Below are 230686 nucleotides of genomic sequence, written 5' to 3' on the forward strand. Positions count from 1 at the left end.
TGAATGGCAAAATATTCAGCTTCTACAAAATCAGACAAACTTGGCGCTGTTTTTGAAAGACTCCACAAAATTAATGGCGGATCTAAAGACAGTGAAGAAAAAGAGTTGGCGGTCATACCTATTTTCCGGCCATCTTTACCACGTGTGGTAATCACAGTAACGCCCGTTGCAAATTGTCCAAGCAAATTACGAATTTCTCTTGGATTTTCAGCATTAATTGCTTGTAAAGCTAAAGTTTCAATTGTGTCCATTTTTAAATCTCCCTTTGCTGTTTTGCCCTTAAGCCACTTTTGCTGCGGTTTTTGAGGCCAAGAATGCTTGAGCCTGATTTGCGTCAAACCACCAAGGAGCAAAAGCGCGCGGATCATCAAAGTTATTGGCCATAATTGAAGAAATGCTTTGGTTTCGGCTTGCAGCAGCTAATAGTTCAACAACATGAGGCTGTGGTGGTACTAATAGGCTATTGGTCCAAGCCACGACTTTTTCTGCATAGGCCCAATAACGCTCAAAGGTTTGAACCATCCATTGTTCATTAAAACCTTGATTATCATTGGCTAAAATGGCATCGAAATAGATTTTGCTACATTTGGCAGCATTGTTTGAGCCCTGACCTGTAATCGGATCATTCACCACCAAGGCATCTGCCATCCCAAAAATTTTCTTGCCAGAAGGTAATGTCAAAACGGGTTTACGTACGGTCGGTGGGAAACGTCCAGCCAAATATCCGCCTGCATCGGTTAACTCAACATTTGCGCAGCGTTCATATTCCCAAGGCACAAATTTCTTGAGTAAGCCCAAACTGCATTGCATATGCTGTTCTGGTGTTTTCACATCTTGCCAGCAGTCCATTGGCCCATTTGGAATACCTTCAAACACCATAATGTCGCAAGGCCCATTCACGGTAAGTGCTGGAAATGAAAAGTATTCGCCAACTTCGGGAATAATATTAAAAGTCACACGTGAATAAGGTGAAATTGGTTTCATGTTTTTGACATAGGTCAATGCTAAAGCGCGCTGCGGTTTATCGAAAACACTACGTGCATCATCACGCTCAAACTGTTTAACGACTTCACCTTTACCAGCCGCGAGTAATACAAGCTCGTAGTCGTTTGCGAGTTGTTCTAACTCTGCTATTCCCACATCCTGAATTACTAATTGACCACCACGGCGTTCAAATTCTTCCATCCAATATGGCATTTTGACGCGTTGATCGACCGATTGAGCGTAGCGCTCAAGACGAGCACTCCATTCAAATGCTTTATCACCATTTTCAGGGTTAACTAAAGCCAGCCCAATGCCTTCTACTGCTGGACATTGCTCTTCCCAAAAATTTAAACCTAAGTCACGTTCAGTTTGTAAAGCGGTATGAAACATACACTGGCTTGACATGACTTTACCTTGACGGATTTCATCGGCAGTTCGGTTGGTGATCATGGTTACGTCATAGCCTGTATCTAATAACCCCAAACCAAGCTGTAAACCAGACTGTCCTGCTCCAACAATTGCAATACGGCGCATAATATTCTCCATAATTTTCTAAATGTGCTTTTAAAACGCTGTGCTATTCGGCTAAACGTGGAATAGCGGGCTGTGATCCTTCAGGGCCCATTACTGAATAGCCACCGTCGACTGCATAATCTGCTCCGGTGACAAAACTCGCAGCGGGTGACAATAAAAACAAAACGACATTGGCGACTTCTTCGGGATGACCCAATCGGCCTAGCAAGTGATAATCGGCTGCCACACTATCGGCCTTTTCGCGGTTATTACCGCTGACTTCTGCAATGACACGAGACCATGTCCAACCCGGTGAAACGGAGTTGACGCGAATACCATCGGCAGCAAAATCCATTGCCATGCTTTGTGTGAGTTGACGTATCGCGGCTTTAGACACTGGATATAACCAGCGCCCTGTTTGTGCCACTTTGGCCGAGATTGAAGTAAAATTAACGATTGAACCTTGCTGTTTTTTTAGGTCATTGTATAAAGCACGGCTCAGCTCAACTGTAGAGACCAAATTAATATCGAGTGCTTGTAACCAGTCCTGACGTGAAGATTTAAAACCGTCATCTAAGTAGGTACATGCTAGATTGACCAAGTAACTCACCTGACCTAAATGTTGGTGAATATCTGCCACAGCTTGTTGAATAGCCGCATCACTGGTTAAATCGGTTTGAATAAACATCACGTCATGGTTAAAGCTTTCTGCAATTGCCTTGCCTTTGGCATCAATATCTAAAATAGCGACATGAGCACCTGCACTCACCAAAGCTTGTACAACGGCTTTACCAATCAGAGTTGCACCACCACTTACGACAGCAACTTTTCCTTTTAAATCTATATTCATTGTCGATCCTCCTTAATTGACTGGCTTGTCTTCACTACTTGACCAAGATGGCATCAACGTATTTGAAGGAAGGTCTTCATCAAGAAGTTTTCGTGCTGTCTCGACACCTGCAACTGGTAAGCCTGTTGGGTCTAATAAACCAATTTGAACGAGCACCGACGCTTGGTCCCAGTAAATATGCTCATGGCACAGCTTTGAGCCTCTAAACTGAATTACACCTAACATTGGAATTTCGACGTATTTACCAGTCGGTTTTACACCCGGTAATAACCAATCAATTTCAGCATCGTGTGTAAAGCTCATAATGAACTCGTCTACCACTTGCGTTGAGCCAACCGTACGAGAGATCGAAGTGATCTTCATATCTTTCGGGTTTTGATGAACAAAGTGATATTGATAAAAACGAGCAAGCTGGCTTTGGCCTACACCGCCAGTCAAAGTTGGAATATGGTTGACATAAGGTTCAGCAACCATTGTTGCCATGGTTGCGGGTACGTCACGCGTATCGAACTCATGACGGATATGCTCTTCCCATAATGCAACTAAGTCATATTTCGGCCCAATCGTGTCGTGTAGTGCTGTTACTGTACGTTCGTGAGCAAAGCGTGCTGAAGGTTTGTGGTAATGGTTGCTTTTTGGTCGTGCAAAGGCATGATCAACACCTTCATAAACATAAGCTTGTACATTTGAATATTGGTTGGTTGCATCGACAATCGCTTGTCTCGCATCTGGCGGTGTAAATTGGTCCAGTTCTGCAATATGTAAAACCAAACGCCCCTTTACGCTGGCTAACTCATCTAAGGCTTTTTCAATGCCTACACCGTAATAAACTACGGCACATGCCACTTCAGAAAGTCGACAGCCTGCCAAGTAAGCTAGCTTTCCACCTAAACAATAGCCCACTACGCCGAGACCTGTAGAGGTATCACATTCTGGTCGTGTCTTTAAAAAAGCTAAGCTGTCTTGAATATCTTCAACACCGAGGTTTTCGTCATATTGTTGATAAAGCTCGAAAGCTTTTTGAAAATCTTCTGGTGTGTAACCCAGTTCAATATTAGGTGCTACACGCCAAAATAAATCAGGTACTAAAACGATATAGCCTTCTTCCGCAAGAAAATCTGCTTTTTCCCGCATTGCTACATTCACCCCAAAGATTTCCTGGCAAAGCACCACACCCGGTCCTTTTCCTGTTTCTGGTGTTGCTAGATATGCACTGAACTGCTTTCCAGATGCAGTTTTAATTTGAATGGTTTGACCAGCCATAGTGTCAACTCCTGACATTGTTATGGCTTTATCTTCTATCCGAATATTTTTTAGACTGTCCAAAAGCTGCAAGCATTATCCAATCTCTGCGCAATTATCAAAATCAATAAAAATGGATAAAAACTAAAAAAACAAGAAATACCTATATTTCAAAAGCTTAAATTAAAAAAATAAATGGATGCTTTTTATCTAATTTGGAAAAAATGGATGAAGATTAGGACTTATTGGATAGTGGCTATTGGCTAAAAATAGTTCAATCAAGGACACATGTTGTGTAACGAATGCATTGAATTACTCAGGGAACAAAAAATTTTAAAAAAGGAATACGTATGAAAACGATAGATGCAAACACGATTATCAACCGCGAAAAACTGTCTCCATTACAGTGGATAGTTTTTATCCTAGGCTTTTTTGTCTTCTTCTGTGATGGTCTAGACACAGGAATTATTGGTTTTGTTGCTCCTGCATTACTGGATGATTGGGGAATTACCAAACCTCAACTTGCTCCCGTTTTAAGTGCAGCTTTAGTCGGTATGTCAATTGGTGCAATCATTTCGGGACCCTTAGCCGATAAATTTGGCCGTAAAGGCGTTATTGTTTTTACCAGCCTTTTGTTTTCCATATTTACGATTTTGTGTGGCTTTGCCAATTCAACTCAAGACTTAATGATTTATCGCTTTATTACAGGTGTTGGTTTAGGAGCAGCCATGCCCAACATCAGTACCATTGTCTCTGAATATATGCCTGTAAAACGTAAAGCATTCCTTACAGGCCTTGCTGGCTGTGGTTTCATGCTGGGTATTTCGTGTGGTGGTGTGCTGTCAGCTTATTTGTTAGAAAGCTATGGCTGGGCTAAAGTGATTATTATTGGCGGAAGTATTCCCCTCATTTTAGTGGTTGCTTTATTGCTTAAATTACCTGAATCAACGCAATACTTAATTACACGTCATCAACAAGATAAAGCACAGCGTATCTTAGAAAATATTCAAGGTCATTCTTTTCAAGAGCCAGTAAAACTTGTCTTAACTCAATCAGAAACTGCATCAGATGAAAATCCAGTTAAAGTAGTTCTAGGAAAATATCTGTGGGGTTCAAGCATGCTTTGGCTCTGCTGTTTTACTAGTCTTTTGGTGTTCTATCTTTTAACAAGCTGGATGCCAACAATTTTAAAAACAGCAGGTTTCAGTACTCAACAGTTTAGTTTAATCGCCGCGATTTTTCCTTTTGGCGGTGTGATTGGCGCCAGCATTATGGGCTGGTACATGGATAAATTAAATCCAACTACAGTGATTAAATATTCATATCTTATTGCTTTCGGACTATTCATTGTTGCTGGTCTGGTGAGCTCAAATATCTTCTTATTGGGTCTTACTATTTTCTTAATTGGTGCCTTACTCGCTGGTGCACAATCTTCATTGCTGCCACTTGCTGCTATGTTCTATCCGGCAGTGTGCCGCGCGGTTGGTGTTTCATGGATGCATGGTATTGGTCGTATCGGTGCAATTTTAGGTGCTTTCTTTGGCTCGCTCATTTTTACTTTTAACCTAAGCTTAAGCGGTATTTTCTTTATTCTCGCACTACCAACCTTCATTTCATTTATTGCACTTAGCCTCAAAGTGATTTATGAGAAATCTAAAAACAAACAAGTGTTAAAGCTCGAAGAAAGTATCTAAAATTAAGCAATAAAATAAAAAACTGATTTAAGTAATTAAATCAGTTTTTTATTTGGAAAATATTAAATATTAGAAAATTTTGCCTTTGGTCTCACTTGGATTTTCGCCAAATTCTTCACGATACTCTTGAGAAAAACGACTTAAATGGTTAAAACCCCAGTCATAGGCGAGCTTTGAAATAGAAATCTTTCTATCTGCTCCTGTGGTGCTCAAGATTTTATAAATTTGTTGGAGACGATATTTTTTCAAATATGACATTGGGCTGGTGCCGTAGTACTGTTGAAATTCATCATACAATTTTGATTTTGAAACCCCAGCCAGACGCTGCAAGTCTTCTGCACAGATTTCTTCATGGGCATGTTCAATAATAAAATTACGGACCTTACGGATATATGCTGGCTCATCTTGACGTGAGAGAGACTTTAAGGCTTCAGAGTAATTATTTTCTTGAGACAACAACAGTGCTTTAATGACAAAATTTTCGTAGTCTTCAGACAACATCTGCAAACCATAAAAATTGCTATATTGAGATTTTAACTGTACAAAATTTTGAATATTCTTCCACCATGCACCAATGAGTTGCTCAGAGTCCAGATGCATTTCAGGATTAAAAATAATAGGAGTTTCTATAGGTTTATTTAATAGATCTGCAAGGACAATCTGCATACTCCGCTCAGGAATAACCACCTGAAATTTTCTGCAATCTTTATCGATAATCAAATCTTGTTGATCGTTATTTGAAACAATAAGGCCTCTATTTTCATCAGATTGATAGTGAGCGCCACGAATGTTGAGAGCTTGTCGACCTTGTATCGGTAAACTAATACTATAAGCCTTTAAATTTGAGATGTTAATGGCAACGTTTGCACCATAACTGATTGTACCGATTGCCATTTTTTTATTAGGCAAACGCATTCCGTCATAGTGAAAATCGAGAGTGTCTTTGTAAATTGTATCTAGACGGTGTTCACCACAAATCGTGGACATCAAATTCTGCGCAAATTCAGCTTTGCGTGAATAATGATTGAGTTCCATCTGTTGGCTGAGTGATATCATATCATTTTCACCTAGCTAAATAACTTATTGCTAAAAAAGCAACTTGTATGCCAATTAATATCCGTAAATTGGCGAGTTTTCCTGAAAAATATCTAATCAAGAAAGAGAGTAAAGATTACTTTCTCACACTCTATTAGATTTTAAAAATGGAAATAAGTTAAATACCTTTAAAGTATAATTTTATACCTTAACAAACTTATTTTATTAGTTTTTTATCAAAAATATCTTAGGGATAAATCATAATTTTGAACAGTAGACTATGGTAAATTTTAACACATAAAAAACCGCTTATTTTAAATAAGCGGCTTTTATAAAATACTTAAATTATTGGGCGGTATAACCACCATCCATAACCACAGCTTGACCTGTTACTCCACCCGCTTTACTACTCGCAAGGAAAATTGCATAGTCAGCTATCTCTTCAACAGATAACAAACGTTTTTGAGGAACCATTGCCAAAATTACATCTTCAAGTGCGCTGTCTAAACTCACATTACGCGTTTTAGCCAAATCTGCAATTTGACCGCGAACCAATGGTGTATCTACATAACCTGGGCATAAGGCATTCACCGTAATGCCATCACGTGCACATTCTAATGCCGCAACTTTTGTTAGGCCAATTACGCCATGTTTAGCACTGTTATAACCTGCCTTTCCGGCGAAACCAATTAGGCCATTAATTGAAGCCATATTAATAATACGGCCATATTTCTGAGCTTTCATGATTGGAAAAACATGTTTAATACCAATAAACGCTCCAGTTAACATGACTTGAACTAACTTTTGAAAAACAGCCGTTGGAAACTCTTCAATAGATGAAACGTGTTGGAAACCAGCATTATTAATTAAGATATCAACCGTACCAAAGGTCTTTTGAGTGAGCTCAATTGCTTGTTTATAAGCATCTTCATCGGTCACATCACATGGTGCAGATAATGCATCAAAACCTTGCTCTTTAAGTGAATTCGCCGTTTCTTGACACTTTTCAGCATTCATATCAGAAATAACAACTTTGGCACCTTCTTGAGCAAATTTCTTAGCAATCTCTAGACCAATACCACTTGCAGAACCTGTAATAAAAGCGACCTTACCGTCTAAAAGTTTTGTCATTTATTTACTCCTTAATACTTATAACGCGCTGATTTAAACAATACCTGTTACGGTAAAGACCGTAATCACCACAAATACCGCTAATGTTTTAATTACCGTGACTGCAAAAATATCTTTATATGATTGTTTATGGGTTAAACCTGTAACAGCGAGTAAAGTAATAACAGCACCATTATGCGGAAGCGTATCCATACCACCCGATGCCATCGCAACCACACGATGCATAACTTCTGGTGGAATACCTGCGGCTAAAATCGCGGCGTTATAATGTTCAGCCATTGCACTTAAAGCGATACTCATACCACCAGAAGCTGAACCGGTAATACCTGCTAAAACGGTTGTGGTCACAGCTCCATTCACTAAAGGGTTTGTGAAGGTACTGCTCATTGCATGGCTAATGAGAGCAAAGCCTGGTAATGACGCGATAATTGCCCCGAAACCATACTCAGAAGCTGTATTCATCACCGCTAAAAGTGAGCCACCAATACTGGCATTAATGCCCTCTTTAAAGTTTGTCACTACACGCTGATAATCAAATAAAATTGCAGAAATAATCCCGACAATAAGTGCAAGGCCTACTGCCCAGATCGCACCAGTTTTCGCAACATCTACGGTGTAATCCGCTAGACCGACAGTGGCAAAATCAAATCCATTTGGATACCACTCTTTGATTGCTTTAGACAAATATTTGTTCATTACAGCAACAAGAATAAGAGGTACAAAAGCTAAGAACTGACGCGCCGTACTTCCATTATTTTGCAAGTTCATATCGGCTTCAATTTCTTGAGACGAGGTACTGTCTACTCCAAAGCCAGAGTAGCCTTCACCTGCTTTTGCAGCGGCGCGGCGACGCCATTCTAAGTAAGCCAAACCCATGCATAAAACAAAAATTGCACCAATAATTCCTAGAAATGGTGCGGCATAAATATTGGTGCCAAAGAATGTGGTTGGAATGACGTTTTGGATTTGTGGTGTACCCGGCAATGCATCCATGGTAAATGTAAATGCACCAAGCGCGATGGTTCCCGGAATTAATCGTTTTGGAATATTGGCTTGTCTAAATAGCTGGTTTGCAAATGGATAAATGGCGAATACAGCAACAAAAAGACTCACACCGCTATAAGTTAAAATTGCACCTAAGAGTACAACGGTTAAAATTGCCTTTTTCGCCCCAATCCATCTTACAATGGTTCGAGCAATAGACTCAGCAATTCCTGACATTTCAACGACTTTACCGAAAATTGCCCCCAGCAAAAACACAAGAAAGTAATCTTTAATAAAGTTCACCATTTTGGGCATAAATACACCCGAATAAAACGGTAAAACATTGGCTGGATTAATGAGTAGAACAGCAAGTAAGGCACAAATTGGTGCCATGAGAATGACTGAAAAGCCCTTGTAAGCTGTATACATTAACAGCCCAAGCGAAAGTAGAATTACAAATAATTCCCACATATATTCTTTCTCCCTAAAGAATAGATATTAGGTTCAATAAAATTACCAAAAAATATTTAGGTTATCCCAAACCTAAAATGATAAAAATCACAATATCTATGTGTGGTAATAGGTAAATGAGCTTAAAAATAAAATATCACTAAAATATTTAAAAACAATGCAATTTATTTAAATTTTAAAATATCAATAAAACACATATATTTATATAAATTTGTTGGTAAAAACATATTATTTAAAAACTATTATTATTTTATAAAACTTATTAATTATTGAGTAAATTAAATCAATAATTTCATATTATTTAGTAAAGACAATTAAATAATATATTTTTAAAAATATTCTTCATCAAATAAAAAATTAAAGCCCTCTGATAAGGGCTTTTATCAAAACTTATATCTGATTTATAATGGTAACAATCTAGGTCTACGATATGGACCAGAACTTATGCGAAAAATATTTTTAACATTTGGTTTGATATTTTGTTTCTCAAAGGCAGGGTTAAAGCTTGATCCAGTACATAATCCCTTTCCTTCAGGATCAGGTGCCACTGCCATACTCCATTGCCCTACTGGTAAATAAAATGTTGCTTTCTCACCTGTATCAAAACGTCCAATAGTTTCGAACACTTAAGTAACAAGCACTACCTAGAAAGCCAGTATCTCTAGCGATTTCAACTTCAGTATAACCATCTTTATTTTCTTGATAAGCTAATAAACGTTCTTTGGGTGATTGCTTTGCCATAGTTGTCGAAATAGGCGTTGTGGCACACCCAACCAAAGAAACGACAAAACCCAATAAAAGTATTTTTCTCATGACATTATCCACTTTAATAACGAGTTAAATTTAAAAGTTAAGGATAATACAAATCCCCCGTGAGTAGTTTAAGTTTTTGAAAAAAGTATTTATTTTATCTTCGTTATTCAATAGAATGCCGATATAAATTTTTATAAGAAAATGAAAACCTATGTGGCTTAAATTTATATTATACCCTCTGGGCCTGTTTGTGCTGTGGCAAATCATTTTCATCATTGAACAGCTTTCTTTAGAATTTTTAAATGCGCCACAAATACTTGTAGCTATAATTGCACTGATCATAAATTGCGGTATGCAAATTTTGATTGGGTATAAAGTTCCTCAATTAGCACCAAAATATAAGTTTGTAGCGAGTATTACATACATCATCTTATTCACTTTTTTAGTAGCAATTTACTCAACAACTATTTTATTAGAAGGCTTAAAAGTTGCTCCTCAAGCAATTTGGCTAGGTTATTTATTTTTTCATGTCGTTGGAATGGCTCTATATTTTGCAAACAATACTGATGAATTCTGCTTGGATAACTTACTAAAGTAGCTCATCCTAGTGTTCCCTGGTTTATTTTTCATAATTTTTTGTCAAAAAACATAATATTAGACAAATTTTCGTATAAATTATCCTTTTAGGTGAGCTGAGCAACTTAAAGGAATGAAATGACGCTTAAACAATTAAAAGCTTTTTTAGCTCTTGCGCGTACACTTAACTATGCCAATGCATCTTTAGAGCTACATCTAAGCCAGTCTGCTTTAAGCCTCACCATCAAAAGCCTAGAAGAAGAATTAGGCGGAAAATTGTTTAATCGTAATACACGTCGTGTCGAGCTTACCCAAGAAGGTAAATCCCTTATTCCATATGCTAAAAAATTACTCGCCAATTGGGACGAAATGGAAAACGATGTCAAACAACGTTTTAAGCTTAATCGTGGAACTTTAAGTATCGCCTCAATGCCCTTCGTGACTCATGCAATTTTGCCTGAGGTGATTCATCAATTCTTAGAACTTCATCCCAACCTGAACTTTTCAATTCACGATATTCCAAATGAAACCATTATAGAAAAAGTACAAGATGGTATCTTCGAGCTTGGCATCTGCTTTGAACCAGACCTTACCGAAGGCTTAGAGTTTAAACCTCTGTTTGAAGAAGACTTCTTGGCTCTATTACCTAAGACTCATCCTCTTGCTCAATCACCTTCTATTACATGGCACGAGCTTTGTTCAAATCCATTCGTGACCTTACAAAAACCTTCAATTGTTCGATATTTAGTTGAGCAAAATTGTTTGCGAAATAATATAACGCTCGATTTAAAAGTCGAATGTCATCAAATTTCATCACTTTCAAGTTTTGTGGCTTATGGAATTGGAGTAAGTGCTATTCCTAGACACTTTGCTAAACACATTGATAAAGAACATAACGTGTTAATTGATTTAAAAGATGAAGCTATTCATAAGACTGTTGGAATTGTTTATAAAAAGAACTTTGAAATTTCAAATATTTCTGCCCAATTTATTGAGGCTTTAGTTCAATATAAATTTTAAAAAATTAAACACTGCATTTTTATGGTGAGCTAAGCCTACGCTTAAGCTAAATTTATTAATTATTATAATTTTCAATGCCATGAGATGAATTTTTAAATTATTTCGCTTTATATTAGTCTGATCTTTTGTCGGTAATTTGATACCATTCATTGATTATACTTATTAATCCTTTAAAAAAATTAACTTCTATAACACGAATTGTGATGCTAAAACTAAGATTACTAAGGGATATAGGATAACAATAGAATGAATAAAGTTTATGCCAATGCAGAGGCAGCACTGAAAGACGTTATTGCTGACAATCAAACACTTGCGGTAGGCGGTTTTGGTTTATGCGGAATTCCTGAAAAACTAATTGTTGCAGTTAAGCAAAGTGGTGTGACTGGTCTCACTTGTATTTCAAATAACGCAGGTGTAGATGATTTCGGTTTAGGTATTCTGCTTCAAACCAAACAAATCAAAAAAATGATTTCTTCTTATGTTGGTGAAAACAAAGAGTTCGAGCGCCAATATTTAAATGGTGAACTTGATGTAGAACTTACCCCACAAGGCACTTTAGCTGAAAAGTTACGTGCTGGTGGTGCTGGAATTCCTGCGTTTTACACACAAACTGGTGTAGGTACACTCATTGCTGAAGGTAAAGAAGAACGTACCTTTAATGGCAAAAACTACATTTTAGAAGAATCTTTAACTGCAGATGTTGCTCTAGTTAAAGCATATAAGGCAGATAAAGCGGGTAATTTAGTATTCCGTAAAACTGCTCAAAATTTTAATCCTGAATGTGCGATGGCTGGAAAAATTACTATCGCAGAGGTTGAACAGGTTGTTGAAATTGGTGAATTGGATCCGGATGAGATTCATCTACCAGGTATTTATATCAACCGAATCATTCTCAATACCACGCCAGAAAAGCGCATTGAACAAAAAACCATACGCACGGAGGCAGTATAAAATGGCTTGGTCACGTAATGAAATGGCACAACGTGCTGCACAAGAACTAGAAGACGGTTTTTATGTCAATTTGGGTATTGGCTTACCTACCCTAGTGGCTAACTATATTCCTGAAAATATTAATGTTTGGCTTCAATCTGAAAATGGCCTTTTAGGTATCGGTGAATTTCCAACTGAAGAAACTGTTGATGCTGATTTAATTAATGCCGGTAAACAAACAGTTACTGCACGTCCTGGCGCTGCCTTTTTCTCAAGCTCAGAATCTTTTGCCATGATCCGTGGTGGCCATGTCAACATTGCGATTTTAGGTGGAATGGAAGTTTCTGAAAATGGTGACTTAGCTAACTGGATGATTCCGGGTAAAAAAGTCAAAGGTATGGGTGGTGCAATGGACTTGGTTGTTGGTGTTCAAAAAGTTGTTGTGCTTATGGAACATTGTGCAAAAGATGGTACGCCCAAAATCGTAAGAGACTGTAGTTTGCCTTTAACAGGTAAAGGTGTGGTTCATCGCGTAATTACTGACTTAGGCGTAATGGATATTACCCCACAAGGCGTAGAACTCATTGAACTAGCTAAAGATGTCACGCTTGAACAGATTCAAGCTGCTACAGGTGTTGAGTTTCACAAAACATTAGCCGCGTAAATTTTAATTTTTAGTTAGCGAGATAAGACTTAAGTTAGAAGGTGAGCTTAAGTCTTAACCCTTTTAAGCACCGGATGTGCTGTCTATAAATAAGAACGAGAAGGATTTTTTCAGCTATGGAAAAACAGCAAGGAATTTTTGAAAGATTTGCTCTTCGGATTAGTGACTGGTCTGAAAAATGGTTTCCTGATTCATATATTTTTGCTCTACTTGGCGTCATTATTGTCTCTATTGCCGCATTGGGCATTGGTGCACCGATACATGATGTAGCGACTTCATTTGGTAATGGCTTCTGGAGTCTTATTCCCTTTACTCTGCAAATGACCATGCTCATTATTGTGGGTTATGTCGTCTCTGTATCTAAGCCCGTAAAGTTCCTAATTCGAAAAATGGCACGTATTCCAAATTCTGGACGTGGTGCTATTGTTTTAGTTGCAACTGTCAGCTTATTAATTTCACTGGTCAATTGGGCAGTAAGCACGATTCTTACAGCACTTTTAGTGATTGCATTAGCAAAACGTAAAGAGCTGAATATGGATTACCGTGCAGCGGCAGCGGCGGCAATTATTGGTATGGGAGCAACATGGGCACTGGGAATTAGCTCTTCGGCAGCACAGCTTCAAGCGAATAAAACTAGTTTACCTGAGTCAATTTACAACCTAACTGGTGTTATTCCATTTACTGAAACGATTTTCCTTTGGCAATCTATTGCGATGACTATTATTTTGGTGATTGTTTCAATTGCAATTGCTTACTGGTCAGCTCCAAAAGGTAATAATGTTAAAACGATTGACAGTTTTGATGTGCAGTTTGAAGAAGATAAACCACACGAGGAACAATCAACACGCCCAGGCGACTGGTTAGAAAACTCGCCTATTTTAACGATTATTGTGGTGGCATTAGGCTTAATCTGGATGTTTTTTGAATTTTCAAAAAGTAATCCAATTATCGCTATTTCAAGTTTAAACACATACAACTTTGTGTTTTTAATGCTTGGGTTAGCGTTGCATGGAACGCCAAGAAACTTTTTAAATGCTGTTTCAAAGGCAGTTCCTGCTGTATCAGGAATCTTAATTCAGTTTCCACTTTATGGAAGCATCGCTTTTATTATGACACAAGCTTTAAATAGTCAGGATTTATCGCTGTCGCATTATATAGCCGAGTTTTTCGTTTCAATCGCCTCAAAAGAAACCTTTGCAATTGTGATGGGAATTTACTCTGCCATCCTTGGGTTCTTCGTGCCATCTGGCGGTGGAAAATGGATTATTGAAGCCCCATATGTCATGCAAGCAGCAAATGATTTAAAAGTTCATTTAGGCTGGTCTGTACAAATTTATAATGCAGCCGAAGCTTTACCGAACTTAATCAATCCATTCTTTATGCTTCCAATGTTAGGCATTTTAAAACTAAAAGCAAAAGATGTGATTGGTTTTACAGTCACTCAGCTTGTTGTGCATTTTCCGTTAGTTTTATTTTTATTGTGGTTCTTTGGAAGAACGCTTAGCTACACCTCACCCACTTTTTAATTTATTGGCGCCTTTAGTTCGACTAAAGGCAAATTTAGCAAATACATCAATAAGAGATATTAAGATGAGTTCAATTGTTATAGTTTCAGGTAGCCGTACTGCAATGGGCGGTTTTCAAGGTAGCCTATCTGCTTTAACTGCACCAGATCTTGGCGCTGCTGTCATTCGTGAATCGATTCAACGTGCAGGTATTGCTCCTGAACAAGTAGATGAAGTTATTTTTGGTTGTGTATTAAGTGCAGGTATTGGCCAAGGTCCAGCTCGTCAGGCGATGCGTAAAGCTGGTGTACCTGACCATGTCGGTGCAGTCACCATTAATAAACTGTGTGGCTCTGCCATGAAAGCGGTGTTAATGGCATCAGACACTTTAAAAGCAGGCAGTGCCAATATTATTGTTGCAGGTGGCATGGAATCTATGACCAATGCTCCTTATATTCTGCCGAAAGCTCGCGGTGGTTACCGTATGGGACACGGTGAAATTAAGGACCATATGTTCTTAGATGGTCTTGAAGATGCTGAAACAGGCCGTTTAATGGGTTCGTTTGCGCAAGACATGGCAAACACTAAAGGCTTTACACGTGAGCAAATGGATAACTTTGCAATTTCTTCACTTAAAAAAGCGCAAACTGCGATTACCGAAGGTTATTTCAAAGAAGAAATTGTTCCTGTTGAAGTAAAAACACGTAAAGGTGTTGAAGTTATCGATCAAGATGAACAACCATTAAAAGCCAATCTTGAGAAGATCCCAACATTACGTCCAGCTTTTAGTAAAGACGGAACAATTACAGCTGCTAACTCAAGCTCCATTTCTGATGGTGCTGCTGCGTTAGTACTTACGACTGAAGAATATGCTCAAAGCCATGGCTTAAATACTTTGGCGAAAATTGTTGCAACTTCGACTCACTCACAGCATCCAAGTGAATTTACCATTGCTCCGATTAGTGCAATTCAAAAAGTGCTAGAGCGCGCTGGTTGGTCAGTTGACGAGGTAGATGCTTGGGAAATTAATGAAGCTTTTGCAATGGTGGCAATGGCACCAATTCATGAACTCGGTATTGATGAAGCAAAAGTTAACGTACATGGTGGTGCTTGTGCTTTAGGCCATCCAATTGGCGCAACAGGCTCAAGAATTATTCTTTCTCTTATCTATGCTTTAAAACGACTAGGTAAAAAGAAAGGTGTTGCCGCATTATGTATTGGTGGTGGTGAAGCTACAGCTGTCGCAATTGAAATCTAAAAATCAAACCACGCAGAAGGTGTAAGCATTTTTCTTACACCTTCTTTTTTTAGACTTTAAAAAGTTCATAACAGGTTTGGCGGAACCATTTATGACTACTTTTATGATGGCACGACATATGCCAATGTTGTTTAACATCATAAGTTGGGAAGTCTAAAGGCGCCGGTAAAATCTGTAAATTTTCTCTAACCAATAAAACTTGGCTTAAATAATACGGTACCGTTGCAATCGCATCTGTTTCTTGTACTACTAATCCCACGCCTAAATAACTTGGTAATCGAATTAAAATATTTCGATCCAATCCTTTGTTCTGTAATTCATTTTTAATATGGTAGTGCCCGATTCCTGCATCAATATCAATATGATATTCGCGCATATAATCATCTAAAGTGAAATTATTTGGGTCTAAACGAGGATGGCTTTTAGAGCTAATCACCACATAATGCTGTTTAAAAAACTTTTGTTGGTAAAAGCCTTCTTCTAATTGGGGTAAAAAGCCAATTGCGAGGTCAATTTCACCATTTGCCATTTGGTAGCTGGTTTCTGGCGTAATCGGCCTAATATTTAAGCGAATTAAAGGCGCTTTTTCTTTCAAATAGTTGGTTAATTGCGGTAATAAAACCAGATGAGAGACATCTGTCATGGCAATTGTAAAAAGCTGATCTGAAGTTAGCGGATCAAAGTTCACACTAAAGTTATTAATGCTTTCAACTTTATCAATCACCTCACTAATGAGCGGAAAGATTTCTTTAGCCAATTCGGTTGGAATCATTTCATTTCCAACACGAATAAAAAGTGGATCATTAAAATGCTGACGGATTTTGTTCAGTCCATTACTAACACTCGGTTGTGTAAGGCCAATAGCATCGGCAGCCATTGAAACGCTTTTAAACCGATAAATATGATAAAAAATATTTAGTAATCTACTATCTAGATCAAACAAAATTGTCTCCGTCTGGATCAAATAATCCATTCAAAAGGAATGAAATGAAGTACAGCATATATAAAAATGCCCACTCAATTTCTGAATTATTGATATATGGTCTAAATTAACAAAGAATCTAGACCATGAGCAATGCTTTATAAAGCCTTTCATCACAAAGACAAAGGTATGAGCTCTTTAATTGATTACTTTGTATGTAAATATGTTGAATACATCACATATCATTATAAATTTTAATCATGCTGAGTTTGGAAGCCCTTCCAGATTTGCTGAACTGATTTATTATCACTCAAGTTATTTTTAAAAATATAAATATCTTGTGGCAGACAATACTCATTATGGTCCAACATGACCAATTTTCCGGTAGCAAGATCTTCCTCTACATTAATTTTTGGAATCCATGCGACACCTAGACCTTGTAGTACAAGTTCTTTCAAATTGGTGGCATTGTCAGTTTCATATAAAGTTTTATAGATCAGTTTGCCTTCGATCAGTTGATCTACCAATTTTCGTAAATATGCATGCTTACTATAAGCAAGTAATGAAAAATTACTCTGAATTGTATGCTTAGGCGTATGGTCGGCCTCGGTAGCTGATACTGGAACGATCTCTGTTTCGGCAATCTTGATGCCACTTAAAATATCATCACCAACCCGATTAATATTAGATCGATCTGCATAACAAATCATAAAATCACAGGCGCCTTCCTTTAAAAGAGATAAGCCTTCACCACTATTCGTCGCGACAATTTCAATTTTTAAATCACGCATAAATGTTGGGAATTTTTTTAAAAAAGTAGTCAAAAAACCTGATGCTAATGAGTGGACAACACAGAAACGAATCGTTGATTCGGTTTCATTTTTGATATTTTTAATCAGCTTGGCTGTTTCTTCTACCTGCTTCTCAATATTTTTAGACATTACCAACATAATTCGCCCAATGTCGGTAAATTCAATATTATTTTTATTATTTCGAATAATAACTTCAGCTCCAATCATCTCTTCTATTTGCTGAATCCTACGTGTAAACGCGGATTGACTAATAAATCGTTTTTCGGCTGCTTTTGAAATAGAACGCTCACGCTCTAATGTTAAAAGGTCTTCTACCCAACGTACTTCTAAGTTCATTTTATGCATTCCCTTTTTATATTTATGTCCTTAATTTGTTTGGTTGGGAAGCTGAAGAAATAGCTGAATAGATGAATAAAAACTATAAAACATGGGAGTACCTGCAAAAATGCGATGGAGGATTGGCAAAGCCAAACAATAAAAATAGGTATTGAATAATTCTGACATAGAAACGAGCGTAAGAGAATAAAAGACTTTGATTTAACTCAACAACTCATAAAAAGATAAAATTATTACTCTAAAAATTATTTTAAATCAAAAACTAAGGTTAATATAATTCAAGTAAATAACAAATTTCGCCTTAATAAAAAACAGAAATAATCCCAAGATTTACTCAAGTTTTATTTTTAATAAAAAAAGTCCGCACCTTGGGGAAGAATACGGACTGTAAAACAGAAAAATTAATATCTTGGCTATTTCAGGATTTAAGCTCTCTGACCTAATAAATTCATTTAAATCAGAAGATATGTTTGCAGTATAGCTCAACCAAAAAAACCTGACTATTCTACTAAAGTATTTAATCTAAGACTGAATTTCTAATATTCACCAATGAGATAATATAACTTTCTTGAAATTTCAACCATCATATTAGAAGTATATTGAGTAATTTCAAAAACTTGCTTTTTCTGGGGATTGAACACCATATTGTCTTTTTCATCGCTAAAAAAGATATAGGTGGTGTATTTATCCATATGGTGAATATGCTCTTTTAAGTTTAATTTTTCCCCAGAATTGGGATCATAGGCGATAAACTTCATTCTCATGAATTTTGTCTCTATACATACAGTCTTTTACCTAAAATTTTAAAAAAGTTTAAGTAAAACAATATTTTGATGGATGATATAAAAGGTTAATCTAACAACTGCGGCTACTTATAAGATATGGGTACAATACTATTGGCCTTATTTACAGAGGTTTCAGCAGAAGCGATAGATTGCTCTGCTTCTTTAAGCAGACGAGAAGTTTTAGACTCACTTTTCTCTTCACCATGGAAAAGTACATAGTATGTAAAACTTCCCAAGATAATTAATGTGGCTGTGATTTTTAACATAAACTTAAAACTAAAATTTTTTCGTATTATAGTGCTTTTTATGTGAAATGCATCACATTTTTATATAAATTTGTTAGATAGACTTCACTTTGAAAGTCGATAATATAGATAATTAAGTTGATATTTCACTTAAATTAATCAGTGTTATATTTTTTAAAGGGATTATTTCAAAAAATTAGATCATTCTTCACTTTATAAAAAAATTATAAAATTAAATTTATCTTAATATTAAGTATTTAATTTAAATAGAAAAATTCCATATGAATTGATGGCTAAAAACGGAATCTCCTAATGCATTCATTGTAAAATTAAAAATTTGATATGCAAAAAATGCATAATTAACTTGATAAATGCATTAGAAGTGAAGCATTTCGAAATCTAATATGAATTATCTTCTTTACTAATTCGAAGTTTAATGATGAACGCTGAAATTACCACCCGTATTGAGAAGGATCTTATTGGTTATAGAGAGATCAATAATAACGACTACTACGGAGTTCAAACATTACGTGCTCTAGAAAACTTTAATTTAACTCAAAGCAAGGTCGGAAATTTCCCTCACCTTATTAAAGCTTTAGCCATGGTAAAGCTTGCTTGTGCTGAGGCGAACTATAATCTTAAAAGCTTAGATCAAACTAAATTTGAAGCGATTGAATACAGCTGTAATCAACTTATTCGTGGGAATTTTCACGACCAGTTCCCGATTGATATGATGCAAGGCGGTGCCGGTACTTCAACCAATATGAATGCAAATGAAGTATTAGCAAATGTGGCTTTAGAATATATGGGACATTCTAAGGGTCAATATCAATATCTACATCCAAATAACGACATTAATATGTCGCAGTCAACAAATGACGTGTACCCTACTGCGATTCGCTTAGGTTTGTTATTAAGTTTAGATGAACTAAATCTTCCTTTTAATAACTTGATTTTAAGTTTCCGTAATAAATCTCAAGAATTTGCTCATATTTTAAAAATGGGTCGTACACAGTTACAAGACGCTGTGCCAATGACATTAGGTCAAGAGTTTGGGGCTTTTGCGGTAACTTTACAAAAAGACCTTGAGCAAATTAATACGCTTATTCCAAATGTTTTAGCCTATATGAACCTTGGCGGTACTGCGATTGGTACGGGAATTACTACAGAATATAGTTACCGTGAACTTGCGATTCAGGCACTTGCAAAAATTTCTGGTAAGAAAATTAAGTCTGCTCCTGATCTAATCGAAGCAACTTCAGATATGGGCGACTTTGTTCTTTTATCTGGTTTATTAAAACGTACCGCAACTAAACTTTCAAAAATTGCCAATGACTTGCGTTTACTCTCAAGTGGTCCGCGTACTGGTATTAATGAAATTAACTTAGAAGCCCGTCAACCGGGTAGTTCGATCATGCCAGGTAAAGTAAACCCTGTTATTCCTGAAGCGATGAACCTTGCTTGCTTCCAGATCATTGCAAATGATTTGGCTGTAACTTTAGCTGCTGAAGCTGGTCAATTACAGTTAAACGCAATGGAACCACTTATTGCATTCAAACTGTTTGAATCTATGGACTTGCTTGGTAAGGCAATGGCCATGTTCCAAAGTAAATGTATTGATACGATTACGGCGAACCCTGAACACTGTAAAGCTTTAGTTGAAAACTCAATTGGTATTGTGACTGCACTTAACCCATACCTAGGTTATGAAACGACAACTCGTATTGCTAAAACCGCAAACGAAACTGGACAAAGCGTATTGGCTCTAGTTCAGAATGAAGGCTTATTATCAGCACAAGTGCTTGATGATATCTTGTCGATTAATAATATGGTTAAACCCAAAATGTCGGCTTAATTCCTGAAATAAAAAAGGAGCTTTTATAAGCTCCTTTTTTATTTGTTCTATATTTTAAAAACTGAAAGTTGTAGAGAACTGAGCTGCACGTGGATTACCTAAGAATAAATAGTCATCACCCATAAATGCACCTACATCACGCCAATATTTCTTATTAAATAAGTTATCAATGTTGAATCTGAAAGTTGTGTCATGCCCAGCAAAATTTGTTTTATAGGCAGCACCAATATTAAAGACGCTATAGCCACCTACTTTTGCAGTTCCCTCTTTATTTGCATATTTACTGCTACTGTATTGCATACCACTCAGTAATCTTAACCCTTCAACAGAAGGTACTTTATAAGATAACTGCGCAGTTGCACGGACTTTTGGAACATTTTGAGTTTGATGACCTTTGTAGCTGTCACTATCAATATCAACAAGACGTGATTTGGTATAGGTAATGCCAGAGCTTACGTCGAGTGTATCTGTTAAAGCGCCCGTTAAACCTAACTCAATACCTTGATTGTGTTGTTCGCCTTGTTCAACAAAATCAAAAGATCCATCTGCATTTACTTTACTGTATTGATTGTCTTGCTTTAAATCAAAAATAGCTGCTGTTAACAAGAAGTTTCGAATTTGTTGTTTAACACCAATTTCATATTGTTCAGAATTTTTAGGAGCAAGAACTTCTAAGGCATTATTAGCAAACCACGGAGCCTCTCCACCATCAGATAATCCTTTGGCATATGAAGCATAAAGATTAGTCGTAGCAGTTGGGCTATACATGAGCGCTAATTGCGGTAAAAACTTATTTAAATCCGTATCTCGGCTTTGCTGCCCCTCTGGATCATAAGCTTGTTCATCAAGATGAATAAGTTTTCCACCTAGTAGAGTTGACCATTGATCGTTAAATTGAACTCGGTCAGAGATTGTAAATGCAGTCTGATCACTTTCTAAAGCTTTGTAACGATCGCCCAAGCTGTCTGATGACGGGCTGTAGTCGATTGTACCTTGATAGATATTTCCTGTTCCTACCAATACATTAAGTGGCGTATGGTGCTTTAAGGTTTTATAAGTACGTTGTAATTCGAAAGCAACCTGATGCTGAACACTAGCAGTATTGAACTGACCATTTAATCCAGCAGCAAACTGGTTAGTAATACGTGTGTCATCTGGGCTGCGGAAGTCATAAATGTCATAGTTACCGTGTTTATCAAAAGTATTACCTAAGCCAGTAACTTCACAAATATCGCTATAACATCCCCACGGGAAAGCACTATTATCATCAATTACAACACGGCTTTGCGATGCACTTAAGCTACCATTCCATTGATCATTAAATGCGTATTGATATTTTAAACTCGCATTTACACTGTTATTTACAACCGGTTTACTCCAAGACTGATAACCCAACAAACGGTCTTGATCTACATTTGTTGGTACTTGTCCATCAAGCAGTTGATAACCCGGTACGGAGCGTTGACTTTGGTGCTGAGACTCAATATCAAACAATAATTTAGAACGCTCATTAATTTTCCAGTCTAAAGCTACTGAACCAAACTCACGCTTACCATTTGCATGATCAACATTTGGATGGATGCTTTCATGCGATAAATTGATTCGATAACCGAAACTATCATTAATAAAGCCGCCGACATCTGTTGCCAGTGTATAACCACCTTCCGAATTTGCATCTACAGTAATGTTTTTAACATTGGCAGGTCTTTTGGTTACATAGTTAACCACACCACCTGGTGTCGACATGCCACTTTGAATCGCAGAAATGCCTTTTAAAATTTCAACTTGCTCTTTATTTTCTAAAGCTACATTTTGCTCGCCACGTATGGTGTGACCGTTAATGAGATAACTTGAACCTAAATCGAGTGCAAAACCTCGTGCTACAAAGTTTGGATAATAGCCAATAGCAGCGTAACCATCTCCCAATGACGAATCATTTTTAACCACATCGGTTAGGGTTTTTGCATGTTGATCTGCTATGCGTTCAGAAGTAATTGTTGTAATAGATGCCGGAACCTTCTTTACATCACCAGTTTGAAAACCAGATAAATTAACTTTCTTTGATGTGTATAGCGCATCATTATTTTGGGTGGCGTTCACAGTAATGGTTGGGAGCTGGGAAACCTCCGCTTCATTTGCATAAACGACAGATGTTATGAGTGCAATAGATGAAGCCAATGCTGTTTTAGAGCATGTCATGAAGTGAAGATTTAACGAACGTCTTTCCATTGAATAACTACCTGCCATACCGTGCATAATTTGAAGCGCTAGAAGTAACTACTGAGCCTATTTTTAGCCACGCAAGAATACCGCTACATATATTGAGAAACAACATATTCTGTATTTTTTCGATTAAGTGAATGTGATACAACTTTTATAGGCTTATCATTATATAAATTTCATGTATTTTCTTAGAAATTGGCGCTATAACTTTTTAAGCATTACCAAATATTCAAAATAAACTTAAGCTAAAAATGGTACTCAACAGGAGAAATAGAACAGAAAAATAATGTTGTTAAATTAGCTTACTGATTTTAAATACTATTAATTATTAAGTTAAGACAAAGGAAGTGTTCGATCATCGGTAAAAATATCATTAAATCGAACAAAAGGACGTAATCTCACTAGAATCGAATTTTAAAATTAGAAAAAATGAAGGGTTAGGAATTTAAGGACATGCTCAGGATTGAGTGATATTTAAAGTTTCATTCTTTTTTTCTATCCAGCATATCTAAAAATTCCTCGTTTTTGTCTGCAAAATGATGGAAGAAATATGACATACACTCAGGAAGAAAAACGTAGCAGAATACGTGGGATTGTAGGCGCAGCCTCTGGTAATTTAGTTGAATGGTTCGACTTTTATATCTATGCAGTATTTGCTGCCTACTTTACTCAAGCTCTAACTGCACCAGATATGGATAGTACGACTAAATCTATCTATGTGTGGGGGGTATTCGCTGCAAGCTTTTTTATGCGTCCTATTGGTAGTTGGGTATTTGGGCGTATTGCAGACCGGCATGGTCGAAAAAAATCGATGGTCATCTCAATTTGTCTTATGGCTTTGAGTTCTTTTTTATTTGCAGCCCTACCTACTTATGACCAAGTTGGCTTATTTGCCCCGTTTCTTTTGCTGGTAGTGCGTTTACTTCAAGGTTTATCGGTTGGGGGGGAATATGGCGCCGTAGCAACATATATGAGTGAATTGGGTTTAAAAGGCCAACGTGGTTTTTACTCGTCTTTCCAATATGTCACCCTATCTGGTGGTCAATTACTTGCCAGCTTACTCGGCGTAATTTTATTAACATTTTTAAGTGAGCAACAATTACATGATGGCGGTTGGCGTATTCCATTTGTTATTGGTGGTTTTGCCGCAATTTTATCTTTACTGGCACGTAGCCGCTTAGAAGAAACACTTTCACATCAAGACAGCGAACGAAAAGAATCTGGGAGCTTAAGAGAGCTCTTTAAAAAGCATTGGAAAACTTTTTTATTGGTGGTGGGTTATACCTCGGCTGGTTCATTAACGTTTTATGTAGAAACTGTTTATTCAAAAACCTATTTAACCAATTTAGGAATGGACGGAAAAACCGTTGGTTATATCATGACCTTCGCACTATTTGTCTATATGTGTGCTCAACCTGTATTTGGCTCAATTTCGGATCGTATTGGGCGACGTTCTTCAATGCTGGCATTTAGCTTATTATCTGCGATTTTTATCTATCCAGTCATGGCCATTGGGATGCCTAATTATATAGATTCGCCGATTATTATTGCCTTGCTACTCATTTTTATGATGATGATTCTGAGTTTCTATACCTCTATTAGTGGTTTGGTAAAAGCAGAAATGTTCCCACCTCATGTACGAGCTTTAGGTGTAGGGTTTTCTTATGCTGTAGGGAATGCGCTGTTTGGTGGTTCTGCACCTTCGGTTGCCTTGCAGTTCAAAGCCGCTGGAATTGAAAACACCTTCTTTATTTATGTGATTGTCATGCTCATTATCTGTTTCTTGTGTAGCCTTGCGCTTCCTAAAAAACCCGATTATTTAGAACATGATCATTAGAAAATAAAAGATAGATATTCTTCTAGAGATTTTTTTAGAAGAATATCTTTTTAAAATAATAAGAAATTCATTTTTATTCTGTATCTTATAGCTGCATAGTGCATCCAACTTATTTAATTCACTAAAAGTAACTAGTTTTTAATGTTCTTGATCCATATGAATCAATTTTTTTGATGGGATAAAAATGGAAAACGAAAAATCCCCTTTACCTGAAAGTATTATTCAAGTCACCTTCTGGCAAGCTTTTTTATTTTGGCTCAAGCTTGGTTTTATTAGCTTTGGCGGGCCAGCTGGACAAATCGCTGTGATGCATGAGGAACTCGTTGAACAAAAGCGCTGGATATCAGAAAAAAGATTTTTGCATGCCCTGAACTACTGCATGTTGTTACCCGGTCCTGAAGCGCAGCAGTTAGCAACCTACATTGGTTGGCTTATGCACAGAACTGCTGGAGGATTAGTTGCAGGGATTTTATTTGTATTGCCCTCTTTATTTATTTTAATTGGGCTATCTTGGGTCTATATAAAATTCGGAGATGTTCCGGTTATTGCAGGTATTTTTTACGGGATCAAGCCTGCCGTTACCGCAATTGTCTTTCATGCAACATACCGTATAGGTAGCCGTTCACTTAAAAATAAATTTTTATGGTTTGTCGCAATTGCTACGTTTTTTGCCATTTTTGTCTTAAAGCTTCCTTTCCCGCTTATCGTATTATCAGCTGGTATTGCCGGCTATTTAGCGAGTAAAAAGTATCCAGAACTTTTTTCTTCAGTCGCTGGACATAAAGCCAGCCAAAAAGATTATGGCCGAGCATTTATTGATGATGATACCCCAACGCCAGAGCATGCTAAATTCCATTGGTTGCGGTTAGCTAAACTTATTTTTGTGGCAATCGTTTTATGGTTATTGCCAATTTTAGCTTTAGGTACATATTTTGGGTGGTATCACTCTTATACCCAAATGGCTTGGTTTTTTACTAAAGCTGCACTGCTCACATTTGGAGGTGCATACGCTGTTTTACCTTACGTTTATCAAGGTGCTGTAAATCATTTTAGATGGCTTTCACCAACTCAAATGATTGATGGACTCGCTTTAGGTGAAACTACACCTGGCCCACTCATTATGGTGGTTGCCTTTGTTGGTTTTTTAGGGGGTGTTAATCATTCATTACTTGGGCCCGAGCATCTATTTTTTGCTGGAGCACTTGGTGCTGTCATTGTAACTTGGTTTACTTTCCTTTTCTCATTTGTCTTTATTTTTGCTGGTGCACCAGTTATTGAATCTACCCATAATGAAATTAAGTTTACGGCGCCACTTACTGCCATTACCGCTGCTGTGGTTGGTGTTATTTTAAATCTGGCATTATTTTTTAGTTATCATGTGTTATGGCCAGAGGGTTTTTCAGGACACTTTGATGCTGTCGCAGCCATCATTACTGTGGCTGCATTCATTGCTTTATTCCGCTTTAATATTAACGTGCTGTATGTGATTTTTGCATCAGCGCTGATTGGACTAGCCGTCACTTTCTTTTAGTTATTTATTGATTTAGTTTTTTAATTATCCATAGATACAGCCGAACAATGATATTACTGCTCGGCTGTTTATATTTTTAACCCGCTAATTGTGCGATTTGTACTGCTGCATTATCTAAGGCAGCTTGACGTGCTTCTGGGCCGAAAGCGATACCTTCTGCGCGCACAAAAGTAATATCAGTCACACCAATAAAATTGAAAAACGCTTTAATATAAGTTTCTTGATAATCTAAAACTTCGGCTGGTGAACCTGCCGAGTACACTCCACCACGCGAAGAAGCAATAATAATACGTTTCCCCTTTACTAAACCTTCTGGACCGTTTTCCGTATAACGGAATGTTTTCCCAGCAATAGATAGTCGGTCAAGCCATGCTTTTAACTGTGATGGGAAGCTAAAGTTATACATAGGTGCACCAATCACAACGATATCTGATGATAAAAACTCATCCAAATATTGGCTGTTTTGTGCAACACGTTGTTGCGCTGTTTCATTATTAGGTTCTACCCCTTGCCATGCCAAAAACTCGGCATCAGACAAATGAGGAATTGGCTCTAAAGCAAAATCATGATGAATAGTTTCTGCATCTGGATAAGCTGTGTTGAGCTGACGAATAACAGATGAGGTGAGTTGGCGGCTAACAGATTGTTCACCCAAAATACTTGTGTCAATTTGAAGTAGTTTCATCGTTTATACCTACAGTATAAAATTGTTACTTGAACTAATTATGTTACTACTATTATTCTTGTGCACAAGAAGGCACATTTAGGGAACCAAGTAATATGACTGTAACCATACCTCATGATTTACAGAGTTCAGATTGCCAAAGAGTCAGCCAAGTTCTGGCTAGAGTTGGTGAAAAATGGAGCATTCTTATTGTAATGACACTTGCATCACGCCCTCATAGATTTTCTGAAATAAAGAGGAATATCAATGGAATATCACAGCGTATGCTCACCTTATGTTTACGCGGTTTAGAAAGAGATGGATTGGTTAAACGTACAGTCTATCCTGTAGTTCCACCGCATGTTGAATATGAATTAACACCTCTGGGCCATTCACTTAGGGAGCCGGTAATTGCTTTAGGCCAATGGGCACAGCAGCATATCGCGGATATTGATGCGGCAAGAGCTGCATTTGATGCAGCTCAAGATAAACCAATTACATGAGATGCTTAACGTAATTGTGAAGGACTTATGCCATAAAACTGTTTAAAGCGATGGCTTAAATGGCTCGCTGAACTAAAACCACATACAAGAGCAACATCTTGTAAAGAAAGTTGAGATGACTGAATTAAACCTTTTGCCTTAGTTAAGCGCCTTTGCATGACATACTGGTGAGGCGCCATATTCATAGACTGTTTAAACATATGGGCAAAATGATATTCGCTTAAATTCACGACATTTGCTAAATCAGACAAAGTTAATGCTTGGTCTAAATGCCCTTCAATCCAGTCTTGAATATATTTAAGTTTATGAGGCGCCAGCCCCCCTTTAATGACGGGTTGCTGCCACTTCACGTTGCTATATCTTCGAATTAAATGATTCAGCAATAAGCTGGCAGTGGTACTCATCTGTAAATGGTTTGCTGAATCTTTCCAATCACAATCTAGTAAGAAGAACTGATAAAGCGCTCGGATCCTTTCATCATCATTAAAAACGACTTCATTCAATTCAATTTGATTGGGTTCTTTGTCCCATATTTTTTCAGCAACATCACGCAAATGTTGATCGGTATAATACAAGTGGACAAATTTAAGCCCACCTCGTATATCCCAAGTCGACTCCTGATGTTCAGGCAATAAGCAAAAACGACCCGGCCCACCGCCATTTTTCCAGCCCGCAGGTGTTTTTTGATAGCTTTCATAGCCATCTTGAATATACAGACTTAAAGTGTGGTGATCGCTACAGACACTTACACGATCTTGCTGATTAGACCAAAATGCAAGTTGCATATTTTCATCAAGCACCACCGTTTCGTGAAGCTTGGCTTTAGATTGCTGTAGCTGTTCTAAAGTTTGATAGGCCATGCAAAATTAAAACGAATCTCATTGAGCTTAAGTTAACCATATTCAGCAAAATTGAGCTAGTTTAGTTCTATAAAAAACGCAAGATCTTGCATGTAGAACACAAGAATATATACGTGAAAAATTATGCATTCCTAGATACTTAAGCTTGGTAATCGAGGATGAACTTATGAATATTTTACTCTATGTTGCGGTGGTGTTGATTTGGGGAACAACATGGATTGGAATTGCCGTTCAGAGCCATTATGCAACACCCGTCGTCGCGATTTTATGGCGTTTTGCTATTTCAGCCTTATTACTTTGGGTTGTTTTACTATTTTCAGGAAAATTACAGCGAATTGCTTTAAAAGATCATTTGTTTTGTATGCTGCAAGGCCTTTGTGTTTTCGGCCTAAACTTTATTTGTTTTTATACCGCCGTGAAATATGTAAATAGCGGTTTAGAGTCTGTCATTTTTTCGATGGCTGTTTTCTTTAATGCCATTAATGCGCTTATCTTTTTTAAGCAAAAACCTTCACCAAATTTTGGTCCAGCTGCACTTTTAGGTTTAGGTGGTATCGTTTTACTCTTTTGGCATGATCTCATAAATAGCCAGTTTAATGCTCAGTTATTAATAGGTATTGGGCTATGTGCTATAGGCACTTACGGTTTTTCTTTAGGGAATATGATCAGTGTTAGACATCAAAAACGTGGTCTAAATATCTTTTCAACAAACTGTTATGCCATGACTTATGGATCGTTAGTGATGTTAAGTTTAGCTTTATTTACTGGCCAAGATTTAATGCCTCCAATGAATTTCCCATTTTTAAGTTCGGTACTTTACTTGGCTGTATTTGGCACAGTTATTGGGTTCTCTGCTTATTTTTCTTTGGTTGGTAGAATTGGTGCTTCAAAAGCAGCATATAGCACGTTGCTCTTCCCTTTAGTTGCTCTAACTGTTTCTACCTTCTTTGAAGGATATGAGTGGACCTTAAACGCTGTATTTGGAATTTTATTAATCTTACTTGGCAACTACCTAATGTTTAGTAAGTTTGAAATTGGAAAAAAGTTATTTAATAGTCAAAAAAATTGTGAGAAGCAGGCTTAACAGCCTGCTTTTTTATAAATAATAATTAATTTTAGCAGCTCATTTTTAGCATCAACTCGAAATCTTTTAAAGCCGCGGCGGCTGTAGCTAAGGGCGCAGATGCTCCTCCACTTACAACAAGCTCACCCATTTCTTGAGTTAACACTCGAATGCATTTATTAGAACCTTGCAGATGAGCAAAAGGATGATTTGCTGGAACTAATCTTAATTCAACACCTGTTTGAATTTGCTGATTTTTACTATGAATAAAACCCACCAAACGAGGAATTAGATTTTCTTTTTTCCAATCACGAATATGATCAGCAGTCACATGACTGATTCCTTGTCTTGGAATATCTTGAATTTTTACATCAGCTCCCAAAACAGTATTTGCCAATATCGTAATTTTGGCAGCGGTATCCCATCCATCTACATCGAAAGAGCTGTCAGGTTCTGCAATCCCTTTTGCTTGAGCTTTTCCAAGAGATTCTGCAAACGCACATTCATGTTGCAACATATCATTTAAAATAAAATTTGTGGTTCCGGTAAAGACACCTTCTATTTCTAAAATTTGACAGCCAGCCAAGTTATATTCAAATAAATCAACAGTTGGTAAAGCCGCAGCAGTGGCACCACTAAAAAATAGTTTTTTATTGTGCTGATGTGCCAAGTTAATTAATTTTTTACCATCTACGACTAGAGCACCTTTAGATACTGCAATCGCATTCATGTTATGTGTTAAAGCATAATTTAAATAAAATAGTCCTTTTCCACCGGTAACATAGTCACTTGGCCCTGTCTCAATAATGACATCTGCTTGAACCTGTTGTAAAAACTTTTGCTCAGTTAGGCCTGCTTGATACTGTGTTTTATCTAGCCACTTAGCAGCTTGTAAACCTTCTTGATCAATTAAGCCTGATGATGAGTTGCAGACACCCATTAAACGGGCATCAATTTGATATTTTTGTTGATAGTATGCCGATCGATTTAAAAGAAGCTCTGCAATTTGTTGCCCAATCCGTCCAAAACCACAAATTGCCACGTTAATTCGCTTCATATCGCTTTCTCAAAAATTTATATGGTTTAAAGCAAATTTCCAAAGATAATTTTAACATCTCATCTTTGGAAAATTGCTATTTATAGAGATGGTTAAAATACTATATCGTTTAGATATTTGTTAGATTAACAATTTTAATGGCCATATAAATTGCGACAGCAAAAACCATCAAAGCAAAGACTTTTTGCACGATTGCAGACGGAATAAAACGAATAGCTCTGCGTCCTAATAACATACCAAATGCACATGCGAGTGCAAACGCACTGGTAATGCCTACTGGATAGTGAAAACCCTCTGCAATATGCATCACAATACTCATTCCACTAATGAGAAAAATAATCATAAGTGAAGTTGCAACAATGCTATGCATATCCAAATTTGTGACTTTTCTAAGCGCTGGCACAATTACAAAGCCACCACCAACTCCTAACATTCCAGTTAAAAGCCCAGCAATAATCCCAATACTAGCAAGAACGCTTCCCGTTTTAAAATTCCAGATAAAGCGTCCCGTACTTGGGTTGACCTGACACGGCGGGTTATGAAAGTCTGATACTCGGTTACTAATAAGTCGATAGCCCACTGTAAACATGACTAAGCTAAACATTAACATGAGCCACACAGGTGGAATCGCATTGGCTATTAAAATGCCGATATGTGCCATAGGGGCACCAATTAAGGCAATCCAGATTGCAGCACGATAACGAACTATCTTTTTAAATAAACCTTCAATGGTGCCAATGAGTGTAGATAGAGCAACTGCCAACAATCCAATCGGCGCAGCTTGAGCCACACTCCAACCTTGACTGGTCATGAGCGCAGGTACGGCAAGAATACCGCCACCTGCACCAGTGAGACCCAGTAAAAAACCAATCACAATGCCTTCAACGACAAGTAATAACATATCAAAAGCCTAAAATTGCATATACATCGTTTGCAGTAGACTGCTGGTTAATGAGGGAGTAAGTTCTCGTCTTCTTGCGAAGCTTCAACCGCTTCTCAGGACAAAGCGTTGCTTTGTTTATCCTCTTAACTCGAACGTAGTTCTCGTCTTGCGCTCGGGTAAAGATTATTAATCTTTACTTATCCTCTTCCGCTCAAGCACAGCTTTCGCCTTGCGCTCGGACAAAGCGTTGCTTTGTTTACCCTCGCTCAGGTTTGACCATCCATTCGTGGCCTTTGAGCATGCCTTGCCAATAAATCGGCGGTAAAATCTGTTCTTTTAGCAACCATGCTAAACGTGATGGTTTTTGCCCATCGATTACCCATTTCGGAAAACTTGGAAGTAGTTTTCCGCCGTAACCAAACTCAGCTAGAACGATTTTTCCACGCTCTACGGTAAGTGGACATGAGCCATAGCCGTTGTACTCGCAGAAATTCTGCTCACCCTTGAGCTGGGCTATAACATTCACAGCAACGATCGGAGCTTGTGCCCGTGCCGCAGCAGCAGTTTTGGCATTAGGCGCATTCATCACGTCGCCTAAAGCAAAAATATTGGCATGCTGTGTGTGTTGTAAAGTTTGAGGATTCACACTCACCCAGCCTGCTTCATCAGTAAGAGTACTGGCACGAATAAAGTCTGGGGCTTGTTGCGGTGGAACAACATGCAGCATGTCAAAATCTGTTTCGACCAATGCTGCATTTTCATCGTTTACTACCTTAAACCATGCTTTTTTTGCAGGCCCATCTACTTTGACAAGTTGATGGTTAAAGTGCAGTTCAGATCCATATTTTTCGACATATTGCATTAGTGCAGGTACATATTCCTTCACACCAAATAAAACACCGCCGCTGTTATAAAAATGAAGAGAGATGTCTTTAAGTTTGCCTTGCTTTAACCAGTGATCGGCTGAAAGGTACATTGCTTTTTGAGGAGCACCGGCGCATTTAATTGGCATAGGCGGCTGGGTAAAGATTGCCTTTCCACCGTTTAGCTCTTGCACCAGTTCCCATGTGTACGGCGCTAAATCATAACGATAGTTAGACGTCACCCCATTTTTACCTAAGGTTTCAACTAAACCTTCAATTCTATGCCAATTCAGTTTTAAGCCTGGACAGACGACCAGTGCCTTATATTGAATGGGTTGGCATCCTTCCAAAATAACCTGACTATGCTCAGGGTCAAATCCAGCAACGGCAGCTTTCATCCAGTTAACTTTTGAAGGAATCACACTTGCCATAGAGCGTGCGGTTACTTGTGGTTTAAAAATACCAGCCCCTACCATGGTCCAGCCGGGTTGATAATAATGAGTATCGGCTGGATCAATAATGACAATATCTAAATGAGGTTCACGAGACAGTAAGCTCGATGCAACAGAAATTCCTGCAGCCCCAGCACCAACAATCACAACGCTATAACAACGAATAGTGGCTGGTTCATGATCACGTTTTAAAATACGTGGGACTAGGCCTTTTAAGTTAAACCCAAGCGTATTACCCATTTCTACTAATAGCGCTGTATCTTTTGGGTCAACTTCGGCCAAAGCCCATAAACTAATTGCACGCATACCAGAACGGCAATACGCTAAAACAGGTTTTTTGGCATTCTGATAAAGTTGCTTAAACTCGGCAACTTGCTGATCAGTAATTTTTCCACTGGTAACAGGCTGATAAATTACTTTTAGGCCATATTGCTGAGCTGCTTCTTCAATTTCAATTATATTGGGTTGGTCTGCACCTTCTCCATCTGGTCGGTTACATATCAGAGTTTTTACTCCCTGATCTGCAATTTTTGCGACCTCATCGACAGTGATTTGACCAGCAACATAAAAATCTTGATTAAATTGTTTAAGTTCCATATTGCCACCTTATTATGATTGTGAAGTTGAACCACAGGCCTGATTAGCAGGTAGTGCTTTATCGATTTGTTTTGGATATGGCAGATTTAAGTTATTCATTAATTTAATAAAATCTTCGCGCGAGCGATTCTGTCCTAGGCGTGAGTTATTTAAGCGTTCATAACCAATCGTTGAAGATAGACGACCTTTATAATCGTGTCCCGGATACACAATAGTGTCGTCAGGTAGGCTGAAAAGTTGTTTATGTATACTGTCATAAAGTGTGCCTGCATTACCTTGCTGGAAATCGGTTCGACCGCAACCATCAATTAATAATGCATCGCCCGTGAAAACCATGTTTTCAACTAAATAACTCGTACACGCATTGGTATGACCTGGTGTATAACGCGCTTCAATACTGAGGTTGCCGAATTTAAGCATGCATCCATTTGTAATTAAAATATCTCCACAACTTACATCTGAGTTTCGGTGTAAAACCGATTTGCAATGGAAACGTTCACGAAGTAAATTTGCAGCAGTAATATGGTCTGCATGAACATGTGTATCTAATGTATAGATGAGTGTAAATTGATGCTGCTCTAATTCTTTTACATAAATCTCTATATCTGAAGCGACTGGATCAATTAAAACAGCCTCTCGTGTTTCTTCACACCCAAGCATATATGTATAAGTCGAACTTTCCTGCTCAAAAAACTGCTTAAAGAACATGATTTATACCTTAATAATTTATTTCTTTCCTATATTTTGCAAATAAGGTGCCAATTATTTAAAATTTAATAATAAATATAAAAATCAAATTGTTAAGTTAATTAATAAAATTAAGATAAGAAAATGAACTGAGCTTGATGTTCCCTTGAAACTCAAGTATGTTTCAATGAAACGATTGTGAAACACATGAAATGGCAAAGTTAAATTTTGAGTCAGAACAAGATTTTTATATATTATTTGAGCAACTTAAGGCTTTATTTCCAAATGCGAGTCTGTTTTTAGCAGACACAACGACTCACGCAATTCACTATAAATTTAATACAGACGATATTTCTGTTGAGAGTATGGCAGCGCTTACTCAAGATCATCACAATCAATATCTTGAGATCAATACTCCTAAAATAAGAAAGCGATTTATCTATCAAGAACATGATATTTATATTGCCGAGCATCATATTATTGGCAAGTTACATATTTTACAGCCAGTTGGCACAGAAAATGATATTGCTGGTCAATCAACGCTAACAAAACAATTGCAAGACTTGGCTAAAGTTTTCAATAGTTGCTCACCAGAAATGGCTCGTATGTTTTCAATCATTCAAAGAGTAGCAATTACAGAGTTTCCAGTGCTGGTCCGCGGTGAATCTGGTAGTGGTAAAGAACTGGTGGCAAAAGCAATTCATGATTATAGCCAGCGTAAAAATAAGATTTTTGTAGCGATTAACTGTGCTGCGCTCAATGCCAATATTTTAGAAAGTGAACTTTTTGGACACGTGAAAGGCGCTTTTACAGGAGCAATTCGTGACCATAAAGGCGTGTTTGAACGTGCCGCTGGTGGGACTCTTTTTCTGGATGAAATTGCAGAGATTCCTTTAGAGCTTCAAGCTAAATTATTACGGGTGTTAGAAACAGGTGAATTCACCCCTGTAGGTGGTGAAAAACCGATTCAAGCCAATGTCCGAATTATCACTGCAACACATAAAGCTTTACGCGAAGAAGCTAAGGCTGGGCGTTTCCGTCACGATTTGCTTTACCGCTTGCGTGTGATACCAATTTTTATACCACCACTCAGAGAGCGAAAAGTCGATATTCCTCTTATTGTCGATCAGATTTTAAAAGAGAGCTCAACTCAACTCGACACAATGCCTCGTCATGTCAATCAAAAAGCCATGCAGATTTTATTGAACTATGACTGGCCCGGGAATGTTCGTGAACTTAAAAACACCCTGCTTTATGCTTTAACCATGGCAAATGGTAAGGATGAAATTGAAGTCGAAGACTTACCAAATGAACTCTTAAATGCTGAAGATTACGTTAAATTGCCTGAGACAAATACAGAACTTACCCCTGAAAATGTACAAGCAGCTTTAGAAAAATATAACCACAATCTGAATATGGTGGCGAATATTTTTGGAATTAGCCGTACCACGCTTTGGCGATACAGACAAAAGCATAAGCTTTAGCTAGGTATTTATCTCGTCTAAGGCGTATCATACTGCACTTGGTTAGGTTCGTTAGTTCAAAGGCTTTATATGATTGTTCGTGATAAAAGCAATGTATTTAAATTATTATTTGCTTGGAAAGGAACAATTTTGCCGAAGGTTTTGCCTGCACTGAGTTTTGTTGTACTTATTTCAGCCTGTGTGGTCTGGCTCTCTTATTATCATTGGATTCAAATTCCTACCGTACCCGCGATTGGATTTACAATATTTGGTGTGATTCTTTCGATTTGTACAGGTTTTAGAAATAACGCATGTTATGACCGATGGTGGGAAGGCCGCAAACTTTGGGGTGCTTTAATTGCCAATGCCAGACATATTGTTAGAGATAGTCATGTTCTATCTAATGAACAACGTGAACATTTAATCCATCAGGTCTTAATTTTTAGTAATTTATTGCGTGATCGACTGCGTCAACAAACAGTCGAACCCACAAAATTTCTTGAACATGCTTATTTAAATAATTCTTCACTTAATTATTTAAATGAACATATTAATGCCCCTCAGTTTGTACTTGAAAATATTCAAAAAGATTTAGTTAAAATACTCAAAGATGGTGAAATTAGTGACATTATCTATAGCACTTTAAATCGACATATTGTTGAGTTAGGCAATATCCAAGCAGGTTGTGACCGTATTGCTGGGACACCTTTACCCTATTCATATTCAGTACTTTTGCACCGTGCCGTTTACTGCTTCTGTTTCATATTACCATTTAGCCTTGAAGCAGCTTTGGGCATCTGGACACCACTTATTGTCGGCTTAATCGCTTATATGTTTTTAGGTTTAGATGCCTTAAGTGCTCAAATTGAAGAACCTTTCGGTTTGCAAGAAAATGATTTACCGCTCGATTCAATTGTACGCTTGATTGAACGAGAGTCTCTAAGCTCTTTAGGGCAGCCATTACCGCCTATTATTGAAGCCCAAGACAACAATTTACTTTAATAAAAAAAGAGCGAATCATCGCTCTTTTTTTATAGGTTTAAGTATCTATTTAGGGCTGTACGATAATCTTAACGGCTGACTCATTGTTATGAATTAAGGTTTCAAAACCTTGTGAAATCAAATCATCAAGTTGAATACGCTGGGTAATAAAAGGTTCAAGATTTATTTTACCTTCTTCGACCAGTTTAATCGTTTCTTGATGGTCATTCACATAGGCAATCGTACCGCGTACATCAAGCTCTTTCATCACCACACTATGTACATTAATTGATGCCGGATGGCTCCAAATCGAAACAATAACGATAACGCCTGTTGGTTTGACTGCTGCAACCAAAGTATCTAAAACTTTGTTAACGCTACTACATTCAAATGCGATATCGACGCCATCGCCATTAGTAATTTTCATGACCTCAGAAACAACATCAACTTCTGAAGGGTCTAAAATATAATCTGCAACTCCCGACTCTTTGGCCTTTTCTTTACGTTTTGCACTTAGCTCGGTAATGATGACCTTAATACCTTTCGCTTTTAAAATTGCTGAAAGCAACAAACCTATTGGGCCCGCACCACCTACCAGTGCAATATCACCAGCCTTTGCACCACTACGCACATAGGCATGATGACCCACTGATAACGGTTCAATTAAGGCCGCCTGATCTAATGGAATTTTATTGGAAATTGGATGCACCCAACGGCGTTTAACCGCAATTTTTTCGGATAAACCACCACCACGCCCACCTAAACCAATAAAGTTCATATTTTTGGAAAGATGATAATTATCGCCCGGTCCAGTCGGCACATCATCGGCCACAATATAAGGCTCTACTACGACATGTTGACCAATTTCAATGTCATCAACACCTTCACCAACGGCATAGACCACACCTGAAAACTCATGTCCCATGGTAATCGGTGCTGATTCGCCTGAAATAGGATGCGGATGTCCACACGGTGGAATAAAAATCGGCCCTTCCATAAACTCATGTAAATCTGTACCACAAATTCCACACCAAGCCACCTGAATACCTACAGTGCCGGGTGTGACTTCTGGTTCAGGGATATCTTCAATGCGAATATCGCCTCTGTCATAAAAACGCGCTGCTTTCATTATTATCTCCCTCACATCAGGATGTTGTTTTAGCGATAGACAATGCCGCCGTCCGTTAAAATGGATTGACCCGTAATATAGTCCGAATCTTCGCTCGCCAGAAAAGCAACTAAAGCGGCTACATCATCTGGTGTTTGGGCTCTACCTAAGGCAATACCTTCCACATATTTTTTATAAGTTTCACCAATTGCAGCACCCGTAATTTCAGCAAAACGTTTATCGATTTCAACCCACATGTCCGTTCCGACAATTCCGGGGCAATATCCATTTACCGTAATACCGTGACTGGCATATTCTTTTGCCGCGGCTTGGGTAAGTGCTCGTACCGCAAATTTGGTTGCTGAGTAAATACCGAGTAAAGCAAACCCATCATGGCCCGCAATTGAGCAGGCATTAATGACTTTACCTTTATGTTGGCGTTGCTTAAATTTTGCAGCAGCAGCCTGTATTCCCCACAGCACTCCACCAATATTAATATCAACAATTTTTTGAAATTCATCAGGTGTGATATCCGCAATCGCTTGAACTTGTGCAATTCCAGCATTATTAATCATGACATCAAATCCACCAAGGGCCTGCTCAGCATGATTTATAGCAGCGTACACTTGCTCACGGTCACTGACATCAGCAATAAATGTGCTCGCATTTATACCTAAAGCCTGAATTTCCTGCTGCACATCATTCAATCGATCTTGTTTCATATCAACTAATGCAATATGTGCCCCTTCTTGCGCCAAGCGCAGGGCAATCCCACGGCCAATGCCTTGAGCTGCCCCTGTGACTAAAGCGACCTTATTTTTTAATCCCTTAACCATGTTCAACTCCTGTAAATGCAGAATTTCTACATATGAATCGCTCGTTGCATTGAAGCCAGAATGGACTCATGCATGGCTTCTGATAATGTTGGATGCGGGAAAATCACTTGAGCTAAGCTTTCATCAGTTGCTTCTAGATATTTCGCAATGGCAAAGCCTTGAATGTGTTCAGTCACTTCATGGCCTACCATATGTGCACCAAGTAGTTCGCCCGTTTCTGCATGAATGATTGTTTTAACGAAACCTGACGCATCTCCAATTGCCAAAGCTTTGCCATTCGCAGTTAAAGAAAACTTGCCGGTTCGTATAGGCAAATTCTTAGCTTTTGCTGCATTTTCAGTTAAACCAATACTCGACACTTGTGGATGCGTAAAAATACAACCCGGTATCTGGCTACGATCGAGTGAATGGACGTTTGCTACACCAGCAATTTTCTCGACACATATCATGGCTTCATGGCTTGCTTTGTGGGCAAGACACGGTGCTCCAGCCACATCACCAATCGCATAAAGCCCTGCTACATTGGTTTTACAATAGTCATCAATTGCCACAAAACCTTGTGGATTGAGTTCCACACCTAAACGTTCTAGCCCTAGCTCCGTAGTATTAGGCTGTACACCAATTGCCGAAAGTACACGGTCAAAAACAAGCGTTTGAACATCATTTGCCGTTTCAACCACACAGTGAACTTGACCATTTTCAATTTGAATGCTTTGAACAACAGCATCGGTTAAGACTTTCATACCTTTTTGTTCAAATTGTTTTCTGACAAATTGAGCAATTTCTGCATCTTCAGTTGGTAAAATCTGCTTGGCTAAATCAATAAGCGTGACCTGACAACCTAAGTCTTGATAAAGACTAGCAAACTCGCTACCAATTGCACCCGAACCCACAACCAGTAAGCTTTTTGGTAACTGCTCTGGTACAAGCGCTTCTTTATAGCTCCACACGTACGTTCCATCGACAGGAAGCTGAGGAACATGTCGAGCTTTAGCTCCAGTTGCCAAAATGATATGGGGTGCACTCAAAGCCTGACTTTTACCTTGAGCATCGGTCACTTCAATTTTTTCTTTCGCCATCAGCTGAGCACGACCATTAAACACAGTCACCTGATTCTTTTTAAGTAAGTAATCAATGCCTTGTACTAACTGAGCTGACACTTGACGGCTATGTTGCACAAGCTTTTGAATATCAAAATCGAGTTGAGAAACTTGAAAACCAAACTGTCCGGCATGTTTAAACTGAGTTGCAAGCTCTGCCCCTGCAAGCAAAGCTTTAGTTGGAATACAGCCCCAGTTTAGGCAAATTCCGCCTAAATGTTGTTCTTCTACAATTGCGGTTTTTAACCCGAGCTGGGCTGCACGAATTGCAGCCACATACCCACCCGGTCCCGCGCCAATCACAATTAAATCAAATTGAGCTTCTGACATGCGGGTTCTCCTACACCAAAATTAAAGCAGGGTTTTCAACAAACTGCTTAAAGCTGGCCAAGAATTTCGCCCCAACTGCACCATCAATGACTCGGTGATCGCATGACAAAGTCGCTGTGACAATCTCACGAACCACTACATTGCCATTTTCAACAACAGCGCGAGATTCAGAAGCACCTAATGCCATAATTGCACCTTGCGGTGGGTTAATAATGGCATCGAACTGTTTAATTCCTAACATTCCTAAATTTGAAATGCTAAAGCTGCCGCCTTGAAACTCATCAGGTTGTAACTTGCCAGTCTTGGCACGCGTTGCCAAATCACGCATGTCATCGGAAATTTGTGCCAACGATTTTTGATTCGCCGCTTTCACAATGGGTGTAATTAAACCGTTTGGAATTGCCACAGCTACTGAAATATCTGCTTGAGAGAACTGTAAAATTGATTGAGTCGCCTCATCAAATTGAACATTCACCTCAGGTACTTTAATGAGTGCTGCTGCAGCTGCCTTAATTAACATGTCATTAATAGAAAGCTTCACCTGTGGCACAGTTTCATTAATTTGCTTACGTAGTTTTTGCATAGCTTCTACGTTTAGATCGACTACTAGGCGGAAATGCGGTGCGTTACGTTTTGCAGCCTGTAACCGTGAAGCAATCGCTTTACGCATACCATTCATCGCCACAGTTGTAACAGTCGACTGTGGCTGAGCAACAGCACATTGAGCAGATTGTTCATTTACCGACGTTGGGTTATTACGATAGTAAACTGCTTCAACATCTTCTTTACAAACGCGGCCACGAGTACCTGAAACACGGCAGTCATTTAAGTTAATGCCCCACTGTTTTGCTAAACGACGTGCTACAGGCGTCGCAGAAACTCGGCTATCGTCGGCAGTAGATTTAACTACTTTAGCTTGAGTTTGCTGTTTAATATCAGGCCACTGACCTCCAGCAGCCTGCACAGCTTTCTGGATGTCTTGAACACTAATACGTCCTCCACGGCCAGAACCTGTGACTTTCGCTAAGTTCACATTATGCTTTTCAGCAAGTTTTAACGCATGCGGTGTTGTAAACAACTCATCAGATGTTTGATAACCTTGTAATGACTCGGGTACAGCGTAGTCACCTTTAGCAGCCTTTACTGGAACTGGAGCACTTGCAGCTATAGACTGTGGTTGTTCTGCTTTTTCAGCAACAGGTGCAGATGTTTCCGCTTTACTCTGTTCCGAAGATGCTTCAGGAGCTTTAGCTGCTGAACCACCGAGTGATGCAATAAATGTTTCAATTTCTGCATCAGAAACTTCACTTTCAGCACATACCGCAATAAACCCACCGACCGGTAAAGTCTCACCATCTTTTGCTAAAATTTTACGGAGCGTTCCTGCAAAAGGCGCTTCTAATACATTGACGATTTTTGTGGTTTCAATTTCACAAATTTCATCACCTTTATTAAAGCTATCACCTTCTTTAATCAACCATTGGGCAATCGTGCCTTCTTCCATGGATAATCCCCATTTCGGGATCTCCAGCGTTTTAATTTCGCTCATCCTAAGCCTCCAATGTTTTTCGCACAGCTTGCTCAATACGCTCTACACTTGGAATCCATTCTTTTTCTAAAACTGGAGAGAATGGAACAGGCGTATGTGGTGGCGTTACGAGTTCAACAGGTGCTTTCAAATAGTGGAAACCTTTTTGTGCAACTAGTGCAGCAACATCATGCCCAAAGCCACAGCGTGCCGCTGATTCGTCCACAATAACCACACGTCCAGTCGATGCAACAGACTCTAAAATTCCTTCTTCATCCAGAGGTGAAATTGTACGAGGGTCTACCACTTCAACTGAAATGCCATCTTTTGCCAATTTATCCGCTACTTCATTGGCACGGTGTACCATCAACCCTAAAGCAATAATGGTCACATCTGTCCCTTCACGGGTGTAATTTGCTACACCAAAAGGAATGGTATAGGCATCATCTGGAACTTCACCTTTAATGTCATAAAGCATTTTATGCTCACAGAACACCACAGGGTCGTCATCTCGAATAGCCTGAATTAATAGCCCTTTCACATCATATGGGCTAGATGGAACTACAACTTTTAAGCCTGGAACCGCAGCAAATACGTTATATGGTGACTGAGAATGCTGAGCTGCCGCAGAAAAACCTGCACCAATCATGCCACGTACAACCATTGGCGCTTTTGCTTTTCCGCCGAACATATAACGGAACTTAGCGGCTTGGTTATAAAGCATGTCATGACACACGCCATAGAAATCCATAAACATTAAGTCAGCAACAGGACGTAAACCTGTAGCCGCAGCACCAGCGGCCATACCAATAATCGCTGATTCGGTAATTGGGGTATCAATAACACGTTCTGAACCAAATTCCGTCCACAAACCTTTGGTTACACCAAGTACCCCACCGAAGCCTTCAAGCTCGTTCTCTTCGGTATTTTTGCCACCATGGCCGCCGCGCACATCTTCGCCAACCACAAAAACAGTTGGGTCACGGCGCATTTCTGATTCAATGGCTTCTTTAATCGCATTACGAAAACTTTTATTTGGCATCTTTACTATTCCTTTAGTAAGAGACATAGACGTCAGTAAGGAGTTGTTCTGGTTGTGGGTATGCCGCAGCACGAGCTTTAGCAACGGCATCATCAACATTTGCTTTAGATGCTGCATCAATCTCGTCTAGTTTGGCTTCATCAATTTTGCCTTTGACTTTTTCTCGGAAAATTTTCAAAGGATCTTTATTTTCTTTGATAAATTCGACTTCTTCTTTAGAGCGAATCAAACCAGGGTCACCTTCAAAGTGGCCATAAAAGCGGTTTGTAATGGTTTCAATCACACTTGGGCCTTCACCACGGCGTGCACGATCAATAGCAGTTTGGGCCGCTTCATAAACTGCAAAGAAATCGGTACCATCAACTTTAACTGCTGGTAAACCAAAACCAGCTGCACGGCCAGCAATATCCTTACTTCCTACCGCGTAATCATGGCCCGTTCCTTCACCAAAACCGTTATTTTCGAAAACAAAAATTACTGGAAGTTTAAGAACAACAGCCATGTTCATTGCTTCAAAGGTCAGGCCTTGGTTTGAACCACCATCACCTGTAAAAGACAGACCCACGCCACCAGTTTTTAAGGTTTTTGCTGTCAACGCTGCACCAATTGCTAAAGGAGGCCCGCCGCCCACAATTCCGTTGGCACCGAGCATACCTTTATCCAAATCGGCAATATGCATAGAACCGCCTTTTCCACGGCACAGTCCCTCATCTTTACCGAAAATTTCCAGCATCATGGCGTGAATGTCACAACCTTTTGCAATACAGTGCCCATGTCCACGATGGGTTGAAGTGATATAGTCTTTGTCGGTTAGGTTTTCACAAATACCAACCGCAACAGCCTCTTCTCCACTGTATAGGTGAATAAAACCTGGAATATCACCATTGGTATTTTCTTCGTGAAGTCGATCCTCAAATTCACGAATATCACGCATGCGTTTATATGCTGCGAGTAATTGCTCTTCCGTTAATTGCATATCCTTTTCCTTTATTATCTTGATTTTAAAAGTTCAACCAAGTTTCAAGCGAAAATCTAATTCGCTATAAATACTTAAATCTAAAATCAAGAATTAATCTATTAGACTAAAAAGTTTTTATTTAAAATAAACTTAATTAATTTTTTAATTTCAAAAACTTAACCTATAAAAATAATTTAAAAAATTTTTTATAATTTTCATTGATTTAAAAAACAAACCTTTAACCAACCTTTCTTATTTTATAATACTCGCCACACCCTGTGTATTTAATTAATTACGACTTATTAATATGATTTAAATAAGTTGTTAAATTAAAAAAACAGGAGTTTAAATAATTTTTAAACAAAATGGAATTATTAATATGGATTTTAAAAGACAAGCAGAAACTGGTATTAAATTAAGAGGAGCAGATAAAGTCGCTCGCATTCCTATTAAAATTTTACCTACAGAAGAGTTACCCACTAAACCGGATTGGATTAGAGCAAAAATAACCGATTTTGAAGAAATCAAACGGATAAAAAATTTGCTACGCCAACAAAAGTTGCATAGCGTTTGCGAAGAAGCAGCCTGTCCAAACTTACCCGAATGTTTTGGTGGAGGTACAGCTACATTTATGATTATGGGAGACATCTGTACTAGACGCTGCCCTTTTTGTGATGTGGCTCATGGTCGTCCAAAAGCTTTAGACGAAGATGAACCTAAACACTTAGCTGAAACCGTCGCAAACCTAAACTTAAAGTATGTCGTGATTACCTCTGTTGACCGCGACGATCTACACGACGGTGGAGCTGCACATTTTGTAAAATGTATTGAAGAGATCAGAAAGCGCTGTCCAGAGACATTAATTGAGATTTTAGTACCAGATTTTCGTGGACGTTTAGAAACAGCGCTTTCAACTTTGAGTTTATCTCCACCAGATGTGTTTAATCATAATATTGAGACAGTTCCTCGTTTATATAAAGCGATGCGTCCTGGGTCAGACTATCAACATTCACTAGAGCTGCTAAAACGCTTTAAAGCATATTGTCCCGATATCAAAACCAAGTCTGGTCTAATGGTTGGGTTAGGAGAAATTGAGGCAGAAGTACTTGCTCTACTTAATGACTTAAAAGATTATCAAGTAGATCTTGTCACGATTGGTCAATATCTTCAGCCTTCAAAATCACATGCACCTATTCATCGGTTTGTAAATTTACAAGAATTTGAACGATATACTCGACATGGTAAACGATTAGGTTTTAAAAATATCTGGAGTGCACCGATGGTCCGTTCTAGCTATTTTGCTGATCGACAATATTTTGGAGAAGCAGCACCAAAACCTTTCAGCCGACAAGATGTCTTGTCGTAAGGAATAGGCAATTAACAAAACTTATCCAATAGGATAATGGTCAAGACCTATAAAATTATTTAAGGTAAGGAGATAACTAGGAAATAGTCACAATAAAAAAGTTATAACAGTTGAGCGGCTACGGATACGCCATTTCAATGATAAAGGAATTTCGATATGGATATGTCAGAACAATTATCATCGCCTTTTATAGACACTACTTCGTCCTTATTTCGGCCGGAATCTTCATCCCATTCTCAAAAATTAGGAAAAAAACCATCTCTTGATCTTGATGCAGCCCCTATTTTTGATCTTAATGAAGAATGGGAACATTCATTATTTGGTCGTTCGATTCATGAGTGTCATCGCAATTTAATGCATATTGCCGAAGATGCCGATATGGCAATTGGTGTGACTGATCCTCATGGCACTCTACTTTGGACATGGAGTAGCCATCCAATGCGCTCATCAGCCGAGCAAGTACACTTTGTTGAAGGTGGTCAGTGGTCTACTCAGGCTGTAGGACAAAATGCAATTGGATTAGCATTGAATACTCACTCACCGAACTGCGTTTATTCACATGAAAACCAGATGAATAGTGTCAGGGATTGGGTGTGTTATGCCGCACCGATTACCGACACACATACTGGTCAATTTTATGGGATTATGAATTTATCGACTAAATCTCATAAGCATAATTCTCTTGGTCTTTTAGCCGTTGAAAGATGTGCAGATATTGTTAAACAAGCAATTCAGCTACATCAAAAAAATATTTTGTATATTAAGGCCTTTGGAACGCCCAAAGTTCAATATAACCAACACAGCCTTACATTGACTCAACGCCAGATTGAAATTCTATGTATTCTAACCCTCTGTCCCGAAGGGATTAATCTTGAAGAACTTCACTATGCATTATATGGTGACCGGCCTGTAAGTACCACCACGTTAAAAGCAGAACTTTCTCAACTTAGAAATTTAATTCCAGGTGTCATTGAGTCACGGCCTTATCGTCTTAACTGTGAAATTCAATGTGATTTTTTAATGGCAGAACAAGCATTAAACCTTGGTTTCACATCGACCACCCTTACACTCTATAGAGGAAGTTTTTTATCTAAATCAGAAAGTCCATTTTTATGTGCATGGAGAGATTGTTTTGATGCTCGCTTGAGTCATGTGATTTATCAAATTGAGGATATTGATCAACTATTACGAGTAGTCAGCCGTGTTCCGGACCGTGTAGATGCCGTTGAACGTTTGCTTGAATTATTACCCGAAGAAACACCTTATCGAACTAAACTTTTAAAATTGCTTGAATAAAATAAAAGGGAGAATATCCATACGATATTCTCCCTTTTTTAAGTGAGATCAAGCAGAAGCCTGAAGCTGTACTTTATAGCAGTCGTCTAGGGCTAATTCATAATACCGTAGCCCTTCTTCGGCAGCATGAAATGCTTTTTGCTGCCAGTCAGGACGGTCATTACATAAGCGCTTAATCAACTCCATAGCTTCATATGGATGAAGATCATCATAATGGGCATGAGCGCGCAGCCAAGCTAAAGAACGTTTATCAATCGTGACTTCAGGATGATTAGTATAGGTATGAATACCTTTATACACCTGAATTGACCAATCTCCAGTTGCCCATTCAATCGCCAAATTTGTTGCAGCAAGACATTCTGCCAAATTTCCACGATAACTCATATTCCATAGAAAATGGTTTACCGCATTCATTGCAGCCGGTGGGCGTACATGATCAAGCTCATCGACAGTTAAGCCAAAACCTCCAGCCCAATCGCGATACCATTTTAAGTGTCGCTCTTCTACCTTGATATTTTGGATTAACCAATCTCTTGCTTCTGTAACTCCAGGCTCAGAAAAACCTGTTGCTTTGCCTAATGCTCCAGCCATATACGACGGGAAATGGGCGACTAATGGATAGAAATTAAGTAAAGCATAACGGAAACTATCTAGGCTCAATCCCCCATTGGCCATTTCCGTAAAAAACGGATGTTTACTCACCCGTTCTTTCGCTGGTAACAGGTCGTCCCAGAACCGTTGTGACCATTCATTATGCGGTGTAATTTCTAAATTCATTCCATATTGATTTAGAGCAGTCATTGCTAATTTTCCTATTTATATGACAGCAATCATCTGTATTTCACGCTATAAGTCTATCCGAAAATGATAAAGATACAATCGTTAATCGACCATTTGTAACTTTTTTCGATGGATTGTGGATCTTTAGATAATTGTTCCACTAATCATTGAAATGTCGTGATTTTTATCACATTTAACATAGATAAAAATCATTACTTTTTTAAAAAAACTGTATTATTATTTTCTATAAACCACACATTATATAATCAATATTTTTAGATGGAACTTTACTTAAAATAAGTCTCATTTTATGACAACTTCCAATATAGAGAGCATTAATTATGAAGTTGCAGGGTTCCAATATATTGGGGCAGGAACAAATAGATTTATTAACCACGCGAGGTTTAAATTTCGTATGGTTTCCAAAGCAGCTTGAAACGATTTATCGTTTTCAATACCAAAACGGTGCTGCCTATGAGTTCCGCTATAGAGCACCTATTATTTTAATATTATATATATTTTTAAGTTTTGGTATATATCAAGTATTGCCAACTGAGCAAGTTTTACCCTGGTTTAACTATTATTCTTGGGTCGGTGTAATTATTTTTATTGCTTGGATTTTATCATTTATTAAAAAATTAAATCAGTATTTTGATTATTATGTAGGAATTGGCTCAGCTTTAGCGGTAGCAATTACTTTTATTTTAATTAACGTTATAGAAAATGGACAAGAAAATGTTCTTTTTCATGCAGCGATGATGTATGCAATCGTCATTATTTATGGTGCTGTTGGTATGCGTTTCTATACCGCCATATTTGCTGGATGGATAGGAGGACTAGCTGGAATTTTAGTAAGTAACTACTTAAATGGTGTAATCGACTGGACTTTTCTGAACCGCACTTATACCTTTAGTAGTTTTCTAGGAATGACTCTCGCCTATGCAACTGACCGTCAGCACCGTGAAAACTATTTACAAAACTGCATGATCGAGCTAAACCGTATTGAGCTCATGCAACAAGCACAGCAACTTTCTTTACTTTCGCAGCAAGATGCACTTACAGGTTTAGCCAATCGCCGCTATTTAGATGAGACTCTTGATAATGAATGGCGACGTGCATTACGCCATGAAACACCACTCACCATTATGATGGTCGATATTGATTATTTTAAATCTTACAATGACACACTAGGACATATAAAAGGTGATGAATGTTTAAAAGAAATCGCAGTTGCAATTTCCTCTATTGCTGCTCGTAGTGGTGACTTAGTTGCTCGTTATGGTGGCGAAGAGTTCTTACTCTTATTCCCAATGACAAATGCCCAGCAAGCTTTAATACAGGTCGAGCGTTTAATGAATGCAATTAGTAAGATTGCGATTAAGCACCCTTGTAGTGATGTTTCACCCTATGTCACCATTAGCGTTGGAGTCGCAACCACAATTCCACGACTAAACGACTCAATTTCTGCTTTTGTTGCACGAGCTGACCATGCATTATATAAAGCAAAAACGAATGGACGTAATCAATATAAGATCGCTGTAAATGAAGAACAAATTGTAGATTTAACTTAAAGAGTCAGAATAATATTGAGAATATTTTTTGATTAATAAATATATAATTTACTGTTTTGCACTCCTTGATTCGATTCAAAATGATAAGTAATCAATAGTAGCTTTTCCATCCGTGGCAAAAGCTAAAGATAATTTATAAAAAATTATCGAATTTAATTACTCTACTTTAGAAATACTTTAATTTATTAGAAATCCACTCCTCAACTTTCTCCATATTTTATTAAAAAAGTAAAATAGAAGATTTTGTTGTATTCTTTGGGGTGTATTGGGAATAGTCTTATTTGAAAATGGTAATATTGAAACAATATTCTCATGTATTGTTTCATCGTTTGGATAGGCTTCTTTTCTAATAATTTCTATAATTTTTTGTATTTCATCTACAGATAAGTTCAAAAACTTCTTAATTTCTTGTGCTGTTTTTGATTCAATAGACAATAAAGCACAAACTCTAGTTACGTTAACAATCTGCTCCGCATGAATGTTTTTAAAGTTTGGATAACAAACAAGTTTATATAAAATTTTTGTTTCCTCAAATTCTTTAGAAGCTATATTTTTATTACTTGCTATACGCTCTTGATGAGTCTTTTGGAAATACTCGTTATTTTCCACTTCTTTCAATATATTCAAAAGTTCCTGATACCGTATTGGTCTCTTCAGCCCATATTGGTAACCTTTTAAAAGCTCAGGATTATTACTTAATACGATTTTAATTTTTTTAGGAATAAGGATATTGGTGTAGCCACTATCTAAATCAATAATATATATATCTGGGTTATCATCGCTATATATCCAGTTTTCACATAGCTGAGAAGATAAAGATAAGTCATGAATAACTTTTATCATTGCCTGTAAGTTTTTTGGCAATAGTTTATCCTTTGACATACAGCCAATTCTATATGTGCATTGATTCATTGATATTTCCCCAATTTCAATGATGACTTCAAAATAATTTGTTTAAAGTAATAAAATTTAAATATGTAATAAGCTTATATAGAAGCAGTTTAGTGAAATTAGCTTCTAGAAATAAATATAGATATTGAGTCCTCTCAGTAAATTAATGAAACTTTAATTCCCAATATTAAAAGATAAATATATTCAAAAATAAATCGCACGGCATTATATTTGTATAGGAATTATAAGACAAGAAATAATTTAAAATTTAACAAGTTCTAATCTAATAAAAATTAAAAGCCCCACATTTAGGTTAAATATAGGGCTTTATTTAATATAGTCAAAAATTATAACTATGGTTCAATTGGTGCAAATGGTGGAATTACATCTGCATTTTGGGCACGATGGCGCAAGAAATGGTCCATGAGGACAATAGCCAACATTGCTTCTGCAATTGGAGTCGCTCGTACACCTACGCATGGGTCATGACGACCTTTAGTCAATACGTCAGTATCTTCACGATTTAAATTAATCGTTTTCCCTGGCGTTGTAATACTTGCAGTAGGCTTTAATGCAATAGCGACTCGAATGGTTTGACCACTTGAGATACCACCCAAAATACCGCCTGCATGGTTCGCCAAGAAGCCATTACTCGACAACTCATCACGTGTTTCATGACCAAATTGCCCGGCAACTGCGAAACCGTCACCAATTTCTACCCCTTTAACCGCATTAATACTCATCATGGCATGAGCAATATCAGCATCAAGACGATCAAAAACAGGTTCACCCCAACCTACAGGAACTTTTTCAGCTAAAATTTCTAGCTTGGCACCACAGCTGGTACCTTGTTCACGCAAAGATGTCACTAGTGCTTCAAAACGGGGAACAGCATCGACATCACCACAGAAAAATGGATTATTCGGAACTTCATTCCAATCCAATTTTTCAGCTACTTCATTACCAATTTGGGTGACATGGCCGCGAATCAAAACGCCGAACTTTTCTGCTAAATATTTTTTAGCGATAGCACCCGCTGCAACACGCATAGCAGTTTCACGAGCACTAGAACGTCCACCACCGCGGTAATCACGGAAACCATACTTTTGTGTATAGGTGTAGTCCGCATGGCCCGGTCTAAAGGTTTGCGCGATATTGCCGTAATCTTTGGATTTCTGGTCAGTATTACGAATGAGTAAACCGATTGGTGTACCCGTGGTTTTACCCTCAAACACACCAGAAATAATTTCAACTTGATCAGGCTCTTTGCGCTGAGTTGCAAATTTCGATGTACCTGGCTTACGGCGGTCTAGATCTTGTTGTAGATCTTCTTCGTTTAGCTCAAGACCAGGTGGCACACCATCAACAATTGCCATGAGGCCAACGCCATGAGACTCACCACATGTCGTTACACGAAAGAGTTGTCCAATACTGTTCCCTGCCATATGTACAACTCCTTATGCTTGTTGCTGTTCAAATAGTTTTCTATAACGACGACATTGTTCTGCGGTTAAAGCAAAAATGCCAGAACCACCTTTTTGGAAAGTAAGCCAGTTGAAATCGATGGTATTGAAGTTCTGACGCATAGCCCATTCAGAGTTACCAACTTCAATAACAATAAGACCATCTTCAGTTAAATAATCTGCTGCTTGAGCAAGCATTTTACGCACGAGGTCTAAACCATCTTGGCCTGCTGCCAAAGCAAGTTCAGGTTCATGTAAAAACTCTTCTGGTAAGTCAGCCATATCTTCGGCATCAACATACGGAGGGTTACTTACAATCAAATCATACTGATTTTCAGCTGGAATCTTGGCAAATAAATCAGATTCAAGTAACGCAACTTGATATTGTTTATTGTGGTGTTCAACATTAATCGAAGCTACTTCTAAGGCTTCTTTAGAAATGTCTGTTGCATCCACTTCAGCATCTGGGTAAGCATAAGCCAAAGCTACAGCTATACAGCCCGAACCTGTACACATATCTAAAATACGTTGTGGTGTTTTAGGCTTTGCATTTTCTGGTAGGTTATTGAGAGCTTCGCGCATTTGACCATTTTCATCTAAGCAATAAGGTGCAAAACGTTGCTCAATTAACTCTGCAATTGGTGAACGCGGAATAAGTACACGCTCATCTACATAAAATGGCTTATTAAAGAAGTAAGCTAAATTTAATAAATAAGAAGTTGGAATACGATCATTAATACGACGTTCTAACAAACTTAAAAATTCTGCTTTTTCACTTGGTAATAATTTGGCATCTAGTATTTCTGCGTCTGCTGACCATTCAAGAGATAAGGTTTGTAAAACTAGTGCAGAACTTTCTGCAAAATAATCTTCAGTACCTTGTCCTAAATGTGCATCATGTTGACGTAATGCTGATACCCCAAAACGAATAAAATCTCGAATTGTTGATAAATTTTCAGCAGCTTCCTGTAAATGTTCAGGGCTAATCGTCGGTCGCTCCACTTAGGCGTCTCCAAAGGCAAATTTTGCAAAGTGACTATTCTACTGAGTGAGACCAAGCAACGCAACGCTTTGCCTTGTGAACCAGTGTTTTACACACCTATCTCTAACAATCACAGCTTAAAATTAGAATACTTTGTTTTAATTAAGAAATAATGAAGTTTTAAGTAGCCATAAATTTAATTTATAAAATAAAAAAGCGGTTTTTAAACATTGACCGCTTTTCGTCTTGAATTGGCTTAAAGCTTAAGCTTCTCTGCTACATAATCAGAGTCTTTATCTCCACGTCCAGAGAGATTAACCACAATCATGGTTTCTTTCGGTAGTTGAGGCGCTTCACGAATTGCCCAAGCGACCGCATGTGAACTTTCAAGTGCAGGAACAATGCCCTCAACACGAGATAAGGTCATAAAAGCCTCTAAACATTCTTGGTCAGTTGCAGTGCTATATTCAACACGTCCTAAATCTTTTAAGAAGCTATGTTGTGGCCCAACACCCGGATAGTCCAATCCTGAGGCAATAGAATGCACCGGTAACGGTTCACCAGCTTCATTTTCAAGCACGTAACACGCCATACCATGAATTTGGCTTGGCTTACCTAAGGTTAAAGTTGCCGAATGCATGTGAGTTTCTAAACCATGTCCTGCTGGTTCAACGCCAACTAATTTCACATCTGAATCATTTAAAAAGGCTGTAAACGCACCAATTGCATTTGAACCCCCACCGACACATGCCACCACATAATCCGGATTTTTTCCAAAACGATGATGCGTCTGCTCTTTAATTTCATGACCAATAATCGATTGAAAATCTCGTACCATTTTTGGAAATGGATGTGGTCCAACTACAGAACCAATGGCATATATAAAGTTTTTAGGATCTTTTAAATATTCTTCAAATGCACTATCTACAGCATCTTTTAAAGTTGCTGTACCACGTGTAACTGCTACCAAATGAGCACCCAAAATTTTCATTTTGACCACATTAGGATGCTCTTTTTCGATATCTACTTGCCCCATGTAGATTTCACATGGAATACCCACTAAAGCACAAGCCGTTGCTAAAGCGACCCCATGCTGACCCGCACCTGTTTCAGCAATAACCTTCTTTTTGCCCATATATTTAGCAAGTAAGGCCTCACCTAAGCAGTGATTAATTTTGTGGGCACCTGTGTGATTTAAATCTTCACGCTTTAAATAAATTTGCGCACCGCCTAACTGTTCTGACAGACGCTTAGCATGAAATAAAGGACTTGGACGGCCTACATAATTTGAAAAAAGATCTGATAGTTCATTTTGAAATTCCGCTGTATGGCGAATTTCTTCATAAGCAACATTAATTTCATCCATTGCTTCTTTTAAATGTGGTGGTATGAATTGACCGCCATATTCACCAAAAAATCCCTGTTCATTCGGTAAAGCAATACCATTAATTTGATGTTGCATATCATCCTCTTTTTTAAATTATTAAAGTTATCAAGTTTATCGAGAAAGGTAGCGCGTTAAATCCTCAATGCCTTTTAGCGTCATTGAATACATATGATTTTCAAAAATCTCTTTAATCCAACCAATGGTTTGAGTGTAATGCCAATACCCTTCAGTTTCAGGGTTTAACCACGCTGTTTTATCAAAATGTTGACGTAGGCGACGTAACCAAACCTCACCTGTTTCATCATTCATATATTCAACCGAACCACCCACTGATTTCAGCTCATACGGTGCCATACTGGCATCACCTACCACAATTACACGGTAGTCGCGTCCGTAGGTATGAAACAAATCCCACGTATTCATGCGGGTCGCTGTTCTTCGGTAATTATCTTTCCAGACATAGTCATAAAGACAGTTATGGAAATAAAAGTATTCGAGTGTTTTAAATTCAGTTTTAGCTGCACTAAAAAGTTTCTCACATTGAGCAATGTGCGCATCCATCGAACCGCCCACGTCAAACAACATGAGTACTTTGATTCGATTACGACGCTCTGGCACCATCTGAACATCCAAGATACCTTGTTTGGCTGTTTCTCGAATAGTTCCGTCAACGTCTAACTCTTCGGCTGCCCCTTGGCGAGCAAATTTGCGTAAACGGCGTAAAGCAATTTGCATCTGACGAGTACCAAGAACTTGGTCATCATCTAGATTTTGGTATTTACGCTGTTCCCAGACTTTAACCGCCGAACGTTTACGGCTCGGCCCACCAATTCTTACGCCTTCTGGATGGTCACCAAAAGCTCCAAAAGGTGAAGTTCCACCTGTGCCAACCATACGGTTACCACCTTGGTGTTTCTTGTGCTGTTCGCGTAATCGCTCTTCCAGCATTTTCATCAGTTCTTCTAAAGAACCTGCTTTTTGGAGTTCTGCCCGTTGTTCAGGAGTTAAATGCTTTTCGAGAAGTTCTAAATCGAACCAGTCTTTTGGCAATTTATGAACTTGCTTAAGCAACTCATCGATATCAAAAGTTTCAATGCCATCAAAGTAATCTTTCATGGCACGATCAAACTTATCAAAAAAGCGCTCATCTTTAACTAAAATAGTTTTAGCAAGCTGATAAAACTCTTCTTGATCGGCAAAAACTAAGCCTTCACTCACTGCACGGTTTAAATCAATGAGTTCACGAGTAGTAACTGGAACACCATATTTACGTAAGGTGTAAAATAACCGCACAAACATGGGTTACTCCCTCCCTTAACGTCGAGACATGAAAGCCAAGCGTTCGAGAAGTTGTACATCCTGCTCGTTTTTGATGAGAGCACCATATAAAGGTGGAATCGCTTTAGATGTATCTCGATTACGTAATACATCTTCTGGCATATCATCTGCCATGAGTAAACTTAACCAATCAATTAACTCAGAAGTCGATGGCGGTTTCTTCAAATTAGGAATTTCACGTAGTTTAAAGAACACCTGTAAAGCTTCGTTCACCAATGTTGCAGAGATATTGGGGAAATGAACCGCAATGATTTCTCGCATGGTCGCTTCATCTGGAAATTCAATGTAGTGGAAGAAACAACGACGCAAGAAAGCATCGGGTAATTCTTTTTCATTATTCGAAGTAATAATGACTATTGGACGTTGTGTTGCGGTAATTGTTTCATTCGTTTCGTAAACATAAAAAGACATTTTATCGAGTTCATGCAGCAAGTCATTTGGAAACTCGATATCAGCTTTATCAATTTCATCAATTAATAATACGCAGCGCTCTTCACTCGTGAAAGCTTCCCACAATTTACCGGGCTTAATATAGTTCTTAATATCGTAAACTCGGTCATCACCTAACTGGCTGTCTCGTAAACGAGAAACTGCATCATATTCATACAACCCTTGCTGCGCTTTGGTTGTAGATTTGATATGCCAAGTAATCAGTTTTAAACCTAAGCTTTCTGCTACTTGTTCAGCAAGTAAAGTTTTCCCCGTGCCAGGTTCACCCTTAATCAGTAAAGGCTTTTGCAAAGCACGAGCTGCTTTTACAGCAAGCTTAAGACTATCAGTCGCGATATATTGATCTGTACCAGTAAAATGTTGGGTATCAGCAGACATGTAAAGACCTTATTTTTCTATTTCAATGGTTAGATGGAACGCATGTTTTTGTTAGTTGAATATTTTGACCAACAATATCCAATCACCAAACCTAGACCAACTACAAACAGAATTAAAGATAAATTTGACCAAATTAACGGACTATCTTTAGTTAAAACACCAAAAAGGAGTCCAAAAATAGCAGGTGCCACAGATGCATTCGGCCCCTCAGACACTGTTGGTGTGACTAAAATAGCAAATACCACAAGCCAGCTAATTGCACCAAGAGTTGTAGGAAGACGGCGCATTAATCGCCACCAACACCACAAAGCAATAATAGCGCCTATTCCGTAAGCTGTTAAAGCAATAACACCTTCAGGAACAACGTCCAAAAAAGAAAATAATTGATTCATTATTCCAGTTTGATCTTCACGCACCACGTAAGCCCTCTGGTTCAACTGCATTTGGGTTAATTAACCCTTCTGGCGGCATCTGAATAAAGAAACCTTTTGTTTGTAATGAGTCTAAAACATGTAAAACGTTAACACGCGCCAATTTACGTGTTGGAGCTAACTCTAAATGCATGACAAACGTTGCACGACCAAACGCTTGTAAAACAGCTTCAGGAACATTTTCAAACGGATCAGCTTGCTCCGCATCGTCAGGATAGTTTGGACGAGCAATATACATGTACATTTCATCTTTTTTGCTCGATCTATAAATATCACAGTGCATTTCAAATCAACTCTTGAACTAAGGACAGCATACATGAAAAAAAACGACACACACACGTAGGTTTGTTTACGCATCAGTCGTTTTTTTAATTCTTGAGAAATATTAACCTACAACATTGATTAAGGTCGATAATTACTTTGTTGTAAACAAGAATGGAATTTTACCAAATTCATATAACCACATGATTTAAAATGATAAATTAAAAATCTATTTTACTAAAATAAAATCAGTTTTAGGACTGGCAAAAAAGCATTCATTATTGAATACTTGTTGATAGCTTTCTTATAAGATTTATACTTAAACTATTAAAAATAATAAATTTCTTTTTTACTTGTTTAAGAATATACACTTGAGTAAAACTTTTAACTACTTCACTACACATCACCAGATATTATTTAACTCGTTTAATAGCGAGATATGTTTTAATAAAGTATCTTGTTCATAGATATGGAGGACAAAATTATGCCTCGTGGTGATAAAACTGCTTATACAGCCAAGCAAAAACGTCAGGCCAAACATATTGTTGAGAGTGAAGTAGATAGAGGTCATTCTGAAGAAGAAGCCGAACGAATTGCATGGTCTACCGTCAATAAACAAGATGGTGGCGGTAAGAAAAAGTCTCATTAATATATAAAAATAAAATACTTCTTTAGCTCAAACTAAAGAAGTATTTTTATCTAAGCACTTATTCATTTGCTCTAGAAAACTCGAGAGCTTTTTATATAGTCATCGCTTACTTGATTTAAAGCATTCAAAATAGCGCTATCCTCATGGCTTAATAAAGCCTGATTAAGTCTTTCCATATAGGAAATAAGCTTAGTTTTAGAGGCATGGGAAAATTCAGTCGTTACTGCTTCATCTTCATATAAGAGTACATAACTACGGGCAAAACCATAGATTAGGTAAACGGCTGCTTTTTCTTTTGTATTCTGAGATTCTTTAAGAGACTGTTCACAAGCATTTTTTAAATCTTTAAATGCATCTGTACCAGTAGATTGATTTTTGAAGTTTAAAAGTATTGTTTGGAAGTTCATATCCATATTCCACTCAAAAAATAAAGCTACAGAAGAAGATGGAAGCTGTCAAATAAAAACCTGATTAATATAAGTTTAATTGTAAATAATTTTATATATGCTTCTTTTAGGTCACGAAAAATCATGCAATAAAAAACCACTCTTATTTTAAGAATGGTTTAGTTAAAACCTATCAATGATTAGAAGCTTATTTCAATTGTGATTGTAGTACCTGAATGTTCAATATCAGTTGAGACATTAAAACCTCTACTTTTAAGCTCCTCTTCAACCAATGTAAGATGATCAGGACTTATGGCATCAACAGGAAACCAAAAATTTGCTTTTCGCTTCCCCTCCTTAGATTCTGACTCAGTACCAGTTAAAATTTTTTCCAATATGACATCTTGATTTATTTTAAAATTTTTAGCATTTTGCCGAGCTTGTTCAGCATTAAAGTTATTAAGCATATTTATCTCTCTAATTATTAATTTATCTAATTTTATAACATAAAAAAGCGATATAAGTTTTAGTGTTATGTAGTTAAATTCATTTAAAGATATAAGTTTATTGATTCAATAAATTTTCTACCCACTCGATAAATTTTCTAGCATTTCTATTCTTAAAATCTTCCTTATTTGGTATGTAGTAACATAGCTTTGATTGAACTGTTTTAGTTTCAAACTCTTGTAAAAGATTCGCTTTAACAAACCTATGGGCCAGTGTATGAGAGCAAAATACTAATCCATTGGCAGATAAGGCTTCATGTATCCCAAAAATCTCCTGATCAAATTTCTTAATTGTTACCCTCTTTTGATCCCATTCATTTTCCTCAAACCAAGCCTCTAGAGGTGTACTTGGTAATGCCTTATTTTTCCATTCTGTTGTAAATAAAGTTATTGGCTCACTCGGGCATCTAAGTGGATCAAGTTTAGATGAACCAAACATATTAAAAGAATCATATTTAATAATATCTTGAGACTGGACGAAAGATATGTCGCCATATCGGATAGGTAAGGTATATAAATGATTTTCTAAAACTTCACCTGTAGAAAATTCCACTGAGATATCGGGATGCAATTGATAAAATTCATTTATTGAAGGAATTAATACCATTGCAGCTAGTGAAGACGTACTCGCCACTCTCACTACGTTTCCATTTACCGTTATTTCATCTAAGGCTTCTTCAATTTTACGAAATCCTTCAGAAATTGCCCCAGCGAGTCTTTCTCCTGTTGTTGTAAGCGTGATTTTTCTTACTTGTCGGTGAAATAAATCAACATTTAATCTACTTTCTAGATTCGTAATATGATGCGAAATTGCAGTTGGTGTGAGTGAAAGTTCTTCAGCAGCCAACTTAAAACTACCTAATCGAGCTGCTGACTCAAATGCTTTAAGGGCTTGCAAAGAAACTTGCATGCTTTCTCCCAATAATACTTATAGGTGAACCAAAATCATCTATAAATATAATTTTCTCGTTTGTCAACTTATCTTTTAAAACTCAAAATAAATTAAATCTTAATTATTATGGAACTAATGATGAGTAAAATATTACATATAGATGCTAGTGTAAGAGCTGCAATTAACCCTAATCCAAACCACAATTCGATTTCTAAAAATATTGCTACTCGATTGATCAATTCATGGAAAAAACAGCTACCTATAGATGAGTATATTTATCGTGATGTGGGAATGAATCCTCCACCATTTATTACTCAAGAATGGATCGCTGCCGTATTCACCCCTAAAACTAAAAGAACACAAGCTCAACACGATGTTTTATCTATATCAGATCAATTAATAGCAGAAGTTTCAAATTCAGATATCCTTGTAATTTCTTCACCTATGTACAATTACGGTATGCCTGCTCCGCTTAAAGCATGGTTTGATCAAATTATTCGGATTAATAAAACTTTTGATTTTGACCTTGCTCGAGGAGACTTTCCTTTACAACCTCTTTTGTCTGGTAAAATATTAATTATTATCACTTCGAGCGGAGAGTTTGGTTTTGAGGAGGATGGTATCAGACACAACATGAGTCATCTTTTACCTCACATTCGTACACTCAGTAAATATTTAGGTGTAGAGAAAATTTATGAAATTACCTCTGAATATCAAGAGTTTGGTGATCATCGGCATATATCGTCATTAGAAAATGCTTATCACAAAGCTGAAAACGTTGTGTCTGAAATTGCTCATTCATTTATGTAGAATTTAGAGGATATTAATACTTAAAATTTTAAAATTAAGTTAGATTAATATTAGTCCAATAAAAATAAATAAGCCTACCCTATTGGGTAGGCTTTTCATTTCTGCACCGAAACAAACTTATAGTTATATATTATATATGTTGAAATTGTTTTTCTTAAAACCAAGAATATACAGACCTGTATGTTTAAGCAATTGAATTTTTCTCACTATATAAGTTAATTTAATTCATTATTGGAATTTTAAATTGTTTTATGAATTTTATAAGGCAATATAATTATTTAGATAATCTACAGAAAACTCATTTTTATAATTTTAATATTTAATTAAGTTATTTTTAAATAAGATCTCATTAATTAAAATCTTAATGTATTAGCCATTTATTGAATAAAAAGGCCCATCCATGATGAGCCTTTTAAGTTTAAATAGGATTGGATATTAAATCGATAGACTTTGTTTTTCTTCTTGAAACAATTGGATTAATGGTTGGGTTAACAACTCATAGCGCCAACCTAATAAATAATCAGGTAAATCTTGTTCATTACCTTGCGAAAGAACATGTTGATGAATAGCATTTAACCATTTTTTTCTCAGCAATACTTCTTTAGGAATAGAAGTTTCATTTATTGCATGAGCAAGCACCATATCCATTTTATGTAAAGTCTCTTTAGACGTTACTTTAAAGGGTTTTGCAATTTTCGATGGCCACTGATTTTCGATAGGTAGATCTTTAAGTAATTCTAAAATAGTTTTGCCATATTCACGAACCACATTTGGACGAATATCCTTCACTTGCGAAAGTTGAAAGCTATTACGCGGGTTCTTTTCAACCATATCAATCATAGTTGAGTTTCTAAGAATAAAACTACGTGGCTGGTTTGTTGCTTTTACAATATATTCGCGCCATTCGCTTAAATTTTGTAACTGCATTAGCTGACGACGTGAGTGACGATAATTGCCGACATCGGTATAGAGTAATTCTGTCGGAGTTTCACTAATAATTTCTTTAGTTAAGCTACTACAATCCTCAAGAACATAGTCATAAAGCCCTTTTTGCTTAAGCTGTTCTTGAATATGACTAGCTAGCTTCATTAGATATAAAACATCATTAGCTGCATAACAAAGTTGCTGAGGCGATAGAGGCCGAGCTAACCAATCAGATCTTGTTTGATCTTTTTCAATGTCAATATCAAGGCAAAGTTTTAAAGCACCTTGGTAACTCACTTGCAAGCCATGGCCTAAGAAAGAAAGCCCTACCTGAGTGTCAAACACTTTAAGCAAATCTTCTTGATCTGCATAATGGTAAATTAAGTCGATGTCCTCTCCACATGCATGAAAAATATTTTGCTGTGCGAGAAAGATCTTTTTCCAAAACTGACTTAGATCTAATGAAACACCATCCAACAGATAGACATTGCCATTTACATTGACTTGGCATACTCCAAGTTTCGGCCAGAGTGTGTCAACCTTAATAAATTCTGTATCAAGTCCATATATTGAACATTGATCCATTTTTTGAAGAACATCAACCAATTCGGTTTGCTGTTGGATAAACTGAAACATGCTTTCTCAAGTAAATGCAAAGAGTGCTTTAAACTCTGGTATATATAACATAGAAGCAGAAAAATGCCACTTAAACCTTTATGAATACTCTATTTTTGAACAATTTTTCGAAAATAGATAATTTTTTGAGCTTTTATTTATATTTTTAAATTTATCTCCAAATACCCCTTCTATAAAATTTATAAGATTTTTTTCATGCTTATATTCATATTCTATTTAAACTTTCTACTATTATAAAAACAAAATAATATTTATGTTTAATAGTTGAATTCAATTCAGAAGTTTTTCAATTAAATTGATATTGTATTAATGAAATAAGCATCGCAATGCTTATTTCATTCTCATGCGGTTATGCACTGCCTGACTTAAGGTATGGCTATCGACATACTCGAGTTCACCACCCTGAGGTACACCCTGAGCAATACGTGTCATTTGTATTGGTAAGTGCTTAGTCGCCTCTACCAAATAATGAGCTGTTGCCTGTCCTTCTACAGTTGCATTCGTTGCCAAAATCACTTCTTCAATCGTGCCTTGGCTTAAACGCTGAATCAGATAAGGAATACCAATTTCTTCAGGCCCAATACCATCTAATGGAGAAAGATGTCCACCTAAAACATGGTATTTGCCACGAAAGCTACCACTTTGCTCAATCGCCATCACATCTGCTGGTGATTCAACTACACATAATAATTGATCATCTCTGTCTGTTGAGGCACAAATATCACAAATTTCATGTTCAGTCAGAGAATGACAAACACTACATTCATGTATATAACTTGAAGCTTCATGTAGAGCATGAGCTAATGCAAATGCACCTTCTCGATTTTTCATCAAAAGATGTAAAGCCATACGTTGAGCCGATTTCGGACCAACGCTAGGCAATATACGTAAAGCTTGAACGAGTTGTTCAAATCTATCACTAAACACTGAATTTCCTTAGAACATGCCCGCTAAGCCAGGTGGCAAGCCCATACCAGAATTTGCTTTTTGCATTTTTTCTTCAGAAATCACTTCTGCTTGACGTACAGCATCATTAACCGCAGCAGCGATTAAATCTTCAATCATGTCTGGCTCATCTTGAAGTAATTCTGGATTAATTTCGATACGTTTTACGATATAACGGCCAGTCATTGTTACTTTAACCAAACCACCGCCAGCTTCTGCTTGAACTTCAGTTTGAGCAAGCTCTTCTTTAGCCTTTTTTATATTTGTTTCCATATCTTTTTGCATGCGCTGCGCTTGCTGCATGAGCATATTGATATTCATAACCTTACTCCGTATCTCTATCAAATCTTTAAAGTATTATTCAGTTCTGCCAATACTTTATAAAAACTTAATCTCGTTGAGCTAGCCTTATTGATCAAAATCTATATAGGCTAGTACATTGAACTCAAATTAATCCGTAATTCTGACACAATAAAGTAATGTTTTCTATCGGTATCTCTAGCTCTGTTTGACGCAGCCATATACATGGCAAAAGCAAAATTAGCTGCCATTTCTTTAGGATTTAAATGCTTTAGAAGATTATTGAGACGCCTGCAAACCATCTTTGATTGTTTGATATTCGCTTAAAGGAACTTTTTTGAAAGAGTTATTCGCTTTTTCAATAGACTCATCTGCTTCTTGTACTGATTTCTCAGCATTGCTGATTAATAATGTCGTTTCATTTGATGCGGGGCTTTGCGCAGGTTTAGTTAATAATTTGTATCCAATGACACCAACTACCCCCACCACAACAACAATAGCAATAGGCTTAAGCATTTTAAAACTCACATTTATTTTAGTTTGATTTAAAGTCTTTATAACCTTTGCTTGGCATTACGATTTAAATAAAATGTAGTTTTTTTATTGCAATTGTAAAAATTAAGTAACTTTAGATAAAAAACCACCTCAACTCATGAGATGGCTTTTAAGCAACTAAAATAGTTTCGATAAAAATTTTAAAATAATTAGATGAGATCTAACCCACGTGAAATATCGCCAATGATGTCATTAATATCTTCTAGACCTACAGATACGCGAATTAAACCTTCTTGAATACCTGCAGCTTCTTTTGCTTCAACAGAAAGTTTGCCATGTGTCGTAGTTGCCGGATGTGTAATTGTTGACTTCACATCACCTAAGTTACCGGTAATCGAAATAAACTTGGTATTATCAATAACCTTCCAAGCACCTTCACGCTCGCCTTTAACAACGAAGGATACAATCCCACCGAAACCCTTTTGCTGTTGTGCAGCAAGTTCATGACCAACATGATTTGGTAAACCGGCATAGTAAACCTTCTCTACTTTTTCATGGTTAGATAACCATTCTGCAAGAATTTGAGCACTTTCACAGTGTGCTTTCATACGCAAGCGTAAAGTTTCCAAACCTTTTAAGAAAACCCATGCATTAAACGGACTCATTGATGGTCCAAGCGTACGAACAACACCAAAAACTTCTTCTAATAACTGATGATTACCCACAACCGCGCCACCTAAAGCGCGCCCTTGCCCATCTAAATATTTAGTTGCCGAGTAAATTACAAGGTCTGCCCCGAACTTTAATGGTTGCTGCAAAACAGGTGTACAGAAACTGTTATCAACTGCAAGTAAGGCACCATTTGCATGAGCAATATCTGCAAGCGCCTGAATATCTGCGATCTCAGCTAGAGGGTTAGACGGCGACTCAACAAAAAAAAGTTTAGTTTCGGGACGTACAGCGTTTTTCCATGCGTCCAAATCACATAAATCAACAAATGTAATATCTACACCAAACTTGGCAATATATTTTTCAAATAAGGCAACAACTGATCCAAAAACTGCTCTTGAGCAAATAACATGATCACCAGCTTTTAAATATGCCATAGCAACTGACAAAATCGCGCCCATTCCCGAGCTTGTTGCAACAGCTCGCTCAGCACCGTCTAAAGCTGCTAAGCGTTTTTCGAACATCGATACAGTCGGATTAGTAAAACGAGAATAGATATTTCCTTGAACCTGACCAGAAAATTTTGCTGCAGCTTCAGCTGCGTTTTCATATACAAATGATGAAGTCAAAAAAATCGGTTCGCCATGCTCACCCTCAAAACTACGAGTATGTCCGGTACGAATGGCTAAAGTATCAAGTTGGTATTCTAAATCATCAGACTGGTTCATTAAATGTGCGCCTTTACTGGTCATGTACTAAAAAACTATCATCATTTTGAGTGTCTAAGGTATTTAAGGTCAAGGTAAACCTTAAAATTATCGCTTAGACTTTATTCAACTTTAGTAAATAGTTGGTAAAGCAAGATGAAACGCTTAAAGTCCCTTGTTTCTGAACAAAGTCAAATCAAGCACCTTTCTACCCGACTATTTCATCCAAAATCATTGGTACTATCACAAAGCACTCCCTTTGAAGTGATTGGGGAGTTCAATCAAACCCGGATTCGCTATTACGCTGCGACCAATAAACAATTTAAAGAGCCTTTAGTATTTGTAGCTCCTTTAGCCATCAATATGGCAATTTATGATTTATACCCTTATCGTTCTCTTATCAAATACTTCCAAAATGCAGGCTTTGATGTCTATTTAGTTGATTGGGGGCGTTTAAAGTTTAAAGATAGACACCTTAACTTTTTATCATTTATTAAAGATTTTATTCCTAAAGCAATAGAACTTGTTCGAGCACATTCAGGGAGTGAACAAATCTCGCTACATGGATGGAGTATGGCGGGTATATTCGTTACTTTATATACCGCTCTCAATCAACCTAATCATGTTAAAAATCTTATTGTACTTGGTAGTCCAATAGACAGTTATGCCTCTGGTTATATTGGGAAGCTCTATCGAACCATGAATCATTTTATTGGTCGCAATAAAATGATTCAGGACCGTGTTTATGCTGGATTACCAAAACGTTTGATTCATAGCCCAGGAATTTTAAACTCCTTGGGTTTTAAAATTCTTGATCCTAAAGGTTGGTTTGATGGCCATGTTCAACTACTAAAAAATCTTGACGACCTGCAATTTGTACAAGAGCATGCTACCCTCAGTAACTTTTTAAATAATATGATTGATTATCCTGGTGGAATTAATCAGGACATGTTGTTTAATGTGTGGTTACAAAATCCATTGAAACACGGCTTTATTCAGCTAAAAGATCAGAAAATTGAATTAAAAAATATAGATTGCTCTCTCTTGGTTGGTGCTGGCCGTAGTGATCAGTTGGTAACTGCTGACGCTGCATCTCCATTAAGTGAGTTGACAAGCAGTCAAGATGTTACGTTTACGCTTATCCCTGGCGGTCATTTAGGCTTAATGTCGAGTCAGGCAAGTGCTCTAGAATTCTGGCCACAACTAGCGAAATGGCTGACCGAACGCTCAACAAAAATTTAAGGATAAGATCAAAATTCAATCTATAGAATTTATTAGCAGATCTATTTAAGAATTCTTTTTGCTCATCACTAGCGATTATAAGACGTTCAACAACCATTAGATTATGGAAAAACATATAATTTTTTAGTTAAGTTTATGTTTTTATTTGATATTTTTAAGTTATTGATATCTAATAATTTTATTTATTATTTGAACAAATTATAAACCAAAATGACACTTGAGTAATTAATAGTCATTGAAATCTTGGCAATAAACCTTATATTGAGTACAGGTTCATACCTTTAACTGAGGAAAAGCTCATGAATAAATTTATGGTTGCAGTCTTTACGGGCATGGTGAGCATTGCTAGTTTAGGCTTACAAGCTGCAACACCTGAGCAAGAATGTCAAAAATTGCAAGACGATTACAATTTGATTTATGCATCAAAAGGCTTTTGTTTTAAAGATCCTGATGCAAAAGAGAAATATGGTAATGAAAACTGTCATACGACAAAACCAAAGTTTTCTGACAAAGAGCAGCAACGTCTTGACGCTATTAAAGAACGTCAGAAAGAATTGAAATGTAAATAGTTTTAAAGGAATAATACATGGCATATGATGATCAAAATATCTTCGCAAAAATTTTACGCGGAGAACTTCCTGCGATAAAAGTCTATGAAGATGATCAAGTTCTAGCTTTTATGGATATTATGCCTCAAGCCGATGGTCATACATTAGTTATTCCAAAAACACCTGCTGTAACACTCTTAGATTTACCTCCTGAAGCAGCGGCATATACCATACAAATTGTCCAGAAGATTGCTAAGGCAATGGAAAAAGCGCTCAATTTAGAAGGTATTGTCTTAATGCAACTTTCTGGAGCAGCAGCGGGACAAACTGTCCCCCATGTTCATTTTCACCTTATTCCAACAAATGTGCATCAACTTGGACGCCATGCTGTAGAGTTAGGTGATCAAGAAAAAATTAAAGAATTAGCGGAAAAAATTAAAGCAGCTCTTTGATTTTTCAATTATTAAAGCGGAGTTTAGACTCCGCTTTTTTTCGTTTTAAGAATTATAAAAAATGAAAAAACTAATTTATTTCTAAATTTTAAGCGTCATAAAACTGTCATTTATTCTTCACTTCCCTGTCACAAAATTTGCCGATACTGCTTAGCAAGTTGGTGAGCTTTTGTAACTTTTTGTACACAAGTCAACTACAAAATAAATAGTTAGCTAGGCATACGCCCTTTTTAAATACCTTTTGGAGAAATCTCAATGAAGAAATTGCTACTCGCTGCCGCAGTTGCAACTTTGAGCATAAACGCGGTGCAAGCAGCGCCAACTTTGTATGGCAAACTAAATGTTTCTATTAACCAAGTTGATAATAAAAATTTCGATGGAAAAAGTGACGTTACCGAAATTAACTCAAACTCTTCTCGTATTGGGGTTAAAGGCGAAGAGAAATTAACTGACAAATTATCTGCTGTTTATTTAGCCGAGTGGGCAATTTCTACTGATGGTTCGGGTTCTGATACTGACCTTAGCGCACGTAACCGTTTTATTGGTTTAAAAACTGAAGGTGTTGGTACATTAAAAGTTGGTAAGTATGACTCTTACTTCAAAACTGCTGCTGGCGGTAACCAAGACATCTTTAATGACGATACACGTTTAGATATTACTAATATCATGTACGGTGAAAACCGTTTAGACAATGTGATCGGTTTTGAATTAGACCCTAAATTATTAGCTGGTTTAACATTCAACATCATGGCTCAAACTGGTGAAAGTACTTCTGATAGCAAACCGGGTGAAACTGGTAAAGATAGCAAAAATGATAGTTTCGACTCTGTATCAACTGCGCTTGGCTACGAAAACAAAGATATTGGCTTAGCAGTAGCTGCTGCTGGTGACTTCGGTATTAAAGGTAAATATGCTGCTTATGGCCTAAAAGATGTCTATACAGATGCTTACCGTGTAACTGGTTCTTATGACATCGCAAAATCTGGTTTTGTGGTAGGTGCTTTATGGCAACATGCTGAACCTACTGATGACTTAACTGCATATGGTCAATCATATAAATCAGATGGTTCAATCGATAAAGCTGGTAAAGCTTACCGTGGTTTAGAGGAAGAAGCATATGCAGTAACAGCTGCTTATAAAATTCCTAACACTAAACTTAAAGTGAAAGCAGAATATGCTTCAGCTGAAACACAAGTAAGTGGTCAAGCGGATCGTAAAATCGACTTGTACGGTTTAGGTCTTGATTACCAAATCAATAAACAAGCTCGCTTCTATGGCATTGTTGCTCAACAAAAACGCGACTGGTTGAATGATGACGACAAGCAAACTGTGGTAGGTACTGGTATCGAATATAACTTCTAATCAGTTATGTTTGATTCATATCTAAAATAAAAGGGCTCATGCCCTTTTATTTTATGGTACTAAATATAAAAAAGCCGATATAAAAGTTATCGGCTTTTTTGAAGTTTATACCTTATTTTAAGAAACCACTTACAAGGTTCATAACGTTTTGGATATCTTGATTTGCTTCTTGATGATCTGTACTGTCACCCTGAGGTGTTAATGAATCAATAACCTGAGGTAAGACTGAAGCAATTGCTCCGTAAACTTGCTCTTTTGGTGCTTGGGTTTGCTCGGCAACTTGTTCAATATCGGCTGGATTAAATAAACTCTGTAATTGCTGAGTCGGAACTTCGCTATTACTTTGATTTGGATCAACCCAGCTTTGAACCTGACTTCCTAAACCCGCACCTTTCAACTTTTCTAATGCAGCCTGTAAACCACCTTGTTGCTGCACCCAACCCAAGATTAAAGGCACAACTGCAATTAATAAACTTTGTACACCGCCACCTGCTTGAGGTGTGTTGTTATTGCCAGTGACTTGTCCTAATACAGAACCTAGTACGCCTCCCAAGCCACCTTGAGTACCAGATGAAGTATTACCGCCCATTTGTCCGAGTACTGAACCTAAAATTCCACCTAAACCACCTTGACCTGCTGCTTGCTGATTCCCACCTAAAGCTTGCTTAGCCAAAACTTCTACAATGTTGCTTAAATTTGTCATGTGTAACTCTTATGTATGGTTTATACATGAGCATACGCGGATTCTTGTTAAGACAGCAAAAGCCAAATTGTTAAATTTTGAAAGAGATTTAGTGCTCTTTTACCAACGGAATTTATTCCAGTTTTCTGGATTTGCCCAAAATTTTGAATTAAACCAATCTGGCACATGTTTATAGGTCAAGATGTTAAATTGCCATAAAGCAAAATCACTATCATGCGAAGTTTTATCAATGAGTTGCGTAAAACCTAAAGAACGTAATAACTGTTCATCACTGCGCTTGCTCACGACAACAATGCGTTTTGCTAATAAATCTCTTAGCTTCACTAATAATTGTGATTTTTGCATATCGCTGATGTTCTGCATTTCCTCAGTATCGAACAATACAAAACCCAAATCATAACGCTGAGTAAAAGGCAGACTTAAAAGCTCAGTTACGGTAAAATAGTGCCATTGAATTGCGTTATTCTGGTCAATTTTCTGGCCAATACAAAGTGCAGTATGAATGGGCTGTTCGTTTGATAAATCGTCTAGCATAGAAGTGATGACATTTTGTTCAGCCATAACTGCAACCCTTAATTGAAAGATGTGAGTTTAAACTTTATGGAACTACAAGGCATTTGCCATAAAATGCATGCAGGCCTAAAAGATGCTAGTGTAACTGATCAACAGACAACCAAGGCAAATGTTGAATACAAATTTGTATTAGACCGTTCAGAAATTGATCTTCCTTTTAATTTAGGACAAGAACTAGAAATCGAATGGACAGGTAATATTTATTGCACGTCATGTGGCACTAAAACACCGAAATCTTATTCTCAAGGTCACTGCTTTAAATGTTTTAAAACCAAAGCGGAATGTGACCTTTGCATTATGAAACCTGAAACATGTCACTATCATTTAGGCACATGCCGTGAAGATGATTTTGCCCATAATGTTTGTTTCCAGCCCCATATTGTATATTTGGCAAACTCTAGTGCTTTAAAAGTGGGAATTACCCGCGTTAGCCATATGCCAGGTCGTTGGTTAGATCAAGGCGCAACTCAAGCCTTACCTATTTTAAAAGTTGGATCACGCCGTTTATCTGGTCAGCTTGAAACCATGTTTGGCTCTTTAATTGCTGATAAGACAGATTGGCGTAAACTTCTTAAAGGTGAAGCTGAGCCTTTAAATATGATTGAACAGCGTGATCAATTAATTGAAGAGTTTGCACCTAAAATTCAATCTATTCGTGAGGAATTCAGTCAAAACCTTGAATTTAACGAAACTGTTGAATTATTAGAAAACGAATTACCACGTGAGTTTGTTTACCCAGTTGAGCAATATCCTGAAAAAATTAAGTCTCTAAATCTGGATAAAACACCAAAAATTCGCGGTGTATTACAAGGTATTAAAGGCCAATATTTAATTTTTGACATTGGTGTTATCAACATTCGTAAATATACGGGTTACGAGCTCATCGTACGTGCATAAATAGAAAAGGCATTCATAAGAATGCCTTTTTTTATTTTTCGAGCACATTTAAGATGACTTGAACCGGATCTTCCGTATTTCCAGAAATAAGCTGTTTATGCATAGTTAAATGCTGCATCACTTGAATTTGAGCAGTTTCCACATTCATCAGTTTTTCTATTTCAGCTGCTAAGTTTTCTGGTGTTGCATCGGTTTGAATAAGTTCTTCAATTACTTTTTTACCCGCAATAATATTAGGTAAAGAATAATAAGGAATTTTCACTAAAAACTTGGCAATTAAGTAAGTTAACCAATGCAACTCATAAAAAGTGACCATCGGTCGATGCATTAACATTGCTTCTAATGTCGCCGTTCCAGATGCTAAAGCGATAATATCACTCGCATTCATGACCATACGGCCAATTTTAGATTCACTATCCGTATTTTCTAAAATATGAATTTTTGCTTTTAACTGAGGTGCTAATTGTTCGACACCCTGCGCAATCTGTTGTTTACGAGCATCGTTAATCGCGGGAATCAAAAATTGAATGTCTGGATGTTTCGTATTCAAAATATTAGCAGCACCCAGCAGCATAGGAAGAAGTCGTTCCACTTCTCCTTTTCGGCTACCTGGTAACAAAGCAATATGTTTCTGATTTTCATCAATACCTAATTGTTGTTTGGCAATTTGAATCGGATTCTCAACCGGTAATTGTTTAGCTAATGGATGTCCTACGAATGCTGCTGGAACTTCATATCGTTCATAGAAGACTTTTTCAAAAGGAAATAAGCACAGTACTAAATCGACACTCTGTTTGATGCCGTGAACACGTCCTTGACGCCATGCCCAAACCGAAGGACTCACATATTGAACAGTTTTTATTGGAAGATTCTTTTCCTTAATACTTTTTGAAAGTCTGAGGTTAAAGTCAGGTGCATCAATTCCAATAAAAATATCAACTGGGTTTTGAGTCCATTGACTGATTAGACCATCCCTCACGGCGAATAGCTTTTTTAAGTCTTTTAAGACCTCAACAATCCCCATCACAGACAGAGTTTCCATTGGGTAATAACTGTTAAAACCTTCAGCAATCATTTGAGGACCACCGATTCCCTCAAATTCGGCATCGATTCCTTGTTCTCGGAAACTACGCATAAGCTTAACGCCAAGCGTATCTCCAGAAACTTCCCCAACTACAATGCCTATTTTAAGTTTTCGATTTGCCAAGGCGAATTACCCAAGAATTTGAAATAACGCATTCTAGCATATAGGTTTCCCAATCTTGAACTCGAAAGAAATCTCGGTATTAAAAGTAATACATGGATTATTACTATCTAAAATTACATTCATCACCTACTTTTTAATCTAAATTAACAATGTTATTTGAATTGTAGCTTACATTCACAAACAATAAAATAAATGAGAATTATTTACATTATCTTTAATCCCATGAATATCCCACCTCGACCATTTAAGCTTACCGTAATCGCCTGCGCGATTTGTTATGCGAACCTCTCTTATGCTCAAGACTCAGAGGTACAAGCTTTACAGACAATTCAAATTAAAGCATCAGATGCTGAGCAGTCTTCGGAACAAACTAAAGCATATAATGTTAAAAACTCGAGTAGCGCAACCAAGCTTAATATTGAGGCTAAAGAAACTCCACAAACTATTAATGTCGTTACTCGTCAGCAAATTGAAGATTTCGGGCTTAGCAGTACCCGAGATATTTTAAGTAATACACCCGGTGTAACTGTAACCGGATTGGAAACAAACCGCACAACTTATACTGCTCGTGGTTTCGACATTTCAAATATTTTGGTAGATGGGATCGGTATCCCTCAAGTTGATAGCTATAATTACAATAATAGTGATGCGGATAGTTATTTCTACGATCGCGTTGAAATTGTCAAAGGTGCTGATGCTCTAACGAATGCGCTAGGTGATCCGGGGGCTACAATTAACTATATTCGTAAACGTCCGACTCAAGAATTTCAAGCAAATGCTGGTGTGAGCTATGGTTCATGGGATACGCAGCGTTATGAAGCTGATATTTCAGGGTCTCTCACTCAAGATGGACGAGTAAGAGGACGTCTCGTAGGTTATGAGAAAGTCGGAGATTCTTATCTAGACCGCTATTCAGAAGAAAAAAACGGATTTCAAGGAATTTTAGAGGCTGACGTTACAGACACCACGAATGTTTCAGCAGGATATTCCAAAACTCGTCAATACGCTAATGGTTCTCAATGGGGTGCTCTACCCTTGGTTAATTCCAAAGGCGAACCATTAAGTTATTCTCGTAACTATAATTATGCACCTTCATGGACATACTACGATTGGGAAATAGATAATTATTTTGCCAATATTGAACAAAAATTATGGGGAGACTGGAAGTTAAGATTAGGATATAACCTAAAAAAATCAGATGTTAAAGATAAAATGCTTTATCTCAGCGGCTCTCCGTCTGATACTGACAATACATCTGGTATTTCGCTCTATCCAGAGATTTATAATCAAAAATTTAAAGAAACTACTGCTAATGCAGACATTCAAGGTACTTTTAATTTATTAGGGCAGCAACACGAAGCAAATATTGGTTATAACTGGTCAAAGTATAGCGCTCAAAGTGTTTATTCGTATGGTAGTAGTTTAGGTGTTATTACCACAGATTTACCAAGCTGGACTCCTGATGAACCGACTTGGGGAGACTTTACCTATGCTGACCCAGAAGAAAGAACCATGAAGTCCGTTTACGGTGCAACTCGCCTTCATTTAGGAGAGGATCTGAAATTTATCTTAGGTGCCAACTACACTGAAATCGACACTTTAGAATATAAAAAGAATAAAGTTTCTCCATATGCAGGTATTACATATAACTTTACTCCTGAATATACAGGTTATATGAGTTATACCTCTATTTTTAGACCACAAACTGTTATCGATCTTTCTACTAAACAAACAGCTGTACCAGTAGAGGGTGAAAGCTATGAATTAGGTGTAAAAAGCGCTTGGTTAGATGGGGCTTTAACAGGAAATATCGCCATCTTTAGAACAGATGAAGATAATTTTGCACTAAACCCATTATGGGATCCGCTTTATAACAAATACTCATCTCCAATCGGAACAATTAGATCGCAAGGTGTTGAGGTCGGATTAACTGGAAAATTAACTGATAACTTAGATTTGGTTTTTGGTTTTTCAACATTTAGTCTAAAAAATATGGAAACGGGTGAAAGAGGTAGACCTAATATCCCGACTCAAACACTTAATGTTTTAGCTTCTTATACTGTTCCACAGATTCCAAAATTAAAAGTTGGTGCAAGCATTAAGTGGCAAGATGATATACATGACACCTCTTACTCAACTGTAAAACAAGATGCGTATGCATTGCTTAACGTTATGGCCAGTTATGATTTAAACGAACATGTACTGTTCCAAGTAAATGGAAACAATCTAACAAATGAAAAATATTTGACAGGTTTATCTGGTGGCCAAGGTTACTATGGCGCTCCAGCCAACTATACAGTTGCTGTAAAGTTTAAATATTAATATCGTAGCCAATCCCAATTTAGGGATTGGCTTTACTTATTATTCTTTGTGTATGTGTCAGTCAAGATGTCCAAAACTGTAAATCTCCCAGTGTCATATCGTATAAAAGTTTTCTATCGATTCTTGCTAGTTTTCGGTATGGGCTTTGCCTGTATGGCGTATTTAAGTCTTGGACTCACTGGAATTTTCCTTTTGTCCCTCGACAAAGCTGAAGCTATATATCTCGCGGCATTTATAGCGATTTTATTTTACGTCGTCTTTGTAATTGCTGGTTTCTGCATTCAATCACTTTTGAAACTCACTGGGCTGTCGATCATTTTGTGCGCCCTTTTCTTTTCTGTGACACGTATGGTGGGTTATGCATAAGGGTATACGTCAATCTATGGCATGGCTACACTCATGGACTGGCTTAATTTTTGGATGGCTGGTGTTTGCCATTTTCTTAATGGGTAGCCTATCTTATTACCGACACGAAATTAATTTATGGATGCAACCTGCACTTGCGCAATATGAAGTAAAGCAAGATATTGCTATTAAAACAGCATATCAATATTTACAAAAAAACGCTCCAGACGCCAAATCTTGGTATTTAACTGTTGCAACACCAGAAAGTCCCGTCAACACTATGTACTGGGAAAAAGCTGACGGCGGTTATGGCAATGCCACGCTTGATGCTAACACAGGTAAAGAACTTCAACTTTCGGCGACCTTAGGCGGCGATTTTTTTTACCGTTTCCATTACCAACTTTTTGGTATTCCAATCATCGTTGGACGATTAGTGGTGTGTCTTGCCGCATTTATTATGCTGATTGCTTTGATTTCAGGCATTATTACCCACAAAAAAATATTCACCGACTTTTTTACTTTACGTACATTTAAGTCTCAGCGTTCATGGTTAGACTTTCATAATATTTCTTCAGTCGTTGCACTACCCTTCTTTTTAACCATTACGTTTACAGGCTTAGCTATTTTCTTTTATTTATATCTGCCTTGGGGAATGCAAAAAATTTACCCCCAAAACCCTTATCAGTATTTTACTGAGATTCGCACAAAGACTGTACTTGAGAATCAATCGATTCAGCCTGCTCAAAACTTAGCTATCGATAAGCTACTAAAACAAGTTCAACAAAGTTGGGGGAATCAACTTTTATCAACGATTAGTGTAAAAAACCCGAATACTAATCAAGCTCAAATTACTTTTCTTCAAAAAGAAGATCACTCCATCACTCGTAATCAGGCTCAAATTACATTAAATGCTTCAACTGGCAAAGTCTTAGCAGATACACGTAATAATAGTCCTATTGCAACGCTAAATGCGGGTGTTTATGGCTTACACATGGCGACATTTGCTCAACCTTTACTACGCTTAGGATTCTTTTTCTCAGGCATTTTAGGCTGTGTAATGATTGCCTCTGGTCTGTTACTTTGGAGTCTTAAACGCCAAATTCAAAATAAAAATAGTAAGTTTCATTTCGGACATTATTTAGTTGACCGTTTAAATGTTGCGGCATTTATTGGATTGCCTTGTGCAACTGTTGCCTATTTAAGCGCTAATCGGTTATTTACAGTCACTTCAACCACGATCAATTATGAAGTTTATAGCTTTTTCTTGGTTTGGTTAATCAGTTTAATCACTGCACTAATCACTAAAAAGCAGCATTTATGGCGAACTCAACTTTGCTTTTTTATTATGCTCAGTATTGCACTTCCAATCTTAAATCTAAGTTATTTAGTCAAACATGATTATGTACAAAATTTGAGTGATTATTTGACCTTTACACGTGTAGATGTGTTTTTGTGGATATTTGCAGCGTTAGCCATTTTTATATTCTGCAAAATTCAACCTATTCAGCATAAGGCTGTAGAAAAAATTCAAAAAAAGCTAAATAAATTAAATACTGAGGTGAGCTCATGATTGTTATAGCTTTCATCTTAATTTTATTAGGAATGTATTTGCTATTTATGGCGAGCGAGAAATATAGATCGCCAAAATCAACAGGACATTTCAAATCGTTGGCTCAAAAGTATTACCGACACTTTAAAGTCGCTGCATTCATATTATTTGGTTTATGTGCATTTATTCTTATTCACCAATATAAATTTTCAATTGGTTTTGTGAGTTGGTGGATCTTCGCAACGCCATTAACTTTTATTTTTATACTTTTAATTAATCCACTAAAGTCATCAAAATAATCATTTTCTTTAAAAATGATGAAAAATAGTACAAGCTGAGCAAAATTTTCATTGCTTAGCTTTTTTTTGCATAAGTAAATCATTATTCATGACAACTGTTTATCTCTAAAAGGAATAAGATATCTGCGTTTCGTGATAAGTGGCGATAAAGATGTCTGGTGCTTTTGAATTTATCTTAGCGGGTATGTTAGTTGGTTTCTGTGTAGGGATTACAGGAGTTGGTGGTGGATCATTAATGACGCCAATTTTAATTAGTCTTTTTAGAATTGAACCACATATCGCAATTGGTACCGATTTACTTTATGCCGCAATTTCAAAATTTTGCGGATCAATGGTTCACGCTAGAAAGCTTAATATTGTCTGGCCAATTGTTTTATGGTTAGCAGTAGGTAGTATTCCTGCATCTTTCGGTACTGCGTGGGTACTTGAACACTATTTAAGTCAGTCTACACACTATAAGTCTGTGTTAACCATGGTATTAGGCTTTATGCTGACTTTAACAGGTGTGTCTATTATTTTCCGTTCTCGTATTGAGAAGTTCTTTAATAAATTCCGTAATAAAGAAACCATCCAAACTGAAAATGAGCAGTTAGCAATCCATAAAAAACGTAGCTTTATCGTGATTATGGGCATCATTTTAGGCGTATTCGTAACGCTTTCCTCGGTTGGTGCCGGTGCATTTGGTATCATGGCACTCGTGATCATGTTCCCGAACTTACCAATGATTCGCATTATCGGATCAGATGTTGTACATGCTGTATTGCTCACCTTAGTCGCTGGCCTAGGACACATGAGTGCGGGTAACGTCGACTTTAACCTTCTAATGTGGTTATTAGTGGGTTCGATTCCGGCAATTATCATTGGCACATTAATTAGCTCTCGTATGCCGGAACGTTTAATCCGAAAAATTTTAGGGATTACCCTATTTGCCCTCGGTGTTAACTTTATGGTTCACCCAGTCAAAGCAAAACCGAAAGCACCTGTGGTACAACAACAAGCCGTGGTTGCCGAAAAAACAAGCAACTCGACTGAAAGATAGTAAAATCAATAGGATTTTTCCAAACTGAAATACCATGAGATGTAAGATTTTCATAATTATTTCATGGTATATTCAGTACACAAAACAACCTTTAGTATGATTGAACCAGTGACAGCAATGACTACACATTTAAATTCCGTTTCAAAGCCAGATATCGACGACGTTAATATTAAAAGCATTCAAACTCTTGTAACACCAAATGAGCTTAAGTCAGAACTTCCTCTATCTGATGTTGCTTCACAAACTGTTCTAAAAGGCCGCGAAACTATTCGTAATATTTTAGATGGTTCAGATAAGCGTCTGTTTGTCGTTATTGGTCCTTGCTCTATTCATGATCCCAAAGCTGCTCACGAATATGCTGATCGCTTAAAAGCGCTAAGCGAAAAGGTTAAAGATACTCTATATCTAGTTATGCGTGTTTATTTTGAAAAACCACGTACAACAATTGGTTGGAAAGGTCTAATCAATGACCCAGATATGAATGATTCATTTAACATCGAAAAAGGTTTACGTATTGGTCGTAAGCTGTTGCTTGAATTAAATGAAAAAGGTTTACCATGTGCAACTGAAGCACTTGATCCTAACTCACCACAGTATTACCAAGACTTAATTTCATGGTCTGCGATTGGTGCACGTACAACCGAAAGTCAAACTCACCGTGAAATGTCTTCTGGTCTATCTTCACCAGTAGGTTTTAAAAATGGTACAGATGGTGGTTTAACTGTTGCAACCAATGCGATGCAATCTGTTAAATATGGCCATAGTTTCTTAGGCTTGAACGAAGATGGACAAGTTTCAATTATCAATACCAGTGGTAACCCTTATGCACACGTTGTATTACGTGGTGGTAATGGTAAACCAAACTATGACGCAGGCTCGGTTGCAGAAGCAGAAAATGCTTTAGCAAAAGCTAAAGTTAGCAATAAAATCATGATCGATGCGAGTCACGCCAACTCAAATAAAGACCCGTACTTACAACCGCTTGTTCTTAAAAATATTACTGAACAAATTTTAGATGGTAATAAATCAATTGTCGGTATTATGGTTGAAAGTCACTTAAAAGGTGGCCGCCAAGATATTCCTGAAAATCTTTGTGATCTTGAATATGGTAAATCAGTAACTGATGGCTGTATTGACTGGGAAACTACCGAGAAGACATTGCTTGAAATGCATGAAGCTTTAAAAGAAGTTTTACCAAATCGCTAATTCATCTTTTTAAGTTTGAAAGTTAAGCCCTCATTCTTGAGGGCTTTTTTATTTTTGGGTGAAATTCAAAATCAAACTAAATAAAAATAACTCACAACAAAAGCAAAAAGCAGTACGGTTTCACTTAGCTCAATCGTTGCACCGACTGTATCCCCCGTAATACCACCTATTCTTTTTATAAACAGATGTCTTAAGTAAACCAGGCTGATCAAAAAACCAATAATGGCAATAAGCCCCTGCCATTCCCAATATAAAGCCAATAGCAGAACCAACCCAGCTATTATCCAAGAAGTCGTTTTAGGTAAATGATCAGTCAACGAACGACCTAAACCTTTTTCACGGACATAGGGTGTAGTTAAAAACAAAATAGATGGCACAACACGACCTAGTACGGGAACAAAGACTAAAAATAACGTTTGATGCTGTTCAATCAACACATAAATCAGTGCAAATTTGAGTAAACAAATAATGACTAAACTGAGTACTCCAATTGGGCCACAACTTGGATCCTTCATGATTTGTAAAGTACGCAGTTTGTCACCAAAACCACCTACCCACGCATCAGCAGTATCCGCTAGCCCATCTAAATGCAATCCACCTGTCAGCCAAATCCATAAAGTGAAAATGATTGAAGCAACTAAAAGAATAGGTAATTTAGCAAAAAGACAGGCCGTAATAAAAAGTATGCCACCAATAATTAGCCCAACTAGCGGATAGAATAAAATAGCCCGACCATTTTGTTGCGCCGTCGGTATTGTCTTTAGCTCAATAGGCAGAACAGTTAAAAATTGCAATGCAATCCAAAAAGGTGTCATATCCAAGTCTCTAACTGATCTATATTTAAAAACAAATAGAATTATGAAGAAATAAAAATGGGAATAGCAATCCCTATTCCCATTAAAGACTTCAAAACTGAAAATCTATTGCATTTGATAGCACTGTTTCAATTTGATGTAGTCGTAGTAAAAACTGGTTGGTGTGTAACGTGCATAGTTACAAGCAGATTTAAATAAAGTCTCTTTTTCGTTATAAAGCATTTTGACCAAAGTATTACCTTGGCTATTTTGATAAATATCCCACTGTACATTTGCCGCCATAGGAGAAACCACTTCACCACGCCATGTACTTGTTGAATAATTATAAGTCTGGCGAATTGGCAAAGGTTGCATCATATTATGCAAATCTAAGCTGGTCGCCAAAGGAATAATAATTTCAGCATGGGCAAAACGTAAAACGGCTTTATAAGGCTGGGCCTTATTCACCACGGCATCAACTTGTTGGAATAAATCTTGTTTTAAACCTTGCGCGATTTCACTGGTGACTTGATTTGACTCTGTAAAGCTTGGGCCTTTTTCATAAAAATCATTGGCATCATTAAATTCAGCATAAAACTTTGCGGCTTCTAACGGCATATATTTATCAAAATCGACACCTTTTAACTCTTCTTTCATACCGCCAGAAATTGAATAGAGTTCATAAACATAAGCTGCTGCATCAACTGCACTAGTAATTGTATTTTTACCCTTACCTTTTTCTGTAATTTGCTCACCTTTTGGGGAAGTTACCGTGATGGCCCCGGTATTACTAAAGCTATAACCTGTTGTACCGAGTTTTTTAATAAATTCTGCTTTAAAAATCGGGTTCAGTACTGTTTGAGCAATTTTTTCAGCTTGAGTATTCTTTGATAACTCATCCAACTTTTGGGCTAAATCTTTATTATTTTCTTCAAAATCTTGATAGGCCTGACTAGCATCATAAATTTTCTGCTGGCTAGCACTCAGTGGTTGATTTAAATCCTCATCTGCATTCAAACTATGAAAGTAAAGTTTAAAACGATCAACGCCACCATCTTCAACGCTTGGTACACTTTCACTCGATAAACTAGTATAAGTCGCTGGAACAATTTTATCTTTAAGCTGAGGCTGTTGTTTGATGAGTTCAGCAGTAAAAAATTTAGCACTATCAACCGCACGATCTACCCCAGAACTCTGTACCAATATAGAGGCTTGGGAATTTAAAAGAGTTGGTAAGCGCTGTAATAATCGGTCTGCAATGCCACGGTGTTCTAAGATACCCGTCATGGTTTCGTTTCCATAACCATACTGGCGGATTCCTTCCACCCCATAGCCTAATAAGATATTGGCTTTCATCATTGCTTCTAAATCAACACCTAATTGTTCACCTAACGGTGTTAAGGCATTTTCTGCTTTTGCCTGTTTCCATAAATTATAAAGTGCTAAATCATATTTCAGACTTGAGAGTCCTCTCGAACCATGGCGTGCTACTAACTCTGTAAAAACAGGCTGGAATCCATTTGGCACTTGTTCGTAGCTTTTTAAGTCTTGTTGCGGTTGATAAGGTGTTTTTGTTTGATAATATTTTGATTGGTTTGTATTCGGTGGGTTTTGAACACCTTGATCATTATTATCGTTACAAGCCGCAAGTAATAATGAGGCTGAAAGAATCGTTGTTTTAAATAAAATATTCATAAGTCAGATAGTTTATTAATTAGAAATGTTCGTATCTTAGATTTTAATAATGACAGTTCTATTACTTTAAAGTAAATATCTGTATAAAAATAATAACTTACAAGTGTATAGAAATATAAAAAGGCTATATCAATATAAAGTTTAATTGATCATCTTTTTCATAAAATTCGAGTGAATATAATTTTCCAAGCTCTGCAGGCATTTTGAGTAAATCATCTAAAGATTGTTGTCTAGCCAAACAAGCCAATAGCTTAATCACACCGCCATGTGTAACAACCAATGCATGCTGTAAGTTTTGTTGTTGCATATGTGCAAATAAATCCTGAAAACCTTTAAGAACCCTTGTTTGAAACTCCATTAATGTTTCTGCGCGAGGTGGACAATATTGACTTGGCTTTTGCCAAAAATTTGCCAGTAATTCTGGTGAGGTGTCATAAATTTGCTGAGTTGAGATGCCTTCCCAATCTCCAAAATACATTTCTTTTAAGTCATGATTTAAAAATAAAGGGAGTCCAGTTGTCTTCGCAAATTGCTCAGCAAAACAAGCGCAACGCTTTAATGAGGAACTTACAATAATATCCCATGGCTGATTTGCAACTTGCTCAATAGTTGACTGCATTTGCTGCCAACCTTTTGCTGTTAACTCATCATCTAAATGGCCACGTAAAGTGTGGCTATATTGACTTTCACCATGTCTAAGCAAATCAATTTTAAATTTGCTCAATTTTATCTCCGCTTACAGCAGCTTGGACAAAGGTAGCCATTTGGTTGTGTAATACGCATGCCATTTTGACTAATGCCAAAGCAGCACCTGCACCACTCCCTTCACCTAAACGCAAATTCATCTTTAAAATTGGGTCAGCATTGAGTTCTTGTAAAATACGCTGATGGCCATATTCTGCCGATTGATGACCAAATAGCATCCAGTCACGTACTTTAGGATTCATTCGTACTGCACATAAAGCTGCTACAGAACTAATAAAACCATCGACAATGATAGGTAACCCCACTTGCGCACTGCGAATGTAAGCACCGACGATTGCTGCAATTTCTAAGCCACCAACTGCGCACAATGTTTTGAAAACATCACCAATAACATGTTTATGATGAAGTTCTATTGCTTGCTCAATTACTTCAATTTTATGTCTTAACTGATCGGCGCCAATTCCTGTACCAACTCCAGTCAATTGTTCGGCAGTATCATTTAATAAAAGGCATGCTAAAGCGGAGGCAGAACAGGTATTTCCAATTCCCATTTCACCCGCAATATAAATATCTGCACCGTCGGCCTTAGCCATATCTACGCTTTTTTTACCTAACTCTAAAGCAGCACGACCTTCGTCAGCATTCATTGCAGCTTGTTTAGCAAAATTTGCAGTACCAGCACGGATACAATGACATTCAACGCCTGCATATTCATATACCTCACCGACTGTACCGCAATCAATGACCTGCAAATGAGCTTGATGATATTTGGCAATGACACTAATTGCTGCGCCACCAGTCGTGAAGTTTTGCAGCATTTGACGAGTTACTGCTTGAGGATATGCAGAGATATTTTCTTCAACCACTCCATGATCGCCTGCAAAAATTGTAATCCATGGGTGGCTAACTTGTGGATGTACATTTGACTGTAAACTGGCAAGTTTAACTGCTATCAGTTCTAAATCACCTAAGGCACCAGTAGGTTTAGTGAGTTGGAGTTGGTGGTGCTCAGCTTGTTGTTTTGCATCTAAATTAGGTTGCTTTATAGATTCTAACCACCAGTTCATTTTATTTCTCACCTTTTAAAATCATTGGAAAACCAGCCACACAAAACACAACTTTATCTGCAATTTGTCCTAATGCTTGATGTAGCCTTCCTGCTTCATCTACAAAACGACGACTAATCTCACCGAGTGGCACAACGCCTAAACCCGTTTCATTACTTACTAAAATAATTTCTGACTGAAGCGTAGGTAAGACTTTTAACAGCTGCTCACACTCACGTTGTTGAACACTTTGATCATCTAACAGTAACAAATTGGTTAGCCAAAGCGTTAAACAATCCACCAAAATAATTTGATTAGGACTATCAATTTTTTGCAGAGCTTTTGCTAACAATAAGGGTTCTTCAACCAAAGACCAGTGAAGAGGACGCTGATTTTGATGATGCACAATTCGGTTTTGCATTTCTGGATCAAGCGCTTGCGCCGTCGCCACATAAGTGACAGCTAATTGCATAGATATTGCCGTTTGTTCAGCCAGTCGGCTTTTACCAGAACGGGCACCACCTAAAATCAATTGCAACATGAATCACCTAAAAACAAATGCTGATATGGATATAATTTACCTTGTAAAGATTGAGCCTGATAATAACCAAACGTTAAATGCTCAACTTTAAGGTCAAATTCAGCTCTTTTGTATTGTACAGGTAATTGAAAAATTTTTTGCAAAATCAAATCACTACTATAATCTTTTTTATATAACCCTAATGTGATGTGCGGACAATAATCTAAAGCCGCAATTTCATTAGAAACTAGGCCAAGTTTTTGGCGAATATGAGATAAGATATTCTCGGGGTCTTGGATTTGAACAAATAAAGCACTAGTAAAACTATCAACTGAACCAATTTTTAATCGAAATGGTGCAATATTTTCTTTTTTTAAAATTTCGCTTTGCTGCTCAAATTCACTGAAACTAAAGTCATCACTATAAGTTTTAGTCTCGTTAGTTAAAAATCCACATATAAACAATGTGACATGAAATTGACGAAGATTGGGTTCTAATAACAACTCTGAAAAATGCGCACGTAAAGTATTTAGATCGTTAACTAATTTTTGATCATTAATTTCTAAATACCATAAAGCATAATTTTGACGCCCAAGGTGCCATTCAGGATAATCCCGTATAGATGTTGGCACCATGAAAGTCGAAGGTTTTAGCAGCACAGCTTTAATTCAAAATCATTTATGTTTCGTATTAAAGCATGTTTGCCTTTTAGTTGTGGGATTAATTACTTAAAAGAACTTAAGCATATTGAGTGTGTGTATTTTGGGAGTTGGTCATATTCATTTCCAAAGGTTGTTTGCCTTGTTCAGAAAATAAATATTGGATTAATTCCGTTAACTCAGCTTTAAGTTGGCTTTTTTGAGTCGTACTCATATCCAATTTCTGAATTTGCTGGTGTAAATGTTTAATTGCATCAGTCTCTTCAATTTCTAAAAATTGAATCGCATAGGCATAACCTAAAGCAGCTCCTTTTAATAGATTTTTATAAGGCAAATCATGGCTAATATTTACCTCAATTGATGCAATTACTCTTTCATTATGAGTTAATTTTCGTAGTGGATCTCTCGCTACTCGTTGACAAGGGTCTTTAAATGCATATTCGCATGAGTCTAAAAAGCTTTGTGCTATTCGATCTAGATCTTTTGCATAATTAGGTAAGACTATGGCAAGGCCCTGTTTTACTTCTCTAATTAAGTTCTCTGCAAATGCTTTAACCGAATGATCTCCCATTGCAACACCAATAGATTCATACCCCATTAATGAGGCATACCAGGCAAGCATGGCATGTACGCCATTCCATAGACGGTTTTTGATTAATTGGATGTCCGTAATCTGACTAACCAAGACAACTTGACGTAGCTTTTCGAGTAAAGGACTGCCTTTCTCTACATAAATTGGCATATCCGTTTCGCTATGAAACAGAATTAAGTCCATACTTTGTAAAATATGCCCTGGCTGGAAATTACGGCGCATGTTATCAATATATACGGAAGCCTGATTTTGCTGATCTTGGGTCAGTTTATTGCACTCTTCAATTTCGACCTGTTCTTCATGCTCCACGTCTTCTAAATGCTGTTCAAGAAAATGGTGCTTAATACGAAGTTGGCGATATAAATTCTGATTAGTTAGCTTTGAAACCATGCGGTTTACAACGGTGTCGCAAAAGTAATGTTCTTTTAAAATATGCTCAGTAACATCTTCATCGTTGGTTAACTCTAGTAGAGCTTCTCTAAGATGCTTCATAACCAAATATTTCGCACTGACTTTATTTAAAATAATTAGAAAAGTGAGCGGTTCAATACATGTTTCAAGTGGTGAGTTAAAACGTGCATACAGCCCTTTTGCAATTATTTTTGATTCAGCTTCAATAGCTTGCTCAGGTAAACAAAGTGCAATCAAACTGGAATGAGTATACATCTCTAACATTTGTTGTTCATTTTCAGAATCAACAATGGTCATATTCTCAATACGTTCATCATAAGAAAATTGCCCATAGCGAATACTATAGGTCCCAAATGCATTTACAGCTTCGCGGAAAAGACTATTTCGTGTAGAAGCAATAATTCTCTTTGGTTTTGTGTATCCATCCCAATGTGACAAGATTTGCGCTATGTAACCACCACCAATAGCACCGAAACCATGTATCCCAACTGTCAATTGATTCAAACTTTGAGGAAAAGGTTCCTGTAGTTCAGGCATATCCATAACCGGAATAAACTGGTCGAGATCTGTTAAGAAGTCATACATCTGGTCATAGTAAAAATGTGCTTTTTCCAGCATTTCATCATTAGGCTCTTTAATATCTTTTAATAAAATCGTTAGACCTTTTGAAGTGTGAGCTGAGGTTAAACCGTTTTCAGAATCTTCAAACATAAGACACTGATTAGCATCTAAGTGGAGTTGGCTAGCAGCTTTCAAAAAGATTTCTGGATGTGGCTTTCCTTGTTCTACTTCATCACCACAGGTAATTACATCAAAAAATTTATATACATTGGCATTAATTAAATATTCTTCGGCAATTGCTCTACGGCTTGACGTGGCAACAGCCATTCTTAACCCGGATTTTCGTAAACGTTCTAGAACCTGAACTAAACCCTTTTTGATAGGCACGCCGTGTTTTCGAATATGTTCGAGTTCCATCTCATCAGCTTTTTTTCGAATTTCTTTATAGGGAACATTTACACCATATAACCGTTGAGCTAATTGCTCAGCAGTAGTTGCACTTAAACCCAAACATTGCATTAAATATTCGTGAGAAAACTCCTGCCCAATGAGTTCTTGAGATGCCTGTTGCAATGTTTGAAACCGTAATCGCTCAGTGTCAAACATTGTCCCATCCATATCGAAGATAGCTCCATGAACAGGTTTTCCATGAAAAATAAGCACGTTTTTACCTCTTTTTTTGATCATGTTTTATTCAGGGTATACAAAAAAATGCCTAAAAAGGCAGGATGTTAATAAATGAAACATTAGTGGTTATTTTTTAATCAAAAATATAATCCATCTGTTACTCAGTAGAGTTAAAAGTCTAAAACAGTTGAAATATATGAATAACTATGAAATTAACCTTAAATACAAAAGCAGCAAGCCTTCCTCGCCTGCTGCTTTTGTTTAGTTCTTTTTGTTGCGCTGATAATGTTTATTTTTATTAGTTCCATTTACCGCTAGTTGAACCTGCCTGTTGTTATAATATCTTGCAGGCGCTCACATACCAGAAATCAACTCATCTTTCAGCCTTATTGTTATTGGAGTCGCTGGTATAACTTTAAATCGACTAAAAACTTAACGTTAGAGTGGTACGCACTATAATTAATTTTTAGAACCCTCCTTAACTCTCAATAAGGATAATGATAATCATTTTCATTTAATGATGCAAGTTTATTTTGCTATTTTTTTTATATTTATTAAGGAATACCTATAATTTATAGATATTCCCTATATTGCTTCACATTAATAATTAAATGTATAACTAAGACCATAAGTACGTCCTTCAGCTGGAATACTTTCTACAAGCCCATATACTTTTTCTGCTTGTTGACTATAGACAGTTCGATAGTCTCTATTCCAAACATTATATACACCAAAATCTATACGTCCTTTCCATGCTGGAAAATGTGCCAACACATCCATCGTGCTATAGCCTTTAATCTTTACAGCTGAAAGTGAGCCATCTTTTACGGCTTCATTTGTACCTTTTATAGCAAGCATTTGCACACGAGCGCCATATCCCTCATCACTGTTCCATTCAGCAAAAACAGTACCTTTTATTGGTGAAACCTGAAAAGCATTTAACTCTTTCCATTTACCATCCGTATCTTTATATTGACCTCGCGTATAACCAAGCGTCCCCCCAACTTTAAACTCTTCCATAAATGGATAGGTCGCCGTTAATTCAGCACCATATACACGCTGGTCTTTGTCCATAACTTCAGCAACATTTTCTTTATTACTATTCTTGTAGAACTGAACTACTTTGTCTGAGGTATTATAGAAACCTGTTATACCTAGATTTAGGCTCTGCTCCCCTTGTAAACGCCAGCCCAGTTCATAGCTGTTTACACTAATAGGTTGGATATTAGCTGTTGAAATATTAAATGCATCACGCATCATCCGTTGTACATCTGGAAAACTAAAGCCTTGAGAGAAATTAGCAAATATTTGCTGCTCATCTGTTAATTTATATATCGCTCCCAAATTGAATAAAATAGCATCGTCATTTACAGATCCGCTTGGCTGTATTCCATTTTTAGTCGAATATTGTTCGGTTTCAGCTTTAATATATTGATAACGAGTACCAGCTTGTACGTTCATGCGCTCTGTTAAAGCGTAATCACCTTGTAGAAAAACGCCAGCACTTTGAATTGTTGTATTTGGGCCAGCATCAGAAGTTTTACCAGTAGGTTGATATATCAAACCTGTATTAAATGCTGTGAAGTGCTCATAATGTTGATGATCTTTTTCATGTTCATAATCTAAACCATAAGTTAAATTAAGATCACGATTCATAATATTCAGATCAGTTTGTAACGTTGAGCGCAGACCAGTAACTTCGATTTCAGATTGAGACTGTTTTGCTTCTGTGCCTTCTCCTCCTAAAAAGACTGGAAAGAAACGAGCATCCTCTTTACGGTAATATCCTTCGAGATTTAGGATCTGACCTAAAATATCTTTATTTTGATATTGAGTATTAAATGCATAGCGCTCTGTAAAAGGTTGATTAGTTATTTCTAATCCCTTTTTTCCAATATAGGAATTAGGTGCTCCTCCATAAATATAATTTTTTCCATAATCTGGACCATAATTCGTATCCTGTTCATCTTTATAGTACTGTGCACCCAAACTTAGTGATTGGTTATCGGTTAAATCTATATTTAGACGACTGTTAATATCAATTGTATCAGTATCAGGACGGCTACCTTGCATAGGTGCTATAGCAATACGATCACCATGACTATCAACTTGAGATCCACGGCTAGTAAAATTAGCTCCCAAGAAACCATTTATATTATCTTTATTAAATGAAATAGATTGACCAATTTCATAAGCTAGGCTATCTCCACGAAATGTATCAGAAGATGTAATACCAAGTTTGGTCTCAAAACTTACAGGTTTAGTCGAATCAGCACGTTTCGTAATAATATTAATGATCCCACCGGTAGAACCAGATCCATAAATACTTGTAGCTCCACCAAGGACTTCAATACGTTCAATCATGCCTGGGCTAATACTATTTAGCTGCCGAGCGACATCGCGTGATCCATTTTGCGATACTCCGTCAATCATGATCATGACATCGCGACCGCGCATTGTTTGCCCATAGTTAGTAGTTGTTCCACTACTCACGCCTAGTGATGGAACTAACTGAGCTAGAATATCGGCAATTTTTCGTCCAGCTGTAGCCTGGTGTTCAATTTGCTGCTTTTCAATCGTTTGAACTGTACCTGCAATTTCAGCAATATTTTTTGGTGTTCTTGTCGCCGTCACTATAATTTTTTGCAATTGGGCTACAGGCTTTTGTGTCGTTTGATTATTAATGGATTCTTCTTGAATATTTGTATTCGCATAAACCTGTTGTGTAAATATTGCTGTCAGAGCAAGACAGCAAGGTTTTAATTTAAAATATTGTGATTCAGCACGCATTAGATGATTTGAGTTTGTCCCAACCTTTTTATATTGATGCATTTTTTTTCCCTTTCTCCTAGCCCAAAAGTCATTAGTTAAATTTTATAAAGCTCGGAATAATACTAAATATAAATAATAATGAGAATTGTTTTTATTAAATAAATCCTACTTATATTATCGGGAAATTAATTAGATGAGATAAGAAAGAGATTGATTTTACTCATCAATTACATCAACAAATTGAGCGTTTAAGAGTTGTGCTAAATCTTTAGGGTTTAAGCCAATATCTAATCCCCGTTTCCCGCCACTTACATAAATTTTGCTGAACTCTTGTGCAGATGCATCAATAACAGTTTTTAAACGTTTCTTTTGACCTAAAGGACTGATTCCTCCGACTAAATACCCTGTTAGACGCTCAGCATCTTTAGGATTAGCCATCTGCAATTTTTTACAGCCAAACGCCGTAGCTACTTTTTTCAAATTTAATTGATGATTAACTGGCAATACAGCGACAAAATAATTCTTATCGTCGCTCACCATTAAGGTTTTGAATACTTCCCTTACGTCTAAATTTAGTTTTTCTGCGGCTTCTAGTCCAAAACTTTTAGCATTTGAATCATGTTCATATTCATGGATTGAAAATTCAATTTTATTACTTTTTAACAGTCTACATGCAGGAGTCATAATAAGTAGTGTTAGAGATGAAATTGTTTCGATTATAGTTTTTTTTAAAAAATTTTTAAATTTGCTTAGGCTATTTACAAGAATTACATAAAAAATCAAAGAGCAACTGAATAAAAAATAATCTCAACTTGATATTCAGGACTCGACTCCATATATTTTATTTAGAGTTGAAGTCTGAGCTGACAATTTTATGAGTTATAAACACAACAATCTGATGGCTATGCGTCACCGTTTTTGGGATGAATCTTCAGATCATGTATTAAATGAAAAGCAGTTTTTGCAGCAGACGTTAGTTGAACAAGGTGTTTTTAATAATGCCACACTCGACGATGTTAAGTATTTTTTCTATACCTTGCCTAGCATTATTATTGTAAAAGCTCATGCACTTGGTTTTATGCATGATTCCGTTAAACAAATGTTATTACAGCATATTCAGGCTAATCGTCTTCACTTGATGCAAAAGTCTGAATTTAAGATCCAATTTAAAATGTAATCTAAGTGATTATAAAAGATCCGTTTACCCTATTTTTACTCATCTGAATGCTGTAAGTTTCTTCAATTTTAAAATTGCTTAGGCTATTTTAAAATTATTGAAATAAAGATAGCCATTTCGACTGATCATTCAGTCTAAGAGAACTATTTTAATACGCTCAAAACATGTAATATTCGTTACAATTTTAGATCACCAGCGTTTGGCTGCATGATGCGCATAGGATTCTATTTTCATGTCAAATCAGAAAGATAAGCTTAAGAGTTTAAAAACTTCTTCCATGGATCGACGCTTATCAATCGCGAAAGCTTCTTTACTTGCAGGAACACGTTGGGCAACTGCAAGTGCCTCTTCTATATTTTCTAATGAGGAAGAAAAAGAAAAGAAACGTAAAAAAGCGATGAGCGAACAAGCTAATTATCTGGTTTCTGAAATAGGTAAACTTAAGGGTTCTATTGTTAAAATTGGCCAAATGATGGCCCTTTATGGTGAACATTTTTTACCTGAAGAAATTACACAAGCGTTAAATACTTTAAATAACCAGACAGTTGCATTAGATTGGCCTGCAATTAAGCCACATCTTCAAGAGCAATTAGGCGCTAAATTAAATGATTTAACTATTGATCATGAGCCAATCGGTACTGCCTCTCTCGCGCAAGTACACCGTGCAACGCGCAAATCAGATGGCTTAGAGTTAGTTTTAAAGATTCAATATCCTGGCGTTGCAAATGCAATTGACTCCGATATGAGCTTGTTTAAAAACATGCTTAAACTGACACGTATGGTTCCACAAACCCGTGAATTTGATCAGTGGTTTGATGAAGTACGTGAAATGATGCATCGTGAAGTTGACTATGGTGTTGAAGCTGCCACTACTCGTCGTTTTGGTGAACGTTTAAAAGATGATGAGCGCTATATTGTTCCAACAATTGTAGATGAATATTGTACCAATCAAGTACTCTGCATGACTTTTGAACGTGGCGTGCCAATTAACAGCCCGGTTATGCTGTCATTACCTCAAGAACGTCGCAATCAACTTGGTGAAGCTTCGCTAGAAATTGCGGTTCGTGAAATTTTTGAATGGGGTGAAATGCAAACTGACCCTAACTTTGGTAATTACCTAGTACGTTTAGGTAATGGACAAAATGTTCAGGACAAAATTGTATTATTAGATTTTGGTGCTATTCGTCAGTTTGATGAACACTTGCTAACAGTTGCACGTCAACTCATTCAAGCAGGTTATCAGCATAATAAAGATGCAATGGTGAAAGCCATGACTGGTTACGAGTTTTTTGATGCAATGCCTGAAAGTATTAAACCGGGTATGGCTGATGTATTCTTACTCGCGACAGAGGCATTTAGTACTCCTGCAAATAATCCAGATATGCCTGCTGGCCTTATGGATGAACACGAACGTTACGACTGGAAGAAAAGCCAGCTCCATAGCCGTGTTATGCAGCAAGCAAGTAAATCAATGGCATCACGTTATTTCTCAGTTCCTCCAAAAGAATTTATGTTTATTAGCCGTAAATTTATTGGAGCCTATACGTTTATGACAGTGATTGATGCAAAAACCAATGTACGACGTATGATTCGTAACTTTGCTTGATTTAGTGAAAGACTAGAATGATTCTATGTCATTCTAGTCAATTCCACTCAACTCACCCAATATTAAAACCAATTTAAACAAATAAAATCAGTATTTTAAGACTTAATTAATTTTTATTTACCTTTTATCTACTCATTTTTCGAATGTCAGTAACGACATAGTTTTTTACTATGAGGCGTGTCAGCATAAAACAATAACAATGTGTTAGGACACCATAATCATGACAAGTATGATCAATAAAGCTCAGGGTTTGGGTTTATCGCTGATCACTAGATTGGCTGGAAGCGATGTACTTGATCAACTCAAGTTGCGTAAATTTGTTGAAAAATCTCTTTATCAAGGTTCAAAAGCTGGTTTTAGAGCATTAACACAGACTCAAAAAGCATTTAAACCCAAACAAATTTCTCAACAACGTTTGCCTCGTCAACAAAAAAATCTATTTGATTTAAGTCTAACTGAAGAACAACAAATGACTTCTGAGGCAATGTCTCAATTTGCTCAAGAAGTCTTATTGGAGTTGGCTCATGATGCTGATCAGGCAGCTCAGTTTCCTGAAAGTCTTTGGCAATATGTTGAAGATTTAGGACTCAATTACTATGCACTTCCAGAAGCATTAGGTGGTGTAGCGACCGAACAAAATATTGTTAGTAACTTATTAATTGCTGAAAAATTAGCTGAAGGTGATTTTAGCCTTACAGCAGGATTACTCAGTACCTTTAGCGTTATTAATGCAATCACACGTTGGGGTTCTGTTGAAGTTCAATCAATGTATTTGCCATGTTTTGCAGAAGATGCAGACATTACCGCAACCTTTGCAGTACAAGAAGCTATCCCAGCATTTAATCCTTATACTTTAAAAACTAAAGCTTCTTTTGAAAATGATCAATATTTTATAGATGGTGAAAAAACCTTAGTCATTTTAGGTGATTTGGCTGATGTGTTTTTGGTAAGCGCAGACTTTAACGGTAAACCCGATATGTTTGTCGTACAGAGTAACGAAACTATTTCTATTAAAAACACTCCGGCCATGGGCCTTAAAGCGACAGAAACAGCAACTCTTCGCTTTAATCACACGCCTGCTCTACGACTAGGCACAACAGATTTTGATTACACCGCCTTTTTAGATTTAGGCAACTTAATGTGGTGTGCAATGGCTGTCGGTACATGTGAAGCTGTAAAAGCCTATTGTATTAAATATGCCAATGAACGAACTGCATTCGGTGAACCTATTTCTCATCGTCAAAGTGTCGCTTTCATGATTGCTGATATGGCTATTGAAATTGATGCAATGCGTATGTTGATTCTAAATGCTGCAAGCCTTGCAGAGTCCGGCAAACCATTTCACCGCGAAGCTTACTTAGCTCATCTACTTTGTGCTGAGAAATCCATGAAAATCGGTACAGATGGTGTGCAAATTCTTGGTGGACATGGTTTTACAAAAGAACATCCTGTTGAACGTTGGTACCGCGATTTACGGGCTACCGCAATTTTACAATCTGGCTTACATGCTTAAGCGATCAATCAGAGGATACTTTAATGAATTTACAAAATCCTAAAAAATTCAAAATGATGATTGATCAGGCACGTGATGTTGCGATCAATGTTTTACGCCCTATTTCTCGTAAATATGACAAAGCTGAGCATGCATATCCAAAAGAACTTGATATGCTCGCTTCTCTTATTGATGGTATGAATGAAGGCGGCGAAGGGATTAATGCTGGAGCTGCGGGTGCAGGAAAGCGTGGTGATACAGACAATGAAGGTATTCGTAATGGAACCAACATGTCGACCGCTCTTGGCATTATTGAGATGTGTTATGGCGATACGGGTTTATTACTGAGTATGCCTCGTCAGGGTCTTGGAAACTCAGCAATTGCCGCTGTCGCAAATGATGAGCAATTAGAACGGTTCAAAGGAACATGGGCAGCAATGGCCATTACCGAACCTGGTTGCGGGTCTGACTCTGCGGCTATCCGTACCACGGCAACAAAAGATGGCGATGACTACATTCTAAATGGTGAAAAGATTTTTGTAACTTCAGGCGAACGTGCAGATTCTGTCGTTGTTTGGGCTACGCTCGATCGTAAACTTGGACGTGCAGCAATTAAATCATTTGTCGTACCTAAAGGTACGCCCGGAATGAAGGTTGAACGTCTCGAACATAAATTGGGAATTAAAGCTTCAGATACAGCCGTGATTAGTTTTATTGACTGCCGCGTACCAGCCGAAAATCTTTTAGGTAATGCCGAAGTCGACGTTGCCAAAGGCTTTGCTGGAGTAATGGAAACTTTTGACAATACTCGTCCCTTAGTTGCAGCAATGGCAATTGGATGCGCAAAAGCTTCTTTAGAGCGTATTAAAGAGATTTTTAAAGATCAGCTAGATCCTGACTATTCCACCCCTTACCTGCATGCTTCTAACCTGACAGCACAGATCTACCGTATGGAAGCTGAATGGGAAGCTGCTCGCCTACTCATGTTAAAAGCCACATGGATGGCAGATAATAAAAAGCCAAACTCTAAAGAGGCTTCTATTGCAAAAGCAAAAGCAGGTCGTGTTGGGAATGAAATCACTTTAAAATGTGTAGAATTAGCAGCAAGTGTTGGCTATAACGAAGATGAGTTGCTTGAGAAATGGGCGCGTGATTCAAAAATTCTTGATATTTTTGAAGGTACACAGCAAATACAACAATTAATTATTGCACGTCGTGAACTTGGTAAATCATCGAGTGAACTAAAATAATAGAGTAAAGGGAATTTCAGTATTCCCTTACCCATTTCCAAATTTTAGAAGCTAAAAACCCTCTCATTAAGAATAATAAGAGGGTTTTCATATTTCAGGACTTAAGTTTTTATTTATTTAACAGTTGTTGGTTCTAATGATTGGTCTACTACTCCAAATTTTTTGAAGATTTTTGCACGACGTTTTGAAGAAATATTTGCTTTGTTTAAATCACCTTTATAGTGATCAAAAACTCGCTTATCCATTATTTTAAACCACAATGAAGGGATTAATGCTGGTAATAACATACTTGCATAACCACTTGGTAATTCTGGAGCTTCATCAAAATGACGTAGCGCTTGGAATGGACGAGTTGGATAAGCATGGTGATCTGAATGACGCTGCAACTGATACAAGAATAAGTTTGTTACGACGTTATTATTGTTCCAGCTATGCTCGGGCATTGTACGCTCATATTGACCATTTTCTTTTTTCTGACGCAGCAAGCCATAATGTTCAATGTAGTTAATAATTTCAAAAAGACTAATGCCATAAAATGCTTGTGTCGCTAAATATGGAATTGTGCTTTTACCAAAAATTCCTATCATAGAAGCATGGAAAGCCGCACTCATTCCCCAACCCTGTAATAATTCATTATCACCTGACCAGAATTCTTTACCTTTACGTTTTAAGCGATTTTTCTCGATTTCAATGGCAGATTTAAAAGAACCTACAACTGTACGTGGCCAGAATTCATAAAATGTTTCACCCATACGTGAAGAAGCAGGATCTTCAGGCGTTGCTGCACGTTTATGATGGCCATATGGATGCTCAATACGGAAATGGTTATAGACTGTCGGAACCAACGCCAAGTGCGATAAAATATGATCAATACGATCATGTTTATGACTTAACTCATGTGCGGTATTAATAGCAATACCATTAATAGCACCCATCGAAACACCGAGTAAAATCTTATCAATAAATGACGTGGTTTTACGGCTTGTTAAATAACATGCATAAGCGTTTGCGGCATACTGTAAAGGAATAAAACTTTTCACAAGGCGTGAATAATATGGATCTTTTTCTAAAAGCTTAATTTCTTCATCAGTCGGATTACGTGCATCTTTCCCAATAACAGTATCAATTGCGGGAATCACAACATGTAATAAAAGTGGGCCACCTAAAGCGAAAACTTTTTTTAATGGGCGTGGACCAACATGGTAACCAGCTAAAATACCTAAACCAATTACAGGTAAAGCGGGACTAATCATCCATAAAAAGCGTTTACGATCTATCTCACGCATAGACGCAGGCACTGGCATAAGTTCTTGCTGAACATTCACTGGTGCATTCATAGTCATATTTCCTTTTTCTATATATCTATATAGTTAAAGAAATAGTGTTTACTTAACAGTAGTAACCGTCCAAAAAACCTATGTTAAAGTCTTTGGCATTTTCTTCCACTTTTTTGTCCTAAAAACACATGTTGATCTATTCTTATAGCTCACTATAATTTTATTAAAATAATGATTGATCATTTAAAGATGGATGCACTAAGTAAGTTTTTTGATGATATTCACCTTAATAAGTCTGAATACATCTATTTAAAAGCACAAGGAGAATGGGCTTTTAAAACACAAGATCAATCTGCTTTACTTGCCTATATTGTTTTAACTGGTTCAGTATATATTCAACTTAATGCGTCAGAAAAAATAATTGCGACAGCTGGTGATATTATTTTAATTCCTTCAGGAAAAGCACATAGTGCCACTGATTCAAAATCAACAGCCAGTAAATTAGTAGATTCTCTAGATATTACTTCACTTTTTAACGGACATAGACAAGACGCGATCGAGTTTGGTACTTCTTCTCCGGATAAAACATTATTGCTATGTTTACGCTGTCAGATCGATACTCATATGGCCGGTCCTTTGATTAATGCATTGCCATGTATTATGCATATTCAACATGAAAATCAAACCAACCCACCTGAATGGCTACAAATTGGACTTTATTTTTTAGCAATTGAAACTCAAAAAATCAGGCCAGGTCATGACAAAATTATTGATCATTTAGTCAGTATTCTTCTTATTGAATGTATACGTGATCACGTTCAACAAATGACTGATCAACAAAACTGGCTAAGTGCCTTAACTCACCCTGAATTGAGTAATGCCCTATCTGCTATTCATAGCCAACCAGAAATGGCTTGGACCGTTGAATCTTTAGCAGAACAATGCTGTATGTCACGTTCCAAATTCGCAAATCTATTTAGCAGTATTATTGGTGAACCGCCTTTAACTTATTTACAACATTATCGCTTTCGTTTAGCTAGCCAGTATTTACGTACAAGTAACCTATCAATTCAGCAAATATCAAACAAAGTTGGCTACTCGTCTGAAACTGCTTTTAGTCAAGCATTTAAAAGGAGTTTTGATTTATCACCTAAACAATATCGACAGCAATATATCGAACAACCTCTCGATTAATAGAAAATAAAAAAAGCGCCGAAGCGCTTTTTTTATTTGATTAAATTATTATTTAATCTTTGCATGTGATTTTAGATATTGGCTGTAATCTTCCAATATTTGTTGGCCACGTGATTGGCGATAAAGTTGTTTTAACTGTTGTAACTGATCAGCAGGAATAGCATTTACAACTGATGAATTTACATTTGAAACTGCAACGACTACAAGCTCATTTGGTAAGTTTGCTGTTGTAACAGACCACATGCCTGGCTTAGGTGTAGCTAAGCTAAATGCAGCACGTTCAATTTCGCGTTTTAAACCTTGTGATCGAGTAAATACACCAGCTGACTCAAATGCGACTTTATTTTTAGCAACCACTTGGCCTGCAGGTTGAGTTTTAAACTCAGTCAACATAGTAGCAATTTTTGCTTGAGCAGCCTTACGCGCTTTTTCATCGATAACTTTTGCTTTCGCTTCATTCATCGCTTGTGCTAATGGTTTTACACCAGCTGCGTGGTAATCACGTACTTTAACCCATACCGTATCGCCATTCGCTAACTGAATATTAGAGGAAGTATTACGGTCACCATTCTTCACATCATCATTAAATAATTTAATTTTGACGCTTGGATCGCTTAAATATGGATTTTGAGTAGCTAAAGTTACACCATTTAATGATTCAACTTTTGTACCTTTTACTTCTTGTACAACTGCTTCTAAAGAATCATTGCCAACAATCGTTTCATTCAAACTATTTACGGTATCTGAATAAACAGTCGCAACTTTATTCTTTTCAACCTCAGCAGTTAAACGTGCCTTCTCAGCTTCAAATGAAGGGATTTGGTTCGCTTGCGTTTCTGCTTCAATAATATGGTAACCATATTGTGTTTTTACTGGCTGTGAAACTTGCCCATTTTTCAAACTTAAGACAGTTTTATCAAATGCATCTGAGAAAACACCTGGTGCATATGCTTCTACTAAACCACCTTTTGCTTTAGAACTAGGATCTTCAGAAAACTGAGATGCAGCCTGAGCAAATGAAAGTCCGCCCTGAATTTTTGCATACACTTCTTTTGCAAGCTTTTGAGCTGCTGCATCATCGCGAGCATCAGTAGTAATTAAAATATGCTTCACAGTTCGCTTAGCATCTTTTTTCTGAGTTTCAACAAACTTTGCATAAGCCTGCTGAAGCTCAGCTTCAGTTGCAGGAGCTGGTTTAGCTACCATTGAAGGAGATAACACAACATAATCCACATCAACCGAAGCTTGTTGCTTAAATTCATTTTGATGCTTGTTGTAATAATCTGTAGCTTCTTGATTAGAGGCAGTTAAACCTGTTTTGTAACTATCTAATTTAATACTAGCTAAATGCAAAGTACGTTGTTCAGTTTGCAAATTCGCAATTTGCATAAGATCAACTTTACTTACTAGAGAGTAATCAGCAAATGTAGAAGTTAACATTTTTAAAGCATGATCTTGACGTAGGCTTGAAATTAATCCTTGGCTTGTCATGCCGATCGAACGTAAATAATTTTCATAGAGTTTTTGTGAGAATTGACCATTCTCTTGCAAACTAGGCTGTTGAGCTAACATTTGCTCAATTTGAGTATCACTCAAAGAAATACCTAATTTTTCCGCTTGCTGAATCAATAAATTACGCGACACTAAAATATCGAGTGCCTTAGCCTGAATAACAGGCAAATTAAGTAAACTCTCATCACCTTTAACAGCAGCTAAATATTGTTGTTTGTAAGACTGAGTTAAAGTTTCAAGGTCTTTTTTAGATATTTCTTGGCCGTTTACTGTCTTTGCAACATCAGCCTTGTTTCCCCTATTAAAATATCCTTCAATACCTACAAGTGCTAAAGGGGTCAAAAACAAAATTAGAAGGACTTTGCCGAGCCAACCCTTAATGACTGTACGAAACGATTCCATAAGTATTCCAATATTTTATTTCGAGGAGAATTTTAACTGAAAAACCACAATCAATGAATGAGCAATATTGGTCAATTCAGATTTTTAATAAAAAACGCGCCTATATTGGCGCGTTTATTCATCTTAAAAGATTAAGCTACTGAATCTTTAAGACCTTTACCAGCTTTGAAGCTTGGTACTTTTGTTGCTTTAATTTGAAGCTCTTCACCAGTTTTAGGGTTACGACCAGTACGTGCAGCACGTTCTTTAACACTGAAAGTACCAAAACCAACTAAAGTTACTGTGTCACCTTTTTTAAGTGCTTCAGTAATTGACGCAATTGTCGCATCGAGTGCCTTGCCTGCATCAGTCTTAGATACTCCCCCTTTTTCAGCAATTGCATCGATTAATTCTGATTTATTCATGAATAAAACATCCTCTTAATATCGTTTGTTTAAGGTCCAAGGCTATAGTTTAAAAGGCCATGACGCCTTTATAGCAATGCTTTAGGGGAAAACGCAATACTAGAGCAGGGCTTTTAGCAAAAATAAATGCTAAAAAACTGTTATATATTTGCTAAATCCCAACATTTTTTTACTTTTTATTCAATTTTGCTTTCAACTGCTGGTTTTCTTCTATTAAAGCATCCACCTTAATATGCAGTTGTACAAGCAGCTGTTCAATGTGTTGCAAATCCTTCGGAGTGACTAGTCCTATTCGGTTTAAAGAATGATTAACACTCGTATCAAGAATCTTCTCTACCTTATCTTTTGTTTCAGATACAGATTCTTTAGCTTTTTCTGTAACTTTACCTACAGTATTATCGGCTAAGTCCCCAGTTTTTGACTCTAACTCTTCACCAACTTTGACCAAGGAATCAAAGAGTTTGTTGCCCTCTTCTTCCGCACGTGAAAATGCCCCTAGTCCCGCCAACCAAATTTGCTTAGTATATTTTCTAAAATCCAAAGCCGATTTTCTTGAACCTCTTGATTTTAATTTATTTTTTTCTTCTGACTCTTCTGTATGGTTATCTATATTTGCATTATCCATTAATCTAAACTCCTAATCAGATGAGAGAAATGATGACTGATTTGACCACAAAATATTTCTATAATATCAAAGTAAAGACTTGATCCATTTACAAAACTGTTCTACAAAGCAATTAAGTCATGTAAATATATTTAACACGACATTGTGTTAAGTTTGGGATAGGATGTCCCATTCTTCAATTAATTGCTATTTGTAAGGATAAACTTTTATGAGTGAAACGCAACAAAGACAAAAACATCCGCGTCTGTTGCTGAATATTGTTCTAATTATTTTAGAAACTTTCTTTTCATTTATTCTCACCCACGATGGTGCTCTTCGCTTGCAAGCGAAAAAGTTTATCTTAAACAAAACAACAATTCGCATTAACAGCTATCTGCCTTTTTTTGACTTCTATGTTCAATTTACAGAGAAAGGCTTGTTATTCGATATCCACTCATTTGACAGACGTATTGATCTTGAAATCAATAGTACTCTGGTTGACCTCATTAAAATTTTCGGTTTTTCAAATCAGCGCAGTCTTAACAATATGCGTATTGATGGAGATGAAGAAACTAAAAAGGAACTTCTAGATTTAATTTCTCACTTCACGCTACCTAAGTTACTTGCAGACTGGAAACAATGGTTCAATGCAGTTGATGATGAAGCTGAAACACTTGCTTCGCATAAAAAGATTGCACCTTTACTTGAAAAAATTGATCAACAACGATCAGAAATCAATTCACTTCATGTAGAAATTAAACAATATCAAAATCGAATTACCCGTTTACAGCGACGCCAACGAAACATTAACCTCTCCTTTGGTATAATTAGCCTAATATTTGTTGCTTATTTCATATATAATTTGTTGGTTGTTTAATTTATTTTTCCATTTTGTTCCTATACTTGAATTAAAAATAAAAAAACTTGACTATTTTAGTCGGGATTCATAAAATCCTATTATCTAGTCTTAACATGTGTATCGAATCATGCGCCTTACAACTCGCGGTCGCTACGCAGTGACTGCTCTACTTGATTTAGCTTTGCAGCCAACTGAACAAACGATCACGCTCGCCGAAATTGCCGCACGCCAATCCATTTCAGTTGCTTATTTAGAACAGTTATTCGCAAAACTTAAGCGTCATGGGTTAGTTTCTAGTGTTCGTGGTGCAAATGGTGGTTATCATTTGGCTCGAAATGCTGATGAAATTACTGTGTTAGAAATTATTGAAGCCGTAAATGAAACCGTTGATGCAACACGTTGTGACCATAAAGGTAACTGCCAGAATGGTGCAATGTGTCTCACTCACGATTTATGGCAAGAACTCTCTCATCATATTGCCGACTATTTAGCAAAAATCTCTCTTGCCGATCTCATTAGCCGAGACAACGTTCAAACTGTTGCATTACGCCAAAATGTGACTGGCACAGATTCAGCTCTTTTATCGGGTACAGGTATTTGATATGAAACGTCCAATTTATCTTGATTACGCAGCAACCACTCCAGTAGATCCGCAAGTTGCAGAACGTATGATGGAGTGTTTAACTTTCGACGGTACCTTTGGTAATGCTGCGTCTCGTTCCCACGCTTATGGCTGGCAGGCAGAAGAAAAAGTTGAATATGCACGTGAGCAAGTAGCAAATTTAATTAAAGCTGATCCACGTGAAATCGTTTGGACTTCTGGTGCAACTGAGTCAGACAACCTTGCCCTTAAAGGTGTAGCTCAGTTCTATGCATCTAAAGGCAAACATATCATTACAAGTAAAATTGAACATAAAGCTGTTCTAGATCCTTGTCGTGAATTAGAAGAACAAGGTTTTGAAATTACTTATTTAGAGCCAGAGCCACAAACAGGTTTAATTACTCCTGAAATGGTTAAGGCTGCCCTTCGCCCAGATACTATTCTTGTTTCACTGATGATGGTGAACAATGAAATTGGTACAGTTACAGATGTAGCAGCGATTGGTGAATTAACACGTGCCAATAAAACATTCTTCCATGTAGATGCAGCACAAGCGGCTGGTAAAGTCGAAATTGATTTATCTACGATGAAAATTGATCTTATGAGTTTCTCTGCTCATAAAATTTATGGTCCAAAAGGTATCGGTGCATTATATGTACGTCGTAGTCCACGTGTGCGCTTAAAAGCACAAATTCATGGCGGTGGTCATGAGCGTGGTATGCGTTCTGGTACTTTAGCGACCCACCAAATTGTAGGTATGGGTGAAGCTTTTGAAATTGCTGGCAAAACAATGCAAGCAGAACAAGAGCGTATCCGTAAGCTTCGCGACAAGCTTTGGAATGGTTTACAAGATCTTGAACAAGTTTTCTTGAATGGCCACCCAACTCAAAACGTTGCTAACTATTTAAATGTCAGCTTTAACTTTGTTGAAGGTGAATCTTTAATGATGTCTCTTAAAGATGCTGCTGTATCAAGTGGTTCTGCTTGTACTTCTGCAACCTTAGAGCCTTCATATGTTCTTCGCGCATTAGGTTTATCTGATGAGCTAGCACACAGTTCAATCCGCTTTAGTTTTGGTAAATACACAACTGAAGAAGATATTGATCACGTGCTTACAATTACCAAAGCCGCTGTTGAGAAATTACGTGAACTTTCTCCGCTTTGGGATATGTATAAAGAAGGTATTGATCTTTCTACAGTTGAATGGGCTGAACACTAATTCATTGAAATTAGTGTTTTTACCCTCATATTAATATTAGGCTGACCCCGAGGTTTGGAGAAGCGAAATGGCTTATAGCGAAAAGGTAATTGATCATTACGAAAACCCTCGTAATGTTGGTGTTTTAGACAAAAACTCTGAAAATGTAGGTACAGGCATGGTGGGTGCACCTGCATGTGGCGACGTAATGCGTTTACAAATTCAAGTAAACGATAGCGGCGTGATTGAAGAGGCACGTTTTAAAACTTATGGCTGTGGTTCTGCAATTGCATCAAGTTCCCTTGTAACTGAGTGGTTAAAAGGTAAAACTCTTGATGAAGCTCAGGCAATCAAAAATATTGATATCGCAACTGAGCTTGCACTTCCACCAGTAAAAGTTCACTGCTCTGTACTAGCTGAAGATGCAATTAAAGCTGCGATTGATGATTACCGCAGTAAAAAATCTAAAGCTTAATTTGTTACCATTGTAAACGTTGGAGTTTTCATGATTCATTTAACTGAAAATGCTGCGACTCATATTAGCAATTACCTTAAAAACCGAGGTAAGGGTGAAGGCATTCGCGTGGGTGTGAAAACTTCTGGTTGTTCTGGGTTAGCTTATGTTCTCGAATTTGTTGATTCTATCGATGAGCATGACCAAGTTTTCGAACAATTTGGCGTTAAGGTTGTTGTAGATCCCAAAAGCTTAGTCTATTTAGAAGGCTTAGAAATGGACTACGTTAAGAACGGCCTTAATGAAGGGTTCGAATTTAACAATCCTAATAAGAAAGGTGAATGTGGTTGCGGTGAGTCTTTCACTGTATAACCCACTTCTCCTTCCATCCTTTTCATTAAAACAGTGTCTTTTTATAGCACTGTTTTAATATATTTAATTAACGTGGACCTCCTTTCTAATGAATCATTTTGAGTTGTTCAATTTACCCGTAGAACTCGATATCGATTTGGCGAGCTTAAAATCTAGCTTCTTAAGCTTGCAGCAGCAATATCATCCAGATAAAGCAGAAGATAAAGATCAGGCGTTGATCAAATCAAGTGAAATCAATCAAGCTTTTAAAGTTCTATCGCAGGTAGATAGCCGCGCTGCTTATCTTCTTGCATTAAAAAAGCAAGACCATCACCTAGATCAATCTATTAGTGATTTTGAGTTTCTGCAATCAGCTCTAGAACTTCGTGAACAACTTGATGAAGCAACTTCACAAGAGCATTTAAGCACTCTTAAACAAGAAGTGTTTCAGTGGATTGAGGGTTTAGTTCGCGAGTTTAAAATTGATTACTCAGATGAAGACTGGGGTGAAGCTCGAGATACTGTACGTAAATTACGTTTCTTTCAGCGCGTTCTTAACGATATTGAAAAAGCAGAAGATCAATTGTTGGATGATGAAGACAACTTTGATTTAGATGACGATTTTTAATTCGCTTTTTTCAATTTATATTCAAAGGATTTAACTCATGGCACTTTTGCAAATTGCTGAACCGGGTCAATCCAGTGCCCCACATCAACACCGCATTGCGATTGGTATCGACCTAGGAACAACACATTCTCTAGTTGCGACAGTGTTATCAGGCAAACCAAAAGTCCTCAATGACGAAAAAGAAAGAAGACTTCTACCCTCTATTGTGCACTATGGAAGTGATATCACTCACTATGGTGAAGAAGCAAAGCCTTTCATTATTGCTGATCCAAAAAATACAATCGTTTCTGTAAAACGTTTTATGGGACGCTCAAAAGCAGATATCAAATTTCAACACCCTTATGAGTTAGTGGGTTCTGAAAATGAGATGCCAGCTTTCGAGACACGTTCTGGTCGCAAAACGCCTGTTGAAATTTCAGCTGAAATTTTAAAACAACTAAAAGAACGCGCTGAATCTAGCTTACAAAACCCAGTAAATGGTGCTGTAATTACTGTTCCAGCTTACTTTGATGAAGCTCAGCGCCAAGCGACACGTGATGCTGCACAGCTCGCTGGTTTAAATGTATTACGTCTTCTAAATGAACCAACAGCTGCTGCTGTGGCTTATGGTTTAGATCAGGAAACGAATTTAGCCACAGATCACAATTATGTGATTTATGACTTAGGGGGTGGTACTTTCGACGTATCAATCCTACGTTTTTCACAAGGTGTCTTTGAAGTATTAGCTACTGGTGGCCATACTGCTTTAGGTGGTGATGACTTAGACCGTCTTATTGTTAAATGGGCTAAAAAACAGCTAAACATTGATACGCTAAGCGATGAAAACTATGCCGTATTTATTGTTGCTGCCCGCCAAGCAAAAGAACAATTATCTACACAAGAATCTGTTCAGTTAAAACTACTTGAAAACGAACTAACACTTGATCGTTCAACCTTTGAAAGCATCATTCAAGTTGCTTTAGATAAAACAATCAGTGTTTGCAAACGTGTTTTACGTGATGCAAAACTTGAATTATCAGATATTCAAAACGTTGTTTTAGTAGGTGGCTCTACCCGTTCTTATGCTGTTCAACAAGCAGTTCGCAATGTGTTTAATCAAGAACCACTTTGTACAATTAACCCTGATGAAGTAGTTGCAATTGGTGCTTCCATTACAGCTAATCAGTTAATTGGAAACAGCCAAGACGGTTCATTACTTTTGGATGTCACTCCTCTTTCTCTTGGCTTAGAAACCATGGGTGGATTAGTGGAGCGTCTTATTTCACGTAATACAGCTATTCCAGTTGCTCGTCGTCAGGAATTTACTACTTATCAAGATGGCCAAACAGCCATGCTTATACACGTAGTTCAAGGTGAGCGAGATTTAGTCGAGCATTGTCGTTCATTAGGAAGATTTGTTCTTCATGGCATTCCTCCAATGACTGCTGGCCAAGCACGTATTGAAGTTACCTTTCAAGTAGATGCAGACGGCTTACTCACGGTTTCAGCTCGTGAAACAACTTCAGGTGTTCAAGCTCAAATTGATATTAAACCATCTTATGGTTTATCAGAATCTGACACTGAACGCTTATTAATTGAAGGTTTCCAGCACGCGGAAGAAGATAAAAATCTGCGTCATTTAAAAGAAACCAAAGTTGAGGCCCAACGTGAGCTTGAAGCATTAGAACAAGCTTTGAAAGTGGATGCTGATTTACTCAATAATGAGCAACTCGAAGCACTTAAAGCCGCTGAAAATTCGCTTAAAGTACAACTTGAAGGCAATGATATTCAAGCAATTGAAAAAGCTGTAGAACAACTTAAAGTACATAGTGATGCTTTTGCTGCACTACGTATGAATCGACATATTGACCACGCCTTAAAAGGTACAAAACTTGAAGATTGGTCAAATTCAAACTAAAGGTATAGGTGATCAATATGCCCCGTATTAAAGTACTTCCTCACGCTCAATTTTGTCCCGAAGGCGCAGAATTTGAAGTTGAACAAAATGCAAATCTTTGCCAAAGTTTGCTTGATCGAGGAATTAAAATCGAACACGCTTGTGACATGTCATGTGCTTGCACTACCTGTCACGTAGTAGTTCGTAAAGGTTTTGATAGCCTAGAAGAAATGGATGATGTGGAAGCAGATCTTTTAGATCGCGCTTGGGGTCTTGAACCAGATTCTCGTCTCTCATGCCAAGTAAAAATTGTTGATGAAGATTTAGAAATTGAGATCCCTAAATATACAATCAACCACGCTTCAGAAAATCATTAATCGAGTCATTAAAAAAGCTGCTTTTAAAGCAGCTTTTTTATGTTTTATAAACTCTAAACTTGGTCTTGCGGATCTATCTCTAAAGGTTTAACTTCATCTTCAAGTCTTAACTGTGCAATACCTTGAGTATTTACTAGAGTTTGTTGAACTTTAATTCGTTGAATCATCTTCTCAAGTACTTCTACCAATTCAGGATATTCATAGTTTTGTACTTCTTCTAAATTAAGCACCAAATGGAAGCCTTTATACTCATAGTCAAACCATTGCTGATGATCCGACTTACTCCCTGTATATTTCTCCATTACTTGCCATGTTTTTACCGCACCTTGAATACCTTTTAGGTAAATCGGTGTTTTAGGAGCACAGAGGAAATCACTCTTAATTAATTGATAAGTATCATCTGAAATTAAAATCTCATCTATTTCAGCAGCATACTGCAAACGAGCCGCTAAATTCACATCACGACCAACGATCGTATAAGCCATGCGATGTGTTGCCCCATAATTCCCTACGTGACAATAACCTGTACTAATCCCCATTCGGATATGTAAGGCTGAGTAACCCATTTTTTTCCAGCGCTCACGTAGCAATTTCATTTGCTGACGCATAGCAATTGCCATTTCTACACAAGCTTTAGCATCTTGTTCTACACCTTGTGAATTTGGATCACCAAAAAATATGAGGATGGCATCCCCCATAAATTTATCGACAGTAGCCTCATACTGTTTAGCAATTTCAGTCATATGACTTAAATAATCATTAAGCAAAAATGCTAAATCATCTGGAATTAAAGTTTCTGATAACTCTGTAAAACCCTGAATATCAGAAAAAAACACCGTCATTTTTTTACGCTTATATTCAATCTTTGCTTCAGCCTCGCCGCGCATAATAGACTGCCACAACTGTAGTGGCGCATAACGGCTTAGCTGATTAGCAAAAGCAATATAACGGGTCATTTGGTCATAGTAATGTTGACGCTGCTGACTGATTTTTTTAACCCAGCGATGCTGGTAATAATTTCCAATGGTAATAAACATAACCAAACCAAGGAGTGTTATTACTGTCAACTCTTGGCTAGTAGGCTCAAAATATGTATAAAAACCAAATAGGAAAAAAGTACTTAAATAAAAAATAATCGCGCCTAGCAAACTCGTTAAACAAATGACTGCGAAAGAAATACGACTATTAATTGCTGAATAAAACAATGCAAAAAGTGCAATAAATGTAGGCACTAAATTAAGATGCAGTCCTGCCAAAGTAACTGCTACAACAATTGCATCGATTGCAAAGAAAACACTTTTTTGAGTTTTTTTATCGAATTGGTACTGAAGCCAGTGTTCTAATTTCGAGCTAATAAAAAGCAGAAATAGAAAAAAAGGTGGAATATAGATCTGATAATTTGTATTTGGTGAGGTAAAAGCGTAGATCACTAAAATTAATGACAGAATTGAATATCCCATCAAACGATGAAAATATGCAAACTGCTTAGGCTCTCTATCGATAAACCTCTCTAATTGCACCCTATCCTCCACACCTCAATGTAGCCACATTCATATAAATGTGGCATTGCATTGATTTAGTCCATGCGCCAATCAAAAGGCATGTCGCCTTGACCACGTAGCGCAAGCATAAGGGTTTGACGCATATGAGCCAGCACATCATTTGTATATGGAACAGCTGGTGTACCCCAAACTGGTTTAGGCCATGCAACATCATTCTGATAACGTACAACATGATGAAAATGCAATTGAGGCACCATATTCCCTAAGGCTGCAACATTCATTTTATCAGCACGGAATACACGAGATAGCTGGCTAGATAACCAACTTGATTCGCGCAAAAACTGTTCTTGGTCGGCTTGGCTCAACTCATATAATTCTGTGATTCCCGGCACACGAGGGATTAAAATCAGCCAAGGGAATTGCATATCATTCATTAAACGACATGTTGAAAGCGGAAAATCGCCTACAAAAAAAGTATCTTGAGCAAGTTGTGGATGCAAACTAAACATATCTTTTATAAATGACAATAAACAATAATGGCTAATACTATCACATCAGTTTTAATGTGAGTATTGCTAGTGTCTGGTTTGATTACAAATAACAATGATTTTATGCACTTATTCCCCAGATAGACCAAGAAATCGTGCATAAAATTCTGTTATCAACATACAAAAGATTCTTGTTGAGTTGAAATCAATTTAAAACACGATTTAAGCATGTAATTCATTCAATAATTTCGCTAACAAATCATTAATAAATTGAATTCGTTTTTCCTGTTCTTCAAGCTGAACCATCACTTTTAAGCGCTGACCACCTTCCATACGATAATAGGTTGGATGCTTTTGCATGAGTTGAATAATACTAATGGCCTGAACAGGCGTATCAGGCGAGAATTCAATATTGCCACCTTGGGTATTAATATCGATTTTAGTAATACCTAACTGTTCAGCTTTCAGTCTAATTTGATGGACACTAAATAAGTGTTTAACTGATTGCGGTGGAACTCCAAAACGGTCAATCAGTTCCATACGGATATTGTCGAGTTTTTCTTGGGTATCTGTATTACTAATACGCTTATAGAATAATAAACGCTGATGCACATCACCTAAATAATCATCTGGAATTAGTGCAGGAATGTGTAAATTAATTTCTGCTGTTAATGATAAAGGTGCATCAAAATTCGGCGTTTTCCCTTGTTGAATCGCCTTAGTAGCTTTTTCAAGCATTTCCATATACAAGCTATAACCAATTGCCTGCATTGAACCACTTTGCTGCTCGCCTAAAAGCTCGCCTGCACCTCGAATTTCTAAATCTTCTGTAGCCAGCATGAAACCAGCTCCAAGAGTTGAAGCACGTTGGATTGCATCAAGGCGTTTTTCAGCATCACCTTTTAGATGCTTTATCGAAGGAACTAATAAATAAGCATAAGCTTGGTGATGTGACCGCCCCACACGGCCACGCAGTTGATGTAATTGAGCCAGACCAAGTTTGTCGGCCCTTTCGATCAAAATGGTGTTGGCATTTGGAACATCAATTCCAGTTTCAATAATGGTTGAGCATACCAATACATTGTATTCTTTGTGATAGAACTGTTGCATGACTTGCTCAAGTTCTCTTTCCCTCATTTGTCCGTGAGCCACTGCTACACGAGCTTCCGGAACAAGCACACGAATATTTTCAGCAGCTCTTTCAATCGTATCAACTTCATTGTGCAAGAAATATACTTGGCCACCACGTAGTAATTCACGCAAAATCGCCTCTTTAATAGATGCTTCGGTATGTTCTTGTACAAAGGTTTTAACAGCTAAACGACGGGCTGGCGGTGTAGCAATGATAGATAAATCACGCATTCCCGAAAAAGCCATATTTAAAGTTCGTGGGATTGGTGTAGCTGTAAGCGTCAACATATCTACATCTGCGCGTAATGCTTTAATACGCTCTTTATCACGCACTCCAAAACGGTGTTCTTCGTCAACCACCATTAAGCCTAGATCTTTAAACTGTACATTTTCTTGTAAAAGTTTATGGGTGCCTACCACAATATCGACTTTGCCCTCAGCAAGGTCTTCAATATTTTTCGTATGCGTTTTATTTGAACCAAAGCGTGAGAGCACTTCAATACGAACAGGCCAATCAGCAAAACGGTCTTTAAAAGACTCATAATGCTGTTGAGCAAGCAATGTCGTCGGTACTAAAACAGCAACCTGTTTACCATTTTGCACCGCAACAAATGCTGCACGCATCGCAACTTCAGTTTTACCAAAACCAACATCCCCACAAACAAGTCGGTCCATCGGTTTAGCTTGTTGCATATCATAAAGCGTCGCTTCAATAGCATTGGCCTGATCAAGTGTTTCTTCATACGCAAATCCACTCGCGAATTGCATATAAAGCGACTGATCTATTTCAAAGCCAAAACCAGGTTTTGACTGCCGACGTGCTTGTATATGTAACAACTCTGCTGCAACATCATGAATTTGTTCTAAAGCTTTACGTTTTGCTTTACTCCACGCATCAGTTCCAATTTTATGTAATGGTGCTAAATCCGGATCTCCACCACTGTAACGGCTAATAAGATGCAAATTCGTCACAGGCACATAAACTTTTGCCTCTTCAGCATAGTCTAATTGCAAGAATTCATAATCTTGCCCTTCAATTGCTAAAGTAATTAGCCCAGCATAACGCCCTACACCATGGTCAATATGAACAACAGGAGCGCCAATACTTAATTCGGTCAAACTACGAATTAAGAACTCTTCTGAAACTTCTTGCTGACGTTTACGACGACGTTGAACTACCCGGTGCTCATATAACTGATTTTCAGAAATAACAGATAATTGATCGGTTAAAAGCAAACCACGGTCTAATGGCGCATTAGTAATCGCAATCGCGAACTGACTTTTCTGGAACTGCTCAAAACTATCTACGCTAGGAATATCTCCTAGACTGGCACGCAAACCATCTCTTAAACTTTCACGACGACCAGCACTTTCTGCAACCAATAAAACTGGATGGTTCGCTTCATCAATATATTTTTTAACTACCGCAAATGGTTTTTCTTTTTTCGGGTCAACTGCCAACTTTGGAGGTTGCTCAACTTTGAGATTTAAAGCTCCAGCTTTTTCTTCAACTGACTCAGCACTCACAAGCATACGTGGGAACTGATTTAAGGCACTAAGCAAGTGGTTTGGCGCAATAAATAACTCATCAGGAGGTAGAATTGGCTGATCGGCGTTATGACGTCTATCTTCATATCTACGGAAAACTTCTTTCCAAAAACTGGTTAAATCAGTATCCACATCATTAGTTGTAATTACAATGCAATTCTTTGGTAAATACGTTGTCAGTGTACTTTGAGCTTGCATTTGAGCTTTATCAAAAAATAAAGGTAAATAAAACTCAATTCCCGGAGATGCAATTCCATCAAGAACATCTTGATAAATGGGGTTTTTCTTAGGATTTGCGGTCGGAAAAAGTTCAGAGTAACGGTCTCTGAAAATTGAACGAGCTTCTTTTAAAGGAAACTCTTTCGCTGGAAGAACTGTAAAACTTTTTAAAGTTGTGGTGGTTCTTTGTGTTTCTGGATCAAAGAATTTTAATGTATCAATTTCATCATCAAACAGGTCAATACGGATAGGCGCATCCTGACCAGATGCAAAAATATCCATAATGCTGCCACGTACAGCAAACTCACCGTGATCATAAACCGTGTCTACTAAATGATAGCCTGCTTGTACTAACCGTAACTTCTGTTGTTCTAAATCAAATTTTTGCCCTACACGAATATCAAAATGCTCACCTAAAACCCAAGAATATGGTGCAACTCTCTGGGCTAAAGTACTCGCTGAAATGAGCAAGACCCCCTTTTGCGGCATATTAGATAAAATTGCAAGACGTTCCGAAACAATATCTTGATGAGGTGACAAACGGTCATACGGCAAAATCTCCCAATCAGGGAAAATTGTCGGTTTTATACCATAAAATTCAAGTTCACTTTCTAACTGAGCAACATGTTGGTTATTTCGAGCCACCACCACGAGCAAAGATGAGTGCTGAATAGCAATTTCTTTGAATAATAATGCAGCAGATGAACCTAATAACGACCCTACCCAACGCTTTTCACCGGCTTTGAGCTGTTGTAAATTCAATTGAGAGATTTCTTGTTGAAACATGTATATGGCTTTTATCAGCTAAGAAGATATGAGCTCAATAGTAGCATGATGTTTTTAGTGAAATGAGTTATTTTTTTGAAAATCAAACTACTACTTCGCTCTAATTTTTATATTTTTTAATCAATCAACTATGATTATTTATCACGCAAAAACAAAACGTAATATTGATTTAATATTTGTATAACGGATTTAAGTTCAAGTAACTTTTGTTCTGTATTTCCTAACCTTTCTACATAGCGTTGCATTGCAATCTCTAAATCAATTTTTTCATTAATTTGTGGCGTAATTTGAAATAGTTTAGGTAGATTATCAAAATTCTGTAGTTTACGATTTGAAAAATACTCAAGATGCTCTGACCACTTTTCATTAATCACGACATTTTTAATCATCGGGCCATGTTCGGAATCAAACCTGAGTTGATTCTCTTGTAAATAAATTTGCTCAGGTGACTCTTTCGAGCCTTGGAAGAGTTGTGTTAACTTTTTAAACATTTCATCACATCATATTAATTTCAATGTACATAGTGGAGGTAATCTATTCACCTCCACCATTTAAGCTTATTTTTAATGATTACTCATCGCCTAAATCATCCAGAAAATCCACAGTTGGTACGAAAAATAGAGTTCCAGTTTGGGCAGTACTAAAATCAAGTAATCGGTCAAGATTACCTTGCTCATTTCCTAAGAACATATTTTCAAGCATTTGTCGGGTTGTACTAAATTTACGCGAGTAGCCGATAAAGAATGTGCCATATTCATTTCTAGAAGGATTCGAAAAAGGCATATTAGCTCGCATAATTTTAAGTTCATTGCCTTCTGCATCGTGAGCTTTACTTACAACATTATGAGCAGTTAAAGGTTTTTCATCATCGCTGAGCTCAATATCATTGAACTTTTTACGGCCAATCACTTTTTCTTGCTCTTCGTCAGTTAATGAACGCCATTTATCCATATCATGCGTATATTTTTGGATAAAAGCATAGCTTCCGCCCATAAAATCAGGATCTTCATCACCGACCAATGCCCACTGCGCTGCAATAACGGGTTCAGGGTTCTCAGTCCCATCCACAAAGCCAATAATTGCCCGTCCGTCAAAATAACGGAAGCCATGAACTTCATCAATTGGATATGTTACTTTACCAAGCTGTTGATTAATTATATTACCCAGCTCATAACATAAAGTCTGGCGATCAGCACGAATATGAAAAAATAAATCCCCTGGAGTGGAAACAGCTGTATATTTCGGACCTCTAATTTCTTGAAATGGTTGTAATTCTTGGGGCTTTGTTTGCTCTGGAAATAAAATATCCCATGCATTTGAGCTAAAACCTAAGGTAGCATTAAATTTACTATCTGGATAACGATTAAAGAGACTTCGAGTTAAAGCTGAAAAATTAGCAGCAAAATCTTTTACTTTTTCTATTACAGAATCACCTTGAGCCAGCCCCAACACAATAAATAATGCATTTTCACCAGGAGCACTCGTTACAGGTTGAATTCTCATACATTCCATAAAATATGCCTTTTTAGGTATTTAACCTCGTTAATTTAGCATATTCACTTTCTTTTCATACATAACTTCATAAAATCTAATATTCATAAGAGTTTAAGTAAAATGCCTTAAACTCTTGCTCACATTAACCTTAATTAATGTCCGTACTGCTTTTTTAAATATTTTACGATTTGAGCAGATTCAAACATCTTCACTCCCGTATTTGGATCTACCAAATATGGCACTTGCATTTTACCTTGCATAATAGGCAATAGCTTTTCCCTTTTCCCATCTTTTAAAGGTATATATTTCCCTGGTTTTAAGCGAAAAATAGCAGGTCCCATATCTTGCCATCTCTCTTTTGCCACATTATGCAAAATATATGGAAGCTCAAGTTCAGAGAGTAGACTTCTTACAATTCGTGAATACGGACTCGCCTCAAAGCTCCACAACTCAAGTTTTTGCTCAGGCGCAGCTCTATCAACAATTTTTTTATTTATCCAAACTCCACGAGCACCATTTAATATAGTCCCTGCAACTGCAACATAAGGCATGTTTGGGTAACTCGAAAATTTCTGAGGTGTTTTTCCTGTCTTACCATAGTGTTTAAATAAATGATGAATAATATCTTGTGATTCATATAGCTGATCACCAGTATTTTCATCAATTAAAAAAGGAAATTGTAATTTGCCGCCTTTTTCTTTTACAACTGATCGATACTTTTTTCCTCCCTTAGGGCATGGATAAATTTCCACATCCAAATTCAAAAGTGTAATCACTTCACGAACGCGACGGCAAAATGGTGAACCTTCAAATTCATATAGTTTTAAAGCTTTTACAGGTTGCTGTGGAAATGCTGTTCCTGTAACACCTCTACCACCTTCGGCAATTGCAGATACAACTGCTTGAAGTACTTTAATTTGATGAATCACCATCATGCGTTCCTTTGTATGAGAGAATTAGACTAATTTTTCTTTTGCAATCACAATTCCATTATTATCCGCATAGATAAAATCACCAGATTGAATTGTGACTCCACCAAAATACAAAGGAATATCTACTTCACCAATGCCTTTACGATTACTTTTTTGGGGAATTGCAGCCAATGCATGTATGCCTAAATCCAAAGTTGCAAGTGCATCAACATCGCGTACACAACCGTAAATCACCACACCATTCCAATTATTTTTAACCGCTGATTCAGCAATCATGTCACCCATAAGCGCACAACGCATAGAGGCGCCACCATCTACCACTAATACTTTATCTGTACCATCTGTTGCTAATAACTCTTTTACTCGTGAGTTATCTTCAAAGCACTTTACGGTTACAACCTGCCCCCCAAACGTTTTACGCGCCCCATAACTTTGAAAGAACTTTCCATCCATTGATGGAATTACGACTTGCAAGTTTTTTTCAGGGTTATCATCTAATAAATCACAAGTTACAAATGGTATTGTCGACACTTTAATACTCCATTATCGAGTTTGTTGTATGCTCAGATTATCATATCGTTTAAAAGCTTCAATTTGCGTTAGCGCCGCTACGACCATCGTATGAGCCAATTGCTCTGCAGTTACAGGCTTATATTTGAATGGTTTTTGTAATTTATTCTCAATAAACTTAAAAAGACTTTGCCCTATGTCTTCAATAAACCGGACATCACTACGTTTACCAATCAGTAAAGACGGTCTAAAAATAGATAATTTTTCGATTTCTAAACTTTCAATATAATCTTCTAACTGTCCTTTCACTTTATTATAGAAAATTAGAGAATTTGCATTTGCGCCAAGAGCACTCACAAGCAGTAAATGAATGTGCTTGTCTTGCACTAGGTCTGCTAAATGAGCATTGATTTCATAATCCACGGCGTAAAAGGCCTGTTTTGAACCAGCGACTTTTAATGTTGTTCCTAAACAGCTAAATGCATGAGTATGTCCACTCACATCTTCGTCATTGAGCAATAAAAAATCTTCTATAACGAGTTGAGTAACTTTTTTATATGTATTAAGTAGTTGTGATTCTTTTCTCACGACTACTGTAATCTCTTCAAATTCGGGTGTTTGCTCAAGCTGTTCAACAAGAGCTAAACCCACAAGTCCAGTAGCACCTATCACAATTGCTTTTTTAGCACTTATAGTCATTTTTTATCCAACCCTCTTTAAGTTTGTATCAAATTTAACCTTTTCTTACCGTTTTAGCAGCCCCTAAAACCGCTTAAAATGCTCGCAAGGCTTGACTTCACGGTGTTGATTCATCACAATATGGCACTTGTTTACGGGCTGGTGATGGTTACATCAGTTTACTGAATTGACCACAGCCCGCCCAGACCAACTTATTTTCAAGGAGTGCAAGAGTGGCAAACTCTGCTCAAGCTAAAAAACGTGCGCGCCAAAACGTTACAGCGCGTAAACACAACGCAAGCTTGCGTTCTATGGTTCGTACCTACATCAAACGTACTTTAAGTGCAATCGCTGGTGGTGATTATGCTGTTGCTACAGAAGCTTACAAAAAAGCTGTTCCTGTAATCGACCGCATGGCTGATAAAGGCATCATCCACAAAAATAAAGCTGCTCGTCATAAGAGCCGTTTAAATGCTCAAGTTAAAGCGTTAGCTAACTAATTTGAACATGTAAAAAAAGCCCAATAGGGCTTTTTTTATTATCTATCGTTTTTGAGCTTATAGTACTTTATGAAATTTAGCCACATTCAGTTCGTAGGCCTTTCCTCTCCAAATCCACTTTAATTTACAATTTGGAAACTCTTCACCTTCAAACCATACAAATAACCCTTCCATCATTTCAGGCCAATCTTCTTTCTTAATTTTATTCTCACCTGAGATTACAGCAACAATTGCAGCAATAATCGTGTCATGGCTGACGGCTAAACTAAGGCCACCTTGAGTTTTAGGATGAGTTCGGTAAATAAGCTCTAGTACATCTAAAACCCCAGTAATCGGATGTTTCATGCCAGGCAATGCATTATTTACAAAACTATTAATAAAACCTAACGCACCTTGTTTTTTGAAATAAGGAGCTGCTTGTTTTATATCCAAAACAAAACTACCTGGTTCAACAAGTAGACCTTGCTCAATAATTTCAATCGTATGTGTATTAGATTGAGGGCTTACATCGTCAGCCCCTTCAATCATGAGCGCAGCCGTATCGACACAGCGCTGTATTGGACTTGAAATACAATGCTGAATAACACGATCTGTATTTTTTATTAAATAATTACCCCACGCCTGTGCAAGCTCACGCCCCTGAGGAGTAAGTTGGAGATCATATCCAGCCAAGCCCTGCCCATCTACAAGTTCTCTTAAAGAATGGCGCGTAAATAAGGTTACAGGAGTTGAAGCATCGGGCAATAAATCAATTGCTTCAAACATACTTTTAGGCAATAAATCGAGTGCCATTTTTATCTTGTCATCTTTTTTCAATACTTTGCCACTATAACATGTCTAGCATAACTCTCAATCTATAACACCTGATTGGGCTAAAGCTTCAAATGCTATTTTTTTACTTTCCTCATCACGAAAAGCGATAAAGCCCTTATTTAAAACCGTGTTTCTTTGGTTATATTCAAAAGGCTTACCATCCAGAGTAAGTAAGCCGCCGCCTATACTTTCTAATAGTCCTTGACCTGAACTTGTGTCCCATTCAGAAGTGGGATGGAAGCGTGGATAAATATCTATTTCACCTTCTAGCATCATACAAAATTTGTAGGCACTCCCAGCTTCTCGTCGAATGATGCGATGTTCTTTTTCAATAGGTTGAATAAATTTTTGGTATTTTGGATTTTTACTACCGTGACTAAGCCCTATTTGTATAGGCGCATCTAACGAAGTTGAATTGACCTGATATTGATACCATTGTTTTTGGCTAAAACTATATTTAAAAGGTAAATCTTGCAGATATCCTAAGTACACCACTTGTTCGCATGGCACAGCAATAACGGAAAAAACGGTTTCTTTACCCTTAATCAGGCTTAAATTAATCGTAAATTCATCACGTTCATGTATAAATTCTTTGGTTCCATCGAGTGGGTCTAACATCCAACAAGTAGACCAGTCATGACGGGCACTATAATCACTTTCTTCAGACAATACAGGCAACTCTGGAGTAATCTCTGCAAGATGCTTTAATAAAAATCTATTTACCTTTAGATCTGCTTGGGTTACAGGTGAATCATCTTGTTTTTCATGAATAGTAAACTCACAACCCGCAGAATAGTTTTGATATTCTTCTAATAAAATTTGGCTCGCCTGTTCCAAAATAGGCAGAAGTTGATTAATTAAATTATCTTGTGGACGTGTAGTTGTTATAAACATAAATATGCTCGATATAGTTTCAATTCTATTATAGGTGAATTATGAACAATTCAATATTCGCCAACAGTTTGATTTACTAAAATAGTAATCTATCTTAATCATTAGGCGAGCACTGCTTTGTGCGTACGCTATATAGTTCATATGAATAATTATAATGTTTATAAAAGCTTTTATTCCGTACAAAAAACAATCTATAAGTTATGAAAAATAAACAACTTAAATCAGATTTATCCATTTCCTTTTCATATATTTCTTGGTATGTTCAAAGACACAATAACAAGATGGAAGAAAGTGCACATGATGCTATATGGATATCATTTCTCTACAATAGAACATAACTGGGAAGACCTTAAGCCCTTAACTGAGTTTCTACAAACCTTTGCAGATGATGATGGTGACGTCTCTCAACGAGATAAAGAATCACTTAAAGAAATCATAGCGAAATCTGATACGGCCTTGGCTTTAGCTAGAGAAATGGGTTGGGATGGGAGTTATACAGGTTGCCCTTATCTATTCTGGTTACCAAGTAAAAATAGCCAATCTTTTGAATATGGCTTCGTATTTAAACAGACCTCAGATAATACGACTTTTGTGATTTCGCCTATTGAATTGACCTATCTAGCTGAAGATTCTGAAGTACAAACATTAAGTAAAAATATTGAATAAGACATAGAGGTTATTGATTCAAATTGAGATCAATAACCTCCTCTTAGTTTTAAGCAAGTTAGTCAAACATACTTAACTGTGGTGTAGGTTTTATAATTTTTTCTTTTGGTACATGAGAGCATTCAAATTCTTCGACGGGGAAGCCCTCAATAAAACTTGAAATGTCAGGCGATTCTAAACTTAACCACTCTTCCAAACGATCATGTGGAATTACAATCACTGATCGTTTAACGTCACCTGGTTCGTGAAAGTCTTTCATCATTGGATGGTCTATAGCATCCATGGTCAACATGCTTGCAGAACGAATAATCGTTTCATTTATTTTGCAAATTTCATAAATTGCTGCAATAAAAAAAGCTTGCCCATCTTTACGGCGCACACCCCACCGCTCTGGCTTATCATTTATATATTTACTTTCATAAAACTCAGTCACTGGAATCACACCGAACTTACATTTAAGCGCAGCTTCTTGAAAACTCGGTTTTTGGAAAATTGTTTCATGACGGGCGTTATAAGTATGTTTTGCTATATTGGTATCTTCAGCCCATTTTGGAACCAATCCAAACATCACTTCACGCCATTCAAGGCCTTGCGATGATTTAAATAATAATGGCATTGTTCCAGCAGGATAAACCTCTTCGGCATAGCTAAAGCCAACTACAGGTAACTGAAGTTGCTGCAATTGAGCAAGCGTTAAAGGTTTAAAGTTAGCGCACATAGCAAGAATAAAATACTCTACATTTACTTTTTATATTTTATAAGCATTTGCCCTATAAACCAAATAAAAAGGCACTAGAAAGTGCCTTTAACGACATAACTTTACGCTTATGAGATGTGCTGAATTCCTTGAGGAATAGCCTGCAATAATCGTTTAGTATAGTCATGTTGAGGATGTGCATAGAGCTCATCTGAATTAGCGATTTCAACAACCTCACCATGATTCATGACCATGACCTGATCAGAGATATATTTCACAACCGACAAGTCATGTGAAATAAAAATATAACTAAGCCCAAACTCATCTTGTAAGTCTTGTAATAAATTAAGTACTTGTGCCTGAACTGAAACATCCAAGGCCGAAACCGATTCATCACAAATCAAAATCTCAGGCTTTAGCGTTAAACAACGTGCAATGGCAATACGTTGGCGTTGCCCACCCGAGAACTCATGCGGATAACGATAATAAGCTTGTTCAGGTAAATTCACTCGTTCAAGTAAACTAAGCGCAATCTGTTTACGCTCAGTATCATCTTTACCAATACCATGAATTTGCATAGGCTCTAATAATATCTGCCCAATGGTAAAACGTGGATTAAGAGAGGCATATGGATTTTGAAAAATGATCTGAATCTTTCGTTGATATTTAGCAAACTCTTTTTCAGTTAATGAAAGAATATCTTTACCTTCGATGAAAGCCTGCCCACCAGATGCTTGATGTAAGCGCATGAGTAAGAGCCCAACGGTCGTTTTACCTGAACCTGACTCACCGACTAAACCCAAGGTTTTTCCTTTAGCAAGTTTAAAAGAAACTCCTTTTACGGCCTGAAACTCTTCTTTGCCAAATAGGCCTTTACGACTATAAAAGCTTTTTTTCAGGTCTTTTACTTCTAAGATAATTTGCTCATTACCATTTAAACCCCGTTTGCGCTGGGGAATTTCTGAAGCATCAAAACTTTGCTCGACCAATATATTGTCTTCTTGACGCATAAAATCGCTGGTAACAGGCAAACGATAAGGTCGTTGTGACATTTGCGGGCGGCAATAAAGTAATGCTCTCGTATATACATCTTTAGGCTGTTCAAAAACCTCTTCAGCAACGCCTTGCTCCCTAATCTCGCCATGACGCATCACAATGACTTTATCTGCAATTTCACCAACCAACGCTAAATCGTGAGTAATAAAAAGCATCGACATTTGACGGCGCTTACGCAATAACTCAAGTAGATCAATAATCTGTTTTTGGATCGTGACATCAAGTGCTGTAGTCGGCTCATCGGCAATCAGCAGTTTAGGCTCACACGCAATCGCCATAGCAATCATGACGCGTTGCTGCTGACCACCCGAAAGTTGATTTGGATAGGCATCAATTTTAGTTTCAGGTGAAGGAATACCTACTTCTTTAAGTAATTCTAAAACGCGTTGTCGGGCCTGTTTACGGCTCAACCCCATATGCAAACACAACACTTCTGCAATTTGATTGCCAACCGTAAAAACAGGATTTAATGATGACATCGGCTCCTGAAAAATCATGGCAATATCTTTGCCACAAATTTTACGCATCTCTGTACGAGATAAGCTGAGCAAATCTTTGCCTTCAAATATAATTTTACTTTGCTCATCAATTTTACTCTGACCTACAGGCAGTAAGCCCATAGTTGCCAAAGAAGTAACTGATTTGCCGCTACCCGACTCACCTACTAAAGCAACCGTGGTGTTTGCAGGAATATCAAAGCTAATTCCCTTCACGGTTTCAATATATTGTTTATCTTCACCTTTAAAACTCACTCGTAAATTTTTAACATGCAGCAACGGCGCATTCTGATTTTCTTGTTCTGACATTAGGATTTCCTCTTATTTTAGTTTTGGATCTAATGCATCACGAAGTGCATCAGTAAACATTGAAAATGCCGTTACCAAAACAGCCATCGCAACAGAAGCTGCGACAAGCTGCCACCACTTACCTAAAAGAAGTTCACTTTGTGCTTCATTTAACATGCTCCCCCAAGACACTACACCTACTGGCACACCAAAACCTAAGAAACTCAAGATGACCTCAGATTTAATGAAAGACACCACCAGAATTGACATTTGGACCAAAGCGATATGGCTGACATTAGGAAAAATATGAATGAACATACGGCGGAAGTGTCCAACGCCAATTGCCTTAGCAGCAAGAACGTACTCACGTGCAGTATGTTTCATATATTCGGCACGTATTAAACGATAAACACCCGTCCAGCCCGTTAAACCTAAAATCAGAACAATAGATAAAATGCCTTTTTGTTGAAGTACAGCAGCAATAGCGAGAACTAATAATAAATATGGAATTGAGGTAAAAATGTTATAAAACCAGTTGAGAATATCATCCACCCAACCACCGAAATATCCAGAAATTGCGCCTAAAAGTGTACCGATGCCTACCGCAAGTAAAGCGGATATCACCCCAACAATGATTGATGTTTCAGCACCTTTAATAGTCTTTCTAAGGATGTCTTGTCCCCATTTGTCAGCTCCAAATATAAGTGTGCTTTTAAGTTCACTTTGCTGATCAAGTAAATGTCCACCAAGTTGCTGATCAATGGCCTTCATATCATCAGCTAATGGGTCTACAACACCATAATAATTAATCGCGCTGTCGGAGCTCTTCTCTTGTTTAATTTCAGCCTTAAGTTGATGAATTACATCTTTTAAGGGATCGACAGGATTTTCTGGTAATTCCTCATCAACCACCGCAGCATTTTGCCCTGCACCTGTTGTCTTGTCTGCGCCTATAAATGTAGGTGGTGCATAACTTACTGCAACCTCTTTATTCCAGTCAGATGCAATCACACCTGTCATTGATAGAACCAGAATAATAAAATAAAACAATACAATCACTAGCGATGACATTGCGATCTTGTCGGCCCGAAGACGTCGCATGGCAAGTTTCCACAGGCCAGATGAATGAGCTTCCGCTTTTGTTTGTTGTTTTCTTTTTGATAAAACGCTCAGCATAGCCCACCTACTTCAACTGTACACGTGGATCAACCACTTTGTAGACCAAATCGGCAATCAAGTTAAAAATCATGGTTGCAGCTGCGATGTAAACTGTAATTGCTTTAATAACAGGAAAATCACTCCGCTCAACTGCAATAATCACCTCTCGACCAATCCCAGGAATACCAAAAAAGCGTTCAATTAAAAATGCGCCTATGAGTAATGCAGGTAAAGTTGACATCACGTCGGTAATAATGGGAATTGAAGCGTTCCGCAGCACATGTACGCCTAAAATTCGGCTTTCACCTACACCTTTAGCACGTGCTGTTCGAACATAATCCTGATTAACTTCATCAAGCACAAAGCTACGATATAAACGCAAAGTCGGTGCAATACTCACCACCAGCATGATGAGAATCGGTAGTAAGGCAAACTTAAATAAATTATCAGTAAAGCTATCGCTCCAGCCTTGTACAGGGAACCAACTTAGCTGATACGCCAGAACATATTGAAAAACGATAATATAAACTAAAATACTGATCGACATGCCGATGGTACATAGCATCATGACCATACGGTCGGTTAGAGAGCCACGTACCGCTGCAACAGCCAAAGCTAAAATAATTGAAATAACCGTCTGTAAAATAGTCAGTGGAATTAGAAGCGTAAGCGACGGTCCTAATCGGGTTAAAATAATTTGGGAAACAGGTTCACCCGTACTCCAACTCGCTCCATAATCAAAAGTTAGTATTTGTTTAATGAAAATCCAGAGCTGAACGTAATAAGGCTGATCGACACCAAGCTGCTTACGAATGTTTTCGATCTGCTCAGGATTAGACATCTTGCCCGCTAAAATATAAGCAGGATCGCCACCTACCCAGTTAAAAAGAATAAAAATAAGTAAGACTACCCCCAACATAGTTGGAATCATCTGCCATAAACGCCGAATAACATATGCCAGCATAGTGATAATTCCTTATTTAACCCGTTGTCCGGTAATTTCATTAAAAAACGCTTTGTTATCAGGTTCACGGCCAAGGAAATCTTTAACTAATTCAGCAGCTGGCTTTTGACTACCTTGTGACAAAATGGTTTGACGGTAACGCTGTCCAACTTGTGGATTATTAAGGTTGTCCCCATACGCAGAAAGCATGTCTAAAGCTAAAACCTCAGACCACATATAGCCGTAATAACCAGCTTGATAACCACCCATCAAATGCCCAAACTGCCCAGGAAACTCTGTTGTTGGTACATAACCTAATGCTGTAGCAGCTTCCATTTTTTGCCAATTTTCTAAAGGCTTTACTTTTAATGCATCGGCAGTATGTAATGACATATCGTACTGTGCATAAAGAGTTTGACGCGCATAACGCAAGCCACGACCATAGTTATGTACAGCTTTTAAACGAGCAATGAGTTCGTCATCAACACGTGGACATGCTGGATCACAGTAATCAGCTACTTTAGATAAAGTTTCCTTACGGCGTGCCCACTCTTCATACATTTGAGACGGTGCTTCTACAAAATCACGCTCTACGGATGTTCCCGACTGACTGGCATAACGTGTATTTGATAATATGCCATGTAAAGCATGGCCAAATTCATGAACAAAAGTTTCTAGCTCATCACTGTTTAAACCTTTACGGTTAAAATTGGTGACTAAGGCTGAAACGGGTAATCGATTGGTTAATGTACTGCCACCGTATACTCCCCAAACCGCAGCATGACCATATTTCCCTTCGCGAGGGAATTTATCCATATACAGACCGCCAAGAAGCTTTCCTGTCTTTTTGTCAACTACGTCGTAATATTCAACTTCGTTTTGCCATGCTTTCACTTTGACAGGTTTAAAATCAATACCATAAAGGTCAGATGAAATAGCAAATAACCATTTTTGAGCAGCTAAAGTCGGGAAATAGTCACGAAGTTTTTCCTGATCAATCTGATATTTACTCTTACGAAGTTTTTCACTCCAGTAAGCTTCGCTCCAACGGGTGATCTCGGTTTTTTCTAATGGCGTTTTTAATGTTTGCGCTTTAAATGCGCGCAGTTCTTCTACTTCTTTGCGCTCAAGTGGAGCTACTGTTTTTTGTACTTCTGCTAAAAATTGATTTACGGCGTCAGGTGTTTTAGCCATACGGTCTTTTAAAACCCAATCTGCATAACTTGCTTTTCCAAATAACTGCGCAAGTTCATAACGCAAATCTATTGCCTGTTTAAGTAGTTTTAAATTTTGTTCAGTACCACGTCGCGTAAAGGCAATTTGATATCTTTTTCGGGCATCATCATTATCCGCGAGCTCCATAAATGGACGATATTCCGGATATTCGAAACCTAATAAATAGTTGCCTTTAGCATTTTTCTTCAATGCAGAAATATAACTTTGAGGCAACCCTTTCATCTCTTCAGGAGTAAACTCAAGTTTTTCCGGATTATCTCGGACATTACGTGCATATTCTTGTTCGAGTTTGGTCAACTCATTCAGAATAGCCTTCATTCGTGCACGTTTTGCTGGTTCTAATTGAACACCAGTATCTTCAAATTGACTGAGAATATCTTGGCGATATTTTTGGTCAATTGGATCTGTTGCTTGCGTATTTTTAATTAAATTATAGAGCTTTGGGTTTTGAAATATATCAGTATGAAATTGATTAATTTTGATTTCGCAGTCCTCTGCGGCCTTACGCAATTTTGCATCTGGATCTACATTACTATAGAGACTTATCGGACCTGAAAAATCTTCAAAATGGGCAAAGATTTTATCCCATTTTGCCAATATAGGTGCAGCTGCTGCATTATTTGTAACAGGCGTTTTTTCAAAAACTGTAATCTGCTGTTGAATCTTTTTTAAATTTGCATCACACCATGCTGGAAGTTGTTGTGCTTTCAGTAATGGCAAAGTAGGACGTGTTGTCTCTGCCATTACAAACTGACTTACACCCATGGTCAACATAGATAAAGTTATCATTTTCAGTGTATTGTTTTTCATTTTATCTCCAATTTTTTTCACTTAATGATTCGATTTAGTATTTGTATCAATATCGAAATACATCCACTCAGCATGTAAAATTGGATGTTTTTTATATCCAATGATTTTGGGTTGAGCCAGCATATTTCGGTAACGTGCATAAGATATTTGAGCGGGCATATATACTTCTAGTAGACGTGTCATTTTGCGATAGAGCGCATCTCTTTCAGGACCTGCTTGCATTTGTTGGGTTTGGCGATACAACGGATCAAATTCTGGTGTAGAACCACAAGACCAGTTCGTCATGTGTGTATTAGGTCCATAAAAATTCTGCATAAAATTATCGCCATCTGGATAATCGGCTATCCACGCAGAAGACCCAAACATCCCTTCACATTGTTTTTGCGCGCGAATGAGATCTGCAAAAAGCATGGGTTTAAAAACCATTCGAATGTTCAAACTATCTAAGTTCTTTTTCCAAAGCTCAGCACTTTGTTGCCCAATACTGTCGCTACGCGCCATATACTCAATAACAAGAGGTTTCCCATTTGGTTGTGTTCGCCAACCTGATGCATCTTTTTTATAGTGATATCGATCTAATAGTAAATTTGCTGCTTTCACCGAATATGGTGTGCTGGTTCTATATTGAGGGTCATTTCCCACCACACCGGGTGGAACTGGAAAATGTAGACGCTGTGCATCATCATTTCTTACCAATTTAATTTCTTGGTCTATTGAACGGGACATCGCAATCGCACGGCGTAAAGCAATTTTTTCTTTACTCATTCCCCCTACGACTGGATTTTTAAGATTCCAATAAATATAGCTAATTTCAGGATCAACAATGCGGGATAACTGCACGCCTTCTTTAGCAAGCTCAGGCCTTAACTTACCGTCTTTAACCGCTTTTGCGACCAGTTGGCCTTCAAGCTGAAATATATCAACCTCACCACGTTGAAATGCTAGCCATCGTGATTGGTTTTCTTCCATCACCTGAATATCAATTGTGCCTATTTGAGGCATTTTTTTACCTTTAAGGCGTTTTACAATTACCTGATCTTCAGGGCTACTAGCAGTAAAGTTCCAAGTAAAGCCACGATAATCAGGATTCGCCTTTAAAACAATGCGCGATGCTGGTACCCACTTGCTCAGTACATAAGGACCTGTACCCACAGGATGACCCATTACATAACCAGCTTTGTCTTTATATTTTTCGATAACTTCGCGTGCCACAGCACCTGTCGGATCATGAGCCAATAATAAAGGAAAGTTATAATCTGGTTTAACTAAACGAATCACCAAAGTGTACTTATCAGGTGTTTGTAAACCACTTACCTTTTGATCATAGTTAAATTTTCCGGATTTATTGGCTGCTTTGACTAACGCCTCCATACCTTCAATTTTGTTTTCTAATAACCAGCTATTTGGAGAACGTAAATTCGGGTCCAATAAACGCTTAAAAGAGTACGCATAATCATTGGCTGTTAATTCTCTTGGTTTACCTTTAAAAACAGGGTCTGGCGTAAAATAAATACCCTTTTTTATGTGAATGGTATAGGTCAGACCATCGGCACTGACTTCGGGCATAGCGGTTGCTATTTGAGGAACAAGCTTTGCTGGCCTTGCTAAATAGTCATAGGTATATAAGGTTTCAAATATCGATGTGGTTACATGTGCAGAATATAAATCATGGATATAAGCCGGGTCGAAACCTGTTTCAGCTGTTGGAAATACATAACGTAAAACTTTATTCGGATCGGCTGGGCTTTTCGCAAAAATACTTGTAGGTCCCGTTAAGGCCATACTAGCGAATAGCAAGCTGATACTACAGTGCTTGAGCTTTTGTTTTAAATTTTCAGTCATCATGATCTTTATCTAAAATTATTTTTTAATAGGAGTAATATCAAGATATTGCCAGTTTGTATTCATCATAGGATGGGGTTTAAAACCCTGAACTTGTGGCCGTATCAACCAGTTACGAATTCGGGTTACATGAATAATCCAAGGATTATCAGCTTCAATCTGGCGGTTAAGCTTTTCGTAATATGGTAAGCGTTGTTGAGGCGGCAAGTGGATGGCCTGAGTATAAAGCGCATCATATGTTTTAGACTGATAACAAGTATGATTTCCCTGACCTGCATTTGGCCCATAAAGCAACTGCGCAAAATTATCTCCCTCAGGATAGTCAGCAATCCATGCGCCACTCCAAATCATATATTTACATTGAGTTGCGGCTTTTAAGTTATCTGCAAAATTACTCACCTTAAAGTCAGCACGAATACCAATCGCATCTAAATTCTTTTTCCAAAGTTCAGAGTGGATAACTGAGGCCGAACTATTTTCTGTATTAATTTTTAAAATTAAAGGTTTCCCGTTTGGCATAGTTCTATAACCATCAGCACCTTTTTTATAACCATAATAATCAAGTAATTTATTTGCCAATAATGGATTGTACCCTACGCTACTTTTATATTTAGGGTTATAGCCATTTACACCTTCAGGTATAAACATTTCTGCTCTAACTGCTTGCCCTTTATAAGCCTGTTTTATACTTTCTTTTTGATTGTACGATAAAGTAATTGCTCTACGCAGAGCTATCTTTTCCGGGTTAAAACCACCAATGACCGGATCACGCATGTTCATCATCGTATAGGTCATTTCGGGTTCCTTATATGGGAAGTGCTTAATTCCTCTTTTCTGAAAAGAAGTCTTAAGTTGATTTCCATCTAAAGCTTGCGGAACAGCATCTGCTGTAAGTCTATCAAAATCTAATTGACCAGACTGAAAAGCTAACCATCGTGACTGTTGTTCTTCAATAATACTGACTACAACCTTACCAATTTGGGGCATTTTCTTACCGCTCATTTCTTTAATAAGCTGGTTATCCCACGGCGTGCCTGTTGACTTAAAATTCCAGACAAAACCTCGATAATCAGGATTGGCAACTAATTCGACCTTACTTCTCGGTACATATTTACTTAACATATAAGGTCCTGTACCAACTGGATGCATGCCAATACGATCACCGTAATAGTCAACAACCTCTTTAGCAACGCCACCAAAGGTAATATAGGCAAGAATATAAGGAAAGTTGAAGTCTTGGCGAGTGAGAGTAAATTGCAGAGTATATCGATCAAGCGCTTTGATCCCAGCAATGGGCGCAGCATAATCAAATTTTCCTGTTTTTTTTGCTTGAGCTACAACTACATCGGCCCCTACCAGTTTTCCATCCAGAAAAGAAACGGAAGGTGCTCTGTTTTTGGGGTCTAAAATACGTTTAATTGCATACACATAGTCTTCAGCTACCAACTCACGGCGTTTACCTTTAAAAGCGGGATCATTGGTAAAATAGATACCCGGTTTAATTTTAAATGTATAAACTTTACCGCCTTGTTCCACTTTGGGCAGGCTCTCTACCGTATAGGGAACTAACTGTAATGGGCTTGCTAAATAATCATATTTGAGTAAAGGCTCAAATATGGCTTCCGCAATACTCGCGCTATAGAAGTTGTTAGTTTTAACCATATCGAAGCCATCATCTGGGGCTTCATAGGCAACGTGCAAAATTTTGTTTGGTTGTGCTGGCGTAATTGCGTAAGCACAAGGGACTGATGTAATAGCCAGACTTAAAATGGCGAGCTTAAAAAATTTTAATTTCAAGTTCATACCCACGTAATTAGTTTTTTTAAAAGATATTATCCTTTTGAGTAACATCTAAATCTGCATAAGAAAAGTTCTTTTTCGACAGATAGGCCTATTTAGGTCTTAAAATTCACTTTCCTTTATCATCTTTTTATTTGATCAAATGGAAAAATAAACTCAAATACCTAGAGTTTTATAACTATTGAATATAAAGCGAATTTCATGCCATTTATTAATATCCATCTTAAAATATTTTAAAATATTAAAAATTCATATTTTTATTAGATACTTAAAAACATTTGAACTATATAAATAAAAGTAACTTTTTGCCAAATATTATATTCATATAAGTTAATCATCTCACACCTTAAATGCACAAATAAAATACATTAAAAATTAATTATGATCCACATTAGAACCAGCTTACTTTACACATAATTTTTAAATAATTTATTGATTAATAATTAAATTATAATTAAACCACATAATTATAAATATTATAACATTACCTATTAAAAAGCTCTAAAACGATACATTTTTATTTAATAAGCATGTGAAGAGTCTAGTAATGTATATTTTTTACACAAATAAATTTGAAACTTTTCGCCACCATCAAAAATTTTTCCAAATGGAAAATTTATTTTTATCTCAAAAAAGCTAAAGCACCCTACTCAACCATAATAAAATCAATATATATCAATATTTTGCATAAACTAAAAAAAGAAAAATATATAGTTGGCACTTGCTTTGCTTAAAAACTTTCCAGCAATATCGCTAACGACAACAAAAAGGGATCAAATCCACGATGAAAAAAAAATACAATGTTCGATCTCAGGTAACCCCCAAGATTGGCAAAACAATTCTTAAATTAAGCACCCTTAGTTTAAGCATGATGTGTCTTACCATGGCACAAGCAGCAGAAACAGAACAATCAAGTACCGATGAAAAACCAACAAAAGTCGTAAAAGTTGCGGTGACAGGTTCTTCAATTAAAGGGGTTGCAGCACAAAGTGCTTCGCCCATTACTATCGTAAAAGTTGACGAAATTTTAAAACAAGGGGTGACAACAACCGAAGAGGCCTTAGCAAAAATCAGTGCAAATCAATCAAGTTTTGTTACTGCGCAAAATGTAGGCGCTAGTGGAACTGTAGGGTCAGCAGCAGATCTCCGAGGAATTGGTGCCAATAAAACCTTAATCTTACTTAATGGTCGTCGGTTGGCTGCAAATGCATATGATAGCGGCGTCACAAACTTAAATATTATTCCACTCGCTATGTTAGATCGCATTGAGGTCTTACGAGATGGAGCATCAGCAATTTATGGTACAGATGCGATTGGTGGTGTAATCAACTTCATTACTAAAAAACAATTTACTGGTTTAAACATCAGTGGAGGTTTGACACAACCAGAGCAAAATGGGGGGGATACACAAGATGTAAGCGTATTTGGTGGTTATGGTGATCTTGATGAAAATGGCTTCAATATCTTTGGTGTCGTTGATTATCGACATGGCAACGATGTTATGGCTAAAGATCGTAAAGTTAGTAAACGCGGAGGATTATTGCCAGAGTTAGGTATTACAAAAGGTAGTAGTGGTAGTTTTCCTGCTAACTTTTATGACACAAAAACTGGTACCGAAGGAAACCCATATGCAGCAACTGGATGCGGGAATAACCCGCTCGTGTACGCTCAAGGTGGATTCTGCCGCTATAACAGTCAAGCAGTGATTGGAATTGTTCCAAAAACTGAAGATATCTCAGCATTGGGACGCGCTACTTTTAAGCTAAATGACAATTTAAATGCTGTAGCAGAATATGTTTACGCACGCAATGAAATTACTACTTCTGTCGCTCCAGACGTTTTCTTCGATTTAACATTGAATCCTGATAGTAAATATTATCCAGGTAATGGAATTACACCTGCTATGAATAAAGTCAGTGGCCCACTTGAACTTTATATTCGTTCTCAAGCTGGTAATCGTGTTAGTTCTAGTATTAATGAGTCACATCGAATATTCGGTGGTTTAGAAGGCGAAGCTTATGGTTGGGATATCAATACCGGTATTACTTATGCTCATAGCGAAGCAGAAGACCGGCTAAACAGTGGATATCTTAACTACAAAAAAACTCAAGAAGCTTTAAATAATGGGGTTTTAAACCCTTTTGGACCACAAGCACCAGAAGATGCGGGTTTATGGGATACACTGGGCGTAACTGGTACTTATTTAAAAGCAGATGTTGATTCAACTACTGTTGATTTCACTGCTAGTCGACCTATATTTACATTACCAGCAGGTGACGTTGGTTTTGCAGTAGGAGCTAGCTATCGCCATGATGAATGGACCTCAAACGTGGTTTCTGAAGTGGCTAGTCAAGCACCAAGTACAGGGGTTGATCCTGATGAACCTACAAATAAAGGAAAAAGAGATATTAAAGCAGTCTTTACTGAACTGCATATTCCATTACATAAAACATTAGAGGCTCAACTTGCAGCCCGTTACGATGATTATAGTGATTTCGGAGATACGTTTAATCCTAAATTCGCACTTCGCTGGGAACCAATTAAACAATTAATGTTTCGTACCTCTTATAGCACAGGATTTAGAGCACCAACTTTATGGGAAGTAAATGCTCCTAACTCTATAACAAATACTTCAGCTTACTATAATGATCCGGTACTTTGTCCGAATGGCCCTCCTAAAAATCCAGGAGATACTCTTCCACCTGGTGGTGTTGCCAGCCGTGATTGCGAAACCCAATTTGACCGCAAAAATGGAGGAAATAAAGATCTTGATCCTGAGGAATCAAAATCGTTTACAGCTGGTTTGGTTCTAGAACCAATTAAGAATTTAGTTCTAACTTTAGACTACTTTAATATTGAAGTTGAAAACCAAATAGCAGCATTACCTGAAGGTGATATTTTTAACAATCCAACAAAATATGCCGATAAGTTCGTACGTAATCCAGATGGAACACTTAATCATATCATTACAACTCAAGACAATATGGGTGACTTAAAAACTTCAGGAGTTGATGTAAGTTTAAACTATATAACACCAATGACAGCAACAGGTCGATTTGGTTTTGGAATTGATGGAACTTATGTCATTAAATATAAATATCAAAATGAAAAAGATGGGGAATGGATTAGTAGTTTAGGAGCATATGTTGGAGATGCTCCAATTATTCGTTGGAAACATACTGCTAATTTATATTGGAATTACCAAAACTGGGGTGTAAATTTCCAACAACAATTCACTCGTGGTTACGATGACCAAAATTCAAGTTCTTCTGTTGCGGAAGGTTATCGCGATCATAAAGTAAGCGACTATACAATTTATAATATTTCAGGAACATACAAAGGCTTTAAAAATCTAGAAGTTACAGCAGGTATTAAGAATATCTTTGATGAAGACCCTCCTGCTTCAAATGTTGGTGACAACTTCCAAATGGGATATGACCCACGTTACGCAGATCCTTTAGGACGTACCTACTTTGTACGAGGTACATACAAGTTCTAATTGGTTATTTTGCAAACACGACTTTAGACATCGTGTTTGCAGACCGAATACTCATTCTTAGCCAAACAGTCATTTAAAAAAATTGTTTGTCTACAGTTTCAGGAGTAACTATGGGCATGACTTTTACAGACATAGAAAATAAATCTGCCAAACGCCTAATTGGTATTGCTGCAGTCATTTTTCTGCATCTTCTTGTTGCCTATATTCTGATGTCAGGTTTAGCAAACAATATTCAAAAACCAGCAGAAAAACCTGTGGAATTACAAATTATTCAGGATATTAAGCCGCCGCCTCCACCAAAGCCGGAAGAGCCTAAACCCAAGGAAAAACCACCTGAGCCACCCAAAATGGTGGAAAAAGTTGCCAAGGTTCCAGAGCCGCCTAAACAAGTAGAGAAAGTGGCAACACCGGTACAAAAAACGACACCAGTGGCTCAACCGACTAAAGTAGCTACCCCTGTTGCTGCGGCACCTAGTACTCCATCTCCAAGCCCTGTTGCTGCACCTACTCCAGTGGCTGCTGCGCCGGCACCAAAACCAGCTGGTGTAAGTCGTGGAGTTTCGGAAGGCTCTGCTGGCTGTGAAAAACCGGAATATCCTCGTGAAGCACTGATGAATGAAGAACAAGGTACGGTGCGTATACGTGTTTTGGTTGATACATCCGGCAAAGTCATTGATGCCAAAGTAAAAAAATCGAGTGGTAGCAAAATTTTAGATAAGGCGGCAACTAAAGCTTATAGCTTATGTACGTTCAAACCAGCAATGAAAGATGGTGTGCCTCAGCAAGATTGGTATGAAATTGAATATCCATTCGTAATTGAATAAACAATTGAATTAGTAAGAAATTAAAAAATATTGGAGATATATGATGAAAAAATCAACTCAACCTTTAGTTCGTTTCGCCTCTGCAAGTCTAATCGCAGCTTGCTCGTTATTTCCATTAAGCTCAGTTTTTGCAGAAGAAACAAGCAATGCACCTGTAGCCACAGCAACCACTGAAGCCACATCAAATACAAATACCCCAACCCCACCACCGGAGCCCGCAACGAGTGAAACTGTTAAAAATCCTTATGGTCTAGAAGCCCTTTGGCGTGAAGGTGACTTAGTTGCTAAGTCTACATTATTTATTTTAGTACTCATGTCGATTGGAACTTGGTACATCATCATTTCTAAACTATTGCAGCAAGGTAAAGTCAAACGCCAAGGCAAAGAAGCTGAAAAACATTTCTGGGAGGCTACTTCCCTTGATAATGCTGCAGAAGGTTTAGAACAAAGTAGCGCTTATCGCTTTATTGCAGAAAAAGGCATTAATTCAACTAAATCACACGGCGGTTCTTTACTTGAGCGAATCGATTTTAATACATGGGTAAGCATTTCTATCCAACGCGCAATTGAAAAAATACAAAATCATTTAGGTGGTGGTTTAGCCTTTTTAGCAACGGTAGGTTCTACCGCACCATTTGTTGGACTTTTTGGTACCGTATGGGGAATTTATCACGCATTAACAGCTATCGGTATCTCAGGTCAAGCGTCTATCGATAAAGTTGCGGGCCCCGTTGGTGAAGCTTTAATTATGACGGCTATTGGTCTTGCAGTCGCAGTACCTGCTGTACTTGGTTACAACTGGCTTACTCGCCGCAATAAAGCCGTTATGGAAAATGTCCGTTCATTTGGCTCAGATTTACACGCGGTTTTATTAAGCGGAGAAATTAATACCAATAATTCAGTTAACCGTAATATTAAATAATCAGGAGCAAACATTATGGGTATGAGTGTTGGTTCTGAAGATGATGATGATGAAATGATTGGAACAATTAACACGACACCTCTGGTAGATGTCATGTTGGTTTTACTTATTATTTTTCTTATTACTATTCCAGTAGTTACACATACAGTTCCAGTGAAACTACCAGAAGAAAAAAATACTCCGTACGCAACCACGCCTGAAAATATTCAACTCTCAGTCAATAAGACAGGAGATATTTTCTGGAACGAAAGTTATGTACCGAATAAAGAAATATTGTTGGCAAAATTACAAGCCGTGGTACAAAAAAGACCGCAGCCTGAGGTACATATTCGAGGAGATCAGCTTACCCATTTTGAAGCGATAGATCAGGTCATTAGTACAACCAAACAAGCTGGTATTGGCAAAATTGCATTTGTTACTACCCCTCCAGCCTCCCAGTAATTATTTAAGGAGAATTTTATGGGTATGAATGTCGGTTCAAATAATGATGACGATGTAATGTTGGAAGTCAATATGACACCGCTTATTGATGTCATGCTGGTACTTATTATTATGTTTATTATTACTATACCTGCCCCAAACAACGCGATTAATATTAATTTGCCAAATGGGACACCACCACCAACAAATGAAAAGCCACCGGAAGTAATTGATGTAAGAATTGATGCAGCAGGTAAAGTGTTTTGGAATAACCAACAGGTTTCTAACCGTACGGCATTAGAGACTTTATTTCAAACTGTTGTTGCCAAAAAAGATCAAGACCAGATCAAACTCAAACCAGACCAAATGGCTGAATATAAAAATGTAGCAATGGTCATGGCTACAGCACAGCGTTTAGGGGTCACTAAAATTGGAATTGTGAGTAATAATTAAGTCATACATTTAATTTATTCTTTCAAATAAAAAAGCCTCCGAAGAGGCTTTTTTTATGACAGGTTAAAATTAGTCACCTGTATAACCTTTTAACTTTAAACGAGCAGCATGAAGTAACGGCTCAGTATAACCTGAAGGCTGTTCACAACCTTTAAAGATAAGGTCTGAAGCTGCTTGGAAAGCAATGTTAGTTTCAAAGTTAGCAGCCATTGGTTTATACAATGGATCATTCGCATTTTGCTCATCAACAACTTTTGCCATGCGTTTAAGCACTTCTTCAACTTGTTCACGAGTTACAATACCGTGACGTAACCAGTTAGCAACGTGTTGAGAAGAAATACGTAATGTGGCACGGTCTTCCATTAAGCCCACGTTATTAATATCAGGAACTTTTGAACAACCCACGCCTAAGTCAACCCAACGAACAACGTAACCTAAAATACCTTGGCAGTTATTTTCAAGCTCATTGTTAATCTCTTCTGCTGACCAGTTTGTTTCTGGTGCAAATGGAGGAGTTAACAAGTCATCTAATGACAACATTTCTTCAGCTTTTAACTGATCTTGACGTGCTTTTACATTCACTTGATGGTAATGCATCGCGTGAAGTACAGCACCTGTTGGAGATGGTACCCAAGCACATGAAGCACCCGCATTTGGATGTGCAGCTTTGGTTGCTAACATATCTTTCATGCTATCTGGTTTTGGCCACATGCCTTTACCAATCTGTGCTTTACCTTGTAAACCACATTTCAAACCAATTGCAACGTTACGGTTTTCGTAAGCAGCAATCCATTTTTGTGTTTTAACAGCTTCTTTACGAACAACCGGCGCAGCTTCCATAGAAGTATGGATTTCATCACCTGTACGGTCCATGAAACCAGTATTAATAAAGATCGTACGGTCTTTAGCAGCAGCAATACAGTTTTTCAAGTTTACAGATGTACGGCGCTCTTCATCCATAATACCGATTTTTAACGATTTAGGTGGCAACCCAATCGCCTGTTCAGCACGTTCAAATAGCTCTACAGCAAACCCAACTTCTTCTGGTCCATGCATTTTTGGCTTAACAATATACATAGAACCTTTGCGTGAGTTCTTATTTTCGTTTGTACTACGGATATCAGCAATTGATAACAATGGTGTTACCAATGCATCCATAATACCTTCAAAAATCTCTTCCCCATCTACTAAAATAGCTGGGTTAGTCATTAAGTGACCTACGTTACGAAGTAACATAAGTGAACGACCATGAAGTTTTGTAGTTCCACCAATTAAGTTTTTAATTTCGCGATCTTTATTTAAATCACGAACAATCGTTTTACCATTCTTTTCGATAGATTCTTGAAGCGTACCCTTCATTAAACCTAACCAGTTACGGTAACCTTCAACTTTTTCCTCAGCGTCCACAGCCGCAACAGAGTCTTCCAAATCTTGAATTGTGGTTACTGCCGCTTCAAATGTTAAATCTTTAACACCAGCGGAATCTGTTTGTCCAATTGGGCTAGATGGGTCGATTTCAATAATGACATGAAGACCATTGCTTAATAGTACGACTTCTGAAGGATTTGCTTCTTCACCGTTGAAACCAACGAACTGAGCTTCATGAGCTAAACCTGTTTTTGAACCATCTTTCAAAGTTACAACAAGTTTATTTTGCTCAATCGCATATTTTGTTGCGTCTGCATGTGAACCTTGCGCAAGTGGGAAAACTTCATTTAAGAAATTTTTAGCAAACTCAATAACTTTTGCACCGCGTACAGGGTTATATCCTTTGCCTTTTTCAGCTCCACCTTCTTCAGAAATTACATCGAAGCCGTAAAGTGCATCATATAAAGAACCCCAACGAGCATTTGCTGCATTCAAGCAATAACGTGCATTACGTACAGGTACAACTAACTGTGGCCCTGCCAACAACGCAATTTCTTCATCAACATTTTCAGTTGTGATTTGGAAGTCTTCAACTTCCGGTAATAAATAACCAATTTCAGTTAAGAACGCTTTATAAGCACCTAATTCAAATTTGTTGTTACGGTGCCATTCATCAATTTTTGCTTGTAATTCATCACGCTTAGCCAATAATGCTTTATTTTTTGGGCTAAGATCGACAACAACTTGCTCAAAGTTCTTCCAGTAAGTTTCACTATCTAAACCAGAACCTGGTAAAGCTTCATTTTCGATAAAATCGTAAAGTTCTTTAGCAATCGCTAACTTGCCTTTTTGAATACGTGCAGTCATTGTCTTTCCTGAAGTTGCTACTTTTTATACCAAGAGAATCCTAGTATACCGATTTAAATTAAGCTGAATACTAATATCACATTCCTAAATAGTAAGCATTTTCCCTTGCAAAACTATTGACAAAGATAAATTTTTCTATAAAGGAAATATTAAAATTCTAACTAGGATTCCCAACAATTTATTCAATATTTAAAGATACTGAAACTAGACTTTTTGTTAACAGACAAAAAATTTCACTATCTTGTTTTTCTAAAGCGTATTTAGTTATATCAAACTTTACAGTGTGAAAAAGCACTATTTAACTAAATTTATCAATTTTTGTTGTAAAAAAAGCGCCCTGTTTAGAGCGCTTTTTATATCTATTTTTTATGCGTTTTTAGTATCATCAATATGACGATGTTCAGAATGTAAATATTCGTCAGATTGCATTTCGAGTAAACGTGAACGCGTACGCTCAATTTCAAATGCTAATTTTTCACCCTGATAAATATCAATAATACTATCTTGAGAAGTTAAAAGTAATTTTACTCCTCGATCATAGAATTCATCGACTAGGTAAATAAAACGACGAGTGCCCTCTGACAAGAAATCTGTCAAATGAGGAACATTACTGACTAGAACCGTATTATAAATATTTGCAATCTCAATAAAATCTGCTGGGCTACGTGGTTTAAAGCAGAGTTCAGAGAATTCACACCATAACACGTCTTCTGTATGTCCGAGGGTCTCAACAACACGGTTATTAATCACAATCGGCTCTTGAGAATGAGATTGTGTATGAGTTAATGCATTAAAGCGCTCTGACATCCAGTTTTGTGCTTCATTACTTAATGGTGATTTAAATAATTGAGCCTGTTTTAGTACACGTAAACGATAGTCCACGCCCGCATCTACATTTAAAACAGCACAGTTCTTTTTAACCATTTCAATTGTTGGTAAGAAGCGATCGCGATGAATACCGTTTTTATATAAGCCATCTGGGGCAATATTTGATGTTGCAATTAATGTCACACCGCGAACAAATAATTTTTGGAATAAATCACTCAAGATCATTGCATCTGTTACGTTTGATACAAAGAATTCATCAAAACAGATAACAACAGCATCTTTATAAATTTGGTCAGCTACAATTTCAAGCGGATTACGTTGGCCTGAAAGCTTATTTAGCTCTTTATGAACATGTTGCATGAAATGATGAAAATGCATACGCGTTTTACGGCGAAATGGTACAGACTCGTAAAATTGATCCATCAGCCAAGTTTTTCCACGACCTACTCCGCCCCACATATATACACCCTTAGGTGAAGTTTGGCGACGAAAACGACGGAAAGCTTTTTTAGAGGCTTTATAACGGTTTAAAAGTTCCTTCCATACGCGATCTAATTCTTGCACTGCCTGTGCTTGCGCTTCATCTGCCATAAATTGGCCTGAAGCTAAAGCCTCAGCATAGCGTTCTGCTGGGGAAGAAGGAGTGAATGCAGTACTATGAGAAGATTTTAAATTTAACATATCGTTTTATTTCAATTTTAACTGATGAGAGTATAGCGAACATTTTGTTCAACCACATTAGCTTTTAGCATCAAGAGTTACGACGATGACTCTTTTGCATATTGTCGAGGACTCTGCCCAAACCATCGTTTAAAAGCATGATTAAATGCCGCTGGTTCAGAATAGCCGAGTAATTCGGCAACGACCTCTATTGAGTATTCCCTATATTCCATAAGCTTCAATGCCTTATTCTTGATAATTTGTTCACGAATTTGCTTATAACTCGTATTTAGCTGTTGCAATTGATGCCTTAATGTCCTTTCAGGCATTTTCAATGCAAAAGCCGTTTCTGCCATGCTCGGGATAATTCCTTGTTGCAACTCAAGATAATCTTGTACACATTGTATGATATGTGGAGTTTGATGATCTTGTTGATTTAATCTTGTTATCTCTGCAATACATTTTGATTCATAAATACGATGTGTAATGATATCGGCAGAAGGAATCTTGATTTCAAGTACATCCTTACTTAGGCTAAATGCCGCATATTTACCATTAAAATGCACATCTTCGCCATAATATGCAAAATATCGTGACAAAGTATCTAAATCAGTAGGTTTTTCAAAAGGAAGTTCTATACGCATCGTAGGCATTTGTAATCCCATCATCGTATAAATATCTTGAATAAACTTATAAGTCCCCGAGACTTCGCATTGTGCCCGTAACTGACCAATTTCAGTTTTCAAATCAACAGGCAAATAATTTAGAATGGTGCGCTCATCAGTTTCGTATAAACCTAAGCTACCAAATAAGTGAGTAAGTTTTTGATATTTTATACCTTTATTTAAAGCGGTTTGAATATCATGACTTGTAACAAGTAACATAAGCAAGGGGCCATACCCTGCTAAAGCGTAATGCTGTCCAATAAACAATCCCTTTTCAGGCTCAACATTTTTACTAATAATTTGTTGAATATCCCATTCAAGACGATCATGAATTGTAGAACTTGGGTCTAAAGCATCAACTTTAATACCTATATCGGCCAAACGTGAGTCGACATCAATGCCAGCGTTGCGCATTCCTTGAATTAAATAGATTAAACCAAGTATCGACCGTTTCATTCTTCTATCAATTTCCCTAGACTGAAATGTTTTACTATAAAGAAGCAAGAAAATTAATTGCCTAATCTATCAATTTTCACGTCGATACAATCATGTTTAAACTGATCAAAAAACGTTAGTCTTGCGTGCAATCCTCTTTTCAGCTTATGCAGGGTTTCCAATGCTAAACGCAAAGCAAGATACTATTCAAAAAACTAAAATCGCTATTATTGGGGCTGGATTTGGTGGCCTAGCAATGGCAATCCGTTTACTACAAAATCAACAGCACGACTTTGTTCTTTTAGAAAAATCAAACGATGTTGGTGGAACTTGGCGAGAAAATCGTTATCCAGGTGCAGCGTGTGATGTTCAATCTCACATGTATTCCTTGTCTTTTGCACCAAAGACCGATTGGACCAAACGCTATGCTGAGGGTCCAGAAATTTTTGAATATATTCAGAATATTACAGAAAAATATAAAATTAAAAATTACTGTAAGTTTAAGCATGACGTAACTCATGTCCAATATGATGAAACACGTCATGTGTGGACTCTAGATTTTAAGGACCAGCCTTCTATAGAAGCTCAATTTGTAGTTTTTGCCTCAGGTCCCTTACACATTCCACAAATTCCTTCTATCAAAGGGATCGAAAAATTCAAAGGGAAAGTATTTCATTCCTCACAATGGGAATACGACTATAACTTGAACGGCAAGTCAGTCGCATCTATTGGTACGGGCGGCAGTGCAATCCAATATATTCCTGAAATAGCTAAAGATGTTAAACAACTTTATGTATTTCAAAGAACAGCTGCATGGGTCATACCACGAGATGAGCGCAAATATTCAAGCTTAAGTAAAGCATTATTCAAATCTTCAAATATTTATCGCCAAATTCATCGTAGTCGTCTTTACTGGAGTAATGAATCTCGCGTTGTACCAATTGTTCAACCTCAAATCATGAAATATGGCCAAAAATTGGCAGAAGCATTCATACGTTTTCAAGTCAAAGATAAAGAGCTAGCAAAAAAACTCACACCTGACTTCGTCATGGGATGTAAACGTATTCTTATCTCAAATAAATACTTTCCTACCTTTAACCGAAAAAATGTTGAGTTAGTCACTGATAGCATTCAAGAAATTAAAGAAAACAGTATTATCACTAAAGATGGTAAAGAACGACCTATTGATTGTTTAATTTACGGTACAGGTTTTATTACTGACCCACGTATTTATTTAAAACATTTCACCTGTATGGGACGCAATCAAATCGAGCTAAAACAAGCTTGGAAAGATGGTGCAGAAAGTTATTATGGAATAATGACCAAGAATTTTCCTAACCTATTCCAACTCGTCGGGCCAAATACTGTTTTAGGACATAATTCGATTATTTTTATGATTGAATCTCAAGTAAATTACATTTTACAGCTTATTCAACTTGTAGAAAAATCTGGACAACAATCAATTGAGATTAAACCAGAAGTTCAAGACGCTTTTAATGAACGTGTTCAAAAGCAGCTTCAAGGAACTGTATGGCAAGCTGGTGGCTGTAGTAGCTGGTATCAATCTGCCGATGGAAAGAACTTTTCTCTATGGCCAACTTACACATGGAAGTATTGGTTAGAAACACGTAAAGTTAAGTCCAAAGATTACTTACTTTTAAATAAAAGCTCACAGAGCTATGCAGCTTAAAATGTTCAAGACATAATAGGTAGGTTGATAACAATCTATCTATTATATGCAATCCTTTTATCTCATCATTCAAATATTTTTAGCACTTGCTTCCGGTTATTTTTTAGCTCCAAAACTATCTCTAAATATCCGACACTTCATATTTAAAATACTTCCCTATTTTTCTTATATTCTGTTAGCAAGTGTAGCTTTAGAATTAACATTGGCCCTTGACCAAATTAAGAATCCTTCTGCCATACTCCCACCAGCGATTATTATTGCTCTTACAACATCTTTCGGTTCTTTCTTTACCTGTTTATTGGCTTATACAATTTTTGATAAACAAAGTGTCAAAGGGAAAATCTCACTTCAACTTTTTGTAAATGCTTTAAAAAATATTACAAAAGCTTTTTTTGCATTAGGAATAGGTGTTTTATTAGGAGCTATTGCCACCCAATTCAACTCACATATGGCATTTAATAGTTGGTATTTATTATTACTTTTTATTTTCTTAATTGGTATCGAACTTGCCTTTACCCACTTTAACCGTACATGGTTAAGCTGGAAAATTTTAATTGTACCTTTAGCTGCTTTTCTAGGGTCATGTATAGCGGGCTTTTTGAATTACTATTTACTTCACAAGCATTTTACACTGAATGAAACTTTAGCTTTAGCACAAGGTTATGGCTGGTATTCAATGTCAGGGATCTTATTTACGCAATTACATTCGGCAGAGTTGGGTGGAATCGCCTTATTAACCGACTTGTTTAGAGAAATTGTTGCTATTTTTCTAATGTATACCATGGGTTGGCGTTTTCCACGCCCTGCTATCTCAAGCGCTGGCGCCACGTCAATGGATGTTACCTTAGCAATGGTAAAACAGTCATGCGGTACACATTATGTACCACATGCCATGATGAGTGGCTTATTATTAAGCCTACTCGCCCCGTTATTAATTAGCTTATTCCTAAATCTTTAGGCAATTGAAGCCAAAATAGATTTCAACATTTCTGTTGGGTTTTCTGCTTTAGTAATCGGTCGACCAATAACCAGATGTGTAGAACCATCAAGCATAGCTTGCTTTGGAGTCACAATACGTTTTTGGTCGTCTGCATTAGATCCCTCTGGGCGAATTCCTGGTGTTACCAAAGAGAAGTCTTGCCCGATCAATTCACGAAGAATCTTAGCTTCTTGAGCAGAACAAACCACCCCATCCAAGCCACTTTCTTTAGTTAATTTAGCTAAGCGCTTCACATGCTCTACAGGTTCAACATCTAGACCAATATCTTTTAAATCTTCACGGCCCATCGATGTGAGTACTGTCACAGCAATAAGTTGAGTTTGATAATTACCTGCTTTTAAACGCTCCACACAGGTTTCCATCATTTTACGACCACCTGAAGCGTGAACATTTACCATCCATACGCCTAAATCAGCTGCCGCACAAACAGCTTGAGCTGTAGTATTAGGAATATCGTGAAATTTAAGGTCGAGGAAAACTTCAAAATTTTGTTCTTGGAGTTTTTTTACAACAGATGGGCCTTCATGAGTAAAAAGCTCTTTACCTACTTTTACACGGCACAAAGCGGGGTCAAGCTGTTCAACAATTTTTAAAGCGTCATATTGGCTTTTTGCATCTAACGCAACAATGATACTCAAGAGACTTTCTTCCATCATATAAAATCAGCGTTATTATAATAGACAAATCATGAAGGAATAAAGGAATGTAGATGCTCGCTTTCCAAATTTAAAAGCGATAAGACTAAAAGATTTTATATTTAGAAGAATAAAAGAAGAACGGATTAAATTAGGGAGATACTACTCTTTACTCATCAATAAAGAGTAGTACGGGGATTATAGCGGAGTAGAATTTTTATCTTGCGGATAAATATCTACAACGGTTTTTTCATGTCTTACATTTGCAGCTGCTTCTGCTGCTGCTAATTGAGCACTTTGAATTTGTTCTTTTCTTAAATGTTCAATATCTTTACGCAGGCGTTTAATTTCCCAACCTTTTTGGAATACTCTGAAAACCTGTACACCTAGTAAAAGACCGACCACTGTTCCTAGTACTAATGTGAGTAGCAATAATAAGCCTAAACGCATAGCAGGAACTTGAGTAAACAACAAATCAACAGAAAGCTCTGTTGGATTTTGCAAAACAAGTGCTAAAGAATAGCCAAATACAACAATAAGCAATGCAATTAAAATATAACGCATAGGCACCCCGACTTATAAATTTTATTTATTTCCCAGATTCGTTTACAGCATCACGAAGGGCTTTTCCGGGTTTGAAATGTGGAACAGCTTTAGCTGCAACTTCAACTGATTTTCCTGTTTTAGGATTGCGACCAACTCTTGGATCACGGTGGTGTAAAGCAAAGCTACCAAAACCACGGATTTCAATTCGATTATCAGTTGATAGTGCTTCTATCATTTGATCAATCATAATTTTAACCGCCTCTTCCACCAAAGGTTCAGCTAAGTGTGGGTTTTTTAGCGCAATGCGTTCAATCAAATCAGACTTATTAAGAGCTTCAGTAGTCATCTACGACCTCGTTATTTATTGCTACTCTATGTCGTTCGATAATAACCTGTTTAAATACAAAACGGTAGCGCAGTATGTTGAATACTAGGCTACCGTTTACAGTAATTTGTATAAAAAGTACAATTCCGTTACATGAAACTGTACTTTGTTAACTTATTACTTCATTTGTGCTTTGATCAAGTCACCAATAGTCTTAGGACCATTGTCTTGACTTGTTGTTGCTGTACGCAAGCTAGCAACTGCTTCTTTCTCTTCAGCTTCGTCTTTCGCTTTGATAGACAAGTTGATAGAGCGAGATTTACGATCAACGTTGATGATCTTCGCTTCAACTTCTTGACCAACTTCTAAGAATTTAGTCGCATCTTCTACGCGGTCACGGTTGATTTCAGAAGCTTTAAGAGTTGCTTCAACTTCGTCAGCTAACTTAACAGTTGCGCCACGAGCATCAACTGCAGTTACAGTACCTTTAACTAAAGCACCACGTTCGTTAGCAGCTAAGAAGTCATTGAACGGATCGCTGTTCAATTGCTTGATACCAAGACTGATACGGTTACCTTCAGCGTCTACAGACAAGATAACAGCTTCAACAGTGTCACCTTTCTTGTAACGACGAATAGCTTCCTCACCTTGCTCGTTCCAAGAAATATCAGACAAGTGTACTAAACCGTCGATACCGCCGTTCAAGCCAATGAAGATACCAAAGTCAGTGATAGACTTGATAGTACCAGATACTTTTTCGCCTTTCTCATGAGCTTTAGCAAACTCTTCCCATGGGTTAGCACGAGTTTGTTTGATACCAAGGCTGATACGACGACGTTCTTCATCAACTTCAAGAACCATAACGTCAACTTCATCACCAATCTGAACAACTTTAGATGGGTGGATGTTTTTGTTAGTGTGGTCCATTTCAGAAACGTGAACTAAACCTTCAACGCCTTCAGCGATTTCAGCGAAACAGCCGTAGTCAGTTAAGTTAGTTACGCGAGCTTTAACGATAGAACCTTTAGGGTAACGGCTCATGATCGCTAACCATGGATCTTCGCCTAATTGTTTAAGGCCTAAAGATACGCGGTTACGTTCACGGTCAAATTTAAGTACTTTAACAGTAACTTCTTGACCAACTTCAACAACTTCTGAAGGGTGCTTGATACGCTTCCAAGCCATATCTGTGATATGTAGAAGACCATCAATACCGCCAAGATCAACGAATGCACCGTAATCAGTAAGGTTTTTGATAGTACCTGTAACTGTTTGACCTTCTTCAAGTTGAGCAAGTAATGCTTCACGGTCAGCAGAAGATTCAGCTTCCATAACAGCACGACGAGATACAACAACGTTATTACGTTTAGCATCAAGTTTGATTACTTTGAACTCTAACTCTTTACCTTCAAGGTGAGTAGTGTCACGGATAGGACGAGTGTCAACTAATGAACCTGGTAAGAATGCACGAACAGGACCGATGTCAACAGTGAAACCGCCTTTAACTTTACCAGAGATAACACCAGTAACGATTTCGCCATCTTCAAAGATTTTTTCAAGTTTAGTCCAAGTTTCAGCACGCTTAGCTTTTTCACGTGATAAAACTGTTTGACCCATACCGTTGTCAAGAGCTTCAACAACTACGTCAACAGTATCACCAACCTGAACTTCAAGTTCACGTTGTTCATTTAAAAATTCAGCACGGTCAACAATGCCTTCAGACTTTAGGCCAGTGTCAACAGTTACCCAGTCGCTATCGATGTTTACAACAACACCTTGGATGACTGCACCCTTTTCAACGTTGAGGTTTAATTCACTTTCTTCAAAGAGGGCTGCAAAAGATTCGGTCATGATATACCTGATAAATTCAGCGGTCTTGGATCAGACAAGGCCGGTTTAGTTAAGTATCAACATAGTCTTTATAGACTGATCAAGCTATGCTTCAACTGATAATTCTATTTACTAAATAGTACGGCTATCGACATAATCAACCATTAACTTAAATACCTGATCGATCGTTAATTCCGAACTATCAATGATATAAGCATCTTTGGCTGGCTTGAGCGGAGCAACTTCTCGCTCCATATCTCTTTTGTCACGCGCCTGTATATTAGCTAAAATGTCGTTTATTTTAGCATCTAGCCCCATACCCTGCAACTGTTTTACTCTTCGCTCAGCACGCGATTCAGCCGAAGCTGTCAGATAAATTTTAGCGTTTGCTTCAGGAAAGATAGATGTTGCCATATCACGACCATCTGCAACTAAACCAGGGTTTTGCGCAAAAGCTCTTTGTCTTTCAAATAACGCTTGTCTAAGCTCTGGAACCACTGCAACTTTTGATGCGTATTCACCAACTCGTTCTGTACGAATTGTTTGAGACACGTCTTCACCATCCAAAAAAACCAAAATCCCTGATGCAGAAGTCTCAAATTTAATATCCAGTTGACGAGCATATTGAATACATTCATCAAGCTGACTATCTAATTTCTCTAATAAATCGTGTTTATGTAATGACAACCCTAACAAACGATATAACGCACCCGAATCAAGTAAATGATATTGATAATGTGCTGCAAGTTTTGCAGCCAATGTTCCTTTACCCGAACCACTCGGACCATCAATAGTAATAATTTGAACTGTCATTGAACTCTCACTAAGAAGCAACTGCTTTAGCTAATCTCGAAAAGCCTAGTGTAATGGCTAGTTTTAGCTGTGCAAGGATTAATTTACTTACCATTGGCGCTTTTGCCGTTAACTCGATGCGGTATGTAACTAAAGTAATATATGGGGTAATTTCAGAAAACTCGATTCTACCTAAATGATGTTTAATCAAAGGATTATCTATTAATTTATATTCAATACTTTTATTTTCTTCAAGCAATGTAATTTCTTCTTTAAGGGGCTTGATTGGACCAAAGCCCATACGTCGAACTGAGCCTAAACCATCAGGTCTTTTAGAATCAGCTGAGTCTTTTACACGCACAACTTGTAAAGGTGCAAAAGCAGTATTATAAGTTGAATGCTTAGAGAGCAAGTTAAATACATCACTAAGAGGGGCATTAAATTCTTTTTTTACGGTAATTACATTACGCATTGAATAGTCCTTATTAAATAGAATCATGGCATTAAAACCGCATTAGTTTGCCATAAGCACATGTTATTTTTTAATCATTTAAGGACGTTTTTTGTAGTTTCTCTTGTCTCTTTTGCTCACGTCTTTGTTTAAAAAAATGACTAAGTTGCTGAGCACATTTTTCTTGCAGACAGCCATTCTGAAATGTAAACCTGTGATTGTAATAACCTTGCTGCAATAACTGGCGTGCACTTACCAAGGAACCTGCTTTAGGTTCGGGTGTACCAAAAACTACATGTTTGATTCTCGCATGTACTAATGCACCTACACACATCGTGCACGGTTCAAGAGTGACATATAAAGTTGTATCTTCAGGTAATCGATAATTTTCTAATGAGGAACATGCTGCCCGAATAGCTTGAATTTCTGCATGTGCAGTTGGATCTAACAAAGTAATAGGAGCATTATAACCTGCTCCAATTAGTCGATTTTCACTCACCAAAACTGCTCCAACTGGAATCTCTCCCTGTTGAGCAGCTAATTCAGCTTGCTCGTAAGCAAGCTGCATCCAGTATTCATCACTATATTCAGTCATTATTTTAGGTGATCACACCGTGCTGTCTAAGTAAGGCATTCCAGCTATCTATTGAAGTGACTGGTGGACAATCAGCCAAAATACCTCTTAGACTTAGATCATCACATTGTTTCCATTCTGGTGATAAGTCTTTATCCACCAAGCGCGCACGAACACCTTCCACAAAGTCAGGATGACGTATTTTCCACTCAGAAATCTGAGCTTCTAAGTCAAAGACCTCATCCCATGAATGTATTTGTTTGCCCCATTGCCATAGTAACCAAGTAATTGCCGCTGTACTAGGAGAACCTTTTTGCAAGTTTTCACTCGCTTGGCGCAACCAATCGCTGCTCGCATCACGCAAACTAACAATCGCTTGATAATCTTGTTCAAAATTGAAACCACGGCAAACGCTATGAATTACATCAAGTGAGTTTTGCAATGGACCTGCTGCAACAGGCCGGTGCAAGCTATTTAAAGTATCATCAATTGCTCGAAAATCCCCTGCAGGATAATGAGCCCAATTAATATTTAAAACTTTCTGCAAAACATTATCACGCTGTGCTTCACAAATATGTGTAGCCCAACCGATGCTATATGCTCCAGCAGCTGTCATGATTGAACCAGTTAAACCGGTAAACAAACCTATTGGACCACGATCAGCCAAGAAACGGCTCGCCCCAACATCTGGATATAAACCAATATTAATTTCAGGCATTGCTAAGCGTGAATATGGTGTTACTAGACGAAATGGTGCAGCCATAAACAAGCCTAAACCACCACCCATCACATAGCCTTCACCCCAAACAACGACTGGTTTAGCATAATTATGTAAGAGTAGATCTAAAGCATATTCCTGTTGGAAGAACTTATTTGCCGTATCTACTTCTTGATTTATAACAAGTTGACGTAATTTTCTAACGTCGCCACCTGCACAAAAAGCTTTTGGTGTAGTTGAGTCTAACCAAATTGCTTTAACACGCTCATCATCACGGAAATCTTCAAATACACGCAATAATGCCGTTACGATTGATTCATCTAAAGCATGTAATGATTTAGGACGATTCAAACGTACTATACGCCAGCCATTTTTTGCTTCTTCAACCACCAAGTCCGGGTGATAGTTATTTACATTGGGAGAGTTCATCATGCGTCCAATTGCCAGTCTATGGGCTCAATGCCATGTTGTTTCAAATATTGATTTGTTTTTGAAAACACTTTGCACCCGAAAAACCCCCCTCTATTTGCAGCAAGAGGTGATGGATGAGCGGCTGTTAAAACCAAGTGTTTATCTCTATTTATACGTTGTCCTTTGCGCTGCGCATAAGCACCCCACAAAATAAATACTACATGTTCTCTTTGCTCATTTAAAACATCAATAACTTCATCAGTAAAGGCTTCCCAACCCTGTTTTTGATGCGAAGTCGGCTGTCCAGCTTCAACTGTAAGCACGCTATTCAGCAAGAGTACACCTTGTTTAGCCCATTTTGTTAAGTCGCCATGGCGAGGAGCTGGAATACCTAAATCTGTATGTAATTCATGAAAAATATTGCGTAAAGATGGCGGTAATGCAATACCTTTTTGAACAGAGAAACTTAATCCATTGGCTTGATTTGGGCCGTGATATGGGTCTTGCCCTAAAATCACAACTTTCACTTCAGCCAATGGTGTCGTATTTAAAGCATTAAAGATTTGCTTACTCGGTGGATATATTATTTTTTGAGCTTGTTTCTGTTGAAATAAGAAATCGCGCAAGTTATCCATCTGAGGACTTAATAGAAAAGGTGCTAAAGATCTTTTCCAACTTTCTTCTAATTGAACTTTACTGAGTTTATCTTGCTGTTGCTCAGTTAATTGCATTAATGTCATCCTAGATCAATTTTCAATTCTACAAATACTGTAAGTAATTCGATTTATACTTCGACTTGTAAATCAACTTGAGGATTATTAAATTTAATCCCTGTTTTCAAGTCTTCATACATGCGTGGATTTGCCCACTCTATCTGAATTTGTTCTGAAAAAACAATTCTATCGAGACTTAAAATACCCATTTGTTCATTTTGAATATCTTCAATAAAGCTTTGAGCATATCCAGTATCAGTCTCATGAACAATAACAGAATACACTTCAACATCACCTTCCCCATTTTGAGTGACTGTTGATTGCAAAACTTGCTGAGCTAGATAAAAGAATATACGTGAAAACTGTTCAGCCGACGGTGAAACTGGTAAAGAAATCCAACGAGCACTAAAAGTCTGGCATGCATCAATATATTGGGGATCATCTTTTTCCCAAAAACAGATTGCATGGTCAAAGCTATCGAAAAGATCTTTTATTACTCCCTTTAGGAGTCCAAAATCATAAACCATTTGCCCATGATCTAATTTCGAAGCTTTAAGCAATAATTCAACTTTATAGCTATGTCCATGAATTGATCGCTTACAACGATCCGATGTACAGTTACGTACAACATGTGCATTTTCAAACTTAAATAACTTACGAATTAACATGTGCCAAATCGATCATTCCTTCTAAGAACATTATTATAAAGCAAAAGACGAAAATTTCGCACCACTTTTCAATTAGAAACAATTAGCAAAAAGTATGATAAGACTTGTGAAGAAACATTGAAGCTACGCATATAAAAAATTTAGATTTATTCCAATATGTACTCGAGAAAAATTTATAATTACAAACCTCGATATTCCACCAAAAGCAAATAAATTATAAATTTTCAATTAGTTAAAAGGCGCCATATTTCTAGAATATACATAAACCTGCTTATCGCTGCGCATTAAGGCACTTGTAAACTGTCTTTTTCTATTATTCAACACAACCTCAATTTGTGCCTGAAAAAAGCTCGACTTCACATCTAAAAGGCTATTAACTTCAGTTTTCTTTTGTGTATCAACTGCTGAAAAAGCATTCAATTGCCATAATTCATCAATATTTTGAAAGAATTTTAAATTTTGTTGGCGTGATTGAAGTTCTTTTTCTATAGTCCCTAAATCTAATTTTTGATCAATACTCGCTAATACTAATGGTGATGCAGTATTAATATTCACTTTTGTATTTTCAGGTAATGCCGATATGTATGGTGCAATTAAATCATATTTTTTCCCTTCAAAACCTCTTACCAACTTCAACTCTTCAATACGATGAAATTTAGCGTTTGAAGCCAAATAGCCAGGATCAAGGCCTTCATAATAGTTACTTTCTGCTCCCATAGGTCCAGATGGTTCGTCATCTGGATCTTGCCAATCAATAACTGCTTGGCTTAACTCTGCCGGCAAACCTACACGCACAAGCAACCGCTCAAACCAATTTTTAGCAGCTTCGTTTACCGTACCTTCATTAGTCGTTAAATTGTTCAGATTAAATTTACCTGACTCATCTAGTAAACGTCCCGATACGATTCCATCTTCTATTGGGAAAGGTGGCATCGGTTGTGCCCAGCTTTCCTTTAAATGATCAATACCACCAGCATTATTTGTATCTTGAATTAACAACTCAGAAAAAAAAGCTTCTGCACTTTTTGCATAAAGTAATGACTGATTTTGGCGCATCAAATAACCCGTATTTTCCATGGTATTAGTTTGATGCTTTGCAATAGAGGCAGCTAAAATTGTAGCCAAAGCAACCATAATTAGAATGGTTAATAAAGCTACACCTTGCTGGTTCTTTTTATAGTGCAACATATCACCCTCTTCCTTCTTTGGAGAGTGATGAACCCCCTTGATTCAAGCTATAAACCCACTCATAAGTTACACCTGCAACCGTGAGTTGTATTTTTATACCTTTCGGTAACTTTCTAAATTCTTCAGGTTTTGTAGGGTCAAGATTAATTTCTGGCCACTTTGTCACTTCTTGCGGTGTCAACACCATAATTTGAAATTGTTCAACTTGGCTCAACAGTGTACTTGATAGGGGCTGCTCTCTATTTGAAGTATTTAAATTACTATATTTAAGACGATAAAGCTTTTTTTGGTCAGGGTCATATTGATATTCAATACGCTCAAAAGGTGATAATCCTTGCTTTAAAGGGTCAGTAACACCTGCCTTACTAAAACGAAGAACTTGATTATTAAGCTCTAGAGCTGGATGTAATTGCCCGCCTTGATTTGCTGACAAAGGTATAATCTGCAACGTATCACGCAAAACTTGTTGATAAGCATCTTGTAATTCAAACAACTGCACTTCATGTTGAGTATTACGATCACGGACTTTTAGTAAATAATCAAAAACCTTCCAACCCAACAGAGATAAAATAGCAAAAATTGCAATCGAAACTAAAAGCTCAACTAAAGTAAATCCTGAGGCCCGAATTAATCGAGCACTGCTCGATCGTGCCGCAAGACGAGGAGCTGTGCTTTGAGAGCAAAAATATTTATTTTTTATCATTATTTCGCTTTCATTGGGTAATTAAAAAATACCAAGTGGGTAATACCATTTTGAACTTTCCCCTTATCAGAATCATATAAACTAACTTGTACATCTACTTTTTGAACATTTGGACTAATTGTAGGTTGCGCAGATTTATCAATCTGCCAAGTCTCGCCTTGAGAAGCCACTTGCTTACTTTGTGTACCTTCGAGCCATTCCTGATTTATTTCCATTAAAGCAACTTCATTCATTGCAACAAACTGTGCTTTTGTTCTAAGAATTGCATTTGAGGTAGATTGAGTATATTGCATGGCTACTTTAGTTAGCGCCACAGCCGCCACTGCAAAAATTGCTAAAGCAACCATCACTTCTAATAGAGTAAAACCTTTAGATTTCATTTATTTTACCCAAATGATCAATTTGTATTTCTGAACCAATTGGTTTTTGCTCAAAGTAGAACTGGATTTTAACGGTTTTAGCTTCACCATTGCCAAACCAGATTAACTGAGGAGCTTGCCCTCCAATTAAATCGGTATTCGTAGCTTTTGAATAGTTTTGCGTATCTAAAGGTTGTACTGTAAACGATACATGTTTAGGCAGTTGCCGCGTAGTAAATTCTGAATATTTTTGCCAGCGATTTTTTATATCTTGAACCTGTAATTTACTCTGGTCGTGATATTCATACAGTTCATAAGAAAATGGTGAAACGTCGGTTTCGCTGAGAGTGGATAAAGCTAGAACACGAGATTGATCAAGCGACTCTTTACCAATTTTATGTATATCAAGCAAAAATAGCTCTCTTGCTTGCATTGCTTTCTTTTGGTCAACCCCACCAATGTTAAGTACGACGAGTGAAGTCATAATCGTCATAATAACAATCACCACCATCACTTCAATAAGCGTAAAACCTTTTTGGGATCTAGGTGATTGAGTTTTCATATCGACCTAAGCATATTGCTCAACAGCTTGTTTAGGTAAGGCTAATGCCTGATCAATATAAGCCACTCTCAAAGTGTCTCTTGAACCTAAATACCGTTGGTAAAAACTTGAATTGAGAATAGCTGCTGCACCATGAGTTAATGACCAAATAGAAGCCAAATAATCACGAGTTGTCATATTACTTTGAATAGATTCTAAATAATGATCTGTCATACGAATGATAATTCGCAATCGCTGTTTACGGACCTGATAAAGCTCATGAAAAAGATGATGGACACCTTGAGCAGTGATTGAGAGTTTTTCTTCAATTTGGTGAAATAAAACTGTTCGCTCAGGATGGTGTAAATGATGCAACATGAAAAAAGCTAAATGTTCTGGAAAGGCCTTTTCAGTATCTTGAACCATTTCAAGTAACATACGCTCATTACGAATAATCAACAGCATGTACAACTCATCTTTGCTTTGAAAGTGTTTGTACAAAGTTCCTTTTGCTAAATCAAGCTCAGCAGCCAGGACATCAAGTGTCATTCCAGCTTCGCCATTTTCTAGCAATAATTGTTCCGCAACCTGAAATATTAATACTTCTCTTGCTCGGAACTGAGCCTGACGATCCATCTTCACGCAATTACTCTCTTATATAGTTTCTATAACCTAAATCGCTTTTAACAAGTTCTCAAAATTTTGTGAGGTGATCATTGCAATTTCCTCAACCGATTTATCATATACATCACTGAGCGCTTTGGCTACATAAGGCACATATTTTGGCTCATTTGTTTTACCACGATATGGAACAGGGGCTAAATATGGACTATCTGTTTCAATTAAAAGACGATCTAGAGGAACCTGTTTAGCAACATCTCTTAGATCTTGCGCGTTCTTAAATGACACAATGCCGGAAAAAGAAATGTAATAGCCACAATCCAGCACAGCTTTAGCCGTTTCCCAATCCTCAGTAAAACAATGCAGAATCCCATGTGTTGAGTTTTCAGCACGAATAATATCTACCGTATCATGCTTTGCTGAACGGGTATGAACGACAACTGGTTTTTTTACAATTTTTGAAGCTTGGATATGTCTTGCAAAACATGCCTTTTGCTCCTCAATAAAATCTGTACTGTGATAATAATCTAGTCCAGTTTCACCTAAAGCCCATACTTTTTCTGATTGAGCTAAGTCAACTAAATATTCGGTTGTTGCGCGTGTCATAGTATCTACATCTTCACAAGGATGTACGCCGACCGTATAACCAACGTCTTCATGTTTTTTTGCAATTTCTGCTAGTGCAATATGGTCATCTAGATCTACGGAAATTGCCATAAACTTAGACACTCCTTCTGCTCGCGCTGCTGCAAGCGCAAGATCCAGATCACCGTTATAAGGCGTTAAATCCAACATCGTTAAATGGCAATGCGTATCAACAAACACTTTTCTTTCCTATTTAATTACATGGTATAACTTGGGCGGTCTAGAGACATACTACCAGCCAAAACTCGTTCTGCCTCGTTTTTATAGTAAATTCCCTTATCTCCACTCAACTGAATAGCAAAACCTTGAGGTTTAAATCCACTTTGCTTATGGGAGATCCAGATTACCTTACCTGTTAGAGGAATTTTTTGAGACTGCTCAGGCAAAGTTGCCAAAATGAAAATTTCTTGTCCCATCTTTACCTTTTGTTTTGATGGTACGAATAGACCTCCACCTTGCACATACCCCATATAGCTTGCTTGTAAAGTAGCTTTATCAGGAATATTTACCTGAATAATCCCCCCCATTTGCGGCTGCATCATCTTCCCCTTAAATATTCATTAACGTTATAAACAACTGATCTATAATTAGTTGACTTTGTACATTTTGCTCAACAAGCTTTTTTGCTTGTTGTAATTCATTATAAATATTAAATAAGCTTTCTAAATCATAATATGAGCTTAACTGATCAAAATCTAAATCAGTATTTTTCTGTGGTTGATTTAGCTTGACACAAATTAAATCACCCAACAAGTATTCAAAAAGCATTATAAAATCACTAAAGCTTAATTCTTTTTGCCACTTGCCAGAGAAAAATAGAGGCATATCTTTTTGAGCAACAATCTTAAGCCAGTCATTTAAGAAAATCAGCCTTTTCGCAAACCAATCACTTTTAGCAATTTCTATTGCTTGTAAAGGCATATCATTGGATAAACCAAGTAATAAATCTGGTTGTACTTCTGCAATCTCAGATAAATGTTCATTCAAATAGGATGTAGCTTGCTCGTAGGAGATACGATCCAAAGCAAAATGCTGTAAACGGCTACGAATAGTGGCAGGTAATTTAAGGTAGTGATCAGCCAATAAAATTAAAACAACACGCTCCCCCGGCTCTTCTAAAGTCTTTAGTAAAGCATTTGAGGATGCCAAATTAAGCGCCTCAGCAGGTTCAATCACAATAACGCGCCAACCTTCTCCCGTTTGTTGTACGAAAGGTAGTAAGTCACGTATCTTTTCTATTTTAATTTTTGCATTCTGCTTTTTATTTTCTTCATCCGTTGTGATATGAACATAATTGGGATGAGTGTCTGATTTTAGCCATTGGCAACTGCTACATTCCCCACAAGGGCCTTGCGCCTGCTTATTTAAACAAAGCACCCACGCTAAAAAATGCTTAGCAAAAGCATGTTTCCCACACCCTTGCTTGCCGTAAAATAAGAGACCATGTCCAATATTGGGAAACCTTGTAGTCAAGGTATCCCATGTTGTTTGCTGCCAAGGATAAACCTTTGAAGTTACATTCGGATTCATTAAAAATTAACGCTTATTCAAAAGATTCAACAGGCATATTATTTAAGCGATCAAGATCAGCTTGTGTGTCCACACCGGGTGGTAAATTTGCTTCGGCTACAGCGATTGCAATTCGATGACCATTTTCTAAAACACGTAATTGTTCAAGACTCTCAAGCTTTTCAAGTTTACCCATATCCCATGTTACATACTCTTGTAATAAGTTCACTCGATAAGCATACAAACCTAAATGACGAAATGCTTGTGTATGTAAAGTTGGTTCAGCATGCTTAGCCCCATCTCGATCATACGGAATAGTTGCACGGCTAAAATATAATGCTTCATTTTGTTTAGACATGACTACTTTTACAATACTGTCCCGCTGAAACTCATCTAAGGTATGAATTGGCTCACACAACGTAGACATTGAACAATTTGGTTTATCCACCAAAAGTTTCGCAACTTGTTGGACAAGTTGAGCTGGCAACAAAGGTTCATCACCCTGAACATTTACAATAATATCGTCTGCATCCCAGCCTTTAATACGAGCAACTTCACTTAAACGGTCTGTTCCTGAAGGATGATCCGGACTCGTAAGAACCACATCAACTCCATCTGCACGGCAAATCTCAGCAATACGCTCGTCATCTGTTGCCACACACAGATCATCAAAACCTTCGACTTTTTTTGCCTGATCCACTACACGTAAAATCATAGGACGGTTATGAATAAGCAACAATGGTTTACCTGGCAAACGCGAACTTGAGAAGCGTGCTGGAATGACGATGTGTTTCATTTTTTCTACCTAAGATAATTGAATATCAAGTTCTTGCAATTGCTGTTTTAAAACCTGATAACACTGTGGAGACAGGACGGCTTTAACAGGAACCACCCAAATAGACTGTTTAAATTCAGGATGCTTTTCAAGTAATGCTAATAATTTAACCGCATCTTTTTCAGTTGTAACAAGCGGCAGGTCATCATTAAAAATCAAATCACTAATTGTGTAATCATGATGGTCACGAAATGCGTGTTCTTGAAATTGTTTCAGACCCAAATCTTTAAGTGTTTGATAAAAGCGTTGAGGAAAGCCAATACCGACTAGAGCGTGATAACTATTCTCAGGATTGAAATTGGGTTTAGAACTAGACAAAGGATTGAGTAAATATGGCTGTCCTACCTCGAGGTGCATATTTAATTCTGTAACGGGTTTATAAGTATGCTCAATCACCGTTCCTATTTCTAAACGCTCAACAGGTTCGCGTAAATAGCCTTCGGGTAATAATTTTTTATTACCTAGACCACGATTTTGATCGAGTACAATCCACTCTATTTGCCGTCCTAATGCCCAATGCTGTAGCCCATCGTCACTGATAATCAAATCTATTTCTGATGACTTAAGCAATAGCTCTATAGCAGCCTGCCGATTAGGACCCACCGCCATTGGTACACTTGTAGCCTGAACAATTAATGCAGGCTCATCTCCGACCTGAGCGACTTGTGCACCTGAGGTAACTAACATGGGAAAAGGACCACTACCCCCATACCCCCGACTAATTACCCCCACTTTTACATTATGCTGCTGTAGATAATTCACCAGTTGTATTAATAATGGAGTCTTCCCACTTCCTCCCACTGTAATATTACCTATAACCATCACAGGCACAGGTGCTTTATAAACCGGCTTAAAACCTGAATGATAAAGATTACGATTAAATAGAAACCCAGCACGATACAAGCAAGATAATGGACGTAAAGCAACCAACCAACTTGATTGCTTATTCCATGCATTTTGGATTAGCTGGGCTAATGACATGCTTAGTTATCCTCGAAATTACGTTGATGTAATTGATAATAAGCACCATGTTTTGTGAGGAGTTCTTGGTGAGTACCTTGTTCAACAATTTGCCCTTGATCCATCACTACAATACGATCAGCATTTTCAATTGTTGATAAACGGTGAGCAATAACAATAGTTGTACGGTCTTGCATCGCTTCATCAAATGCTTGCTGAATAAAATGTTCAGATTCATTATCTAGAGCGCTTGTAGCTTCATCTAAAATTAAAATTGGAGCATTCTTTAAAATAGCTCGAGCAATAGCAATTCGCTGGCGTTGTCCACCTGATAAGTTTAGGCCTTGTGCACCCAAGACAGTATCATAACCATTTGGTAAATTCATAATAAAGTCATGTGCATATGCAGCTTTTGCAGCAGCATGAATTTCCTCGTCTGAGGCACTCTGCAACTGACCATAAGCAATATTTTCACGAACAGTACGGTTAAATAATACAACTTGCTGATTTACCATTGCGATTTGTGTACGCAGACAAGAAAGATCAATGTCATTAATTGGCACACCATCTAAATAAATTTGCCCACTTGATACCTCTTGAAAACGTACCAACATGTTAACCAATGAGCTTTTACCAGCACCTGAACGACCAACTAACGCTACAGTTTGACCAGGAAGAATATCTAGAGAGAAATCTTTAATTGCTTGTACGCCATCAGCATAATTTAATGCCACATGATCAAAACGAATCGCACCATTTAATTTAGGTTTCAAATGACCATTATTTTGCTCTTCAGGCAAATCTAATAATTCAAAAACAGAGTGAGCTGCCGCTAAACCGCGTTGTAACTTTTCATTAACATCAGTCAAGTTTTTAACTGGCTTTGCTAACAAACCAGCTGCTGTAATGTAAGCTACAAACTCACCAGCACTCGTACTACCCAAAATTTGTGGACGTAAAGCTAACCATACAATAAGGGCCATAGCACAAGCCATCACCACCTGAACCACTGGACTATTCAGGTTTTGCACAATTACCATTTTCAGACCACGTTTTAAGTTTTCTTCCGATGACTTATAGAATCTTGCTTGTTCAGATTCCTCACCTGCAAAACTTTTTACTACCGCATTACCATTAATACTTTCTTGGACAACATGGTTCACATCGCCCATCGTATCTTGGACTTGTAAAGAAAGCTTTCGCATTCGTTTTGAGGCTTTACGTACCAATATGCCAATGACTGGTAAAAATACAAAAATACACAGCGTAAGGCGCCAATTGGTATAAAACAGATAACCTAATAGCCCAAGGGTAATCATTCCATCCCTAACAATGGTTCTTAATGATTCCGAAGAAGCTGCTGTTAGCTGCTCAACGTTATACATAATCTTGGCAGTAATATGACCAGATGAATTATCTAAGTAATATTGTGCAGGTAATCTTAAAAGCTTGGCATAAACTTCTTGTCGAATACTAAAAACCAGACTACGTGAAATCACCGCAGTATAGTAACCGCCCATAAAAAGGCCTAAACCACGGAAAAAAACTAATAAAATGATTAATAATGGGAACCAATCCAAATCAGCTCTGCTACTGTGTTGGATTGCATCAATAATAAATTTAATCAATTTAGCAACGGAAACTTCTGTTGCTGAGTTAATACCGAACCCGATAAGAACTAATAAGGCCACGCCCCAATAAGGTTTTAAATAGGCAATGAGACGCAAATAAACCTTAAAATCTTGATTCACTCAGAAAAACCTCTAGAAGGAACTTTGGTACTAATATTGATGTTAACAAAACCGAGTTGTCCTGCTACATCCATAACGCGAATTACATCCTGATGAGACGCTTTAGCATCCGCAGCAATGATGAACATAAAATCACGGCGCTCTTGAGCAACTTGCTTAATCGCAGTACTCAGATCAGCAACCTCTTTAGACGAAAGTGCCTGACCATTTACAGCATAATGACCAGCAGAGTCTACCACGACTTCAATTTTCTGATCGTACTGTTTTGGTGGAACACCTTGTGCATCTGGTAACGTTAAATTAATGCGACTTGGCTGATTAAAAGTAGTCGAAAGTAATAAAAAAACCAAAATGAACAGCAAACAATCAATCATGGGCGTTAAATTGATATGAATGTCTTCGACCTGAGAACGTTTAAATTTCATCTGGTTATTCACCCATTACCCAACACGACGGTGTTCTACTATAGACGATGAACGTTTATAGAATAATGAGGCATGAAATAAAGTCGATTGCTGTTCGAGTTCAGCCACATAATCTTGCACCACTCTCTGGAAATAGCGATACGCGATTAAAGCTGGAATTGCAATTAACATTCCCACAGCTGTGGTAATAAGCGCCTTAGAGATACCTGGAATCATTAAACTTGGGCTACCAGCCGATCCAAAATCAATCACAAGGAATGATTCAATAATCCCAACTACCGTACCCAATAACCCGAGTAAAGGTGCCACTGCACTCAAAGTTCCTAAGAAATTAATATTTTTTTCTAAATAAGAAATTTCTTGAGAAGCTGCCACTTCCATTTGGGCACGTGCAAATTGCTCACCATGTTCACGATGATCAAAACCTGCTTTTAAAATGTGAGCCAATGCGCTGTTTTGCACTTCTACATTTTGTTCCAAATTTTCCACAATATCTTCAGTTCTTAAAGAACTATCATCAATTAATGCTTTGGGTAGAACTTGTGAACGTCTTAACCGAACAAAACGCTCAATACTGATCGCAACAGTTAAAATCGAGCATAGAATTAAAGGCAGCATTAACCAGCCACCCGCTCTCACAAGTTCCCACATATCTTCTTCCCCAAGAATATAAAATTAGAAATATATGACCCAAATGCAAATTAATCAGGCAAACAAATATTTAAAATACCATCCAACTCATCTAAGGTATGATAATGAATAACAAGCTTACCCTTACCTTTTTGATTGTGATCAATTTTTACATTAGCGCCAAAACGCTCTGATAATTTTTGCGTTAATTGCTCAATATCTGGTGCTACAGGTGCTTTTTCCTTCTCCTGTTTAGGTTCACTTCTATCACGCACCAATTGCTCTGTTTGACGAACAGATAAACCTTTTTCAATTACAATTTTAGCAACGTCTAATTGATCTTTACCTTTTAACGTCAAGATAGCTCGAGCATGCCCCATATCAAGTAGGCCTTGCTGCATGAAGTCTTTAATTTCATCCGCCAAACTTAACAAACGTAGTAAATTACTTACTGTAGTACGTGCTTTTCCTACCGTATCAGCAATTTCTTGGTGGCTTAAGCCAAATTCATCATGGAAGCGTTGTAAAGCTATTGCTTGATCAATCGGGTTTAAATCTTGACGTTGAATATTCTCAATGAGTGCTAAAGCAATAGCAACTTGATCATTTAAATCACGAACAATTGCAGGAATTTCAGATAAACCTGCAAGTTGTGCAGCACGCCAACGACGCTCACCAGCAATGATTTCGTACGGATGTACTTCATCATCCACTGGGCGAATGACAATAGGTTGCATCACCCCATGTTTTTCAATAGAAGATGCTAATTCTTGTAAATCATGCTCATGAATAAAACGACGCGGCTGATATTCACCACGTTTTAATAAATTTACATCAATTTGCTTCAACTGTCCGTGGTCAAGTGCCTGTGCTTCAAGTTGTAATTTTTCTTTTTGAATTGAACCAAGTAATGCATCTAAACCACGTCCTTTAGCCAATCCGCGTTTTTTGATGCTCATACTTTACTTCCTTTCTTCACTTTACTTTTCTTTAACATCTCAGCCGCAAGATTTAAGTATGCAACTGCACCTTTAGAACTTTTCTCAAAATAGATCACAGGTAAACCATGTGCTGGCGCTTCTGCTAAGCGGACATTACGTGGAACAACAGTATCATAAAGCTTTTTGCCGAAATACTGTTCTAGCTCTGCAGATACATCACGTGTTAAGGCATTTCGTGCATCGTACATTGTACGTAATACACCAATAATTTCTAAATCAGGATTTAATGCTTTTTGAATTCGATCAATAGTCTGGGTTAAATCAGCTAAACCCTCTAGCGCATAATATTCGCACTGCATTGGAATAATTACACTATCTACAGCCGCTAAAGCATTAACTGTAATTAAACTCAAGCTTGGAGCACAATCCACAATAATAAAATCAAATGAGTTTCTAATTTCATTCAAAGCATTTTTTAAAATGAACTCACGGCCCTCTTGCTCTGCAATAGCAAGTTCAACACCTGAAAGCTCACGATTAGAACCTAAAACTTTATATCCAACTTCAGCTTTTTGAATAGCTGTTTCAATTGGCACTTCACCAAGTAGTACATCCGTAATTGAATACAAAAGATCGTTCTTTTGAATACCGGACCCCATCGTAGCATTACCTTGTGAATCCATATCTACAAGTAATACACGTTTCTTTAATACAGCTAGAGACGCTGCAAGATTTACTGCAGTCGTTGTTTTACCAACACCACCCTTTTGGTTTGCAATCGCAATAATTTGAGCCATGGTAACCCTAATACTTTTTATTTAAATACGTTGAAGTAAAAGTAAATGACGTTGTTCATCAAGTCTTGGTACATTCAGCTCAATCACTTTACATGAAAAGTCTGGCTTAAGCTGCTCAATTTCCTCAACCGGCACAACTCCTTTCATTGCTGCAATAATACTGCCCTGATGTAAGTATGGCTGAGCTGCATCTACAAAATCGGTTAAAGAAGCAAAAGCACGGCTTGTGATGACATCAAAATCTCCAAGCTCATCAATTGTATCTTGATTCTCAACACGTGTTTGTACTGCCACAACATTGCTCAATTTAAGATCAGCAATAAATTGTTTCAAAAAACGGATTTTTTTACCATTTGAGTCAAGTAGCACACAGTTACGTTCTGGCTGACATAATGCAATGATCATGCCTGGCATACCACCACCAGTACCAACATCGAGTAATCGACCTTCTGGCAAATCTTTCAAAATACTTAAGCTATCCAACAAATGCTTCACTAACATTTCTTTCGGATCGCGAATTGCTGTCAGATTATATGCTTTGTTCCAAAGCACTAATGCATCCTGATACTTCAACAAGAGCGTCAATGCTTCGTCGCTTAAGTTCAGGCCTAATGCCTGACTACCTTGCTTTAATTCTTGGAAAAAAGGATGCATAGCTGCAAGTCATCTCAAAAAAATTTGCCAAAGTATACCGATTTCTATAAATCGGCACAGTATTTACCGCTTAGCGATTATTCAGTTAATCGTATAAGCCCTGCTTAATTTGCTGATCTAGTTGATTTAAACGCTCAGGCGTTCCCACATCAACCCAATTTGCATGCATTTTCTCAGCACTAATCCGATGTTCCAACATAGCTTGTTTTAACAAAGGCGCAAGTGGACGCTTACCATTTTCGAGCCCTAAGAACATGTCTGGAGAAAGAATTGCAATACCGCTATAGGTAAAAGCAGCTCCATTTTGTTCTTGCTCAAAGGTATAAGCTAAACCATTAGACAGAACAAAATCACCTTTCAAATGCTGAGGAGGATTATCAACCAATACTAAATGGCCTAATTTATCACCTAATTGAACATTTAAAAGAGGAGCAAAATCCATCGTAGTCCAAACATCTCCATTCACCAAAATAAATGGATCGTTTCCTAAAAGAGGTAATGCATTGATAATTCCGCCAGCCGTCTCTAGGCCTTCACCTTCATGAGACCATAAAATTTTGACCCCAAATTGAGAACCATCACCCAATGTTGAAGCAAGTTTTTCACCTAACCATGCAGTATTAATAACGATTTCAGTTACACCAATTTTTTGTAACTTTTCAATATGCCATACGATTAATGGTTTACCACCTACTTCAAGTAAAGGCTTAGGCGTATGTAAAGTCAAAGGGCGCATACGATTGCCCAAGCCAGCAGCAAGAATCATTGCTTTCATTATGCTGCTACCTCATAGCTACCATATTTCTCGATAAATTTAGGCATCACTATGTTATTCATAAACACCATAAACTCTTCAAGTTCAGCGTAACCACGACTTTCTTCAAGTAAATACCACATGACACGTGGCAAATCCTTCAAATAACCAGACTTACCATCACGTTCAAATAAACGAACGAAGATGCCTAAAATTTTAATATGGCGTTGAATAGCCATTAAATCTGCATCACGTTTAAATTGATCAAAACTGCGGTTTTGTTTAGTCGACTCTGGTAGTAGGTCATAAAACACTTTAAACCATTGATAAACATGTTCAGCATTCCATTGAACATATGCATCACGAGTAATCGAAATTAAATCATATGTATCAGCACCAATAACAGCATCCTGGAAGTCGATGACCCCCAACTCTTGCTCATTGGTAATTTTCATCAAATTACGGCTATGAAAATCTCGATGTACGATGACTTGTGGTTGGGCTAACGCAGCACGAGCCAAGAAATCAAACGCATCATCAATCGTTTTTTTCTGCTCAACAGTCGGCTCAATAGCAAGCGATGGCAACATCCAATCTGTGAGTAGCTGCATTTCCGACATTAATTTTTCGTAGGAATACGCTGGGAACTGACTAGCACCTTCTATAGACTGCAACTGAATAAGCTGTTTAAAACTTTGTTCATAATATTTATCAACTGTTTCATCAGTTAATAATGTCGATAAAAGCACATCACCAAAGTCTTCCAATAACAGAAAACCTTGAGTCAAATCTTTTGCGATGATCTGAGGTACACGCACACCATGACCTGCAAAAAATTCGTCAATGGTCACAAACGGAACACAGTCTTCTTTTTCTGGAGGAGCGTCCATGAGCATATACGTTTTATTTTGTAACTCGATACGCGCATAACGGCGGAAGCTAGCATCACCTGCTAAAAAAGCGATCTTAAATTGATCATTTTCCAGAACAGATGTAAGCCATGTATATATCAATTGTTCACGTTGTGTATTCATTTGCAATAAAATCTAAAACAAGCTGAGATTTTTGAAGGGTTAAGTGTAGCCACTTATAAACTTTTTCTCTATGATGCGACAATAATTAATTGTGAATTAGCATACTTGGTTAATGAGACAATGAAGCATCAGTTTAAATTTAATCCTTTAGCGACAGCTATTTTTACGCTCTTATGTGGCTCCATACAATCAAGTTATGCTGAGTCAACTGATGTTGTCTCCAATATAGACAATAATCAACTTAAAGCGAGCATCAAGGAAGCTTACCCAGGCCAAGAGTTTTTTCAGCAATACTATGTTGATAAATCTGCACCTGAAGCTCAGCTTCGTGACAATAAATATTTAAGCTCGGCATTTTGCCAAGGTACATGGGTTACACCGATTAACCCTGAGACAAAAGCTTTAGATGCCGATAAAGCGACTTCTGTCGTTACGGCTAACTACGGACATTACAATCCAGCGGGTGATTCTGTTTTAGAAGGTGATGTCGTTATTGATCAGGAAGGACGCACAGTTCGCGCTGATAAAGTAACGATTGATAAAACCCAAACCTTTGCACATGCACAAGGTCGAGTACAGTTAGCTCAAGGCGGGTTACTTTCACAGAGTGATGAAATTAATTACAACCTAAAAACCCAAACCGGGAATTTAGATAATAGTTTTTATATTTCTGAGCAACAACACGCCCATGGTCATGCAGGAAAAATCGAAAGAACCTCACCAAATGTTATGGTTCTTAATGATGCAACCTATACAACGTGCCCTCCAGGCCAAAAACCGGGCTGGAAAATCCAAGCAAATAAAATTGAGTTAAATCAGGAAACTGGACGCGGTGTAACTCGCGGGACAAAACTATATGTTAAAGATGTCCCGGTTCTAGCTGTTCCCTACTTTAACTTCCCAATTGACGACCGCCGTACTACCGGTATTCTCAACCCACAGTTTGGTTTCTCAAACGATGGTGGTGTTGAACTTTCTGTTCCGGTCTATTTAAACCTTGCCCCTAACTATGATCTGACACTTACTCCACGTTATTTAGCAGATCGTGGTGCAATGTTAAAAGGTGACTTCCGTTATTTAACCGATGGCTTTGGCGCTGGTGAAATGTGGGGTGGCATCTTGCCATCTGACAAAGGTTATGACGATAAAGATCGTAAAGATTTCCATTTTTTACATAACTGGGAAATTAACGATCAGTGGTCTACCAACCTTGAATATAACTATGCATCAGATAAAGATTATTTCTCTGACTTAGATAGTAGCCCTAACTCTAAAACAGATCTTAACTTACGTAGAGCATGGGAACTTAACTATCAACATGGTATTCCGGGTTTAAAAGCACAGCTTAAAGTCGAAGATTTCCAGACGCTTGACCCAGAAGTTCTAGATGTCGATAAGCCGTATGCTCGTTTACCACAATTCTTGTTGAATTATGTCACTGGTAATCCATTAGGCTTACAATACGAATTTAACAACGATACCGCTTACTTTAAAAAATCGATAAATGATGACTCTGCTCAGGAAAGTAGCGGTACACGTATTTATAACCAGTTTGCAACACGTTATAACTACCGCACACCGGCAGCTTTTGTGATTCCTGAAGTTTCGGTACGTTCTATTCAAACGTTTTATGATAAGGACAGTATCGCATCTCAAGGTTTAGATGGCGGTTCTGAAAATAAATCAGTCATTGTGCCACAATTTACTTTGGATACTGGACTGAATTTTGAGCGTGATGGTAAGTACTTACAAACACTTACACCACGTGCTTTCTACGCATATGCGCCATACAAAAATCAGGATGGCTACCCTAACTTTGATTCGACAAGTGCGTCAATTAGTTATGATCAGTTATTTAATCCATACCGTTTTTATGGACATGACCGCCTTGAAGACAATAACTTCTTATCACTAGGTGTAAGTTACAGCCTCTTCGATACAGTAGGTTTAGAGCGTTTACGTGCAAGTGTTGGTCAAAGTTATTATTTCGAAGATCGCCGTGTCACTTTAAAACAGCAAGATGAATTTGACACCGAGCGTAATACTGGCCCTGTTGTTAGCCTATCTAGCCAACTTAATCAAAACTTCACTATTGCGGCTAACTCAGCATGGATGTCGAATGGCGACAACGCTCAACGTGATTTCCAACTTTACTATACTGGTGACAAAGGAAATCTATACAACTTAGGCTATTTCTATCGTAAAGATATTCCTGGCCGTCAAGATACTTACGACCAAGTTGTTGCATCCTTTATACAACCAATTAAAGACAATTGGCGTATTATGGGCCACGTACAATATGACATGGACAATGATGTTGCTCGCGAACTCTTACTAGGAGTTAACTATGAGTCATGTTGCTGGGGTATTTCTGTCTACGGCCGCTCGTATTATAACGATCTAGACGATCCAAAATCTCCAGATGTTAGTGAAAAGCGCGCGATCATGGCTGAAGTTACACTAAAAGGTTTAGGTGGTTTAAACAATAAACTCGCGTCTTTACTTGAAAATCGCGTTTTAGGTTTTAACAAAATTAATCAATCTTGGACACAACGTTAATGAAGACAAAGCATCTTAAACAGTTTTTTAAAGCAACTACACTTGCTGCCCTAATCTCTTCATCAATGCATAGTTTTGCCCAACCCGCTGATGAAGTTGTGGCAATTGTGGACAATAGCGTAATTTTAAAAAGCGATCTTCAACAAGGTATGGCTGAAGCAGCTCATGAACTGCAAGCACAAAAAAAAGAAGTTCCACCTCAGCAATATTTACAGTTTCAGGTATTGGATCAATTAATCTTGCGTCAAGCACAGCTTGAGCAAGTTAAAAAATATGGCATCAAACCTGATGAAAAGAGCTTAAATGAAGCTGTACTCAAAGTAGCTAGTCAATCTGGGTCTAAAAGTTTAGAAGCTTTCCAGCAAAAACTAGACGCTATGGCTCCAGGGACTTATGAAAGTTTACGTAGTCGAATCGCTGAAGATCTAGCAATTAGCCGTTTACGTCAACAACAAGTCATGTCTCGTATTAAAATCAGCGATCAAGATGTAGAGAACTTCTTAAAATCCCCTCAGGGACAAGCTGCGTTAGGCAACCAAGCACATGTGATTCATATGCGTATTTCTGGTGATAATGCACAGGAAGTTCAAACTGTAGCTCAAGAAGTGCGTTCAAAGCTTGCACAAAGTAATGACATAAATGCATTAAAGAAACTTTCAACTGCAAATGTAAAAGTTGAAGGGGCTGACATGGGTTTCCGTCCACTGTCTGATATTCCTGCTGAACTTGCTGCCCGCATTACTCCATTACAAGATGGTCAAACAACTGACTTAGTATCGGTACGTGATGGTGTGCATGTTTTAAAGCTTCTTGAACGTAAACAAAATGAGCAAAAAGCTTTAGTACCTCAATTTCAAACTCGCCACATTCTTATTCAACCATCTGAAGTAGTGAGTCCTGAGAATGCCAAGCAAATTATTGATAACATCTATAAACGCTTAAAAGCTGGTGAGGATTTTGCAACATTAGCTGCAACCTACTCAAACGATACAGGCTCCGCACGTGATGGCGGAAGTTTAGGCTGGGTAACACCTGGAATGATGGTGCCTGAATTTGATAAAAAAATGCAGGAAATTCCTGTAGGTCAGATTAGTGAACCATTCCAAACTCAATTTGGTTGGCATATCTTACAAGTGACAGACAAACGCGAAAAAGATATGACTCATGAATATCAAGTGCGTATGGCACGTCAGATTTTAGGTGAACGTCAATTTAACACCGAAATTGATAGCTGGTTACGTGAAGTACGTGCAAATGCGTATGTAGAAATCAAAGATCCAAGTCTAGATAAAAAGAATTTACAAAAGTAAGTTCTTCTATTGTCATCAAAACCTGTGTTTATCACAGGTTTTTTTATGAATGAAATTTACCTAATAAAAAAACCGGTTATATAAATAACCGGTTTCTATAAATTAGACCCTAATGGGAATTATTTATAACGATCAACCATTTTCTCTAAAGAAATTGGACGAATCTTGTCAGCATTTCCAGCTGTACCAAATGCTTCATAACGATCAATACAAATTTGCTTCATTGAATCTACAGTTTTAGCAAAGTATTTACGTGGATCGAATTCAGCTGGGTTTTCAGCCATAAACTGACGAATTGCACCAGTAGATGCTAAACGTAAGTCTGTATCAATATTAATCTTACGAACACCATGTTTAATTGCTTCTACAAGCTGTTCAACAGGTACGCCATAAGTCTCTTTAATATCACCACCGAACTCATTGATTACTTTCAACCATTCTTGTGGCACAGAACTTGAACCATGCATAACAAGATGAGTATTTGGTAATGCCGCATGAATTTCTTTAATACGGTCAATCGCCAAGATATCACCTGTAGGTGGACGAGTGAATTTGTAAGCACCATGTGAAGTACCCACAGCAATCGCCAATGCATCTACATTAGTATCGGCAACAAACTGAGTCGCTTCTTCAACAGAAGTAAGAAGTTGTGAGTGATCAAGTACACCTTCAGCACCAACACCATCTTCTTCGCCAGCCATACCAGTTTCAAGGCTACCTAAACAGCCAATTTCACCTTCGACAGAAACACCGCAAGCGTGTGCTAAAGCAACAACATTACGAGTTACATCAACGTTATATTCGTACGATGTAGGTGTTTTACCATCTGTACCTAATGAACCGTCCATCATCACTGAACTAAAGCCAAGCTGAATTGAACGCTGACAAATTTCTGGGCTTGTTCCATGGTCTTGATGCATTACCACTGGAATATGCGGCCATTCTTCAATTGCAGCCAAAATAAGATGGCGTAAGAATGGAGCGCCTGCATATTTGCGAGCTCCAGCTGATGCTTGAACAATTACTGGTGAATTGGTTGCATCTGCGGCAAGCATAATTGCACGCATTTGTTCTAAGTTATTTACGTTAAATGCTGGTACGCCGTAGTTATGTTCAGCAGCGTGATCCAAGAGCTGGCGCATTGAAATGAGTGCCATAATATCCTCCCAGGTAGTGCGGCTTATTCTACCCTGTCATTTATTTCAATTCAGCAACAAATCACAGTATTTCAAAAAAAATCCCCGCATTTGCAGGGATTTTTTAACAAAAAACAACAAATTAATGTGTTTCTGAAGCAGCAGCCTCACTTGGCGCGCTCCCTTCAGCTACATCTGTATTCTTTTCATCTAGCACTGGCTTATCAATCGCATCAATTGCTGCTTGTTGCTCAGGCGTTACTTTTTCAGAAACAGCAGTAGAAGCTGCCGATTCTTGTCCAGCTTGAGATGCTTCATCTTTCTTAGCACAAGCAGTCAACATCATCGGTACAATTAACACAGCAGCAAATGTAAGCTTTAAATTCATCACTATTGTCCACAGTTGGTGATTTAACACTCATTATTTTATTGCAGATATATGACAATTTAATGACTTATCAATGAAAAAGGGATTGGTCACCCAATCCCTTCTTATTTTTATATAACAGTATTAAGCACGTTCAAGTAGAACAGCCACTGCTGGCAATGTTTTTCCTTCAACAAACTCAAGGAACGCACCACCACCTGTAGAAATATAACCAATTTGATCAGCTACATTATATTTATCAATCGCTGCCAATGTATCACCACCACCAGCAATAGAGAATCCTTCAGATTGTGCAACCGCAAGGGAAAGTGCTTTCGTACCCTCACCAAATTGATCTACTTCAAATACACCCACTGGGCCGTTCCAAAGAATCGTTTTTGATGTTGTTAAAATATTGGCAAATGCTTTAGCAGTTTCAGGGCCCACGTCTAAAATCATGTCATTTGCAGTCACATCTTCTACTTTCTTCACAACAGCTTGAGCTGCTGCTAAAGAACCTAAGAAATCTTCAAAATTAATTTGTGATGCATCAGCAACCACAACATCTGTAGGAAGCGGAACGCTTACTTTAGCAGCAATTTGTTTTGCAGTTTCAACCAAGTCAGCTTCATATAATGATTTACCAACGTTAAAACCAGCAGCTGCCAAGAATGTATTTGCAATACCACCACCAACGATCAGTTGATCACAGATACTAGAAAGTGAGTTTAAAACATCAAGCTTAGTCGAAACTTTAGAACCAGCAACAATTGCAACCATTGGTTTTTCAGGAGTTTGCATTGCACGTCCTAACGCATCTAATTCAGCAGCCAACAAAGGACCAGCTGCTGCTACCGGAGCGAAACGAGCTACACCTTCCGTAGATGCTTCTGCACGATGAGCAGTACCAAATGCATCCATAACAAATACGTCACATAATGCAGCATACTTTTGAGCAAGTTCTGGATTATTTTTCTTTTCGCCATGGTTAAAGCGTACATTCTCAAGCAATACGACTTGACCAGCTTCAACTTCAACACCATCAAGATAATCTGTTAATAATTTAACTTCTTGACCCAAAACTTCTGTTAAATAAGCAGCGACTGGTGCAAGTGATTGTTCTGGCTTTGGTTCACCTTCAACAGGACGACCTAAATGTGAAAATACCATCACTGCTGCGCCTTTATCTAAAGCAGCTTTAATCGTTGGTAATGCTGCACGTAAGCGGGCATCGCTAGTAATCACACCATTTTTGACAGGAACGTTTAAATCTTCACGAATAAGGACACGTTTGCCTGTTAAGTTTAGGTCAGTCATACGCTGAAAATTCATGTAAAGCTCTCTTTATGATTTTAAAAACGCGCCAATTTTAAATGATTACATCAAAAAAGGTTAGTTTTTTTGCATAAAAGCTGTAGAAAGCCCCAGTTTTGATTATGATAGAGGTAGTTATTTGATATTTCACCCATTATGTCTATTCATCCAGATCCGCAAATCAATCGCTTAAATATTTTAGGGGAACCTTTAGCAAGTTGTTGCTTTGACCCTATTACAGGCTATTTTAGAAATGGTTTTTGTCACACTGCAGTAACAGACCTTGGTCAACACACAGTCTGTGCACAAATGACCTCTGATTTCTTAAATTTTTCTCAAAAAATTGGCAATGATCTCATCACGCCTTTACCAGAAGTAGGCTTCCCAGGTCTAAAACCAGGTGATTTCTGGTGTATCTGTGTAACGCGCTGGGTAGAGGCTTATCAAGCTGGTGAAGCCCCTCCTATTAAAATACATGCATGTCATCAAGCTGTATTAAGCTATGTACCCTTAGATGTTTTAATGGAATTTGCAGTGTAATGGTACAACCACAAATTATTTTGGCATCCAGTAGTCAAACTCGCAAAGACTTAATGAATCGTCTTGGAATTAATTATATCTGTGTAAGTCCGGATATTGATGAAAGTCCTCGTGGTGAAACCCATGCCGATGAACTTGCGAAAAGGCTCGCTTTCACAAAAGCCCAAGTGATTGCTGCACAAAATCCTAATGCGATTGTTATTGGTTCAGATCAAGTTGCTTGGCGAGAACATGCTCCGCATGACTTTATTGGCAAACCATTGACTACCGAAAATGCTAAAGCACAACTAGCAGATAATTCTGGCCGAACTGTTTTCTTTAGTACAGCTCTTAGCGTGCAATGGCTTGATAGAAACTTTGAACAAACACTGGTTGAACATTATCAAGTTAAATTTCGAAACCTGAATCAAGCTGAAATTGAACGATATGTTCAATTAGATCAGCCACTACATTGCGCAGGTAGCTTTAAGTGTGAAAGTTTAGGAATTAGCTTGTTTGAAAAAATGATAGGCCAAGACCAGACAACACTTATGGGGCTTCCTATGATTCAACTTTGCCATATTTTAAGGCAGCTTGATCTACAAATTCCTTAATTTTAGATGTTTTATAAATAGGTTATTTCCATGACAGAACCTTTAACAGTTTTAGGCGGTATTACTGCCGAACAATTCTTAGCAGAATATTGGCAAAAAAAACCTTTGTTGGTACGTAACGGATTGCCAGAGATTGTAGGTCTTTTAGAACCCCAAGATGTGCAAGAACTTGCTTTAGAAGAACATGCAAGTGCCCGACTCATTCGCCAAAAAGATAGAAATCCAAATGAATGGCACGTAAAGTCTTCACCTTTAACCAAAGGTGACTTTCAAAAGCTACCAAAATTATGGACTCTGTTAGTACAGGCAGTAGATCACTACTCTTTCGATCTTTCTGAACTTTGGAAAAAATTTCCTTTTATTCCTCAATGGCGCCGTGACGATATTATGGTGTCATATGCTCCAAAAGGTGGTTCAGTTGGAAAACATTTTGATTTTTATGATGTGTTTCTAGTTCAAGGTCACGGACACCGTCGCTGGCAGTTAGGGCAAATGTGTGATGTAAATACTGCATTTGTGCCAAATCAACCTTTAAAACTTTTACCAGAAATAGATGTGCAATTTGATGAGGTTTTAGCACCAGGCGATTTACTCTATGTTCCACCCGGAATGGCACATTATGGCGTTGCTGAAGATGATTGTTTAACTTTCTCTTTTGGCTTTCGCATGCCAAACATTGCAGGAATGATGGAGCGTATTAGTGATCAGTTTTCAGCTAATACTTTATTGCAAAACCCTGTTATAGATATCGCACGCAAACAAATGAGCCAAATTGGCGAAATGAATGCAACTGAACTGAGCTACCTCAAAGACTTAGTTTTAGCACAGTTACAAGATTCCTCAGCTCTTGATGCAGCAATCATGTCTTACATGAGTGAACCTAAATATCCAGATAACATTCCTGAACCTGATGAAATCGAAGCTGATGATCTTAAAGAGATTTTACACGAGCGTTATGAAGTTCTATTAGAGCCAGCCTCCCGCTTACTCTATACGGAAAAAGATGAGGCATTAAACTTTTGGGGAAATGGCGAAGCATTATGTATAGCTGAAAATTTTGCACCAAAATTAAAAGCTATTGCTAATGGAGAAAGTCTAGCTTTCAATAGCGAGTTTAATGATCTTGAAGTTCTAGAGAATGTTGCTTACTTACTCAATGAATCTATTCTGATGTTATTACCACCTTCAGAATAATAAGATTTACGAAAATGGACTTTTTATGGAAATGAAAAGTCCATCTTTTTAAATAGATTAATAATCAATATTGCTTTAAAGTTTTAAACAAACTTATGTTAAAAAATGATTAACTTCAAGAAGTTTGAAATGTAATTGAGAAAATTTGAAAGCTAAATTATTTAAAAATATATCCTAGAAATTATTTACTCTTTCCTTAAAAAGTAAAACTTCAGCGTTTAAAAAATAATATCTTTTTTCTATCAATAACAAACAATACCTTGTAAAATTAAGCCATCTAGATTCTCATTGATAAAGATCACCGTTCAAGCTAATAGCAATTCATTTATGAGAGGCTAAAATATGTCGAAAAAAGATGACATTATTAACACCGCATTAAGACTTTTTAACTCGTATAGCTATAATTCTATAGGTGTAGATCGCATCATTAATGAATCTGGCGTTGCAAAAATGACTTTTTATAAGCATTTCCCATCAAAAGAAAAATTAATTGAAGAGTGTCTACTTCTACGTAATACGCTTTTACAAAACTCTCTTACCGCAGCCTTATCAAAACATGATGAGTTAGACCCTCTTGCAAGAATTAAAGCAGTTTTTTTATGGTATTCCGACTGGTTTAATAGCGAAGATTTTAATGGCTGTATGTTTCAAAAGGCTTTGGAAGAAGTTTTAAAACAATATCCTTCAACGCATCAACCAGCAACTTTATATAAAGCTTGGTTAACTCAACTCATGCAAAACTTGCTTAACCAGTATGAGGTAAAAGAACCAGTTCCCCTATCCTTGTTATTAGTTAATATCTTGGAAGGTATGACCATACAAGCCCAAGTTGAACACGGTTCAATAAAGATTAATGATTACTGGACTCGAGTAGAAAAGTTAATCGACTTTGAAAGAGCTGCATAAAAATAAAGCGTGATATTCTTCTTCTTATATTTAATGATTCTTCTTATGTATCACGCTGCGTCTGAAAGTCATTTTGGTTCAAATTTAGACGTTTTTTTCGACCTTACTAAACCAAAATATACAGACCTGTCTGTACAAAACAGATTATATATTTAAAAAATAAAAACTCAATCATTTTTTATGATCTGCTTAAAGATAAATTAGATTTAACTATTTATTGGAACTGAATTGGAATTATTTTTGGTTGACTTCAATTCAATTATACTTAACAATTACACTTATAACACAACGCAACACTTTAGACACAAAATAAATACAAATAGTTGTTTTTAATTAGAAAGACTGCTTATTTATCAATTCCACTTATATTGCTTTTCAACAAAAACAATTGGATTGATTAGTTTTGCTACATTCATTTTCGTAAGATCAATCTATACTATGCCCGCTATATTGATATAGGTATAAAGTATGAAAGATGGACTCCAAATTGAAGAAATGAAAAATGCGGCTGATTCAGTCGTTGGAATTCTCAAATCTTTGGCTAATACAGATCGTTTATTAATTTTATGTCACTTAGCTTATGAGGAGTTAAATGTCTCTCAAATTGAAGAGAAGACCCAAATTACCCAGCCTACTCTTTCACAACAACTTATGATGCTACGTAAAAGTGATGTGGTATCAACCCGTCGTGATGGTAAGCAAATTTTTTATTCTATTAAGGATGACAATATGCATTCAATTTTAAATACGCTTCACCAGCTGTACTGTGCAAGTAAATAATATTTTTAAATTATAATTTTATAATAATAGTAGTAATTTCCTGAAATATGCGATTTTTCAGCTTGAAAGCTTAGAGTTTAGTCGAAGCACAAAGTTTTGAAAATTCGCGTAGCTTTTCCCAAATCGTAACTACGATAAATCTTTTGTCAGTCTATTCTCCTTTAAGCAGTTTAGTAGTTTCACAGCTTTTTGATATCACAAGTTTTTTAATGAACAATTAACAAACAAAACCACCAAGTAAAAAAAATAAGATTTAAAATTAAGAATAATAAAAACAACAGTTTAATATTACCAGCAACTATAAAAACTTATTGTTATTATAAAAAAGCTTAAGATTCACATCACTTAAGTATAAAATACTCCGCTTGTTCAACCTTTAGCCATGATTAGGTTAATAAGGCCTTTATATGCTTGCATTCTTTTCTCGATTAAGCTTAGTCACTAAGATTATTATCGCCATTATTCTAGGGATAGGCGTTGCATTACTATTTCCAAACGTTACGCCTTACTTAAGTTTATTTGGTGAGCTTTTCATTAAAGCCTTAAAATCGGTTGCTCCTATTTTAGTCTTTGTATTGGTGCTTTCCTCTATTGCCAACTTTCAAGTAGGTCATAGTGCGAACTTACGACCTATTATGATTTTATACGTGGTCGGTATGTTGCTTGCTGCTTTCACAGCTGTGATTGTTAGCCTTTCTTTTCCAAGCACGTTATTCCTCAATACAATTTCACATAATGATTTACAAGCGCCTGGTAGTCTCGCAGATATATTAAAAAATTTGCTTTTAAGCTTTATTGCAAACCCTGTTCAAGCAATTAGTGAAGCTAACTTTATTGGTATTTTAGCTTGGGCAATTGGTCTAGGTTTAGCTATGCGCCACAGTTCAGACACGACAAAACAAGTGATGCAGGATATTTCACATGCTGTAAGTGCTATTATCCATAAAGTAATTGCTTTTGCTCCTGTTGGTATTTTCGGGTTAGTTGCAGTGACTTTTGCCGACGCTGGTCTTGCAACACTTGAGAGCTACGCACAATTATTAGTAGTGCTATTAGGCACTATGTTCTTTGTTGCTTTAGTTATTAATCCTCTTCTTGTTGCCCTTACTATACGCGGAAATCCTTACCCTCTCGTATTTAAGTGCCTAAAAGAAAGTGGAATTACTGCATTCTTTACACGTAGCTCAGCAGCCAATATTCCAGTTAACTTAGATTTGGCAGAGCGCTTAGGAGTTAATCCATCTACAGCAAGTGTGTCTATCCCTCTAGGCGCAACAGTAAATATGGCAGGCGCAGCAGTGACGATTACCGTCCTAACACTCGCAACTGTACATACACTTGGAATCCATGTTGATTTTGCAACAATGCTTATCCTATCAGTTGTTGCAACTGTTTCGGCTTGTGGTGCTTCTGGCGTTGCAGGTGGTTCTTTACTTCTGATTCCGGTAGCTTGTAGTTTATTTGGAATTTCAACAGAAATTGCTATGCAAGTTGTGGCTATTGGCATGATTATTAGCGTATTGCAAGACTCTACAGAAACAGCGCTTAACTCTTCTACAGATGTTTTATTTACCGCAGCTGTAGATATCCGCTCTAAGCAAACTTCATAAACGAAATGCCACTTCAGCGCCTACCAAACTGGTTCCAACTTGGAGCCTTTTTACTGGCATTTAATGCTGGAATGATTAATGTATTAGGGTTAATCACCCTTTTACATCAATCGATTTCACATATGACTGGCAACGTTAGTATGCTAGCGATGAGTTTGGTAGAGTGGCAACCAGAACATATTATTTTTTTGCTTCTGGTGATTATTTGTTATGTTTGCGGTTCATTTTATAGTGGTTTTATTTTAGGCAGCAGTCATTTTCGACTAGATCGTCGTTACGGTTTACCTTTGAGCCTTGTAGCCTTCTTTATTTTTCTTTGCTGGCTATTACTTCCTTATTTTCCACGCTATGGATTATTATGGGCATGTACAGCAATGGGTTTACAAAATGCGATGGTAAGCCACTATAAAGGAACGATCATCCGCACCACCCATCTATCCGGTGTATTGACAGATATTGGTTTAGCGCTTGGATATAAAGCCAGAGGCTTAATTGTAGAAAAACGACGTATTGTTTTACATTTACTTATTTTTGCTGGCTTTCTACTGGGTGGGATTCTTGCCGCTGTAGTACATCCATATTTGAAACTACAATCATTTTTATTGCCGGCAATTTTAAGCTTAACCTTAAGTATCTCTTACTGGGTAGTTTATTTTTATAGCACTTCAACTTCACATAAGGATTAAGACATGGTTAAAAATGCCTTACAAGCACAGCTACTCAAAGCTGGTTTAGTTGATAATAAAAAAGCAAAAAAATTAACTAAACAAGCTCATCACGAACAACGTCTTGGACTCAGTGATGAGGCTGAAATCAAAGCGAATATTGAAAAAGCTCAACAAGAAAAATTAGCTAAAGATCAGGCTTTAAATTTAGAAAAACAGAAACAGCTTGAAGAAAAAGCACTTAAAGCGTCAATCATTCAGATGATTAAGCAACATAAAATTACTGATTTTGCTGGCGATGTGGCTTATCAATTTATTGATGAAAATAAAATCAAAAAAGTTTATCTATCTCAGCAAGTTTATAACGCACTTGTTGCTGGCAGTTTAGTCATTGCTAAAGATCAAGATCAATACGCCTATCTTCCGAAAGCGTTAGCTGAAAAAATTGATCAAAAAATGCAGGGTTTCATTTTAATTAATAATGCTGAGAAAAATGAACAAGCTACCGATGAAGAAGATCCATATGCAGCATATGTTATTCCAGATGACTTAATGTGGTAATACCATAATTTGGCCTTTATGATACTAATCTAAAGGCCTTTTTCAGTTCTATGTATGACACTAGCAATTTAACAAATGTTCAAAATACGAAGAAAAAATACCTAAAGAATAAATTCGTTCACCCTTTATCTATTAATCTCGATATAATGAATAATATTTTAGTCCTCGCGACGTTCTTGAAGATTTCTTCAGGTCTCCAATATTTGCGTCATCTATCAATTAAAGACGTATAACATAATCAGTTCATGTGTATTTGCACATACTCACAAGATCGAAACCCTAAGTGATATTGATCTAACTGACTTTTTGCAAATTAAATTGCAAAGATTTAATGAAGTGGCTTTTGTCTCAAAGGTAGTAATTCATGCTGAAGTGGTTTGAAAAACTTGTAGATCCCTACCCAACTAAAGGTTTGGATGAACCTTTACCGACTCGTTTTTTCCCATTTGTTTGGCAAGCTACGGAAGGCGTGCGCCCTTATTTATTTTTACTTATTCTTTTTACAGCAGGTGCTGCAAGCTTTGAAGCCTTACTTTTTTCAAAGATTGGGCAACTCGTAGATTGGTTAAGTAAAAGTCATCCCGAAAGCTTTTTAAATCAGCATGCTACTGATCTACTCATTTTGATTGCTGTTTTATTTACTAATATCTTTTTTGTAAATATACAATCTATTATCAAACATCAGATTTTATATAGTACTTTTCCAATGCGTTTGCGTTGGCGTTTTCATAATCTTTTATTGAAACAGAGTTTGGACTTTTTCCATAATGACTTTGCAGGTCGACTTTCTGCCAAGGTTATGCAAACAGCATTAGCAATCCGTGAGTTCTGGATTATCTTGGGTGACATGTTGGCTTATGTCAGCATTTACTTTATTACGGTCAGTATTGTTCTTGGTGCAATTTCGCCAATCTTGCTTATTCCTCTTTTAGTTTGGTTAAGTCTATTTTTATTAAGCGCATGGTTCTTTATCCCTCGCTTAAGTAAAGTTTCTCAGCAACAAGCCGATGCTAGAGCGATCATGACTGGCCGCGTAACAGATGCGTACACTAATATTCAAACTGTAAAATTATTTGCTCATGCTGGTCGTGAAAGCCAATACGCAAAAGCATCAATGAAAGAGTTTATGACTACAGTCTATGCTCAAATGCGTTTAGGTACCCTCTTTGAAGTCAGCATTAATATGTTGTCTGCTGTTTTGTTTGTAGGTGTAATTGGTACCTCTGTTTGGTTATGGACTCAAGGTTTAGCGGCATTAGGTGTTATCGCGGCAACGACTGCAATGATTTTAAAACTTAATAGTATGGCTGAATTCATGATGTGGCATATGTCAGCCTTATTTGAAAATGTCGGCACCATTCAAGATGGTATGCAAACATTAGGTAAAAAAATCAATATTCAAGATAAACCGGACGCAAAATCACTGAACGTCACCAAAGGCGAGATTGTATTTAAAGATGTAAGCTTTGCTTATAACAATAAAAATGTAATTGATCACTTCAACTTACATATTAAAGCAGGCGAAAAAATAGGTATTGTTGGACGTTCCGGCGCAGGAAAGTCGACGTTAATTCAGTTACTTTTACATTTTTACCATCTTAAACAAGGTGCAATTTTAATTGATGGACAAAATATTGAAGATGTAACTCAAGATAGTCTAAGAGCTAATATTGCTTTAGTTACTCAAGATACCTCTTTATTACATCGCTCAGTTGCAGAAAATATTAAGTATGGTCGTCCAGATGCGTCTGATGCAGATATGGAAAATGCTGTAAATAAAGCCAAAGCTGCTGAATTTATACCGCAATTAGTTGATTTAAAAGGACGTAATGGTTATAACGCTCAGGTAGGTGAACGTGGTGTCAAACTTTCTGGTGGTCAAAGACAGCGTATCGCTATTGCACGAGTATTCTTAAAAGATGCTCCTATTCTTATTTTAGATGAAGCAACCAGTGCATTAGATTCAGAAGTTGAAGCAGCAATCCAGGCAAGTTTAAATGACCTGATGGTTGATAAAACCGTTATTGCAATTGCTCACCGTTTATCTACTATTGCACAAATGGACCGTTTAATCGTTCTTGATGAAGGTCGAATTGCTGAACAAGGAACTCATGAAGAGTTAATTGCGCAGGATGGTATATACGCACAATTATGGAAGCGACAAACAGGCGGTTTCTTAATTGAGCAAAAAGTATTACAGGGTCAAGATTAATGCTTTATTTAGAAGATTTGAAAATTGGTGATCGTTTCATTAGCCGTGAATATGAAATTACCTTAGATGAAATCAAAAAATTCGCAAGCTCATATGACCCTCAACCCTTCCATATAGATGAAGAGCAAGCTAAGCACGATCCAATTTTTCAGGGGATCGCTGCTAGTGGTTGGCATACTTCTGCAATTACTATGCGGTTATGGACAGAATGTATGCCGATTCAGGGTGGCTTAATCGGTTCGGAATCAAGTTTACGGTGGCCACGCCCTACTCGACCGGGTGATAAAATTCATGTTGAAGCTGAAATTTCAGCGATCACACCATCCAAAACAAAATTGGATCGTGGTATTGTAAGTTACGTTACGCAAGCCTTAAATCAAAATGGTGACGTATTACTTATTTCAACAACAAAAATTGTTGTCTTTAAAAAGAATGTTTAAAACATGGTTAATATGATTGTCTAACAGTTTTTATAAACTCAGATTATATTTCATGACAAGATGTATAAGAAATGCATGTGACAAATTGATGAGAGCAATGGAACGCATATGAAAATTACCTCAGCTCGTCAAGATCAGGGTATTCCAGGAGTCTATGGCTTATTGCTATTAGATGTTGTTTCACGTTGGGGATATAACGATGAAACATTATTTGCTCCATTTAATCTTACTAGTGAACAACTGGCCGATCCTGATTATCGTATTTCTACACCTGTAGCAAATGAACTGGTTAAACACGCTCTTAATTTAACTGGTGAAACTACGTTGGGTTACCATCTCGGTACTCAAATGCGTATTTCGATTCATGGCTTCATTGGCTATGCAATTATGACAGCCAAGGATATTACAGAAGCAATTGCTCTTGCAGCACGCTTTATTCAGTTACGTTTACCCTTTTTACAACTCTACTTTTCAACGTTTGGCCCCAAAGCGACCTTACAATTACAATGTGATATAGAACTTGAGCCTTTACGTACAGAAATCGTTTTAGGCTTGACTATTGGTATTATGAGTATGGCCAAAGCGATTACGGGTATTGAAGACTTAGCCGGCGATGTAGATTTAGATTTTCCTGAACCAGAAGGTTTTGAAAAGTATAGAAATAAATTAAGCAGCACAATTCGCTTTAATCAACCCCATTTAATTTCAAGTTTTGATAAAAAATACTTAGGACTTAAATTAATCAATTCAGATCCAATCGCCAGTCAAGTTGCCATTAATCAATGTGAAGCTGAACTTTCTGCATTAGGTGAACGCCGCCGTTTAGCAATGCGTGTTCGTGATATTTTAAGTAATTCTGAACAACATTATTTAAGCATCGAAAATGTAGCTGAATGTCTACATATGTCAGACCGGACACTCAAACGTCAATTAGCGGCTGAAGGAACTTCATTTTCTACATTAGTTGATGAAGTGCGCTATCGACACGCAACTTCTTTGCTTTCACGTACAGACTATAGTCTTGAACAAATTGCAGATGAACTTGGCTATTCGGACGTTGCAAATTTTAGCCGTGCTTTTAAACGCTGGAGTGGCCGCAGCCCGAGCAACTGGCGTAAAGACCCATACTTATAATGTTTAAAACTATTGGACACAAGCTTAAGGAGTTACCATGAATCATCCTTCGGAACTGAAGTATGCACGTACACACGAGTGGGTAAAGATTGAGGGTGATCTTGTTATTACAGGGATTACCGATCATGCACAAGATGAACTTGGCGATTTGGTTTACGTTGAAACTCCAGAAGTTGGAAGCCAAGTTACCGCTGGCGAACAAGCTGGTGTAGTTGAGTCAGTAAAAACAGCATCTGATATTCACGCCCCTGTGTCAGGTACAGTAGTAGAAGTGAATAGTGATCTTGAAGATGATCCTGACTTTGTAAATGAAGACCCATATGGTAAAGGCTGGATTTATAAAATTAAACCAGACAATATTGCAGATGTTGAAAAACTTTTAACAAATTCAGAATATGAAGCTGGCTTATAAAAGATAGGCGTCGTTTTCAATATTTGATAAAAACCAGTTTAGTCTTAAACTGGTTTTTCTTTATCTATTTAAAATTAGTGGTATGAATAGGTGACTTCTATGACAAAACTTGTTGTATTTTCAGGCGCTGGTATGAGTGCCGAAAGTGGAATTAGCACTTTTCGTGATAGTAATGGTCTATGGGAAAATTACGATATCCAACAAGTTGCCACACCTGAAGCATGGCAAAAGAACCCTGCTCTAGTTCAACGCTTTTACAATGAACGACGTAAAAATATTTTAGAATCTGAACCTAACTCAGCTCATCAATATATTGCCAAACTACAAGATTATTTTGACGTACAAGTAATTACTCAGAATATTGATGATTTACATGAAAGGGCTGGAAGTTTTAACGTTTTACATTTGCATGGAAATATTCGTTTAGCAAAAAGTTCGGGGCCAAATGCACAATTTACCACTCAATTTTATGAAATTAATGGTTGCAAACTAGATTTAGAACACGATTTTTGCCCAGATGGCTATCCGTTGCGTCCGCATGTTGTCTGGTTTGGTGAAGCTGTACCTGCTTATGAAGAAGCAATTACATTAGTGCAAAGTGCGGATATTTTTATAGTAATTGGGTCCACATTAAGTGTATATCCAGTTGCAGCTTTAGTACATGAAATTTCAGATCAATGTAAAGCCTACTATATAGATCCAAATGCAGATCATTTGCGTGTTCCCAGACAATATGAATTATTAAAGATGTCAGCGACTCAAGGAATGCATGAACTTTTTGAAAATTTAGTCCAATAACTGTCATTTTTAATACTTAAAAAATTTAGTTTTAATAAAAATTATTGTTAATTGATTATTTTTTTGCCAATTTCACGTAATTTATTTTAAGTTTCTATAGAAAAATTTCGATCAATTGCTTATTTATAAGTCAATATGAGTTTAATTATTTTCTAAAATATCACTTTTTCCCAAAAAAAATTTTAAAAACAAATATTAAAACAATATAAATTAATGATTAATATAGTAATTTTTAATTCATAAAATTCATATTTTTAAATTACACAAATACACAAAAATATAATAAAAAAATAACAGAGCAAAAAAATCTTTTGTGGTTGAATCTCAACCTCTTGAATGCCGTACAAGAAAACAGCGACCTGGATTAGGTTACAATCACGGATTATGGATATAAGGACACACATCCATTATGAGCTATTTTGATCCCACCCTCATCATGTTTATGGTGTACATCGTAGCAATGGTACTCATTGGCTTATTTGCCTACCGTGCTACAAGCGACTTCTCAGATTATATTCTCGGTGGTCGTAGTTTAGGCAGTTTCGTTACTGCATTATCCGCAGGCGCATCAGACATGAGTGGCTGGCTACTCATGGGCTTACCAGGCGCGATTTATCTTTCTGGTTTATCTGAAGCTTGGATTGCAATTGGTCTTATTATCGGTGCTTGGCTTAACTGGCTACTGGTTGCTGGTCGATTACGCGTTCATACTGAAGTTCAAAATAATGCATTAACTTTGCCCGATTATTTTACAAGCCGTTTTGATGATCAGAAAAAAGTACTCCGTATTTTTTCTGCGGTTATTATCTTGGTTTTCTTTGCAATTTACTGTGCTTCAGGCATGGTAGCAGGCGCCCGACTATTTGAAAATTTATTCGGAATGTCTTACAACACGGCTATTTGGCTCAGTGCTATCGCAACCATCAGTTATGTTTGTATTGGTGGATTCTTAGCAATTAGCTGGACTGATACATTCCAAGCTGGCTTAATGATTTTTGCTCTGTTGTTAACACCAATCGTAACCTATCTTGCAATTGGCGATACGACTCATTTCGTTACGCTCATTGAAACTGCTCGCCCGCATGCATTTAATATTATTTCAGATTTAAGTGTAGTGGCGGTTCTATCCTCCATGGCATGGGGCTTAGGTTACTTTGGCCAGCCACACATTCTTGTGCGTTTCATGGCTGCTGACTCTGTAAAATCAATTCCTGCTGCTCGTCGTATTGGCATGACTTGGATGATCTTATGTTTAGTTGGTGCTGTCGGCGCTGGTTTCTTCGGTATTGCTTACTTCCAGCAACATCCTGAATTAGCAGCAGTTGTAAGCAAAAACCCTGAAACAGTATTTATGGAATTGACTAAAATCTTATTCAATCCATGGATTGTAGGTATCATTCTGGCTGCAATTTTAGCTGCTGTGATGAGTACGTTGAGCTGCCAGCTTTTGGTATGTTCAAGTGCATTGACAGAAGATTTATACAAAGGTTTTATTCGCAAGAATGCTTCTCAGAAAGAACTTGTATGGGTTGGCCGTGTTATGGTTCTTGCGATTGCTGTACTTGCAATTGTTCTTGCTGGTAACCCAGACAGTAAAGTTCTTGGTCTCGTTGCTTATGCATGGGCTGGTTTCGGTGCTGCATTTGGGCCGCTTATTATCTTGTCATTATTCTGGAAGCGTATGAATTTACAAGGTGCTTTAGCGGGGATGATTGTTGGTGCAGTTGTAGTCATTGGCTGGAAAAACCTTTTCGCAGACACTGGTGTTTACGAGATTATTCCAGGCTTTATTCTTGCATTTATCAGCATCATCGTAGTGAGTCTTTTAACTAAAGCGCCAAATACAACAGTAACTGGACGCTTCGAAAAAGCAGATGAACTCTACAAAGAAAGCGTATAACTCATTGAAATAAATCAAGGGGCTTCGGCCCCTTTATTTATTTTTGGTTTTAATTTTAATTTTTGAAGTATCTTTTACAACTTGCATAACTGGATAACTACGAGTCTCTTTTACCCCCGGCAATTGCCACAGCACCTGTCCCGCAATGCGTCTAAACTCCTCCATACTGCCACTACGTAATTTAATTAAAAAATCAAAACCACCACTTACCATATGACATTCAACAATTTCTGGATAGTGAACCACAGCATCAATAAACTCATCTAAAACGTTAGGTGTCGTTTTATCTAATAACACCTCAACGAACACCAAAAAATTTGCGTTTAACTTAACCGGATTTAATTTAGCTTCATATCCTAAGATGAATTCATCTTTCGTTAATTTTTGAACTCGGGCCATCACCGCTGTTGGTGACAAGTTAACAAGTTCCGCCAATTTACTATTAGAAATTCGCCCATCTGTTTGAAGAATATCCAAAATTTTTAAATCAGTGCGGTCAAGGCTTAATATTGGGCCATTCATCTGAATTTTCCTCTAAAAAATGGGCTAAATATAGTGAGTTATTCGGTGTTTCTTCTGTAATGATAAATTATCTAAACCTCTCTACTCAAGATGAGTTTACGAGAGCTGGTTGGCGGAAACAGATATGAACACAATGGATACTTTTCATCAAATGGATAAATCTCACCAAGGCTATATCACCGAATTCAACGATAAAAGTGAGTTTGAACAACGCATCAATACAGCTTGGCGACGTGCTGAACCGGAAGCTGTAGAAGAGCTATTACAAGCTGCTGCGGTATCTGATGATTTAGATCATAAAATTTATGACCTTGCTTTTAATCTTGCCAATAATTTACGTGAACGTAAGACCTCTTCGGGTAAAGCAGGTATTGTTCAAGGATTATTACAAGAATTCTCTCTTTCTTCACAAGAAGGTGTGGCACTCATGTGTCTTGCCGAAGCTTTGCTTCGTATCCCAGACTCAGCAACACGTGATTTGCTTATTCGAGATAAAATCAATCAAGGTAACTGGAAAGAACACGTTGGCCAAAGCAGCTTAATGTTTGTAAATGCTGCAGCATGGGGTCTCATGTTAACTGGTAAGCTGATGGAAACTCCAAAGCAAACTAGTCTTTCAAGTGTACTTACTGGCCTTTTAGCACGTAGTGGTCGTGGTATTATTCGTAAAGCCGTTGACGTTGCAATGCGTATGATGGGTGAACAGTTTGTGACTGGTGAAACCATTGAAGAAGCTGTAGACCATGCCAAAGTGCTTGAAGATAAAGGGTTCCGCTATTCTTATGACATGTTGGGTGAAGCAGCTTTAACCGAACATGATGCTGAACGTTACTTTAATGATTACACACAAGCCATCCATGCAATTGGTAAAGCGTCTAATGGCAAAGGTGTATATGATGGCCCGGGTATTTCAATTAAGCTTTCTGCTTTACATCCTCGCTATCAACGTGCGCAAATTGAACGTGTTCATAAAGAACTCTACGGCAAAGTATTTGAACTCGCTCTTTTGGCTAAAAAATACAATATTGGTTTAAATATTGATGCAGAAGAATCTGAACGTTTAGAAATTTCTCTTGAGTTACTTGAACGTCTTTGCTTTGAGCCGGAACTTGCAAACTGGAAAGGCATTGGTTTCGTTATTCAAGCTTACCAAAAACGCTGTTTCTTCGTAGTTGATTACATTATTGACCTTGCTAAACGCAGCCAAAAGCGTCTCATGATCCGTCTTGTAAAAGGTGCGTATTGGGATAGTGAAATTAAAAAAGCGCAAATCGAAGGTATGGATGACTACCCTGTCTTCACTCGTAAAGTACATACAGATTTATCTTATATCGCTTGTGCCAAAAAATTACTTGCTGCGCCAGAATTTATCTATCCGCAATTTGCAACTCACAATGCTCAAACATTGGCAACAATCTATCATTTAGCTGATCCAAGCAAATATTATGCTGGTCAATATGAGTTCCAATGTTTACATGGCATGGGTGAACCGCTTTATGAGCAAGTTGTGGGCCCACGCGAGCAAAATAAATTAGGCGTGCCATGCCGTATTTATGCTCCTGTTGGTAACCATGAAACTTTGTTGGCTTATTTAGTTCGTCGTTTACTTGAAAATGGCGCGAATACTTCATTCGTTAACCGTATTGCTGATAAAACGCTTAAAGTTGATGATCTTATTCAGTCTCCAATTTACGATATTCGTAATGCAGCTAAACTTGAAGGTTCGATTGGTTTAAAACATCCATCAATTCCTCTACCTTTAGATATGTACGGAACACTTCGTAAAAACTCTAAAGGCTATGATTTAGCAAATGATGCTCCACTTGCAGCTCTAGATAGCACAGCTCAAGAATTACGTAATCGTGTTTGGCAAAGCCATCCATTATTGGCAAATAACGATTCATTAGAGCAAGGTCATTCTGTTGCAATTACAAACCCAGCACAAAATGATGAAATTGTTGGTTATGTACAAGAAGCTGATCTTAAGCATGTCGAAATTGCACTTAGCTCAGCGGAACAAGCACAATCTGAATGGTCAAATACACCTAAAGAGCAGCGTGCTGAATACTTAAAACGTGCAGCTGACCTTATGGAAAGCCGCATTCAAGAATTGATGGTTTTACTCTGCCGTGAAAGCGGTAAAACTTATGCCAATGCGATTGCAGAAGTTCGCGAAGCTGTAGACTTCTTACGTTACTACGCAACTCAAGTTGAAAACCTACCAGCAAATACAGCTATTCAGCCTCTAGGTACGGTACTTTGTATTAGCCCATGGAACTTCCCTCTTGCAATTTTCTCTGGCCAAATTGCTGCAGCATTAGTGAGTGGTAACTGTGTTATTGCTAAACCTGCTGAACAAACGCCATTAATCGCAGCTCAAGCAGTTCAGATTTTATGGGAAGCCGGTATTCCACATGGTGCTGTACAGCTACTTCCTGGTCGCGGTGAGACAGTCGGTGCTCAGCTTAGCCAAGATAGCCGTATCGATGGCATCATGTTTACAGGTTCGACTGAAGTTGCAAAAATTTTGCAGAAGACTGTTGCGAAACGTTTATCTGATAATGGCCAATCTATTCCTCTCATTGCAGAGACTGGCGGTCAAAATGCAATGATTGTGGACTCATCAGCATTAACTGAACAAGTCGTTCTTGATGTTGTAAGTTCTGCTTTTGATAGCGCGGGTCAGCGTTGCTCTGCTTTACGTATTTTATGTGTACAAGAAGACAGTGCTGCAACCGTGATTAAAATGCTTAAAGGTGCAATGCAACAGTTGATCGTAGGTAACCCTGCAATTTTAAAAACTGACATTGGTCCTGTTATTGATGACGAAGCAAAACAAACGATTGACCAGCACATTCAAAAAATGAAGTCTAAAGGCTATCCGGTACATCAGTTGATGTTCGGTGCAACAAGCCAGAATGAATTAGATAAAGGAACTTTTGTTGTACCAACAGCGATTGAACTTCCTAATCTTGATGACTTACAACGCGAAGTTTTTGGTCCAGTTTTACACATCATTACCTATAAGTATGGTGAGCTTGAACAACTCATTTCACGAATTAATGCCAAAGGCTATGGTTTAACAATGGGTCTACATACCCGTATTGATGAAACCATCCAAACAGTCATTCAGCATGCTGAAGTGGGTAACCTTTATATCAACCGCAATATTGTTGGTGCTGTTGTTGGTGTTCAACCATTTGGTGGTGAAGGTCTATCTGGTACAGGTCCAAAAGCTGGCGGTCCGCTTTACATGTATCGCTTAATGCAACATTGTTCAAACAAAGTATTGGCAACACCATTTGCCATGAAGACTGAGCAAACTGCTTTTGAAGGCTTTAACCGTGAGGTTTATCAGAGCTTACAAAATTGGGCGAAACAGCATTTACCGCAAGCTAATTGTGATATCGAACCATTTGGTGTTGGTAAATTCTATGAGTTACAAGGCCCTACTGGGGAAAGTAACCAATATATTATTTTGCCGCGTCATCGTGTTCTTTCAATCGCTGATACAGAACAAAATCAATTGCATCAGTTGCTCGCAATTTTTGCAGTGGGCAGCCAAGCGGCCGTAATGCCAAATAGTCCATTGTTGGCAAAATACAAACAAACATTGCCAAAAGATGTGCTTGCCGCAATTACTACAGTTAAAAACATCTCATCAGATGATTTTGATGCAGTTTTACATCATGGTAATCGCGAAGAGATCTTCTCATTACAGCAAGAGATTGCTACTCGTTCTGGTGCAATCGTTGGTATTACCCATGTTGAGCCGAATGAAACTATTCCACTTGAACGTTTAGTGATTGAACGTGCAATTAGTGTGAATACAGCTGCAGCTGGTGGTAACGCAAGCTTAATGACAATGACTGATTAATACCTAACTTTCTAAAAAGCCCAAATCTCAGTATTTGGGCTTTTTTATTTAATCAAGTAATCTATTCTTAAATATATAAACTTTATCAATTCGAGATTCTAATAATGGTCTTTTTAGAACCAGAAAAATATCAACAAAGATGCGCTCAACTTTTTAATTCATATCACAAAGCTATTTGCGCCCTTCTACCATTTGCCAAAATTGAGCATATTGGTTCATCCGCTATTCCAAATGCAATTTCTAAAGGTGATCTAGATATTTATATTGAAGTTATGCCTGAGCAATTTGAATGCGCAATTGAACGCCTAAAAACACTCAACTTTATCGAAAAGCCAAATACACTTAGAACACATGAGCTTTGTATGCTCGAGTCACTCAACAACGATGACGTTGCTTTTCAAATTGTAGTATCAGATTCAATATTCACATTTTTCTTAACATTTAAAAATAAGCTTATAGAGTCACCCACATTGGTCAATGAATATAATCAATTAAAATTACAGTGTAGCCATTTAGATCACGATCAATACAGAGCAGTAAAATCAGATTTTATTAATCGCGTTTTAAATCAGCCCTAGTCTAAGCATTCCTTTCTCTTATAAATATCTGGTTAAAATTGGCTCCTGCAAGTTCAATTTTTTTGATACCATTCACTATTTGATTCTGTCTAAATTTTCATTGTCTATGACCTCTTCTTATCGTCAACAACTTCAAGCTAAAATTGACCGCATTACTACTCAATTTTCTGAATTTACACCACCTACATTAGAAGTGTTTGAATCACCTGAACAACATTTCCGTATGCGTGCTGAATTTCGTATCTGGCACACAGAAAATGATATGTTCTATGCCATGTTTGAGCGTAATGATGACGACAAGCAAAAAACTGTTGTACGTATTGATGAATTTCCTATTGCAGATCAAAGCATCAATAATTTAATGCCAAAACTTTTGGAAGAACTTAAAGCTGAACCTAAGCTTTCTAATCGTTTATTTGAAGCTGATTTTCTCGCAACTCTTAGCGGAGAAATGTTAGTTACCTTAATCTATCACCGTAAACTGGATCAGGAATGGGAACAAGCCGCTAAAGCGCTTGCTGAAAAATTAGATATTAAAATTATGGGCCGTAGTCGTGGCCAGAAAATTACTATTGGCGATGATTTCGTCGTTGAAGAATTCGAAATTTTAAATCGTTCTTTTAAATATAAACAAATCGAAAGTAGCTTTACCCAGCCTAATGCTCAAGTTTGCAAAAAAATGCTGCAATGGGCATGTGATGCAGCTGAAGGATCGAAAAAACACTTATTAGAACTCTATTGTGGTAATGGTAATTTTACCCTTCCACTGTCTTTAAAATTTGAACGAGTACTGGCTACTGAACTTGCAAAATCATCTGTTTATGCAGCTCAATGGAATATCGAACAGAACCAGATTGATAATATTCAGGTAGCACGTCTATCTGCTGAAGAGTTTACTCAGGCTTATCAAGGTGAACGAGAATTCCGTCGTCTACAAGAAGCAAATATTGATATTCAAAGTTATGACTTTGATACGGTATTTGTAGATCCTCCACGCGCAGGAATTGACGATGAGACTTTAAAACTTTTACAAGGTTTTGAAAGTATTATCTACATTTCATGTAACCCTGACACTTTATATGAAAATTTAAAAACACTAAGTCAAACTCATCGAGTGACTAAATTCGCTTTATTTGATCAGTTCCCTTATACACATCATGTAGAGTCTGGTGTTTTACTTGAGAAGATTTAAACAAAATCTTTCATTGTAAATTTTTAAATAAGGAGGTTATATACCTCCTTATTTTTTAAAGTTTTTTTATTTAAGTATTTAAATTTTCAAAAAATATCAAGTCATCTGTGTGTCATAATTTCGTTTAACTCAAACATTCCTATCGAAAATTCTCGAGTTCAACTGGTGGATTTATCACTTATAGAGTCTTGTATTTTATTTTAAATTGGCTATATTTCGAGCTATGTTAGGTTGTATATGAAGGCTCTATGAGTTTTTGGCAAAAGCTGTTCTTAGCAGATCAACAGCATAACGAGCATAAAAACCAGACTGCTTGTGTTGAAAATGACTGCTCATGTAAAACTAATGAACAACTTCTAAGTGCACTAGCACAAGCAACAGATGAAGATGTCATTAAGGGAATTAAAAGAGTTCTTATTTCCCGTGGTTATAGCCGAAAAGAGTTAAATGAAGTCACTCAAAAACCATCTATTCATTAATTAAAAAGCCAGTCTTGTACTGGCTTTTTTACGTTTCATTTCACTTTATTCCACAACTCGATTGATCTACCCAGCCCACCATTGGCCCCAATTCAAATTGGTGATCATTCCGCTTGTTCTTTTGCACATATAAACTAGAAATAGAGCCATCTAGATATAAAGCCTGCTCTACTTTAAGGTTTCTTTGGAAGAACTCGGCAAAATTGTAGAAATTCACGCTATTTTTCGATATTACAAAGTAGAGTTTATTATTTCGAATACCAACACCGTTACGAATTTTCTTTGATTGGGAATCCGGTAAAAAAAGGGAATTTATCTTTCCATCAATAACTAAGATAGGACCTGATTGAGTTGCATAATCAACTTTCAAGTTTTTTCGACTATATTGTTGTGTAGTTAAAACAAAGGCCTGCTTTTTATTCCAAGCCAACACACCATTCGGCTGTAAAAAGAAATTTCCAAACCCTTTATTCTTATTTAGGGGCTGGATCACCTTCTTCTGTTCAACATACAACCCTACTGGAGAAAATCCTAAATGAAACATTCCTGCATTCATTGCGAAGCTAAGTTGCTCACATTGTTTTAATTGTTCCTGAATAGTGTTAAAGCTTTTGTAATATTGGTGATTATGAGGATTTTTTAAAAATAAGCGCAATGCTTTAAAATCGTTGACCGAAACTACCTCGTATTGATCACCTTCTACCGTTTGAACCTGCTGGTAATCTATAGCATATGCGGCCTGAAACAAAAGCCCATACAAAGCGAAGCACCCAACTACCCATTTCATTGAATAACACCTGACATGACATTTTTCCTTCATATTAAGCAACTAAATTATATACAAGAAATATAAATAGATTGGATATGCATCAAACTCATTCATTCGACGTAATCAATACACTCCAAATTGCTGATATTGGTTATAATATTTAGCAGCTTTTCAATAAAAGCCATTTACACTTTATTGGATCAGCGTAAGCATGCAACAACCGAATAAACGCTACCCTTTAGGGGCTCACCTCATCGTAAAGCATCTCGGCTATAGCCATCATGGTATATATGCAGGGAGAGGTCGAGTTATCCATTATTCTGGATTAGCTCATTTCATCAAAAAACGTCCAATTGAAATCACCTCAATAGATGCATTCTCACATGGCAAAATAATACACGTCCGTTCATATGACAGACCTCGTTATAAGGGAAAAATTGTGGTTCGCCGCATGCGTTCGCGTATGCACGAAAATCACTATCATCTCATTATTAATAACTGTGAACATCTATGTAGCTGGGCAATTACCGGCATTGAAAGTAGTACCCAAGTTGAACGGATGATGCATCGTTTAACGACCATTGGTTATGTAAGCTCAATCATGAGTTATATGAATGGCATGATGCTGACCGTAGCCACCACGTGTTTTGCTCTGGTGCTTTATATTAAAAAGAAATTACGTGATCAAGCAAAAAGGAAAGTCCCTACTTATCAATTCTTAAGAGAAAAATCTCAGAAAAGAAATATCGATCCTTCAGCGCCTTTAGTATTTATAGATCCGGATAAAAAAGAATCAGCCTAAATAAAAAAAGCCCTCATATTTGAGAGCTTTTTTAGAAAACTTATAACTTATTTTTTAGTTGCACTAGCAGCAGTTGCTTCAGTGGTAATATTTACAGTGATCTTATCGCCTACATTTGGAACGTAATTACCTAAACCAAAGTCAGAACGCTTGAATGAAGTTGTAGCATTAAAGCCAATCGCTGGAACTTTCGCCATTGGGTGTTCGCCTTGCTTGTTTAAAACAGCGTCAAGTACAACAGGCTTAGTTACACCTTTAACAGTTAAGTCACCAGTAATTTTAAAGTGCTTTTTGTCTTTGGTTTCAACTTTAGTACTTTTAAAAGTAATATTTGGATATTTAGCCGCATTAAACCAAGCTTCTGCTTGGAATTCTTTATCTAAAGCAGGGACGTTTGTATTTACGCTGCTTAAAGGAATAGTTACGTTTACAGACGAATTTGCTGGTTTAGCATTATCAACTTTAATTACACCTTGGATATCCGAGAAGTTAGCGCTTGGAGTAGAAAAACCAAAGTGATTCCATGAGAAAACAGTAGCTGTATGTGTTGGGTCAATTTTGTAGTCTACTGGTGCAGCTAAAGTAACTGAACTAGCCAATGCTACTGCCAAACCGAAGCTTAATGTTTTAAGATGCATTTTTCGTATCCTTTATTGATATAGTCGTTAGTGTATACATCAAGTAATTTAATTCACCATTCTTTATAAAACGATATGTTTCATCCATGCAACAATAAAAGCGTTACAGTTATTATTTAAAACTAATATTATAAAATAGCGGTACTGTCATACCGTGTTCGAATTCTAGAATTTCATTTTTACTTCAAATTTATTAATTCATAATAAGGTAAAACATGGCTAATACTGCTCAAGCACAAAGTACTTCTACCCCATATCGAGTAACTCTCACCGATCCTTCAGGTCATCAATGGTTTGCAGATGAACCAACTGATAAAGGTGGCCTAGATACTGCTCCAAACCCAGTTCAGATTTTATTATCTGCTTTAGGTGCTTGTACCACCATTACATTAGAAATGTATGCAAACCATAAAGGTATTAAGCTAGATCATGTTCAAGTGGATTTAGCATTAAACCCCAATGGTGACCCACAAGCAGGCCAGAATAATATCGAACGAAAAATCACACTTAAAGGTGAGTTTACTGAAGATCAACACAAGCGCTTATTAAAAGTTGCCGAGAACTGCCCTATTCATAAATTATTAACCTCTCAAATTAATATCCAAACAGAACTTAGCATTTAAAATTTTAAATAAAAAAAGCGCTCCACTAGGAGCGCTTTTCTACACTACTCTAATATTTAAGCAGTTAATTCTTTTACTGCTGCAACAACAGCTTCAGTTGTAATACCAAAGTATTGGAACAAATCTTTTGCTGGTGCAGATTCACCATAAGTTGTCATACCAATTACTTTGCCATCAAGACCAACAAACTTCCACCAGTAATCAACATGAGCTGCTTCAACTGCCACACGCGCACGGATATGAGCTGGTAATACTGCTTCACGATATGAAGCATCTTGTTTCATAAATTCTTCTGCACATGGCATAGAAACTACACGCACACCTTCAAGTTGTGCATAAGCTTCCATTGCTAAAGAAATTTCAGAACCAGTTGCAATAATAATTGCTTTTAATTCACCTTTTTCTTGAGCAAGTACATAACCACCTTTTGCAGCGTTTTGAATTTGTTCTTCAGAACGTGTTTGGAATGGTAAGTTTTGACGAGAGAAAATAAGTGCTGTAGGACCGTCTTTGCGTTCTAAAGCAGATTTCCAAGCAATTGCTGTTTCTACAGTATCTGCAGGACGCCATGTATTTAAGTTAGGTGTACCACGCAATGAAGCAATTTGTTCAATCGGTTGGTGAGTTGGACCATCTTCACCTAGACCAATTGAGTCATGTGTATAAACATGAATTACACGTTGTTTCATTAATGCAGACATACGTACTGCATTACGTGCATATTCCATAAACATTAAGAATGTTGCAACGTAAGGAACGAAACCACCATGTAATGCAACGCCATTAGCGATTGCAGTCATACCAAATTCACGTACGCCATAGTATACATAATTACCCGCTGGGTTTTCTTGAATACCTTGGCAACCTTTCCAAAGTGTTAAGTTAGAACCCGCTAAGTCAGCAGAACCACCTAACAATTCAGGTAATAAAGGACCAAATGCTTGTAATGTATTTTGGCTTGCTTTACGTGTTGCAATTGTCTCACCTTTCGCATTTGTTTCACGAATGAAAGCATCTGCTTGAGCTGCAAATTCTGCCGGTAAATCACCACTAATACGACGAAGTAACTCAGCTGCTTCAGTTGGATATTTTGCTTGATATTGTGCAAATACCGCATTCCAAGCTGCTTCAGACTCGCTACCTTTTGCTTTCGCATCCCATGCAGCATATATATCAGCAGGAATAGCAAATGCTTCTTCGTTCCAGCCTAATGCTTCACGAGTTAAAGTAATCTCATCTTTACCTAATGGCGCACCATGACAGTCTTCTTTACCTTGTTTATTTGGTGAACCTAAACCAATAATGGTTTTACACATAATGATTGTTGGTTTTTGAGTTTCAGCTTTTGCTTCGATTGTCGCTTGACGAATCGCATCAGCATCATGACCATCTACACGAAGAACTTGCCAACCATAGGCTTTGAAACGCTCTTCTGTATCATCACTGAACCAACCTTCTACTTCACCATCAATTGAAATACCATTATCATCATAATAAGCAATCAATTTACCAAGTTGTAATGTGCCAGCTAAAGAACATACTTCGTGAGAAATACCTTCCATTAAACAGCCATCACCTAAGAAACAGTAAGTGAAATGGTCAACAACTTTTAAATCATCTTTATTAAATTGAGCAGCCAATGTTTTTTCTGCTAAAGCAAAACCAACAGCATTAGCAATACCTTGACCTAAAGGACCAGTTGTCGTCTCTACACCCGGTGCATAACCATATTCAGGATGACCAGGAGTTCTAGAATGCAATTGACGGAACTGTTTTAAATCTTCAATTGAAAGATCATAACCTGTTAAATGAAGCAAAGCGTATTGCAACATTGACCCATGGCCATTTGATAAAACGAAACGGTCACGGTTTGCCCATTGTGGATTTGTTGGGTTGTGATTTAAAAACTCACGCCAGACGACGTCAGCAATATCTGCCATCCCCATTGGAGCACCTGGATGCCCTGAGTTTGCCTGTTGCACAGCATCCATTGCCAATACACGAATTGCATTTGCAATACGACGTTCGTTTAAAGGGGTCGTCATAGATCAGAATCCAATTTTAATAGATTGATGAAAAGAAGAAGATGAATAACCATTCAATGCCGCTATATTGTCTTAAAAAAAAGGCTTAGGGTAAACCCCAACAAGGTATATTTCTTTATTTTTAACCGTTTCTTGGTTACACAAAAAACATTTGAATCTTTAAGTTATATAAAACAATGCTCATTTCTCTGCAGAGTACTCAAATTTCAAAGTATTTCCCCTGTTAGTTTTTGATATATAGTTAAAATATTACCCTCATCTTGCATAAGCTGATCGTATTAGTTTTCTTTAAAGTCCAAATTTTCAGATAGCATCTTTTTATTGATTTACATGTCTAAAAAATACGCTAGCAACAAGTTGTTAAAATATAAATACTTTAAACTACAACTCTCTATATCAATTTTACTAATACACTTATCAATTAAAACACACTATAAATGAAATAAATTCATGCTTTTTAGTCAGTATGAACTGGTCCTCAAGCTCAAGTCGATGTAACATATTATGTCTTTTGAAATAACCAAGATAGGACTTTCATGCGCGAGTACGCTGTTTTTACCTCGGAATCTGTAAGCGAAGGTCATCCCGATAAAATGGCCGACCAAATTAGCGACGCTATTTTGGATGCAATCTTAAAAGAAGACCCATACGCACGTGTTGCTTGTGAAACACTGGTAAAAACAGGCGCTGTTGTACTTGCAGGTGAAGTGACAACGACTGCTAATATTGATGTTGAAGCTGTTGTTCGTAATACTGTTAACGGTATTGGTTACCACCACTCTGATCTTGGCTTTGATGGATCAACGTGTGCTGTAATCAATATGATCGGTAAACAATCACCTGAAATTGCTCAAGGTGTAGACCGTCAAAAACCTGAAGACCAAGGTGCTGGTGACCAAGGTCTAATGTTCGGTTATGCAAGCCGTGAAACAGACGTGCTTATGCCTGCGCCGATTTCTTATGCTCACCGTTTAATGGAGCGTCAAGCTGAACTTCGCCGTTCAGGTGCACTTCCATGGTTACGTCCAGATGCAAAAAGCCAAGTTACTTTTGCATATGAAAATGGCAAGCCTGTACGTTTAGATGCTGTTGTTTTATCTACTCAGCACGATCCTGAAATTACTCAAAGCCAGCTTAAAGAAGCGGTTATTGAAGAAATTATCAAACCGATCATCCCTGCTGAAATGTTCCATGCAGCTACTAAATTCCATATTAACCCAACAGGTATGTTCGTAATTGGCGGACCTGTAGGTGACTGTGGTTTAACAGGTCGTAAAATTATTGTTGATACATACGGTGGTATGGCTCGTCACGGCGGTGGTGCTTTCTCTGGTAAAGACCCATCTAAAGTTGACCGTTCTGCTGCGTATGCAGGTCGTTACGTTGCAAAAAATATTGTAGCTGCCGGTCTTGCTGACAAATGTGAGATTCAAGTGAGTTATGCCATTGGTGTAGCAGAACCTACTTCGATTTCAATTAATACCTTTGGTACAGCAAAAGTTTCTGATGAGTTGATTATTCAACTCGTACGTGACCACTTCGATTTAAGACCGTTTGGTATTACTCGTATGTTGAACCTTATTCAACCAATGTATAAACAAACTGCGGCTTATGGCCACTTTGGTCGTGAAGGTTCAGACTCTGCATTTACTTGGGAAAAAACTGATAAAGTTGATGCCCTTAAAGATGCTGCTGGCCTCTAATATGCTGTCATAAAAAAGCCCGCGATTGAGCGGGCTTTTTTATACTTAAAACTCTATGGTATGTAGGGTTTAGTCTTCTAGCAATCATCCTTGACGCCATATCATTTATAGCTGTAATCAAAGTTTATTGTCTTGTCGTTTTATCATCCTGATTTAACACATCAAGTAATGTTGACTGCGTAGGAGTATCTTGATGGTTCTGGATATAGATATGGACAACTTTAAATACAACGACAACCGCTAGACAAGCCATCACACAAAACATCCATAAGCCATAAGGACTTCGAATATGTTGTGAGCCACAGTATGGGCATGATTTATCTGTTGATGCCACAACTTTGTCGCAACACGCACAATGGTATTGATATAGCATAGGTAACCCTCCTTCCCTCATTTCAACCGTTGTTGTTTTAATAGGTTTGCTACATTTTTTAATTTATACATCCTTTATATTTATCCTATGTGAAATGAAAAGATAATTCAATCTAGATGAACAATTGAGTCAATTAAAAAATATTTCCTAAAAACAAAAACATAAGTTAAATATTATTTTTATAGGACTATTTTTCTTATTTTGATATTTTGTCTAATTTGTTAAAATAAGCGAATAATCTCACATTTGAGGCAAATGCATGTCACATACAAAGCTCATTAATAAAGGTGGCTTTCGCGAAAGAGCCAACCGAAGTCGAGGTTATCAACAATCAGAAAATAAGCAAACTGCCTTAACTTCCAACAAATATCAACCTCCAACAAAACCACAAGAAGACCAAACTGAATTGGCTCAAAAAGATCTTAGCGGGACTGAAGAGTCTCTAAATAAATAATATATATCTACTCAAAATAAAAAAGGCCTAAACTCTGGAGGTTTAGGCCTTTAAATAAGGTAACTATTAGTCCTTATTTTTATGTTCAATTTTCTTATGATCTGGAGTAACTTCTCTAGCTTCACCATCAATAATGCTTGAATCACGGTATTGACCTTGACTACTTCCACCTTGTTGATTCTGCATATCTTGCATTTGGCGCATTAAATCAGCAAATGGGTTTTGTCCGCCCATATTACCGCCCATACCACCCATCATTTTTTCCATCATAGCTTGTTGGCGCTTTGCAAGAGTTTTCATTGCTAGATTACGGAAAGCAGTTTGAACACCAGGTATCAGAATTAAAACAGCTAACACATCAGAAACAAGACCTGGCAACATTAATAAGAAACCTGCAAAAGCGTAAGCAAGTTTTTTAGTTACTGCCGGATCATTACCAAGCTGGCCTGTCATTTGCATTTGTTGTAATTGAGGCATGATACCAGCAGTACTTCTGCGAATAAGCCCCAAACCAATAAAGAAAGCAAAAATGAACCAAAAGAACACATACCATCCACTGATGAACTGTGCTACGCCAATCCATACGGCAATTTCAACAATCGCGCCCAGAACTACAATAAGAAGTAAATTCATGTAAAACTTTATCTATCTCAAAAAGAAAATTCATTGCAGTTTTATTTGCCCCAACCCTATCGAATCAGCCAGAGTCTGCAATACTAGAGTACATTTGATTTTAACTCGATAAAAACAAACATGCTTTATTATTAATGAGTGCTCTATCTGGTTTATCAAGTGCGACTTTTATCAGATTTTAATTTTTTACTCTATTTAAACAGTATAGCTCTCTCACAAGCAGTTTTTAGTCAAATAAAAAGTCTTAGCTTTTTTGAATATATATGGCTTTTAAAGGGTTAAAAATGATATTTAAGTGATGGCTCACGCAAACAGCTTACACTTTCTCTATCTAAAAGCACCGCTATTCAAGTTAAATTAAAGAATAATACTTTTAAACCTACATAGCCTTATGACTAAAAAAGCTCTTTTCTTTGCCATTAGTACCATATTTTTGTCAGCATGTTCTTTCAATACAGTACAACATCACCAAATACACGCTATTTCTACTCATAAAAATTCAGAAGAAATAAAATCACTGTTTGATCAAGCACAGACCACAGGTGTTTTGGTTATTAAGCGCGGAAATACAGAGGAAATTTATGGCAATGATCTAAAAAGGGCATCAACTGAATATGTCCCTGCATCTACCTTTAAAATGTTAAATGCTCTAATTGGTCTTGAACATCATAAAGCAACAACCACTGAAGTGTTCAAATGGGATGGACAAAAGCGTTTATTTCCTGATTGGGAAAAGGATATGACTCTAGGTGATGCCATGAAAGCTTCTGCTATTCCTGTGTATCAAGAACTAGCTCGACGAATTGGCCTTGATCTTATGTCCAAAGAGGTCAAGCGTATTGGTTTCGGTAATGCTGATATTGGTTCAAAAGTAGATAATTTTTGGCTTATCGGTCCACTCAAAATTACGCCTCAACAGGAAGCACAGTTTGCTTATGAATTAGCACATAAAACTCTTCCCTTTAGCAAAAATGTACAAGAACAAGTTCAATCTATGGTGTTCGTAGAAGAAAAAAACGGACGTAAAATTTACGCTAAAAGCGGTTGGGGATGGGATGTGGAGCCTCAAGTGGGCTGGTTAACAGGCTGGGTCGTTCAACCACAAGGAGAAATTGTAGCGTTCTCACTCAATTTAGAAATGAAAAAAGGAACACCTAGTTCTATTCGAAAAGAAATTGCTTATAAAGGATTAGAACAGCTAGGTATTTTATAATTTGAACTTTATAGCCCAGCTTATACTCATCCTTATAAGCTGGGTTATTTTAAAACTTGAAATTTGAAAACCTTATTATTTATCCGTCAACTGGCGTATGTGGTGTATTTAAATTTAACTGATAGAAAGCAGCATCTAACCATTGGCCAAATTTAAAACCTACTTGCTTAAAAGTACCTGCATGGATAAAGCCCATTTTTTCATGTAAACCGATACTCGCTTGGTTGGTTGCATCGATACAACCTATCAATACATGTAGATCGGCCTCTTGAGCGCGCTTAATCAATTCTTGCATTAGAATTTTGCTTAATCCGCTGCCACGATGTTCATGATGAATATAAATACTATGTTCAACAGTATATTTATAGGCAGGAAAAGCTCTAAAGGTTCCCCAACTCGCAAAACCCAATAACTTGCTTGTCTCATCCACAATACCAATCACTGGAAAACCATGTTCTCTTTTGACTGAAAACCATGTTTTCATTGAATCAATTGAGCGCGGTACATAATCATACAGTGCTGTAGAATTAATAATTGCCTCATTCAGTATCTCTAATATAGCCGCTGCATGTTCTGCTTCATTACAATCAATTAAACGAAAACTAGAATTGAGGGAATAGATCATAAAGATTCCTTAACGGCAGATACGAGTTGACTAGAGACGACTAAGATATAGCGAGCGATTTGAGCTGAATTATTAGTGTATATAACAGGTTGGTTGAGTTGCATTGCTAAGCAATCCCCTTTACTTAAAGCATAACAAGCTTCACCTAATTGAATATCAATTTGCCCTTCAACTACCCAAAGCTGTTGCTGTACAACATTATAGGTTTCATTAATTTCATAAGTAATTCGGGCATGAGCTGGAAATTCAATTTCAACAATTTGAAATGGAGACTTCCAATTTGGAGGAGAGACTTGACGGCGAATATATCCTGTTTCAGGGTCTTTCCATTCTGATTGTTGAATACGTCGAACTATAGGTTGTGGTGACTGATTATTTTGTGAGGTGGCGAATAGCTGAGTTAAAGGAACCTCTAAACCATTTGCCAGTTTTTCAAGGACAACCGCTGTTGGACTTGCCTCACCTCTTTCAATGAGTGAAATTGCAGAACGGCTTACCTGACATCGGGTAGCAAGAACATCTAGCGTATATCCACGCGCTAGACGTAGTTCACGTACTTGCTGCGCAATGCGTATATTTATATCTTCCATCTACCATAGACGTAAATTCCAAAATTATAGATAAGTATTCCATTAAAATAGAATTACATCAAATGATTTTAAACAATATAGATGGGTAAGATAAAAACCGAAAAATAACCATTCATCACGGCTTTCTTTAAATTACTTATGCATAACCGTTTTGGCTATGTAACAATACTCTCTAAATTACTTATATAAGTCTTCACATGGCATTGATTATTGGAATTGACCCAGGTTCACGCTTAACAGGTTATGGAATCATTGAAAAAGATGGTAGCAAACTGCGTTTTGTTGATGCCGGTACAATCCGAACAGAAACTCAAGAAATGCCAGAACGCTTAAAACGTATTTTTGCTGGCGTTGAGCGCATTGTGAAATTTCATGGCCCTACTGAAGCTGCGGTTGAGCAAGTCTTTATGGCTCAAAACCCAGACTCTGCCTTAAAACTGGGGCAAGCTCGTGGTGCTGCCATAGCCGCATTAGTTAATTTAGATTTACAAGTTGCAGAATATACTGCCCGTCAAATTAAACAATCTGTGGTTGGTTATGGCGCTGCCGATAAAGAGCAAGTTCAAATGATGGTCATGCGATTACTTAATTTGACGATTAAGCCTCAATCCGATGCAGCCGATGCTCTTGCTGCCGCTATTTGCCATGCTCATGCATCGGGAAGTATGAGTAAACTGTCTGTTTTAAATGCCTTAGGTGGTATGGCACGTGGGCGAAGCCGCTCTAGCAGTCGCAGACGTTAAAAATTTATTGGTTTACCACTTGAGTAATTGCCTGATTCATTTCAAAAGCCTGCAAGCCACGCATACCATTTTTAGCTAAAAGATCTCCTGCTTGGGCATGAAGGGTAACAATCTCATGTAACGCAATATCTTGGTGGAACTGGGCTTTTAGGCTTGCAATCATTCCTGCTAACACATCACCCATTCCACCCGTTCCCATTCCAGCATTACCTTGTGTACAAATATACAAGTTATTCTCTAAAATTAGGCTACCTGCACCTTTAAGTACCCACTGGCCTGCATATTTTTGTTGTAATGCATAAATTGCAGCAATGCGGTCATTTTCAATTTGCGCTGTAGAAGAACCAAGTAAGGTAGCCGCTTCACCTGGATGAGGCGTCGCATAAATATGTGTACCCAATTTTTCAGGTTGCTTTGCTAGAAACCACAAAGCATCTGCATCTAAAACAGTTTCTAGGTGCGTACTCTGATTTAACAAATTAAACCATTGCTGATAGATTTGCTTAGCCCACTCATCACGCCCTAACCCCATTCCAAAACATACTGCATCGACCTGAGATAAAATATCTTTAATATTGTTTTCATTTAAACCATTGATATCACGAAGCATAATATTAGGCGCCCGTGACAAAATAGCTTGATGATGATTACGATGACAAATCACCGTCACTTTACCTGCACCTGCATGAAAGGCAGCTTCAGCAGCCATAATGACTGCTCCACCCATTTGCTCATGTCCACCAATCACTAAAATATGCCCGTAACTTCCCTTATGCCCAAATGCCATACGCTGAGGAAGTTTAATATTTGTGGGAGCCAAATAAGCCACAGGTTTCAACTCGTGGTCTATAGGAATTAGATTAATTAAATGAATTTTTCCTACATATTCTTTACCTAGTCCTGTGAATAATCCTGCTTTAAGCCCTAAAACGGTAAAGGTATGATCAGCTCTCACTGCGAAAGGTAAGACTTGTCCTGTATTTGCTTGTAAACCACTCGGTATATCAATCGAAATTTTTAGGCCTACTTGTTTATTAAACTTTTGAATCGCTTGTTGCCAATCACTATTTAATTCGCGATTTAACCCTATGCCAAATAACGCATCAATATGGCAATCGAATGTTCTTTCCACATCAAAGTTTGAATGAATTTGGACTTTCATTTCTTTAGCGAATTGCGCTGCACAATGTAAATCATTTGACTCGCCCAATTGAGCCGCAAATATTTCAACCTGAAATCCAGCTTGTTTAAGGTAACTTGCTATAAAGTAACCATCACCCGCGTTATTGCCCTGTCCACACCAAACAGCAATATTATTGATACTCTGATCTTTAAAAAGTTCAATAAGCTGTTGAGCAATTGACCAAGCTGCTTGTTGCATTAAACCTAATGAAGAGTTTTGTGCAGCAAACCAACGCTGCTCCCATGCTCGAATATCATCGCTATGATAAACTACCGCCTGCATATTATTATCCTCTTGCATTTTGGTTTATGACATCTTCCGACACATCACGCATTGCAGTGCAACAACTTGATCCGCATGAATTAAAAGCATGGATCAAAGCTCAAGCATTAGAATTAGGTTTTGCTGATTGTGTCATTGCCAAACCAGATGCTCAAGAGCAAATGCCACGTTTTTTGGAGTATCTAGAACGTGGTTATCATGCAGACATGACCTATTTAGAAGAAAATCTAGAAAAGCGAGCTGATCCAACATTATTAGTGCCTGGCACAAAAAGTATTATTTGTGTCCGTATGAATTATCTTGTGGAATCTCCAAAACCACGATATGTACCTTTCGAACCAAACTCGGCCATTATCGCCCGTTATGCACGTGGCCGTGACTACCATAAAGTCATGCGTGGTAGATTGAAAACCTTAGCGACAAGGATTCGTGAAAAAGTCGGCGATTTTGAATCTCGCCCTTTTGCAGACTCGGCACCTATTTTTGAAAAATCATTAGCTGAAAGTGCTGGAATGGGTTGGACAGGCAAACATACTTTACTTATTCATAAAAAATCAGGTTCTTTTTTTGTATTAGGCGAGCTATTTACATCCCTTGACTTACCTTTTGATGAACCGGCAACAGCACATTGTGGTACTTGTAGCGCCTGTATTGATATTTGCCCGACACAAGCGATTGTTGAACCTTATATGCTAGATGCCAGACGTTGTATTGCATACTTAACTATCGAATATAAAGGAATTATTGCTGAGGAATTACGTGCAGGAATTGGTAATCGAATTTTTGGTTGTGATGACTGTCAGTTAATCTGCCCATGGAATAGCTTTGCGAAAAAAGCTTCAATTACCGATTTCAACCCTAGGCATGGATTAGATCATATTAGTCTGCTTGATATCTGGCAGTGGGATGAAGCCACTTTTTTAGCCAATACAGAAGGTAGCCCTATTCGCCGGACAGGTTATCAATCATTTAAACGTAATATTGCCATCGGTTTAGGCAACGCATCTTATTCAAAAGAAATTGTAGATCAGCTACAAAATGGCAAGAATTTACATGACGAAATTGTCAATGTGCATATTGATTGGGCAATTGAACAACAACTCAGCCAAGTTCAGTCATCAAATTAAAAAAATGATGTTTTTTGCCCTATAGCTTTAATACGAATTCTGTATGATTATGTGTAGTGAATTAATGCCATCATCATGGATATGACAATGACTCTACGTAATGATTGGAATCGTGAAGAAATCCAAGCTTTATATGAACAACCTTTTTTGGATTTAGTTTTCAAGGCTCAGCAAGTACATCGTGAGCACTTCACTGCCAATTCGATTCAGGTCAGTACCCTTTTATCTATTAAAACGGGTAAATGTCCTGAAGATTGCAAATACTGCTCACAATCGGCACATTACGAATCAAAATTAGAAGCAGAAAAACGTATTGCTGTTGAAAAAGTGATTAGTGAAGCGAAAGCTGCCAAAGATTCAGGTTCTTCACGTTTTTGTATGGGTGCTGCTTGGCGTAACCCACATGAGCGTGATATGCCTTATGTTTTAGAAATGGTACGCGAAGTTAAAGCATTGGGTATGGAAACCTGTATGACTTTAGGTATGCTTAACCAATCCCAAGCAGAACGCCTAAAAGTTGCTGGTTTAGATTATTACAACCATAATCTAGATACATCTCGCGAGTATTATTCTCACATCATTAGTACCCGTACTTTTGATGATCGTTTAAATACACTTGATTATGTTCGTCAAGCTGGTATGAAAGTTTGTAGTGGCGGTATTGTAGGTTTAGGCGAAAGTCGTGAAGACCGAATTGGTTTATTACATGAACTCGCTACCCTACCAATTCACCCTGAATCTGTGCCAATCAACATGCTTGTTCCTATTGAAGGAACGCCTTTAGCCGATGTTGAAAAGCTTGATGTCATTGAATGGATCCGTACTATTGCTGTTGCACGTATTATCATGCCACATAGTTATATCCGTCTCTCTGCAGGGCGCGAATCATTAAGTGATTCAGACCAAGCCTTAGCATTTATGGCTGGTGCAAACTCGTTATTCTCTGGCGATAAATTACTGACCACACCAAATGCTGGTGAAGGTAAAGACCAAGCTTTATTTAATAAATTAGGTTTAACTGCTGAAAAACCAAAACCAACGGTTGCCGATTTATCAGTAGATGCAATGAGTGCTTAACTTAACACTTAAAAATTTAAAAGCCCTGATCATTCAGGGCTTTTTTCATTTATATAGAAGTTACTAATATCCCGTAAGTGGCATTCAGGAAAGTTCCGACTCGAATAATATCTTTGCCGGCCGCGTGCGTTACTGTGAACTCTTGGCTCAACACATCAAAATTAAAAGAATCAAAAACATCTTGATGGTGTAAGAGCCAAGTTACTGTATCTGCTATATTATCATCCGCAATATAAGTTAAAGCTTTAAAGTCTTTACTCATAAATAACTCTTAAAAATAAATTTTATGAATTTTATATGAGTTCACTCTACCTTAAAAGAAAATCTAAGCTGCTTTAGGATTTACCAACGAACGCCCCGACAATAGACTTGCCAAAGCTTGAGGTGAAAATTCTAAAGAAAGCACATGATTTTTGAGATTGACTGAATGCTTACTGATTAGTGGAAGTAAGCCATCTTCTGTTTCAAAGACATATTCATCTGCAATATTTAAAATACCTTCAAGGTTCGTCGTACTCGAAGCAAGATCATGGCTAAAGATGTCATAAATCGTTTGCAAGTTAAAGGTTGTTTGCTGTTCCGTCGGATGCTTAATGAGATAATCCTTTAAAAATAAAACTAATTTATGAGCAAAGAAAAAGTAATTAGGTTTATAGCTATACTTCATACTATTCATGGAACTGAACTCCAGATTATCTTTTATTAAATTACAACTAAAACAGTAGGAATTGAATCTTAAAAAATTCTTAAAAAAATAAATTATTTCACAAGTTAAATAAAAAATAAATTTAATATGTAAAAACAACAACTTAAAACCATATTTAGCAATTTTATAATAAAAAATATTTTAAATTTAAATTAATTTAATAAAATACAAACACTTAAATATTTTAAGTTTTTAATTTTATTTTAATGAAATAGTAGTTAATTATTTTACCAAATGATAAAAAATATCTTACCTAGTCCCTCTTAATAAAAATCAATTGATCAAAATATATATAAATATAATGTTTTTCTTGTTTTTTGATTGAAAAGTGATATATTTCCTTCGCCTTACTTAATCAGAATAAACTTACTGAAAAGTAATGGATTTTATTTTAAAGGGCTATTCTGGGGATTTTATGAAAAAATTTATTTTTATGGCGGCTGTTTCTCTCTTAAATATAGCAAATGCACAAGCTGCAGATGGCACAATTACTATTAATGGTCTTGTTACGGATAATACTTGTACTATTGATACTGGAGATAAAAATTTAACAATCAACTTACCTACCGTTTCATCTCAAACCTTAAAGAATGCAGGTGATGTGGCTGGTCGTACGCCTTTTCAAATTAACTTAACGAACTGTGCCGCTGCAGGTAAGGTTGCAACTTATTTTGAACCAGGTGCTACCGTTGACTTTAATACGGGTCGGTTATTAAACCAAGCCACCTCTGGTGCAGCAGCAAATGTGAATATTCAATTACTTGGCAGTAATAATGCTGTGATTCCTGTACTTGCTACAAGCACCAATGAAACACAGGCTAATTCACAATGGGTAAATGTTTCAGCAGGTGGTAGTGCTGACCTTAACTATTATGCTGAATATTATGCTACAGGTGCTTCTACTGCTGGTACGGTAACATCACAAGTAAAATACACGATTATTTATCAATAAAATTAAAATTGAAGCTTCTATTCATGAATAGAAGCTATCTCCTACCTATTATTTATTATTGAGAATATGACTCATGCTTTTTCGTGGTCGTAAATTTTTTTGGGGATTAGTTTGCCTACAGGCAGTACTAACTACTACAGGTCATACTGAAATTGTTTTACATGGTACACGTGTCATTTATCCTTCAAATGCACGTGAAATCACATTACAACTGAGTAATAACGGTACTGCCCCGTCTCTTGTCCAAGCATGGATTGATGATGGCAATGCCAAGTCAACACCAGATGAAGCAAATGTCCCCTTCATTATTACACCACCGATTTCGCGGGTAGAAGCAACTAAGGGACAAACCTTAAGAATTACAGCTTTACCAACCTCATCTCAACTTAGCCAGCAACAAGAATCGATTTTTTGGCTTAATGTTTTAGATATACCTCCTAAACCAGAAGGGAAAACTCAACAAAAAGACCAAGCCACATCTACCTCTAATAATTTTTTGCAACTCGCTGTTCGCTCAAGAATTAAATTCTTTTATCGTCCTACAGACCTAAAAGAAAATGTTGATCAACTCAGTGACAAAGTCGAATGGAAAATAAATGATCAATATATAGCAATAAAAAATCCTACGCCGTTTTTCCTCACTATTACTTCAATTTTTCAAACAAGTGAAGGTCATAAAACAGACTTATTACAGCAAGGTATAATGATTGCCCCTTTTTCAGAGGATAAAATAAAACTAAAAAATAAAAACTTAGCAGATATGAGTTTTGTATATATCAATGATTACGGTGGACGAGTTGAGCACCAAATAAAGTTCTAACCTCACTGTATTACTTAAGAAAATTTAACTACCTATCATGAATAGGCTCTAAAACTATGTCTAAATGGTTTATACCTTATATATGTTTAAAAAGCCCTTTTACTTGTTACATCGTATCAAGTATTACGTTATTCATGTCTGTGGCTGCATATGCTGAAAACAATACTGATGTTTCACATTTCTCAAAAGCCGAATTTGATAGTAATTTCTTAGTCGGTAACGCACAAAAAATTGATATAGCTCGCTTCAAATACGGAAACCCGATCTTACCTGGTGAATACAGCTTAGATGTCTATGTTAATGGTCAATGGCTAGGTAAGCGGCGCATGCAATTTAATGCCCTAACTCCCAACACAAATGCTGAAACATGTTTTACAGAAGCCATGTTATTTGAATATGGTGTAAAAGCTGATGTTTTGAGTCAAAAAGCTTCTACTTCATCGGCTTCGTGCAAAGCTCTCGCTTCATGGATAGATAATGCTTTTTATTTATTTGATAGTTCCCGTTTAAGACTTGATATTTCAATTCCGCAATCAGTCTTAGAAAAAAATGCGCAGGGCTATATCGATCCACACTTGTGGGATCGCGGTATTAACGCGGCTTTTTTAACTTATAACGCAACAGCATATCGAATAGTGAATGAACAGCGTGAAAATACATATGCTTTTATGGGGACTAATCTTGGAGCGAATTTAGCAAGTTGGCAGTTTCGCCATAATGGACAATGGAAATGGCAAAGCCAGTCCAACTCTCAATCCAATAATTCTTCTTATACATCAACAAATACATATGTACAAAAGGCCTTTCCCCAAATTCATGGTGTTGTGACCTTAGGAGATTATTTTACTAATAGTGATTTTATCGACTCCTTACCCTATCGCGGCGTAAATATTTCAAGTGATGACCGAATGCTTCCAAATAGTATGGTGGGTTATGCTCCAAGAATCCGAGGTTATGCAAAAACCAATGCAAAAGTCGAGGTTAGACAACAAGGTAACTTAATCTATCAGACAACAGTACCGCCTGGAAACTTTGAAATTAATGATCTCTATCCAACAGGATTTGGAGGCGAGCTACAAGTTTCGGTAATTGAATCTAATGGCGTAATTCAGAAATTCGCTATTCCCTATGCTTCTGTCATTGAAATGCTGCGCCCGCAAATGAGTCGATATTCACTCACTTTAGGACAATTTCGCGATTCAAACGTTAAATTAACTCCATGGTTAATCCAGGGTAAATATCAACGAGGAATTAATAATTACCTCACGGCTTATAGTTCAGCTCAAGGGGCACAACAATATTTCTCTGTATTATTAGGTACAGCTTTTTCAACACCAATTGGAGCTATTTCTTTCGATGTCACTCACTCAAATGCCGAATTTGCTCAACAGCCTAAAATGGCGGGGCAAAGTTATCGTTTAAGTTATAGTAAGCTATTTTCTCCAACGCATACCAATTTAACATTAGCAACTTATCGTTATTCAACAGAAAACTATCTCAAATTGCGTGATGCAATTTTAATTCGAGACTTACAACAACAAAATATTGATAGTTTTTCAGTAGGCAAACAAAAAAGTGAATTCCAACTTACTTTGAATCAAGCCCTTCCAAACCAGTGGGGAAATTTCTATTTAGTAGGCTCGTGGACAAATTATTGGAATCAATCTACTCCTAATAAGCAGTTCCAATTAGGTTATAGCAATCAATTTAAAGATTTAACTTATAGTTTATCTGCAATTAATAGCGAAATTACTCAAGCTGATGGGCGGGCTGGCCAAGATACTCAATACCTAGCGTCCCTATCCTTTCCATTAGATTTTAAGAAAACCTCTTTAACTTTGAATAGTGTTCTAAGTGAAGATAGCCAAATTTTAAGCTTAAGCGGGTTTACAGGAAGTCGTCTGAACTACGGCGCATCAATTTCTAGTCAAGATCAGGGTCAAACAAACCTCAATATTAATAGTAACTATAAAACAAACTACACAACCATAGGCGCTTCAATAAGTTATGCCGATTCCTATCAACAAGAAATGCTTAACTTAAGTGGCAATATCGTTGCACACTCTCAAGGACTACTATTTGGTCCAGACCAAGCTCAAACAATGGTATTGGTTTACGCGCCAGATGCGACAGGAGCACAAGTCGGGAATACGCCAGGGCTAAGCATTAACAAAAAAGGGTATGCCGTTATTCCGTATGTTACACCCTACCGTATGAATGACATTAGCCTTGACCCGCAAAATATGTCTACACAAGTTGAGCTAGCTGAAAGTAGCTTACGTATCGCACCTTATGCAGGCTCAATCACTAAAGTTCAATTCTCAACAAAAAAAGGTTATGCACTTTTTATTAATACAACAACATTAGATGGTTCACATCTACCTTTTGCCGCACAGGTATATAACCAGAATAACGAAGTAATAGGCATTGTCGCACAAGGCAGTCGTATTTATTTAAGAACACTCTTAAGCCATGGCCGTTTATATGTGAAATGGGGAGATAAGAGTACAGAAAAATGCGAACTTGAATACGATATAACCGATCAAATAAAGCATAACAACCAACCAATTATTATGTCAAAGGCAGTCTGTAAATGAATAATATTTTAAAAAAAATTGGATTTTTAGCGGTGAGTCTATTTGCTTATAACCATACAAATGCAAATTGTACTTTAAGTAAAGGATTTACCACTGTCGATATTCCAATGAACATTGGTAAAATCGTTGTAAAACCGACAGATCCTATAGGAACTATATTACAAAGGAATACTTTTTCGATCTCTCCAAATAACTCAAGTGCAACATGTAATCGTGCGAGTGATCAAATTATTGCAGCTCTCCCCTTAAACTATCCAATTAGTCCAATAGGTAATAATGTCTATGCAACCAATATTCCCGGTATTGGTATTCGTCTTTATCGTGAAGCTGCAGATGCTTCAGATTTTTCTGGATATTATCCATATAGACGCACATTGATACCCAATACAGCCTATACGCTTTCTCCAGGGTATTTTGTTATGGAAGTGATTAAAACTGCGATGACAACAGGTTCAGGTGCCTTAGTAGCAGGCCGTTACAGTACTTATTATGTATCGGGGCAACAGAATCGCCCATTTCTAACCACTACCGTATTAAGTAATACCCCTATTCTAATCGCTTCCTCATCATGTGAAATTCAAAATGGTATAGATACCCCTGTGCAACTTCCTAATGTTATGAAGTCAGGTTTTAAAGCGATTGGTTCAACACAAGGTGATCAGAGTTTTAACTTATCCATTTTATGTAATGGCGGCGAGAATAACTCTGGTATAGCTACGAGCAACACGATCAGTTTAAGTTTTGATTATAACTCTGACCCCACCAATAATCAGGTCATTAATAATAGTGCTGCAAATTCAAACAAAGCCAATGGTGTGGGTATAGAACTGCTATGGAATATGAATGGCGCTAAAAGCCCTATTCAAAAAACAGCCAAACAAAATATAGGCACGGTCAATTCTAACCAAACTATAGAATATGATATTCCCTTAACTGCTCGTTACTATCAAACAGCAACTAATGTGAGCGCAGGTATAGTTACCGCAACAGCAACGGTGACTATTCAATATGATTAATTCACCCGTATACCATTTATTAAAAATAAAAAATTAGAGGTTGCTAAAAATTTAAATTTTTAACTTTTTAAAACTTTGTAGTTATATTAAAAAATTCCATAAAAAAATGCTCATAAGCGAAAATAGCAAATGAGCATTAGTGATAACCACTTAACCTGAAATACAAATTGTGGGAAATAGATCACAATTTGCCTGACTATAATTCCAAAATCTAGCTCAAAAATCAAGTATTTTTTTTATTAAAAAGTTAAAAAAATAAAGTAACCCATTGTTTTAAATAAATTTAAAAAGTATATTTAATTTCAAAACAGCTATTCTATAGTGTTTCTAAAGAATTATCATTCTATTAATTAATAAAAACTTAATTTTAAGAAAATTTAAAAGATCCATTTTTAAGTAGATTAAAAATATTTAATATAATTTCAATAACTTAAATTCAAATATTAAAAATTAATGTTTATAACAATTATAAAGAATTACATAATTTATAAGAAAAAAAACATAAATAAATTTAGAAATCCCCTTCAATTACAAACAAGATCTTAGGCTTTTCACTAGAACGTAACATGCTCATTTTTTGGAAAATATTATGTATTATTTTATTAAGTCTAGGAGCCTTCAGCATAGGGTGTGCAATTAGTAAAATTGATTTTTTTCTGTTCTTAATAGGTCTACTTTTATTGCTATCTTTTATATTAGCTTTAAAGCAAGCACGCGAAGATGCAGGTATCTTTCCTGATGCTTAATTATAAATTCTAAAAATATCGTATTAACCATAAAATCATGGTTGAATGCATCCTATAATTTACTGGGTAATTACTATAAAAATATGTCAAAAAGTTCTTCTGATGCTGGAATTTTTTTATGGATGACCTATCAGACTATGCAACAGATGGGATTAGATGCCGCTTCTATATTCGCAAGCGTTAATTTACCCAATCAACCGCCAGATAAAAATATTCGTAGAAATAACTCTACTCAAGAAAGGTTCTGGATAGCTGCTGAACAAATAAGTAAGGACCCAGATATTGGCTTACATGTAGGTAGCCAAATGCCTGCTTTCAGAGGATTAGTTATTGAGTATTTATTTTTAAGCAGTTCTACTTTTGGTGAAGGTTTACAACGTGCTTTAAAGTATCAGGCCCTTCTAACCGATGTCTTTCACCTTTCTTTAACTATTGAAAAAGATATAGCAACTTTGGTTGGTTTTGAACATCCTGTAAGACATTACCTTGAATGTGGAATTGGTATTTTTCTTAATTTTTTTAAATATATTACAAATGATGAGTTTAGACCTAGTCAAATTACCTTACCGTATCAACAAGGTGCTTCAGCTAACAGTTATCAAGAAGCTTGGAATTGCCCGGTAATTTTAAATCAAAAACAAGGTGCTATAATTTTTCCTAGCGCATTATTAAATAAAACATCACCAGCAGCTGAACCAGAATTATTAAAAATTCATGAAACAATTGCTGAACAACAACTATCAACTTTAGAAAAACATCAACTTGTTTATGCGATTGAGCGCTTACTCAGCAATGGGTTACTCGAATCGCGGGAATTCGATCAAACATTTATTGCTGAGAAATTAAATCGTAACCCACGTACCCTACGAGCTGATTTACAAGCAATAAACACCAATTACGAGAAAATTTTAAACCAACATCGAGAAAAGCTTGCTAGACGCTTGCTTGCGCATACGCAAGAAACTATTGATCAGATTGTTTATTTAACTGGTTTTTCTGAACCCTCAGCATTTACACGGGCTTTTAAACGTTGGACTGGTGAAACTCCAAGCGGATATCGCCAGCGCAAACAGAAACAGTAAAATTGATTCTAAAGGCAATTATTCTGCTGCCTATTAAGTCAAAGAGATAAATCTCCTTTCTTTTACAATGGCTTTAAATTGTAATTGATGAGAAGTAGTCAATATGCTCGGATTCCCTGTAGGTATTTTCGTTGCAAATGGTCTTGAATGGTACTTTCATAAAGTTTGGTTACATGAATATCCAAGTCAGTACCGTAATAGTCCATTTTTCACCCATATCGCGCATCATAAGCGCGCTCGTTTAAATGGCTTTCAAGATGAAGGTTATGCTGAATCAATGTTTAAAAATGCTGAAATGTATAACGAAAAAACCGCCTTACTTGGGTTAGCTGGAGCTGCCACTATTTTTTTACCTGTAGCACCTTTTTTTACAGCTGGGCTTTATTATGGGTTGTGGAATTATTGGCGTGTACATTCAAAGGCTCATTTAGACCCTGAATATGCAAAAAAACGTATCCCTTGGCACTATGATCATCATATGACAAGCAATCAAAATGCTAACTGGTGTGTTACCAAACCTTGGTTTGACTATATTATGGGAACTCGGGTCACTACTGAAGTATCTCAGACTGAAACTAATCCCTTAGGTATCAAATTACCAAAGTTGTTAGAAAAACCGATTAATTTTGCTGCTCGACGCATATTTGCTAAATCGTATGCCAAGATTGATTTAAACTCCGATCAGGACCAATCTAATTTACGTAAAGGAATAGAAGTCAGACTGGCTTGAAAATTTATCCCAATATAAAAGCTGTGGACTCCAGCAGCTTTTATATAAATAAATAGTTCACAAATTAGACTTTAAAAGGCTCAAAGCAAGACATAAGAAAATCTAATACGACACGTATAGCAGGACTATGTCGTAAATCTTCGTGTGTAACTAACCAGATTTCAGCACTCATTGGATAATCATCTTGTAATCTAACCAAATTGCTAAATTCGCCTAAAAAATCAGGTAAAACCGCTAACCCTACTTCGCCACATGCAGCTCTCCACTGTAGCTCAGGATGATTAGTAACCATTATTGGGTCTTTATAGTTTAAATGTTCCTTTAGCTTCTGCTGTTTTTGACCATGTACTCCTCCGACTTCCACACTAATCCATTCATAATTTTCAGGCTCTGTTGAAGCTAAATAATTTGGCCCCGCATATATTCCAAAAGGAATTTCACCAACTTTACGAGCTACTAAATTCTCATCTTTAGGACGTCCGAACCTTACCGCAATATCAGCCTCACTATGCTGCAAAGAAACATAATGGACGTCGCCGAGCACCCGCAATTTTAAGTGCGGATAATCACGATAAAACTTACCCAGATGAGGCATGATCAGATGCGCTGCGGTTAAAGGAGGCATACTAATAGAAACACTTCCCATGACTTCTTGCTGGCCCGCCTGAGTTAAACGTTCGATAGAAAAAGTTTCTTCCATCATACGAGCAACCACCTGCGCAAGTCGTTCGCCATCAGGAGTTAGAATGTAGGTACGGGGTCTACGATCAACTAATTTGAGTTTTAAGTTCTGTTCTAGCTGAGCAATTCTTCTAGACACAGTGGCATGGTCTACTCCCAATTTCCGTGCAGCCGCAGACAGTGACTTTTCTTCGGTAAAAACTGAAAAGTAATGTAAATTTTCCCAATCAATCATTGTGCAAATTTTCACATTAGAAGTGTATTTATATGGAATTGTACACCTTTATGTAATTGCCCAGAATAAAACCTTTCTTAATGGGAGCCTGTCAATGAACAGAACGGTGGCTTATGCCTATGCTGGTGTTGTCTTAACAATGTTTTTTTGGGGTTCAGCATTTAATGCAATGTCTTATATTATTCAACATATGCCTCCGTTATCTGCTGCATCTGAACGATTTTCGATTGCAAGTCTAAGTTTGCTTATAATTTTTTCAATAACGGGTCAGCTTAGATGGACAGCCTTAAAACAGAATCTAGCGATCTATCTGATTATAGGGGTAATCGGAATTGCAGGCTTCAACATAGGCTGTTTTTATGGATTGCAAACGACATCTGCCGTGAATGGTGCTCTAATTATGGCAACTACACCGTTAATGACCCTATTAATGACAATCATGTTAGATGGTGAAAAACTTACCACGAGTAAATTTTTAGGCGTTTTATTCGGCTTAAGTGGCGTTTTACTTGTGATTAGTCAGGGCCATATAACAACTTTACTTCACCTAAAAATAGACATTGGAGATCTATTTATATTATTGGGCGCATTTGGATTCTGCCTCGCAAATGTGCTGTCTCGTCGTTATGTAAAGAATGCTACCCCACTAGAAACAACAACTTTTTCTATGCTGTTTGGAGCAATAACACTGGTTTTGTTGAGTATGACATTTGAAGATCCTCTTTTAGCCATTGCCTCTGCACCTGTAAATGCACATTTAGCGATGGGATATGTCGTGATCTGCTCAACCATGATTGCTTATTTATTCTGGTTTAATGGCATACAAAAGTTAGGTGCTGGTCGCGCTTCTGTCTTTTTTAACTTTGTGCCTGTGTTCAGTATGATAATCGCTCTACTTACCGGACAGTCCCTCAATATCTGGCAGTTAGTAGGAACAGCTTTGGTGATGCTTGGTGTAATGAGTAGTGGAGGTTTTTTAAAAATTAAAACTACTCCACTTATGGCTAAACACTGTACAAAATAAGAAATATGCTGCTACATTAAAATCTATCATTAATATGTAGCAGCATTTTCAAATATAAAATAACAATAATCTCTTTAAGTTCTTATATTTTCAAATATATTCTTACCTTGGTAATGATTTATACAAAAGCTCATCTTAATTATTCCGTTGTAACAAATACTGTATGTTTCTTTAAAACTTAATAAAAGATTGCCATATATAGTTTTAAAACAACCAAAGGAGATATTAAAATGAAGCTGGATTTTACAACAATTGAAAAGCAAGCAAAATTGCTACAAGAAGAGCAAGAAAAGATCGAGCAACGAGATCATGAATTTCAAGTTGCCTTAGATAAGCATAGAGAATCGCTAAAGAACTTATTTAAGGATCTTTTCTCTGACCGAGAAATTAAGACAGAAAATGGAGGACACTTTTGTGTAACCTTCGGAGATTTCAAAATTTCCTTATTAATTGAAACTGCTAAATTTGAAAATGGTGTTCCTGTAAAACTAAACTCTGTAAACCCCGTTATTATTAAATGCAAAAAAGATAAGCCTATTGCAAAAGCACAGTTTACTGATGCAACCCAATATCTAGATAACCATTTAGAAACTCCAAATTATCAATATTATTTCAAACAAGAAGATAAAACCCAACTGGTACAATTTTCTGAACTACCTACTTATTTTCAGCTGGTTTTAGATGCAAATGCATAAAATTAAGCCCTCTAGAGAGGGCTTTTTATATATTGTTTTTTTATTATTTAAATTAAAAAAACAATCTCAAACGAATATTTTTCTTTTAACTATGAATAATTTAAGTCAATTTTAATTGCTCAAACTTTAAAAAATGTTTGATTCTTTCTTAAATTACTTGTATATACATGTGTATATTTGATTATACAGATATGAATAAATAAGAATAGAGTGACTCTTAAAGGATAAGGAGAGTGAAATGGACTCATCGGCTGGGAAATCTAATAATAGTTTCATAGAAAATCGAAGCATTGATTTTATTCCAGAAAATGAAAGACATGGAGGTGTTTTTGCTCAATTCACCCTATGGTTCGGTGCCAACTTACAAATCACAGCCATTGTGACAGGTGCTCTTGCCGTTGTTTTAGGTGGGGATGTTTTTTGGTCTATTATTGGTTTATTGGTAGGACAATGTTTTGGTGCTGCCGTCATGGCGCTACATGCTGCCCAAGGTCCTAAACTTGGCCTTCCTCAAATGATTTCAAGTCGTGTGCAATTTGGGGTATATGGTGCATGTATTCCAATCATACTCGTTTGCCTCATGTATATTGGCTTTACCGCAACTGGAGAGGTATTAGCCGGTAAAGCAATTGCACATCTAGCACATGTCAGTAATACAACTGGCATCTTAATTTATGCAAGTTTAATTATTTTATTCGCAACGATTGGATACCGTTTAATTCATTTGGTAGGCAAAGTAGCTAGTATTATTGGTTTGATCGCTTTTGTGATTATTCTGACTCAAATCTTAGCACTTTCTGATTTTTCTGAACTCTTAGCCGTACGTCATTTCAGTTGGTCTTCATTTTTGTTAGCAGTTTCACTTTCTGCTTCTTGGCAAATCTCTTTTGGACCATATGTTGCAGATTATTCTCGTTATCTTCCAACTAAAACATCTTCATCTCGTGTTTTTTGGGCTGTCGGCTTAGGTTCTTTAATTGGCTCACAAATTTCTATGAGCTTAGGTGTTTTGATCGCTCAGGTTGCAAACGGCAATTTTGTTGGAAATGAAGTTCAATATGTTGTTGGCATGAATCCAATTGCTCTAGTTGTTACCTTTTTATATTTTAGTATTGCTTTTGGAAAAGTTACTCTGACGACCTTAAACGCCTATGGTAGTTTTATGTGTATTGCTACGGTTTGGAATAGTTTCAAATCGACGAATCAAATCTCAAAAATAACCAGATTACTCATAGTCCTTGCTATGGTTGTAATTTCAACCTTTATCGCAATTATAGGTGAGCATACGTTTTTAACTGCTTTTAAAGCATTTATTTTATTTTTACTTACCTTTTTTATTCCATGGAGCGCCATTAATCTTGTTGATTATTATTTTATCTCTAAAGAAGAATGTGATGTAGATGCGCTCTATGATCCAAATGGCAAGTATGGCCGTTGGAATCGGATTGGGATTACCTGCTACTTTTTAGGTATTTTGATTCAACTGCCATTTATTGATAGTAAATTCTATACAGGTCAAATTGCGGCAATGTTAGGAGGAATCGATTTATCGTGGCTTGTAGGCCTTATCTCTACTGCCTTGATTTACTATATTTTCGCCAAAAAAGCTCAAATCAAATTTTCAAAACAATTAGTGATTGATCAAATCAAATAATTAAACTAAACAAGCTATCAAAGTTGATCACCTTGATAGCTTATTAATATGATTTGGCGACTATTCTTGTAGAGCTTTAGCTTGTGCCGAAGTGGGCAAACCAAATAACTTATCAAAGCTCCAATTAAATATAAAAGTATAGATAGGAATAATGATAATAAAGGCCACATCTAACCAAAAAGCAGCAACCAGAGAAATATCCATCCACCACGAAATAAGAGGGATCAAAAATAAGACTAAGGTAAGTTGGAAACCAATAGCATGCCCCACTCTACGCTTAACTGTACGGACATTACTGCTTTGTCTGGCTTCCCACTTCTCATATAAAATATTGTAAATAAAGTTCCAAGTTACAGCGATGGTCGTAATCATGACAGAGAGTGGTCCTGTATGTTCAACACTATCACCTGCCAAAATCGCTAACCCTACTGATGAAATAATCATTCCGATTACTTCATAAGAAGATACATATACAATTCGACGCTTTATACCTTGCATAATCAACAAACTCTGCTTAATTCTTTATATTTTAATTTCAGTCAAAATCATATATAAAGTTAATAGCTTTCAGTTCAACTGATATCAAAATGAATTTTAACAGTGAAAATATTGAATTATTTATTACCGTACTCGATACAGGTTCTTTCTCTGCAGCTGCCCGTAAACTAAATCGGGTACCCTCAGCAGTAAGTATGGCCGTAGCTAATTTAGAGGCAGAATTGGGTTACACCTTATTTGAGCGTACCCCTCGTAAGGTCATTCCAACCGCCACAGCATTAGCTTTGGAACCTCAAGCACGGATTATTTCTGAACAACTTAGGCTATTTAGTACTCACGCCCATGAACTATCTTTAGGACTTGAAAGTAAATTGCGGATTGGGGTGGTCTCAGACGTAAATACCAAATTATTATTTAATTCAATAAAAAAGTTAGCTGATAAATTTCCCTTGCTGAATATAGAAGTTATTACTGGGCCTCAAGATGACATTGTTAATTTACTTTATACAGAGCAAATTAGTCTTTGCTTAGCAGGTTCAGACCTCAATATAAAAATGCGTGAGAATCTACAATTGGTAATGACTGAAACAGTAGTGGCTACTATTTCGTCTAGCCATACTCTTCTACAAGAAAAATCAAAGCAGTTTTCTATTGAGGAGTTAATCAATATTAGACAAATTGTTGTGGCGAGTAGTGAACATGAAATGACAGATCCCCGTTCAATTATTGGTGCAATGTACTGGAAAACGAATAGTCTACAAACAGCAATTAATATGGTTGAAGCAGGACTTGGCTGGGGAAATTTTCCTTTATCTCTAGTCCAAGAAAAAATCGATCAAGGTTATTTAGTGCTTTTAGATTTTAAAAATACAAAAAATCATTTACCCCTATCAATCTATTTAATTTGGCTTCAAGATCGCCCTTTACCTAAAGCAGCACGCGAGCTAATTCAAATTATTCAAGAAAATTTATAAATTTTCATATGTGAATCATAAAAACTTATAGGTATTTTTATGAGGTCAATTCTTGTTAAATCTATTTTCTTTAAAGTTTGAGCTTATTACTCTGTACTATTTTTACCACTATTGTTAAAAGCAAAAAGCCTACTCAAAAAGTAGGCTTTTTACTGTATTTCAGGATTAAGCAATAATATTTTATTTTGTAAAAAATACACTTATACTTTATTAAACCCAAGTGTTTTAGTCAAGAATAAAATTGATTAGATACAAAGAATTACATTCTTATAATGATACCCATTTTTTAAGTTTTATATGGAAAATATTTTAGAAAAAAGAAGGTTATTTCAATGATAAAAACTTACATTCTCTTCCCTAAAAAGCTTATCCATTTTTAGTAAAACACAACCAACAAATAAAGAATAAATATTATATTTTTAAATTAATTAAATTCACATATTTAGAAATTAGAAATACATTTATTCATTACTTCTATATTTCAAAGTAATTGCTTTACTACTTCAATTACACTTTTTATCAATATAATTGGACATAACTTTATTCTAAAATTTTAATTTTATATTTTTTCTAAAATCATTAACAAGACCTCACTTAAGTTATTTTACCGAATAATTTTTTAATATTATACATTTACAACCACTTCGTTAAAATTCTAATAAATTAAAATTATAGACAGTATTTTTCAATAAATATGATTTTTAAAATGATGCTTTCTATATTTTAGAACTTAATTTCAATACATACAAAATTTGTATTTTGTTTATATTTAAGTATTTTGTATAACTTTAGCTAATATACTATTATTTACTACAAACAAATAAAATACAAAAATGATCACATTTTAAACAAAGACATTCTATATAAGTTAATCATGCAAATTGAAAAAATATTTATTTCACTAACATGACAAACTACTGAAATAAGCTCTAATTGATCGATAAATAACTAAGTTCACTTTACTCATGAAGTAAACATACGCTAGAATCGCTATCGCTTGTAATATTTAACCAATAAATCACAATATTTTTTGAGTTTACGTTACGTCTACTTCAGAAAATGACTTGTGTTTAATTCAAAAATTGATTAGTATTGCACGCACTGAAAAGCCTTGAGATTAAAAGCTTTTCTGACTTATAGGGCCTATAGCTCAGTTGGTTAGAGCAGCGGACTCATAATCCGTTGGTCCACAGTTCAAGTCTGTGTGGGCCCACCAAATTCGAACCTCATAAACTAAAAAGTTTATGGGGTTTTTTAATAATTATCTAAATAAAATGGTTTCCGCTCCTTTAAACAATATTCAAAACTTAATTAACAAATTGTAAAGTTTATTTTATCTTAAAGTTTTAATTGCTTTTAAATACCTTCTTCTAAACTGAATATTCCTATCTCTTCTATTAAGCTAAAATTTGCTTCTGCAACAGCTCTGTATGTTCTAATTGAGCATCCCAAAACTTTTCCCACAAATCACAATACTCTAAGCATAACTTTTCAATATAGTTATAATCTTCTTCTGTACAAGCTTGCATCAAGACATACCATAAGTCTTCTTCATGGTCATCATCTGCGGCTTCTGCACTTTCATCCTCAGATATCCCATGTACATGGTAATAACCACCACCCTCCACGTCCAGACCTACTGCTTTGGTGGCTTTACGTAACGGTGGGCTATAAAGAATAACTTCTTCCTCTGCAACTGCTAATAATGCTGAAACAGCCTTATAGTCATCATAAGCATTTTCTAAAAACACCCTGACTTGCTTTGCAATTTCAGAGGGTTGATACGTGAGGCGATCTTGTTCTGTAATACCAAAATCATTCAATATATCTTCAAATAGCGGATAGTGAGCATATTCAGGATTCCCCTGATAGTAACCGTCTTTATCTAAACCTGGACGAAATCCAAACTCATCAAAAATATTTAAACTCAAAAGAAAGCGCGGATACATTTTTGCACCTGCATGTAATCTTGGCTCTAATTGTTTTGTTTGAAATTGTGCCATGAGCAAAGCATCGGTGAAAGTTTGAACAATTGCGTGACGGTATTCTAAATGAATTTTTTTTAAATCTTCTTTATTAATTTTGCCATTATTTAAAGTATCAATTGCCGAATGATGAGATACAGGGTGTTCAGCAATTTTCGCCCTCAAACGGGTCAAAAAGTTTAAATTTTTTTCCCATAATTCGGCTGAAATGCTTTGCTTCATCCCTGCAAGTGCTTTCTTTCTAGGATTATTAAAATTCTCAAATTTCTTAGGCATATCCGCTCTCATTAAACTTATTAAAGCCTGTCCGATTTTTACATATTTTATTATAAAAACAATGACTTAAATTAATATTTAAACATGTTCCATCATTAATTAATATTAGAAGTAAAATCATACGAAATCAAATAGAAAATTTAAAAAAAATCCAATTAAATGATAATCATTATCACAATATAAACTTGAATCAATTTCAGTTTTTTATTATCATAATTTGTATTAAAAATTTAATATTTTAGATTAAGTTATAATTAGTTTTAACTATATGGAATAGTAATGTCAAAAAAAGAAGATATTATAAATACTGCTTTAAATTTATTTAATCAGATTGGATACAATGCTACTGGTGTTGACCGTATTATTGCTGAATCAAATGTTGCAAAGATGACTTTTTATAAATATTTTCCTTCAAAGGAAAATTTAATTATGGAGTGTTTGCAACATCGGAATATAAATATTCAAAACTCAATCAATGCACAATTAAATTTACATCAAGATGCCAGCCCTCTTGAAAAAATCCATATTATTTTTAATTGGTATATTGAGTGGATCAATAGCGAAACCTTTAATGGATGTTTATTTAAAAAAGCATTTATTGAAGTATCTAAACAATATACTTCAATTCGTGAACCATTTTACGAATATACAAAATGGCTCACTAATTTATTGCATGAAAAGCTCACTCAATTAGGTATAAAAAATCCTACTCCTCTTGTTCATATTATTATTTCTATTATTGATGGAATGATTATTGATGGCACCACGGATAAAAACCTGATTAATCCAGAAAAGATTTGGCAATATATTGAATATTTAATTAATGAAGAGATCCCTCAGCAAGTCTCATAGTTTTAATATTCTTCAGGTTTATTATTTTCATAAAAAGTTTGAGAGAAAAATAAAAAATAAATTTTCAAACAATTTAGAGCTTACTTCATCCTTAATTTTGGTGCCCTACTTTAGCTTTCATAATTTCTCTAGGCTTTTCTACAAACTCATATTAGAATCCTGAAAATTTATCAACTTGCACTGATCTATGAAAAAATTTCTAGGTAATTCTATCTTTAAAGCCGTTGGTTGGACCTACAATGTAGATCCTAAAATTCTTGAGAAAAAACAAGTTATTATTGGCTTTGAACATACATCAAATCTAGATGCAGTGTTATCGATTGCTCTCTTCCAAATTTTAGATATAAAAATTCATACTTTAATAAAAAAGGAACTTTTTAAAGGCCCGCTTAAACCACTTTTAGAAAAGCTAGGTGGTATTCCAGTTGATCGCAAAGCAAGTAAAGATATTGTTTCTCAGATGGTTGAACAATTTCAAACGCATGAAACTTTTAACTTAGTGATTGCTCCTGAAGCTACTCGCGCTAAAGATGGTTCAGAACGCAAACCTATCCGTACCGGTTTTTGGCATATTGCTAAAGCAGCCAATGTTCCAATCGTTTTAATGTATGCCAATGCTCGAAGTAAACAAGGTGGGATTTTAGGTAAAATTTATCCAACAGATTTACAAAAAGATTTGGAAACAATTAAAGAACTATATGCACAATTTGATATAGATGTGAAAATTAACTAAATCAAATTGGACTTAATTTGACCTAATCTCAGTCATTAGGTCTTAAGCTTATTGTTCTTATTCAATTGGCTAACAAAACGCAGGGCAACAGTTTTCAACAAAACCATGCCTATGCTAATATTCTAGCACTTTTGCATTTTCTTTTTTGGAGTTCACGTCCATGGCGGGTCATTCTAAATGGGCCAATATTAAGCATCGTAAAGCGAAACAAGATGCAAGTCGCGGTAAAGTTTTTACTAAATATATTCGTGAAATTGTGACTGCTGCCAAACTTGGTGGTGGAGATGCTGCTAGCAACCCTCGTCTGCGTGCAGTAGTTGAAAAAGCACTCTCAGTTAATATGACACGTGACACCATTAACCGTGCGATCCAACGTGGTGCTGGTGGTGAAGATAATGATGATTTAAAAGAAGTAACTTACGAAGGTTATGGCGTTGGTGGTGTTGCTGTTCTTGTTGAAACAATGACAGATAACTTAAACCGTACCGTACCAGACGTACGTCACTGCTTTAGTAAGACAAATGGTAACTTAGGAACTGCGGGTTCTGTATCTTATCTATTTACTAAACGTGGTGAGATTACTTTTGAAGATGTTTCTTTAGAAGATAAAATCATGGAAGTTGCTTTAGAAGCTGGCGCTGAAGATATTGAAGTTTCAGAAGATGAAATTTTAGTAATTACTTCACCTGAGACCTTTGGTGAAGTTCAAGATGCTCTCGCTGCTGCTGGTTTAAAATCTGACAACGCAGAAGTTGTGATGAGTCCATCTACAAAAGCTGAAATTACAGATGTTGATCAAGCAAAACAAATTCTAAAAATGATCGATATGTTTGAAGATCTCGATGATGTACAAAACGTTTATACCAACGTTGAGTTCTCGGATGAGGTTTTAGCTCAATTAGATGCCTAAATCAGACATTTGAATGAAAGAAAACGCACCATCTGGTGCGTTTTTTTATAGTTTATTAAGTAAGTTATAGCAGTTAAACACATTATATTTTTTAATGACAAAGCTTGAATGTAAAGCAACAACATTGTCAATTTTTCCAATACGTCTTAACAAAATTTCGCTGTAGTCATCCATGTTACGCGCTACAAGTTCTAAAATAAAATCAGCACTTTGCCCTGTCACCAAAAAAGCATTAGTGACTTCTGGAATTGCTTCTATTTCAGCAAGAAACTTGTCAAACGTTTCACTATCATGCTTGCTTAATGAAACTTGCAATAAAATATGTAAAGTAAATCCAAGCTTACTAAAGTTAATTTCCCTTTTAAGCTGGCCCATAATGTTGGCTTCAATCAGGTGCTTGATACGACGATGTACAGAACTGACTGACAGATTGATCCGTTCTGAAAGCTCATTCAAATTTAGGTCTTCATGAGACAAAATTTCTAGAATTTGTTTATCAAAACGGTCCAACTCCATTCTTATCTCCAGCCAGAATTTTACAATAAGGACAGTATACCCTATACGACTACTTCTGCATTGAAAATACAAAGGGTTAAAGGCAGCTAAAAACAACTTTGCCAATCAAATGCACCTGCAAACCCTTCTACACTTTCTACTCGCACACCTTTAATATGGGAAGCTATTCAAGTATCAATCTCTTAGCAAAATATCACTGCTAGTGAAATGAGATTAAAAAAAAGAGCCTTGAAAGGCTCTTTTTTAAGGGTATTAGTGCATTGCCTGAATTTTTTCCAAGAAGAGTTTCGCACGTTCATGGCGAGCTTCTAAATTATCAAAGAATTCATGCGTTGGGCAGTCTTCTAAAATTTTGCCTTCATCCATAAAAATTAAACGGTTAGATACTCTTTTAGCAAAGCCCATTTCATGGGTAACACACATCATGGTCATGCCTTCATGTGCAAGTTGCACCATAACTTCAAGTACTTCACCAACCATTTCCGGATCAAGTGCAGAAGTTGGTTCGTCAAACAACATACAGATTGGGTCCATAGACAAACCACGTGCAATTGCTACACGTTGCTGCTGACCACCTGATAACTGACCAGGAAATTTGTCTTTATGAGCGAGTAAACCTACACGCTCTAAATATTTCAATCCTTTTGCACGAGCATCTGCAACTGAGCGCTTTAAAACTTTAACCTGAGCGATCGTCAAATTTTCCAAAACAGTCATGTGTGGAAAAAGTTCAAAGTGCTGAAAGACCATTCCTACTCTTGAACGGAATTTAGCAAGATCCGTTTTTGGATCTTTAAGCGAAATTCCATCAACAATAATGTCACCTTGTTGAAATGGTTCTAAAGCATTTACTGTTTTAATGAGTGTTGATTTTCCTGAACCAGATGGTCCACACACAACAACGACATCACCTTTTTCAATACTCGTCGTGCAATCTGTTAAAACCTGAAAATCACCATACCATTTAGAGATATGTTGGATGTCTATCATTGGCATTTAAAATCTCCAATTAGCGAATGATGGCAATTTTTTGCTGTAAGCGTTTGACTAAATGCGATAGCACAAACGAGCTACAGAAATACACTACAGCGACGATTAAATAGAATGTTGCTTTTGTTTCAGGCCCATAAGTATTAGCCAATGTATCTGCACGACCTAAAAAGTCTGGTGCACTAATTACATAAACTAATGAGATGTCCTGAAATAGAATAATTGTTTGAGTTAACAATACTGGGAGCATGTTACGGAAGGCTTGAGGTAAAACCACGTAGCGCATTGATTGACCATAGGTAAACCCTAGCGCATAGCCTGCATGGACCTGTCCTTTTGAAATAGACTGAATTCCGGAACGTACAATTTCCGAGAAAAAAGCTGCTTCAAAAATCGCAAAGGTTACAACGCTTGAGAACAACGGCCCCCAATAGGTATCAGATTGAAACTCAAAAATTTTCGGCAACAAAAAGTAAAAAATAAAGATCACCTGAATTAGTGGAATACCACGAAACAGATCAACATAAAATTTTGCAAAATTGCTGGCGATAGCATTGCTAGATAAACGCATCATTGCCAATGGGGTTCCAATTAAGATACCGCCCATCATTGCCAATACCGTTACGGTAAGCGTAAAAGTGAAACCTTCTTTGAGTGCTGCAATCACATCAGGGTTTTGTAATAAAGAAAAATCCATGATTACTTCCCTCCTGAACCTAAGCCAGGTACAGCCATTCGTTTCTCAATCCATGCCATCACAAACTTAATGCTATAAGTAATAATTAAATAAACAGGAGTAGAGAGAATAAGAATGATAATGTCCTGAGAAGTTTCTTCACGCATGGTTTTCGTATAAGCAAAGAAATTCAACACACTCAAGGCATATAAAACAGCTGAGTTTTTGAAAACGTTCATTGCTTCAGACGTAATCGTTGGCCATACAGTACGATATGCAACCGGTAAAATGACATAACGATAACTTTGTGCTGTCGTAAACCCCATAGCGGAAGCTGCAAACTTCTGCCCACGAGAAACGGTATTAATACCGGCACGTATGTGCTCAGATACACGGGCAGCCGTGTAGAGACCCAATGCAAAAACACCAATAACCGCAGGTTGCTGATTCAAAATATTTTTCCACCACCCCCCAGCAACTACATCCCCACTACCTGCACTTAAGCTGTCCGGTAAAAATTCGGGAAAAACAAAGGCCCAGAAGAATAATTGCACAATAAGTGGAATATTACGGAAAATTTCAACGTAACAATTGCCGATAAATGCGAGAGGTTTGTTAGGTAATGTACGAATTACCCCGAGGAGAGAACCTAATAAAAATGCGATAAGAAAGGCTATAACAGCTGTCCAAATCATAGTGAACACGCCTGAACCTAACATTTGTAACCATGTGGGTGCCTCAGCATAAGTATTGTAGCTTGAGCTACCAATAGCTTTACAAACTGATTCTGCCCATGCGGCTTTATCGACACCATATTCATTAGACTCCGCACAGAATATAGTCCAGTTTAGCGAGCCGACTGACATGTTTGCCCCTTAAATTAATATCTTTAGAAAATAGACCACTTGTGCAAATGAATTTTTACACTTGCACAAGTAAATTTAGGACAAAAAGATCCAGTTAGATTCCTGCATCTGTTGGGTGAGCTTTTAATTTCTTATAAGATGAACTTTGTTGCATGTTCAAATTCGTGTTTTTTGGTGGAATTGGTGATAAGAACCACTTTTTATATAAAGCGTCCATTTGACCAGTTTTCCATAAATTATTTACAGTGCGGTCTGCAACTGCTTTAAATTTTGGATCATCTTTAGCAAGCATAATGCCGTAAGGTTCAGATGAAAGTACCGGTCCTACAATTGCAAACGCTTTAGGTGTAGAAGATTTAGCGATCAAGCCTGCTAAAATATTATCATCCATTACAAATGCAGCAGCACGGCCAGATGCCATCATGGCAAAAGAGTCAGCATGATCTTTACCATAAATATTTTGAACATTAACAGCCTGACCTTTTTCATTCATCTTGATGTATTTGTCAGATGTAGTGCCTTGAGTAGTAACCACTGCCTTACCATTTAAGTCTGCTAAACTCTTAATGCCAGAGCTCGCTTTAACAGCCATACGTACTTCAGTTGCGTAGTAGTTTGTTGAGAAACCAACTTGTTGCTGACGTTGTTTAGAGTTTGTAGTCGTACCACATTCCATATCGATATTGCCTGCCAAAAGCTCAGGAATACGTGTTGATGATGTTACTGCCTTGTATTCAACTTTTAACCCAGGCATTTTCAATTCTTTTTTAATGTCATTTGCAAACTGGTTACAGATATCGACTGCATAACCTACTGGTTTACCTGCAACAACATATGAAATTGGATCTGAAGATTCTCGATGACCAATTACGATTTTTCCGGTACTTTTAATTTTAGCTAATGTATCTGCTGCTTGAATTTGAGAAGTAGCGCCAACCGTACAAAGCATAACTGTTGAAATAATGAGAGAGGTTGCAGAACGTTTCATAAGAACTCCTTGATGATCATTCTCTCTATTTATCTATAGAATCATTCATATAGGGCAATAGAGTGATTTATTATTAAATTGCAATTATCGAGCCAACTTTTCCAAGCAGGACACATCCATTTGCTTCACTTATTTTATTCAATCTGTTTTGCAGAATTAATACCTTTAAAACTGCTCACATGTTTCTACTTTAATCTATGTTTTAATCTTCTGTCTATTATTAAGCTCATCTATTTACACTTAAATGTGGCAATTATTGATTACAATGTAAACACACGCACAATAAAGTGGCTTAACTTTGCCTAAAAACAGTATTTAGAAGAATTGTATTTTCCAAAAAATCATAAAAATTAAAATTATTAGACATTTAGGTAAAATTAAATTTATAGAGTTAAAAGTCTTTCAGTTAGTACAATAATATAAACAAATGGCCTGATAAAAATCATTTAGAAAATTGATAGTAATACCTGAATAAATAAATTAATTATGGAAGATAAAAAAAGCCCCGATTTTCTCAGGGCATTTTATGACTTTAAATTCCGCGCCAATCTACACGCGCATTACGCTCAGTTTGATATATTCTTAAAACATACTGACCAAGAGGTAAATCGAGTAAATTTTGCTGATAGTTATTCCACTCTTCTGAAGCATCTTCCGCCTCTTCGCGTTCCCACGGCGTACCCTTTATTTCCAATAAAGGAGCAAGCATAGAACATACAGAAATGTCAGCAAGACTTAAGCGATCACCCACCATATAACGTGCCTGATTTTCTATTAAGCAGTTATTTAGTTCATTTATGAGTTCATCCATACGTTCTTTTGACTGACTCACTAACTCCTCTTCAAGTTTATAGTTCTTTTTTACCAGTGTCTTGAGAAAGGGTTTCGAGATTTTTTCAAACTGACGCAAATAGCCTTGTTCACCCATCATAATTTCTAAAGCATGGTCACCATGTGCCAAAGTGTGAGCCAGAGCCCAACGACGGACATGAATACCTAGCTCATCAGCCAAACTATCTATTTTTAATGTTTGCTGTCTTAATTGTTCATCACGACGTAACAGTGAGTGCTCTGGATAGGTATCATCCAGATAAAGTGCAATTTTAGTCGATTCAGCAATCCATTGATGATCATCTTTCAAAATAGGCAATAAATTTTGGCCTGTTTTGAGTTGTGCAAAAGCACGATGAAATCCTGGAATTAAGTTATGAGCCACATAATCAAGTTCTTTATGGTCTAACAACCAGCGAGCTTTTTCACAATAATGGGACAAAGGAAACTGATACAAAACCCGCATAAAATCTCCACGTTTATTTTTATTTGACTATATGTACAAAAATGGTCGATGGTAAGTAGATACTTTAGAAGCTATTTTTAATGAAAACAATGGATATTGTGCTCATTTTTCACTGACAGTTAGGTCTATATTTTTTATATCTTTTTTTACCGTACTTATAGCTCTTTTTCATATTAAAACCTTTTTAGTTATTCATTTTACAGATAAAAATCATAATTTATTGATTTTTAATATATTTCTATATCTCTATTTATCTATTAAAAATCAAAAAAAGTGCTTTGCATTTTTATTCATAAGCTGAGCATAAGTCCTCGTTTAGTGGAAAAATATTTTTTTTGTAAGGTAGTGACAGCAATACAAGGTGTCATTATGTCTAATTCTCTATCTAAAACGACGGCATACGTCCAAATCATTCAAAATGATCAACAAGCGATTAATGCTGCTTATCAAGTAGCTGATTTTGCTTTAGAGGGTCGTAATACACGTGATCAACAACGCTTATTACCGTATGAGCAAATTGAAAGCTTTAGCCAAAAAGGTTTAGGCGGAATTCGCATTGCAAAAAAATACGGCGGAGCTTTTGTTTCTAATAAAACTTTGGCTCAAGTTTTCCGTATTTTAAGTAAAGGCGATGCGAATGTTGGTCAGATTCCACAAAATCAGATTAGCCTGTTAAACCTGATCGAAATCATGGGCACAGAACAACAAAAACAATTTATCTTTTCAGAAATATTAGCCGGTAAACGTCTTGCCAACGGTGGTCCCGAACGAAATACCCATGACTCAAAAACCTTAAAAACTACTCTTACTATTGAAAACGATAAATATATTTTAAATGGCGAAAAATTTTATTCCACAGGTACAAGTTTTGCGCATTGGCTTGCAATTAAAGCCATTCATCCTGAGGGCCATGTCGTTTTAGTCATTGTTAACCAAGATGCTCAAGGCATTCAAGTCATTAATGACTGGAATGGCTTTGGTCAGCGTACTACAGCAAGCGGTACGGTTAAATTAACTCATGTTGAAGTTAATCCTGAGCTTATTTTTGATGAACGCTTATTGACGCA

224 protein-coding genes, 1 tRNA gene and 2 pseudogenes (2 of these 227 running past the window's edge) are annotated in these 230686 nt (G+C 37.1%); 97 read left to right on the forward strand and 130 right to left on the reverse strand.

Annotated features, from left to right (window positions below):
* The 4 genes in view from F931_RS08990 to tcbE are tightly spaced (at most 43 nt apart) and all read right to left on the reverse strand, a layout consistent with a single transcriptional unit that may run on beyond the window.
* Positions 1-251 carry the beginning of a flavin reductase family protein gene (locus F931_RS08990; RefSeq protein ID WP_016141070.1) on the reverse strand. It extends 280 nt beyond the left edge of the window, so the window shows 251 of its 531 coding nt (coding positions 1-251); its start codon is at positions 249-251; its stop codon lies beyond the left edge, outside the window.
* A 28-nt stretch (positions 252-279) separates the two neighbouring features.
* A complete protein-coding gene (locus F931_RS08995; protein WP_016141071.1) occupies positions 280-1518 on the reverse strand; it encodes a styrene monooxygenase/indole monooxygenase family protein in 1239 nt (412 codons plus the stop codon).
* A 43-nt stretch (positions 1519-1561) separates the two neighbouring features.
* Complete coding sequence (bacC, locus tag F931_RS09000) at positions 1562-2347, reverse strand: SDR family oxidoreductase (protein ID WP_016141072.1); 786 nt, start codon at positions 2345-2347, stop codon at positions 1562-1564.
* Positions 2348-2359: 12 nt separating this feature from the next.
* Positions 2360-3610 (reverse strand): dienelactone hydrolase family protein, encoded by a 1251-nt coding sequence (gene tcbE, locus F931_RS09005; protein WP_016141073.1) that lies wholly within the window; start codon positions 3608-3610, stop codon positions 2360-2362.
* 329 nt (positions 3611-3939) lie between these two features.
* Here tcbE and F931_RS09010 point away from each other — a divergent pair, with 329 nt between their 5' ends.
* Positions 3940-5283 (forward strand): MFS transporter, encoded by a 1344-nt coding sequence (locus F931_RS09010; RefSeq protein WP_016141074.1) that lies wholly within the window; start codon positions 3940-3942, stop codon positions 5281-5283.
* Positions 5284-5352: 69 nt separating this feature from the next.
* On the opposite strand, the gene F931_RS09015 is transcribed toward F931_RS09010, so the two are convergent.
* From F931_RS09015 to F931_RS22500, 4 genes are all read right to left on the reverse strand, one after another.
* Positions 5353-6339, reverse strand: coding sequence for an AraC family transcriptional regulator (locus tag F931_RS09015; protein ID WP_016141075.1), 987 nt, complete (start codon positions 6337-6339; stop codon positions 5353-5355).
* Positions 6340-6663: 324 nt separating this feature from the next.
* On the reverse strand, positions 6664-7449 hold the full coding sequence (gene bdhA / locus F931_RS09020) for a 3-hydroxybutyrate dehydrogenase (protein WP_002113866.1): 786 nt from the start codon (positions 7447-7449) through the stop codon (positions 6664-6666).
* Positions 7450-7482: 33 nt separating this feature from the next.
* Entirely contained in the window at positions 7483-8904 is a 1422-nt protein-coding gene (locus tag F931_RS09025; RefSeq protein ID WP_016141076.1) for a GntP family permease, read from the reverse strand.
* A gap of 600 nt (positions 8905-9504) precedes the next feature.
* Positions 9505-9717, reverse strand: a complete 213-nt coding sequence (locus F931_RS22500; RefSeq protein WP_016141077.1) for a hypothetical protein — start codon at positions 9715-9717, stop codon at positions 9505-9507.
* Positions 9718-9868: 151 nt separating this feature from the next.
* Here F931_RS22500 and F931_RS22505 point away from each other — a divergent pair, with 151 nt between their 5' ends.
* The 6 genes from F931_RS22505 (at position 9869) to F931_RS09055 (ending at position 15610) form a co-directional block, all read left to right on the forward strand.
* The gene (locus F931_RS22505) at positions 9869-10255 is read left to right on the forward strand and encodes a hypothetical protein (protein ID WP_016141078.1); all 387 of its coding nucleotides are present in this window, start codon (positions 9869-9871) and stop codon (positions 10253-10255) included.
* A gap of 116 nt (positions 10256-10371) precedes the next feature.
* Positions 10372-11253 carry a LysR family transcriptional regulator gene (locus F931_RS09035; RefSeq protein ID WP_016141079.1) on the forward strand — a complete coding sequence of 294 codons (882 nt, stop codon included), beginning with the start codon at positions 10372-10374 and terminating at the stop codon, positions 11251-11253.
* 246 nt (positions 11254-11499) lie between these two features.
* A complete protein-coding gene (gene atoD / locus F931_RS09040) occupies positions 11500-12204 on the forward strand; it encodes a CoA transferase subunit A (protein ID WP_016141080.1) in 705 nt (234 codons plus the stop codon).
* A 1-nt stretch (position 12205) separates the two neighbouring features.
* Positions 12206-12847 carry a 3-oxoacid CoA-transferase subunit B gene (gene atoA / locus F931_RS09045; RefSeq protein ID WP_016141081.1) on the forward strand — a complete coding sequence of 214 codons (642 nt, stop codon included), beginning with the start codon at positions 12206-12208 and terminating at the stop codon, positions 12845-12847.
* Positions 12848-12963: 116 nt separating this feature from the next.
* Positions 12964-14373: a short-chain fatty acid transporter gene (gene atoE, locus F931_RS09050; RefSeq protein WP_016141082.1), complete on the forward strand. Its 1410-nt coding sequence runs from the start codon at positions 12964-12966 to the stop codon at positions 14371-14373.
* A 64-nt stretch (positions 14374-14437) separates the two neighbouring features.
* Positions 14438-15610: a thiolase family protein gene (locus tag F931_RS09055; protein ID WP_016141083.1), complete on the forward strand. Its 1173-nt coding sequence runs from the start codon at positions 14438-14440 to the stop codon at positions 15608-15610.
* Positions 15611-15659: 49 nt separating this feature from the next.
* Here the strand turns inward: F931_RS09055 and F931_RS09060 are convergent, their stop codons facing one another.
* The 4 genes from F931_RS09060 to F931_RS09075 form a co-directional block, all read right to left on the reverse strand.
* Complete coding sequence (locus F931_RS09060) at positions 15660-16553, reverse strand: LysR family transcriptional regulator (RefSeq protein ID WP_003651675.1); 894 nt, start codon at positions 16551-16553, stop codon at positions 15660-15662.
* A 233-nt stretch (positions 16554-16786) separates the two neighbouring features.
* Complete coding sequence (yjiE, locus tag F931_RS09065; protein WP_002113716.1) at positions 16787-17680, reverse strand: LysR substrate-binding domain-containing protein; 894 nt, start codon at positions 17678-17680, stop codon at positions 16787-16789.
* 536 nt (positions 17681-18216) lie between these two features.
* Positions 18217-18438, reverse strand: coding sequence for a hypothetical protein (locus tag F931_RS09070; protein WP_080649678.1), 222 nt, complete (start codon positions 18436-18438; stop codon positions 18217-18219).
* 110 nt (positions 18439-18548) lie between these two features.
* The gene (locus F931_RS09075) at positions 18549-18731 is read right to left on the reverse strand and encodes a hypothetical protein (RefSeq protein ID WP_016141085.1); all 183 of its coding nucleotides are present in this window, start codon (positions 18729-18731) and stop codon (positions 18549-18551) included.
* A 415-nt stretch (positions 18732-19146) separates the two neighbouring features.
* On the opposite strand from F931_RS09075, the gene aspA reads away from it, so the two are divergent.
* Positions 19147-20565, forward strand: a complete 1419-nt coding sequence (gene aspA / locus F931_RS09080) for an aspartate ammonia-lyase (RefSeq protein ID WP_025470306.1) — start codon at positions 19147-19149, stop codon at positions 20563-20565.
* Positions 20566-20619: 54 nt separating this feature from the next.
* On the opposite strand, the gene fatA is transcribed toward aspA, so the two are convergent.
* On the reverse strand, positions 20620-22821 hold the full coding sequence (gene fatA, locus F931_RS09085) for a TonB-dependent siderophore receptor (protein ID WP_016141087.1): 2202 nt from the start codon (positions 22819-22821) through the stop codon (positions 20620-20622).
* A 517-nt stretch (positions 22822-23338) separates the two neighbouring features.
* Here fatA and pcaT point away from each other — a divergent pair.
* On the forward strand, positions 23339-24625 hold the full coding sequence (pcaT, locus tag F931_RS09090; RefSeq protein ID WP_016141088.1) for an MFS transporter: 1287 nt from the start codon (positions 23339-23341) through the stop codon (positions 24623-24625).
* A 184-nt stretch (positions 24626-24809) separates the two neighbouring features.
* Complete coding sequence (gene chrA / locus F931_RS09095) at positions 24810-26156, forward strand: chromate efflux transporter (RefSeq protein ID WP_016141089.1); 1347 nt, start codon at positions 24810-24812, stop codon at positions 26154-26156.
* Between the two features lie 76 nt (positions 26157-26232).
* On the opposite strand, the gene acpD is transcribed toward chrA, so the two are convergent.
* Entirely contained in the window at positions 26233-26841 is a 609-nt protein-coding gene (acpD, locus tag F931_RS09100) for an FMN-dependent NADH-azoreductase (RefSeq protein WP_016141090.1), read from the reverse strand.
* A 95-nt stretch (positions 26842-26936) separates the two neighbouring features.
* On the opposite strand from acpD, the gene F931_RS21965 reads away from it, so the two are divergent.
* Positions 26937-27323, forward strand: a complete 387-nt coding sequence (locus F931_RS21965) for a winged helix-turn-helix transcriptional regulator (protein WP_016141091.1) — start codon at positions 26937-26939, stop codon at positions 27321-27323.
* A 5-nt stretch (positions 27324-27328) separates the two neighbouring features.
* Here the strand turns inward: F931_RS21965 and lumQ are convergent, their stop codons facing one another.
* A complete protein-coding gene (gene lumQ, locus F931_RS09105) occupies positions 27329-28183 on the reverse strand; it encodes a helix-turn-helix domain-containing protein (RefSeq protein ID WP_016141092.1) in 855 nt (284 codons plus the stop codon).
* A gap of 166 nt (positions 28184-28349) precedes the next feature.
* Between lumQ and F931_RS09110 the strand changes: the two genes are divergently transcribed.
* On the forward strand, positions 28350-29267 hold the full coding sequence (locus F931_RS09110; RefSeq protein ID WP_016141093.1) for a DMT family transporter: 918 nt from the start codon (positions 28350-28352) through the stop codon (positions 29265-29267).
* 31 nt (positions 29268-29298) lie between these two features.
* Here F931_RS09110 and F931_RS09115 read toward each other — a convergent pair whose 3' ends face one another.
* From F931_RS09115 to F931_RS09130, 4 genes are all read right to left on the reverse strand, one after another.
* Entirely contained in the window at positions 29299-30303 is a 1005-nt protein-coding gene (locus F931_RS09115) for a homoserine dehydrogenase (RefSeq protein WP_016141094.1), read from the reverse strand.
* A 109-nt stretch (positions 30304-30412) separates the two neighbouring features.
* Positions 30413-31204, reverse strand: coding sequence for a sulfite exporter TauE/SafE family protein (locus tag F931_RS09120; protein ID WP_016141095.1), 792 nt, complete (start codon positions 31202-31204; stop codon positions 30413-30415).
* 238 nt (positions 31205-31442) lie between these two features.
* Positions 31443-33098, reverse strand: coding sequence for a bifunctional protein tyrosine phosphatase family protein/NAD(P)/FAD-dependent oxidoreductase (locus tag F931_RS09125; RefSeq protein WP_016141096.1), 1656 nt, complete (start codon positions 33096-33098; stop codon positions 31443-31445).
* Between the two features lie 12 nt (positions 33099-33110).
* Positions 33111-33806 carry an MBL fold metallo-hydrolase gene (locus F931_RS09130; RefSeq protein WP_016141097.1) on the reverse strand — a complete coding sequence of 232 codons (696 nt, stop codon included), beginning with the start codon at positions 33804-33806 and terminating at the stop codon, positions 33111-33113.
* A gap of 191 nt (positions 33807-33997) precedes the next feature.
* On the opposite strand from F931_RS09130, the gene ntrC reads away from it, so the two are divergent.
* Positions 33998-35269 carry a sigma-54 interaction domain-containing protein gene (gene ntrC / locus F931_RS09135; RefSeq protein WP_016141098.1) on the forward strand — a complete coding sequence of 424 codons (1272 nt, stop codon included), beginning with the start codon at positions 33998-34000 and terminating at the stop codon, positions 35267-35269.
* Between the two features lie 69 nt (positions 35270-35338).
* Positions 35339-36250, forward strand: a complete 912-nt coding sequence (locus tag F931_RS09140) for a bestrophin family protein (protein WP_000637009.1) — start codon at positions 35339-35341, stop codon at positions 36248-36250.
* Positions 36251-36299: 49 nt separating this feature from the next.
* On the opposite strand, the gene F931_RS09145 is transcribed toward F931_RS09140, so the two are convergent.
* From F931_RS09145 to acoA, 6 genes are read right to left on the reverse strand one after another with little or no spacing between them, the layout of a single operon-like run.
* A complete protein-coding gene (locus F931_RS09145; RefSeq protein WP_016141099.1) occupies positions 36300-37358 on the reverse strand; it encodes a 2,3-butanediol dehydrogenase in 1059 nt (352 codons plus the stop codon).
* A 29-nt stretch (positions 37359-37387) separates the two neighbouring features.
* On the reverse strand, positions 37388-38173 hold the full coding sequence (budC, locus tag F931_RS09150; protein WP_016141100.1) for an acetoin reductase: 786 nt from the start codon (positions 38171-38173) through the stop codon (positions 37388-37390).
* A gap of 26 nt (positions 38174-38199) precedes the next feature.
* Positions 38200-39603 (reverse strand): dihydrolipoyl dehydrogenase, encoded by a 1404-nt coding sequence (gene lpdA, locus F931_RS09155; protein ID WP_016141101.1) that lies wholly within the window; start codon positions 39601-39603, stop codon positions 38200-38202.
* 10 nt (positions 39604-39613) lie between these two features.
* A complete protein-coding gene (acoC, locus tag F931_RS09160) occupies positions 39614-41152 on the reverse strand; it encodes a 2-oxo acid dehydrogenase subunit E2 (RefSeq protein ID WP_016141102.1) in 1539 nt (512 codons plus the stop codon).
* A gap of 1 nt (position 41153) precedes the next feature.
* Positions 41154-42173 (reverse strand): alpha-ketoacid dehydrogenase subunit beta, encoded by a 1020-nt coding sequence (gene acoB / locus F931_RS09165; protein WP_004792520.1) that lies wholly within the window; start codon positions 42171-42173, stop codon positions 41154-41156.
* A gap of 13 nt (positions 42174-42186) precedes the next feature.
* Entirely contained in the window at positions 42187-43149 is a 963-nt protein-coding gene (gene acoA / locus F931_RS09170) for a thiamine pyrophosphate-dependent dehydrogenase E1 component subunit alpha (RefSeq protein ID WP_016141103.1), read from the reverse strand.
* 361 nt (positions 43150-43510) lie between these two features.
* Here acoA and lipA point away from each other — a divergent pair, with 361 nt between their 5' ends.
* Both lipA and F931_RS09180 read left to right on the forward strand, forming a co-directional pair.
* Positions 43511-44497 carry a lipoyl synthase gene (lipA, locus tag F931_RS09175; protein WP_016141104.1) on the forward strand — a complete coding sequence of 329 codons (987 nt, stop codon included), beginning with the start codon at positions 43511-43513 and terminating at the stop codon, positions 44495-44497.
* A 156-nt stretch (positions 44498-44653) separates the two neighbouring features.
* A complete protein-coding gene (locus F931_RS09180; RefSeq protein ID WP_016141105.1) occupies positions 44654-45793 on the forward strand; it encodes a hypothetical protein in 1140 nt (379 codons plus the stop codon).
* A 48-nt stretch (positions 45794-45841) separates the two neighbouring features.
* Here the strand turns inward: F931_RS09180 and F931_RS09185 are convergent, their stop codons facing one another.
* Positions 45842-46594 carry an iron-containing redox enzyme family protein gene (locus F931_RS09185; RefSeq protein ID WP_016141106.1) on the reverse strand — a complete coding sequence of 251 codons (753 nt, stop codon included), beginning with the start codon at positions 46592-46594 and terminating at the stop codon, positions 45842-45844.
* Positions 46595-46914: 320 nt separating this feature from the next.
* Here F931_RS09185 and F931_RS09190 point away from each other — a divergent pair, with 320 nt between their 5' ends.
* Positions 46915-48144 carry a GGDEF domain-containing protein gene (locus F931_RS09190; protein WP_016141107.1) on the forward strand — a complete coding sequence of 410 codons (1230 nt, stop codon included), beginning with the start codon at positions 46915-46917 and terminating at the stop codon, positions 48142-48144.
* A 177-nt stretch (positions 48145-48321) separates the two neighbouring features.
* Here F931_RS09190 and F931_RS09195 read toward each other — a convergent pair whose 3' ends face one another.
* From F931_RS09195 to F931_RS09230, 8 genes are all read right to left on the reverse strand, one after another.
* A complete protein-coding gene (locus F931_RS09195; protein ID WP_016141108.1) occupies positions 48322-49056 on the reverse strand; it encodes a hypothetical protein in 735 nt (244 codons plus the stop codon).
* A 332-nt stretch (positions 49057-49388) separates the two neighbouring features.
* Entirely contained in the window at positions 49389-50480 is a 1092-nt protein-coding gene (aroC, locus tag F931_RS09200) for a chorismate synthase (RefSeq protein WP_016141109.1), read from the reverse strand.
* 12 nt (positions 50481-50492) lie between these two features.
* Positions 50493-51500, reverse strand: a complete 1008-nt coding sequence (gene prmB / locus F931_RS09205; protein ID WP_016141110.1) for a 50S ribosomal protein L3 N(5)-glutamine methyltransferase — start codon at positions 51498-51500, stop codon at positions 50493-50495.
* Between the two features lie 236 nt (positions 51501-51736).
* Positions 51737-52942 carry a tryptophan synthase subunit beta gene (gene trpB / locus F931_RS09210; RefSeq protein WP_016141111.1) on the reverse strand — a complete coding sequence of 402 codons (1206 nt, stop codon included), beginning with the start codon at positions 52940-52942 and terminating at the stop codon, positions 51737-51739.
* Between the two features lie 36 nt (positions 52943-52978).
* The gene (locus F931_RS09215) at positions 52979-54166 is read right to left on the reverse strand and encodes a vWA domain-containing protein (RefSeq protein ID WP_016141112.1); all 1188 of its coding nucleotides are present in this window, start codon (positions 54164-54166) and stop codon (positions 52979-52981) included.
* Positions 54167-54181: 15 nt separating this feature from the next.
* Positions 54182-55033, reverse strand: coding sequence for an AAA family ATPase (locus F931_RS09220; protein ID WP_005069362.1), 852 nt, complete (start codon positions 55031-55033; stop codon positions 54182-54184).
* 29 nt (positions 55034-55062) lie between these two features.
* A complete protein-coding gene (locus F931_RS09225) occupies positions 55063-55449 on the reverse strand; it encodes a hypothetical protein (protein WP_025470307.1) in 387 nt (128 codons plus the stop codon).
* Positions 55442-55747, reverse strand: a complete 306-nt coding sequence (locus tag F931_RS09230; protein WP_016141114.1) for a YcgL domain-containing protein — start codon at positions 55745-55747, stop codon at positions 55442-55444. Before F931_RS09230 ends, F931_RS09225 begins: the two co-directional genes overlap by 8 nt.
* A 462-nt stretch (positions 55748-56209) precedes the next feature.
* Here F931_RS09230 and F931_RS09235 point away from each other — a divergent pair, with 462 nt between their 5' ends.
* On the forward strand, positions 56210-56374 hold the full coding sequence (locus F931_RS09235; protein ID WP_016141115.1) for a hypothetical protein: 165 nt from the start codon (positions 56210-56212) through the stop codon (positions 56372-56374).
* A 71-nt stretch (positions 56375-56445) separates the two neighbouring features.
* Here the strand turns inward: F931_RS09235 and F931_RS09240 are convergent, their stop codons facing one another.
* From F931_RS09240 to F931_RS09250, 3 genes are all read right to left on the reverse strand, one after another.
* Complete coding sequence (locus F931_RS09240) at positions 56446-56781, reverse strand: hypothetical protein (RefSeq protein WP_031945511.1); 336 nt, start codon at positions 56779-56781, stop codon at positions 56446-56448.
* Between the two features lie 179 nt (positions 56782-56960).
* Positions 56961-57227: a hypothetical protein gene (locus tag F931_RS09245; RefSeq protein ID WP_016141117.1), complete on the reverse strand. Its 267-nt coding sequence runs from the start codon at positions 57225-57227 to the stop codon at positions 56961-56963.
* 97 nt (positions 57228-57324) lie between these two features.
* Entirely contained in the window at positions 57325-58176 is an 852-nt protein-coding gene (locus F931_RS09250) for a LysR family transcriptional regulator (RefSeq protein WP_016141118.1), read from the reverse strand.
* Between the two features lie 117 nt (positions 58177-58293).
* Between F931_RS09250 and F931_RS09255 the strand changes: the two genes are divergently transcribed.
* Positions 58294-58968: an FMN-dependent NADH-azoreductase gene (locus F931_RS09255; protein ID WP_080649460.1), complete on the forward strand. Its 675-nt coding sequence runs from the start codon at positions 58294-58296 to the stop codon at positions 58966-58968.
* 435 nt (positions 58969-59403) lie between these two features.
* On the opposite strand, the gene rnd is transcribed toward F931_RS09255, so the two are convergent.
* From rnd to metZ, 5 genes are all read right to left on the reverse strand, one after another.
* A complete protein-coding gene (gene rnd / locus F931_RS09260; protein ID WP_016141120.1) occupies positions 59404-60528 on the reverse strand; it encodes a ribonuclease D in 1125 nt (374 codons plus the stop codon).
* A gap of 330 nt (positions 60529-60858) precedes the next feature.
* A complete protein-coding gene (gene recR, locus F931_RS09265) occupies positions 60859-61455 on the reverse strand; it encodes a recombination mediator RecR (RefSeq protein ID WP_002113756.1) in 597 nt (198 codons plus the stop codon).
* A gap of 9 nt (positions 61456-61464) precedes the next feature.
* A complete protein-coding gene (locus F931_RS09270) occupies positions 61465-61794 on the reverse strand; it encodes a YbaB/EbfC family nucleoid-associated protein (RefSeq protein ID WP_016141121.1) in 330 nt (109 codons plus the stop codon).
* Positions 61795-62052: 258 nt separating this feature from the next.
* On the reverse strand, positions 62053-62289 hold the full coding sequence (locus F931_RS09275) for a hypothetical protein (protein ID WP_016141122.1): 237 nt from the start codon (positions 62287-62289) through the stop codon (positions 62053-62055).
* 188 nt (positions 62290-62477) lie between these two features.
* Entirely contained in the window at positions 62478-63665 is a 1188-nt protein-coding gene (metZ, locus tag F931_RS09280; RefSeq protein ID WP_016141123.1) for an O-succinylhomoserine sulfhydrylase, read from the reverse strand.
* Between the two features lie 135 nt (positions 63666-63800).
* Here metZ and F931_RS09285 point away from each other — a divergent pair, with 135 nt between their 5' ends.
* From F931_RS09285 to porB, 4 genes are all read left to right on the forward strand, one after another.
* Positions 63801-64886: an alpha/beta fold hydrolase gene (locus F931_RS09285; RefSeq protein ID WP_016141124.1), complete on the forward strand. Its 1086-nt coding sequence runs from the start codon at positions 63801-63803 to the stop codon at positions 64884-64886.
* Between the two features lie 299 nt (positions 64887-65185).
* Positions 65186-65455, forward strand: coding sequence for a YARHG domain-containing protein (locus F931_RS09290; protein WP_016141125.1), 270 nt, complete (start codon positions 65186-65188; stop codon positions 65453-65455).
* A 17-nt stretch (positions 65456-65472) separates the two neighbouring features.
* The gene (locus F931_RS09295) at positions 65473-65886 is read left to right on the forward strand and encodes an HIT family protein (protein WP_016141126.1); all 414 of its coding nucleotides are present in this window, start codon (positions 65473-65475) and stop codon (positions 65884-65886) included.
* 255 nt (positions 65887-66141) lie between these two features.
* Positions 66142-67248 (forward strand): porin, encoded by a 1107-nt coding sequence (gene porB, locus F931_RS09300; RefSeq protein WP_016141127.1) that lies wholly within the window; start codon positions 66142-66144, stop codon positions 67246-67248.
* Positions 67249-67360: 112 nt separating this feature from the next.
* Here the strand turns inward: porB and F931_RS09305 are convergent, their stop codons facing one another.
* Both F931_RS09305 and F931_RS09310 read right to left on the reverse strand, forming a co-directional pair.
* On the reverse strand, positions 67361-67951 hold the full coding sequence (locus F931_RS09305) for a YidB family protein (protein ID WP_016141128.1): 591 nt from the start codon (positions 67949-67951) through the stop codon (positions 67361-67363).
* 99 nt (positions 67952-68050) lie between these two features.
* Complete coding sequence (locus tag F931_RS09310; RefSeq protein WP_016141129.1) at positions 68051-68512, reverse strand: DUF6231 family protein; 462 nt, start codon at positions 68510-68512, stop codon at positions 68051-68053.
* Positions 68513-68551: 39 nt separating this feature from the next.
* On the opposite strand from F931_RS09310, the gene F931_RS09315 reads away from it, so the two are divergent.
* Complete coding sequence (locus F931_RS09315) at positions 68552-69421, forward strand: DUF2797 domain-containing protein (RefSeq protein ID WP_016141130.1); 870 nt, start codon at positions 68552-68554, stop codon at positions 69419-69421.
* Between the two features lie 31 nt (positions 69422-69452).
* On the opposite strand, the gene lpxB is transcribed toward F931_RS09315, so the two are convergent.
* Positions 69453-70628, reverse strand: coding sequence for a lipid-A-disaccharide synthase (gene lpxB, locus F931_RS09320; RefSeq protein ID WP_016141131.1), 1176 nt, complete (start codon positions 70626-70628; stop codon positions 69453-69455).
* A gap of 222 nt (positions 70629-70850) precedes the next feature.
* Between lpxB and F931_RS09325 the strand changes: the two genes are divergently transcribed.
* The 4 genes from F931_RS09325 (at position 70851) to F931_RS09335 (ending at position 75143) form a co-directional block, all read left to right on the forward strand.
* On the forward strand, positions 70851-72950 hold the full coding sequence (locus F931_RS09325; RefSeq protein WP_016141132.1) for a TonB-dependent siderophore receptor: 2100 nt from the start codon (positions 70851-70853) through the stop codon (positions 72948-72950).
* Between the two features lie 66 nt (positions 72951-73016).
* Complete coding sequence (locus tag F931_RS0103760; RefSeq protein ID WP_025470308.1) at positions 73017-73316, forward strand: hypothetical protein; 300 nt, start codon at positions 73017-73019, stop codon at positions 73314-73316.
* Positions 73309-74865: a PepSY-associated TM helix domain-containing protein gene (locus F931_RS09330; RefSeq protein ID WP_016141133.1), complete on the forward strand. Its 1557-nt coding sequence runs from the start codon at positions 73309-73311 to the stop codon at positions 74863-74865. The genes F931_RS0103760 and F931_RS09330 overlap by 8 nt, the downstream gene beginning before the upstream one ends.
* Positions 74862-75143, forward strand: a complete 282-nt coding sequence (locus F931_RS09335) for a hypothetical protein (RefSeq protein ID WP_016141134.1) — start codon at positions 74862-74864, stop codon at positions 75141-75143. Before F931_RS09330 ends, F931_RS09335 begins: the two co-directional genes overlap by 4 nt.
* On the opposite strand, the pseudogene F931_RS21970 reads toward F931_RS09335, so the two are convergent.
* Positions 75118-75233, reverse strand: a pseudogene (locus F931_RS21970) (hypothetical protein). The gene F931_RS09335 and the pseudogene F931_RS21970 sit on opposite strands and share 26 nt — an antisense overlap.
* 61 nt (positions 75234-75294) lie before the next feature.
* Here F931_RS21970 and F931_RS09340 point away from each other — a divergent pair.
* Both F931_RS09340 and F931_RS09345 read left to right on the forward strand, forming a co-directional pair.
* Entirely contained in the window at positions 75295-76182 is an 888-nt protein-coding gene (locus F931_RS09340) for a sulfite exporter TauE/SafE family protein (protein ID WP_016141135.1), read from the forward strand.
* 96 nt (positions 76183-76278) lie between these two features.
* The gene (locus tag F931_RS09345; RefSeq protein WP_025470309.1) at positions 76279-77388 is read left to right on the forward strand and encodes a 3-deoxy-7-phosphoheptulonate synthase; all 1110 of its coding nucleotides are present in this window, start codon (positions 76279-76281) and stop codon (positions 77386-77388) included.
* A gap of 71 nt (positions 77389-77459) precedes the next feature.
* On the opposite strand, the gene cobS is transcribed toward F931_RS09345, so the two are convergent.
* From cobS to ybaK, 9 genes are all read right to left on the reverse strand, one after another.
* Entirely contained in the window at positions 77460-78203 is a 744-nt protein-coding gene (gene cobS, locus F931_RS09350) for an adenosylcobinamide-GDP ribazoletransferase (protein WP_016141137.1), read from the reverse strand.
* Between the two features lie 105 nt (positions 78204-78308).
* On the reverse strand, positions 78309-79877 hold the full coding sequence (locus F931_RS09355) for a histidine-type phosphatase (RefSeq protein WP_016141138.1): 1569 nt from the start codon (positions 79875-79877) through the stop codon (positions 78309-78311).
* 124 nt (positions 79878-80001) lie between these two features.
* Positions 80002-80601: a histidine phosphatase family protein gene (cobC, locus tag F931_RS09360; RefSeq protein ID WP_016141139.1), complete on the reverse strand. Its 600-nt coding sequence runs from the start codon at positions 80599-80601 to the stop codon at positions 80002-80004.
* Positions 80588-81649 (reverse strand): nicotinate-nucleotide--dimethylbenzimidazole phosphoribosyltransferase, encoded by a 1062-nt coding sequence (gene cobT / locus F931_RS09365; protein WP_016141140.1) that lies wholly within the window; start codon positions 81647-81649, stop codon positions 80588-80590. The genes cobC and cobT overlap by 14 nt, the downstream gene beginning before the upstream one ends.
* A gap of 1 nt (position 81650) precedes the next feature.
* On the reverse strand, positions 81651-82169 hold the full coding sequence (cobU, locus tag F931_RS09370) for a bifunctional adenosylcobinamide kinase/adenosylcobinamide-phosphate guanylyltransferase (protein WP_016141141.1): 519 nt from the start codon (positions 82167-82169) through the stop codon (positions 81651-81653).
* Positions 82157-82783, reverse strand: coding sequence for a 2'-5' RNA ligase family protein (locus F931_RS09375; protein WP_016141142.1), 627 nt, complete (start codon positions 82781-82783; stop codon positions 82157-82159). Before F931_RS09375 ends, cobU begins: the two co-directional genes overlap by 13 nt.
* Positions 82784-82886: 103 nt before the next feature.
* Complete coding sequence (gene mtlD / locus F931_RS09380) at positions 82887-85034, reverse strand: bifunctional mannitol-1-phosphate dehydrogenase/phosphatase (protein WP_016141143.1); 2148 nt, start codon at positions 85032-85034, stop codon at positions 82887-82889.
* Positions 85035-85598: 564 nt separating this feature from the next.
* Positions 85599-87830 carry a TonB-dependent receptor gene (gene iutA, locus F931_RS09385; protein WP_016141144.1) on the reverse strand — a complete coding sequence of 744 codons (2232 nt, stop codon included), beginning with the start codon at positions 87828-87830 and terminating at the stop codon, positions 85599-85601.
* Between the two features lie 156 nt (positions 87831-87986).
* Complete coding sequence (gene ybaK, locus F931_RS09390; protein WP_016141145.1) at positions 87987-88454, reverse strand: Cys-tRNA(Pro) deacylase; 468 nt, start codon at positions 88452-88454, stop codon at positions 87987-87989.
* A 190-nt stretch (positions 88455-88644) separates the two neighbouring features.
* On the opposite strand from ybaK, the gene F931_RS09395 reads away from it, so the two are divergent.
* The 4 genes from F931_RS09395 to acadM all read left to right on the forward strand — a co-directional run bounded on the left by F931_RS09395 (position 88645) and on the right by acadM (position 93295).
* Entirely contained in the window at positions 88645-88947 is a 303-nt protein-coding gene (locus F931_RS09395; RefSeq protein ID WP_016141146.1) for a hypothetical protein, read from the forward strand.
* A 232-nt stretch (positions 88948-89179) separates the two neighbouring features.
* Positions 89180-90553: an ABC1 kinase family protein gene (locus tag F931_RS09400; protein WP_016141147.1), complete on the forward strand. Its 1374-nt coding sequence runs from the start codon at positions 89180-89182 to the stop codon at positions 90551-90553.
* 229 nt (positions 90554-90782) lie between these two features.
* A complete protein-coding gene (acdA, locus tag F931_RS09405) occupies positions 90783-92066 on the forward strand; it encodes an acyl-CoA dehydrogenase family protein (protein WP_171067939.1) in 1284 nt (427 codons plus the stop codon).
* Positions 92067-92089: 23 nt separating this feature from the next.
* The gene (gene acadM / locus F931_RS09410; protein WP_016141149.1) at positions 92090-93295 is read left to right on the forward strand and encodes an acyl-CoA dehydrogenase family protein; all 1206 of its coding nucleotides are present in this window, start codon (positions 92090-92092) and stop codon (positions 93293-93295) included.
* A 113-nt stretch (positions 93296-93408) separates the two neighbouring features.
* Here acadM and alkM read toward each other — a convergent pair whose 3' ends face one another.
* A complete protein-coding gene (gene alkM, locus F931_RS09415) occupies positions 93409-94632 on the reverse strand; it encodes an alkane 1-monooxygenase (protein WP_016141150.1) in 1224 nt (407 codons plus the stop codon).
* 189 nt (positions 94633-94821) lie between these two features.
* On the opposite strand from alkM, the gene araC reads away from it, so the two are divergent.
* Complete coding sequence (gene araC / locus F931_RS09420) at positions 94822-95766, forward strand: cupin domain-containing protein (RefSeq protein ID WP_025470312.1); 945 nt, start codon at positions 94822-94824, stop codon at positions 95764-95766.
* 48 nt (positions 95767-95814) lie between these two features.
* Here araC and ppiD read toward each other — a convergent pair whose 3' ends face one another.
* The 3 genes from ppiD to F931_RS09435 all read right to left on the reverse strand — a co-directional run bounded on the left by ppiD (position 95815) and on the right by F931_RS09435 (position 98709).
* On the reverse strand, positions 95815-97680 hold the full coding sequence (gene ppiD / locus F931_RS09425; protein ID WP_016141152.1) for a SurA N-terminal domain-containing protein: 1866 nt from the start codon (positions 97678-97680) through the stop codon (positions 95815-95817).
* A gap of 131 nt (positions 97681-97811) precedes the next feature.
* Complete coding sequence (hup, locus tag F931_RS09430) at positions 97812-98084, reverse strand: HU family DNA-binding protein (RefSeq protein ID WP_001043034.1); 273 nt, start codon at positions 98082-98084, stop codon at positions 97812-97814.
* 169 nt (positions 98085-98253) lie between these two features.
* Complete coding sequence (locus F931_RS09435; RefSeq protein WP_016141153.1) at positions 98254-98709, reverse strand: phasin family protein; 456 nt, start codon at positions 98707-98709, stop codon at positions 98254-98256.
* A gap of 208 nt (positions 98710-98917) precedes the next feature.
* On the opposite strand from F931_RS09435, the gene F931_RS09440 reads away from it, so the two are divergent.
* The 8 genes from F931_RS09440 to fdx all read left to right on the forward strand — a co-directional run bounded on the left by F931_RS09440 (position 98918) and on the right by fdx (position 105032).
* Complete coding sequence (locus F931_RS09440) at positions 98918-99565, forward strand: hypothetical protein (RefSeq protein ID WP_016141154.1); 648 nt, start codon at positions 98918-98920, stop codon at positions 99563-99565.
* Positions 99566-99674: 109 nt separating this feature from the next.
* Entirely contained in the window at positions 99675-100148 is a 474-nt protein-coding gene (locus tag F931_RS09445) for an Rrf2 family transcriptional regulator (RefSeq protein WP_002117915.1), read from the forward strand.
* A 1-nt stretch (position 100149) separates the two neighbouring features.
* Complete coding sequence (gene iscS, locus F931_RS09450) at positions 100150-101367, forward strand: IscS subfamily cysteine desulfurase (protein ID WP_016141155.1); 1218 nt, start codon at positions 100150-100152, stop codon at positions 101365-101367.
* 67 nt (positions 101368-101434) lie between these two features.
* On the forward strand, positions 101435-101821 hold the full coding sequence (gene iscU / locus F931_RS09455; RefSeq protein ID WP_002117907.1) for a Fe-S cluster assembly scaffold IscU: 387 nt from the start codon (positions 101435-101437) through the stop codon (positions 101819-101821).
* Positions 101822-101851: 30 nt separating this feature from the next.
* Positions 101852-102172 carry an iron-sulfur cluster assembly protein IscA gene (gene iscA / locus F931_RS09460; RefSeq protein WP_016141156.1) on the forward strand — a complete coding sequence of 107 codons (321 nt, stop codon included), beginning with the start codon at positions 101852-101854 and terminating at the stop codon, positions 102170-102172.
* Positions 102173-102260: 88 nt separating this feature from the next.
* Positions 102261-102779 (forward strand): Fe-S protein assembly co-chaperone HscB, encoded by a 519-nt coding sequence (gene hscB, locus F931_RS09465; RefSeq protein ID WP_005076214.1) that lies wholly within the window; start codon positions 102261-102263, stop codon positions 102777-102779.
* A 37-nt stretch (positions 102780-102816) separates the two neighbouring features.
* A complete protein-coding gene (gene hscA, locus F931_RS09470) occupies positions 102817-104676 on the forward strand; it encodes a Fe-S protein assembly chaperone HscA (protein ID WP_016141157.1) in 1860 nt (619 codons plus the stop codon).
* A gap of 17 nt (positions 104677-104693) precedes the next feature.
* Positions 104694-105032 carry an ISC system 2Fe-2S type ferredoxin gene (fdx, locus tag F931_RS09475; RefSeq protein WP_009387062.1) on the forward strand — a complete coding sequence of 113 codons (339 nt, stop codon included), beginning with the start codon at positions 104694-104696 and terminating at the stop codon, positions 105030-105032.
* A gap of 53 nt (positions 105033-105085) precedes the next feature.
* Here the strand turns inward: fdx and cyaA are convergent, their stop codons facing one another.
* The 8 genes from cyaA to yraR form a co-directional block, all read right to left on the reverse strand.
* On the reverse strand, positions 105086-106552 hold the full coding sequence (gene cyaA / locus F931_RS09480) for an adenylate/guanylate cyclase domain-containing protein (RefSeq protein WP_016141158.1): 1467 nt from the start codon (positions 106550-106552) through the stop codon (positions 105086-105088).
* A gap of 56 nt (positions 106553-106608) precedes the next feature.
* Positions 106609-107043, reverse strand: coding sequence for an HIT domain-containing protein (locus F931_RS09485; protein ID WP_002117900.1), 435 nt, complete (start codon positions 107041-107043; stop codon positions 106609-106611).
* 201 nt (positions 107044-107244) lie between these two features.
* Complete coding sequence (gene mfd / locus F931_RS09490) at positions 107245-110706, reverse strand: transcription-repair coupling factor (RefSeq protein ID WP_016141159.1); 3462 nt, start codon at positions 110704-110706, stop codon at positions 107245-107247.
* A 134-nt stretch (positions 110707-110840) separates the two neighbouring features.
* Positions 110841-111197, reverse strand: a complete 357-nt coding sequence (locus F931_RS09495; protein ID WP_016141160.1) for a hypothetical protein — start codon at positions 111195-111197, stop codon at positions 110841-110843.
* A 79-nt stretch (positions 111198-111276) separates the two neighbouring features.
* Positions 111277-112209, reverse strand: coding sequence for a Dyp-type peroxidase (locus tag F931_RS09500; RefSeq protein WP_025470313.1), 933 nt, complete (start codon positions 112207-112209; stop codon positions 111277-111279).
* A gap of 143 nt (positions 112210-112352) precedes the next feature.
* On the reverse strand, positions 112353-113135 hold the full coding sequence (locus F931_RS09505) for a glutathione S-transferase N-terminal domain-containing protein (RefSeq protein WP_080649462.1): 783 nt from the start codon (positions 113133-113135) through the stop codon (positions 112353-112355).
* 21 nt (positions 113136-113156) lie between these two features.
* Complete coding sequence (rraA, locus tag F931_RS09510) at positions 113157-113663, reverse strand: ribonuclease E activity regulator RraA (protein WP_016141163.1); 507 nt, start codon at positions 113661-113663, stop codon at positions 113157-113159.
* 12 nt (positions 113664-113675) lie between these two features.
* Positions 113676-114341, reverse strand: a complete 666-nt coding sequence (yraR, locus tag F931_RS09515) for an NAD(P)H-binding protein (protein WP_016141164.1) — start codon at positions 114339-114341, stop codon at positions 113676-113678.
* A 212-nt stretch (positions 114342-114553) separates the two neighbouring features.
* Between yraR and rpsT the strand changes: the two genes are divergently transcribed.
* Positions 114554-114820 (forward strand): 30S ribosomal protein S20, encoded by a 267-nt coding sequence (rpsT, locus tag F931_RS09520; RefSeq protein ID WP_002117906.1) that lies wholly within the window; start codon positions 114554-114556, stop codon positions 114818-114820.
* Positions 114821-114877: 57 nt separating this feature from the next.
* Here rpsT and F931_RS09525 read toward each other — a convergent pair whose 3' ends face one another.
* Together F931_RS09525 and cysQ are read right to left on the reverse strand one after the other, a co-directional pair.
* Positions 114878-115612, reverse strand: a complete 735-nt coding sequence (locus tag F931_RS09525) for a histidine phosphatase family protein (protein ID WP_016141165.1) — start codon at positions 115610-115612, stop codon at positions 114878-114880.
* Between the two features lie 57 nt (positions 115613-115669).
* Positions 115670-116527, reverse strand: coding sequence for a 3'(2'),5'-bisphosphate nucleotidase CysQ family protein (gene cysQ / locus F931_RS09530; protein ID WP_016141166.1), 858 nt, complete (start codon positions 116525-116527; stop codon positions 115670-115672).
* Between the two features lie 297 nt (positions 116528-116824).
* Here cysQ and F931_RS09535 point away from each other — a divergent pair, with 297 nt between their 5' ends.
* Positions 116825-117193, forward strand: coding sequence for a hypothetical protein (locus tag F931_RS09535; protein ID WP_016141167.1), 369 nt, complete (start codon positions 116825-116827; stop codon positions 117191-117193).
* Between the two features lie 58 nt (positions 117194-117251).
* Here the strand turns inward: F931_RS09535 and F931_RS09540 are convergent, their stop codons facing one another.
* The 7 genes from F931_RS09540 to hbpA form a co-directional block, all read right to left on the reverse strand.
* Positions 117252-117911, reverse strand: a complete 660-nt coding sequence (locus tag F931_RS09540) for an SOS response-associated peptidase family protein (RefSeq protein ID WP_016141168.1) — start codon at positions 117909-117911, stop codon at positions 117252-117254.
* A 107-nt stretch (positions 117912-118018) separates the two neighbouring features.
* On the reverse strand, positions 118019-119752 hold the full coding sequence (gene gsiA / locus F931_RS09545) for an ABC transporter ATP-binding protein (RefSeq protein ID WP_016141169.1): 1734 nt from the start codon (positions 119750-119752) through the stop codon (positions 118019-118021).
* A gap of 12 nt (positions 119753-119764) precedes the next feature.
* Entirely contained in the window at positions 119765-120907 is a 1143-nt protein-coding gene (appC, locus tag F931_RS09550; protein ID WP_016141170.1) for an ABC transporter permease, read from the reverse strand.
* A gap of 7 nt (positions 120908-120914) precedes the next feature.
* Positions 120915-121853 (reverse strand): ABC transporter permease, encoded by a 939-nt coding sequence (gene gsiC, locus F931_RS09555; RefSeq protein WP_016141171.1) that lies wholly within the window; start codon positions 121851-121853, stop codon positions 120915-120917.
* 12 nt (positions 121854-121865) lie between these two features.
* On the reverse strand, positions 121866-123899 hold the full coding sequence (locus F931_RS09560; protein ID WP_080649463.1) for a M3 family metallopeptidase: 2034 nt from the start codon (positions 123897-123899) through the stop codon (positions 121866-121868).
* Positions 123900-125723 (reverse strand): ABC transporter substrate-binding protein, encoded by a 1824-nt coding sequence (oppA, locus tag F931_RS09565; RefSeq protein ID WP_016141173.1) that lies wholly within the window; start codon positions 125721-125723, stop codon positions 123900-123902. It abuts the gene before it with no gap.
* A 15-nt stretch (positions 125724-125738) separates the two neighbouring features.
* Complete coding sequence (gene hbpA / locus F931_RS09570) at positions 125739-127529, reverse strand: ABC transporter substrate-binding protein (protein ID WP_080649464.1); 1791 nt, start codon at positions 127527-127529, stop codon at positions 125739-125741.
* A 159-nt stretch (positions 127530-127688) separates the two neighbouring features.
* Between hbpA and F931_RS22595 the strand changes: the two are divergent.
* From F931_RS22595 to F931_RS09595, 6 genes and pseudogenes are all read left to right on the forward strand, one after another.
* A pseudogene (locus F931_RS22595) lies at positions 127689-127757 on the forward strand (hypothetical protein); the annotation flags it as partial.
* A 547-nt stretch (positions 127758-128304) separates the two neighbouring features.
* Positions 128305-131019, forward strand: coding sequence for a TonB-dependent receptor (locus F931_RS09575; RefSeq protein ID WP_016141175.1), 2715 nt, complete (start codon positions 128305-128307; stop codon positions 131017-131019).
* Positions 131020-131129: 110 nt separating this feature from the next.
* Positions 131130-131843 (forward strand): energy transducer TonB, encoded by a 714-nt coding sequence (locus tag F931_RS09580; protein WP_016141176.1) that lies wholly within the window; start codon positions 131130-131132, stop codon positions 131841-131843.
* A gap of 40 nt (positions 131844-131883) precedes the next feature.
* Complete coding sequence (locus F931_RS09585) at positions 131884-132765, forward strand: MotA/TolQ/ExbB proton channel family protein (RefSeq protein ID WP_080649465.1); 882 nt, start codon at positions 131884-131886, stop codon at positions 132763-132765.
* 15 nt (positions 132766-132780) lie between these two features.
* A complete protein-coding gene (locus F931_RS09590) occupies positions 132781-133206 on the forward strand; it encodes an ExbD/TolR family protein (protein WP_016141178.1) in 426 nt (141 codons plus the stop codon).
* Between the two features lie 18 nt (positions 133207-133224).
* Positions 133225-133638, forward strand: a complete 414-nt coding sequence (locus F931_RS09595) for an ExbD/TolR family protein (protein ID WP_016141179.1) — start codon at positions 133225-133227, stop codon at positions 133636-133638.
* A 69-nt stretch (positions 133639-133707) separates the two neighbouring features.
* Here the strand turns inward: F931_RS09595 and glcB are convergent, their stop codons facing one another.
* The 3 genes from glcB to F931_RS09610 form a co-directional block, all read right to left on the reverse strand.
* Positions 133708-135873, reverse strand: coding sequence for a malate synthase G (gene glcB, locus F931_RS09600; protein ID WP_016141180.1), 2166 nt, complete (start codon positions 135871-135873; stop codon positions 133708-133710).
* A gap of 366 nt (positions 135874-136239) precedes the next feature.
* Entirely contained in the window at positions 136240-137382 is a 1143-nt protein-coding gene (gene zapE / locus F931_RS09605) for a cell division protein ZapE (protein ID WP_016141181.1), read from the reverse strand.
* Between the two features lie 77 nt (positions 137383-137459).
* A complete protein-coding gene (locus F931_RS09610) occupies positions 137460-138482 on the reverse strand; it encodes an AraC family transcriptional regulator (RefSeq protein WP_016141182.1) in 1023 nt (340 codons plus the stop codon).
* A 121-nt stretch (positions 138483-138603) separates the two neighbouring features.
* On the opposite strand from F931_RS09610, the gene F931_RS09615 reads away from it, so the two are divergent.
* Together F931_RS09615 and F931_RS09620 are read left to right on the forward strand one after the other, a co-directional pair.
* Positions 138604-140151: a flavin-containing monooxygenase gene (locus tag F931_RS09615; protein ID WP_080649466.1), complete on the forward strand. Its 1548-nt coding sequence runs from the start codon at positions 138604-138606 to the stop codon at positions 140149-140151.
* Between the two features lie 46 nt (positions 140152-140197).
* Complete coding sequence (locus tag F931_RS09620; protein WP_016141184.1) at positions 140198-141109, forward strand: LysO family transporter; 912 nt, start codon at positions 140198-140200, stop codon at positions 141107-141109.
* Here F931_RS09620 and pyrF read toward each other — a convergent pair.
* From pyrF to F931_RS09760, 28 genes are all read right to left on the reverse strand, one after another.
* Positions 141106-141804 carry an orotidine-5'-phosphate decarboxylase gene (gene pyrF / locus F931_RS09625; RefSeq protein WP_025470315.1) on the reverse strand — a complete coding sequence of 233 codons (699 nt, stop codon included), beginning with the start codon at positions 141802-141804 and terminating at the stop codon, positions 141106-141108. The two genes, F931_RS09620 and pyrF, sit on opposite strands and share 4 nt — an antisense overlap.
* Positions 141805-141984: 180 nt before the next feature.
* On the reverse strand, positions 141985-142350 hold the full coding sequence (locus tag F931_RS09630; RefSeq protein ID WP_016141186.1) for a lipopolysaccharide assembly protein LapA domain-containing protein: 366 nt from the start codon (positions 142348-142350) through the stop codon (positions 141985-141987).
* Between the two features lie 25 nt (positions 142351-142375).
* Positions 142376-142678: an integration host factor subunit beta gene (gene himD, locus F931_RS09635; RefSeq protein ID WP_002121337.1), complete on the reverse strand. Its 303-nt coding sequence runs from the start codon at positions 142676-142678 to the stop codon at positions 142376-142378.
* Between the two features lie 156 nt (positions 142679-142834).
* Positions 142835-144508, reverse strand: coding sequence for a 30S ribosomal protein S1 (rpsA, locus tag F931_RS09640; protein ID WP_002121348.1), 1674 nt, complete (start codon positions 144506-144508; stop codon positions 142835-142837).
* 111 nt (positions 144509-144619) lie between these two features.
* Positions 144620-145300: a (d)CMP kinase gene (gene cmk / locus F931_RS09645; RefSeq protein ID WP_016141187.1), complete on the reverse strand. Its 681-nt coding sequence runs from the start codon at positions 145298-145300 to the stop codon at positions 144620-144622.
* 10 nt (positions 145301-145310) lie between these two features.
* Positions 145311-145751: an SRPBCC family protein gene (locus tag F931_RS09650; protein WP_016141188.1), complete on the reverse strand. Its 441-nt coding sequence runs from the start codon at positions 145749-145751 to the stop codon at positions 145311-145313.
* Between the two features lie 70 nt (positions 145752-145821).
* Complete coding sequence (tadA, locus tag F931_RS09655) at positions 145822-146325, reverse strand: tRNA adenosine(34) deaminase TadA (RefSeq protein ID WP_016141189.1); 504 nt, start codon at positions 146323-146325, stop codon at positions 145822-145824.
* 4 nt (positions 146326-146329) lie between these two features.
* Positions 146330-147454 (reverse strand): enoyl-CoA hydratase/isomerase family protein, encoded by a 1125-nt coding sequence (gene hibch, locus F931_RS09660; protein WP_080649467.1) that lies wholly within the window; start codon positions 147452-147454, stop codon positions 146330-146332.
* Positions 147451-148164: a uracil-DNA glycosylase gene (gene ung, locus F931_RS09665; protein ID WP_016141191.1), complete on the reverse strand. Its 714-nt coding sequence runs from the start codon at positions 148162-148164 to the stop codon at positions 147451-147453. The genes hibch and ung overlap by 4 nt, the downstream gene beginning before the upstream one ends.
* A gap of 53 nt (positions 148165-148217) precedes the next feature.
* Positions 148218-148814: a 6-pyruvoyl trahydropterin synthase family protein gene (locus F931_RS09670; protein ID WP_016141192.1), complete on the reverse strand. Its 597-nt coding sequence runs from the start codon at positions 148812-148814 to the stop codon at positions 148218-148220.
* Positions 148815-149042: 228 nt separating this feature from the next.
* Entirely contained in the window at positions 149043-150002 is a 960-nt protein-coding gene (gene gspK / locus F931_RS09675) for a type II secretion system minor pseudopilin GspK (protein ID WP_016141193.1), read from the reverse strand.
* Between the two features lies 1 nt (position 150003).
* Positions 150004-150705, reverse strand: a complete 702-nt coding sequence (gene gspJ / locus F931_RS09680) for a type II secretion system minor pseudopilin GspJ (RefSeq protein WP_016141194.1) — start codon at positions 150703-150705, stop codon at positions 150004-150006.
* Positions 150705-151085 (reverse strand): type II secretion system minor pseudopilin GspI, encoded by a 381-nt coding sequence (gene gspI, locus F931_RS09685; RefSeq protein WP_016141195.1) that lies wholly within the window; start codon positions 151083-151085, stop codon positions 150705-150707. The genes gspJ and gspI overlap by 1 nt, the downstream gene beginning before the upstream one ends.
* On the reverse strand, positions 151075-151626 hold the full coding sequence (locus F931_RS09690) for a type II secretion system protein (RefSeq protein WP_016141196.1): 552 nt from the start codon (positions 151624-151626) through the stop codon (positions 151075-151077). Before F931_RS09690 ends, gspI begins: the two co-directional genes overlap by 11 nt.
* Before the next feature lie 6 nt (positions 151627-151632).
* On the reverse strand, positions 151633-152241 hold the full coding sequence (locus F931_RS09695; RefSeq protein WP_016141197.1) for a TetR/AcrR family transcriptional regulator: 609 nt from the start codon (positions 152239-152241) through the stop codon (positions 151633-151635).
* A gap of 36 nt (positions 152242-152277) precedes the next feature.
* Complete coding sequence (gene ycfH / locus F931_RS09700) at positions 152278-153051, reverse strand: TatD family hydrolase (protein WP_016141198.1); 774 nt, start codon at positions 153049-153051, stop codon at positions 152278-152280.
* 17 nt (positions 153052-153068) lie between these two features.
* Entirely contained in the window at positions 153069-153410 is a 342-nt protein-coding gene (gene pilZ, locus F931_RS09705) for a PilZ domain-containing protein (protein WP_025470317.1), read from the reverse strand.
* A 10-nt stretch (positions 153411-153420) separates the two neighbouring features.
* A complete protein-coding gene (holB, locus tag F931_RS09710; RefSeq protein WP_016141200.1) occupies positions 153421-154401 on the reverse strand; it encodes a DNA polymerase III, delta' subunit in 981 nt (326 codons plus the stop codon).
* Positions 154402-154414: 13 nt separating this feature from the next.
* A complete protein-coding gene (gene kdsB, locus F931_RS09715; RefSeq protein WP_016141201.1) occupies positions 154415-155176 on the reverse strand; it encodes a 3-deoxy-manno-octulosonate cytidylyltransferase in 762 nt (253 codons plus the stop codon).
* Positions 155177-155185: 9 nt separating this feature from the next.
* The gene (gene lpxK, locus F931_RS09720) at positions 155186-156196 is read right to left on the reverse strand and encodes a tetraacyldisaccharide 4'-kinase (RefSeq protein ID WP_016141202.1); all 1011 of its coding nucleotides are present in this window, start codon (positions 156194-156196) and stop codon (positions 155186-155188) included.
* A 2-nt stretch (positions 156197-156198) separates the two neighbouring features.
* Positions 156199-157926, reverse strand: coding sequence for a lipid A export permease/ATP-binding protein MsbA (gene msbA / locus F931_RS09725; RefSeq protein WP_016141203.1), 1728 nt, complete (start codon positions 157924-157926; stop codon positions 156199-156201).
* Complete coding sequence (locus F931_RS09730; RefSeq protein ID WP_016141204.1) at positions 157923-158351, reverse strand: ExbD/TolR family protein; 429 nt, start codon at positions 158349-158351, stop codon at positions 157923-157925. Before F931_RS09730 ends, msbA begins: the two co-directional genes overlap by 4 nt.
* Positions 158352-158366: 15 nt before the next feature.
* Positions 158367-159002 (reverse strand): MotA/TolQ/ExbB proton channel family protein, encoded by a 636-nt coding sequence (locus tag F931_RS09735; protein WP_016141205.1) that lies wholly within the window; start codon positions 159000-159002, stop codon positions 158367-158369.
* Between the two features lie 50 nt (positions 159003-159052).
* Positions 159053-159940, reverse strand: a complete 888-nt coding sequence (gene spoOJ, locus F931_RS09740; RefSeq protein ID WP_016141206.1) for a ParB/RepB/Spo0J family partition protein — start codon at positions 159938-159940, stop codon at positions 159053-159055.
* Positions 159937-160719: a ParA family protein gene (gene soj, locus F931_RS09745; RefSeq protein WP_002121458.1), complete on the reverse strand. Its 783-nt coding sequence runs from the start codon at positions 160717-160719 to the stop codon at positions 159937-159939. The genes spoOJ and soj overlap by 4 nt, the downstream gene beginning before the upstream one ends.
* Positions 160720-160740: 21 nt before the next feature.
* Entirely contained in the window at positions 160741-161373 is a 633-nt protein-coding gene (gene rsmG / locus F931_RS09750; protein ID WP_016141207.1) for a 16S rRNA (guanine(527)-N(7))-methyltransferase RsmG, read from the reverse strand.
* 85 nt (positions 161374-161458) lie between these two features.
* Positions 161459-162148: an N-acetylmuramate alpha-1-phosphate uridylyltransferase MurU gene (murU, locus tag F931_RS09755; RefSeq protein ID WP_016141208.1), complete on the reverse strand. Its 690-nt coding sequence runs from the start codon at positions 162146-162148 to the stop codon at positions 161459-161461.
* Positions 162148-163161 carry an aminoglycoside phosphotransferase family protein gene (locus tag F931_RS09760; RefSeq protein WP_016141209.1) on the reverse strand — a complete coding sequence of 338 codons (1014 nt, stop codon included), beginning with the start codon at positions 163159-163161 and terminating at the stop codon, positions 162148-162150. Before F931_RS09760 ends, murU begins: the two co-directional genes overlap by 1 nt.
* Before the next feature lie 120 nt (positions 163162-163281).
* Here F931_RS09760 and ostA point away from each other — a divergent pair, with 120 nt between their 5' ends.
* Both ostA and surA read left to right on the forward strand, forming a co-directional pair.
* Positions 163282-165720 carry an LPS-assembly protein LptD gene (ostA, locus tag F931_RS09765; RefSeq protein WP_016141210.1) on the forward strand — a complete coding sequence of 813 codons (2439 nt, stop codon included), beginning with the start codon at positions 163282-163284 and terminating at the stop codon, positions 165718-165720.
* The gene (surA, locus tag F931_RS09770) at positions 165720-167030 is read left to right on the forward strand and encodes a peptidylprolyl isomerase (protein WP_016141211.1); all 1311 of its coding nucleotides are present in this window, start codon (positions 165720-165722) and stop codon (positions 167028-167030) included. Before ostA ends, surA begins: the two co-directional genes overlap by 1 nt.
* Positions 167031-167149: 119 nt before the next feature.
* On the opposite strand, the gene fba is transcribed toward surA, so the two are convergent.
* From fba to pgk, 3 genes are all read right to left on the reverse strand, one after another.
* Entirely contained in the window at positions 167150-168187 is a 1038-nt protein-coding gene (fba, locus tag F931_RS09775; RefSeq protein WP_004702014.1) for a class II fructose-bisphosphate aldolase, read from the reverse strand.
* Positions 168188-168308: 121 nt separating this feature from the next.
* The gene (locus F931_RS09780) at positions 168309-168554 is read right to left on the reverse strand and encodes a hypothetical protein (protein WP_016141212.1); all 246 of its coding nucleotides are present in this window, start codon (positions 168552-168554) and stop codon (positions 168309-168311) included.
* Between the two features lie 123 nt (positions 168555-168677).
* On the reverse strand, positions 168678-169865 hold the full coding sequence (pgk, locus tag F931_RS09785; RefSeq protein ID WP_016141213.1) for a phosphoglycerate kinase: 1188 nt from the start codon (positions 169863-169865) through the stop codon (positions 168678-168680).
* Positions 169866-170003: 138 nt separating this feature from the next.
* Between pgk and F931_RS09790 the strand changes: the two genes are divergently transcribed.
* The 14 genes from F931_RS09790 to putP all read left to right on the forward strand — a co-directional run bounded on the left by F931_RS09790 (position 170004) and on the right by putP (position 183592).
* Positions 170004-170387 carry a DUF2237 family protein gene (locus tag F931_RS09790; protein WP_016141214.1) on the forward strand — a complete coding sequence of 128 codons (384 nt, stop codon included), beginning with the start codon at positions 170004-170006 and terminating at the stop codon, positions 170385-170387.
* Entirely contained in the window at positions 170387-170980 is a 594-nt protein-coding gene (maf, locus tag F931_RS09795; protein ID WP_016141215.1) for a Maf family protein, read from the forward strand. Before F931_RS09790 ends, maf begins: the two co-directional genes overlap by 1 nt.
* Before the next feature lie 30 nt (positions 170981-171010).
* Positions 171011-172174, forward strand: a complete 1164-nt coding sequence (locus tag F931_RS09800; RefSeq protein WP_016141216.1) for a ribosomal protein uL16 3-hydroxylase — start codon at positions 171011-171013, stop codon at positions 172172-172174.
* Between the two features lie 342 nt (positions 172175-172516).
* On the forward strand, positions 172517-173080 hold the full coding sequence (locus F931_RS09805) for a TetR/AcrR family transcriptional regulator (protein ID WP_016141217.1): 564 nt from the start codon (positions 172517-172519) through the stop codon (positions 173078-173080).
* Positions 173081-173548: 468 nt separating this feature from the next.
* Positions 173549-173860 (forward strand): ArsR/SmtB family transcription factor, encoded by a 312-nt coding sequence (gene arsR / locus F931_RS09810; RefSeq protein WP_002121379.1) that lies wholly within the window; start codon positions 173549-173551, stop codon positions 173858-173860.
* 407 nt (positions 173861-174267) lie between these two features.
* Positions 174268-175470 carry a serine/threonine transporter SstT gene (gene sstT, locus F931_RS09815; protein WP_016141218.1) on the forward strand — a complete coding sequence of 401 codons (1203 nt, stop codon included), beginning with the start codon at positions 174268-174270 and terminating at the stop codon, positions 175468-175470.
* Positions 175471-175475: 5 nt separating this feature from the next.
* Entirely contained in the window at positions 175476-176156 is a 681-nt protein-coding gene (locus F931_RS09820) for a YoaK family protein (protein ID WP_016141219.1), read from the forward strand.
* Positions 176157-176159: 3 nt separating this feature from the next.
* The gene (yaiL, locus tag F931_RS09825) at positions 176160-176696 is read left to right on the forward strand and encodes a DUF2058 domain-containing protein (protein WP_016141220.1); all 537 of its coding nucleotides are present in this window, start codon (positions 176160-176162) and stop codon (positions 176694-176696) included.
* Between the two features lie 364 nt (positions 176697-177060).
* Complete coding sequence (locus tag F931_RS09830; RefSeq protein ID WP_016141221.1) at positions 177061-178908, forward strand: ABC transporter ATP-binding protein; 1848 nt, start codon at positions 177061-177063, stop codon at positions 178906-178908.
* Positions 178908-179348, forward strand: coding sequence for a MaoC family dehydratase (locus tag F931_RS09835; RefSeq protein WP_016141222.1), 441 nt, complete (start codon positions 178908-178910; stop codon positions 179346-179348). Before F931_RS09830 ends, F931_RS09835 begins: the two co-directional genes overlap by 1 nt.
* A gap of 108 nt (positions 179349-179456) precedes the next feature.
* Positions 179457-180482: an AraC family transcriptional regulator gene (locus tag F931_RS09840; RefSeq protein WP_016141223.1), complete on the forward strand. Its 1026-nt coding sequence runs from the start codon at positions 179457-179459 to the stop codon at positions 180480-180482.
* Positions 180483-180519: 37 nt separating this feature from the next.
* Positions 180520-180894 (forward strand): glycine cleavage system protein GcvH, encoded by a 375-nt coding sequence (gene gcvH / locus F931_RS09845; RefSeq protein WP_016141224.1) that lies wholly within the window; start codon positions 180520-180522, stop codon positions 180892-180894.
* Positions 180895-180984: 90 nt separating this feature from the next.
* Complete coding sequence (gene npdA / locus F931_RS09850; RefSeq protein ID WP_080649468.1) at positions 180985-181692, forward strand: SIR2 family NAD-dependent protein deacylase; 708 nt, start codon at positions 180985-180987, stop codon at positions 181690-181692.
* 409 nt (positions 181693-182101) lie between these two features.
* Complete coding sequence (putP, locus tag F931_RS09855; RefSeq protein ID WP_016141226.1) at positions 182102-183592, forward strand: sodium/proline symporter PutP; 1491 nt, start codon at positions 182102-182104, stop codon at positions 183590-183592.
* A gap of 33 nt (positions 183593-183625) precedes the next feature.
* Here putP and F931_RS09860 read toward each other — a convergent pair whose 3' ends face one another.
* On the reverse strand, positions 183626-184114 hold the full coding sequence (locus tag F931_RS09860) for an Lrp/AsnC ligand binding domain-containing protein (RefSeq protein ID WP_004792785.1): 489 nt from the start codon (positions 184112-184114) through the stop codon (positions 183626-183628).
* Between the two features lie 124 nt (positions 184115-184238).
* On the opposite strand from F931_RS09860, the gene putA reads away from it, so the two are divergent.
* From putA to F931_RS09880, 4 genes are all read left to right on the forward strand, one after another.
* A complete protein-coding gene (putA, locus tag F931_RS09865) occupies positions 184239-187991 on the forward strand; it encodes a trifunctional transcriptional regulator/proline dehydrogenase/L-glutamate gamma-semialdehyde dehydrogenase (protein ID WP_016141227.1) in 3753 nt (1250 codons plus the stop codon).
* Between the two features lie 104 nt (positions 187992-188095).
* Positions 188096-188569 carry a GrpB family protein gene (locus tag F931_RS09870; RefSeq protein ID WP_016141228.1) on the forward strand — a complete coding sequence of 158 codons (474 nt, stop codon included), beginning with the start codon at positions 188096-188098 and terminating at the stop codon, positions 188567-188569.
* 106 nt (positions 188570-188675) lie between these two features.
* A complete protein-coding gene (gene trmA / locus F931_RS09875) occupies positions 188676-189761 on the forward strand; it encodes a tRNA (uridine(54)-C5)-methyltransferase TrmA (RefSeq protein WP_016141229.1) in 1086 nt (361 codons plus the stop codon).
* A 248-nt stretch (positions 189762-190009) separates the two neighbouring features.
* The gene (locus F931_RS09880) at positions 190010-190240 is read left to right on the forward strand and encodes a hypothetical protein (RefSeq protein WP_005069589.1); all 231 of its coding nucleotides are present in this window, start codon (positions 190010-190012) and stop codon (positions 190238-190240) included.
* Positions 190241-190280: 40 nt separating this feature from the next.
* Here the strand turns inward: F931_RS09880 and F931_RS09885 are convergent, their stop codons facing one another.
* Positions 190281-191027 (reverse strand): phosphodiester glycosidase family protein, encoded by a 747-nt coding sequence (locus tag F931_RS09885; RefSeq protein WP_016141230.1) that lies wholly within the window; start codon positions 191025-191027, stop codon positions 190281-190283.
* 193 nt (positions 191028-191220) lie between these two features.
* Between F931_RS09885 and F931_RS09890 the strand changes: the two genes are divergently transcribed.
* Positions 191221-191811, forward strand: a complete 591-nt coding sequence (locus tag F931_RS09890) for a lecithin retinol acyltransferase family protein (RefSeq protein ID WP_016141231.1) — start codon at positions 191221-191223, stop codon at positions 191809-191811.
* Positions 191812-191858: 47 nt separating this feature from the next.
* Here the strand turns inward: F931_RS09890 and yceI are convergent, their stop codons facing one another.
* Entirely contained in the window at positions 191859-192449 is a 591-nt protein-coding gene (gene yceI / locus F931_RS09895) for a YceI family protein (RefSeq protein ID WP_016141232.1), read from the reverse strand.
* 215 nt (positions 192450-192664) lie between these two features.
* Between yceI and F931_RS09900 the strand changes: the two genes are divergently transcribed.
* Positions 192665-193072 (forward strand): OsmC family protein, encoded by a 408-nt coding sequence (locus F931_RS09900; RefSeq protein ID WP_016141233.1) that lies wholly within the window; start codon positions 192665-192667, stop codon positions 193070-193072.
* 56 nt (positions 193073-193128) lie between these two features.
* Here F931_RS09900 and tkt read toward each other — a convergent pair whose 3' ends face one another.
* Positions 193129-195117 (reverse strand): transketolase, encoded by a 1989-nt coding sequence (gene tkt, locus F931_RS09905; protein ID WP_016141234.1) that lies wholly within the window; start codon positions 195115-195117, stop codon positions 193129-193131.
* Positions 195118-195653: 536 nt separating this feature from the next.
* Here tkt and metK point away from each other — a divergent pair.
* Positions 195654-196820: a methionine adenosyltransferase gene (gene metK, locus F931_RS09910; RefSeq protein WP_016141235.1), complete on the forward strand. Its 1167-nt coding sequence runs from the start codon at positions 195654-195656 to the stop codon at positions 196818-196820.
* 124 nt (positions 196821-196944) lie between these two features.
* Here the strand turns inward: metK and F931_RS22510 are convergent, their stop codons facing one another.
* Positions 196945-197193, reverse strand: a complete 249-nt coding sequence (locus F931_RS22510; RefSeq protein WP_002121448.1) for a hypothetical protein — start codon at positions 197191-197193, stop codon at positions 196945-196947.
* 259 nt (positions 197194-197452) lie between these two features.
* Between F931_RS22510 and F931_RS09920 the strand changes: the two genes are divergently transcribed.
* The gene (locus tag F931_RS09920) at positions 197453-197647 is read left to right on the forward strand and encodes a hypothetical protein (protein ID WP_016141236.1); all 195 of its coding nucleotides are present in this window, start codon (positions 197453-197455) and stop codon (positions 197645-197647) included.
* Positions 197648-197713: 66 nt separating this feature from the next.
* On the opposite strand, the gene fxsA is transcribed toward F931_RS09920, so the two are convergent.
* On the reverse strand, positions 197714-198280 hold the full coding sequence (fxsA, locus tag F931_RS09925; RefSeq protein ID WP_016141237.1) for an FxsA family protein: 567 nt from the start codon (positions 198278-198280) through the stop codon (positions 197714-197716).
* 391 nt (positions 198281-198671) lie between these two features.
* On the opposite strand from fxsA, the gene bla reads away from it, so the two are divergent.
* The gene (gene bla, locus F931_RS09930) at positions 198672-199493 is read left to right on the forward strand and encodes an OXA-213 family carbapenem-hydrolyzing class D beta-lactamase OXA-270 (protein ID WP_016141238.1); all 822 of its coding nucleotides are present in this window, start codon (positions 198672-198674) and stop codon (positions 199491-199493) included.
* A 79-nt stretch (positions 199494-199572) separates the two neighbouring features.
* Here bla and yncA read toward each other — a convergent pair whose 3' ends face one another.
* Both yncA and F931_RS09940 read right to left on the reverse strand, forming a co-directional pair.
* Positions 199573-200118 carry a GNAT family N-acetyltransferase gene (yncA, locus tag F931_RS09935; RefSeq protein ID WP_016141239.1) on the reverse strand — a complete coding sequence of 182 codons (546 nt, stop codon included), beginning with the start codon at positions 200116-200118 and terminating at the stop codon, positions 199573-199575.
* A complete protein-coding gene (locus F931_RS09940; RefSeq protein WP_016141240.1) occupies positions 200115-200708 on the reverse strand; it encodes a helix-turn-helix domain-containing protein in 594 nt (197 codons plus the stop codon). Before F931_RS09940 ends, yncA begins: the two co-directional genes overlap by 4 nt.
* Positions 200709-200905: 197 nt before the next feature.
* Between F931_RS09940 and ruvC the strand changes: the two genes are divergently transcribed.
* Complete coding sequence (gene ruvC, locus F931_RS09945; RefSeq protein ID WP_002121356.1) at positions 200906-201451, forward strand: crossover junction endodeoxyribonuclease RuvC; 546 nt, start codon at positions 200906-200908, stop codon at positions 201449-201451.
* A 4-nt stretch (positions 201452-201455) separates the two neighbouring features.
* Here the strand turns inward: ruvC and F931_RS09950 are convergent, their stop codons facing one another.
* Positions 201456-202916, reverse strand: coding sequence for a bifunctional ADP-dependent NAD(P)H-hydrate dehydratase/NAD(P)H-hydrate epimerase (locus F931_RS09950; protein ID WP_016141241.1), 1461 nt, complete (start codon positions 202914-202916; stop codon positions 201456-201458).
* Positions 202917-202942: 26 nt separating this feature from the next.
* On the opposite strand from F931_RS09950, the gene queG reads away from it, so the two are divergent.
* Both queG and bioB read left to right on the forward strand, forming a co-directional pair.
* Positions 202943-204043: a tRNA epoxyqueuosine(34) reductase QueG gene (gene queG, locus F931_RS09955; RefSeq protein ID WP_016141242.1), complete on the forward strand. Its 1101-nt coding sequence runs from the start codon at positions 202943-202945 to the stop codon at positions 204041-204043.
* Between the two features lie 87 nt (positions 204044-204130).
* Positions 204131-205120, forward strand: a complete 990-nt coding sequence (gene bioB, locus F931_RS09960; protein WP_005069622.1) for a biotin synthase BioB — start codon at positions 204131-204133, stop codon at positions 205118-205120.
* 49 nt (positions 205121-205169) lie between these two features.
* Here the strand turns inward: bioB and F931_RS09965 are convergent, their stop codons facing one another.
* Together F931_RS09965 and F931_RS09970 are read right to left on the reverse strand one after the other, a co-directional pair.
* Entirely contained in the window at positions 205170-205382 is a 213-nt protein-coding gene (locus F931_RS09965) for a hypothetical protein (RefSeq protein ID WP_016141243.1), read from the reverse strand.
* A 63-nt stretch (positions 205383-205445) separates the two neighbouring features.
* Positions 205446-205796, reverse strand: coding sequence for a hypothetical protein (locus F931_RS09970; protein WP_016141244.1), 351 nt, complete (start codon positions 205794-205796; stop codon positions 205446-205448).
* 409 nt (positions 205797-206205) lie between these two features.
* On the opposite strand from F931_RS09970, the gene F931_RS09975 reads away from it, so the two are divergent.
* The 7 genes from F931_RS09975 (at position 206206) to F931_RS10000 (ending at position 213769) form a co-directional block, all read left to right on the forward strand.
* On the forward strand, positions 206206-206778 hold the full coding sequence (locus tag F931_RS09975) for a fimbrial protein (RefSeq protein WP_016141245.1): 573 nt from the start codon (positions 206206-206208) through the stop codon (positions 206776-206778).
* A 73-nt stretch (positions 206779-206851) separates the two neighbouring features.
* Positions 206852-207598, forward strand: coding sequence for a fimbrial biogenesis chaperone (gene mrkB / locus F931_RS09980; RefSeq protein WP_016141246.1), 747 nt, complete (start codon positions 206852-206854; stop codon positions 207596-207598).
* Positions 207599-207738: 140 nt separating this feature from the next.
* The gene (locus F931_RS09985) at positions 207739-210195 is read left to right on the forward strand and encodes a fimbria/pilus outer membrane usher protein (protein WP_080649685.1); all 2457 of its coding nucleotides are present in this window, start codon (positions 207739-207741) and stop codon (positions 210193-210195) included.
* The gene (gene papC / locus F931_RS09990; protein WP_016141248.1) at positions 210192-211211 is read left to right on the forward strand and encodes a fimbrial protein; all 1020 of its coding nucleotides are present in this window, start codon (positions 210192-210194) and stop codon (positions 211209-211211) included. Before F931_RS09985 ends, papC begins: the two co-directional genes overlap by 4 nt.
* 566 nt (positions 211212-211777) lie before the next feature.
* Complete coding sequence (locus F931_RS0103770) at positions 211778-211957, forward strand: hypothetical protein (RefSeq protein WP_025470319.1); 180 nt, start codon at positions 211778-211780, stop codon at positions 211955-211957.
* A gap of 83 nt (positions 211958-212040) precedes the next feature.
* Positions 212041-213039: an AraC family transcriptional regulator gene (locus F931_RS09995; protein WP_016141249.1), complete on the forward strand. Its 999-nt coding sequence runs from the start codon at positions 212041-212043 to the stop codon at positions 213037-213039.
* Positions 213040-213142: 103 nt separating this feature from the next.
* Complete coding sequence (locus F931_RS10000) at positions 213143-213769, forward strand: sterol desaturase family protein (RefSeq protein WP_016141250.1); 627 nt, start codon at positions 213143-213145, stop codon at positions 213767-213769.
* Positions 213770-213833: 64 nt separating this feature from the next.
* Here the strand turns inward: F931_RS10000 and hvrB are convergent, their stop codons facing one another.
* On the reverse strand, positions 213834-214685 hold the full coding sequence (hvrB, locus tag F931_RS10005) for a LysR family transcriptional regulator (RefSeq protein WP_016141251.1): 852 nt from the start codon (positions 214683-214685) through the stop codon (positions 213834-213836).
* Between the two features lie 94 nt (positions 214686-214779).
* Between hvrB and yyaM the strand changes: the two genes are divergently transcribed.
* The 3 genes from yyaM to F931_RS10020 all read left to right on the forward strand — a co-directional run bounded on the left by yyaM (position 214780) and on the right by F931_RS10020 (position 218058).
* Complete coding sequence (gene yyaM / locus F931_RS10010; RefSeq protein ID WP_016141252.1) at positions 214780-215709, forward strand: DMT family transporter; 930 nt, start codon at positions 214780-214782, stop codon at positions 215707-215709.
* A gap of 230 nt (positions 215710-215939) precedes the next feature.
* Positions 215940-216404 carry a hypothetical protein gene (locus F931_RS10015; protein WP_016141253.1) on the forward strand — a complete coding sequence of 155 codons (465 nt, stop codon included), beginning with the start codon at positions 215940-215942 and terminating at the stop codon, positions 216402-216404.
* Between the two features lie 238 nt (positions 216405-216642).
* Entirely contained in the window at positions 216643-218058 is a 1416-nt protein-coding gene (locus F931_RS10020; protein WP_016141254.1) for a purine-cytosine permease family protein, read from the forward strand.
* 60 nt (positions 218059-218118) lie between these two features.
* Here F931_RS10020 and F931_RS10025 read toward each other — a convergent pair whose 3' ends face one another.
* Entirely contained in the window at positions 218119-218556 is a 438-nt protein-coding gene (locus tag F931_RS10025; RefSeq protein WP_016141255.1) for a PACE efflux transporter, read from the reverse strand.
* A gap of 89 nt (positions 218557-218645) precedes the next feature.
* Between F931_RS10025 and F931_RS10030 the strand changes: the two genes are divergently transcribed.
* Both F931_RS10030 and F931_RS10035 read left to right on the forward strand, forming a co-directional pair.
* Positions 218646-219530, forward strand: a complete 885-nt coding sequence (locus F931_RS10030) for a LysR family transcriptional regulator (RefSeq protein WP_016141256.1) — start codon at positions 218646-218648, stop codon at positions 219528-219530.
* Between the two features lie 1139 nt (positions 219531-220669).
* Positions 220670-220746: transfer RNA gene (locus F931_RS10035), tRNA-Ile, on the forward strand.
* A gap of 181 nt (positions 220747-220927) precedes the next feature.
* On the opposite strand, the gene F931_RS10040 is transcribed toward F931_RS10035, so the two are convergent.
* Complete coding sequence (locus tag F931_RS10040; protein ID WP_016141257.1) at positions 220928-221791, reverse strand: heme oxygenase-like domain-containing protein; 864 nt, start codon at positions 221789-221791, stop codon at positions 220928-220930.
* Positions 221792-222070: 279 nt separating this feature from the next.
* On the opposite strand from F931_RS10040, the gene F931_RS10045 reads away from it, so the two are divergent.
* From F931_RS10045 to F931_RS10055, 3 genes are all read left to right on the forward strand, one after another.
* The gene (locus tag F931_RS10045; protein WP_016141258.1) at positions 222071-222643 is read left to right on the forward strand and encodes a TetR/AcrR family transcriptional regulator; all 573 of its coding nucleotides are present in this window, start codon (positions 222071-222073) and stop codon (positions 222641-222643) included.
* Between the two features lie 187 nt (positions 222644-222830).
* The gene (locus tag F931_RS10050) at positions 222831-223376 is read left to right on the forward strand and encodes a 1-acyl-sn-glycerol-3-phosphate acyltransferase (protein ID WP_016141259.1); all 546 of its coding nucleotides are present in this window, start codon (positions 222831-222833) and stop codon (positions 223374-223376) included.
* 160 nt (positions 223377-223536) lie between these two features.
* Complete coding sequence (locus tag F931_RS10055; RefSeq protein ID WP_016141260.1) at positions 223537-224286, forward strand: YebC/PmpR family DNA-binding transcriptional regulator; 750 nt, start codon at positions 223537-223539, stop codon at positions 224284-224286.
* Between the two features lie 45 nt (positions 224287-224331).
* On the opposite strand, the gene F931_RS10060 is transcribed toward F931_RS10055, so the two are convergent.
* The 6 genes from F931_RS10060 to F931_RS10085 all read right to left on the reverse strand — a co-directional run bounded on the left by F931_RS10060 (position 224332) and on the right by F931_RS10085 (position 229619).
* Entirely contained in the window at positions 224332-224802 is a 471-nt protein-coding gene (locus tag F931_RS10060; protein WP_016141261.1) for an Lrp/AsnC family transcriptional regulator, read from the reverse strand.
* A 252-nt stretch (positions 224803-225054) separates the two neighbouring features.
* Complete coding sequence (gltL, locus tag F931_RS10065; RefSeq protein ID WP_002114298.1) at positions 225055-225798, reverse strand: amino acid ABC transporter ATP-binding protein; 744 nt, start codon at positions 225796-225798, stop codon at positions 225055-225057.
* Between the two features lie 13 nt (positions 225799-225811).
* Positions 225812-226489 (reverse strand): amino acid ABC transporter permease, encoded by a 678-nt coding sequence (gltK, locus tag F931_RS10070; RefSeq protein ID WP_016141262.1) that lies wholly within the window; start codon positions 226487-226489, stop codon positions 225812-225814.
* Positions 226490-226491: 2 nt separating this feature from the next.
* Complete coding sequence (gene gltJ, locus F931_RS10075; RefSeq protein ID WP_016141263.1) at positions 226492-227334, reverse strand: amino acid ABC transporter permease; 843 nt, start codon at positions 227332-227334, stop codon at positions 226492-226494.
* 94 nt (positions 227335-227428) lie between these two features.
* Positions 227429-228322: an amino acid ABC transporter substrate-binding protein gene (gene gltI / locus F931_RS10080; protein ID WP_016141264.1), complete on the reverse strand. Its 894-nt coding sequence runs from the start codon at positions 228320-228322 to the stop codon at positions 227429-227431.
* Positions 228323-228854: 532 nt separating this feature from the next.
* Positions 228855-229619 carry a glutathione S-transferase family protein gene (locus F931_RS10085; RefSeq protein ID WP_016141265.1) on the reverse strand — a complete coding sequence of 255 codons (765 nt, stop codon included), beginning with the start codon at positions 229617-229619 and terminating at the stop codon, positions 228855-228857.
* A gap of 345 nt (positions 229620-229964) precedes the next feature.
* Between F931_RS10085 and F931_RS10090 the strand changes: the two genes are divergently transcribed.
* Positions 229965-230686, forward strand: partial view of an SfnB family sulfur acquisition oxidoreductase gene (locus tag F931_RS10090; protein WP_080649471.1) — the 5' portion only. The gene runs 514 nt beyond the window's last position; only the first 722 of its 1236 coding nucleotides appear in the window; its start codon is at positions 229965-229967; its stop codon lies off the right edge, out of view.

Origin of the sequence: Acinetobacter pittii ANC 4050, from assembly GCF_000399685.1 — a bacterium.
Lineage (GTDB): Bacteria > Pseudomonadota > Gammaproteobacteria > Pseudomonadales > Moraxellaceae > Acinetobacter > Acinetobacter pittii_E.

Bases quoted from the DNA above. Each gene is read 5' to 3' on its own strand.
- gspJ (WP_016141194.1), bottom strand. From the start codon at position 150,705: ATGATAAAAAATAAATATTTTTGCTCTCAAAGCACAGCTCCTCGTCTT.
- F931_RS21965 (WP_016141091.1), top strand. From the start codon at position 26,937: ATGACTGTAACCATACCTCATGATTTACAGAGTTCAGATTGCCAAAGA.
- gcvH (WP_016141224.1), top strand. From the start codon at position 180,520: ATGAATCATCCTTCGGAACTGAAGTATGCACGTACACACGAGTGGGTA.
- metZ (WP_016141123.1), bottom strand. From the start codon at position 63,665: ATGAACCAGTCTGATGATTTAGAATACCAACTTGATACTTTAGCCATT.
- F931_RS09015 (WP_016141075.1), bottom strand. From the start codon at position 6,339: ATGATATCACTCAGCCAACAGATGGAACTCAATCATTATTCACGCAAA.
- gsiA (WP_016141169.1), bottom strand. From the start codon at position 119,752: ATGTCAGAACAAGAAAATCAGAATGCGCCGTTGCTGCATGTTAAAAAT.
- tkt (WP_016141234.1), bottom strand. From the start codon at position 195,117: ATGACGACCCCTTTAAACGAACGTCGTATTGCAAATGCAATTCGTGTA.
- F931_RS09245 (WP_016141117.1), bottom strand. From the start codon at position 57,227: ATGCTTAATAACTTTAATGCTGAACAAGCTCGGCAAAATGCTAAAAAT.
- F931_RS09115 (WP_016141094.1), bottom strand. From the start codon at position 30,303: ATGAAGCGAATTAACGTGGCAATTTGTGGTTTTGGACGGATTGGGCAA.
- mfd (WP_016141159.1), bottom strand. From the start codon at position 110,706: ATGTTTCAACAAGAAATCTCTCAATTGAATTTACAACAGCTCAAAGCC.
- F931_RS09395 (WP_016141146.1), top strand. From the start codon at position 88,645: ATGAGTTATAAACACAACAATCTGATGGCTATGCGTCACCGTTTTTGG.
- acoB (WP_004792520.1), bottom strand. From the start codon at position 42,173: ATGCCAAATAAAAGTTTTCGTAATGCGATTAAAGAAGCCATTGAATCA.
- chrA (WP_016141089.1), top strand. From the start codon at position 24,810: ATGGAAAACGAAAAATCCCCTTTACCTGAAAGTATTATTCAAGTCACC.
- F931_RS09435 (WP_016141153.1), bottom strand. From the start codon at position 98,709: ATGGATAATGCAAATATAGATAACCATACAGAAGAGTCAGAAGAAAAA.
- F931_RS10060 (WP_016141261.1), bottom strand. From the start codon at position 224,802: ATGGAGTTGGACCGTTTTGATAAACAAATTCTAGAAATTTTGTCTCAT.
- F931_RS09290 (WP_016141125.1), top strand. From the start codon at position 65,186: ATGAATAAATTTATGGTTGCAGTCTTTACGGGCATGGTGAGCATTGCT.
- hscB (WP_005076214.1), top strand. From the start codon at position 102,261: ATGAATCATTTTGAGTTGTTCAATTTACCCGTAGAACTCGATATCGAT.
- F931_RS09250 (WP_016141118.1), bottom strand. From the start codon at position 58,176: ATGCAAGTTTCTTTGCAAGCCCTTAAAGCATTTGAGTCAGCAGCTCGA.
- glcB (WP_016141180.1), bottom strand. From the start codon at position 135,873: ATGACTGCACGTATTCAAAAAGGCAAGTTAGCGATTGCTAAAGAACTT.
- F931_RS0103760 (WP_025470308.1), top strand. From the start codon at position 73,017: ATGTCCAAAACTGTAAATCTCCCAGTGTCATATCGTATAAAAGTTTTC.
- F931_RS09010 (WP_016141074.1), top strand. From the start codon at position 3,940: ATGAAAACGATAGATGCAAACACGATTATCAACCGCGAAAAACTGTCT.
- F931_RS10000 (WP_016141250.1), top strand. From the start codon at position 213,143: ATGCTCGGATTCCCTGTAGGTATTTTCGTTGCAAATGGTCTTGAATGG.
- papC (WP_016141248.1), top strand. From the start codon at position 210,192: ATGAATAATATTTTAAAAAAAATTGGATTTTTAGCGGTGAGTCTATTT.
- F931_RS09840 (WP_016141223.1), top strand. From the start codon at position 179,457: ATGAAAATTACCTCAGCTCGTCAAGATCAGGGTATTCCAGGAGTCTAT.
- F931_RS09760 (WP_016141209.1), bottom strand. From the start codon at position 163,161: ATGAATACACAACGTGAACAATTGATATATACATGGCTTACATCTGTT.
- F931_RS09110 (WP_016141093.1), top strand. From the start codon at position 28,350: ATGAATATTTTACTCTATGTTGCGGTGGTGTTGATTTGGGGAACAACA.
- fdx (WP_009387062.1), top strand. From the start codon at position 104,694: ATGCCCCGTATTAAAGTACTTCCTCACGCTCAATTTTGTCCCGAAGGC.
- F931_RS09235 (WP_016141115.1), top strand. From the start codon at position 56,210: ATGCCTCGTGGTGATAAAACTGCTTATACAGCCAAGCAAAAACGTCAG.
- cmk (WP_016141187.1), bottom strand. From the start codon at position 145,300: ATGACAGTTCAAATTATTACTATTGATGGTCCGAGTGGTTCGGGTAAA.
- F931_RS09870 (WP_016141228.1), top strand. From the start codon at position 188,096: ATGGTCTTTTTAGAACCAGAAAAATATCAACAAAGATGCGCTCAACTT.
- iscS (WP_016141155.1), top strand. From the start codon at position 100,150: ATGAAACGTCCAATTTATCTTGATTACGCAGCAACCACTCCAGTAGAT.
- F931_RS09440 (WP_016141154.1), top strand. From the start codon at position 98,918: ATGAGTGAAACGCAACAAAGACAAAAACATCCGCGTCTGTTGCTGAAT.
- F931_RS10040 (WP_016141257.1), bottom strand. From the start codon at position 221,791: ATGCCTAAGAAATTTGAGAATTTTAATAATCCTAGAAAGAAAGCACTT.
- bacC (WP_016141072.1), bottom strand. From the start codon at position 2,347: ATGAATATAGATTTAAAAGGAAAAGTTGCTGTCGTAAGTGGTGGTGCA.
- F931_RS09025 (WP_016141076.1), bottom strand. From the start codon at position 8,904: ATGTGGGAATTATTTGTAATTCTACTTTCGCTTGGGCTGTTAATGTAT.
- bla (WP_016141238.1), top strand. From the start codon at position 198,672: ATGACTAAAAAAGCTCTTTTCTTTGCCATTAGTACCATATTTTTGTCA.
- F931_RS09610 (WP_016141182.1), bottom strand. From the start codon at position 138,482: ATGAAACGGTCGATACTTGGTTTAATCTATTTAATTCAAGGAATGCGC.
- F931_RS10055 (WP_016141260.1), top strand. From the start codon at position 223,537: ATGGCGGGTCATTCTAAATGGGCCAATATTAAGCATCGTAAAGCGAAA.
- ruvC (WP_002121356.1), top strand. From the start codon at position 200,906: ATGGCATTGATTATTGGAATTGACCCAGGTTCACGCTTAACAGGTTAT.
- F931_RS09920 (WP_016141236.1), top strand. From the start codon at position 197,453: ATGTCACATACAAAGCTCATTAATAAAGGTGGCTTTCGCGAAAGAGCC.
- F931_RS09620 (WP_016141184.1), top strand. From the start codon at position 140,198: ATGCAATCCTTTTATCTCATCATTCAAATATTTTTAGCACTTGCTTCC.
- F931_RS09580 (WP_016141176.1), top strand. From the start codon at position 131,130: ATGGGCATGACTTTTACAGACATAGAAAATAAATCTGCCAAACGCCTA.
- F931_RS09190 (WP_016141107.1), top strand. From the start codon at position 46,915: ATGAAGTTGCAGGGTTCCAATATATTGGGGCAGGAACAAATAGATTTA.
- F931_RS09315 (WP_016141130.1), top strand. From the start codon at position 68,552: ATGGAACTACAAGGCATTTGCCATAAAATGCATGCAGGCCTAAAAGAT.
- F931_RS09805 (WP_016141217.1), top strand. From the start codon at position 172,517: ATGTCGAAAAAAGATGACATTATTAACACCGCATTAAGACTTTTTAAC.
- F931_RS09885 (WP_016141230.1), bottom strand. From the start codon at position 191,027: ATGAAATGGGTAGTTGGGTGCTTCGCTTTGTATGGGCTTTTGTTTCAG.
- lpdA (WP_016141101.1), bottom strand. From the start codon at position 39,603: ATGTCAGAAGCTCAATTTGATTTAATTGTGATTGGCGCGGGACCGGGT.
- soj (WP_002121458.1), bottom strand. From the start codon at position 160,719: ATGGCTCAAATTATTGCGATTGCAAACCAAAAGGGTGGTGTTGGTAAA.
- F931_RS10085 (WP_016141265.1), bottom strand. From the start codon at position 229,619: ATGCGGGTTTTGTATCAGTTTCCTTTGTCCCATTATTGTGAAAAAGCT.
- cobT (WP_016141140.1), bottom strand. From the start codon at position 81,649: ATGAACTGGTGGTTAGAATCTATAAAGCAACCTAATTTAGATGCAAAA.
- F931_RS09535 (WP_016141167.1), top strand. From the start codon at position 116,825: ATGATGCTATATGGATATCATTTCTCTACAATAGAACATAACTGGGAA.
- F931_RS09130 (WP_016141097.1), bottom strand. From the start codon at position 33,806: ATGTTCTTTAAGCAGTTTTTTGAGCAGGAAAGTTCGACTTATACATAT.
- gspK (WP_016141193.1), bottom strand. From the start codon at position 150,002: ATGTTGCACTATAAAAAGAACCAGCAAGGTGTAGCTTTATTAACCATT.
- trpB (WP_016141111.1), bottom strand. From the start codon at position 52,942: ATGCAACATCAAATTAATGGTATTGCTTTACCGAATGAACAGGGATTT.
- mrkB (WP_016141246.1), top strand. From the start codon at position 206,852: ATGCTTTTTCGTGGTCGTAAATTTTTTTGGGGATTAGTTTGCCTACAG.
- F931_RS09335 (WP_016141134.1), top strand. From the start codon at position 74,862: ATGATTGTTATAGCTTTCATCTTAATTTTATTAGGAATGTATTTGCTA.
- F931_RS09735 (WP_016141205.1), bottom strand. From the start codon at position 159,002: ATGTGGGAACTTGTGAGAGCGGGTGGCTGGTTAATGCTGCCTTTAATT.
- F931_RS08995 (WP_016141071.1), bottom strand. From the start codon at position 1,518: ATGCGCCGTATTGCAATTGTTGGAGCAGGACAGTCTGGTTTACAGCTT.
- putA (WP_016141227.1), top strand. From the start codon at position 184,239: ATGAACACAATGGATACTTTTCATCAAATGGATAAATCTCACCAAGGC.
- tadA (WP_016141189.1), bottom strand. From the start codon at position 146,325: ATGACTGAATATAGTGATGAATACTGGATGCAGCTTGCTTACGAGCAA.
- F931_RS10020 (WP_016141254.1), top strand. From the start codon at position 216,643: ATGGACTCATCGGCTGGGAAATCTAATAATAGTTTCATAGAAAATCGA.
- F931_RS10030 (WP_016141256.1), top strand. From the start codon at position 218,646: ATGAATTTTAACAGTGAAAATATTGAATTATTTATTACCGTACTCGAT.
- F931_RS09830 (WP_016141221.1), top strand. From the start codon at position 177,061: ATGCTGAAGTGGTTTGAAAAACTTGTAGATCCCTACCCAACTAAAGGT.
- holB (WP_016141200.1), bottom strand. From the start codon at position 154,401: ATGAATCCGAATGTAACTTCAAAGGTTTATCCTTGGCAGCAAACAACA.
- yncA (WP_016141239.1), bottom strand. From the start codon at position 200,118: ATGATCTATTCCCTCAATTCTAGTTTTCGTTTAATTGATTGTAATGAA.
- tcbE (WP_016141073.1), bottom strand. From the start codon at position 3,610: ATGGCTGGTCAAACCATTCAAATTAAAACTGCATCTGGAAAGCAGTTC.
- F931_RS09790 (WP_016141214.1), top strand. From the start codon at position 170,004: ATGTCTATTCATCCAGATCCGCAAATCAATCGCTTAAATATTTTAGGG.
- F931_RS09650 (WP_016141188.1), bottom strand. From the start codon at position 145,751: ATGCGTAATGTAATTACCGTAAAAAAAGAATTTAATGCCCCTCTTAGT.
- yyaM (WP_016141252.1), top strand. From the start codon at position 214,780: ATGAACAGAACGGTGGCTTATGCCTATGCTGGTGTTGTCTTAACAATG.
- appC (WP_016141170.1), bottom strand. From the start codon at position 120,907: ATGCTGAGCGTTTTATCAAAAAGAAAACAACAAACAAAAGCGGAAGCT.
- pilZ (WP_025470317.1), bottom strand. From the start codon at position 153,410: ATGCAGCCGCAAATGGGGGGGATTATTCAGGTAAATATTCCTGATAAA.
- bioB (WP_005069622.1), top strand. From the start codon at position 204,131: ATGACTCTACGTAATGATTGGAATCGTGAAGAAATCCAAGCTTTATAT.
- araC (WP_025470312.1), top strand. From the start codon at position 94,822: ATGGATGCACTAAGTAAGTTTTTTGATGATATTCACCTTAATAAGTCT.
- F931_RS09730 (WP_016141204.1), bottom strand. From the start codon at position 158,351: ATGAAATTTAAACGTTCTCAGGTCGAAGACATTCATATCAATTTAACG.
- hup (WP_001043034.1), bottom strand. From the start codon at position 98,084: ATGAATAAATCAGAATTAATCGATGCAATTGCTGAAAAAGGGGGAGTA.
- F931_RS09310 (WP_016141129.1), bottom strand. From the start codon at position 68,512: ATGGCTGAACAAAATGTCATCACTTCTATGCTAGACGATTTATCAAAC.
- ostA (WP_016141210.1), top strand. From the start codon at position 163,282: ATGAAGCATCAGTTTAAATTTAATCCTTTAGCGACAGCTATTTTTACG.
- iscU (WP_002117907.1), top strand. From the start codon at position 101,435: ATGGCTTATAGCGAAAAGGTAATTGATCATTACGAAAACCCTCGTAAT.
- porB (WP_016141127.1), top strand. From the start codon at position 66,142: ATGAAGAAATTGCTACTCGCTGCCGCAGTTGCAACTTTGAGCATAAAC.
- F931_RS09670 (WP_016141192.1), bottom strand. From the start codon at position 148,814: ATGTTAATTCGTAAGTTATTTAAGTTTGAAAATGCACATGTTGTACGT.
- yaiL (WP_016141220.1), top strand. From the start codon at position 176,160: ATGGTTAAAAATGCCTTACAAGCACAGCTACTCAAAGCTGGTTTAGTT.
- F931_RS09120 (WP_016141095.1), bottom strand. From the start codon at position 31,204: ATGTTATTACTTGTCGTTGAAGGCATTGTGATTGGTTTTTTACTGGGT.
- F931_RS09270 (WP_016141121.1), bottom strand. From the start codon at position 61,794: ATGAATATCAATATGCTCATGCAGCAAGCGCAGCGCATGCAAAAAGAT.
- cobU (WP_016141141.1), bottom strand. From the start codon at position 82,169: ATGTTGCAATTGATTTTAGGTGGTGCCCGTTCTGGTAAAAGCCGACTG.
- lumQ (WP_016141092.1), bottom strand. From the start codon at position 28,183: ATGGCCTATCAAACTTTAGAACAGCTACAGCAATCTAAAGCCAAGCTT.
- acpD (WP_016141090.1), bottom strand. From the start codon at position 26,841: ATGAAACTACTTCAAATTGACACAAGTATTTTGGGTGAACAATCTGTT.
- himD (WP_002121337.1), bottom strand. From the start codon at position 142,678: ATGACTACTGAAGCTCTTAATAAGTCTGATTTGATTGAACGCATTGCG.
- spoOJ (WP_016141206.1), bottom strand. From the start codon at position 159,940: ATGAGCATCAAAAAACGCGGATTGGCTAAAGGACGTGGTTTAGATGCA.
- F931_RS09330 (WP_016141133.1), top strand. From the start codon at position 73,309: ATGCATAAGGGTATACGTCAATCTATGGCATGGCTACACTCATGGACT.
- F931_RS09820 (WP_016141219.1), top strand. From the start codon at position 175,476: ATGCCACTTCAGCGCCTACCAAACTGGTTCCAACTTGGAGCCTTTTTA.
- sstT (WP_016141218.1), top strand. From the start codon at position 174,268: ATGCTTGCATTCTTTTCTCGATTAAGCTTAGTCACTAAGATTATTATC.
- F931_RS09275 (WP_016141122.1), bottom strand. From the start codon at position 62,289: ATGCTTAAGCCTATTGCTATTGTTGTTGTGGTGGGGGTAGTTGGTGTC.
- gsiC (WP_016141171.1), bottom strand. From the start codon at position 121,853: ATGCTGGCATATGTTATTCGGCGTTTATGGCAGATGATTCCAACTATG.
- F931_RS09590 (WP_016141178.1), top strand. From the start codon at position 132,781: ATGGGTATGAGTGTTGGTTCTGAAGATGATGATGATGAAATGATTGGA.
- budC (WP_016141100.1), bottom strand. From the start codon at position 38,173: ATGGTTAAGGGATTAAAAAATAAGGTCGCTTTAGTCACAGGGGCAGCT.
- atoD (WP_016141080.1), top strand. From the start codon at position 11,500: ATGAATAAAGTTTATGCCAATGCAGAGGCAGCACTGAAAGACGTTATT.
- F931_RS09295 (WP_016141126.1), top strand. From the start codon at position 65,473: ATGGCATATGATGATCAAAATATCTTCGCAAAAATTTTACGCGGAGAA.
- arsR (WP_002121379.1), top strand. From the start codon at position 173,549: ATGAAAGATGGACTCCAAATTGAAGAAATGAAAAATGCGGCTGATTCA.
- F931_RS0103770 (WP_025470319.1), top strand. From the start codon at position 211,778: ATGCTCATTTTTTGGAAAATATTATGTATTATTTTATTAAGTCTAGGA.
- maf (WP_016141215.1), top strand. From the start codon at position 170,387: ATGGTACAACCACAAATTATTTTGGCATCCAGTAGTCAAACTCGCAAA.
- F931_RS09540 (WP_016141168.1), bottom strand. From the start codon at position 117,911: ATGTGCGCTAACTTTAAACCTTTAACGCTTGCTCAATTGCAGCAACTT.
- F931_RS09965 (WP_016141243.1), bottom strand. From the start codon at position 205,382: ATGAGTAAAGACTTTAAAGCTTTAACTTATATTGCGGATGATAATATA.
- F931_RS10025 (WP_016141255.1), bottom strand. From the start codon at position 218,556: ATGCAAGGTATAAAGCGTCGAATTGTATATGTATCTTCTTATGAAGTA.
- F931_RS09070 (WP_080649678.1), bottom strand. From the start codon at position 18,438: ATGAAGTTTATCGCCTATGATCCCAATTCTGGGGAAAAATTAAACTTA.
- F931_RS09445 (WP_002117915.1), top strand. From the start codon at position 99,675: ATGCGCCTTACAACTCGCGGTCGCTACGCAGTGACTGCTCTACTTGAT.
- iutA (WP_016141144.1), bottom strand. From the start codon at position 87,830: ATGCATCAATATAAAAAGGTTGGGACAAACTCAAATCATCTAATGCGT.
- F931_RS09690 (WP_016141196.1), bottom strand. From the start codon at position 151,626: ATGAAAACTCAATCACCTAGATCCCAAAAAGGTTTTACGCTTATTGAA.
- hscA (WP_016141157.1), top strand. From the start codon at position 102,817: ATGGCACTTTTGCAAATTGCTGAACCGGGTCAATCCAGTGCCCCACAT.
- aspA (WP_025470306.1), top strand. From the start codon at position 19,147: ATGATGAACGCTGAAATTACCACCCGTATTGAGAAGGATCTTATTGGT.
- F931_RS09195 (WP_016141108.1), bottom strand. From the start codon at position 49,056: ATGAATCAATGCACATATAGAATTGGCTGTATGTCAAAGGATAAACTA.
- F931_RS09585 (WP_080649465.1), top strand. From the start codon at position 131,884: ATGATGAAAAAATCAACTCAACCTTTAGTTCGTTTCGCCTCTGCAAGT.
- hvrB (WP_016141251.1), bottom strand. From the start codon at position 214,685: ATGATTGATTGGGAAAATTTACATTACTTTTCAGTTTTTACCGAAGAA.
- F931_RS22510 (WP_002121448.1), bottom strand. From the start codon at position 197,193: ATGCTATATCAATACCATTGTGCGTGTTGCGACAAAGTTGTGGCATCA.
- gspI (WP_016141195.1), bottom strand. From the start codon at position 151,085: ATGAAATCTAAAGGTTTTACTCTATTAGAAGTGATGGTTGCTTTAGCA.
- fxsA (WP_016141237.1), bottom strand. From the start codon at position 198,280: ATGAATTTACTTCTTATTGTAGTTCTGGGCGCGATTGTTGAAATTGCC.
- pcaT (WP_016141088.1), top strand. From the start codon at position 23,339: ATGACATACACTCAGGAAGAAAAACGTAGCAGAATACGTGGGATTGTA.
- F931_RS09595 (WP_016141179.1), top strand. From the start codon at position 133,225: ATGGGTATGAATGTCGGTTCAAATAATGATGACGATGTAATGTTGGAA.
- F931_RS10015 (WP_016141253.1), top strand. From the start codon at position 215,940: ATGAAGCTGGATTTTACAACAATTGAAAAGCAAGCAAAATTGCTACAA.
- F931_RS09800 (WP_016141216.1), top strand. From the start codon at position 171,011: ATGACAGAACCTTTAACAGTTTTAGGCGGTATTACTGCCGAACAATTC.
- F931_RS09485 (WP_002117900.1), bottom strand. From the start codon at position 107,043: ATGTTTAGTTTGCATCCACAACTTGCTCAAGATACTTTTTTTGTAGGC.
- F931_RS09125 (WP_016141096.1), bottom strand. From the start codon at position 33,098: ATGGAACTTAAACAATTTAATCAAGATTTTTATGTTGCTGGTCAAATC.
- zapE (WP_016141181.1), bottom strand. From the start codon at position 137,382: ATGTTAAATTTAAAATCTTCTCATAGTACTGCATTCACTCCTTCTTCC.
- yjiE (WP_002113716.1), bottom strand. From the start codon at position 17,680: ATGAACTTAGAAGTACGTTGGGTAGAAGACCTTTTAACATTAGAGCGT.
- rsmG (WP_016141207.1), bottom strand. From the start codon at position 161,373: ATGCATCCTTTTTTCCAAGAATTAAAGCAAGGTAGTCAGGCATTAGGC.
- F931_RS09500 (WP_025470313.1), bottom strand. From the start codon at position 112,209: ATGAGAATTCAACCTGTAACGAGTGCTCCTGGTGAAAATGCATTATTT.
- atoE (WP_016141082.1), top strand. From the start codon at position 12,964: ATGGAAAAACAGCAAGGAATTTTTGAAAGATTTGCTCTTCGGATTAGT.
- pgk (WP_016141213.1), bottom strand. From the start codon at position 169,865: ATGAATTTTCAGCGTATGACTGACCTAAACTTAACAGGCAAACGTGTC.
- acoC (WP_016141102.1), bottom strand. From the start codon at position 41,152: ATGAGCGAAATTAAAACGCTGGAGATCCCGAAATGGGGATTATCCATG.
- acadM (WP_016141149.1), top strand. From the start codon at position 92,090: ATGAATTTACAAAATCCTAAAAAATTCAAAATGATGATTGATCAGGCA.
- F931_RS09495 (WP_016141160.1), bottom strand. From the start codon at position 111,197: ATGTTTAAAAAGTTAACACAACTCTTCCAAGGCTCGAAAGAGTCACCT.
- metK (WP_016141235.1), top strand. From the start codon at position 195,654: ATGCGCGAGTACGCTGTTTTTACCTCGGAATCTGTAAGCGAAGGTCAT.
- fba (WP_004702014.1), bottom strand. From the start codon at position 168,187: ATGGCACTCATTTCAATGCGCCAGCTCTTGGATCACGCTGCTGAACAT.
- F931_RS09255 (WP_080649460.1), top strand. From the start codon at position 58,294: ATGATGAGTAAAATATTACATATAGATGCTAGTGTAAGAGCTGCAATT.
- F931_RS09995 (WP_016141249.1), top strand. From the start codon at position 212,041: ATGTCAAAAAGTTCTTCTGATGCTGGAATTTTTTTATGGATGACCTAT.
- F931_RS09215 (WP_016141112.1), bottom strand. From the start codon at position 54,166: ATGTTTGTGCGGTTATTTTACACCTTACGTAAATATGGTGTTCCAGTT.
- F931_RS09035 (WP_016141079.1), top strand. From the start codon at position 10,372: ATGACGCTTAAACAATTAAAAGCTTTTTTAGCTCTTGCGCGTACACTT.
- cobS (WP_016141137.1), bottom strand. From the start codon at position 78,203: ATGACACCTTTTTGGATTGCATTGCAATTTTTAACTGTTCTGCCTATT.
- oppA (WP_016141173.1), bottom strand. From the start codon at position 125,723: ATGATGACTGAAAATTTAAAACAAAAGCTCAAGCACTGTAGTATCAGC.
- murU (WP_016141208.1), bottom strand. From the start codon at position 162,148: ATGAAAGCAATGATTCTTGCTGCTGGCTTGGGCAATCGTATGCGCCCT.
- F931_RS09400 (WP_016141147.1), top strand. From the start codon at position 89,180: ATGTCAAATCAGAAAGATAAGCTTAAGAGTTTAAAAACTTCTTCCATG.
- F931_RS22505 (WP_016141078.1), top strand. From the start codon at position 9,869: ATGTGGCTTAAATTTATATTATACCCTCTGGGCCTGTTTGTGCTGTGG.
- bdhA (WP_002113866.1), bottom strand. From the start codon at position 7,449: ATGACAAAACTTTTAGACGGTAAGGTCGCTTTTATTACAGGTTCTGCA.
- F931_RS09345 (WP_025470309.1), top strand. From the start codon at position 76,279: ATGATTGAACCAGTGACAGCAATGACTACACATTTAAATTCCGTTTCA.
- atoA (WP_016141081.1), top strand. From the start codon at position 12,206: ATGGCTTGGTCACGTAATGAAATGGCACAACGTGCTGCACAAGAACTA.
- ung (WP_016141191.1), bottom strand. From the start codon at position 148,164: ATGCAATTAACTGAGCAACAGCAAGATAAACTCAGTAAAGTTCAATTA.
- F931_RS09505 (WP_080649462.1), bottom strand. From the start codon at position 113,135: ATGATGGTGATTCATCAAATTAAAGTACTTCAAGCAGTTGTATCTGCA.
- ybaK (WP_016141145.1), bottom strand. From the start codon at position 88,454: ATGACTCCTGCATGTAGACTGTTAAAAAGTAATAAAATTGAATTTTCA.
- F931_RS09835 (WP_016141222.1), top strand. From the start codon at position 178,908: ATGCTTTATTTAGAAGATTTGAAAATTGGTGATCGTTTCATTAGCCGT.
- F931_RS09145 (WP_016141099.1), bottom strand. From the start codon at position 37,358: ATGAAAGCAGCGCGTTTTTATGACAGAGGCGATATTCGCATTGAAGAT.
- F931_RS09695 (WP_016141197.1), bottom strand. From the start codon at position 152,241: ATGGATCGTCAGGCTCAGTTCCGAGCAAGAGAAGTATTAATATTTCAG.
- F931_RS09180 (WP_016141105.1), top strand. From the start codon at position 44,654: ATGGATATGTCAGAACAATTATCATCGCCTTTTATAGACACTACTTCG.
- gltJ (WP_016141263.1), bottom strand. From the start codon at position 227,334: ATGTCAGTCGGCTCGCTAAACTGGACTATATTCTGTGCGGAGTCTAAT.
- F931_RS09525 (WP_016141165.1), bottom strand. From the start codon at position 115,612: ATGGCACTCGATTTATTGCCTAAAAGTATGTTTGAAGCAATTGATTTA.
- alkM (WP_016141150.1), bottom strand. From the start codon at position 94,632: ATGAATGCACCAGTGAATGTTCAGCAAGAACTTATGCCAGTGCCTGCG.
- yceI (WP_016141232.1), bottom strand. From the start codon at position 192,449: ATGCATCTTAAAACATTAAGCTTCGGTTTGGCAGTAGCATTGGCTAGT.
- F931_RS09075 (WP_016141085.1), bottom strand. From the start codon at position 18,731: ATGTTAAAAATCACAGCCACATTAATTATCTTGGGAAGTTTTACATAC.
- yraR (WP_016141164.1), bottom strand. From the start codon at position 114,341: ATGACTATAAGTGCTAAAAAAGCAATTGTGATAGGTGCTACTGGACTT.
- F931_RS09890 (WP_016141231.1), top strand. From the start codon at position 191,221: ATGCAACAACCGAATAAACGCTACCCTTTAGGGGCTCACCTCATCGTA.
- putP (WP_016141226.1), top strand. From the start codon at position 182,102: ATGAGCTATTTTGATCCCACCCTCATCATGTTTATGGTGTACATCGTA.
- gltL (WP_002114298.1), bottom strand. From the start codon at position 225,798: ATGCCAATGATAGACATCCAACATATCTCTAAATGGTATGGTGATTTT.
- ppiD (WP_016141152.1), bottom strand. From the start codon at position 97,680: ATGGAATCGTTTCGTACAGTCATTAAGGGTTGGCTCGGCAAAGTCCTT.
- kdsB (WP_016141201.1), bottom strand. From the start codon at position 155,176: ATGAAACACATCGTCATTCCAGCACGCTTCTCAAGTTCGCGTTTGCCA.
- acdA (WP_171067939.1), top strand. From the start codon at position 90,783: ATGATCAATAAAGCTCAGGGTTTGGGTTTATCGCTGATCACTAGATTG.
- lipA (WP_016141104.1), top strand. From the start codon at position 43,511: ATGGATTTTAAAAGACAAGCAGAAACTGGTATTAAATTAAGAGGAGCA.
- pyrF (WP_025470315.1), bottom strand. From the start codon at position 141,804: ATGGAAGAAAGTCTCTTGAGTATCATTGTTGCGTTAGATGCAAAAAGC.
- queG (WP_016141242.1), top strand. From the start codon at position 202,943: ATGACATCTTCCGACACATCACGCATTGCAGTGCAACAACTTGATCCG.
- lpxK (WP_016141202.1), bottom strand. From the start codon at position 156,196: ATGTCATTAGCCCAGCTAATCCAAAATGCATGGAATAAGCAATCAAGT.
- F931_RS09285 (WP_016141124.1), top strand. From the start codon at position 63,801: ATGAAACGCTTAAAGTCCCTTGTTTCTGAACAAAGTCAAATCAAGCAC.
- F931_RS09975 (WP_016141245.1), top strand. From the start codon at position 206,206: ATGGATTTTATTTTAAAGGGCTATTCTGGGGATTTTATGAAAAAATTT.
- F931_RS09325 (WP_016141132.1), top strand. From the start codon at position 70,851: ATGAATATCCCACCTCGACCATTTAAGCTTACCGTAATCGCCTGCGCG.
- trmA (WP_016141229.1), top strand. From the start codon at position 188,676: ATGACCTCTTCTTATCGTCAACAACTTCAAGCTAAAATTGACCGCATT.
- fatA (WP_016141087.1), bottom strand. From the start codon at position 22,821: ATGCACGGTATGGCAGGTAGTTATTCAATGGAAAGACGTTCGTTAAAT.
- rpsA (WP_002121348.1), bottom strand. From the start codon at position 144,508: ATGACCGAATCTTTTGCAGCCCTCTTTGAAGAAAGTGAATTAAACCTC.
- F931_RS09340 (WP_016141135.1), top strand. From the start codon at position 75,295: ATGTCTGGTGCTTTTGAATTTATCTTAGCGGGTATGTTAGTTGGTTTC.
- F931_RS09140 (WP_000637009.1), top strand. From the start codon at position 35,339: ATGATTGTTCGTGATAAAAGCAATGTATTTAAATTATTATTTGCTTGG.
- F931_RS09575 (WP_016141175.1), top strand. From the start codon at position 128,305: ATGAAAAAAAAATACAATGTTCGATCTCAGGTAACCCCCAAGATTGGC.
- F931_RS09900 (WP_016141233.1), top strand. From the start codon at position 192,665: ATGGCTAATACTGCTCAAGCACAAAGTACTTCTACCCCATATCGAGTA.
- iscA (WP_016141156.1), top strand. From the start codon at position 101,852: ATGATTCATTTAACTGAAAATGCTGCGACTCATATTAGCAATTACCTT.
- F931_RS09055 (WP_016141083.1), top strand. From the start codon at position 14,438: ATGAGTTCAATTGTTATAGTTTCAGGTAGCCGTACTGCAATGGGCGGT.
- F931_RS09240 (WP_031945511.1), bottom strand. From the start codon at position 56,781: ATGAACTTCCAAACAATACTTTTAAACTTCAAAAATCAATCTACTGGT.
- rnd (WP_016141120.1), bottom strand. From the start codon at position 60,528: ATGTTTCAGTTTATCCAACAGCAAACCGAATTGGTTGATGTTCTTCAA.
- F931_RS09630 (WP_016141186.1), bottom strand. From the start codon at position 142,350: ATGCGTTATATTTTAATTGCATTGCTTATTGTTGTATTTGGCTATTCT.
- F931_RS09880 (WP_005069589.1), top strand. From the start codon at position 190,010: ATGAGTTTTTGGCAAAAGCTGTTCTTAGCAGATCAACAGCATAACGAG.
- surA (WP_016141211.1), top strand. From the start codon at position 165,720: ATGAAGACAAAGCATCTTAAACAGTTTTTTAAAGCAACTACACTTGCT.
- F931_RS09940 (WP_016141240.1), bottom strand. From the start codon at position 200,708: ATGGAAGATATAAATATACGCATTGCGCAGCAAGTACGTGAACTACGT.
- F931_RS10050 (WP_016141259.1), top strand. From the start codon at position 222,831: ATGAAAAAATTTCTAGGTAATTCTATCTTTAAAGCCGTTGGTTGGACC.
- F931_RS09355 (WP_016141138.1), bottom strand. From the start codon at position 79,877: ATGAATATTTTATTTAAAACAACGATTCTTTCAGCCTCATTATTACTT.
- cysQ (WP_016141166.1), bottom strand. From the start codon at position 116,527: ATGTTTATAACAACTACACGTCCACAAGATAATTTAATTAATCAACTT.
- F931_RS09305 (WP_016141128.1), bottom strand. From the start codon at position 67,951: ATGACAAATTTAAGCAACATTGTAGAAGTTTTGGCTAAGCAAGCTTTA.
- F931_RS09230 (WP_016141114.1), bottom strand. From the start codon at position 55,747: ATGCACTGTGATATTTATAGATCGAGCAAAAAAGATGAAATGTACATG.
- gltK (WP_016141262.1), bottom strand. From the start codon at position 226,489: ATGGATTTTTCTTTATTACAAAACCCTGATGTGATTGCAGCACTCAAA.
- hibch (WP_080649467.1), bottom strand. From the start codon at position 147,454: ATGATGAACTCTCCCAATGTAAATAACTATCACCCGGACTTGGTGGTT.
- F931_RS09185 (WP_016141106.1), bottom strand. From the start codon at position 46,594: ATGACTGCTCTAAATCAATATGGAATGAATTTAGAAATTACACCGCAT.
- F931_RS09860 (WP_004792785.1), bottom strand. From the start codon at position 184,114: ATGAATGGCCCAATATTAAGCCTTGACCGCACTGATTTAAAAATTTTG.
- acoA (WP_016141103.1), bottom strand. From the start codon at position 43,149: ATGCAATTAACGGAAGAGCAATTACTCGCAGCATATAAACGCATGCGT.
- F931_RS22500 (WP_016141077.1), bottom strand. From the start codon at position 9,717: ATGAGAAAAATACTTTTATTGGGTTTTGTCGTTTCTTTGGTTGGGTGT.
- ntrC (WP_016141098.1), top strand. From the start codon at position 33,998: ATGGCAAAGTTAAATTTTGAGTCAGAACAAGATTTTTATATATTATTT.
- F931_RS09220 (WP_005069362.1), bottom strand. From the start codon at position 55,033: ATGTCTGCTGATACCCAACATTTTACTGGTACAGATCAATATATCGCG.
- aroC (WP_016141109.1), bottom strand. From the start codon at position 50,480: ATGGCAGGGAACAGTATTGGACAACTCTTTCGTGTAACGACATGTGGT.
- F931_RS10045 (WP_016141258.1), top strand. From the start codon at position 222,071: ATGTCAAAAAAAGAAGATATTATAAATACTGCTTTAAATTTATTTAAT.
- F931_RS09375 (WP_016141142.1), bottom strand. From the start codon at position 82,783: ATGGTGCCAACATCTATACGGGATTATCCTGAATGGCACCTTGGGCGT.
- F931_RS09970 (WP_016141244.1), bottom strand. From the start codon at position 205,796: ATGAATAGTATGAAGTATAGCTATAAACCTAATTACTTTTTCTTTGCT.
- gltI (WP_016141264.1), bottom strand. From the start codon at position 228,322: ATGAAACGTTCTGCAACCTCTCTCATTATTTCAACAGTTATGCTTTGT.
- F931_RS09780 (WP_016141212.1), bottom strand. From the start codon at position 168,554: ATGAATTTAAAGCTTACATTTGCTGCTGTGTTAATTGTACCGATGATG.
- F931_RS09950 (WP_016141241.1), bottom strand. From the start codon at position 202,916: ATGCAGGCGGTAGTTTATCATAGCGATGATATTCGAGCATGGGAGCAG.